Origin of the sequence: Gluconacetobacter diazotrophicus PA1 5 (assembly GCF_000021325.1) — a bacterium.
In the GTDB taxonomy this organism is placed as follows: Bacteria; Pseudomonadota; Alphaproteobacteria; order Acetobacterales; family Acetobacteraceae; genus Gluconacetobacter; species Gluconacetobacter diazotrophicus.
Genome location: NC_011365.1, coordinates 2,688,855 through 2,914,528, shown reverse-complemented (window position 1 = coordinate 2,914,528; position 225,674 = coordinate 2,688,855). Strand labels below are relative to the sequence as shown.

Annotated in this window: 224 protein-coding genes, 1 tRNA gene, 6 pseudogenes, 1 riboswitch and 1 other annotated feature (2 of these 233 cut by a window edge); of the genes and pseudogenes, 103 read left to right on the top strand and 128 right to left on the bottom strand. The window is 66.2% G+C overall.

The window, feature by feature from the left end; all coding sequences use genetic code 11:
* On the top strand, nt 1–238 hold the final stretch of the coding sequence (locus tag GDIA_RS13325; RefSeq protein ID WP_012554481.1) for a MutS-related protein. 1,337 nt of this gene lie to the left of the window's left edge; only the last 238 of its 1,575 coding nucleotides appear in the window; the start codon falls outside the window, past its left edge; its stop codon occupies nt 236–238.
* Nucleotides 235–1,761, top strand: a complete 1,527-nt coding sequence (locus tag GDIA_RS13320; RefSeq protein ID WP_012554480.1) for a MutS-related protein — start codon at nt 235–237, stop codon at nt 1,759–1,761. Before GDIA_RS13325 ends, GDIA_RS13320 begins: the two co-directional genes overlap by 4 nt.
* Nucleotides 1,762–1,827: 66 nt before the next feature.
* Here the strand turns inward: GDIA_RS13320 and GDIA_RS13315 are convergent, their stop codons facing one another.
* Nucleotides 1,828–2,328: a DUF4142 domain-containing protein gene (locus tag GDIA_RS13315; protein ID WP_244410110.1), complete on the bottom strand. Its 501-nt coding sequence runs from the start codon at nt 2,326–2,328 to the stop codon at nt 1,828–1,830.
* 356 nt (nt 2,329–2,684) lie between these two features.
* Here GDIA_RS13315 and GDIA_RS13305 point away from each other — a divergent pair, with 356 nt between their 5' ends.
* Entirely contained in the window at nt 2,685–3,284 is a 600-nt protein-coding gene (locus GDIA_RS13305; RefSeq protein WP_012554477.1) for a hypothetical protein, read from the top strand.
* Here the strand turns inward: GDIA_RS13305 and GDIA_RS13300 are convergent.
* The gene (locus GDIA_RS13300) at nt 3,265–3,681 is read right to left on the bottom strand and encodes a hypothetical protein (RefSeq protein ID WP_012228514.1); all 417 of its coding nucleotides are present in this window, start codon (nt 3,679–3,681) and stop codon (nt 3,265–3,267) included. The genes GDIA_RS13305 and GDIA_RS13300 overlap by 20 nt on opposite strands.
* Nucleotides 3,681–5,036 (bottom strand): PQQ-dependent sugar dehydrogenase, encoded by a 1,356-nt coding sequence (locus GDIA_RS13295; RefSeq protein WP_012554476.1) that lies wholly within the window; start codon nt 5,034–5,036, stop codon nt 3,681–3,683. Before GDIA_RS13295 ends, GDIA_RS13300 begins: the two co-directional genes overlap by 1 nt.
* A gap of 267 nt (nt 5,037–5,303) precedes the next feature.
* A riboswitch (Fluoride riboswitch) is annotated at nt 5,304–5,382 on the top strand.
* A gap of 87 nt (nt 5,383–5,469) precedes the next feature.
* Here GDIA_RS13295 and GDIA_RS13290 point away from each other — a divergent pair.
* Entirely contained in the window at nt 5,470–6,792 is a 1,323-nt protein-coding gene (locus tag GDIA_RS13290) for a voltage-gated chloride channel family protein (RefSeq protein ID WP_186440577.1), read from the top strand.
* A gap of 192 nt (nt 6,793–6,984) precedes the next feature.
* Here the strand turns inward: GDIA_RS13290 and GDIA_RS13285 are convergent, their stop codons facing one another.
* The 4 genes from GDIA_RS13285 to GDIA_RS13270 form a co-directional block, all read right to left on the bottom strand.
* Nucleotides 6,985–8,514, bottom strand: a complete 1,530-nt coding sequence (locus GDIA_RS13285; RefSeq protein WP_043458988.1) for an efflux transporter outer membrane subunit — start codon at nt 8,512–8,514, stop codon at nt 6,985–6,987.
* Between the two features lie 197 nt (nt 8,515–8,711).
* A complete protein-coding gene (locus GDIA_RS13280) occupies nt 8,712–9,623 on the bottom strand; it encodes an HlyD family secretion protein (protein ID WP_012225014.1) in 912 nt (303 codons plus the stop codon).
* Nucleotides 9,624–9,840: 217 nt separating this feature from the next.
* The gene (locus GDIA_RS13275; RefSeq protein ID WP_012554473.1) at nt 9,841–12,066 is read right to left on the bottom strand and encodes an FUSC family protein; all 2,226 of its coding nucleotides are present in this window, start codon (nt 12,064–12,066) and stop codon (nt 9,841–9,843) included.
* On the bottom strand, nt 12,063–12,569 hold the full coding sequence (locus tag GDIA_RS13270) for a MarR family winged helix-turn-helix transcriptional regulator (RefSeq protein ID WP_012554472.1): 507 nt from the start codon (nt 12,567–12,569) through the stop codon (nt 12,063–12,065). Before GDIA_RS13270 ends, GDIA_RS13275 begins: the two co-directional genes overlap by 4 nt.
* A gap of 271 nt (nt 12,570–12,840) precedes the next feature.
* On the opposite strand from GDIA_RS13270, the gene GDIA_RS13265 reads away from it, so the two are divergent.
* Nucleotides 12,841–15,285, top strand: a complete 2,445-nt coding sequence (locus GDIA_RS13265) for a TonB-dependent receptor (protein WP_012554471.1) — start codon at nt 12,841–12,843, stop codon at nt 15,283–15,285.
* 40 nt (nt 15,286–15,325) lie between these two features.
* A complete protein-coding gene (locus tag GDIA_RS13260; protein ID WP_043459364.1) occupies nt 15,326–16,426 on the top strand; it encodes a glycerophosphodiester phosphodiesterase in 1,101 nt (366 codons plus the stop codon).
* Between the two features lie 9 nt (nt 16,427–16,435).
* Here the strand turns inward: GDIA_RS13260 and GDIA_RS13255 are convergent, their stop codons facing one another.
* Nucleotides 16,436–17,101, bottom strand: a complete 666-nt coding sequence (locus GDIA_RS13255; RefSeq protein WP_012554469.1) for an extensin-like domain-containing protein — start codon at nt 17,099–17,101, stop codon at nt 16,436–16,438.
* A 143-nt stretch (nt 17,102–17,244) separates the two neighbouring features.
* On the opposite strand from GDIA_RS13255, the gene GDIA_RS13250 reads away from it, so the two are divergent.
* The 3 genes and pseudogenes from GDIA_RS13250 (at nt 17,245) to GDIA_RS13240 (ending at nt 20,050) form a co-directional block, all read left to right on the top strand.
* Nucleotides 17,245–17,493 carry a DUF2171 domain-containing protein gene (locus GDIA_RS13250; protein ID WP_012228485.1) on the top strand — a complete coding sequence of 83 codons (249 nt, stop codon included), beginning with the start codon at nt 17,245–17,247 and terminating at the stop codon, nt 17,491–17,493.
* A gap of 449 nt (nt 17,494–17,942) precedes the next feature.
* Nucleotides 17,943–18,804, top strand: a pseudogene (locus GDIA_RS13245) (glucose 1-dehydrogenase).
* The gene (locus tag GDIA_RS13240; RefSeq protein ID WP_012554468.1) at nt 18,797–20,050 is read left to right on the top strand and encodes an AGE family epimerase/isomerase; all 1,254 of its coding nucleotides are present in this window, start codon (nt 18,797–18,799) and stop codon (nt 20,048–20,050) included. Before GDIA_RS13245 ends, GDIA_RS13240 begins: the two are co-directional and overlap by 8 nt.
* A 115-nt stretch (nt 20,051–20,165) precedes the next feature.
* Here GDIA_RS13240 and GDIA_RS19370 read toward each other — a convergent pair whose 3' ends face one another.
* The 12 genes from GDIA_RS19370 to GDIA_RS13180 form a co-directional block, all read right to left on the bottom strand.
* Entirely contained in the window at nt 20,166–20,555 is a 390-nt protein-coding gene (locus GDIA_RS19370; RefSeq protein ID WP_162013728.1) for a hypothetical protein, read from the bottom strand.
* A complete protein-coding gene (locus GDIA_RS13230; protein WP_012554466.1) occupies nt 20,552–21,448 on the bottom strand; it encodes a VOC family protein in 897 nt (298 codons plus the stop codon). Before GDIA_RS13230 ends, GDIA_RS19370 begins: the two co-directional genes overlap by 4 nt.
* 120 nt (nt 21,449–21,568) lie before the next feature.
* A complete protein-coding gene (locus GDIA_RS13225) occupies nt 21,569–23,329 on the bottom strand; it encodes an AMP-binding protein (RefSeq protein WP_012554465.1) in 1,761 nt (586 codons plus the stop codon).
* Between the two features lie 15 nt (nt 23,330–23,344).
* Nucleotides 23,345–24,592 carry an MSMEG_0569 family flavin-dependent oxidoreductase gene (locus GDIA_RS13220; protein ID WP_012228476.1) on the bottom strand — a complete coding sequence of 416 codons (1,248 nt, stop codon included), beginning with the start codon at nt 24,590–24,592 and terminating at the stop codon, nt 23,345–23,347.
* Nucleotides 24,589–24,894 (bottom strand): MSMEG_0570 family nitrogen starvation response protein, encoded by a 306-nt coding sequence (locus GDIA_RS13215; protein WP_012554464.1) that lies wholly within the window; start codon nt 24,892–24,894, stop codon nt 24,589–24,591. The genes GDIA_RS13220 and GDIA_RS13215 overlap by 4 nt, the downstream gene beginning before the upstream one ends.
* On the bottom strand, nt 24,887–26,062 hold the full coding sequence (locus tag GDIA_RS13210) for an MSMEG_0565 family glycosyltransferase (protein ID WP_012228473.1): 1,176 nt from the start codon (nt 26,060–26,062) through the stop codon (nt 24,887–24,889). Before GDIA_RS13210 ends, GDIA_RS13215 begins: the two co-directional genes overlap by 8 nt.
* The gene (locus GDIA_RS13205) at nt 26,059–27,045 is read right to left on the bottom strand and encodes a sll0787 family AIR synthase-like protein (RefSeq protein ID WP_012228471.1); all 987 of its coding nucleotides are present in this window, start codon (nt 27,043–27,045) and stop codon (nt 26,059–26,061) included. The genes GDIA_RS13210 and GDIA_RS13205 overlap by 4 nt, the downstream gene beginning before the upstream one ends.
* Nucleotides 27,045–27,635 (bottom strand): MSMEG_0567/Sll0786 family nitrogen starvation N-acetyltransferase, encoded by a 591-nt coding sequence (locus GDIA_RS13200; protein ID WP_012554463.1) that lies wholly within the window; start codon nt 27,633–27,635, stop codon nt 27,045–27,047. Before GDIA_RS13200 ends, GDIA_RS13205 begins: the two co-directional genes overlap by 1 nt.
* Entirely contained in the window at nt 27,632–28,747 is a 1,116-nt protein-coding gene (locus GDIA_RS13195) for an MSMEG_0568 family radical SAM protein (RefSeq protein WP_012554462.1), read from the bottom strand. Before GDIA_RS13195 ends, GDIA_RS13200 begins: the two co-directional genes overlap by 4 nt.
* Complete coding sequence (locus GDIA_RS13190) at nt 28,744–29,703, bottom strand: Nit6803 family nitrilase (protein ID WP_012554461.1); 960 nt, start codon at nt 29,701–29,703, stop codon at nt 28,744–28,746. The genes GDIA_RS13195 and GDIA_RS13190 overlap by 4 nt, the downstream gene beginning before the upstream one ends.
* 105 nt (nt 29,704–29,808) lie before the next feature.
* Entirely contained in the window at nt 29,809–30,291 is a 483-nt protein-coding gene (locus GDIA_RS13185; RefSeq protein WP_012228465.1) for an MSMEG_0572/Sll0783 family nitrogen starvation response protein, read from the bottom strand.
* Nucleotides 30,292–30,541: 250 nt separating this feature from the next.
* Nucleotides 30,542–31,945, bottom strand: coding sequence for an aminotransferase-like domain-containing protein (locus GDIA_RS13180; RefSeq protein ID WP_012554460.1), 1,404 nt, complete (start codon nt 31,943–31,945; stop codon nt 30,542–30,544).
* Nucleotides 31,946–32,501: 556 nt separating this feature from the next.
* Here GDIA_RS13180 and GDIA_RS13175 point away from each other — a divergent pair.
* Both GDIA_RS13175 and GDIA_RS13170 read left to right on the top strand, forming a co-directional pair.
* Nucleotides 32,502–33,857 carry a PIN domain-containing protein gene (locus GDIA_RS13175; RefSeq protein ID WP_157864193.1) on the top strand — a complete coding sequence of 452 codons (1,356 nt, stop codon included), beginning with the start codon at nt 32,502–32,504 and terminating at the stop codon, nt 33,855–33,857.
* 104 nt (nt 33,858–33,961) lie between these two features.
* The gene (locus GDIA_RS13170) at nt 33,962–34,621 is read left to right on the top strand and encodes a hypothetical protein (RefSeq protein ID WP_012554458.1); all 660 of its coding nucleotides are present in this window, start codon (nt 33,962–33,964) and stop codon (nt 34,619–34,621) included.
* 17 nt (nt 34,622–34,638) lie between these two features.
* On the opposite strand, the gene GDIA_RS18715 is transcribed toward GDIA_RS13170, so the two are convergent.
* From GDIA_RS18715 to GDIA_RS13155, 3 genes are all read right to left on the bottom strand, one after another.
* A complete protein-coding gene (locus GDIA_RS18715) occupies nt 34,639–35,607 on the bottom strand; it encodes an abortive infection family protein (RefSeq protein WP_012554457.1) in 969 nt (322 codons plus the stop codon).
* 250 nt (nt 35,608–35,857) lie between these two features.
* Nucleotides 35,858–37,588 carry a glycoside hydrolase family 32 protein gene (locus tag GDIA_RS13160; protein ID WP_012554456.1) on the bottom strand — a complete coding sequence of 577 codons (1,731 nt, stop codon included), beginning with the start codon at nt 37,586–37,588 and terminating at the stop codon, nt 35,858–35,860.
* Between the two features lie 37 nt (nt 37,589–37,625).
* Nucleotides 37,626–38,645: a LacI family DNA-binding transcriptional regulator gene (locus GDIA_RS13155; protein ID WP_012554455.1), complete on the bottom strand. Its 1,020-nt coding sequence runs from the start codon at nt 38,643–38,645 to the stop codon at nt 37,626–37,628.
* A 221-nt stretch (nt 38,646–38,866) separates the two neighbouring features.
* Between GDIA_RS13155 and GDIA_RS13150 the strand changes: the two genes are divergently transcribed.
* Nucleotides 38,867–39,655 (top strand): SDR family NAD(P)-dependent oxidoreductase, encoded by a 789-nt coding sequence (locus tag GDIA_RS13150; protein ID WP_012554454.1) that lies wholly within the window; start codon nt 38,867–38,869, stop codon nt 39,653–39,655.
* A gap of 43 nt (nt 39,656–39,698) precedes the next feature.
* On the opposite strand, the gene GDIA_RS13145 is transcribed toward GDIA_RS13150, so the two are convergent.
* The 9 genes from GDIA_RS13145 to GDIA_RS13105 all read right to left on the bottom strand — a co-directional run bounded on the left by GDIA_RS13145 (nt 39,699) and on the right by GDIA_RS13105 (nt 49,117).
* On the bottom strand, nt 39,699–40,247 hold the full coding sequence (locus tag GDIA_RS13145; RefSeq protein ID WP_012554453.1) for a VOC family protein: 549 nt from the start codon (nt 40,245–40,247) through the stop codon (nt 39,699–39,701).
* 40 nt (nt 40,248–40,287) lie between these two features.
* Nucleotides 40,288–41,283: a Gfo/Idh/MocA family protein gene (locus GDIA_RS13140; RefSeq protein ID WP_012554452.1), complete on the bottom strand. Its 996-nt coding sequence runs from the start codon at nt 41,281–41,283 to the stop codon at nt 40,288–40,290.
* 72 nt (nt 41,284–41,355) lie between these two features.
* Entirely contained in the window at nt 41,356–41,667 is a 312-nt protein-coding gene (locus GDIA_RS13135) for a putative quinol monooxygenase (RefSeq protein WP_012228443.1), read from the bottom strand.
* A 35-nt stretch (nt 41,668–41,702) separates the two neighbouring features.
* Nucleotides 41,703–42,710, bottom strand: a complete 1,008-nt coding sequence (locus GDIA_RS13130; protein ID WP_012554451.1) for an autoinducer 2 ABC transporter substrate-binding protein — start codon at nt 42,708–42,710, stop codon at nt 41,703–41,705.
* A gap of 59 nt (nt 42,711–42,769) precedes the next feature.
* Nucleotides 42,770–43,774: an ABC transporter permease gene (locus GDIA_RS13125; protein ID WP_012554450.1), complete on the bottom strand. Its 1,005-nt coding sequence runs from the start codon at nt 43,772–43,774 to the stop codon at nt 42,770–42,772.
* Complete coding sequence (locus GDIA_RS13120; RefSeq protein WP_012554449.1) at nt 43,774–44,784, bottom strand: ABC transporter permease; 1,011 nt, start codon at nt 44,782–44,784, stop codon at nt 43,774–43,776. The genes GDIA_RS13125 and GDIA_RS13120 overlap by 1 nt, the downstream gene beginning before the upstream one ends.
* Nucleotides 44,777–46,345, bottom strand: coding sequence for a sugar ABC transporter ATP-binding protein (locus GDIA_RS13115; RefSeq protein WP_012554448.1), 1,569 nt, complete (start codon nt 46,343–46,345; stop codon nt 44,777–44,779). The genes GDIA_RS13120 and GDIA_RS13115 overlap by 8 nt, the downstream gene beginning before the upstream one ends.
* Nucleotides 46,346–46,503: 158 nt before the next feature.
* Entirely contained in the window at nt 46,504–47,769 is a 1,266-nt protein-coding gene (locus tag GDIA_RS13110; RefSeq protein WP_012554447.1) for a sensor histidine kinase, read from the bottom strand.
* Nucleotides 47,770–47,776: 7 nt separating this feature from the next.
* Nucleotides 47,777–49,117, bottom strand: coding sequence for a sigma-54-dependent transcriptional regulator (locus GDIA_RS13105; RefSeq protein WP_012554446.1), 1,341 nt, complete (start codon nt 49,115–49,117; stop codon nt 47,777–47,779).
* A gap of 131 nt (nt 49,118–49,248) precedes the next feature.
* Between GDIA_RS13105 and GDIA_RS13100 the strand changes: the two genes are divergently transcribed.
* The 6 genes and pseudogenes from GDIA_RS13100 to GDIA_RS13075 form a co-directional block, all read left to right on the top strand.
* Nucleotides 49,249–50,571: an efflux RND transporter periplasmic adaptor subunit gene (locus GDIA_RS13100; RefSeq protein ID WP_012554445.1), complete on the top strand. Its 1,323-nt coding sequence runs from the start codon at nt 49,249–49,251 to the stop codon at nt 50,569–50,571.
* A gap of 8 nt (nt 50,572–50,579) precedes the next feature.
* Nucleotides 50,580–51,263, top strand: coding sequence for an ABC transporter ATP-binding protein (locus tag GDIA_RS13095; protein ID WP_012554444.1), 684 nt, complete (start codon nt 50,580–50,582; stop codon nt 51,261–51,263).
* A gap of 14 nt (nt 51,264–51,277) precedes the next feature.
* A complete protein-coding gene (locus tag GDIA_RS13090; RefSeq protein WP_012554443.1) occupies nt 51,278–53,716 on the top strand; it encodes an ABC transporter permease in 2,439 nt (812 codons plus the stop codon).
* A 36-nt stretch (nt 53,717–53,752) separates the two neighbouring features.
* Nucleotides 53,753–56,194, top strand: a complete 2,442-nt coding sequence (locus GDIA_RS13085) for an ABC transporter permease (RefSeq protein WP_012554442.1) — start codon at nt 53,753–53,755, stop codon at nt 56,192–56,194.
* A 109-nt stretch (nt 56,195–56,303) separates the two neighbouring features.
* Nucleotides 56,304–57,674 (top strand): TolC family outer membrane protein, encoded by a 1,371-nt coding sequence (locus GDIA_RS13080; protein ID WP_244410108.1) that lies wholly within the window; start codon nt 56,304–56,306, stop codon nt 57,672–57,674.
* A gap of 301 nt (nt 57,675–57,975) precedes the next feature.
* A pseudogene (locus GDIA_RS13075) lies at nt 57,976–58,995 on the top strand (TonB-dependent receptor plug domain-containing protein); the annotation flags it as partial.
* Between the two features lie 17 nt (nt 58,996–59,012).
* Here the strand turns inward: GDIA_RS13075 and GDIA_RS18710 are convergent.
* A protein-coding gene (locus GDIA_RS18710; RefSeq protein WP_157864192.1) for an IS630 family transposase occupies nt 59,013–60,070 on the bottom strand; the annotation gives its coding sequence in 2 pieces (ribosomal slippage) (nt 59,013–59,578 and nt 59,578–60,070; 1,059 coding nt in all).
* 101 nt (nt 60,071–60,171) lie between these two features.
* Here GDIA_RS18710 and GDIA_RS13060 point away from each other — a divergent pair.
* Nucleotides 60,172–61,434 (top strand): annotated as a pseudogene (locus tag GDIA_RS13060) (TonB-dependent receptor); the annotation flags it as partial.
* Between the two features lie 366 nt (nt 61,435–61,800).
* Nucleotides 61,801–62,175, top strand: coding sequence for a VOC family protein (locus tag GDIA_RS13055; protein ID WP_012228430.1), 375 nt, complete (start codon nt 61,801–61,803; stop codon nt 62,173–62,175).
* Between the two features lie 5 nt (nt 62,176–62,180).
* On the opposite strand, the gene GDIA_RS13050 is transcribed toward GDIA_RS13055, so the two are convergent.
* Entirely contained in the window at nt 62,181–62,399 is a 219-nt protein-coding gene (locus GDIA_RS13050) for a hypothetical protein (RefSeq protein WP_012554439.1), read from the bottom strand.
* Between the two features lie 196 nt (nt 62,400–62,595).
* Complete coding sequence (locus GDIA_RS13045; RefSeq protein ID WP_012554438.1) at nt 62,596–65,253, bottom strand: TonB-dependent receptor plug domain-containing protein; 2,658 nt, start codon at nt 65,251–65,253, stop codon at nt 62,596–62,598.
* 541 nt (nt 65,254–65,794) lie between these two features.
* Between GDIA_RS13045 and GDIA_RS13040 the strand changes: the two genes are divergently transcribed.
* From GDIA_RS13040 to GDIA_RS13025, 4 genes are read left to right on the top strand one after another with little or no spacing between them, the layout of a single operon-like run.
* Complete coding sequence (locus GDIA_RS13040; RefSeq protein ID WP_012554437.1) at nt 65,795–68,188, top strand: TonB-dependent siderophore receptor; 2,394 nt, start codon at nt 65,795–65,797, stop codon at nt 68,186–68,188.
* Nucleotides 68,189–68,195: 7 nt separating this feature from the next.
* On the top strand, nt 68,196–68,468 hold the full coding sequence (locus tag GDIA_RS13035; protein ID WP_012554436.1) for a hypothetical protein: 273 nt from the start codon (nt 68,196–68,198) through the stop codon (nt 68,466–68,468).
* Between the two features lie 20 nt (nt 68,469–68,488).
* A complete protein-coding gene (locus tag GDIA_RS13030; RefSeq protein ID WP_012228418.1) occupies nt 68,489–69,919 on the top strand; it encodes a PepSY-associated TM helix domain-containing protein in 1,431 nt (476 codons plus the stop codon).
* Complete coding sequence (locus tag GDIA_RS13025; protein WP_012554435.1) at nt 69,916–70,215, top strand: DUF3325 family protein; 300 nt, start codon at nt 69,916–69,918, stop codon at nt 70,213–70,215. The genes GDIA_RS13030 and GDIA_RS13025 overlap by 4 nt, the downstream gene beginning before the upstream one ends.
* A gap of 293 nt (nt 70,216–70,508) precedes the next feature.
* Here GDIA_RS13025 and GDIA_RS13020 read toward each other — a convergent pair whose 3' ends face one another.
* Nucleotides 70,509–71,345 (bottom strand): IS5-like element ISGdi1 family transposase, encoded by an 837-nt coding sequence (locus tag GDIA_RS13020; protein ID WP_012222260.1) that lies wholly within the window; start codon nt 71,343–71,345, stop codon nt 70,509–70,511.
* Between the two features lie 75 nt (nt 71,346–71,420).
* Here GDIA_RS13020 and GDIA_RS13015 point away from each other — a divergent pair, with 75 nt between their 5' ends.
* On the top strand, nt 71,421–75,518 hold the full coding sequence (locus GDIA_RS13015; RefSeq protein WP_012554434.1) for an EAL domain-containing protein: 4,098 nt from the start codon (nt 71,421–71,423) through the stop codon (nt 75,516–75,518).
* A gap of 93 nt (nt 75,519–75,611) precedes the next feature.
* On the top strand, nt 75,612–76,724 hold the full coding sequence (locus GDIA_RS13010) for a metallophosphoesterase (protein WP_012554433.1): 1,113 nt from the start codon (nt 75,612–75,614) through the stop codon (nt 76,722–76,724).
* A 324-nt stretch (nt 76,725–77,048) separates the two neighbouring features.
* Here the strand turns inward: GDIA_RS13010 and GDIA_RS19945 are convergent, their stop codons facing one another.
* The 4 genes from GDIA_RS19945 to GDIA_RS13000 all read right to left on the bottom strand — a co-directional run bounded on the left by GDIA_RS19945 (nt 77,049) and on the right by GDIA_RS13000 (nt 79,605).
* Nucleotides 77,049–77,399: a HEPN domain-containing protein gene (locus GDIA_RS19945; protein WP_407635494.1), complete on the bottom strand. Its 351-nt coding sequence runs from the start codon at nt 77,397–77,399 to the stop codon at nt 77,049–77,051.
* Nucleotides 77,336–78,172, bottom strand: a complete 837-nt coding sequence (locus GDIA_RS13005) for an IS5-like element ISGdi1 family transposase (RefSeq protein WP_012222260.1) — start codon at nt 78,170–78,172, stop codon at nt 77,336–77,338. The genes GDIA_RS19945 and GDIA_RS13005 overlap by 64 nt, the downstream gene beginning before the upstream one ends.
* Complete coding sequence (locus GDIA_RS19265) at nt 78,141–78,383, bottom strand: hypothetical protein (RefSeq protein WP_244410107.1); 243 nt, start codon at nt 78,381–78,383, stop codon at nt 78,141–78,143. Before GDIA_RS19265 ends, GDIA_RS13005 begins: the two co-directional genes overlap by 32 nt.
* A 184-nt stretch (nt 78,384–78,567) precedes the next feature.
* Entirely contained in the window at nt 78,568–79,605 is a 1,038-nt protein-coding gene (locus GDIA_RS13000) for a DUF262 domain-containing protein (RefSeq protein WP_012554432.1), read from the bottom strand.
* A gap of 327 nt (nt 79,606–79,932) precedes the next feature.
* Here GDIA_RS13000 and GDIA_RS12995 point away from each other — a divergent pair, with 327 nt between their 5' ends.
* A complete protein-coding gene (locus GDIA_RS12995; RefSeq protein ID WP_012554431.1) occupies nt 79,933–81,216 on the top strand; it encodes a DEAD/DEAH box helicase in 1,284 nt (427 codons plus the stop codon).
* A gap of 71 nt (nt 81,217–81,287) precedes the next feature.
* Here the strand turns inward: GDIA_RS12995 and GDIA_RS12990 are convergent, their stop codons facing one another.
* Entirely contained in the window at nt 81,288–82,265 is a 978-nt protein-coding gene (locus GDIA_RS12990; protein ID WP_012554430.1) for a hypothetical protein, read from the bottom strand.
* A gap of 272 nt (nt 82,266–82,537) precedes the next feature.
* Between GDIA_RS12990 and GDIA_RS12985 the strand changes: the two genes are divergently transcribed.
* Entirely contained in the window at nt 82,538–83,224 is a 687-nt protein-coding gene (locus tag GDIA_RS12985; RefSeq protein ID WP_012554429.1) for a hypothetical protein, read from the top strand.
* 53 nt (nt 83,225–83,277) lie between these two features.
* Here the strand turns inward: GDIA_RS12985 and bfr are convergent, their stop codons facing one another.
* The gene (bfr, locus tag GDIA_RS12980; RefSeq protein ID WP_012228393.1) at nt 83,278–83,766 is read right to left on the bottom strand and encodes a bacterioferritin; all 489 of its coding nucleotides are present in this window, start codon (nt 83,764–83,766) and stop codon (nt 83,278–83,280) included.
* A 211-nt stretch (nt 83,767–83,977) separates the two neighbouring features.
* Here bfr and GDIA_RS12975 point away from each other — a divergent pair, with 211 nt between their 5' ends.
* Nucleotides 83,978–84,820, top strand: a complete 843-nt coding sequence (locus tag GDIA_RS12975; protein ID WP_012228391.1) for a DUF3667 domain-containing protein — start codon at nt 83,978–83,980, stop codon at nt 84,818–84,820.
* On the opposite strand, the gene GDIA_RS12970 is transcribed toward GDIA_RS12975, so the two are convergent.
* From GDIA_RS12970 to GDIA_RS12950, 5 genes are all read right to left on the bottom strand, one after another.
* Nucleotides 84,759–85,595, bottom strand: a complete 837-nt coding sequence (locus GDIA_RS12970) for a hypothetical protein (protein ID WP_244410106.1) — start codon at nt 85,593–85,595, stop codon at nt 84,759–84,761. The genes GDIA_RS12975 and GDIA_RS12970 overlap by 62 nt on opposite strands.
* A gap of 173 nt (nt 85,596–85,768) precedes the next feature.
* The gene (locus tag GDIA_RS12965) at nt 85,769–86,548 is read right to left on the bottom strand and encodes a hypothetical protein (RefSeq protein ID WP_012554427.1); all 780 of its coding nucleotides are present in this window, start codon (nt 86,546–86,548) and stop codon (nt 85,769–85,771) included.
* 222 nt (nt 86,549–86,770) lie between these two features.
* On the bottom strand, nt 86,771–87,253 hold the full coding sequence (locus GDIA_RS12960) for a hypothetical protein (protein WP_012554426.1): 483 nt from the start codon (nt 87,251–87,253) through the stop codon (nt 86,771–86,773).
* Nucleotides 87,253–87,672, bottom strand: coding sequence for a hypothetical protein (locus GDIA_RS12955; protein WP_231854160.1), 420 nt, complete (start codon nt 87,670–87,672; stop codon nt 87,253–87,255). Before GDIA_RS12955 ends, GDIA_RS12960 begins: the two co-directional genes overlap by 1 nt.
* A gap of 50 nt (nt 87,673–87,722) precedes the next feature.
* Nucleotides 87,723–88,625: a phage tail protein gene (locus GDIA_RS12950; protein WP_012554425.1), complete on the bottom strand. Its 903-nt coding sequence runs from the start codon at nt 88,623–88,625 to the stop codon at nt 87,723–87,725.
* Nucleotides 88,626–88,921: 296 nt separating this feature from the next.
* On the opposite strand from GDIA_RS12950, the gene GDIA_RS12945 reads away from it, so the two are divergent.
* On the top strand, nt 88,922–89,671 hold the full coding sequence (locus tag GDIA_RS12945; protein ID WP_012228384.1) for a YfdX family protein: 750 nt from the start codon (nt 88,922–88,924) through the stop codon (nt 89,669–89,671).
* Nucleotides 89,672–89,719: 48 nt separating this feature from the next.
* On the opposite strand, the gene GDIA_RS12940 is transcribed toward GDIA_RS12945, so the two are convergent.
* The 23 genes from GDIA_RS12940 to GDIA_RS18105 all read right to left on the bottom strand — a co-directional run bounded on the left by GDIA_RS12940 (nt 89,720) and on the right by GDIA_RS18105 (nt 110,288).
* On the bottom strand, nt 89,720–90,436 hold the full coding sequence (locus GDIA_RS12940; RefSeq protein ID WP_012554424.1) for a hypothetical protein: 717 nt from the start codon (nt 90,434–90,436) through the stop codon (nt 89,720–89,722).
* Complete coding sequence (locus GDIA_RS12935) at nt 90,433–90,909, bottom strand: GNAT family N-acetyltransferase (protein ID WP_012228379.1); 477 nt, start codon at nt 90,907–90,909, stop codon at nt 90,433–90,435. Before GDIA_RS12935 ends, GDIA_RS12940 begins: the two co-directional genes overlap by 4 nt.
* On the bottom strand, nt 90,906–91,250 hold the full coding sequence (locus GDIA_RS12930; RefSeq protein WP_012554423.1) for a hypothetical protein: 345 nt from the start codon (nt 91,248–91,250) through the stop codon (nt 90,906–90,908). The genes GDIA_RS12935 and GDIA_RS12930 overlap by 4 nt, the downstream gene beginning before the upstream one ends.
* A 151-nt stretch (nt 91,251–91,401) precedes the next feature.
* Nucleotides 91,402–92,817 carry a glycosyltransferase family protein gene (locus GDIA_RS12925; RefSeq protein WP_244410105.1) on the bottom strand — a complete coding sequence of 472 codons (1,416 nt, stop codon included), beginning with the start codon at nt 92,815–92,817 and terminating at the stop codon, nt 91,402–91,404.
* A gap of 223 nt (nt 92,818–93,040) precedes the next feature.
* A complete protein-coding gene (locus GDIA_RS12920) occupies nt 93,041–94,042 on the bottom strand; it encodes a hypothetical protein (RefSeq protein ID WP_012554421.1) in 1,002 nt (333 codons plus the stop codon).
* Nucleotides 94,039–94,497, bottom strand: coding sequence for a hypothetical protein (locus GDIA_RS12915; protein WP_012554420.1), 459 nt, complete (start codon nt 94,495–94,497; stop codon nt 94,039–94,041). Before GDIA_RS12915 ends, GDIA_RS12920 begins: the two co-directional genes overlap by 4 nt.
* Nucleotides 94,497–95,132 carry a hypothetical protein gene (locus GDIA_RS12910; protein WP_012554419.1) on the bottom strand — a complete coding sequence of 212 codons (636 nt, stop codon included), beginning with the start codon at nt 95,130–95,132 and terminating at the stop codon, nt 94,497–94,499. Before GDIA_RS12910 ends, GDIA_RS12915 begins: the two co-directional genes overlap by 1 nt.
* Nucleotides 95,132–98,764, bottom strand: coding sequence for a packaged DNA stabilization protein (locus GDIA_RS12905; protein ID WP_012554418.1), 3,633 nt, complete (start codon nt 98,762–98,764; stop codon nt 95,132–95,134). Before GDIA_RS12905 ends, GDIA_RS12910 begins: the two co-directional genes overlap by 1 nt.
* 6 nt (nt 98,765–98,770) lie before the next feature.
* Nucleotides 98,771–100,657: a phage adaptor protein gene (locus tag GDIA_RS12900; protein WP_012228369.1), complete on the bottom strand. Its 1,887-nt coding sequence runs from the start codon at nt 100,655–100,657 to the stop codon at nt 98,771–98,773.
* Entirely contained in the window at nt 100,654–101,157 is a 504-nt protein-coding gene (locus GDIA_RS12895) for a hypothetical protein (RefSeq protein ID WP_144880230.1), read from the bottom strand. Before GDIA_RS12895 ends, GDIA_RS12900 begins: the two co-directional genes overlap by 4 nt.
* Nucleotides 101,141–101,548, bottom strand: coding sequence for a hypothetical protein (locus GDIA_RS12890; protein WP_231854159.1), 408 nt, complete (start codon nt 101,546–101,548; stop codon nt 101,141–101,143). Before GDIA_RS12890 ends, GDIA_RS12895 begins: the two co-directional genes overlap by 17 nt.
* Before the next feature lie 73 nt (nt 101,549–101,621).
* Nucleotides 101,622–101,804: a hypothetical protein gene (locus GDIA_RS12885; RefSeq protein WP_012554416.1), complete on the bottom strand. Its 183-nt coding sequence runs from the start codon at nt 101,802–101,804 to the stop codon at nt 101,622–101,624.
* A 109-nt stretch (nt 101,805–101,913) separates the two neighbouring features.
* Entirely contained in the window at nt 101,914–102,822 is a 909-nt protein-coding gene (locus GDIA_RS12880; protein WP_012228365.1) for a phage major capsid protein, read from the bottom strand.
* A gap of 12 nt (nt 102,823–102,834) precedes the next feature.
* Entirely contained in the window at nt 102,835–103,431 is a 597-nt protein-coding gene (locus GDIA_RS12875; RefSeq protein WP_012554415.1) for a hypothetical protein, read from the bottom strand.
* Nucleotides 103,432–103,585: 154 nt separating this feature from the next.
* Nucleotides 103,586–104,029, bottom strand: a complete 444-nt coding sequence (locus GDIA_RS12870) for a hypothetical protein (protein ID WP_012554414.1) — start codon at nt 104,027–104,029, stop codon at nt 103,586–103,588.
* Nucleotides 104,026–104,982: a hypothetical protein gene (locus GDIA_RS12865; protein WP_012554413.1), complete on the bottom strand. Its 957-nt coding sequence runs from the start codon at nt 104,980–104,982 to the stop codon at nt 104,026–104,028. Before GDIA_RS12865 ends, GDIA_RS12870 begins: the two co-directional genes overlap by 4 nt.
* The gene (locus tag GDIA_RS12860; protein ID WP_012554412.1) at nt 104,979–105,392 is read right to left on the bottom strand and encodes a co-chaperone GroES; all 414 of its coding nucleotides are present in this window, start codon (nt 105,390–105,392) and stop codon (nt 104,979–104,981) included. The genes GDIA_RS12865 and GDIA_RS12860 overlap by 4 nt, the downstream gene beginning before the upstream one ends.
* Nucleotides 105,392–105,574 (bottom strand): hypothetical protein, encoded by a 183-nt coding sequence (locus GDIA_RS19260; protein WP_244410103.1) that lies wholly within the window; start codon nt 105,572–105,574, stop codon nt 105,392–105,394. Before GDIA_RS19260 ends, GDIA_RS12860 begins: the two co-directional genes overlap by 1 nt.
* On the bottom strand, nt 105,543–107,666 hold the full coding sequence (locus GDIA_RS12855; protein ID WP_012554410.1) for a hypothetical protein: 2,124 nt from the start codon (nt 107,664–107,666) through the stop codon (nt 105,543–105,545). The genes GDIA_RS19260 and GDIA_RS12855 overlap by 32 nt, the downstream gene beginning before the upstream one ends.
* Nucleotides 107,663–107,908, bottom strand: a complete 246-nt coding sequence (locus GDIA_RS12850) for a hypothetical protein (RefSeq protein ID WP_012554409.1) — start codon at nt 107,906–107,908, stop codon at nt 107,663–107,665. The genes GDIA_RS12855 and GDIA_RS12850 overlap by 4 nt, the downstream gene beginning before the upstream one ends.
* Before the next feature lies 1 nt (nt 107,909).
* Nucleotides 107,910–109,403, bottom strand: coding sequence for a terminase large subunit domain-containing protein (locus tag GDIA_RS12845; protein WP_012228361.1), 1,494 nt, complete (start codon nt 109,401–109,403; stop codon nt 107,910–107,912).
* Nucleotides 109,404–109,428: 25 nt separating this feature from the next.
* Entirely contained in the window at nt 109,429–109,653 is a 225-nt protein-coding gene (locus GDIA_RS12840) for a hypothetical protein (protein WP_012554408.1), read from the bottom strand.
* Nucleotides 109,654–109,733: 80 nt separating this feature from the next.
* Nucleotides 109,734–110,288 (bottom strand): terminase small subunit, encoded by a 555-nt coding sequence (locus tag GDIA_RS18105; protein ID WP_012554407.1) that lies wholly within the window; start codon nt 110,286–110,288, stop codon nt 109,734–109,736.
* Nucleotides 110,289–110,663: 375 nt separating this feature from the next.
* On the opposite strand from GDIA_RS18105, the gene GDIA_RS12830 reads away from it, so the two are divergent.
* On the top strand, nt 110,664–111,797 hold the full coding sequence (locus GDIA_RS12830; RefSeq protein WP_012554406.1) for a hypothetical protein: 1,134 nt from the start codon (nt 110,664–110,666) through the stop codon (nt 111,795–111,797).
* A 163-nt stretch (nt 111,798–111,960) separates the two neighbouring features.
* On the opposite strand, the gene GDIA_RS12825 is transcribed toward GDIA_RS12830, so the two are convergent.
* From GDIA_RS12825 to GDIA_RS12810, 4 genes are all read right to left on the bottom strand, one after another.
* Nucleotides 111,961–114,885, bottom strand: a complete 2,925-nt coding sequence (locus GDIA_RS12825; protein ID WP_012554405.1) for a bifunctional diguanylate cyclase/phosphodiesterase — start codon at nt 114,883–114,885, stop codon at nt 111,961–111,963.
* Nucleotides 114,886–115,177: 292 nt separating this feature from the next.
* Nucleotides 115,178–117,694 carry a topoisomerase gene (locus tag GDIA_RS12820; protein ID WP_012554404.1) on the bottom strand — a complete coding sequence of 839 codons (2,517 nt, stop codon included), beginning with the start codon at nt 117,692–117,694 and terminating at the stop codon, nt 115,178–115,180.
* A gap of 4 nt (nt 117,695–117,698) precedes the next feature.
* A complete protein-coding gene (locus GDIA_RS12815) occupies nt 117,699–117,974 on the bottom strand; it encodes a hypothetical protein (RefSeq protein ID WP_012228352.1) in 276 nt (91 codons plus the stop codon).
* Nucleotides 117,971–118,255, bottom strand: a complete 285-nt coding sequence (locus tag GDIA_RS12810) for a hypothetical protein (RefSeq protein WP_012554403.1) — start codon at nt 118,253–118,255, stop codon at nt 117,971–117,973. Before GDIA_RS12810 ends, GDIA_RS12815 begins: the two co-directional genes overlap by 4 nt.
* A gap of 86 nt (nt 118,256–118,341) precedes the next feature.
* On the opposite strand from GDIA_RS12810, the gene GDIA_RS12805 reads away from it, so the two are divergent.
* From GDIA_RS12805 to GDIA_RS12785, 6 genes and pseudogenes are all read left to right on the top strand, one after another.
* On the top strand, nt 118,342–119,175 hold the full coding sequence (locus tag GDIA_RS12805; protein ID WP_244410101.1) for a S24 family peptidase: 834 nt from the start codon (nt 118,342–118,344) through the stop codon (nt 119,173–119,175).
* A 91-nt stretch (nt 119,176–119,266) separates the two neighbouring features.
* Nucleotides 119,267–119,431: a hypothetical protein gene (locus tag GDIA_RS19460; RefSeq protein ID WP_012228349.1), complete on the top strand. Its 165-nt coding sequence runs from the start codon at nt 119,267–119,269 to the stop codon at nt 119,429–119,431.
* Between the two features lie 36 nt (nt 119,432–119,467).
* Nucleotides 119,468–119,890: an alternative ribosome rescue aminoacyl-tRNA hydrolase ArfB gene (arfB, locus tag GDIA_RS12800; protein WP_012554401.1), complete on the top strand. Its 423-nt coding sequence runs from the start codon at nt 119,468–119,470 to the stop codon at nt 119,888–119,890.
* Nucleotides 119,891–120,007: 117 nt separating this feature from the next.
* A pseudogene (locus GDIA_RS19940) lies at nt 120,008–121,367 on the top strand (DUF1800 domain-containing protein).
* Nucleotide 121,368: 1 nt separating this feature from the next.
* On the top strand, nt 121,369–122,598 hold the full coding sequence (locus GDIA_RS12790; RefSeq protein ID WP_012554400.1) for a DUF1501 domain-containing protein: 1,230 nt from the start codon (nt 121,369–121,371) through the stop codon (nt 122,596–122,598).
* 214 nt (nt 122,599–122,812) lie between these two features.
* A complete protein-coding gene (locus GDIA_RS12785) occupies nt 122,813–123,472 on the top strand; it encodes an HAD family hydrolase (RefSeq protein WP_041249905.1) in 660 nt (219 codons plus the stop codon).
* A gap of 27 nt (nt 123,473–123,499) precedes the next feature.
* Here GDIA_RS12785 and GDIA_RS12780 read toward each other — a convergent pair whose 3' ends face one another.
* The 5 genes from GDIA_RS12780 to GDIA_RS12760 all read right to left on the bottom strand — a co-directional run bounded on the left by GDIA_RS12780 (nt 123,500) and on the right by GDIA_RS12760 (nt 126,417).
* On the bottom strand, nt 123,500–123,700 hold the full coding sequence (locus GDIA_RS12780) for a hypothetical protein (protein WP_012228344.1): 201 nt from the start codon (nt 123,698–123,700) through the stop codon (nt 123,500–123,502).
* Nucleotides 123,701–123,725: 25 nt separating this feature from the next.
* Nucleotides 123,726–124,283 (bottom strand): cytochrome b, encoded by a 558-nt coding sequence (locus GDIA_RS12775; protein ID WP_012228343.1) that lies wholly within the window; start codon nt 124,281–124,283, stop codon nt 123,726–123,728.
* Nucleotides 124,284–124,351: 68 nt separating this feature from the next.
* The gene (locus GDIA_RS12770; RefSeq protein WP_012228342.1) at nt 124,352–125,656 is read right to left on the bottom strand and encodes an arsenic transporter; all 1,305 of its coding nucleotides are present in this window, start codon (nt 125,654–125,656) and stop codon (nt 124,352–124,354) included.
* Nucleotides 125,656–126,021, bottom strand: coding sequence for an arsenate reductase (glutaredoxin) (gene arsC, locus GDIA_RS12765; RefSeq protein WP_012228341.1), 366 nt, complete (start codon nt 126,019–126,021; stop codon nt 125,656–125,658). The genes GDIA_RS12770 and arsC overlap by 1 nt, the downstream gene beginning before the upstream one ends.
* A 3-nt stretch (nt 126,022–126,024) precedes the next feature.
* Nucleotides 126,025–126,417, bottom strand: a complete 393-nt coding sequence (locus tag GDIA_RS12760; protein WP_049763033.1) for an ArsR/SmtB family transcription factor — start codon at nt 126,415–126,417, stop codon at nt 126,025–126,027.
* A 109-nt stretch (nt 126,418–126,526) separates the two neighbouring features.
* Here GDIA_RS12760 and GDIA_RS12755 point away from each other — a divergent pair, with 109 nt between their 5' ends.
* Nucleotides 126,527–127,063, top strand: coding sequence for a cupin domain-containing protein (locus tag GDIA_RS12755; RefSeq protein ID WP_012554397.1), 537 nt, complete (start codon nt 126,527–126,529; stop codon nt 127,061–127,063).
* Nucleotides 127,064–127,075: 12 nt separating this feature from the next.
* Here GDIA_RS12755 and GDIA_RS12750 read toward each other — a convergent pair whose 3' ends face one another.
* From GDIA_RS12750 to GDIA_RS12735, 4 genes are read right to left on the bottom strand one after another with little or no spacing between them, the layout of a single operon-like run.
* Complete coding sequence (locus GDIA_RS12750; protein ID WP_231854153.1) at nt 127,076–127,246, bottom strand: hypothetical protein; 171 nt, start codon at nt 127,244–127,246, stop codon at nt 127,076–127,078.
* Nucleotides 127,247–127,278: 32 nt separating this feature from the next.
* Nucleotides 127,279–128,484, bottom strand: coding sequence for a Dyp-type peroxidase (locus GDIA_RS12745; RefSeq protein WP_012554396.1), 1,206 nt, complete (start codon nt 128,482–128,484; stop codon nt 127,279–127,281).
* A gap of 14 nt (nt 128,485–128,498) precedes the next feature.
* Nucleotides 128,499–129,656: an NHL repeat-containing protein gene (locus GDIA_RS12740; protein WP_012554395.1), complete on the bottom strand. Its 1,158-nt coding sequence runs from the start codon at nt 129,654–129,656 to the stop codon at nt 128,499–128,501.
* Between the two features lie 9 nt (nt 129,657–129,665).
* Complete coding sequence (locus GDIA_RS12735) at nt 129,666–131,174, bottom strand: carbohydrate porin (protein WP_012554394.1); 1,509 nt, start codon at nt 131,172–131,174, stop codon at nt 129,666–129,668.
* 180 nt (nt 131,175–131,354) lie between these two features.
* On the opposite strand from GDIA_RS12735, the gene GDIA_RS12730 reads away from it, so the two are divergent.
* The gene (locus tag GDIA_RS12730) at nt 131,355–131,876 is read left to right on the top strand and encodes a GNAT family N-acetyltransferase (protein ID WP_012554393.1); all 522 of its coding nucleotides are present in this window, start codon (nt 131,355–131,357) and stop codon (nt 131,874–131,876) included.
* Between the two features lie 258 nt (nt 131,877–132,134).
* Here the strand turns inward: GDIA_RS12730 and GDIA_RS19455 are convergent, their stop codons facing one another.
* The 3 genes from GDIA_RS19455 to GDIA_RS12720 form a co-directional block, all read right to left on the bottom strand.
* Nucleotides 132,135–132,272 (bottom strand): hypothetical protein, encoded by a 138-nt coding sequence (locus GDIA_RS19455; protein ID WP_012228333.1) that lies wholly within the window; start codon nt 132,270–132,272, stop codon nt 132,135–132,137.
* A gap of 114 nt (nt 132,273–132,386) precedes the next feature.
* Complete coding sequence (locus GDIA_RS12725; protein ID WP_244410100.1) at nt 132,387–133,706, bottom strand: sensor domain-containing diguanylate cyclase; 1,320 nt, start codon at nt 133,704–133,706, stop codon at nt 132,387–132,389.
* Nucleotides 133,707–133,823: 117 nt separating this feature from the next.
* A complete protein-coding gene (locus GDIA_RS12720; RefSeq protein WP_012554391.1) occupies nt 133,824–134,426 on the bottom strand; it encodes a GNAT family N-acetyltransferase in 603 nt (200 codons plus the stop codon).
* A gap of 568 nt (nt 134,427–134,994) precedes the next feature.
* Here GDIA_RS12720 and GDIA_RS12715 point away from each other — a divergent pair.
* Entirely contained in the window at nt 134,995–135,519 is a 525-nt protein-coding gene (locus GDIA_RS12715) for a hypothetical protein (protein ID WP_012228329.1), read from the top strand.
* A gap of 4 nt (nt 135,520–135,523) precedes the next feature.
* Here the strand turns inward: GDIA_RS12715 and GDIA_RS12710 are convergent, their stop codons facing one another.
* From GDIA_RS12710 to GDIA_RS12700, 3 genes are all read right to left on the bottom strand, one after another.
* A complete protein-coding gene (locus tag GDIA_RS12710) occupies nt 135,524–136,231 on the bottom strand; it encodes a CBS domain-containing protein (protein WP_012554390.1) in 708 nt (235 codons plus the stop codon).
* A 112-nt stretch (nt 136,232–136,343) separates the two neighbouring features.
* On the bottom strand, nt 136,344–138,071 hold the full coding sequence (locus tag GDIA_RS12705; protein ID WP_244410098.1) for a SulP family inorganic anion transporter: 1,728 nt from the start codon (nt 138,069–138,071) through the stop codon (nt 136,344–136,346).
* Between the two features lie 32 nt (nt 138,072–138,103).
* Entirely contained in the window at nt 138,104–139,585 is a 1,482-nt protein-coding gene (locus GDIA_RS12700) for a DUF2252 domain-containing protein (RefSeq protein ID WP_012554388.1), read from the bottom strand.
* A gap of 361 nt (nt 139,586–139,946) precedes the next feature.
* Here GDIA_RS12700 and GDIA_RS12695 point away from each other — a divergent pair, with 361 nt between their 5' ends.
* The 4 genes from GDIA_RS12695 (at nt 139,947) to GDIA_RS12680 (ending at nt 146,037) form a co-directional block, all read left to right on the top strand.
* A complete protein-coding gene (locus GDIA_RS12695) occupies nt 139,947–142,295 on the top strand; it encodes a TonB-dependent receptor (protein ID WP_012554387.1) in 2,349 nt (782 codons plus the stop codon).
* A gap of 80 nt (nt 142,296–142,375) precedes the next feature.
* Nucleotides 142,376–143,575 (top strand): amidohydrolase family protein, encoded by a 1,200-nt coding sequence (locus GDIA_RS12690; protein ID WP_012554386.1) that lies wholly within the window; start codon nt 142,376–142,378, stop codon nt 143,573–143,575.
* Nucleotides 143,576–143,589: 14 nt separating this feature from the next.
* On the top strand, nt 143,590–144,465 hold the full coding sequence (locus tag GDIA_RS12685) for a LysR substrate-binding domain-containing protein (RefSeq protein ID WP_012554385.1): 876 nt from the start codon (nt 143,590–143,592) through the stop codon (nt 144,463–144,465).
* A gap of 132 nt (nt 144,466–144,597) precedes the next feature.
* The gene (locus GDIA_RS12680; RefSeq protein ID WP_012554384.1) at nt 144,598–146,037 is read left to right on the top strand and encodes an NCS1 family nucleobase:cation symporter-1; all 1,440 of its coding nucleotides are present in this window, start codon (nt 144,598–144,600) and stop codon (nt 146,035–146,037) included.
* A 34-nt stretch (nt 146,038–146,071) separates the two neighbouring features.
* Here GDIA_RS12680 and GDIA_RS12675 read toward each other — a convergent pair whose 3' ends face one another.
* On the bottom strand, nt 146,072–146,770 hold the full coding sequence (locus GDIA_RS12675; RefSeq protein ID WP_012554383.1) for a YfdX family protein: 699 nt from the start codon (nt 146,768–146,770) through the stop codon (nt 146,072–146,074).
* A 384-nt stretch (nt 146,771–147,154) separates the two neighbouring features.
* Here GDIA_RS12675 and GDIA_RS12665 point away from each other — a divergent pair.
* Nucleotides 147,155–148,383 (top strand): IS3-like element ISGdi14 family transposase gene (locus tag GDIA_RS12665; RefSeq protein WP_157864216.1). Its coding sequence is split into 2 segments (ribosomal slippage): nt 147,155–147,443 and nt 147,443–148,383, totalling 1,230 coding nucleotides; the frame shifts between segments, so codons are not numbered across the junction.
* Nucleotides 147,436–147,550, top strand: a sequence feature (AL1L pseudoknot). (Overlaps the previous gene by 115 nt.)
* Nucleotides 148,380–148,670, top strand: a complete 291-nt coding sequence (locus GDIA_RS19250; protein ID WP_144880446.1) for a hypothetical protein — start codon at nt 148,380–148,382, stop codon at nt 148,668–148,670. Before GDIA_RS12665 ends, GDIA_RS19250 begins: the two co-directional genes overlap by 4 nt.
* Nucleotides 148,671–149,069: 399 nt before the next feature.
* Here GDIA_RS19250 and GDIA_RS12660 read toward each other — a convergent pair whose 3' ends face one another.
* From GDIA_RS12660 to GDIA_RS12635, 6 genes are all read right to left on the bottom strand, one after another.
* Entirely contained in the window at nt 149,070–150,827 is a 1,758-nt protein-coding gene (locus GDIA_RS12660) for a DUF885 domain-containing protein (RefSeq protein WP_231854216.1), read from the bottom strand.
* Between the two features lie 211 nt (nt 150,828–151,038).
* Nucleotides 151,039–152,103 (bottom strand): MFS transporter, encoded by a 1,065-nt coding sequence (locus tag GDIA_RS12655; protein ID WP_012554382.1) that lies wholly within the window; start codon nt 152,101–152,103, stop codon nt 151,039–151,041.
* 45 nt (nt 152,104–152,148) lie between these two features.
* Nucleotides 152,149–152,406, bottom strand: a complete 258-nt coding sequence (locus GDIA_RS12650; protein ID WP_012223921.1) for a hypothetical protein — start codon at nt 152,404–152,406, stop codon at nt 152,149–152,151.
* Between the two features lie 85 nt (nt 152,407–152,491).
* The gene (locus GDIA_RS12645; protein WP_012223920.1) at nt 152,492–153,355 is read right to left on the bottom strand and encodes a hypothetical protein; all 864 of its coding nucleotides are present in this window, start codon (nt 153,353–153,355) and stop codon (nt 152,492–152,494) included.
* Nucleotides 153,352–154,344 carry a ferritin-like domain-containing protein gene (locus GDIA_RS12640; RefSeq protein WP_012223919.1) on the bottom strand — a complete coding sequence of 331 codons (993 nt, stop codon included), beginning with the start codon at nt 154,342–154,344 and terminating at the stop codon, nt 153,352–153,354. Before GDIA_RS12640 ends, GDIA_RS12645 begins: the two co-directional genes overlap by 4 nt.
* 109 nt (nt 154,345–154,453) lie before the next feature.
* Entirely contained in the window at nt 154,454–155,128 is a 675-nt protein-coding gene (locus GDIA_RS12635) for an ATP-dependent Clp protease proteolytic subunit (RefSeq protein WP_012223918.1), read from the bottom strand.
* A 218-nt stretch (nt 155,129–155,346) separates the two neighbouring features.
* Between GDIA_RS12635 and GDIA_RS12630 the strand changes: the two genes are divergently transcribed.
* From GDIA_RS12630 to GDIA_RS12605, 6 genes are all read left to right on the top strand, one after another.
* Nucleotides 155,347–156,423 carry an OmpA family protein gene (locus GDIA_RS12630; RefSeq protein WP_012223917.1) on the top strand — a complete coding sequence of 359 codons (1,077 nt, stop codon included), beginning with the start codon at nt 155,347–155,349 and terminating at the stop codon, nt 156,421–156,423.
* A 187-nt stretch (nt 156,424–156,610) separates the two neighbouring features.
* Nucleotides 156,611–157,834 carry an LL-diaminopimelate aminotransferase gene (locus GDIA_RS12625; protein WP_012223916.1) on the top strand — a complete coding sequence of 408 codons (1,224 nt, stop codon included), beginning with the start codon at nt 156,611–156,613 and terminating at the stop codon, nt 157,832–157,834.
* 103 nt (nt 157,835–157,937) lie between these two features.
* Entirely contained in the window at nt 157,938–159,251 is a 1,314-nt protein-coding gene (locus GDIA_RS12620) for a homoserine dehydrogenase (protein WP_012554380.1), read from the top strand.
* Between the two features lie 48 nt (nt 159,252–159,299).
* Nucleotides 159,300–160,325: a class II fructose-bisphosphatase gene (glpX, locus tag GDIA_RS12615; protein WP_012554379.1), complete on the top strand. Its 1,026-nt coding sequence runs from the start codon at nt 159,300–159,302 to the stop codon at nt 160,323–160,325.
* A 38-nt stretch (nt 160,326–160,363) separates the two neighbouring features.
* On the top strand, nt 160,364–162,223 hold the full coding sequence (gene recJ, locus GDIA_RS12610; RefSeq protein WP_012554378.1) for a single-stranded-DNA-specific exonuclease RecJ: 1,860 nt from the start codon (nt 160,364–160,366) through the stop codon (nt 162,221–162,223).
* Between the two features lie 81 nt (nt 162,224–162,304).
* A tRNA-Glu gene (locus GDIA_RS12605) sits at nt 162,305–162,380 on the top strand.
* A 58-nt stretch (nt 162,381–162,438) separates the two neighbouring features.
* Here the strand turns inward: GDIA_RS12605 and GDIA_RS12600 are convergent.
* From GDIA_RS12600 to GDIA_RS19230, 20 genes are all read right to left on the bottom strand, one after another.
* On the bottom strand, nt 162,439–163,260 hold the full coding sequence (locus tag GDIA_RS12600) for a tyrosine-type recombinase/integrase (RefSeq protein ID WP_049762927.1): 822 nt from the start codon (nt 163,258–163,260) through the stop codon (nt 162,439–162,441).
* Between the two features lie 89 nt (nt 163,261–163,349).
* Nucleotides 163,350–163,634, bottom strand: a complete 285-nt coding sequence (locus GDIA_RS19935) for a helix-turn-helix domain-containing protein (protein WP_390614214.1) — start codon at nt 163,632–163,634, stop codon at nt 163,350–163,352.
* Between the two features lie 20 nt (nt 163,635–163,654).
* A complete protein-coding gene (locus GDIA_RS12595; RefSeq protein ID WP_012554376.1) occupies nt 163,655–164,071 on the bottom strand; it encodes a hypothetical protein in 417 nt (138 codons plus the stop codon).
* Nucleotides 164,061–164,309: a hypothetical protein gene (locus GDIA_RS12590; RefSeq protein WP_043458957.1), complete on the bottom strand. Its 249-nt coding sequence runs from the start codon at nt 164,307–164,309 to the stop codon at nt 164,061–164,063. The genes GDIA_RS12595 and GDIA_RS12590 overlap by 11 nt, the downstream gene beginning before the upstream one ends.
* Nucleotides 164,302–164,493, bottom strand: coding sequence for a hypothetical protein (locus tag GDIA_RS12585; RefSeq protein ID WP_012554375.1), 192 nt, complete (start codon nt 164,491–164,493; stop codon nt 164,302–164,304). The genes GDIA_RS12590 and GDIA_RS12585 overlap by 8 nt, the downstream gene beginning before the upstream one ends.
* Before the next feature lie 203 nt (nt 164,494–164,696).
* Nucleotides 164,697–165,218, bottom strand: a complete 522-nt coding sequence (locus GDIA_RS12580) for a hypothetical protein (RefSeq protein WP_012554374.1) — start codon at nt 165,216–165,218, stop codon at nt 164,697–164,699.
* Nucleotides 165,215–165,412 (bottom strand): hypothetical protein, encoded by a 198-nt coding sequence (locus tag GDIA_RS19245; RefSeq protein ID WP_012554373.1) that lies wholly within the window; start codon nt 165,410–165,412, stop codon nt 165,215–165,217. The genes GDIA_RS12580 and GDIA_RS19245 overlap by 4 nt, the downstream gene beginning before the upstream one ends.
* On the bottom strand, nt 165,409–165,912 hold the full coding sequence (locus GDIA_RS12575; protein ID WP_012554372.1) for a hypothetical protein: 504 nt from the start codon (nt 165,910–165,912) through the stop codon (nt 165,409–165,411). Before GDIA_RS12575 ends, GDIA_RS19245 begins: the two co-directional genes overlap by 4 nt.
* Nucleotides 165,909–166,670 carry a DUF5131 family protein gene (locus GDIA_RS12570; RefSeq protein WP_244410096.1) on the bottom strand — a complete coding sequence of 254 codons (762 nt, stop codon included), beginning with the start codon at nt 166,668–166,670 and terminating at the stop codon, nt 165,909–165,911. Before GDIA_RS12570 ends, GDIA_RS12575 begins: the two co-directional genes overlap by 4 nt.
* A 93-nt stretch (nt 166,671–166,763) precedes the next feature.
* Entirely contained in the window at nt 166,764–166,994 is a 231-nt protein-coding gene (locus tag GDIA_RS12565; RefSeq protein ID WP_012554369.1) for a hypothetical protein, read from the bottom strand.
* On the bottom strand, nt 166,991–167,251 hold the full coding sequence (locus tag GDIA_RS12560) for a hypothetical protein (RefSeq protein WP_012554368.1): 261 nt from the start codon (nt 167,249–167,251) through the stop codon (nt 166,991–166,993). Before GDIA_RS12560 ends, GDIA_RS12565 begins: the two co-directional genes overlap by 4 nt.
* Complete coding sequence (locus tag GDIA_RS12555; protein ID WP_012554367.1) at nt 167,248–168,282, bottom strand: AAA family ATPase; 1,035 nt, start codon at nt 168,280–168,282, stop codon at nt 167,248–167,250. The genes GDIA_RS12560 and GDIA_RS12555 overlap by 4 nt, the downstream gene beginning before the upstream one ends.
* The gene (locus GDIA_RS12550) at nt 168,279–169,163 is read right to left on the bottom strand and encodes a PD-(D/E)XK nuclease-like domain-containing protein (RefSeq protein WP_012554366.1); all 885 of its coding nucleotides are present in this window, start codon (nt 169,161–169,163) and stop codon (nt 168,279–168,281) included. The genes GDIA_RS12555 and GDIA_RS12550 overlap by 4 nt, the downstream gene beginning before the upstream one ends.
* Nucleotides 169,160–169,372 (bottom strand): hypothetical protein, encoded by a 213-nt coding sequence (locus tag GDIA_RS12545; RefSeq protein WP_012554365.1) that lies wholly within the window; start codon nt 169,370–169,372, stop codon nt 169,160–169,162. The genes GDIA_RS12550 and GDIA_RS12545 overlap by 4 nt, the downstream gene beginning before the upstream one ends.
* On the bottom strand, nt 169,369–169,647 hold the full coding sequence (locus GDIA_RS19240; protein ID WP_157864188.1) for a hypothetical protein: 279 nt from the start codon (nt 169,645–169,647) through the stop codon (nt 169,369–169,371). The genes GDIA_RS12545 and GDIA_RS19240 overlap by 4 nt, the downstream gene beginning before the upstream one ends.
* Nucleotides 169,644–169,943 (bottom strand): hypothetical protein, encoded by a 300-nt coding sequence (locus GDIA_RS12540; RefSeq protein WP_012554364.1) that lies wholly within the window; start codon nt 169,941–169,943, stop codon nt 169,644–169,646. The genes GDIA_RS19240 and GDIA_RS12540 overlap by 4 nt, the downstream gene beginning before the upstream one ends.
* A gap of 75 nt (nt 169,944–170,018) precedes the next feature.
* Nucleotides 170,019–171,137: a hypothetical protein gene (locus GDIA_RS12535; protein WP_012554363.1), complete on the bottom strand. Its 1,119-nt coding sequence runs from the start codon at nt 171,135–171,137 to the stop codon at nt 170,019–170,021.
* 67 nt (nt 171,138–171,204) lie between these two features.
* Nucleotides 171,205–172,608 (bottom strand): DUF7666 domain-containing protein, encoded by a 1,404-nt coding sequence (locus GDIA_RS19235; RefSeq protein WP_012554362.1) that lies wholly within the window; start codon nt 172,606–172,608, stop codon nt 171,205–171,207.
* A 61-nt stretch (nt 172,609–172,669) separates the two neighbouring features.
* Nucleotides 172,670–173,230: a DUF7666 domain-containing protein gene (locus GDIA_RS18100; RefSeq protein WP_012554361.1), complete on the bottom strand. Its 561-nt coding sequence runs from the start codon at nt 173,228–173,230 to the stop codon at nt 172,670–172,672.
* Nucleotides 173,231–173,292: 62 nt separating this feature from the next.
* Nucleotides 173,293–173,448, bottom strand: a complete 156-nt coding sequence (locus GDIA_RS19230; RefSeq protein WP_012554360.1) for a hypothetical protein — start codon at nt 173,446–173,448, stop codon at nt 173,293–173,295.
* Between the two features lie 157 nt (nt 173,449–173,605).
* Between GDIA_RS19230 and GDIA_RS12520 the strand changes: the two genes are divergently transcribed.
* Nucleotides 173,606–173,866: a hypothetical protein gene (locus tag GDIA_RS12520; protein ID WP_012554359.1), complete on the top strand. Its 261-nt coding sequence runs from the start codon at nt 173,606–173,608 to the stop codon at nt 173,864–173,866.
* A 240-nt stretch (nt 173,867–174,106) separates the two neighbouring features.
* On the opposite strand, the gene GDIA_RS12515 is transcribed toward GDIA_RS12520, so the two are convergent.
* Together GDIA_RS12515 and GDIA_RS12510 are read right to left on the bottom strand one after the other, a co-directional pair.
* Entirely contained in the window at nt 174,107–174,466 is a 360-nt protein-coding gene (locus GDIA_RS12515; protein WP_211205823.1) for a hypothetical protein, read from the bottom strand.
* Between the two features lie 235 nt (nt 174,467–174,701).
* Nucleotides 174,702–175,130: a helix-turn-helix domain-containing protein gene (locus GDIA_RS12510; RefSeq protein ID WP_012554358.1), complete on the bottom strand. Its 429-nt coding sequence runs from the start codon at nt 175,128–175,130 to the stop codon at nt 174,702–174,704.
* Nucleotides 175,131–175,180: 50 nt separating this feature from the next.
* Here GDIA_RS12510 and GDIA_RS19930 point away from each other — a divergent pair, with 50 nt between their 5' ends.
* From GDIA_RS19930 to GDIA_RS18680, 39 genes are all read left to right on the top strand, one after another.
* The gene (locus GDIA_RS19930) at nt 175,181–175,390 is read left to right on the top strand and encodes a carph-isopro domain-containing protein (RefSeq protein WP_407635493.1); all 210 of its coding nucleotides are present in this window, start codon (nt 175,181–175,183) and stop codon (nt 175,388–175,390) included.
* On the top strand, nt 175,387–175,593 hold the full coding sequence (locus GDIA_RS12505) for a hypothetical protein (protein WP_012554357.1): 207 nt from the start codon (nt 175,387–175,389) through the stop codon (nt 175,591–175,593). Before GDIA_RS19930 ends, GDIA_RS12505 begins: the two co-directional genes overlap by 4 nt.
* Nucleotides 175,593–175,868, top strand: a complete 276-nt coding sequence (locus GDIA_RS12500; RefSeq protein WP_012554356.1) for a hypothetical protein — start codon at nt 175,593–175,595, stop codon at nt 175,866–175,868. Before GDIA_RS12505 ends, GDIA_RS12500 begins: the two co-directional genes overlap by 1 nt.
* Nucleotides 175,869–176,148: 280 nt before the next feature.
* On the top strand, nt 176,149–176,472 hold the full coding sequence (locus GDIA_RS12495; protein ID WP_012554355.1) for a helix-turn-helix domain-containing protein: 324 nt from the start codon (nt 176,149–176,151) through the stop codon (nt 176,470–176,472).
* 123 nt (nt 176,473–176,595) lie between these two features.
* A complete protein-coding gene (locus GDIA_RS18095) occupies nt 176,596–176,991 on the top strand; it encodes a YfdP family phage-associated protein (RefSeq protein WP_012554354.1) in 396 nt (131 codons plus the stop codon).
* Between the two features lie 23 nt (nt 176,992–177,014).
* Nucleotides 177,015–177,860: a YfdQ family protein gene (locus GDIA_RS12485; RefSeq protein WP_012554353.1), complete on the top strand. Its 846-nt coding sequence runs from the start codon at nt 177,015–177,017 to the stop codon at nt 177,858–177,860.
* A gap of 103 nt (nt 177,861–177,963) precedes the next feature.
* Nucleotides 177,964–179,391 carry a DEAD/DEAH box helicase gene (locus GDIA_RS12480; RefSeq protein ID WP_012554352.1) on the top strand — a complete coding sequence of 476 codons (1,428 nt, stop codon included), beginning with the start codon at nt 177,964–177,966 and terminating at the stop codon, nt 179,389–179,391.
* The gene (locus tag GDIA_RS12475; RefSeq protein WP_043458951.1) at nt 179,388–179,783 is read left to right on the top strand and encodes a VRR-NUC domain-containing protein; all 396 of its coding nucleotides are present in this window, start codon (nt 179,388–179,390) and stop codon (nt 179,781–179,783) included. The genes GDIA_RS12480 and GDIA_RS12475 overlap by 4 nt, the downstream gene beginning before the upstream one ends.
* Entirely contained in the window at nt 179,780–182,284 is a 2,505-nt protein-coding gene (locus tag GDIA_RS12470) for a toprim domain-containing protein (RefSeq protein WP_012554351.1), read from the top strand. Before GDIA_RS12475 ends, GDIA_RS12470 begins: the two co-directional genes overlap by 4 nt.
* 236 nt (nt 182,285–182,520) lie before the next feature.
* A complete protein-coding gene (locus GDIA_RS12465; RefSeq protein WP_012554350.1) occupies nt 182,521–182,709 on the top strand; it encodes a hypothetical protein in 189 nt (62 codons plus the stop codon).
* On the top strand, nt 182,706–183,200 hold the full coding sequence (locus tag GDIA_RS12460) for a terminase small subunit (protein WP_012554349.1): 495 nt from the start codon (nt 182,706–182,708) through the stop codon (nt 183,198–183,200). The genes GDIA_RS12465 and GDIA_RS12460 overlap by 4 nt, the downstream gene beginning before the upstream one ends.
* Before the next feature lie 11 nt (nt 183,201–183,211).
* Nucleotides 183,212–183,460, top strand: a complete 249-nt coding sequence (locus GDIA_RS12455; protein WP_012554348.1) for a hypothetical protein — start codon at nt 183,212–183,214, stop codon at nt 183,458–183,460.
* Nucleotides 183,461–183,620: 160 nt separating this feature from the next.
* Nucleotides 183,621–183,842 carry a hypothetical protein gene (locus GDIA_RS12450; RefSeq protein WP_012554346.1) on the top strand — a complete coding sequence of 74 codons (222 nt, stop codon included), beginning with the start codon at nt 183,621–183,623 and terminating at the stop codon, nt 183,840–183,842.
* Between the two features lies 1 nt (nt 183,843).
* The gene (locus GDIA_RS12445; RefSeq protein WP_012554345.1) at nt 183,844–184,083 is read left to right on the top strand and encodes a hypothetical protein; all 240 of its coding nucleotides are present in this window, start codon (nt 183,844–183,846) and stop codon (nt 184,081–184,083) included.
* A gap of 128 nt (nt 184,084–184,211) precedes the next feature.
* Entirely contained in the window at nt 184,212–185,561 is a 1,350-nt protein-coding gene (locus tag GDIA_RS12440) for a terminase large subunit domain-containing protein (RefSeq protein ID WP_244410095.1), read from the top strand.
* 1 nt (nt 185,562) lies between these two features.
* Entirely contained in the window at nt 185,563–185,826 is a 264-nt protein-coding gene (locus GDIA_RS12435) for a hypothetical protein (RefSeq protein WP_043458947.1), read from the top strand.
* Nucleotides 185,823–188,015 carry a portal protein gene (locus GDIA_RS12430; protein ID WP_012554342.1) on the top strand — a complete coding sequence of 731 codons (2,193 nt, stop codon included), beginning with the start codon at nt 185,823–185,825 and terminating at the stop codon, nt 188,013–188,015. The genes GDIA_RS12435 and GDIA_RS12430 overlap by 4 nt, the downstream gene beginning before the upstream one ends.
* Nucleotides 187,984–188,163, top strand: coding sequence for a hypothetical protein (locus GDIA_RS19225; RefSeq protein WP_144880430.1), 180 nt, complete (start codon nt 187,984–187,986; stop codon nt 188,161–188,163). The genes GDIA_RS12430 and GDIA_RS19225 overlap by 32 nt, the downstream gene beginning before the upstream one ends.
* The gene (locus GDIA_RS12425; RefSeq protein ID WP_012554340.1) at nt 188,163–188,585 is read left to right on the top strand and encodes a co-chaperone GroES; all 423 of its coding nucleotides are present in this window, start codon (nt 188,163–188,165) and stop codon (nt 188,583–188,585) included. Before GDIA_RS19225 ends, GDIA_RS12425 begins: the two co-directional genes overlap by 1 nt.
* Nucleotides 188,585–189,466, top strand: coding sequence for a hypothetical protein (locus GDIA_RS12420; RefSeq protein WP_012554339.1), 882 nt, complete (start codon nt 188,585–188,587; stop codon nt 189,464–189,466). Before GDIA_RS12425 ends, GDIA_RS12420 begins: the two co-directional genes overlap by 1 nt.
* Nucleotides 189,463–189,939, top strand: a complete 477-nt coding sequence (locus GDIA_RS12415) for a hypothetical protein (RefSeq protein ID WP_012554338.1) — start codon at nt 189,463–189,465, stop codon at nt 189,937–189,939. Before GDIA_RS12420 ends, GDIA_RS12415 begins: the two co-directional genes overlap by 4 nt.
* A 110-nt stretch (nt 189,940–190,049) precedes the next feature.
* Nucleotides 190,050–190,709 (top strand): hypothetical protein, encoded by a 660-nt coding sequence (locus tag GDIA_RS12410; RefSeq protein WP_244410093.1) that lies wholly within the window; start codon nt 190,050–190,052, stop codon nt 190,707–190,709.
* Nucleotides 190,710–190,721: 12 nt separating this feature from the next.
* Nucleotides 190,722–191,630 (top strand): phage major capsid protein, encoded by a 909-nt coding sequence (locus tag GDIA_RS12405; RefSeq protein ID WP_012554336.1) that lies wholly within the window; start codon nt 190,722–190,724, stop codon nt 191,628–191,630.
* Nucleotides 191,631–191,708: 78 nt separating this feature from the next.
* Nucleotides 191,709–191,906: a hypothetical protein gene (locus tag GDIA_RS12400; protein ID WP_012554335.1), complete on the top strand. Its 198-nt coding sequence runs from the start codon at nt 191,709–191,711 to the stop codon at nt 191,904–191,906.
* 55 nt (nt 191,907–191,961) lie between these two features.
* Complete coding sequence (locus tag GDIA_RS12395; RefSeq protein ID WP_012554334.1) at nt 191,962–192,273, top strand: hypothetical protein; 312 nt, start codon at nt 191,962–191,964, stop codon at nt 192,271–192,273.
* A gap of 8 nt (nt 192,274–192,281) precedes the next feature.
* Entirely contained in the window at nt 192,282–192,689 is a 408-nt protein-coding gene (locus tag GDIA_RS12390) for a hypothetical protein (RefSeq protein ID WP_012554333.1), read from the top strand.
* A 10-nt stretch (nt 192,690–192,699) separates the two neighbouring features.
* A complete protein-coding gene (locus GDIA_RS12385) occupies nt 192,700–193,206 on the top strand; it encodes a hypothetical protein (protein WP_012554332.1) in 507 nt (168 codons plus the stop codon).
* Complete coding sequence (locus GDIA_RS12380) at nt 193,203–195,101, top strand: phage adaptor protein (RefSeq protein ID WP_012554331.1); 1,899 nt, start codon at nt 193,203–193,205, stop codon at nt 195,099–195,101. Before GDIA_RS12385 ends, GDIA_RS12380 begins: the two co-directional genes overlap by 4 nt.
* A 5-nt stretch (nt 195,102–195,106) precedes the next feature.
* Nucleotides 195,107–198,736, top strand: coding sequence for a packaged DNA stabilization protein (locus GDIA_RS12375; RefSeq protein ID WP_012554330.1), 3,630 nt, complete (start codon nt 195,107–195,109; stop codon nt 198,734–198,736).
* The gene (locus GDIA_RS12370) at nt 198,736–199,368 is read left to right on the top strand and encodes a hypothetical protein (RefSeq protein ID WP_012554329.1); all 633 of its coding nucleotides are present in this window, start codon (nt 198,736–198,738) and stop codon (nt 199,366–199,368) included. The genes GDIA_RS12375 and GDIA_RS12370 overlap by 1 nt, the downstream gene beginning before the upstream one ends.
* Entirely contained in the window at nt 199,368–200,360 is a 993-nt protein-coding gene (locus GDIA_RS18685; protein ID WP_012554328.1) for a hypothetical protein, read from the top strand. Before GDIA_RS12370 ends, GDIA_RS18685 begins: the two co-directional genes overlap by 1 nt.
* Nucleotides 200,361–200,473: 113 nt before the next feature.
* The gene (locus tag GDIA_RS12360; protein WP_012554327.1) at nt 200,474–200,818 is read left to right on the top strand and encodes a hypothetical protein; all 345 of its coding nucleotides are present in this window, start codon (nt 200,474–200,476) and stop codon (nt 200,816–200,818) included.
* A complete protein-coding gene (locus GDIA_RS12355) occupies nt 200,815–201,291 on the top strand; it encodes a GNAT family N-acetyltransferase (RefSeq protein WP_012554326.1) in 477 nt (158 codons plus the stop codon). Before GDIA_RS12360 ends, GDIA_RS12355 begins: the two co-directional genes overlap by 4 nt.
* Entirely contained in the window at nt 201,288–202,040 is a 753-nt protein-coding gene (locus tag GDIA_RS12350; protein WP_012554325.1) for a hypothetical protein, read from the top strand. Before GDIA_RS12355 ends, GDIA_RS12350 begins: the two co-directional genes overlap by 4 nt.
* 3 nt (nt 202,041–202,043) lie before the next feature.
* On the top strand, nt 202,044–204,200 hold the full coding sequence (locus tag GDIA_RS18090; protein ID WP_012554324.1) for a hypothetical protein: 2,157 nt from the start codon (nt 202,044–202,046) through the stop codon (nt 204,198–204,200).
* A 314-nt stretch (nt 204,201–204,514) separates the two neighbouring features.
* Complete coding sequence (locus GDIA_RS12340; RefSeq protein WP_157864184.1) at nt 204,515–208,618, top strand: putative barnase/colicin E5 family endoribonuclease; 4,104 nt, start codon at nt 204,515–204,517, stop codon at nt 208,616–208,618.
* A 52-nt stretch (nt 208,619–208,670) separates the two neighbouring features.
* Nucleotides 208,671–208,874, top strand: a complete 204-nt coding sequence (locus tag GDIA_RS12335; RefSeq protein WP_043458940.1) for a hypothetical protein — start codon at nt 208,671–208,673, stop codon at nt 208,872–208,874.
* 107 nt (nt 208,875–208,981) lie between these two features.
* On the top strand, nt 208,982–209,392 hold the full coding sequence (locus GDIA_RS12330) for a hypothetical protein (RefSeq protein WP_012554322.1): 411 nt from the start codon (nt 208,982–208,984) through the stop codon (nt 209,390–209,392).
* Between the two features lie 162 nt (nt 209,393–209,554).
* Nucleotides 209,555–210,298, top strand: coding sequence for a hypothetical protein (locus tag GDIA_RS18680; protein WP_244410092.1), 744 nt, complete (start codon nt 209,555–209,557; stop codon nt 210,296–210,298).
* Here GDIA_RS18680 and GDIA_RS12325 read toward each other — a convergent pair.
* The gene (locus tag GDIA_RS12325; protein ID WP_012554320.1) at nt 210,224–211,006 is read right to left on the bottom strand and encodes a hypothetical protein; all 783 of its coding nucleotides are present in this window, start codon (nt 211,004–211,006) and stop codon (nt 210,224–210,226) included. The genes GDIA_RS18680 and GDIA_RS12325 overlap by 75 nt on opposite strands.
* 433 nt (nt 211,007–211,439) lie before the next feature.
* On the opposite strand from GDIA_RS12325, the gene GDIA_RS12320 reads away from it, so the two are divergent.
* From GDIA_RS12320 to GDIA_RS12295, 8 genes are all read left to right on the top strand, one after another.
* Nucleotides 211,440–212,357, top strand: a complete 918-nt coding sequence (locus tag GDIA_RS12320; RefSeq protein WP_244410090.1) for a phage tail protein — start codon at nt 211,440–211,442, stop codon at nt 212,355–212,357.
* Entirely contained in the window at nt 212,354–212,806 is a 453-nt protein-coding gene (locus tag GDIA_RS12315; RefSeq protein WP_012554318.1) for a hypothetical protein, read from the top strand. Before GDIA_RS12320 ends, GDIA_RS12315 begins: the two co-directional genes overlap by 4 nt.
* On the top strand, nt 212,803–213,288 hold the full coding sequence (locus GDIA_RS12310) for a hypothetical protein (RefSeq protein WP_012554317.1): 486 nt from the start codon (nt 212,803–212,805) through the stop codon (nt 213,286–213,288). The genes GDIA_RS12315 and GDIA_RS12310 overlap by 4 nt, the downstream gene beginning before the upstream one ends.
* Nucleotides 213,289–213,296: 8 nt before the next feature.
* Nucleotides 213,297–213,893, top strand: a complete 597-nt coding sequence (locus GDIA_RS19695; RefSeq protein ID WP_012554316.1) for a hypothetical protein — start codon at nt 213,297–213,299, stop codon at nt 213,891–213,893.
* 3 nt (nt 213,894–213,896) lie between these two features.
* A complete protein-coding gene (locus tag GDIA_RS12300) occupies nt 213,897–214,097 on the top strand; it encodes a hypothetical protein (protein WP_012554315.1) in 201 nt (66 codons plus the stop codon).
* A 560-nt stretch (nt 214,098–214,657) separates the two neighbouring features.
* Entirely contained in the window at nt 214,658–214,876 is a 219-nt protein-coding gene (locus GDIA_RS19925) for a DNA methyltransferase (protein WP_407635492.1), read from the top strand.
* Between the two features lies 1 nt (nt 214,877).
* Nucleotides 214,878–215,021: a hypothetical protein gene (locus tag GDIA_RS19220; RefSeq protein ID WP_012554314.1), complete on the top strand. Its 144-nt coding sequence runs from the start codon at nt 214,878–214,880 to the stop codon at nt 215,019–215,021.
* Nucleotides 215,022–215,665: 644 nt separating this feature from the next.
* Nucleotides 215,666–216,835, top strand: a complete 1,170-nt coding sequence (locus GDIA_RS12295; protein ID WP_012554313.1) for a site-specific integrase — start codon at nt 215,666–215,668, stop codon at nt 216,833–216,835.
* Between the two features lie 414 nt (nt 216,836–217,249).
* Here the strand turns inward: GDIA_RS12295 and GDIA_RS18665 are convergent.
* The 3 genes and pseudogenes from GDIA_RS18665 to GDIA_RS12285 form a co-directional block, all read right to left on the bottom strand.
* A pseudogene (locus tag GDIA_RS18665) lies at nt 217,250–217,438 on the bottom strand (integrase core domain-containing protein); the annotation flags it as partial.
* A 46-nt stretch (nt 217,439–217,484) separates the two neighbouring features.
* A complete protein-coding gene (locus tag GDIA_RS12290) occupies nt 217,485–218,711 on the bottom strand; it encodes an IS256 family transposase (RefSeq protein WP_012554312.1) in 1,227 nt (408 codons plus the stop codon).
* A 50-nt stretch (nt 218,712–218,761) separates the two neighbouring features.
* Nucleotides 218,762–219,771 (bottom strand): annotated as a pseudogene (locus GDIA_RS12285) (IS3 family transposase); the annotation flags it as partial.
* Nucleotides 219,772–219,802: 31 nt separating this feature from the next.
* Between GDIA_RS12285 and GDIA_RS12270 the strand changes: the two are divergent.
* Nucleotides 219,803–220,920 (top strand): IS3-like element ISGdi11 family transposase gene (locus tag GDIA_RS12270; protein WP_157864127.1). Its coding sequence is split into 2 segments (ribosomal slippage): nt 219,803–220,055 and nt 220,055–220,920, totalling 1,119 coding nucleotides; the frame shifts between segments, so codons are not numbered across the junction.
* A 397-nt stretch (nt 220,921–221,317) separates the two neighbouring features.
* Here GDIA_RS12270 and GDIA_RS12265 read toward each other — a convergent pair.
* Entirely contained in the window at nt 221,318–221,677 is a 360-nt protein-coding gene (locus GDIA_RS12265; protein WP_012554309.1) for a hypothetical protein, read from the bottom strand.
* On the bottom strand, nt 221,670–221,966 hold the full coding sequence (locus GDIA_RS19215) for a hypothetical protein (RefSeq protein WP_144880585.1): 297 nt from the start codon (nt 221,964–221,966) through the stop codon (nt 221,670–221,672). Before GDIA_RS19215 ends, GDIA_RS12265 begins: the two co-directional genes overlap by 8 nt.
* A 384-nt stretch (nt 221,967–222,350) precedes the next feature.
* On the opposite strand from GDIA_RS19215, the gene GDIA_RS12260 reads away from it, so the two are divergent.
* Together GDIA_RS12260 and GDIA_RS19920 are read left to right on the top strand one after the other, a co-directional pair.
* Nucleotides 222,351–222,533 carry a hypothetical protein gene (locus tag GDIA_RS12260; RefSeq protein WP_012554308.1) on the top strand — a complete coding sequence of 61 codons (183 nt, stop codon included), beginning with the start codon at nt 222,351–222,353 and terminating at the stop codon, nt 222,531–222,533.
* Nucleotides 222,534–222,601: 68 nt separating this feature from the next.
* Complete coding sequence (locus GDIA_RS19920; protein ID WP_390614219.1) at nt 222,602–222,823, top strand: DUF5681 domain-containing protein; 222 nt, start codon at nt 222,602–222,604, stop codon at nt 222,821–222,823.
* Nucleotides 222,824–222,852: 29 nt separating this feature from the next.
* Here GDIA_RS19920 and GDIA_RS12255 read toward each other — a convergent pair whose 3' ends face one another.
* From GDIA_RS12255 to GDIA_RS12240, 4 genes are all read right to left on the bottom strand, one after another.
* Nucleotides 222,853–223,911, bottom strand: coding sequence for an IS481-like element ISGdi10 family transposase (locus tag GDIA_RS12255; protein WP_012222646.1), 1,059 nt, complete (start codon nt 223,909–223,911; stop codon nt 222,853–222,855).
* 708 nt (nt 223,912–224,619) lie between these two features.
* Nucleotides 224,620–224,907 carry a HigA family addiction module antitoxin gene (locus tag GDIA_RS12250; RefSeq protein WP_012222675.1) on the bottom strand — a complete coding sequence of 96 codons (288 nt, stop codon included), beginning with the start codon at nt 224,905–224,907 and terminating at the stop codon, nt 224,620–224,622.
* A gap of 1 nt (nt 224,908) precedes the next feature.
* Complete coding sequence (locus tag GDIA_RS12245; protein ID WP_012222673.1) at nt 224,909–225,199, bottom strand: type II toxin-antitoxin system RelE/ParE family toxin; 291 nt, start codon at nt 225,197–225,199, stop codon at nt 224,909–224,911.
* A gap of 111 nt (nt 225,200–225,310) precedes the next feature.
* Nucleotides 225,311–225,674 carry the final stretch of a hypothetical protein gene (locus GDIA_RS12240; RefSeq protein ID WP_012554306.1) on the bottom strand. The gene runs 485 nt beyond the window's last position, so only the last 364 of its 849 coding nucleotides appear in the window; its start codon lies beyond the right edge, outside the window; the stop codon is at nt 225,311–225,313.

The window sequence follows — 225,674 nt, the reverse complement described above, 5'->3', positions numbered from 1 at the left end:
GGAGGACTTCATCGGACAGGACCTGATCTGCGTCTGCGTGACCTTCATCGATGAGATCGCGACATTGTCCCACACGATCGTCAGCATGGTCAGTACGGTCGATCCGGACCGCGACGACGCACGGACATTCAGGATCGTCCGCCGACCCTCCGACGGACGGGTCTATGCTGCCTCCCTGGCCCATAAATATCACCTCACGGGCGCCGATATCCGGCGCCGCCTGACGGAGGCACCATGAAAGCCCACCTGCTCTTTCGCGATCGGGACCTCGATCCGAAAGCCCCCCTGCCGCCGCAGGCGGACGCCCTGATCGACGATTTGCGCCTGAACGTCATATTCGACGCCATGGCGGCAGGCGACGAGCTGATTGCCCGGGTCAGCCCACGCGTGATGCTGAACACCCTGGCCGACCCCGAAGACATCCGCTACCGGCAGGAAATCACATCGGAAAGCCTCGACCGGGAGGACCTGGTCCGGGAACTGTACAGCCTGGCCTCGGACGCGATCGAGGCGGAACGCAAAAGCTATATTCATGCCGGTTTTCGCAGTCCCGGCAGCATCGTATTCGAATCCGTGTCGGTCCTGAAGCTGCTTCTGGGAACCCTGACGCGCCTGCGGGCCATCAGCGACGCGGAACGAGGCCGTTCAACGTCGCGCGGCCTGCGGACGCTGTTCGAAACGCTTTCCCGCGAACTGGATGACCCTTTCTTCGAACGCATTCGCGGCTATATCAGTGACCTGAGCCGGCCGCGCATGCTGTTTACCGCCCGGCTGGGCGTCGGGAACAAGGCAACCGACCATGTGCTGCGCAAGCCGCTGCCGCCGGAAGGCAACTGGCTGGCACGCGCCTTCGCGGGGAAGCCGGAAGGGTACAGCTTCCGGCTGAATGAACGCGACGAAAGCGGCGCACGCGCCCTGAGCGACATTCGCGATCGCGCGCTCAATCGCGTGGCGGATGCGCTCGGACAAGGGAAGGACCACGTGCTTGCCTTCCTGAACGCGCTTCGGAACGAGCTGGCTTTCTATGTCGGCGCGATCAATCTTCACGCGCGGCTGGTGGAACTGGCGCTGCCGACCTGCCTTCCGGACTTCCAGTCTTCCGAAGACCATGATTTCGCGGCGACCGGACTTTATGACGTCGCCCTTGCACTGACATCGGACAGGCAGGTCGTGGGCAACGATATCGACGCCACGGGCCCGCACCGTACCGTCATCATCACCGGGGCCAACCAGGGGGGGAAAACGACCTTCCTGCGCAGCGTCGGCCTGTCCTTCGTGATGGGACAATGCGGGCTGTTCGCCGGAGCCGGGTCACCGCGTACCGGCGCGGCCGGAAACGTGTTCACGCATTTCAAGCGCGAGGAAGACCGCGCGCTCGAAAGCGGAAAATTCGATGAGGAGCTGCATCGTATGAGCGTGCTGGTGGATCAGCTTCGGCCGCATTCGGTCATGTTGCTCAACGAATCGTTTGCCTCGACCAATGACCGGGAAGGTTCCGATATTTCCTACGAAATCGTCAGCAGCCTTCAGGATGTCGGCGTCCGGGTGTTCTTCGTGACGCATCAGTACAGCTTCGCCCACCGGTTCTTCGCGAACCATCGCGCCGATACGCTGTTCCTGCGGCCCGAAAGACTGGAGAACGGCACCCGTACCTTCCGGCTCCGCCCCGGAGAGCCGGAGACGACAAGCTACGGGCAGGATCTTTACGCGCGTATTTTCGGGCATGCCCTGCCCCGCCATGATACGCGCCAGACGCCCTGATCGCCACGCCGTGGGCCCGCCCATGTTCCGAAGCCCGGCAGCCGGGCTTCGGAAACAGCCTTCTCTCTATGCAAGCTGCGCTTCATAGGCGGCGAGCATGGTCTTGGTATCGTTCGCAAGCTTGACCAGGTCCGGATTTTTCGAGCTGGCGATCTCGGCGTCGATGACAGGTTTCATCCTGGCGCTGTTGCGTGACAGGGACCGGATATAGCTTCGGTCGAACGCGGTGCCGTGAAAATGCTGCATCCGGTCGATAATTTTCTGATTTTCGGACGAAGGCTTGGGTGTCAGGGTGATGGCGTGCGCCGCCACCAGCTTCGTCAGCTTGTCCTGGTTTCCCGTCAGGTCCTTGGCGATGGTCGCACCCAGGGTCGCCACATCGCTGCGCGCCGCATGGGTTTCGGCACTCTTCGCCAGCGCGATCTGCATCACGTCCATTTCGTTGAGCTTCTGCACGAAATCCGCATCCGCGCTCGTCAGCGGGGCAGCCTTCGCCACGGCCGGCAATGGCGGCGGCAGCGGCTGTCCGGGGCTGACGCAGGCCCCCAGTGCCAGAAGCACCGCCATGAGAGGGAGCCGGGCAAACGATTTGCAACGAGACGGTAGCGACATGATCGGCGGATTCTCCTTCGTTTTCCGATGCAGTTCCGAATGATGGCCCCTGCCGGAGCGGCCTTCGAAGAAGCCGTTGCCGTGGCCCTGCTGACGATATGGTCCATGATGAGAGTGCGGAACGAGAAAGGCAATGGCGAAGTATCCGTACATAATATGGACACAATTCCGGCAACATTGTGTATCGCCATGGAAGAAACATTTTACGCCGCGCTGGGCCCTTGCGCCGACCGGAAAGAGCGCACTAGGTTTGGCGAACGGGTGTGCCGCGCCGGGCGCGTTCGGATCGGGATGGAGGGATAATCCAGGACATGAACCGCCGCATTCTATGCTTGCTTGCCGTCTCCTCGTTTCCTCTCGGCCTGGGCGGCTGCGGATATTTCGATTCACGGGCCGCCCACAAGGCACAGGTGACGATGATCGGGATGACGTCCTACGACCTGCAGGCGTGTGCCGGACTTCCAACCTCCACCAAGCAGCTCAACGATACGACCCAGATCTTCGTCTACACCGGAACGCATTCGCAGCCGACCTACGGGGGTTCGACACTCATTCCGGTGGGCGATGTCGTCACGACGATCCTGCAGCTTGGCGGCGGCGGCGGCACGACCTGCACGGCGGTAATCCGCCTGGACCATGACCGGGTGTCGGACGTGCATTATGCGGGTGACGACGACGAAATGGTCGGCACGGACGGGATCTGTTCCATTATCACCCGTGGATGCGCCCGCCAGCCCGAAAGCACGATGAAGCGGTCCGACGGCGGCGTGTTCGGCCCGGTTTCGGCGTTCCATCCCCCCGTTACGCCGAATCAGTCGACATCCGATACGTATTCGCCGCAATCCGGCGCAACCATTCTCAATCCCGATCCGAAATCATCGGATTCGGCCGTTATTTCCCGGCCCCAGTAACGGCTCCCTCGGTCGCGGGGCCCGCTGCCCGCGACGGCGGGGCGGTGCCCTGGCCCTTCGTCCGCTGGATGGCCTGGTTCTGGGCCTTGGTCATGGCCCAGCGAAGGGCCGTCTCGGCCTCGGGCACGTCCAGGGTGCCGGCGTCAACGTCCAGGCCGATGCGTAACGAAGCCATGTCGGTCTGCGACACCAGGTCGTAATTGGGTCCGATCGCGTCCGGACCATATCGGAAATGGGCCGCGGCGATGCAGCGGAACCGGTCGTACGCGGTGCCTTTCCGGAACGGATAACGTGCCAGGCATCGCGACACCGCCGCATGCAGCGCGCCCGTACCGCGGTCGTCCGTGCACGCGGCGGAAAAGGCGCACAGGCAGGCGACGGCAAGCAGACGCCTCATTATTGTCCCTGCGGCATGCCCGGGGCGCCGGTCACGCGCCAGACGGTGTTGCCCACGTCGTCGGCCACCAGCAGCGCGCCCGTGCCGTCCAGCGCCAGGCCAACGGGGCGGCCGTGGACGTGCTTTTCGTCGGCGGTCAGGAAGCCGGTCAGCACCTCGCGCGGCTCTTCCACCGGGGCACCGTCGACGAACGGGACGTAGATCACGCGATAGCCGCTCTTGGGCCAGCGGTTCCACGATCCGTGCTGCGCCACGAACAGCCCGTGCCGCCAGGCTTCGGGCAGCGTGCTGGCCTGCGAAAACGCGATCCCCAGCGACGCTGTATGCGGCCCCAGCGCATAGTCGGGTGCAATGGCCTGCGCCACCAGGTCGGGCCGCTGCGGCGTCACGCGCACGTCCACATGCTGCCCGTAATAGCTGTAGGGCCAGCCATAGAACGCGCCCTCCTGCACGGCGGTGATGTAGTCGGGCACCAGGTCGCTGCCGATCTCGTCGCGTTCGTTGACGGCGGTCCACAACGCGCCGGTCTGCGGGTTCCAGGCCAGGCCGTTGGGGTTGCGCAGGCCGGTGGCGAAGGGGCGCAGCGTGCCGGTGGCGATGTCGAACCGGTCGATCCGCGCCCGTCCTTCCTCGACCGCCATGCCGTGCTCGGCCACATTGCTGTTCGACCCCACGGTGATGTACAGCGCGCTGCCGTCCGGGCTGGCCAGGATGTTTTTGGTCCAGTGATGGTTATAGCCCGCTGGCAGGTCGATCACCCTGGTCCCCGGCGCATCGATCCGGGTCTGGCCCGTTTGGTAGGGAAAGCGCACCAGCGAATCGGCATTGGCGACGTACAGCGTATCGCCCACCAGCGCCATGCCGAACGGCGAGCGCAGATGATCCAGGAACACCGTCCGCTGGTCGGCCACCCCGCGCCCCGTCGAGTCGCGCAGCAGGATGATCCGGTCCGGGCTTTTATCCCCCGCCCCGACCGCCCCCATGACGAAGCGGGCGATCCGGTTCTTCAGCGTCGTGATATCGGTCATGGGCGAATTCGATTCCGCGACCAGGATATCGCCGTTGGGCAGGCGGTACAGCCAGCGCGGATGGTCCAGGCCGGTGGCGAACGCCGCCACCGCCAGCCCGGGCACCACGCGGGGCGTGGCCCCCGCCGCCCAGCCCACCGGGGTGGCGATATTCACCGTGGGCAGCAGCGTCGGGTTGGGCGGCGGCAGCAGCGGATGCGCGCCCGTTCCGGCCGCAAGGGTCAGCGTCGCCTGTTCCGGCCGCGCCGCCATGCGGTAGCAGCCGGCCAGCAGCAGCAGAACGAGGGCGGCACCGCCCCCCAGTACCCAGATGCGCGAACGCCTCATGACGGGACCTCGGACCGACGGCGCCGCCGACACGCCATGACGGGACCGCATGGTCCGGCGCGGCAGCCGGGGTGCCGGAATTGAGGGACGATGGACCCGAAGCCGTTCCGCATCGCCCCGAAAGTGGAACATTCCGGGAAACACACCCTAAATTTCCCCCCCATGCAAGCATCCATGCGCGGCGCAGATATGCAGCCGGAACGCCGGCCCGCACCCACGCGGCCCGGCACGCGCGATCTTGACGCCGCCATCCGGTTCGGGGTTAACGTCGGCGCAGGCAATGGATTTCTGCCTGACCGTCCGGGTCGAACCGCCTCTTTCGGGGGCTGATGATTCCTACCCACCGCCTTCGGGCAACAAGGGCAGGAATCCGTTCGCAGCCATGTACATCCCTTTTTCGTTTCGTCCGCGCCGCGATCCGTATGTGGCCGTCATGGCCCGGTTCGTGACGGGCTGCATCCTTGCCGCCCGCGCCGCCGCCCGTTGGCTGTGCATGCTCCTGCCGATGGCCGTCTGTGTCGGCAGCCTCTGCGCCCTGTTCCTCTGGCTGCTCGACCGGGTAACGGACGACCGTCTCCATCATCCGGACCTGCTCTACGCCCTGCCCCTGGCCGGGGTTGCCGTCGGACTGACGTATCACGTCCTGGGACGCCAGGCGGAAGGCGGCAACAACCTGATCGTGGACCAGATCCACGAACCGGGCGGCGGCGTGCCCCTGCGCATGGCGCCCCTGGTCCTGGCCGGAACGGTGGTCAGCCATCTGTTCGGCGCCTCGGTCGGGCGCGAAGGCACCGCCGTGCAGATCGGCGGCAGCATCGCCAGCGGCTTCACGCGCCTGTTCCGCCTGACGGCGCGCGAGGTCCGGACCCTGCTGACGGCGGGCATCGCCGCCGGATTCGGTGGGGTGTTCGGCACCCCGGTCGCGGGCGCGGTGTTCGCGATGGAGGTCCTGTCCATCGGGCGGATGGAGTATTCGGCCATCGTCCCGGTCGCCGTCGCCGCCATTGCCGCCGACTGGACCTGCCATGCGTGGGGGATTCATCACGTTACCTACACGCTGCCATTCCGGGGCTATCCGGACGCGGGCGGCACGGCATTCCATGCCGATCCGCTGCTGCTGGCCAGGGTAGCGGCCGCCGGGGTCGCCTTCGGGCTGGCCAGCCTGGCCTTCGCCCAGGCGGTGCATCGGCTGGGGGCCGTCTTCAGGGCGCTGTGCCCCGTCGCCTGGCTGCGTCCGGCCATCGGCGGCGTGCTGACCATCGTGCTGGTCTTCCTGGCCGGATCACGGGATTACCTTGGCCTCGGCATCACGGCGCCCGAACCGGGGGGCGCGTCCATCCTCGATTTCTTCGGTCCCGCACACTATGCATGGAGCTGGCTGTGGAAGCTGGCCTTCACCGTCGCGGCCCTGGCCACCGGGTTCAAGGGCGGCGAGGTCACGCCGCTGTTCTTCATCGGTGCCGGCCTGGGCAACGCGCTGGCGCCGCTGCTGCACGCGCCGGTGGACCTGCTGGCCGCCGTGGGCTTCGTCGCCGTCTTCGCCGGTGCCGCCAACACGCCGCTGGCCTGCACCCTTATGGGCATCGAACTCTTCGGTGCCGCGGATATCGTCTATCTCGCGGTGGGATGTTTCGTCGCCTATCTGTGTTCCGGCCATTCCGGGATCTATCGGGCGCAGCGTATCGGCACGCGAAAGACGCATTGCGTGTTCCTCCAGCAACCTGCCCGCTCTTCCCGGGATGCCGTGGCACGGTAATGTCATGACCCGAAGCGTTTCCGCCTGCGCATCCCAGGTATATCGTCAATAAACGTGGAGCAGGGTGACATGACCGTCATGATCATCGACAGCCTGTCCCACCAATCTTCAACCGCGCCGTAGCCTAACGCAAGAAAATCCCTGAACAGATCAAAAGTTTTCTGGTTCTTTTTTCAAAAAAAACGTCTTCCCTCAATCCTGGAACGCCCGCGCCAGGACGTTCTGCTTCTCCAGCGACACCGGCAGGGCGGATGCGGTCACCCCCACGCCCTGCCAGCCGGCACCCATGGCGGTATAGAGGTCGATGGCGTCCTGCAGGCGCTCCAGCCGCGCCACGGCCTCGGCGTTCTCGGCGGCCAGGGCGGTGCGCTCGGTGGTCAGCACCTCCAGGAAGCCCACCAGCCCGGCGGCATACAGCTTGCGCGCCCGGTCGCTGGCCAGCCGGCTGTCCTCGGCGGCGCGGTGCAGCAGTTCGGTGTGCTCCACGTCGTCATGCCACGCCGCCATCGCGTCCTCGACCTCGCGGAACGCGCCCAGCACCGTCTGGCGGTAGGTCAGGCGGCTGGCTTCCGCCGCCGCCTGGGCGGCGCGGATCTGCCCGGTCAGCTTGCCGCCATGCATCAGCGGCAGCGACGCCAGCATGAAGAACTGCCAGCTCAGCGCCCCGGCCTCGAACACCTGGTACATCGCCGACGCGTTGGGGTTGAAGTTCAGCGGAATGGCGAAATTCGGATACATCTGCGCCACCGCGACCCCGATCCGCGCCGTCGCCTCGGCATAGGCGCGCTCGGCGCGGCGGATGTCGGGCCGGTTGCCCAGCACGATCGAGGGCACCGTCGCCGGGAAGTCCGGCACCTGGGGCAGCGGCTGCGCCACCTTCAGCTCGGCCTCGGTGGTGCCGGGCACCTGGCCCATCAGCACGTCGATGGCGTGGGTGATCTGCGCGATATGGGTGCGCAGCGGCTCGCGCGCCGCCTGCTGGGCGTCCAGCTCGGCCTTCGCCTGGGCGATCTGCAGCGTGTTGCCCACGCCCTCCAGATACAGCCGCCGCGTCAGGTCGTAGGCTTCCTGCGCCACCCCGATGTTGCGGTTCGAGATCTCCAGCCGCAGCTGGGTGTCGCGCAGCACCATGTAGTCGCTGACCAGCGACGACAGCATGGTCATCAGCACCGCGCGCCGTTCCTCGACATTCTCCTCGACCGCGTGTTCCGAGGCCTCGACCGCGCGGCGGATGCGGCCGAACACGTCGATCTGCCAGCTGGCGCTGACGCCGTAGGACAGGTACGACGCCCCCGGCCGGTTGGCCGGATTGCCCGGGCGCAGCGGCCAGTTGTCCACGTTGATGGAATAGCGGCTGTCACCGTCGGTGGTGTTGGCATCGACCTGCGGATACCAGGCGGAGGCCTGGACGTCGCGCAGCGCGCGCTCGGCCAGGATGCGCTGGCCGGCGATCTGCAGGTCGTAATTGCCCGCGATCGCCCGGTCAACCAGCCGGTCCAGCTCGGCGTCGCCGAAGCGGTGCCACCAGTCCTTCAGCTCGGCATTGGTGCGGGCGATTTCCGCCGGCGTCGCGGCATGCTCGTCCTCGGCAAAGCCCGGCGGCAGCTTCATCCGGTCCGGCTGGTAGCGCGGCCCCACCGTGCACCCCGCCAGCATCGTGGCGGCCAGCAGCATCAGCCCGGCCCGGTGGAATGTGCGTCTCGTCTTCATGCTCGCGCTCATGGTCACGTTCGGGCCCGATGTCCGTTTGAAAGATGTGTGCCCGCAGACGTGGGCTGGTGAGCGAGAGCGGCCCGCAGGGCCGCGCCCGGCGTGTGTCCGCGCGCACCGGAGCGGAGCGGCCTTGATGGCCGTGAGCACCGGAGCACAGCGGATGCGCGTCGGATCGCCGCCAGCGTGCGTCTGCGGGCACACATCCCTTACAGGTGGTCTTGCAGCCAGGTGGTCAGGCGCCCCCGCTGGCCGCGCGATTGCGGGCCGACGGTGACGGTGCAGGTCATGCCGGCCGCCAGGGTGATGCTGTCGGGCACATGGTCCAGATGGACGCGCACGGGAATGCGCTGCGCCAGCCGCACCCAGGTGAAGATCGGGTTGACGTCCTGCAGCCCCAGCCGGTCGGGGGTGCCGTTCTGGTCGTTGATGCCGCGCGCGATGGACACGACATGGCCGGGGATGATCTGCTTGTAGCCCATCAGCTTGACGCGGGCGACGTCACCGACATGCACGCCCCACATCTTGGTTTCCTCGAAATAGCCGTTCACCCAGTAGGAATCGGCGTCGATCACCGCCAGCCGCGGCTGCCCCGCCGTCAGGTAGTCGCCCACCCGCAGGTTCAGGTTGGTGATGTAGCCGTTGACCGGCGAATACAGCACCGAGCGCTGCAGGTTCAGCTTCGCCAGGTCCAGCGCCGCCCGCGCCGCATCCACCGCCGCGATCTGCGTCGCCACGTTCGAGTTGAACACCTCCTGCTCTTCCGCCGAGACGATGCCGCCCAGCCCCATGCGGCGCTTCGCGTCGTTCTGCTTCAGCTTCAGGTCCTCCAGCGCCCCGTCCAGCCGGGCCTGCGCCTCGCGGATCGCCAGCCGGAAGCGCACCGGGTCCAGCACGAACAGCGGGTCCCCCTTGTGCACGAACTGGTTGTCCACCACCGGAACCTGCACCACCGTGCCCGGCACTTCAGGCGCCACGTCCACCACATACACCCGCACGCGACCGTCGCGCGTCCAGGGGGCAATCATATACGTGTCCCACAGGGTCACGCCCATGACGATCGCCAGCGCAACAACGCTCAGGGTCAGGACCACGCGGATCAGGGTGCGCAGAAGGGGCATATCGCTCTCGAAACTTTTCTTTTTCGTTTGTCGGACGGACCTTACCGAAAACCATCGCACGCAGGCATACCTCGCCCCCGCGCACAGCGCGAGATGTCGCGGCGCACCCATGCCCCCCCGCCATGCCAGCACCGCGCGGACCGCGAGGCTGCTTCAAAAGTCCCGCTGCCGGCACGTCCTTCGCGCGTTTCCTGTGCTCCGATGCGGCCCGTCGCGATCAGCCATGGACAACCCGCCCCAGGATCGCGCTATAGGCCGGCACGGGCGCCGCCAGCGTGCGCCGTGCGCCCGGCATGTCGGGGGCGAGTTGCAGCGGCCCGTGCCGGTGGAAGAAGCCCGGCACGGCGCGCAGGATATGGGCCGCCTGGTCCAGGCACGCCGCCACGCGCCACGCCGCCAGCCCCGCGTCGGTGCCGGTGTCGGCGCCGGCCCGCATCGCGTCCGCCGCGCCCTCCAGCCCGCGCGCGGTGCCGTCCGGGTCGCGGCGCAGGCGCGCGAAGCCACCCAGCGCCGCATGCAGGGCCGCGCGGTCCCGCGCCGCCAGCGCCGGCCCGTCGGCGATGCGCCGCGCCCGGATCACCAGCCGCCCCAGCGACACCGCCGCCAGCGCGGCGTCGATATGGGCCTGCCGTTCGGCCGGCGGCATGCACAGCGCCAGCCGCTGGACCATGCGGGTGGTCTTCTGGACCTGCAGCCCTTCCCACGCCACCCACGTCCCGGGCCCGTCGGGCAGCACCAGCGCCAGCCGGCGCAGCGAACGGGTGATCGACGCGGCCAGCCGCGCCGCGTCCAGCCGGTCGTCGGGCGGCAGGATGACGCGAAAGCCCAGCACCAGCAGCGCGCTGGCCATCAGGAACGCCATCCAGGTATTGGTCAGCGCGATGTCGTCATAGCGAATGGGGTTGGAGACATCGAGCTGCGCGGCAAAGAACACCGAATAGCCGAACGCCCCGATGCCCCAGCGCGGGCTGAACTGGATCCACGCGCCCGGCAGCACGAAGGCGCACAGCACGAGCCACAGCAGCGGAAAACCGTCGATGCGCGGCAGCGCCAGCATGTGGCACGCCACCCCCGCCGGCACCGACAGCGCGGTGCCCGCCGCCATCAGCACGCTGGCGCGCGACGCCGACGGCGTGGTCGAGACCAGGCTGGACGCCGCGACGATGTACAGCATCAGCATCGGCCCGGAATGCCAGTGCAGCACATACCAGATCAGCCCGGCCAGGAGCGTGATGATCCCGCCGCGCGCGCCGTTGCGCAGCGCGCTGGGCCAGTCCAGGAACCAGCGCAGCCGGACCCGGCGCGGCACCGCGTCGCCCGTCAGGATGCCCAGCACCGTATCCAGTTGCGCCAGGATGTCGCGCACCGTGTCCATGGCCGCCAGCAGCGCCGTGCCGTCCGTGGCGGCCGCCGCGCGCTCGTCCGCCGCCAGCCGGTCCAGCGCCGCGCCGATCCGCGCGCGGACCGGGGCCGGATCGTCCACCCATCCCGGCCGCGCCATCAGGTCCAGCAATTCCGTCATCAGCGCGGCGATACGCCCGTGCAGCCGGCGCAGGTCGGGCGCGTCGCCATCCATGCCGCGCCACAGCGGATGATAGGTGGCGACGATGCCGGCCAGGCCGCTCAGCCCCACCCGCAGCGCATTGACCCGGCGGGCGATTTCATACGTGTCGGTCGCGGCATATTCCACCGCCGCGCCCAGCCCGCCGATCCGCGCCAGCAGCGCGCCGCGACTGTCGTACAGCGGCACCGGCATGGCACGGAAACCGGACAGCCCGGGCTCGGCCACCGCCTGGCCCCGCACGGGCGCGCCCTGGTGGAATTCGTGAAAGGCCAGCGCGTGGGCCACGACATCGCGCATCACCTGCCCGATCTGGGTCAGCACCTGCTGCGGCCGGCGGGGCGAGGTCGCCATGAACACGATCGCGGTGGCCACGATGCCCACCGTGACCGCCGACAGCCGCGACATGGCGCTGAGGAAGATCCCGTTGGGATCGGCATAGGACGGTGCCGCGACGATGACGATCGTATAGCCGCTGAGCACGGCGGCATAGGCGCGGAACAGCCGCAGGAAGGTCGCGACCAGGCAGGCGAAGGCCACCGCCACCGCCAGCACCATGACATACAGCACCGGCGACTGCGCCAGCCCGGCCATCAGCGCCACGCTGACGGCCGCCCCCAGCACGGTGCCGATGATGCGCCAGACGCTCTTGGACATCAGCGCGCCGACCGTGGGGTTGGCCACGATCATCACCGTGGTCACCGAACTCATGGGGGATTCGAGCTGGAACGTGAACGCGCAATACAGCGCCAGGCCGATCGACGCGAACACGCGCGCGCAGAACGCCGCGCGGCCCCCCATGTCCCGCCAGCGCACGGAGTCGGTGAACACCGCCGGCACAAGGCGCGGCCACACCGGGGCCGACCGGACCGGTCCGGTCACGGCACGTCCCGGCCGGCGGCCGACGCGCGCTCGGCATTCAGCAGGATGCGGTCCAGCAGGCCCACCAGCCCCGGAATGGCCTCACGCGGCAGGCCCGCCGTCATCTCGCGCTCCAGCCGGGCGGAAATCTCGTGGAACTGGCGGCATTTTTTCCGCCCCTCGGGCGTGATGAACAGCCGGTTGGCCCGCCGGTCGGCTTCGTCGGGCCGGCGTTCCACCAGGCTGGCGGCCTCCAGCAGGTCCAGCACCCGCACCAGGGCCGAGGTATCGGTGTTCATCGCCGCCGCCAGGTCCCGCTGCGAGGTCCCGTCCGGCATCATCATCAGGTACGCCATGGGCCGGAACCCGGCGACGCTCAGCCCGGTGGGCTTCAGCGCGCGTTCCAGCCGGGTGCGCCACACCGCGCCCAGCCGCATGATGCGAAAGGTCACCGCCATGTCCCGGAACCGGGATTCGTCGATATTCAGGAAGCCGCGCGGCCCCACCCCCTCATCCCGATCCACGATTCCTCCTTCTCCGGCGCCGGACCCATAATGGCCCAGGCACTAATTGCCATGGCAACTGGTTTCATGGCAACCGATTCCCGGGGTAATTCCCTCCGTCGGCAAACGCCGTGCCGACCGGCCCGCCTGTCTTCATTTCTTCACGATTCCGATCCGGTTTCCGAAGCCCTGTGTTCGGATCGCATCGTCATCAAACCTTCACTGCCAGGCGAGCGGAGCGATTGGATAGGAGGTCGGCCACAGCTTCACCTTCCGAAGGGTTGCCGCACCCATGTCCTTCCGTACGCCTTCCCGTCTCCAGGCCGCCGCGATCCGGACCGGCCTTCTTCGCACCAGCCTGGCCGCCTTCTGCTCGGCCCTCGCGCTCTCCACGGCCCATGCCGACCCGGCCGCCCAGCCCGCGAACGGCACGGCGGCCACGACGGGCACCCCGGCCCGCAAGGCGCCCGCCGCCGCCCCCCGCCGTACCGCCGCCCCGGCGGTCGAGCAGATCATTTCCACCGCCCGCCGCACCCGGTCGGAACAGAGCGTGGGCCAGGTGCAGATGCAGCGCATCCTGCCCGGCATCAACCCGGTGAAGGCGCTGGAAATCCTGCCCGGCGTCGTCTTCGAGGATGCCGATCCGTGGGGCAACAACGAACAGAACTCCTCGCTGTTCATCCACGGCTTCAACCAGAACCAGCTTGGCTTCACCATGGACGGCGTGCCGCTGGGCGACCAGTCGTACGGCAATTTCAACGGCCTGTCCCCGCAGCGCGCCGCGATCAGCGAGACGATCGGCATGGCCTCGGTCGCGACCGGCGCCGGCGCGCTGGGCACCGCCTCGACCAGCAACCTGGGCGGCACGCTGGAATTCCAGACGCAGGACCCGCTGCACCGCGCGGGCGGCCAGTTGGACCAGACGTTCGGAAGCTGGTCGACCTTCCGCACCTTCGCGCGGATCGATACCGGCGATTTCGGCAACGGCAATTCCGCCTATGTCGCATGGGCGCGGCAGGACGCGCGGGCCTGGGATTTCGACGGCCACCAGGGCGGCAACCAGGTCAACGCGAAATTCGTGCACCAAGGCGACAACGACAGGATCACGGGCTTCTTCGACTGGTCGGACAAGGTCGAGCCGAACGAGGACGGAATCGTCGAACCCCAGGGCGGCGACCTGTACAAGCGTCCCTTCCTGTATCCGAACCTTCAGCAGGCCATCAATTATTACAACAATTCGGCGGCCTACAAGGCGGCGGGGCTGAACTACCGCAACTACTATTCCGACGCCCAGCGCGAGGATTTCCTGTCCTACATCAAGTGGTCGCATGATTTTTCGTCCCACCTGCACTGGGACAACCAGATCTACTACCATCACGACCTGGGCGAGGGCGTCGTGGCCGGTCCGATCACCGCCGCCGGCCTGCCCGCCCTGTTCGGCGCCTATTTCCCCGACAATTCGGCCCCCCAGCTCTCGCAGGTCTTCGGCGGCTCGGGCATGGCCACGCGCACCACGGAATACTGGGACAATCGCGGCGGCCTGATGTCCACCCTGCGCTACCAGCTCGGCCATCACCATATCGAACTGGGCGGCTGGTACGAACGCAACAACAACACCCAGGCCCGGCGCTGGTACGCGTTCGACGCCGCCGACCCGACCTCGCCCTACGACCGGCAGCAGAACCCGCTGATCCACCAGTACACCAACTATTTCTACACCAACACCTGGGTCACGCATCTGCAGGACACGTGGCAGGTGTCGCGGAATTTTTCGCTGAATGCCGGCTTCAAGTCCGAACTGGTCTATACCAACGGCACCCTGCCGGTCGCGGGCCTGCCGGGATCGCTGTCCCCCAAGACCGCCGTTACCGTACCGGGCGGCACGATCGCGGCGGTCAAGCCGTTCCTCCCCTCGTTCGGCGCGCTGTGGAACATCACGGGCCACGAGCAGTGGTTCGCGAACATCCAGGAAAACATGCGATCGTTCCAGGATACGGGCTACGGCAACGCGTCCCCCTGGGGCGTGACCAGCCAGCAGGCGTTCCAGGATTTCAAGGACCACGGCCACCCCGAAACCGACTGGACGTATGAAACCGGCCTGCGCACCAACCGCCCCCTGTCGTTCGGGCCGCTGACCAATATCAGCGGGCAGCTTGAATATTACCACGTCCATTTCTCGAACCGGCTGCTGGCGGTCTCGTCCTCGCCCAACCTGGCCTCGATCGTCGGCAGCGCCACCATCCTGACCAATGTCGGCTCGGTCACGACCGACGGCATGGATTTCTCGTTCACCACGCAGTTCGGGCCGCATTTCTCGTTCTACAACGCGCTGTCCTACAACAAGTCGGTCTATAACGATAACTATGCCAACGGCACCACGATCGTGCCCACCGCCGGCAAGAACGTGGCGGGCGTGCCGAACTGGACCGAGAAATTCGTCGCCTCGACCAACTGGGGCGATTTCAACGCCCAGTTCATCGGCGACGTGATCGGCAAGCGCTACACCACCTATACCAACGACCTGTCCGCCAGTTCCTACGCGCTGTTCAGTGTCAATGCCGGCTACACCATCCACGGCATCCCGCACGTGCGCGGCCTGAAGGTGCAGGGGAACATCACCAACCTGACCGACACGCGCGGCTGGTCCACCTTGAACATCAGCAACGCCTCGGGCCAATATACCGCCTTCCCCATCGCGCCGCGCATGTTCTTCCTGACCCTCAGCGCCACGTTCTGAAAAAGGCCTGGCGCCCAGCCCGGATTCCAAGGTTCCCATGATGCCGACACGCCGACATACTCTCGGGCTCCTGGCCGCGCTTCCTCTCGCCCGGCCGGCCCGCGCGGCGCCGTCGCTGGCGCCGCGCCCGCTGGTGATCGGCCATCGCGGCGCATCGGCGCTGCGGCCCGAACACACGCTGGCCTCCTACGCCAAAGCCATCGCGGACGGCGCGGATTATGTCGAACCCGACCTGGTGCCCACGCGCGACGGCGTTCTGGTCGCGCGCCATGAAAGCAACATCGCCGGCACGACCGATGTCGCAACCCGGCCGGAATTCGCATCGCGCCGCCGCACGCTGACGATCGACGGCACGCAGGAAACCGGCTGGTTCACCACCGATTTCACGCTGGCGGAACTCAAGACCCTGCGGGCGCGCGAACGGCTGGGCCCGGTCCGGCCGCAGAACACCCGCTATGACGGGCATTTCGACATCCCGACCTTCGAGGAGGTCATCGATTTCGTCGCCGCGGAATCCGCCGCGCGCGGCCGCGTGGTCGGGCTGATCCCCGAGATCAAGAACTCGACCCACTTCCACGCCCTGGGCCACACGCCCGAGGACACGTTCCTGCGCGTGATCGCGGCGCACGAATACACCCGCCAGGCCCCGCTGGAGGTCCAGTCCTTCGAGACCGGAAACCTGCGCGCCCTGCGCGGCAAGGTGCAGGCGATCAACCCCCGGGCCCGCCTGATGCTGCTGATGGGCGAGCGCGGACAGGCCGTGCCCGACATCGCGGCGGCGGGCGGCCGCGCCACCTTCGCCGACCTGATGACCCCGGATGGATTGCGGGAGGTCAAATCCTATGCCGACGTCATCGGCCCGTCCAATACCGACCTGATCCCCCGCGACGCCTCCGGCGCGTGGCAGGCCCCCACCACGCTGATCGACGACGCGCACCGCGCCGGCCTGCTGGTCCATTCCTATACCTGCCGCCCGGAAAACCGTTTCCTGCCCCGGCAGCTTCGCAACGCGGCGGGCGACGACGCCCGCAATCCGGAAGGCTCGATCGCCGAAATCCGGCGTTATCTCGACATGGGGCTGGACGGCTTCTTCACCGACGATCCGGCACTGGGCCGAAAAGCCGTGGACGACCCGATTTAAGGGGCGGCCTCAATCGCACAACCCGCCGCCCGTGGCCTGCAGATGCAGATGGCCGGCGTGCCACGCATTGTAGTCGGGTGACAGGACGATGCCGAACAGACGGCATGCCCCCGCCCGCACGCGGTGCAGGAACGCCGCCTTGCCGCCCGTATCCTTCCACGCCCCGACCGAAACCTCCCGCCCGTCCGCCAGGATGAAACCCGATACGTCGATCGCATCGGCCCCGGCATGGCTGCTGGCGGCGCCCGGCCGGTCGCGGATGTCGCGGCAGGCATAGGTCCCGGCCTGGCGGATGGCCCGTACGCCCTGGCCGAACACGGCGCGGGCCGCGGGTTCGGCCACGTCGGTCTGGAACATCGCCCACCGCACCGCCAGCCGGCACGAGGCCGGGAATCCGTCCGGCATGGCGGGGGCCGCTCCCCCCTCCACCCGCACCGCATCCGGCACGACGCAGCGCCCGCCGGCCCCCAGCGCCGCGCGGCACAGGGACGGCACCGCGTCCAGGACCCGCAGCTTGACCGGCGTCATGAACGTGCGTTCGGCCCGCAGGTCCAGCGGGCGGGTGGGGTCATAGGCGGCGGGCAGCCACGCCCGGTGCAGCACCAGCGCCATGGCCAGCGCGGCCAGAAGCGCGCACCACGCCACCAGGCGCAGCAGGCGACGGTATCCGCTCATGCGGTCGGGTCCTCGCGCCTCTGTGATTCAACTCTGCCAGCCCCGGGCGTTGACTCGGTATGGCATGCGGGCCGGGCCGGACATCCTGCCCGATGACGTCCGCATGCCGAAACCGCAATCGCCCGGACACAAGGAAAACCGACATGATCGCGAGCGACACAATCCATCCCGGCATGGCCGTCATGGGGTCCGACGGCGTCAAGATCGGCGTGACGGACGAAGTGGAAGGCAAGACCCGGCTGAAACTGACCAGCGAGGACGGCGCCTACCATTTCCTCCCGCTGGACGAGGCCATGCGCATCGAGGGCGAATCGATCATCCTGCCCACCCCCGCAGCGAAGGCGATCGCCGATTTCGACCGCGACATTCCCGCCGGCGAGGACACGACCTGACCGGCGGGACCACCACACTTCAGTTCAGCGTCACGTCCGCATGGGTGGCGGGGATGAAGGTGGACAGCCGAGCCTGCCGCCCTGGCGCGAGAGGTAGCGCTTGGCATCGCGGGTCGTGACATCCACGTCGCCCATGTCCAGCGGCATGATCCTGCCGAACCAGCAGAGCGAGCAGGCCGTAATATCCCTCGGGCGGCGGTGTCGTAATTCGAATTCAACATCGCACCCGATACTGGACGACCGGATCCAGTGTGGAAATACAGTCCGATTCGGCCGCAGTGTACGGCCCGCCATGCGGCGACTCATCAGCAGCAGGACTTCCGCAACCGCCCCTTAACCGGAAATTTAGGCAACAGCCCGTATCCCGGGGCGTTCCCCCTCTGGAACCTGCCGGCTGCCGCACCGCGATCGCCGCCGGCCTGTCACGCCCCTCGACGCGGAGAACCCCCATGGCCCAGAGCATTCCCCCCCAGAGTCAGGACCATCAGCCGGGCGTCGAACGCCTGCTGCAACCGCCGGCCGAACATATCCGCCCGGATTATCGCGGCAGCGGCAAGCTGGCGGGGCGCCGCGCCCTGGTCACGGGCGGCGACAGCGGCATCGGCCGCGCGGTGGCACTGCATTTCGCGCGAGAGGGCGCGGATGTCGCGATCCTGTACCTGGAAGAACAGGACGACGCCCAGGAAAACGGTACGCCTGGTCGAGGCCGAGGGCACGAAGGCCCTGGCCATCCAGGGCGACGTGTCCAGCAGCGCGGTCTGCGACGACGCCGTGGCGCGCACCGTCGCGGCCTTCGGCGGCCTGGATATCGTGGTGAACAATGCCGGCGTCCAGTATATCAGCGACGACCTGACCGACATCACGGACGCCGTCTGGCAGCGCCACATGAACGTGAACGTCAACGGCTATTTCTACATCACGCGCGCGGCCCTGCCCTACCTGGGCAAGGGCAGCGCGATCATCAACACGTCCTCGATCAACGCCTTCGCCGGCAACAAGTCCCTGGTCGCCTATTCCACGACCAAGGCGGCGGAACTGGGCTTCACCCGCGCCCTGGCGCTGCAGCTTGCCGGGAAGGACATCCGCGTCAACGCCGTGGCCCCCGGCCCGATCTGGACCCCGCTGCAACCCGCAAGCTGGGGGCCGATCGACCCGCAGGCCGTGGCCGACATGGGCAAGAGCACGCCGTTGGGCCGGATCGGGCAGCCCAGCGAAATGGGGCCGGCCTACGTCTATCTGGCATCGGACGACGCGTCCTACGTCACCGGCCAGACCGTCCACGTCAATGGCGGCATGATCGTCAATGGCTGAGGCGCTTCCGTCGCTGATGCTGCCGGCGTCAAGCTGGCTGCGCTCGGCGCCCCATCGCCGCTGGCTGGATCTCCAGGGCCAGCGATTGCTCGATTTCTCGAAACCCGCGCGGATTCCGGACGGTTTCACCGCCCTGGGCGACGACGGCCGGCCGATGAAGGACGGCGGCGCGGACAGCATCCTGACGGCGCGGATGACCCACGTGTACGCGGTCGCCGCCGGGCGCGGCCTGCCCGGCTGCGCGCCGCTGGCGGCCCATGGCGTCGCCAGCCTGCTGGGGCCGCTGCGCGATCCCAGGCATGGCGGATGGTTCGAAGGCCCGGCACAGGCGGGCGGGCGCAAGCAGGCCTACCTGCACGCGTTCGTGGCCCTCGCCGCGTCCTCCGCCGTCGTGCAGCACGTCCCGGGCGCGGACCAGCTTCTGAAAGAGGCGCTGGATGTCTGGGACCGGCATTTCTGGAGCGAGGACGAAGGAATCTTCCGCGAGAGCTTCGCCGCCGACTGGTCGGACGAGGAGGACTATCGCGGCGCCAACGCGAACATGCATTCGGTGGAAGCATGCATGGCGGTCGCGGACGTCACCGGAAACGCCATCTGGCGCACGAGGGCGCTGCGGATCGTCGAACGCGTGATCCACACGCTGGCCAGGGGCGCCGGATACGCGGTCCCGGAACATTACGATCGCAACTGGACTCTTCTGAAGGACTTCCACCGCGACAGGCCGACCGACGACCTGCGGCCCTACGGCATGACGCCGGGCCATTTCGTCGAATGGGCGCACCTGCTGCTGAAGCTGGAGGCCGCGCTGCTGCGTGAGGGCGGCTCCGCACCGCCCTGGCTGCTGGACGACGCCATCGGCCTGTTCCGCACGGGCATGCACGCCGGATGGGCGCGGGACGGCGCACCTGGCCTGCTCTACACCGTGGGCTGGGACCTGGAACCCGTGGTGCATAACCGCCCCCACTGGTGCCAGGCCGAAGCCATGACCGCCGCCGCCGCCCTGCTGAAACGCACCGGCCACGGGCAATACGAACACTGGTACCGGACCATCTGGGACTATATCGACCTTCACATGATCGACCGCGGGCAGGGCGGATGGCTCCAGGAACTCGACCGCCACAACCAGCCTTCGGCCGTGGTGTACCAGGGCAAGGCCGATCTCTACCACGCCTGGCAGGCCACGCTGACCCCGCTGCTGCCCCTGGCCCCCAGCTTCGCCACCGCCGTCGCGATCATGGATAACTGACGCACCCTGCGAGGCAGAGTGCGCGAGCGGTCCGGGCCTTGAGGGCATGATTGGGCAAGGCCGATCATGCCCTCAAGGTTTTTGCTTTCAGAGCATCTTCACGTCACGATCTGCCCTAGCGGCCGTGGCCGCCGCCCCCGTGACCGCCCCCGCCGCCGCCACCATGGCCGCCACCACCCGGACCACCGCCGCCACCATGGCCACCACCGCCGGGCCCGCCGCCATGCCAGCCGCCACCGCCGCCACGACCGCCGGGTCCACCGCCGCCATGCCAGCCGCCGCCCCCGCTGCCATGCCAGCGCGGGCCGACGGCATAGCCCCGGCCCCAGCCGCCGCCCCAGCCGGGTCCACCCCAGCCGCCGCCGCCCCAGCCGCCGCCATAGGTCGAATAATACCCGCCGCCATAATCGTCGTAGCCGTCATACCCGACGCAGCCGCCCAGCAGCGCCACCATGGCCCCCGCGCACCCGAAAGCGACCCACCATCCCGATCGTTGCCGTGTCATTTCGCGTCCCCCGCGGGCGTGCCGCCCGGATATTCCATCACACCGAAGACGGCACCGGACGGATCGGCCAGCAGGGCCACCATCACGCCGTCACGGTCGGGATGCGGCTGCACCACGACATGCCCGCCCAGCGCGGCCACCTGCTCGGCGGCGGCGCCCACGCCGGGCAGGCGGATGAAGCGGACCCAGCGCGCGATCGCGGTCGGCGGAAAGCCGGGCGGCAGCGCGTTGAGCGTACCCCGCGCGTTGCCCTGCGAACTGACGATGAAATGGCCACTATCCACGGCATCGCTCTGGTAGCCGAACAGCGTGCCATAGAACGTCGCGGCCCCCTGCGGGTCGCTGGTCAGCAGCGCGCTCCAACTCCACGCGCCGACCGGGTCCTCGCCGTCGGCCGGGTCACCGCTCGACGAGGTCAGGGCGGCGAACACCGCCCCCTTCGGATCGGCCAGCACGGCCTCGCGCCCCAGGCCGGGAACGTCGCGGGGCTTGAACATCACGTGCGCGCCCAGCGCCGCGCCCTGCGCCGCCAGGTGATCGACATCGCCGGTCGCGATGAAGGGCAGCCAGATCGGCCGCTGGTCGGGATTGGTGAAGGGACGTTCCAGCAGCGCGGCGACGATGTGCCCGCCGTTCAGCGCCACGGCATAATGCAGCCGCCGGACCGGCACATCCTGGAACGTCCAGCCGAACATCGCGCCGTAAAACCGCTCCGCCGCCGCCAGGTTGGGCGTGACCAACTGCGTGAACACGATCTTGCCCGGCATCTGGCTGCCGGTCGCGGGCGTCGTCAGGGGCGGAAACCCGCCGGACTGCGCATGGGCCGCCGGTGCGGCGACCGCAACGGTCAGCAGGGCCGGAAGCAGGCAGGATCGTCGCAATGAACGGGGCACGTCGTCTCTCCATGATATTGCTCGTATTCCTACGCGCGGCATGGCGTTTCGTCCGTCCCCCGGCCCGGACGCGCAGGCCGGGGCAGCCCTGCCGGAACGTCATGGCCCGTCCGGCGCCCGTCAGGCGACGGCCAGCCGCCTGCGCAGGATCTTCCCCGATCGCGTCGTCGGAAGCGCCGCGACGAACCGGACATCGCGGATGCCTACCCACCGTCCCAGGCCGCGCCCGACCTGCTCGATGATCTCGCCGGCCCGGGCGGGGGGCACGGGCCACGCGTCGGGCACGACATAGGCGACCGGCCTCTGGCCCCTCAGCCCGTCGGCTACCGCGACGACGGCGCAGGCATGGACGGCGGGATGGCGCGCGATGATGGCTTCGATCTGCACGCCGGAAATCCGCCGCCCCGCGACCTTGATGACGTCGTCGGACCGGCCCAGCATGTGCACCGCGCCGTCCGCGCCGATCGTCCCCTCGTCGAACGTGCGGTAATGGCGGCCGGTGGCGTCCAGGCAGGCACGCGGCGCCTGAATCCCCCCGTCCATCCACACGCCCGCCAGGCAGCCCGGCGGAAGCGGCAGCGCCAGCAGGATCTCGCCGGACGCGTCGCCCGCCCCGACGGCGGCGTTAAAGCCCGGCGCGGGCCGGCCGATATCGTTCATGGCCGACGGGGCTTCCTCTTCCGGCAGGCCCAGGAAATGCGCCGTGATGCTCCACCCGGTTTCCGTCTGCCACCAATGGTTGGCGACGGGGCAGCGGAAATAGGACCGGGCCCAGTCCAGCAGGGTCGGATCGGCATATTCCCCGGCCACGAAGACGCGGGCCAATGCCAGCGGCGCGCCCCCCGCCGCCCCCCGCTCCGCCTGGCGGAGCAGACGCAACTGCGTGGGCGTGGTGAACAGGCAGGTCACGCCCCGCGCACGACACAGCGCCGCGATCGACGATGCCGAGGCCCCGCCTTCCATGATCACGCTGGTACAGCCGCCCAGCAGCGGCGCATAGACGCCATAGGAATGGCCGACCACCCAGCCCAGGTCCGACGTCGTGAAGAAGACATCCCCTGCCCGGCAGCCATAGATCAGCTCCATGGACAGCGCCAGCGCCACCGCATGGCCGCCATTGTCGCGGACGATGCCCTTCGACGCGCCCGTCGTTCCCGATGTATGCAGGATATAAAGCGGATCTTCCGATTTCACCGGAACGGGCGCCGCCGGCGCGTGCCGCTCCAGCCCATGGAAGTCATGATCGCCGGGCGCCAGCCGCGCCGGGCAGGCCGGACGCTGCAGCACGACGCAGGCATCGGGCGCATGCGCGGCCAGGGCCAGCGCCTCGGCCAGCACGTCGTACGAGGACACGGGCACGCTGCCCTGGAAGCTGCAACTGGCGATGATGACGATCTTCGGCGCCACGTCGTCGATCCGCCGCGCCAGTTCCGGCGCCGCATATCCCGCGAACACCACGACATGCACCGCCCCCAGCCGGGCACAGGCCAGCATGGCGATCGCGGTCTCGACCAGGGTCGGCATCGCGATCAGCACGCGGTCGCCCTTTTCCACGCCCAGCGCGCGCAGCCCCCCGGCAAACCCCGCGACCCGGCGCTGAAGGTCCGCATAGGTGACGATCTGCTCCTCCTTCGTCGCGCAGGACTGCCAGACCAGCGCCGCCTGCCCGCCCCGCCCCGCCGCGACATGCCGGTCCACGGCGTTGTGGCAGGTATTCAGCCACCCGCCGGGGAACCAGTCGTGCCATCCGTCCGTGCGCGGCACGCACCCGGCGGCGGGCGGCCGCGTCCACGCGATGCGCCGCGCCGCGTCCAGCCAGAACCCGTCCGGATCGGCGGACACGGCATCGCGCATGTCCTGGTATGTCGTCCACGGCAGCATGGCATCGGCCTCCGCTCAGGCGACGGGAATGTCTTTGCCGGTGATCTGCCCGGCCAGCCACGCCGCATCGCGCGAGATGCCCGAGAACCGCCCGGACCCCCAGGTGTGCAGCCACGGCAGGCCGAGGAAATAGAATCCGGCCTGCCCGGTCACGCCCCGGTTCCACACCGGCTTGTTGGCGCCGTTGAAGACGGGAACGTCGATCCAGCGATAATCGGGGCGGAACCCGATGCACCAGACGATGGAGGTGATGCCGGCCGCCTTCAGGTCCAGCGGCGCGTTCTCCCCGTCCGGTTCCCACACCGGCACGTAAGGCGCTTCCACGGGGGCACTGATCCCCTCGCGCGCGATATAGGCGTCGATGGACGCCTTGATGTCGGCATTGGTCCGGTCCGCATCGTCCAGATTGTCCTTCAGGTCCGGCTGGAACAGCGCCACCTCGTCGCGGATCGTCCGCAGCGTGCCGTGCAGGCCGACGCCCTGCTTCGCGAACAGGCGCAGGTCCAGGTCGTGCCCCCCATGGCGGCCGGTGACGTAATGGTTGGTCTTGTCGCGCGCGCCGTCGCGCAGCGGATGATCGTCCACCGTCAGGTCATAGAATTTCATGTCCGCCAGCCAGTCCACGACATCGCGGCCGCGATAGAAGCGCGAGACCCGGGGCGCGGACCCCACGCACAGATGCACCTTGCGGCCTTCCAGATGCAGGTCCTCGACGATCTGCGCCCCCGACTGGCCACTGCCCACGACCAGGACCGCCCCCTCGGGAAGCTGCGCGGCGCTCCGGTAAGCCTGCGAATGTACCTGCATGATCGACGAATCGATGGCGCCGGCGTAACCGGGAATCACCGCATCATGATACGCCCCCGACGCGATGACGACATGCCGCGCATGCCACGCCTCGCCCCCGGCGACGACGCGATACCCCCCGCCCTCATGCCGCGTGACGGAGGTCACGCGAGTATGCTCGCGCAGGGGCGGGGTGAAGGAATCCGTGAAACCCTTCACGTACGCGATGATCTCGTCCTTCACCATGAAGCCGTGCGGGTCGGTCCCGGCATAGGGATGGCCGGGCAGCGCACACTGCCAGTTCGGCGTCACCAGGCAGAAATTGTCCCAGCGCTCGTCATCCCAGGAATGGCAGGCCGTCCGGGCCTCGAACACCACATGCCCGACCTGTTCGCGGCAGAGGTACCAGCTCAGCGACAGGCCGGCCTGCCCGCCGCCGATGATGATGACGGGAATGGTCTTTTCGCTCTGTGTCATAGGGTTTTTCCGTCTGGCGATTCAAGGGAGAGGACGCGGACACGCGCGTCCGGCCGGTCGAGGAAGCCGGCGCAGATCTGGCGGATGGTGCGAAGCTGCCCCGCCGCGCGGCTGCACGGAAAGCCGTAGCGGGCCCGCACGCGCTCGCTAGCCTCCGTCAGGGCGACACCGGCCCTGTCCATGAAATCCGCGACCGGATAATCCGTCCCGGGGGTGAAGTGATCGCGCACGACCAGCGAGGGCGAATAGCAGTCGCTTTCCGCACCATCCGGCCAGCGGACGCGAAAGATCATTTCAGGCATGGTCACGATACTCCCGTTTCGGCCCAGGCGGCGTGGTGACGTGTGGCAGGGCGGCCAGGCGCCGGTAGGCGGCCATGTGCCGCGCCGCGACGCCGCGCCAGTCGAAGCGCCGCGCCGTCGCCGGGCCGCCGGCGCGAAAGCGCGCGCGGGCGCCGAGGGCGTCCCGCAACGCGGCGACGAGGGTTTCGGGCCGGTCCGGCGCGCACCACAGCACCTCGGGCCCGTGCAGATGTTCGGTAAAGGGCGCGGCATCCGGCACGATGACCGGCGTGCCGCAGGCCAGGGCCTCCAGCGGGCACAGGCCGAACCCCTCGGTCCGGGACGGATAGGCCAGCACCAGCGCCTGCCGGTAGAAGGACGGCATGTCCCCGTCCGCCACCGGTCCGGTCACCGTCACCGCCCCGGCGCAGCCGCTGTCCCGCACCCGCCGGTCGAACAGCCGGCGATACTCCGAATGGTCCAGCAGCGACGCGCCCCCGGCGACGACCAGGTGCAGGTCCGGCCGCTCCCGGCGCAGGGCCAGGAAGGCGTCCAGCAGCATCAGCGTGTTCTTGCGGCGCTCGATGCCGCCCACCGACAGGACCAGCCCCCCCTCCGGCGGCAGGCGATAGCGGGCGCGCAGCGTGCCGTCGCACGGGCCCGGTTCCGGCGAGAACCGCACCGCATCGACCCCATTGCCCACGACCGGGGCCATGCGCCCGTATTCGTCGGCCAGGATGCCCTGCCACAGCGTGCTGACGGTGAACAGGGCGGTCGCCGCCGTGACGCCGCGCGCCTGCCGCGCCGCCAGCCCGGGATGGGAGAAATGATCCAGGTGATGCACCGTGCGGGCAAAGCCGCGCAGCCCGCCCTCCCGCACCAGGTCCGCCAGGGCGTTGGCGCCGATGGGGTCCTGCGCATGCAGCACGTCATGGGGCGCCCCGCGCAGGGCCTCGCGCAGTTCGCCGATCCGCCGTTCGACCTGAACGGGCAGGTCCCGCTCCGGCCGGACCGGAATGCAGCGCACGGCGCAGCGCGGCGCGCGGAAGAACCCCGCCCCGGTCGCATCCGGCGCGATCAGCGTCGCGTCGTGGCCGGCGTCGCACAGTGCCTCGGCCAGCGCCATGCCGTGCACCACCCCGCCGCGCGGGTTGGTCGAATGGGTCACGATGCCGATCGACAGGCTCATGGCCCGCATCCCATCAGCGGCGCCTGCGCCAGGTCCCAGAACGTTTCGCGGTCGCCGCCCGAAACGACATCCAGCCGCCGCGTGCCGTCGCAGCATCCGATGACGGCGGCCGCGATGCCCCGCCCCCGGAAGCGCGCCAGGATGGCGTCCGCATCCCCGGGCCGCGCCGTCAGCAGGAAGCCATAGCTGGGAAAGGCCCGCAACCAGCGTTCCAGGGGCGCGCCCTCGGGGCGGGGAACATCGTCCAGCGTGACCGTCATCCCGATGCCGGAGCATTCGGCCAGCATCAGGGCGGTCCCCAGCAGGCCCGCCATGCTGATATCCTTGGCCGCCCGGCTCAGCCCCTCCTCCGCGATGGCGGGCAGCAGGTCGAGGTCGGCGCGCAGCCGCGCGGCGCTGGCCGTCCCGCACAGCGCGGAACTGGCGTCCCAGAACGGATGCGGGTCGTGCCAGCGCCCCCGCAGGTCGATGGCCGCGATGACGGCCTCGCCCGGCCGGGCGTCGAAGCTGGTCAGCAGGCGCCGCGCCCGGCCCAGGATCGCCACCGACAGGGAGTTATGGAGGCTGCCCATGCTGGTATGGCCGCCGACGACCGGCACGCCATAGGTGCGCGCGCCGTCCCGCAGGCCCCGCAGGATGGGGGCGGCGGCCTCCGCCCCCTCGCTCCACAGCGCATCCACCACGGCCACGGGGCGCCCCCCCATCGCGGCGATGTCGCTGACATTCACCATGACGCCGCAATACCCCGCGAACCACGGCATGGCGCCGACGAACCCGTCCTGGAACCCCTCGCCGGCCAACAGCAGGTACCCGTCCCCGTCCGGGATGGCCGCGCAATCGTCGCCCAGCCGGATGGCGTCCCCGCCATCATATCCCAGCGCCGCACCCCCCAGCGCCGCAACCGTGGCGGCGATGTCCCGCTTGGCCGACAGTGCACCACCGTCGCGCAGGTCCCGCAGCAGGGCGGCCAGCGGGCCCGTCATCACGCCGCCTGCCGGGTACGGGGCTGTGAATTCCGGGGCTGCGGGCGCAGCAGCCATGTCTGCTCGCGCCCGGTGGCCGGATAGCGCGACAGGTCGGCCTCCATGTCATGGTGCGCCAGGCCATGCAGCGTGATCTCGCCCAGACTTTTCCAGTACAGGCGGCGGAAGAACGGCACGTTCTGTTCCTGCACCTGCGCCAGGAAGCGGCTCGCGCCCAGCCCGTGGGCGGTACACACGGCCATGCGGATCAGTTCCGCCCCGATCCGCCCCAGCCTGCGGTGGTCGGCATGGACGGCCAGCCGCGACCCGCGCCACAGCCCGGGCTCGGCCTCGTGAATGCGCACGGCGCCCACGATGCGGTCCGGCATGCCCGCCACGCAGCACGCGGCGACGATGGGAATGGCCGACGCGTCGATCCCATCCCGGTCGTCCTGTGCGAAGATCCCCTGTTCCACGCAGAAGACATCCCGCCGCAGCGCATGATGGCCCGTGACCTCCCACGGCGTGCGCGCCAGGCGCACGACATATTCCATGGGCACGAACGGACGCGGGTCCAGCCCGTCCAGCATCATGCTTCCCTCCGCCATCATGCCGCAGCCTCGTAGGCCGAGAGCGAGGAACACGCCCCGCACCGCCCGCACCCGGCGCGGATGTCGCTGGATGTCATCCCCGCCGTGCGCAGCATCTTGCCCAGCGGCGTGAAGAGCGACGCCATGAACTCCGCCGAAGGCGGCGCATGGTCTTCCAGCGGGGTGCCCGAAATAGGTACGAACGGCACCACGAAGGGATAGACGCCCAGCGCGATCAGCCGCCCGGCCAGCGCCAGGATCTCCTCGGCGGTATCGCCCAGCCCGGCCAGGATATAGGTGTTGACCTGCCCCCGCCCGAAGACGGGAACCGCGCTGGCGAAGGCGTCCATGTAGCGATCGACGCTGACGGTGGCCTTGCCGGGCATGATCCGCTCGCGCACGCGCTGCGTCGCGGCTTCCAGATGCATGCCCAGGGTATCGGCCCCCGCATCGCGCAGGCGCTGGAACCAGTCATGGTCGCGCGGCGGCTCGCACTGGACCTGAAGCGGCAGGTCGACCGCCGCCTTGATGGCGCGGGCCGACTCCGCCAGCACAGCGGCGCCGCGATCGACGATATTCGGCGTTCCCGTGGTCAGGACCATGTCGCGGACCTGGTCCAGGTCCACCGCCGCCTTCGCGACCTCGGCAAGCTGCTGCGGCGTCTTGTAGGCGATCGTACGGCCCGCCTCCAGCGACTGGCCGATGGCGCAGAACTGGCAGGACGTGCGCCGGTCGGCATAGCGGATGCAGGTCTGGTGCACGGTGGTGGCCAGCGTGTCGCGCCCATGCAGCAGCGCGATCTTCCAGTAGGGCACGCCGTCCGCCGTCGTCAGGCCGTAGAAACGCGGCGGCGCGGGAAAGCGGATGGTTCCGACCGGCCGGCCGTCCCGCACCAGCACGTGGGACCCGTCGGCGCCCGGCGGCCCGGCCTGGAACGGCGACCGCCGCGCACCCGCCGTATAGACCGGGACCATCACGGTCTGGCCCGCGATGGTGACCGTCCTGTGGTCCGACGGACCGGCCCCGCCCTTGCGGGCAATCCCGCCGACCTGCCCGTCGACCTGCAGGCCGAAGGATTGCAGGTCGGTGACAAGCTGGCGCCCCGCCAGCGTGCCGGATGCCGGAACGGTCATGGCGCACCTCCTTCGCACGCCGCGTCGTCCACATAATGGACGGTGCGGGCCGGACGCCGGTCCAGCAGCAGGCTCAGCAGTTCGGGGCGCGCGTAATGGCCGACCGAATCCATCATCCGCTTGCGCTTGGTGATCAGCGCGAAATCCAGGTCGGCAATGACCATGCCCTCGCCGTCCGTGACCGGCTTGCCCAGCAGCCGCCCCTCGGGCGAGACGATGGCGGTGAAGCACCCGCCCCGCAGCGGCCCCTCCAGCGCCGGGTCGCCCGCGACCTCCCGGACCTGCCCGTCGTCCAGCCAGCCCGTCGCGTTGACGACGAAACAGCCCGATTCCAGCGCGTGATGCCGGATCGTGACCTCCATCTGGTCCGCGAAGACCTGCCCGACCAGCGAGCCCGGGAACTGCGCGCAATGGATCTCCTCGTGCTGCGCCATCAGGGCATAGCGGGCCAGCGGATTGTAGTGCTCCCAGCACGCCAGCGCGCCGATGCGCCCGGCGGCGCTGTCCACCACCGTCAGCCCCGACCCGTCGCCCTGCCCCCACACCATCCGCTCGTGATAGGTCGGGGTGATCTTCCGGCGCTTGAGCACGATCTCGCCCGTGGCGTCGAAGATGACCTGCGCGTTGTACAGCGTGCCGTGGTCGCGCTCGTTCACCCCCAGCACGACGACCATGCCGGTCTCGCGCGCGGCCTCGGCCACCATGTCGGTGACGGGGCCGGGAACGCTCACCGCCCGCTCATACAGCGCCAGATGCTCCGCACCGAAGCGGAACGCCGGCTGGATGAACGAGAAATAGGGATAATACGGCACGAAGGTTTCGGGAAACACCGCCAGCTTCACGCCCTTTTCGGCGGCCTCGCGGATGGTCCGGCAGACTTTCCGGGCGGTTCCCAGTCCATCGTCACCCAGCACGGGGCTGATCTGGACGGCGGCGGCGCGAACGATACGTGACATGCTGGCGGTCCTTCCCGTTCCAGTTCCAGTCAGAGCCTGTGTGAAAATGTGGGCTGGTGAGCGAGAGCGGCCCGAAGGCCGCGCCCGGCGTGTTCAAACAGGATCTCAGAGCGTCCAGGTATCGAGGATGAACGCGTTGTCGCGGCGATGCAGCAGCACCAGGTCCAGCACATCCTGCGGATTGATGGGCGTGATCCCCGGAATCAGCGACTGCTCGCCATGGCCGTACAGCGCCTGCAGCGCGAACCGGCAGGCATAGACCTTTCCGCCCTCTTCAAGGATTTTCGCAATCTGCTTGTTCCCGTTCATATGCCCCGGAAACGCCTCGTCCCCCAGGCGCGGAAAGCCGCGCTGCACGCCCAGCGTGACACCGGGCCCGTACAGCAGGACGGACGTCTCGAACCCCTTGCGGATCAGGCGTGTCGCCTGAAGCAGATTCACGAATCCGATGGACCCCTCGAAGGCGACGGTATGAAAGGTAACCAGCGCCTTTTCACCCGGATTGGCTTTGACGTCCTCGAACACCTTGTTCTCGTAATCGACGAAGCAATCGCCATCCTTGTGGGGGGCCTGTTCGACTTTCGGCATGATGGATCTCCCGTATGCAACGAGAGACGTGGTGGCACGGGACCGGGACGGGCGCCAAATCTTGTATGGCCATCACACTCCATACAATAGATACAATACCCCTGACCTGCCGCATGAGAATGAAGTCAAATCCATACAATCCGCATCACAAGGGAAACAATCCCCGAACGACGGAATAACCCGTTGCTTTAAGACGGTTTACTTATCACGCTTTCGTGAAGAACCTCAGGGACTGTCTGCAAGGCCGGCCTCAGACAATATCCGCGAATCCCGGCGACCGCTTGTGCTGAAGCACGGACACGACCCCGCGCAGCGATTCCTCCAGGCTTCCGGCGTCGGCGGCGCTTCCCAGCGCGATCCGCACCCGCTGCGGCGGGTCCCCGCTGATGGTGAAGACGGTGCTGGGCACCAGCGCCAGCCCCCGGCGGCGGGCATAGGCCACGAAATCCGCGCTGCCCCACCAGTCCGGCAGTTTCAGCCACACATGCGGGCCCTCGGGGTTCATGCAGTGCCCCTCGCCCAGCACCGTGCGGGCGATCGCCTGGCGCAGGCGCAGTTCCCGCCTGATGGCGTCCAGGATCTGCCCCGCCTGCCCGGTCTGCATCCAGCGGGCCGTCAGCGCGCCCAGCAGCCCGGCATTGGTCAGCGCGATGGCGCGGATCGCCGCCGTGACGCGGCGGGTCATGTCCGCGTTGGGCAGGCAGACATAGGCGGTGCGCAGGCCGGGGCTCAGGGTCTTGGCCAGGGTCGCGACGTAGCTGACGCGGGCATGGTCCAGCGCCGCCAGCGCCGGCGGCGCGCCGTCCATCAGCAGGCTGTACGGGTCGTCCTCCACCACATGCAAATGGTGGCGTTGCGCCACGGTCAGGATATCCCGGCGGCGCTGCAGCGACATGGTCGCGGTGGTGGGATTGTGGATGGTGGGAATGCAATAGAGCAAGCGGGGATGATGCTGCGCGCAGGCGCGGTCCAGCAGGTCGGGCAGCATCCCCTCGCCGTCGCTGTCCACCCCCGCCAGGATCAGGCCGAACTGGGCGGCGATGGTGCGGATGCCGGGATAGGCGATGCGGTCGGTCACGATCACGTCGCCCGGCTGGGCCAGCGTGCTGACGATGGCGGCCAGCGCAGTCTGCGCCCCGGGCGAGACCAGGATTTCATCCACCCGGCGCGGCCCGACCGCGGGCGCGATCCATTTCGCGCCAAGCTGGCGCTCCTCCATGGTGCCGCCGGTCACCCGATAGGACATCAGGCTGTTCAAATCCTGCTGCTTCAGGATCGCCGCGATATCGGCCTGGATCATCCGCTGCAGCGGCGGGTCCTGCGGAACGGGCGGCAGGTTCATGGTCAGGTCCACCACCGCCGGCCCGGTATGCCGCCAGTGGCTCTCGCCCGCCCCCACCCGCACGAACGTCCCCCGCCCGACCGTAGCATCGACCAGCCCCCGCCGCCGCGCCTCGGTAAACGCCCGGGTCACGGTCGTCAGGTTGGTCCCCAGAAAATCGGCAATGACCCGCTGCGGCGGCAGCCGATCCCCCTCCCGCAGATCCCCCCGCCGTATCGACAGCGCCAGCGCATCGACCAGCGTCAGATAGATCGCCCCCGCACTATGGTCGATCTGCTCCTTCCAGTGAGCAAGGTAAGGCTTGTCGAGCATAAGGCCGGCCGATATCCATGAGGGAACGAGGATTGTTTACGCCGCCCTCCGTACAATACATACAATCCAGCCACAACATTGCATGACCCGTCCCTGCATCCCGGACGACAACACCCTTAGGAAAGACAAGACCTTACAGGGGCCCCGATACCAGATCACATCACCAGACACGGGCGGACCTCCCCCAAACGGCGATTATATCGTCGCGAACATAACGGATTCACGCCCGACTCTGCCATTAGACGGGCAGACGATCCCGTGAGCGGACATCGGTCTGCATTCGTCGAATGGCTAAGTTAACCGGGAGAGCGGAAGGTCTGCATCAGGAGGTCGGGGTGAGATAATGGGTATTTCCACGGTCAACTTACCTTGGCAGTTGAGCGCCAAAGTCTACGTGAAGGCAATTTTAGCAGGAGCCTAAAAGCTGTCGATCATTCAGGTAGAGAGGCGGCGCCTGTTCACGTCCCGCGCACAACACTCAAAGACGTCAAACCGATCCCAACTGCTGGTTGCGCTAGGCCGAAGCACCTGCCATTCTTCCACAATGACGAATCTTTTGGCGACCGTCGACTATAACCACGTCGTGGTCATTGACTCGCAGGTTGTCTTGGAGGCCAAGCCGCTCGACCAATTACCGTGGGGCGACTTATTCTCAGGCGCTGTACTGCTACTCATCACCCGTCAGGTGCAGACCGAAATTGACCGTAAGAAAAGTGACGGTCGGCTCGGCAAACGTGCCCGTGCGTTTAACAAGTTGGTAGACAACTTTATCGAGACGCGCATTCCGGCGCAAGTGTTGACGACGCCGAGAGTTGACGTGGCAACGGTTGCAAACCGGCGGATCGATTGGGACGCGCTGAGTGATCTCGATCATGAAGACGGCGACGACAGGATCGTCGCGCAGGCCCTAAGTGCACTCGTCGACGATCCGAGCAAGTTGGTACTGTTAAGTCATGACATGCGACCACGCGATGCAGCCCACACGCACGGTCTGCGCGCGAAGAAGCTGCCGGAGGCATGGCTGAGAGAGCCGGAGCCATCTCCCGACCAGCGCCGGATTAACGAGCTTGAGGGGAAGATCAGGCTCCTCAGCATTAGCCAGCCTCAGCTCCTCGTAAGGCTGGAGGTCGCTACCCCGGAACCTTGGCAGTACCGCGAAGTGGCCGAGGCCAGATACGAGCAGATCCATACGGTCCTCGAGCGAAAACTGGCGGGCACTCCGCAACAGCGAAGAGGCGGTCGATTCGACGTCGGGATCGGGGCGTTCATTTTTCCATATGACAGAGAAATGGAAGCGTGGGAGGCGGCAATGCATGAGGACATTCCGCTTATGCATACAGGGCTAACGAAGCTGTTTGCGCAGCATCGCGTTCTTGTTACGGTGGAAAACGAGGGCACGGTCTCTGCCGAGAACCTGTCTTTGGAGATCCGCTCGGGTAACACGGTCCTGCACTCACGACCCTATTCGGTACTGGTGGCAGGGCCACGAGCGCCGCATACCTCCATACTTCACGATGGGCACTTGGCGGTGATTCCGCATAGCCTAGTACCACGCCCGCGCAAACCCTTTAGGTTCTACTGGGATGAGCGCGGTCCTGGCAATCACCTGATACTTTCATGCGCGTCGTTTCGACAGGAAAAGAAGCACAGTGTTGAGGTGTCTGTCGAGCTGTTGGCGGGATCAGTGCCAAAGGCGCAGATCGAAGCGATAGTGACCGCGTCCAACATGAAGGGAGATGCGCGCGGTCAGTTGCTTATCGACGTCAGGCATGTCGCGGTGCCGTTTGGAGATGCGTACGACGTCGATAGGGCAACGCTCAAGATGCTGCCGCCGTTCGTCCTTCCCGACCAGCACGAAGCCGACGATTGCACTTGGTTTCGCAACGGTGGGTCGGAGCATAAGCGAATTTGATCGATCATGAAGCGGCGCGAAACGAGCGTTCAGGTGAAGGGATTCAGGCTGGGACGACCAGCCATTTTTGAGCGGTCCAAATCGCGGTAAAGGTGATTGGCAATATGACGAATGAGGGCAATCAGAAATTTGGACGCCTGAAGGCCATCTTTGATGAAGACGGGGCGAAGATACGCGAACAATTTATTTATGCAGGCTTGCTGCTCACCATATTTGAGCGCTTCAAGACCTACGTGATCGACCGTGTCGATGAATTTTTTTCTACGCACGTGGAAGTAAGAAATGGTTCATTAAAATATATACGCGGATCTGAATTTAAGAATTTTATAAAAAAGTACGGGAGCGGGCTGCCAGGTCAACATAACAATCAGGTGTTTCGCACGGCGCTTCATTGGATCCAGAGTCTTAATGCAATTAGTAAAGATGATCTGGTTGAGATAGAACGCTTATATAGCTTAAGAAATGAAGTTGGTCACGAAATGCTTCTGATTTTGGCGGATGATAACAAGAAGCCAATTACATTCTACGATGTTCTTTTAACCTACAGCGTTTATGTTAGGATTGTTCGTTGGTGGTGGAAAGAGATCGAATGTGCGACCGATCCTGACATGACTCAGGAAAAACATGACAGTATTGATTGGGACAATATCGAATCAACCGACACAATGATTCTTCGAGAAATTTTAAATAAATCCCTAAGCGACAATCCTATCTGGCAGAATCTTCAGACGATGGGCCAAGAGGCAGCAGAGAGCCAGTCGTAATAGCCTTTATTCAGAAGCTAAAACGGCAAATCGTCATCGTGCATGACAGCGGCCGAGATTGAACTGGGCGTTACGGTCGGAGCGGTTGTTGGTTGTGGATTCGGCCGCATCTGGTAAAGAAATACGCCGAGTGTTGTGGCCATGCCGACAGCGAGTCTCGCTATCTCAACCGGCGGAAGTTTGACATCCGGATGCTCTCCGTGGCCGGTTCCGAGCTTGCCACGCAGCTCTGCGAGACCTTGGGTGATTGTTGATAGCCCCGATAGAACTTTTTTTAGGCTGAGGTCGGTATCTTTGGTGATAGACAAATTCAGCTGGTCGCGCGCCAATTTGATCAGAGTGGGCATAGGTTCTGTTCCGGTCAGCGTAATACCTTGATCACGCAATATTCCCTTGGCGATGGATTCCAGGAACTCCTTTGCTGATCCAATCGCTAGTGCCGGGTCTGCCGCAACTGAATTCTTCATTCTGTCCACTTGCCGACGCACATGAGATGATGACATTTCGTCTGCAATGCGGGCCGCTTCTTCAATATACCCTCCGTGTTCCGCAACCGTCGCCACGCCCGCAAAAATGCGCTTCCCGGACACTTCCTCGATCGCCACTAGGGAAAAGCCATCGCGGCCGATGACTGAATTGACGATGTCGACAAGGCGATCGACGTCTTGCTGATCGGGACGAACACGGGGGTGTACCATGAAAGCCAAAAATTCGAGAAGTTTCTGGTCGGGGCATCCACCCAGATTCAGACGGTCATCATCATATACCCATTCCGGTCCGCCCCAGTCGTGAAAATTTTCACGATGCAGCATTACGTCATTAAGCATAGTCTTAACCCTGCCGTCATGGCTGGGAAGCGTGGAAATCTTAAATATTCGGTCTAAGAACGCACTCTCCGCCATTCGGCCTGCCCAGTTAACGCTTTCCAAGGAGAGACGATCGAATAGGTCTCGACGAGTATATTCGCTGATCTGGTTTCCAAGCATGGGCAAAGCTTAGACGCTTGGTATTCTGCTATCAATTCTCTTATGAGGTGGCTGGCTGAAAAGATGAGCCCGATATACCCCGTCCGCCCTGCCCCCCGGGTCAGTCGGCGGCAGGCCTTCATCCGGTTCGACAGGGGGCCGTCACCCCACCGAGGGACCGGCAGGTCCCTCTTCTATTCACGGAGCAGGATGTCCCGAAAGCCGATCTTCTTCCCGCCCTCTGACGATGCGCGCCCACCCGCTCAGACACTTACACCGCCGTTTCGCGGTCCATCGCCTTTTGCAGCGGATACAGGGCGAGCTTTTCGACCGTGGCGGCGGCGCCGCTGGCTTCCAGGCGCAGGACATCGAGCGGGGCGACGGGGTAGATCAGAGCCGTGCCGACCGACAGGCCGCCATTGGCGAAGATTTCCAGCGTGCAGGCATCCAGCACGATCCGGACCTCGAAATGCCGGTCGTCCGGGTTCAGCACGGTCGAGAACTCGCCGGTGAAGAATGGCTGCTTGAAACCCCGGAGGTCGTTGCGGTCCAGCCAGATCTGGCCGGAAAACGCGTCGAACCCGATGGTCAGGGATTCGCCCTGCTCGTTGCCGAAGACGATGACGAAGCGGCCGGTGCGGCCCTTGTCGCCCAGCGGCAGGCCGTGCGGACGCTCGTCGACGGTGACGCTCATCGCCAGGTCCAGCGCCGTGCCGGGCGGCAGCGCGACCTGGGTGCTGGACCCGGCGGCCAGGCGCGTGACGGGGAAGGGAATGGCCGGCCCGCGCAGGGCCTCCAGCCCGCGCGGGGCCTGCGCCAGCCGGAGCCAGCCGGCGAAATCGCGCCGCAGCGTCATCGTCCGGGGCAGGGTCATCGTGCCGCGCCAGCTTTGCGTCGGCAGTTCCTGGCAATACTGCCAGTTGCCGAACCAGGCGATCGACACCGCCTGGCCGTCCGGCATGCCGCTATAGACCTGCAGCGCGTAGGCGTCCTTGGCGAAGTCGGTCAGGCCGATCACCGTGTCGTCCGGAATGAAGCGCGTGCCGTCGAACGTGCCCACGAAATACTGGGTGATGCTGCCGCCGGTCGGGCCGCCCGGATTGACCGAAACGAACAGCACCCACCGCGTGCCGCCGCCCTCCAGCGGGATTTCGATCAGGTTCGGACATTCGTAATCGACCCCGAACAGGCCGGAAGGGCCGAAATCGCTGAGATGCACCCAGTGGATCAGGTCGATGGAGGCGTAGAACGCGATCTGGTGCAGGCGTGATTTGGCGATGACCATGACCCACTGGTTCGTGGGCTTATGAAACAGCACCTGCGGGTCGCGGAAGGAATTGCTGCCGATATCCAGGATCGGATTATGGGCGTATTCGGTAAAGGTCTGGCCGTTGTCGCGGCTGGTGGCCAGGTACTGCGCCTGCCTTTGCGGGGTGGCGCGGGTGTAGATCGCGACCATGCCGCCCCCGGTCCTGCCGTCCGGGCCGGGCTCGAACAGGCCCGAGGCATTCGCCGTGTCCATGACCGCGCAGCCGGTATAGGCCTCGCCGTCCTTCGTTTCGGGAATGGCGACGGGCTGGTCCTGCCAGTGCAGCATGTCGCTGCTGGTCGCATGGCCCCAATGCACGCGCCCCGCATAGGGGGCGAACGGATCGTACTGGTAATACAGATGATAGCGCGTGCCGTCGAAGATCAGGCCGTTGGGATCGTTCATGAACCCGCTGGTCGGCGAGAAATGGATCGTCGGGCGGTAGAAGATATCGCTTTGCGTCTTCACGACCGGGCGCGAGACCACGCCCGGCTGGTCGGCAGGCGAGGGATGCGAGGCATTGGGTTCGGCCTTGCGCTGCCGGTCCGGCGCCTGGGGCGGCGTGGGCGCGGCGGGGGCCGATGGCGCGGGCGTGTCGGCGCGTGCGCCGCCGCCCATTCCGGCGGCCCCCAGGGCCATGAGCGAGGAAAGCGCGCCACGGCGGCTCAGGCGGGAAAATCGATCGTCCGTCATGCCGTCCAGTGTAGAAAGCTCCGGCGCGTCGGGCCAGTCAATCGTCGCAGCGCACACCCCGGCCGCGCTCGCCGTCGGCCCCTGCATCACTCCCCGTCGAGGCCCGCTCCACCAGGGTTGCCGGAATCACGACGTGCTCCCCCGTGCGTCCGGGGGTCTCCAGCGCCTGCGTCAGCAGTTGCACCGCGTGCCGGGCCATGAGGTCGACATCCTGGACGAAGCTGGTCAGGCCGTAGCTGCTCCATGACGCCATATCGATGTTATCGAAGCCGGCCACCAGCAGGTCCTCGGGCACGCGCAGCCCGAAATGCCGCCGCGCGGTATCCATCACCCCGAGCGCCAGCAGGTCGTTCGCGCAGAAGATCGCATCGCATGCATTGCGCCCGCCCAGCAGGGCATGCGCCGCCGCGACCCCGCCCTCATACCGGAAATCGCCCGGTGCCGTGCGCGGCGCGCCCAGCCCCAGCCCGCGCAGCGCCCTGCGGTATCCCCGTTCCCGGTCGTCGCTCGCCGGACTGCCCTTCGGCCCCTGGACGAAGCCGGGGCGCCGGGCGCCACGCCGCGCGAACAGGGCCGCGATGTCCCGCCCCGCCGCCAGCCCGTCGGTCGAAATCGTCGAGATCAGGCCGCCCCGCACCGGGGTATTGAACGACACCACGGGAAGCCCCAGCCGGTCCAGCGCCTCGGCCGTCGCGGCGGACATGACCGCCAGCGGGCTGACGATCGCATCGACCCGGTAGCTGGCAAGGCGCGGCAGCGCGATGTCCAGCATATGGCCGCTTTCGGCATGCACCAGCAGGGTCTGCAATCCCGCATCCTCCAGCCTGACCGACAAGGTGTCGATGATCCCGGCATAGAGCGGGTTGTACAGTCCCCCCACCACGACCGCGACCAGGTTCGACCGTTCGGTCAGCATGATCCGGGGGATCAGGCTGGGCCGATATTCCAGTTCGGCCGCCGCCGCCATGATCCGGCTGCGCATCTCGGGCGAGACGTAACCGCCCTTCTTGTAGGCACGGGACACCGCGGATTGCGACACGCCGGCCAGGCGTGCCACATCGGTCGAGGACGCATAGCGTTTTCCGTTCTTCAGCTCAGCCTCCCGACGACGCGCGCGCTGGTTCGTATTCTATAGAGTCCAGTAAAATAAAGGAAATACCGCGCGAAAGACCTTGACTTCCATCCTGGTGTGACTAGCTATTCACGTGCAGGTCCGCGGCCCCGACCGTCCCGGCCGCCGACCGCGAAGCGTTCAAGAAGAAACGATAGGAAAAACAGATGGACCTGGAACTCCGTGGCAAGACCGCGATCATAACCGGCGCCAGCGTCGGCATCGGCGCGGCGGTTGCCGCCGGCCTGGCCGCAGAAGGCTGCAACCTGCTGCTGGTCGCACGCAAGGTCGAACGGCTGGAAGCCGAGGCTAAACGCATCGAGGGCGAATACGGCACGAAGGTTTCGATCGTCTGCGCCGATGTCGGCACGCCCGCCGGCACCGACGCCATCATCGCGCAGGCCGAAAGCCTGGGCGGGGTGGACATCCTGATCAACAATGCCGGCGCCGGATCGAACGAGACGATCATGGAGGCCCCCGATGAAAAATGGCAGATGTACTGGGACCTGCACGTCATGGCCGCCGTCAGGCTGGCGCGCGGCATCGTTCCCATGATGAAGAAGCGCGGCGGCGGCGTCGTGCTGCATAATGCCTCGATCTGCGCGGCGCAGCCGCTGTGGTACGAGCCCATCTACAATGTCACCAAGGCCGCGCTGATGATGTTCAGCAAGACGCTGGCCACCGAGGTCGTGCGCGACAATATCCGCGTCAACTGCATCAATCCGGGCCTGATCCTGACCCCGGACTGGATCAAGACCGCCAAGGAACTGACCGCCGACAAGGGCGGCGACTGGCAGGCCTACCTGCAATCGGTCGCCGATGAGCACGCCCCGATCGGACGCTTCGCAACCCCCGAGGAACTGGCCAACTTCTTCGTCTTCCTGTGTTCGGACAAGGCCAGCTACAGCGTCGGATCGGCCTATTTCGTCGATGGCGGCATGCTGAAGACACTCTGAACGCCCCGCCCCGCCCTTCGCGGGCGGGGCGACGGTCCCCGAATCACGCCGTTTCCGCCTCGGGCGGGAAGACGGTGAAAATGCCGGGCGGCAGGTCCAGGTCCGGGCAGTTGCCAAGCTCGTACACGAAATCCAGCCTGGGCCCGGTATCCAGATAATGATGGAAATCCGCGAAGAAATAGCCACTTTGCGTGACCGGAACCTGCTTGTCGCGATAGGACTGCAACACCGATGAAATCGCCTCGGTGCTGATCTGTTCCTTGATGTGGTGCAGCCCCTCCCCCTTCTCGGCCAGGAAGGCCGCGTAGATGTTGGATCCATAGACGGGCTGGATGATTTCGATCTCCATGTCGCCCACCCAGGAAATACCGATCAGGAACTTGAACGGCTCGTCCACCGGCACGCCGCCGACGTGGAAATTCTGCACCGTCTGTTCGGTAAAGGCCGCGACGCGCCAGGGGCCCACGCCCAATATCTCGATCCAGTGCCGCATGCTGCGTTCCAGGTCGTGCGTCACGAACGCGATCTGGAAGATCTTGCGTTTCTGATTGAACGCCCGCAGCGCCTCGTTATTCATCTCGGCGTAATCCATATCGACATCCCTCCGAGCCGGGACCCGGCGCATGATCGTGTCAGGGCATGACCGGCTCGGCCTTGCCCGTCTCCGCGGAACGGCGCGCGGCGAGTGCTACGGCCAGCGACACCAGGCCGTCCGCGCCCGTGGCCGCCGGCCGTCCCTGCCCCGCGATCGCGGCATGAAAGGCCCGCACGCCGCGCTGGTAATAATCCTCCTGCTCCAGCGGCAGGGTTTCCTCGCCCGCTTCGGTCCGCAGGGTGACCGTGCCGCCGGGCGTCTGTGACATGCAGTCCTGCGCGATCACCGACCCGGCGGTGCCGTGCACCTCGAACGACGTGCGCAGGAACGGCGTCGTGAAGCTTTCATAGATCTGGGCGATCAGCCCGCTGCCGAACGCAATGGTGCTCATGGCCGCGTCCTCGATCCCGGGCTGCGCCAGCCCGCCATTCTGCGCCAGCGTCATGGCGGTGCGCGGTTCGTCGTCCAGCGCGAAGCGCAGCAGGTCGGAATCATGCACGGTCAGGTCCAGGATCGCACCGGCGCCGGCCGATACGTCCTTCAGCCGCCAGCCATGCAGATGCGCCGGCAGCGCGCCGCCATGCACGATCCGCGCGGCAAGCGGGCGCCCGATCCGGCCCCCGGCCACGACGTCGCGGATCGCCCGGTGCGTGGCCGCGTTGCGCAGATGGTGGTTGGTGGCCATGACGACGCCGGCGGCCTCGCAGGCTGCGACCATCTCGACCGCGTCCTGGTAGCGTGTCGCCAGCGGCTTTTCGCACAGGACATGCCTGCCCGCCCGCGCCGCCGCCAGGCATTCCGCATGATGACGGTCGTTGGTCGTGGAAATATAGACCGCATCGACGTTTTGCAGAAGCGTGTCGAGGTCGGTCGTCGAATCCGGAATGTCGAATTCGCGGGCATAGCGCCGGCCGCGCTCGGCGTCGGTGCTGTAGACGGACGTGATGGTGCCGCCGGCATCACGAATGGCGCGGATCATCCATTCCCGGCCGATGATGGTCGCACCGATCAAACCCCAGCGCATTGCAGTCATGACGTGATCCTCTCAGGGGATTTTCCAGGGGCCACCCGGACCGGCGGGCGCCGGTCCGGACGTGGCGGGCGATCAGGGCGCGTCGTGATCGCTCAGCATTTCAAAGAACTTCAGGTCCGCGTCCTTCGTCAGGAATTCCTTGTGCCGTCCGAACCATTCCTGCTGGTACGGCAGCTTCAGGTGACGGTCCAGGTCGGCGCGGCTGGTCCAGTTCTCGTAGAAATAAAAGACGTTCGGGTCCTCCGCGCTGACATGGAAATGGTAATCGATGCAGCCCGGTTCGGACCGCGACGGTTCGACGAAGCTTTCCAGAAGCTCTACCAGTTCGGCGCGCTTCTCGGGGCGCGCATTCAGCGTGGCGGTCAGGGTACAGGTCGGTCGCATGGGTATTCCCTTTTCTGCTTGTTGGCCGGTTCCGATCAGAATCCGGCGGCTTCTATGTTGTCCTTCGTGAATATCAGCGGTTTTCCGTAATCTATTTCTCCGTCCTCTCCCACCTTGTAGGTGCCGGCCGTGCCGGCGACGAAGCTGGTTCCCGGTTTCAGGTCCAGCTTACCGGCAAGCCTGAGATGCGTGACATAGGTCGCGAGGTACCCAAGCTCTTCCGGATTCCACAACGCGAAGGCCTTTTCCGAACCGTCCTGCAGATAGTTCTTTATGGCGGACGGCAGGGCGAAGCCTGTCGCGAAAACCTTGCCGGCGTGGCCGCTGGCGTCGATCGCCCGGGCCGCCGCGGGCGCGCTGACCGCCGACGACGAAATGATGACCTTCAGGTTGGGGTGCGCCTGCATCAGGTTGATCGCGACGTCATAGCTCTTGGCGTCGTCGTCCTGCGCATATTGCCGATCCACGACCGTGAAGACCTTGTATTTCGGATCGGTCTGCGTCAGTTGCGTCATGATGCGCATATGCGCCACATGGTTGGGCGCGGTGGGCGAGGCCGAAATGAACGCGATCTCACCGCCCTGCGGCGCATCGATCAGCGCCGCGTCCAGCATCGTGCGCGCCGCCTGTTCGTAGGAAAGCTGGTTGACGAACATGTCGCGCGCCGGAAGGGCGGCGTCGGAATCGAAGGTCGTCACCACCACGCCACGCTTGCGCGCGCGTTTCAGGACCGGCGCCACCGCATTCAGGTCCACCGCCGACAGGATGACGCCATTGGGGCGCTGGGTCAGGAAATTTTCCAGCGTCTCCACCTGCAGGGACGCATCGGCCCGATCCGGCCCGGCGTAGACCAGCGTATCGCCCAGTTCCTTCGCGGCCCGGCGCGCGCCGTGCGCGGCGGCCTCGAAATACGGGAACCCGGTCCATTTCGGGGTCATCATCAGTCGAAAACCGCTGTCCTGCGCATGGACCGCCGAAACCGGACTCATTCCACTCAGCAGCACCGCGCCGATCAGGGCTGCACGTCGGGTTATGGCTGACACGATCGTTCTCCCGTCTTGTTGTTTATTGTTTGTTATTCGGGACTCTTCCGTCAGGGTCGTCAGGTTCCGGCGGCCTGCGCCTTTCCCCGCGCCGCCCCGGACCGCACCGCGTGATAGGCTCGCAGGGCGACGGGACGCAGCACGCCAAGCAGCAGCAGGGCGCCCAGGACGACCGTCTGGACCGGCCCCCCCACATTCGCAAGCCCCATTCCGTTGCGCAGCGTGCCCAGCAGCAGAAGGGCCAGCGTGACCCCCAGGACCGTCCCCCTGCCGCCATTGATGTCCACGCCGCCCAGGACGACGGCGGTGACGACGAACAGCACGCTGCCGTCGGCATTGTCCCCGCGCGCCGATCCGTACTGGCCGATCCAGACCAGCGCGGCCAGGCCGGCCAGGGCCCCGGCCATCGCGTAGGTGACGATCTTCAACCGCGTGACGTCGATACCGACGATCCGCGCGGCGTCGCTGTTCCGGCCCACCGCGAAGATGCGGCGTCCGAAGACCGTTCCATGGATCAGGAAGGCCATCACCACCGCCACGCCCAGGAACAGGACCAGCGAAACCGGGACGATCCCGAACACGTAGCCGGACCCCACGGACAGGTAGGCATCGTCGAAATCGGTATATCCGGTGTCCAGGCCGATAATATAGGCCAGGCCGCGATAGGCGCCCATCGTGCCCAGCGTGATCGCCAGCGACGGCAGCCCCATCCAGGACACCAGCACGCCGTTGACCGCGCCCAGCAGCGCGCAGACCGCCAGCACGACCGGCACCGCCAGCCAGGGCGACACCCCGGCGGCGGACAGGTGTCCCAGCAGCACCGCGCCGATGGCCAGGTTCGAGGCCAGCGAGATGTCGATCTCGCCCGTCAGGACGATCGGCAGCAGGCCGAAGGCCAGCAGCCCCGGAATGATGAACTGCCGCCCGGAATCCAGGATCTGGCCGATATCCAGGTAATAGGGCGAGAGATAGGCCGACCACGCCCCGGCCATCAGGATCAGCGCGACCAGGCACGCCTCCCAGGCGGTGGGGCGCCACCGCAACCAGCGATCCGCGCGTTTCATCAGGGCATCCTCGCAATACGTTGGGCGCGCAGCGCCAGGCGGACCTGGCGCGCCACGGCGCCATCGGCCGCGATGGCCAGCACGATGGCGCACCCCTGCACGAAGATGCGCCAGAATTCGGGAATATGCAGCAGCACCAGTCCATTATCGATCATGGACAGCAGGATGGCGCCCAGGGCCGCGCCGATGACGGACCCGGACCCGCCGGCGACGCTGATCCCCCCCAGCACGGCGGCGGCCAGCGAGGACAGTTCCCAGCCGGACGCCAGCACCACGGTCACGGTGCCCACCCGCGCGGCATAGAGCAGGCCGGCAAATCCGCACATCACGCCGCACAGGATGTAGGCGAACAGCACGACGCGTTCGGTGCGCAGGCCGCAGAACAGGCTGGCGGTGGCATTCGACCCCACGGCATAGATCCGCCGTCCCAGGGGAAGATGGCGCAGGAAGAACGCGGTCATCCCCACCACGATCGCGGACAGCAGCACCAGGGCCGGCACGCCGGCGATGCGCAAATCGACGAAGGCCAGCACCCAGTGCGGCAGGCGGCTGGCGGTCACTTCCTGCCCGTGGGCATAGATGTAGGTCACGCCACGATAAAGCGACATCGTGCCCAGCGTCGCGATCAGCGGCGAAATGCGGCCATACGCGACCAGCAGCCCGTTGATCGCCCCCAGCGCCCCGCCCAGCGTGACCGCGATCACGGGCAGCAGCAGCCCCGCCTGCGGATGGTGCGCCGCGAAATCCGCGGTCACATAGGCCGCGAACCCCATCATCGCGCCCACGGACACATCCAGGTTACGCGTGATCAGGACGATCCCCTGGGCGGCCGCCACGATCGCGAGGATGGCGGCATTGGAAATCACCACCTCGCCATTCTGCAGGGTGCCGAAATGCGGCGCGACGGCCGCGAAGACGGCCGCCAGCACCACCATGAAGGCCAGGACACCCGAAATACGCTGCTGAAGCAGGCGCGCGGCCAGCCCGCCGCGTCGTGCGATGCTAGCCATGCCCCGTCTCCGTGCTGTGCGTCGCCGCGCGCATGACGCCTTCCTGCGTGGCGTCCTCGCGCGCGATCTCGCTGACGATCCGCCCGGCCGCGACGACGAGGATCCGGTCGCTCATCGCCAGGATCTCGGGCAGGTCGGATGAAATCATCAGGATCGCCAGGCCGGACGCCGCCAGGTCGGCAATCATCTGGTGGATCTGCGCCTTGCTGCCGATATCGACGCCATGGGTCGGCTCGTCCAGGATCAGCACGGCGGGTTTCGTCGCCAGCCATCGCGCCAGCGCCACCTTCTGGCGGTTTCCGCCCGAAAGCTGCCCGACCGGCTTGTCGATGCCCCTGGTGCGAATATCGTAGGTGGCGACAGCCTCCGTCGCGACCTGCCGCTCGGCGGTGCGATTGCGCAGGCCGGCATGCCCCAGCCGCCCCGCTATGGGCAGGGTCACGTTGTCCGCCACGCTCTCGCTCATGATCAGGCCCTGCCCGTCGCGGTCTTCCGGCAGGTAGGCCAGGCCCAGCCCCAGCATCTGCGCCGGCGTGGACGGCGTGACGGCATGGCCGTCCAGCGTGACATGGCCGCTTTCGGCGGGCGTCATGCCGAACAGCGCCTGCGCGATTTCCGACCGCCCCGCCCCCACCAGCCCCGCCATGCCGACGATCTCCCCGGCATGGAGCGAGAACGACACGTCCCGGAAACTGCCCGGCAGGGTCAGGCCCTCGACACGAAGCAGTTCCCGCCCCCAGGATGCGGCGCGGCCATGGGACTGAAGCAGCGAAAGCTCCCGCCCCACCATCAGCTTGACCATCACCCCCCGTTCCATCTGGGACATCGGCCGCGTCGCGACATGCCGGCCGTCCCGCAGCACGGTCGCCTCGTCCGCCAGAGCCTCCACTTCCTCCAGCCGATGGGTGATCAGCAGGACGGATTTCCCCTGGCCGCGCAGGCGGCGGACGATATCGAACAGCCGTTCGGCCTCCGCCGGGGTCAGGGGCGAGGTCGGCTCGTCGAGGATCAGAAGCTGCACGTCGCCGGACAGCGCGCGGGCGATTTCGACAAATTGCAGTTCTGCCATGGACAGTGCGCCGACCAGCGCGCGCGGGTCCAGCGCCACCCCCAGGTTGCGGAACGCCTCCTCGGCCCGGCGGTACATCGCCGCGCGATCGACGGTTCCCCAGGCGGTACGCGGGTAGTTTCCGACGAACATGTTCTCGGCGACGTCCAGATGGGGAAACAGCTTCGGGTCCTGGTACACCGCCGTCACACCCTGCGCCCGTGCCTCCAGCGGCGTATGGAAGACGGCGGGCCGGCCCTTCACCAGGATTTCGCCCGCGTCCGGGCGGACCAGGCCGGTGATGATCTTGACCAGGGTCGATTTTCCGGCCCCGTTCTCGCCGACCAGCGCATGGACACGCCCCTGGCCGATATCGAAGCTGATATCGTTCAACACCCTGAGCGAGCCATAGGATTTGGAAATGCCGGAAATCCGCACCGCCGGTTCCGCGACCGCGCCGGGCGCAGCCGTACGACCGATCGCCAGATCCGGCAATCTTTGGTGGATGCTCATTTTTCGAGACTCGATATGCTATTGACTAGCTATTCATATTTGCAGGCAGGAACTCATATTTTTAATCCCGAGTCAAGAAGAAACCCGGATGGCACGGACAGGGACGCGGAAAGCCGATCCGGAAAAAGTGAAGCTATCGCGGTGGAACTTTCCAACCCTCAGATCCGGATCAGGAAAGTGGCCCCCGCATCCTCGGCGGGCGGCGCCAGCACCAGGCTGCCGCCATGGTCCTGCACGATCTGCCGCGCGACGCTGAGGCCGATGCCGGTCCCCCCCTCGCGCAATGAAAAGAACGGCCGGAAGATCAGCGCCGCCTGGTCCGGCGCCACGCCCGCGCCGCTGTCGCCGACGCCGATCGTCACGTGATCGGCGTCCGCGCGGGCCCACAGCGCCACCCAGGCCGGGCGGCGCGGTCCGGCCAGGGCCGCCTGCGCGCCGTTGGTCATCAGCGCGATCAGCGCCTGCACCAGCAGGTCGCCGTCCAGCCGCGCCACGATGTCAGGCACCGGCACGTCCAGCCGCAAGGCCACGCCCTGCCCGTCCCACCGGCTGGCGAACAGCCGCCCGGCATCGCGCAGCATCGCCGCCACCGACATCTGGCGCGGCGCCACCGCCGGCAGGCGGGCCAGGTGGCGGTACCCCTGCACGAAGCGGTCCAGCCCCTGGACCCGGCGCAGGATGGTGGCCAGCGCCTGCGCGGCCTCGGGCATCGCCGCCGCGTCGCCCGCCGCCAGCATCTCCTGCGCGCTTTCCGCCAGAGAGGACACGGGCGTCAGCGAATTCATGATTTCGTGGCTCAGCACCTGCAGGATCTCGCGCAGGGCCGTCGCCTCGCCGGCATTCAGCTCGGCCTCGATATCCGTCAGCGCCACCAGCCGGGCGTACCTGCCGTGCAGGCTGCCCAGCGCCACCGACAGCGCGTAGTGCCGCCCGTTCCCCGCCCCGCCGGCATCCCCCCCGCCGGGCCGGTCCAGCCGCACCACCAGCCGCCCGCCATCCTTCAGCCGCGCCAGCCCCGCCATCAGGGCGGCCGGCGGGTCCAGCACCCGGTCGTCGGTCCCGAACAGCCGCCGCGCCGCGCGGTTCGACGCCACCAGCACCCCGTCATGCGTCACGCCCAGCAGGGGCACCGGGGCATGGTCCAGCATGGCGCGTAGCACCACCGCCTGGTCCACGCGCGGCGGGGCCACGCGCACCGGCACCGCGCGCTCGGCCAGGCGCTGTTCCAGCCGCGCCATCCGCCCCAGCACGAACGCGCCCTGCACCAGCGCGCCCGCCAGGGCGACCATCGACGCGGCATAGAACCGGTGATGCAGGCACACCACCGCCAGCGCCCCGCCCGCCGCGATGCCCACCAGCCCCAGCGCCGCTGGGCCGATCCCCGGAATCCGCCTGCCCGCGCGCCCGCGCGCCGCACCCGTCATCGCCGCGTCACAGCCCGTGGCGGGCCATGCGCCGGTACAGGGCCGGGCGCGTCAGGCCCAGTTCGCGCGCCGCGTGGCTGACATTGAAGCCATGGCGGCGCAGCGCCGCCTCGATCATCGCCTTTTCGGAACGCGCCAGCGTCGGCGCGGCATCCGGCGTCCCGGCCTCCGTCCCCTCCGCGTCCGGCCCGGGCCCCGCGACATCGGCCACGCCCAGCACCGCGTCCCGCGCCATGACCGTCGCGCGCTCCATCGCCTGGCGCAGCGCGCGGACATTGTCCGGCCAGGGCCGCGCCGCCAGCGCCTCCTCGGCCTCGGGCGACAGGGTACGGTCCGCCACTCCGTGGCGCAGGGCGAACAGACGCAGGAAATGCCGGGCCAGCACCGCGATCTCCTCGCCCCGGGCCGCCAGCGGCGGCAGCGCGATGGTCACGACATCCAGGCGGCAGAGCAGGTCCGGCATCACGGACGCACGCAGCGCCGCCCCGCCCTCGCGCGCCGTGGCCAGCAGGCGCGCCCCGCCGCCTGCCTGCACCCGCGCCAGCAGCCGGTCCTGCAGGGCGGGCGACCAGTCGCCGATCTCCTCGACCAGCAGCGTGTCGCGCGCGTCCGCGCCCGCCAGCCGCACCGCCACCGTGTCCTCGCCCAGCCGGGGGTCCAGCACCAGCAGCCGCCCGGCCCGCTGCGCCGACAGGCGATGGATACGCCGCGCCAGCGCGGTCTTGCCCACCCCCGCCGGGCCGGTCAGCAGCACGCCGGCCTGGGTCGGCGCCACCCGGTCGGCACGCTCCAGCACGTCGCGCGTCTGCGCGCAGCCGGCGATCATCATCCCGTCATCGGCCGGGGCGGCCGCCCCGTCCGCCGGTCCCCCGGCCCCCACGGGCTGGCGCGCGGCCAGCCGGCGGCGATGCGTGGCCAGCGCATCCTCGATCGTCGCCACCAGCCGGTCGTTCTTCCACGGCTTCATGACGAAATCCGCCGCCCCCGCGCGCATCGCCGCCACCGCGATCGCCACCCCGCTATGGCCCGTCACCACCACCACCGGCAGGCCCGGATCATGCGCCAGCAGCGCGCGCAGGCACTCCAGCCCCTCGGCCCCGGTGGTGGCGCCGCGCGTATAGTTCAGGTCCAGCAGCACCACCGACACCGCCGTCGCCGCCAGCACGCTCAGCGCCTCGCCGGGGTCCGCCGCGCCGACCACCGCGAACCCCCGGCGGCGCAGCAGCAGCGCCGTCGCCTGGCGGATATCGGCATCGTCGTCGACGAACAGGATGCAGGCGCCCTCGGGGTCCTGACCGGCGGTCGAATCGGCTGCGGGCTCCATGGGGCTTGACGGCGCTTGGGACATGTTCGGATCCGGACAGTCTGTTCGCTGGCGGACACCAGCCTCGGACACACTCGATAAAATCGTTATTATTCAAATAGATAAAAAACGCTTCCGCAAGCCTTACACTGTTCGCCAGGCAAGGGAAGTCGATTATGTCGCACGGTATCGAACAGGCATCGAAAGCAGGAACCGCCCCGGGCGCGGGCATGGACCGCCGTGTCGCGCCGTCACGCGCGCGGCGGCTGAAGCCCTGGCTGAAATACGGCGCCGCCGCGCTGGCGCTGGTGGCGGCCACGGCCGCGTGGCGCATGGTCCCGGCGTCAGGCACGCTGGCGGTCGGCGCGGACACCGTGACGATCGACCCCGTGCGCACCGCCGCCTTCCTGGACTACCTGCCGGTGCGCGCGACGGTGGCGCCGCTGCACGTGGTGCTGCTGGGCGCGGTGCAGGGCGGACAGGTGGCCTCGGTCGCGGTGCAGGACGGCGCGCTGGTCCATCCCGGCGACGTGCTGGCACGCCTGACCAACCCGCAGCTCGAACTGGACGTGACGTCGCGCGAGGCCGATATCGCCGGCCAGCTGGGCGGCATCAGCGCCCAGCGCCTGACCCTGCAGCAGTCCCAGACCACCGAGGACGGACAGATTGCCGAGGCCAGCTACAATCTTCTGAAGGCCGCCCACGAACTGGACATCCGCCGCCAGCTCCTGGCCCAGGGCTTCGAATCCGACGCCAACGTCAAGAGCTTCGCGGACGAGGACGAATATTACACCCGCCGCCTGGCCCTGCTGCGCGCCGCCCGGGACAAGGACCGCGCCGTCGCCCAGGCCCAGGCCCGCGACATCGACCGCACGGCCGAGCGCCTGCGCCACACCCTGGCGGCGGTCGAGGACAGCCTGACATCGCTGATCCTGCGCGCGCCCGTGGAAGGGCGGCTGACCAATTTCACCCTGCAACCCGGCCAGACGCTGAAGGCCGGCGATCCGATCGGCCAGATCGACAGCCAGGGCGCATGGCGCCTGGACGCCGACATCGACGAATTCTACCTGGCCCGCGTCGCGGTGGGCGAACACGGCATCGCCCATATCGACGACCACGACGTGCCCTTCACCGTCGCCCGCGTCCATCCGCAGATCACCAGCGGCCAGTTCCGCGCCGAACTGACGTTCGACACCCCCCCCTCGAAGGCGGGGACCACCAGCGCCCTGCGCCGGGGGGAAAGCGTGGAATGCCGCCTGACGCTGGGCCAGACCCACCAGGCGCTGATCGCCCCCAACGGCGCGTGGATGGACGGCAGCGGCGGCAACTCGGCCTTCGTCGTCTCGGCCGACGGCCACCACGCGACGCGCCGCCCCATCACCGTGGGCGGCCGCAACCCCGAACAGGTCGAAATCACCTCCGGCCTGCAGGACGGCGATCGCATCGTCACATCCGCCACCACGCGCTTTCACGATTTCACCCAGCTTCTGATCCGATAGGACCCGCCATGCTGATCCAGCTTTCCGACATCAACCGCCTGTACCGATCGGACGAGGTCGAGACCACGGCGCTGCACGACATCCACCTGGGCATCGCGCGCGGCGAATTCGTCGCCATCATGGGGCCCAGCGGCTGCGGCAAATCGACCCTGCTGAACATCCTGGGCACCATCGACCGCCCCACCAGCGGCAGCTACCGCTTCGCCGAGCACGATCTGAGCCACATGGCGGAATCCGAACTGGCGCTCTTCCGCCGCACCCACCTGGGCTACGTGTTCCAGAGCTTCAACCTGATCGACGAACTGACGATCGAGGAAAATGTCGAGCTGGCGCTGGTCTATCGCAAGATGCCGCGCGCCGAACGCCGGGCGCGCGTCGCCGCCGCCATGGACCGCGTCAGCATCGGCCACCGCGCGCGCCATTACCCCAGCCAGCTTTCGGGCGGCCAGCAGCAGCGCGCGGCCATCGCCCGCGCCATCGTGGGCGAACCCGACCTGATCCTGGCCGACGAGCCGACGGGAAACCTGGATACCGAAAACGGCGCCCAGGTCATGGATATTCTGCAAACCCTGAACGCCGAGGGCGCCACGATCGTCATGGTCACCCATTCGCCCAGCCACGCCGACATGGCGCAGCGCCGCGTCGACATGCTGGACGGGCAGATCGTGATTTCCGTCCGCAACGCCATCTGAAAGGGACGCATCCAGTGCTGACCCACGGCCTGCTGACCTTCTGCCGTATGCTGTCGCGCCACCGGCTGTATGCCATCCTCAACATCGCGGGCCTGGGGCTGGGCATCGCGGTGTTCGTGGTCCTGTCGCTGGTCGTGCGCTTCGAATACGGCTTCGACCGGCAGGTGCCCGGCGCCGCGACGATCGCCCGGGTGGACGAGATCTGGACCCTGCCCGGCCAGCCCCCCATCCACAGCCTGGACACCACCTTCGCGGCCTACGACCCGCTGCTGGCCGACTTCCCGCAGATCGCCGCCGCCACCCGCATCGACGACAATCCGTGCGCGGTCGATGACGGCCGTGGCCATCCGGCGATGATGACGGTCGATTACGTCGACCCCACCTTCTTCGACGTGTTCGCCCTGCCCATGCGCGAGGGCAGCGCGCGCGATGCGCTGGCCGCCCCCGACCGCGTCGCGATCAGCGAATCCACCGCCCGCCGCCTGTTCGGCACGGCGGACGCGCGCGGCCGCCAGGTCGGCATCACCGAGGACGACCGGCGCACGCTCCATACCGTGTCCGCCGTGTTCCGCGACGTGCCGCGCGACTGGACGGTGCGCCCCGACATCCTGACCGTCATCCCGCAGGACATGAAGGACCGCGAGGCCTCGTTCCGTCACTGGGGGTCGGATTCCGGCATGGTCTGGCTGCGCGTCCGCACCCCGGCGGACATCCGGCCGGTGGCCGCCGGCCTGCCCGATTTCCTCCATCGCCGCATGACCGACCCGGACGTTTCGCACGCCTGGTTCAGGATGACCCTGATGCCGCTGCTGAACGCCCATTTCGGCGATGTGGACGTCTATGGCGGGCAGAACGGCAGCGACCGCCGCGTCATCGACGCGCTGGGCCTGGTGGGCCTGCTGGCCCTGGTCGCGGCCGTGATCAATTACGTCAACCTGGCCACCGCCCGCGCCGGCCTGCGCGCGCGTGAGGTCGCATTGCGCAAGGTGCTGGGCGCCACCCGCCTGCAATTGCTGATCCAGTTCCTGACGGAATCGGTGCTGCTGCTGCTGCCGTGCGCGGTGCTGGGCCTGGCGCTGGCCGAACTCGTCCTGCCCTTCGTCAATACCATGGGCGGCTGGGCGGTCACGATCGATTATGGCTGGCTGCTGCCCCGGCTGGCGCTGGTCGTCATCGTGGTGGGCATCGCCGCCGGCCTGTATCCGGCGCTGGTGCTGTCCGGCTACCGCCCCGCCGCGGTACTGGCGGCGTCACGCGTGCCGTCGGGCGGCCGGATGGGCCAGCGCCTGCGCAATATCCTGGTGCTGGCGCAGTTCAGCTTCGCCATCGCCTTCGCCATCTGCACGCTGGTGGTCAACGCGCAGGCCGCCTTCATCCGCACCGCCGATCGCGGATTCCGCCAGCATCATCTGTACCTGGTCTCGCTGCTGGCCTCGGACCGGATGCAGGCCCGCCAGCAGGCGATCCTGGACACGCTGCGCGCCGTGCCGGGGGTGGACGCGATCACGCTGTCGGACCGCCAACCGCGTTCCACCAGCCGCAACACCAGCGATTTCAAACGGATGGACCGCCCCTCGGTCGACCCCAGCCTGACGAGGGAGCGGGTCGGCCGCGACTATCCCCAGACCTACGGCATCACCCTGCTCGCCGGACGCTGGTTCGACGCGGCGCATGGCCAGGACAGGGCGACCAGGTCCCTGTTCACCGGCCCGGCGCCGGCGACGGCCAGCGTCGTCATCAATGAACGCGCCGTGCGGGCGCTGGACTTTCCCGACGCGGCGGCGGCCATCGGCCACGTCCTGACGGAAAGGCAGGCGCGCCTGGTGATCATCGGCGTGGTCCGCGACGTGCGCTTCATGTCAGCGCGCGAACCCGTCGAGCCACTGCTCTACCTGCGCACCGACGACATCATCACCGACACCGTCATCGCCGTGCGCGCCGACGACGTGCCCCCGGACGCGATGCTGCGCCGCCTGCAGGACGCCTGGCGCACCATCGCGCCCGACCTGCCCTTCGTAGGCGAATCCGCCGACAGCCGCCTGGCGGATTACTACCAGCCCGACCAGCGGCGCGGGCAGCTCTTCACGCTGGGCGCCGGGGTCGCGGTCGTCATCGCCTGCCTCGGCCTCTACGGCCTGTCCTCGTTCAACGCCGCGCGGCGGGTGCATGAAATCGGCATCCGCAAGACGCTGGGCGCCAGCACGCGTGACGTGCTGGTCCTGCTGGCCACGCAGTTCCTGCGCCCCGTGCTGCTGGCCAACCTGATCGCCTGGCCCGTCGCCTGGATGGCCATGCGCGGCTGGCTGGCCGGCTTCGACCAGCGCGTCGGCCTCTCGCCGCTCTATTTCGCCGCCGTCAGCCTGGCCGCGACCGCGCTCTCGCTGCTCACCATCCTCGGCCAGACCCTCCGCGTCGCCCGCGCCGAACCCGCGAAGGCCCTCCGCCATGACTGACGCCCCCCATCCCCCTTCCGATCGAGGTCCACCGTCATGCTGATCGCGAATGCCCTGATCGCCTTCTACCGGTCCGCCCTGCGGCACCGGCTCTATGTCGCGCTCAACGTCGCGGGGCTGGGGCTGGGCATCGCGGTGTGCCTGGTCCTGTCGCTGGTCGTGCGCTTCGAATACGGGTTCGACCGCCAGGTTCCCCACGCCGCCCTGATCCAGCGAATGGATGAAATCTGGTCGCTGCCCAGCCGCGCGCCGATGCGCAGCATGTTCACCACCTTCGCCGCCTACGACCCGCTGCGCGCCGATTTCCCGCAGATCGCCGCCGCCACGCGCGACGCGCAGCGCGACACGGCCGTCGATACCAGCCACGGCCATCCGGCGATGACGGTGGTCCATTACGTCGATCCCACCTTCTTCGACGTCTTCGCCCTGCCCATGCGCGACGGTGACGCCCATGACGCGCTGGCCGCCCCCGACCGGGTCGCGATCAGCGAATCCACCGCCCGCCGCCTGTTCGGCACCGTGGACGCGCGCGGCCGGCAACTGGGCATGACCGAGAACGACCGGCGCACGCTCTATACCGTGTCCGCCGTATTCCGCGACGTGCCGCGCGACCAGACGATGCGCCCCGACATCCTGGCGGTCTTCCCGCAGGACATGAAGGACCGCATGCTGGCCTTCCACTACTGGGACTCCAGTTCGGGACAGACCTGGCTGCGCTTCCGCACGGCGGCGGACGCCGCCTCGGTCCTCGCCGGCCTGCCGGATTTCGTCCACCGCCGCATGACCGATCCCGAGATCAAGCCGGGCTGGTTCCAACTGTCGCTGACCCCGCTGCTGACCACGCATTTCGGCAACCTGCAGCTTTTCGGCGGCGAGGACGGCAGCGACCGCCGGGTCATCGACGCGCTGGGCATCGTCGGCATCCTGGCCCTGGCCGCCGCCGCGATCAATTACGTCAACCTGGCCACCGCCCGCGCCGGCCTGCGCGCGCGTGAGGTCGCGCTGCGCAAGGTGCTGGGCGCCACCCGCCCGCAATTGCTGGTCCAGTTCCTGGCGGAATCGGTCATCCTGCTGATCCCCTGCGCGCTGCTGGGCACCGCCCTGGCGGAAATCGCCCTGCCCTTCGTCAACACCATGGGCGGATGGGCGGTCGCGATCGATTACGGCTGGCTGCTGCCCCGGCTGGCGCTGGTCGTGCTGGTGGTGGGTGTCGCCGCCGGCCTGTATCCGGCGCTGGTGCTGTCGGGCTATCGCCCCGCCGCGGTGCTGGCGGCCTCGCGCATTCCCTCGGGCGGGCGGATGGGCCAGCACCTGCGCACGATCCTGGTGGTGGCGCAGTTCGGCTTCGCCATCACGTTCGCCATCTGCACGCTGGTGGTCAACGCCCAGGCCGCCTTCATCCGCCAGGCCGATCGCGGCTTCCGCCAGGACCAGCTCTTCCTGGTCTCGCTGGAACGCTCGCAGCAGGTCGCGGCCCGGCAGCAGACGGTCATGGAGGCCCTGCGCGCCCTGCCCGGCGTGCGCTCCGTCACCCTGTCCGACCGGCAGCCCCGCTCGAACAACCAGAGCAACGAGGACTTCCGGCGCGCCGACAACCCGCAGATCGACGCGCTGCTGACCATGGAATGGGTGGCGCGCGACTACCGCCAGACCTACGGCATCACCCTGCTGGCCGGCCGCTGGTTCGACGCCGCCCACGGGCAGGACATCTCCCCCACCGCCAGGGTCGACGCCAGGCACCCCGGCACGGCCAACGTCGTGATCAACGAACGCGCGCTGGGCCCGCTGGGCTTTTCCAGCGCGGCGGCGGCCATCGGCCACGTGGTGACGCAGGACGCGGCGCGGTTCACCATCGTCGGCGTGGTCCGCGACGTGCGCTTCATGTCACCGCGCAGCCCGGTGGAACCCCAGGTCTACATGCGCACCGACGCGGTCATCGAAAATTCCGTCGTCGCCGTGCGCACGGCCGACATCGCGCCGGACGTGATGCTGCAACGCCTGCAGGCGACATGGCGCACCCTGGCCCCCGAAATCCCCTTCACGGGCGAATCCGCCGGCAGCCGCCTGGCCCCCTATTACCAGCCCGACCAGCAGCGCGGGCGGCTGTTCACGCTGGGCGCCGGGGTCGCGGTCGTCATCGCCTGCCTCGGCCTCTACGGCCTGTCCTCGTTCAACGCCGCGCGGCGGGTGCATGAAATCGGCATCCGCAAGACGCTGGGCGCCAGCACGCGTGACGTGCTGGTCCTGCTGGCCACGCAGTTCCTGCGCCCCGTGCTGCTGGCCAACCTGATCGCCTGGCCCGTCGCCTGGATGACCATGCGCGGCTGGCTGGCCGGCTTCGACCAGCGCGTCGGCCTCTCGCCGCTCTATTTCGTCGTCGTCAGCCTGGCCGCGACCGCGCTCTCGCTGCTCACCATCATCGGCCAGACCCTCCGCGTCGCCCGCGCCGAACCCGCGAAAGCCCTCCGCCATGAATAAGATGATCCTCGCCGGACTGGTCGCGGCCGCGGCCCTCCAGGAACCGGGCCCGGCTTCGGCCCAAAATACGGCCCAGGCTACAGCCCAAGGTACGGCCCAAGGTACGGCCATGACCCTGCAGCAGGCCCTGGCGCTGGCGTACCGGGGCAATCCCGGCCTGCTGGGCCAGCAGGCGGCGCAGCGCGCGGCGACCGAGGATTCGGCCCAGGCCCGCAGCGGCTGGCGCCCGACCGTGACCGCCAACGTCAACGCCGTCTACCAGCAGGGACCCTATACCGGCGAATACGCGCTGGGATCGTTCCAGACCAACGACGCCGAGACCTACCTGGCCGTCAACCAGCCAATCTATACCGGCGGCCAGGTCGCCAACAAGGTCCGCGCCGCCGACGCCCGGTCCTACGCCGCCGGCCACGCCCTGCGCCTGACCGAGGCCCAGACCTTCCAGACCGTCGTCTCCGCCTACATGGACGTGCTGCGCGACCGCGACATCCTGGCGGTGCGCCAGGCCGACCTGGGCACCCTGACCCGCCAGGCCCGGCTGACCACCACGCGCTTCAACCTGGGGGGCGACGCCACCCGGCAGGTGACGCGGACCGACGTCGAACAGGCCGAATCCCAGCGCGACGCCGCCGAGGCCGCGCTGGCGGCCGCGCAGGCGCAACTGACCGCCAGCAGCGCCACCTTCCGCGCCGCCGTCGGGGCGGACCCGGGGCCGCTGACCCAGCCCGAGGCCCTGCCCGCCCTGCCCGCCACCCTGCCCCAGGCGGTGGCGCTGGCCCAGCAATCCAACCCCGCCCTGGCGCGCGACCGCGCGGCCCAGGACGCCAGCGCGGCCGACATCGACGTCGCCCGCGCATCGTGGAACCCCACGATCGGCGTGCGGGCCACCCTGGGGTCGATCGGCGCGGCCTCGCCCTTCCACGGATCGGCCTACGACCAGGAGGTCACGGGCATGGTCACCTTCAGCCAGCCGATCGAAAGCGGCGGCCTGTACAGCGCGCAGATCCGCCAGGCGCGCGACAGGTTCGAAACCGCGCGCCAGACCGTCGAGGCCTCGCGCCGCGCCGCGATCCAGGGCGTGGTCACCGCCTGGCAGCAGGTCCAGTCCGGCATGGTGGCCATCCGCGCCGGCCGCGCGCAGGTGGCGTCGGCCACCACGGCCCTGCGCGGCTACCAGACCGAATACGGCTACGGCATGCGCAGCACCATCGACGTGCTGATCGCCGACCAGAACCTGCGCGCGGCCGAGGTCTCGCTGGCCGAAAGCCGCCACGACACGATCGTGGCCGAGGCCAGCCTGCTGGCCACCATCGGCCGCCTGTCGGCCGCCACCCTGCTGCCGGGCGAACGGACCTACGACCCGAACACCGCCCTGCGCCGCGCCCGCGCCCCCGGCTGGGTCCCCTGGACCGGCGCGGTAGCGACGCTGGACCGCGTCGGCTGGCAGGATGCGTGCCCCGACTCCGCACCTTGCCAGTAACAGGCTGTTCAAAAGCCCTGCTGCCGGCGATCCGATGCGCATTTCGGGCCGCTCTCGCTCAGCATCAGGGCTTTTGAAACAGCCTGTAACAACCCCGCGGGACGCGCCGGAGCCAGTGCGTCCCGCCCACCCGGAATGACAGCCCCGCACAATTTGCAATTGCGAGCCACTCGCATGTGTCGGCCGCGCCACACATCCCGCGAAAGGCCGTAAAACATTGTCCGGAACCGAAATTCATGTTGCGAATAATTCTCAGTGTCGAATATCACGTGGCCTCGAAATTGCTATCACCGAGGCCCCCGTGACCCTGTTCCTTCGCCCGTCGCCCGATCACCGGCCCCACGCCGCCGGGTTCGTCCTCCTGACCGTCGCGACCGGCATCCTGCCGCTGGCGCCCGCCCGGGCAGCGGACCAGACCCGGATCCCAAGCCAGAGCCAGAACCAGAACCAGAACCAGACGCACCCCCAAAAAACACCCGACGCCGGCAAGCAGGACACCCCGACCCGGTCCGAAGCCACGAAGGACGAAAAGATCGTGGTGACGGCCAGGCGACAGAACCAGATGCAGGTCATCAGCGGCGGCCAACTGGGCGTACTGGGGACCAAGAAGGGCCTGGACGTCCCCTTCAACGTCCGCAGCTACACCTCCAGCCTGATCCTGAACCAGCAATCCCAGACCCTGGGCCAGGTGCTGGAGAACGATCCGTCCGTCCGCACCACGTACGGATACGGCAATTTCTCCGAGATGTTCGTGATCCGCGGCTTCCAGATCGACGGCGACGACGTGTCGATCAACGGCCTGTACGGCATCACCCCCCGCCAGCTCGTCTCGCCGCAGCTCTACGACCAGGTGCAGGTGCTGAACGGCGCCAGCGCGTTCCTCAACGGGGCCGCGCCCGGCGGCTCGGCCATCGGCGGCAACATCAACCTGATGTTCAAGCACGCGACCGACACGCCGATCACCCAGGTCACCGGCGACTACACCAGCAACGCCCTGGGCGGCGGCAGCGTCGATTTCGGCCGCCGCTTCGGCCGGGACAACGCCTTCGGCTTCCGGCTGAACGTCGCCGGCCAGTCCGGCGAGGATTCCATCGACCACGAACATCGCCATTCCGCCGCCCTGGGCGCGGATTTCGACTGGCATGACGACCGCACCCGCATCTCGCTGGACATGGACTACCAGAACCAGGGCGTGGACTGGGGCCGGCCGGCCATCTTCCTGGGCACCGGCGTCACCGCCGTCCCGCGCCCGGCAGCCCCCGCCAGCAATTTCGGCCAGCCCTGGGCCTATAACCAGTTGAACTACATCTTCGGCATGCTCATACCAACTCCTGTTTGTTAAAACCCATGTGCCCATTGTCGTAGCCCGAGAGACATGATGCGCCAGGGCTGGTCGACGAGTTGGTTCCAGGCGTGGCAGCAGATATCGACGATGTCGTCATAGGTGCGGAAGATCCGGTTTGACAGCCAGGTATTGCGCATGAACTGCCAGACGTTTTCCACCGGATTGAGTTCGGGCGAGCGTGGCGGAAGCGGCAGGATGGTGATGTTGGCGGGGATGTCGAGTTTTGGGCTGGTATGCCACGCTGCCTGATCGACGATGAGGACGGCGTGTGCTTCTGGCGCGACGGCCTGGGAAATCTCGGCAAGATGCTGGTTCATGGCGTGGAGGTTGCACCAGGGCAGGACGAGGGCCGCCCCCTTGCCCAGTTCCGGACAGATCGCTCCGAAGATCCAGGCCGAACGTGTACGCTGATCGGAGATGGCCCGTGGACGGGTGCCACGCCTGGCCCATCGCCGCGTCAGCTTCGTTTTCTGGCCGACCCTCGCCTCGTCGCCCCACCAGAGTTCGATGGCCTTGCCGGGATGCCGGGCCCGGATCCCGGCTATGACGTCGGGGAAGCTTTTTTAAAAACGTCCTGGGCCTCGGGATCCTGGGCATGGTGCCGGGGGCGTCCCGTCAGAAGGCGGAAATCGAGGCCCCGGATAACGGCGCTCAGCCGGCTGCGCGAAAGAGAGACGCCGAATTCCTCATAAAGCCATTGCCCCAGATCAGCCTGCCGCCAGCGCACCACCCCATGCACGGCAGCGATCGGGCCGTCCTCGATCCGGCGCATCAGGGCTTCCAACATGGCTGGTGTCAGGCGGGGAACGACACCGCCCCCATGATGATCCCGCACGCCATCCGGGCCCTCGGCGTTGAAACGCACCACCCAGTCCCGCACAATCTGCCGATCCGTCCCAGCCAGTCGTGCCGCGTCTCCGCGTGAAGCACCATCGTAGATCGCCGCCAGCGCCAGAAGCCGACGCGCCTGGCCCGCATGCCTCGTTGTCCGCGCCAGAGCACGCAGTCCCGCCGCATCATAATCCTCACGCAACGCTAACGCCCCGCCCATTCGGATGCCTCCCGCCCGGTTCGGCATCCTGTGAATCACAGCTCGTTCCAGAACGATACCGTCAGGCAATCACATATGAGTCAGGGCGGACCAGAGTTGGTATCAACGTCGAACACGACCTGTCCAAGCACGTCACCCTCTACGGCGCGTTCGGCGGCATGGGCGGGAACGAGCAGGGCAATTATTCCAACCCCACCGTCACCGACACCGCCACGGGCGACGGCACCGCCGGCAGCATGTACGTCCCCTACGTGCAGACGAACGAAAGCACCCGCGCCGGCGTGCGCGCCCATTTCGACACCGGCCCGGTCCGGCACGAGATCAACGCCGGCGGCTCCGCCCTGTGGGAGGAAACGGACACGGCCTATTCGATGGCCCTGACCTCGATTTCCACCAACATCTACCGCACGGCCTATACGGCGCCGCTGGCCAACACCTTCAACGGCGGCAATGTCGGCAACCCGCAGCCGATCAACGACACGCGGCTGTACAGCCTGTTCTTCTCGGACACCATGTCCTTCTTCCGCGACCGCGTCGCGCTGACGGCCGGGTTCCGCTACCAGAACATGCTGATCGACGGCTACGACTACGTGCCCTCCGGCCGGGGGCCGGTCAATTCGCGTTACGACCAGGACGCCATCACCCCGGTCGTAGGGCTGGTCGTGCATCCGACGCGCCGCACCGCGCTCTATTTCAACCGGATCGAGGGCCTGTCGCCGGGCCAGACGGCATCGGGCAACGTCGTCAATGTCGGGCAGGTGTTCGCCCCCTACAAATCGACGCAGTACGAAGTCGGCGCCAAATACGACACCGGCCGCTTCAGCACGTCGCTCGCGGTCTACGAGATCTCGCAGCCCAACGCCTACACCCAGGCGATCGGCAACACCGGCACCTACCGCTTCACCGAGGACGGGCTGCAACGCAATCGCGGCATCGAACTGAACGTCAACGGCCAGATCCTGCCGGGCCTGCGCTTCAACGGCGGCGGCACGGTCATCGACGCCGACCTGCGGCGCACCGCCGGCGGCCTGCAGGACGGCCACAGCGCGATCGGCGTGCCCAACTACACGATCAACGGCAACCTGGAATACGACCTGCCCTTCCTGAAGGGGGCGACGGTCGTCGGCCGCGTGGTCAATACGGGCAAGCAGTGGGTCAACACCGCCAATACGCTGCACCTGCCGGTCTGGACGCGCTTCGACCTGGCGGCGCGCTACACCTTCGCGGTCGATCACAAGCCGCTGACGCTGCGCTTCGGCGTCGATAACCTGGCCAATACCCGCTACTGGGCCTCGGCCTTCAACGGCTACCTGCTGGAAGGACTGCCCAGGACCTTCAAGTTCTCCTTCACCGCCAACCTGTAGGAACACTTTTGGAACCGCGCGCTGGCGGCGATCCAGCGCGCGTTTTCTGCGCTCCGATGCTCACGGCCCACAAGGCCGCTGCGCTTCGGTGCTCAAAAACACACGCTGGCCGCGACCCGTGCCGGGTCACTCTCGCTCACCAGCCCACAGTTCCAAAAGCGTTCTGACAACCGCCGCAAAGCCGCGCTGTGGGCCTGATTGAAAGCGCGGCGGCGACCCGGCGCGGGACCTCCCTCTCACGTCCGTCGCACAAGCGTGATCGCGCGATGGCCGGCGACCATGCCACCATCCCCCCGCCCCACATCAGCGGCCGCAGAGCCGCGGCGATGCGCGCATCCGCTGCCCGCCACCGGGGGAGGACAGGCGATGATCGATCATATCTCCATCCGGGTCACCAGCCTGCTGCGCGCCTGCGCCTTCTACGACCGGGTCCTGACCCCGCTGGGTCTGGTGTGCACGGTGCGGGACGGGCTGGAATATGCGGGCTACGGCCTGACGGGACGGGACCCGTTCCTGTGGCTGACCCTGCACGACGCCCCACCGGGGCACGTCCAGATCGCCTTCGCGGCGCACAGCCGCACGGCGGTCGAGGAATTCCACATGGCCGCCCTGGCGGCGGGCGGGCGCGGCCGCACCACGCCATGCCTGCAGACCGACCATGGCGGTCCCTATTTCTCGGCCAGCGTGCTGGACCCGGACCGGCATGAAATCGAGGCGATCTGCCGCACGCCGGGACTCTGAACCGGTTACGCCCGGCCCGACTTCACCCGGCCGCGCGACTGACGAAGCCCCGCATGATGGGCGGCGTGAATCTGCTCGGGCGTCCGCGCCGCCGCGTCGCGGCCGTTGGCCGAGACGACCGGCCCGGACCCTTGGGCGAAAGAGGCGGATGCGGCGCGCGCGACCTCGCGCGTGGCGACGGCAGGGTCGGGGATCACGGGACCGTGAAGGATGTCGGCCAGCATGACGATCTCTCCGATACGGGGCGCCGCCCGCGATGCCGGGCAGCACGTTCCTTGCGAAACAATAGGACGGAATACCCCCCCGCCCTAATTCTATTTCCGCATGCGGTCATACCGTTGCGTCATGCGTCCCAGAACGACGAAACCCGCGGTTGCAATGCAACCGCGGGCCCCGAAGCGTCGGACTGGAAAAACCGGGTCAGAACGATGCGTTGATCCGGCCGTAGTAGTAGCCGCCGGTGAAGGGGATGCCGGACGAGTTCTGGTCGAACTGGTTGGCGCCCAGGTAGTTGACGATCAGCGGCAGGCGGCGCGGACGGACGTTGAAGATGTTGTTCGCACCCACGGCGAAGTGCCAGATGTGGTTCAGGCGATAGCCCACTTCCAGGTCGGTCATCCACGCGGCGGTGTTCTTGAACGACAGCCACTGGGTGTTCGAGTACTGCAGCGCCTCCGGGGCCTGGTCCTCGTAGGTCTGCAGGATCGTGGTCGCGCCATAGCGGGTCTGGCGGACGTTGACGTCCCACTGGCCGATGGTCCAGTGCGCCTGCAGGACGATCTTGTTCTTCGGCGCGCCGTTGGTCAGGTAGGACGCGGTCTGCGCGTTCAGCGCCGGCAGGCTGTTGGCCAGGGTGTTGGTGCGGGTCACCTTCGTGCGGTTCAGGTTGACGCCCAGGCTCAGGTCCACGTTGCCGTACTGGTTCAGGCGCAGCAGGTAGTCGGACATGATGTCCAGGCCCTGCGTCTTCGTGCTGCCGACATTGGCGAAGTAGTTCACGAACACGTCGGAATTGGTGATGCCGGCCGGCAGCGAGGCACCGGTCATGGCGATCGCATTCAGCGCATCGCTGTCACTGAAGGTCGAGCTGCCGAAAATGCGGTCGCGGATGTTGATCTGGTAGACGTCGGCCGACACGTGCCAACCGTCGATCGGCTCCAGCACCAGGCCGGCCTCGGCGCTGAACGAGCGCTCCGGCTTCAGCGGCAGCGCACCGACCGACTGGCCCGCGGCGCTGGTGGTCGACAGCAGGCCCGTGGCGCCGGTGGGCGACACGTTCAGGGCGCTGAAATGTTCTTCCGGCAGGGTCGGCGCGCGGAAGCCGTTGCTGACCGTGCCACGGATGGCGATGCGCTTGGTGAAATCGTAGCGCGTCGAGACCTTGCCGTTCTCGGTGTTGCCGAAATCGGTGTAGTGCTCGAACCGGCCCGCGAAATCCAGGTCCCAGTGCGGCAGCAGGTGGAAGTCGCCGTCCAGGTAGCCGGCCCAGATGTCACGGCCCCACTTGCCCGCGTTTTCCGGCATCAGGCCGGCATAACCCTGCGTGCCGCCGATCTGGTAGGACGGCGGATTGCCCGGCCAGATCTGGTACTGTTCCAGACGATGCTCGGCGCCGAAGGCCACCGTCACCGGCACGACGTTGGCAATCTTCAGGCGACGGCGGAAATCCGCGTTGTTCGTCCATTGCGCCAGCGAATACCGCTCGGCCAGCACCGTGGTCGGCGACCAGCCGCAGCCGTCCGTCGAATAGGTGGCCGCGTTCGCCGGGTTCGTGCCGCACACCGTGGGGTCGGTGCTCAGCATGTTCGGATTGGCGGTGTTCTTGTTGCCGATCGTATCGTCATCCTGGCCGTAGGTCGTGCTGACATCCCAGTCGAAGCCCAGGAAATTGTCGCCCTTCAGGCCCAGCGTCGCGGCGAAGTCGTTTTCGTCGATCGTCTCGAGCGGCGAGAAGCCGGCCGGATAGATCTGCGGCGCCTTCGTCGGCGTGCGGTAGTTCTCGTACGCCTCGCTGTGGCGATGGGCGTAGGTGATCTGGCCGTAGAAATCGATGCCCTCGGTCACCGTCTTGCCGAAATTGATCAGCAGGTTTTCGCGCGTCTCCTCCGGCGTGCTCATGATCATGTTCGAATTGCTGGGGAAGTTCACCCCCCCGTAATCCGCGTTGTTCGGGTCCGTACGCAGGTCGGACGCGCCCTTCGGCACCATGTGGTCGGCATGCTCGACCTGTCCGGAAATATGGACATAGCCATCGCCCAGGAAGCTGAAGCCGCCATCGATACCGGTCTGGTACTGCCAGCCGTCGCCGTTATAGGCATTGGCCCCGGTCTGCCCGGTCAGGTTCAGCCCGTGCGCCGTCTTCTTCGTGATGATGTTGACCACGCCCGCGATGGCGTCCGAGCCGTACATGGCCGCCGCGCCGTCACGCAGGATTTCGATATGGTCGATCGCATTCGCCGGCAGCATGTTCAGGTCGACCGGCGTCGAACCCTGCTGCGGCCCCTGGTCGGCATAGATGTTGGCCGTGGTGTGGCGGCGCTTGCCATCCACCAGGACCAGCACTTCGTTCGGGTTCAGGCCGCGCATGCGGATGGACGAGGTCAGCGCGCCCGCGTCGGCGCCCATCGTCTGCTCGGTGATCGACGGGTCCATGCGCGTCAGCGCGTCGGCGAGGTTGACCGCGCCGGTCCGTTGCAGGGTGGCGGCGGAAATGACCGTGATCGGCGCCGTGGAATCGCGGGCATGCCGGTTATAGGCGTGGGTGCCGGTGACGATCACCGCCTCGCCGGCATCCGGCGGCGGCGCATGATAGACGGGCGCGACCGGGACCACGGGCGCCACGGCGGCGGTCGATACCGCGGCAGCCGGCACCACGCCCGGCGTCGCGGCCGAAGCCGTCGCGGCATGCGCCTTGGGGGCGCCGGCCTTCTTCCCGGCCTTCGCGACATGGCGATGACCGGAGGTAGCGGGTTTTTGGGGCGTTGCCGTCTGGGATGGCGCTGTCTGGGCCAGGGCCGCCGACAGGTCAAACTGCATTGCTAAAATCGTGGCCGCGATAAGGCTTCGCCTCAGGGTCATAGACTCAACCGCTCCTGCATACGTTATTATTTAACACTCCCAGTGGAACCGAATCCAACCGGCGCTTCAATACGAAACTGGAATCACTCGTATCGATTCCACAATATATGACATTTTTATCACAGCCGCTGCCGCGCCTCTGACGCATCGGGACCGATCATCCCCATCGAAACGGCCGTGCCCCTTATTGTGTCATAATATTTTTCCGTATCCACCGCCGTCGCAACAATAGCAAAAATCACACAATTCCGCCGTTTCCGGCACCGGACCCGGCCGCCTCGCGCGGGCGATCGATGTCCGCCTTCGTCGTGCCGCAATTATATTGTTGTCGCCAAGCAACGATTCTCCCGGTTCCGGCGGACCGCCCGGAACAGGCAATCCGGGACGGGCCAGCGCCCCGGCGTGCCCCCGGCATGCCGCGCCGCGATGCAACGTGACACGCCCGCCACACGATTCGCCCCCGGCTCATCCCGCAAATTATGATATTGCGAATCAGTCTCATTCATAAGATGGTGCCCCACCCTCGAAAGGACCCATCCCAATGAAGGACCGGCAGACCATGTGGACCAGCGCGCGCAACAGGATCGTGAGGCGGTATCCGCCCCCTGCGTCCGGACAGCCCGCCTTCAGGCAGGGCGCGCGAACCGTCACGCTCTCCCTGACGCTCAGCCCGGTGGTCGCCGGGTTGGTGTTCGGCCTGGGCGCCGCATCCGCCGCCGACCGGCCCCAGGCCGAGACCGAGGCCGGAACGAAGACCGAGACGAAGGCCGGCACCAGGACCGCCCCGAAGACCGCCCCGAAGGCTGGCACGCGGGCCGCCGCGACGCCCCGCAAGGGTCCGGCGCAGGACGCGGCGAAAGCGAAGGGGGAACGCATCCTCGTCACGGGCCGGAAATCCCCGACCGTCGCGTCCTCGGGCACCAAGACCGACACGCCCCTGGTGGACACGCCCCAGTCCGTGACGGTCATCGACCGTCATGAAATGGACATACGCGGCGTCCTCAGCCTCAGCCAGGCGGTGCGCTATACGGCCGGCATCACGCCGGACCAGCGCGGGTCCACGGCCACGCGCTACGACCTGTTCGCGCTGCGCGGCTTCACGATCCCGAACTTCCTCGACGGGCTCAAGCTGCAGGACAGCCCCACCGGCTACGCCACGGCCCAGATCGACACCTCGCGCCTGGACCGGATCGAAATCCTCAAGGGCCCGGCATCGGCGCTGTACGGGCAGTCCAGTCCCGGCGGCCTGGTCGCGATGTCCAGCAAGCTGCCCACCAGCGCCACGTCCTACGGCAGCCTGGTCGCGACCGGCGGCAGCTTCGACCTCTATCGCGTGGATGGCGATGTCGGCGGCGCACTGACCGGCAACGGGTTCGTGCGCTACCGGCTGTACGGCACCGCCAACGGCTCGCACAGCCAGCTCAGCCAGACGCAGAGCCGCCGCTACAGCATCAGCCCGGCCGTGACCTTCGGCGGCGACGGCGACACGACGCTGACCCTGCTGGGCAATGTCCAGGACGACCCGCAGAATGCCTCGTACGGATCGGTGCCGCTGGAAGGCTCGCTCAAACGCGCGGCCTTCGGGTACATCAGGCAGAATTTCTACGACGGCGACCCGAATTTCGAGGAATTCAACCGCCGGCAGTGGGCGACGACCTATATCTTCAACCACCGCTTCAACGCCGACTGGGCGTTCTCGTCACGCGGCCGGCACGACGACGTCAAGACGGTCTATGAAAGCGTCTATAGCGAGGGCGTGTATCTCGACCCCGACTATGAGCGCGATTACGCGCAGGAAGCCCTGGGCAATTTCAGCCGGGGCACGGCCTACGCCCGCGAGCATCTTCGGAACCTGGCCTTCGACAACCAGCTGACCGGCCATTTCTCCACCGGGCCGCTGCGCCACGCGCTCATGCTGGGCTTCGACTACCAGGAAAGCGAGGCGACGGAACTGGACGGATTCGGCTCCGCGCCGTCCATCAACGTGCTGCACCCGGTCTATCGCCAGCAGATCACGCCGCCCGCGATCTCCAACAACTACCTGACCGACCAGCACCAGATCGGCGTCTACGCGCAGGACCAGGTCGATCTCGGCAACCTGCACCTGACCGGCAGCCTGCGCAACGACTGGTACCGCAGCCACCAGCAGGATACCATCGGCGGCAGCTACAGCAGCCAGAACCCGGAAATGATCACCTGGCGCGCCGCCGGCCTGTATCATTTCAAGTTCGGCCTGGCCCCGTACATCAGCTATTCGACCTCGTTCCAGCCGCAATCCGGCGTGGTCTCCAGCAATGGCGGCCAGTCGACGCGCCAGGCGGACCCGACGGTCGGCAAGCAGCTCGAAGGCGGCTTCAAATACCAGATCCCCGGCCTGCCCATCCTGCTGACGGCCGCCGGCTTCCATATCGAACAGACGAACGTGCTGGTCGCGGTCCCGAATTCCAACTACAGCACCGAAAGCGGCAAGGTCCGCTCCGACGGGTTCGAGTTCGAGGCGCACGTGAACGTGTACAAGGGCCTGACCGTCGTCGCCACGGCCAACACCCAGAAGGTCCGCGACCTGTCGACCGGCAAGCCGCTGATCCAGGTCGGCAAGGGCGGCGAAACCCTGTTCGGCTACTACACCATGCCGTCGGGCCGGCTGAAGGGCCTGGGGTTCGGCGGCGGCCTGCGCCACGTGGACAGCGCCTTCGGCGGCACCGCCTCCTATGGCGACATCACGGTGCCGAGCTATACTCTGTTCGATGCATCCGCCAGCTACGACCTCGCCAATCTCGGGCATGCCTTCATCGGCTGGAAAGTCCAGGCCAGCGTCCGCAACCTCTTCAACAAACGGTACGTCGCAAGCTGCTACGGCTACGCCCCGTACGACGAATGGTGCTGGTACGGCGAACGCCGGACGGCCCAGGCCTCGCTCGGCTTCAGCTGGTAGGGACGCGATGAACCGGCGGATCTCGATCGCGGCGCGGATCGCGGCCGGCACGGCCGGCGGCTACGGCGTGGCGGCGCTGGTCGCCGTGGCCGTGGCCTGCTGGTGGCCGGCCGATCGGACACAGGCTTCGGTCGCGGGCACGCTGGCGGCCCTGCTGGCCTGGCCCGCCATCGTGATGGCCTGCTTTCACGCCGGCAGCGCCACGCGGGCGTGGGCGGGCCTCGGCGGCACCGCGATCGTGCTGCTGGCGGCCGCGATGGGCGCCGGGTGGCGGCCGTGAAGCCCGATTTCCGAGGCTCCATGACCTGGCTGCACACCTGGTCGGGCCTGGTCGCGGGGTGGCTGCTGTTCGCGATCGTCCTGTCGGGCACGCTCAGCGTCTTCCGGCCGGAAATCAGCGCCTGGATGCGGCCGGAACTGGCGGGGCGCACCGCCGATCCCGTCACCGCGACCGACGCCGCCGTCGGGTGGCTGTCGGTCCACGCCGCGCGCGCGCCGGCCTGGTTCCTGGAACCCGCCGGCCCCCGCGCCGCCTGGACCCAGGCCGTCTGGGCCGCCGATGGCGGGTTCGTGCAGCGCGCGCTGGACCCGCGCACCGGCAGCCCGGCGGCCATCCGCGACACGCTGGGCGGCGAATTCTTCTACCGCTTCCATTTCGAGCTTCAGTTGCCCTACCCGTGGGGCCGCCTGCTGGCGGCGGTGGCCGCCATGGCCCTGGTGCTGGTGCTGCTGACCGGGATCGTGGCGCATCGCCGCCTCTTCGCCGATTTCTTCACCTTCCGGCCCGGCAAGGGCCAGCGGAGCTGGCTGGACGCCCACAACCTGCTCGGCGTCGCCGCCCTGCCCTTCCACCTGATGATCGCCTTCACCGGGGCCGTCACCCTGGCCACGCTGCTGATGCCGTGGGGGACGCAGGCGCTCTACCACGCCGACCAGGCGGCGGTGCAGCGCGACCTGAACCCGGGCACGGTCGACCGACCGGCCGGCAACCGGCCGGCAACCCTGGCCCCGATCGGGCCGATGCTGCGCGCGGCGCAACAGCGGTTCGGCGGCGCGGGCATCGCGCGGGTGACGGTCCTGAATCCGGCCGACGCGGCCTCGGTCGTGATCATGGTGGCGGGCACGGACAGCGGGATCGGCGTCGAACGCCACGTGATCAGCTTCGACGGCCCCACCGGCCGGGTCCTGGCCGACCAGGCGGAAACCCGGCCGGCCCTCGGCCTGTTCCGCTTCCTCTACGGCCTGCACGTCGCCCGCTTCGCGCCGGGCGTCACGCGCTGGCTCTATTTCCTCTCGGGCCTGATGCTGGCGGGCCTGATCGGCACCGGCCTGCGGCTGTGGACGATCAAGCGCCACCGCCGCGCGCCCGGCTTCGGCACCGCGCTGGTCGAACGGCTGAATGTCGGCTTCATCGCCGGCACCCCCGTCGCCTTCTCGGCCTATTTCCTGGCCAACCGCCTCCTGCCGCCGGACCTCGCCGGCCGATCCCGCATGGAAGTCCGGGCGGTATTCCTGACCTGGGCCGCGATGCTGGTCCTCGCGGCGCTCCGCCCCCCCGCGCGCGGCTGGGGGGAAATGCTGGGCCTGTCCACCCTGTGCTGCCTGGCCGTCGCGGCCGCCGGCAGCCTGACGGGCCATCCCACCCCCGTCACGACAGGCGTCACCCTGGTCGCCCTCGCCCTGGCGGCGGGCTTCGGCTGGGCCGCATGGCGCTCGGCCCCACGGCCATGACCCCCGTGATCACGATCCTCGGCTTCGTCGCCGTCCTGCTGCTGGCCGCCGGCACGCCCAGACAGGCCGCCACGCTCTGGGGCGCCACCCCCCGCGACCGGCGCCCCCATCGGCTGCGCGCCGCCGGCCTCCTGCTCCTGTGCACCGACGCCGCCCTGATCGCGTGCGGCGGGGACCCGGCGCGCACGCTGACCGCCTGGATCGGCCAACTCGGCCTGGACGCGCTGGCGGCCGCGCTCCTCTGCGCGGCCCTGCCGAAACGGCCCCCGCCGCCCCGTAAAGGCGCCCCCCCATAAAGGTGCCGGGCCCGCATGCGACCCGACAGATGCAGCCACGCCGCCGGCGCGATAGTTCTCCCCCCGAAATGACGAAATAACAATTCCGTGCCCGCACGCCCGGCCGGCCATGGCCCGCATTCGCTGAACCATGCGGAAAATCGCCCGGATCGGGCTTCGGCCCACTGTATTGAACCAGCCAGAAATATCACAGATATCAATCTGGAACGGGGCCCGCTTTCCAGTATAATAAGCAATATATTTAATTTTTTCTTGAAGACTGGAACGACCTGAGAGCCCGATCCGAAAGTTCTTCAACCGTGACAATGCCTTGCTGTCCGTCGTGTGAGCATTCGGATCGAGGCGATCAATGTCCATGCGGTTGAGGAAGCAATGGATTGTTCCCAGTCTTTGGCGAGCCGCCTGCACCGTCCCAGCCATGCGAATGTCCGTTCAACCACCCAGCGGCGCGGCAGGATCTGAAAGCCCTTCGCCGTATCGGACCGCCTGATGATTTCAAGGGTCCATTTTCCCATGGAGGCGAGCGCGGATCGCAATTTGTCGCCAGCATAGCCGCCATCAGCGAAGATGTGGCGCAGCCAGGGAAAGCGCCTGCGTATCGCTGCCAGGACATCAACAGCCCCATCACGGTCCTGGATGTCGGCGGCATGAACGAGGAGAAAGATCAGGAAGCCGCAGGTATCCGTCACAATATGGCGCTTGCGGCCCTTGACCTTCTTCCCCGCGTCATAGCCCGAAAGCCCGCCACTTTCCGTGGTTTTCACCGACTGGCTGTCAATCACGCCCGCGCTCGGAGAGGCTTCACGCCCCTCGATCTCGCGCAGGCTCATGACCAGCACCGTATTCATGACTTCGAACACTCCGGCACCACGCCAGGCGTAAAAATAGCGCCTGACGGTCGAGACCGGCGGAAAGCATTTCGGCAGCAGGCGCCACGCACACCCGGCCGAGGCTATGTAGAGCATCGCGTTGACCACCTCGCGCATATCCGTAGTGCGGGGGCGACCGCCCCGTTTCGCCGGGGGTACAAATGGCATGATCAAAGCCCACTCCCCGTCCGTCATATCCGATGGATATCGCAACCCTTCCCGGCTATGTTCACGTCGGGCAATACCAGTCCATGTCACCATTCACTCCATCTCTTCGCAAAGACGGATGAATCACAACAGGCTGGTATTGTTCAAAAACTTTCGGATCGGGCTCTGATGCGTGTGCCGCGTCCCCTGCTACCCGCTTCGCGCCACCTTGCCACGCTGGCGGAAGGCGCGCGGGACAACGGGCAGCGCAAGCGGTTGCAACGGCTGGAGCGGCTGAACGGCTTCAACGCCTTCCTGGCACGCGTCGGCATGGCGTTCGATCCCGCCATGGACGAAACCGCCCTGCTGCACGCGGCATGCGAGGCCGCGACCCGGACCGCGCGCCTGCGGGCCGCCTTCGTCGCCCGGCCGGACGCCGGGGGGGATTTCCATCCGCTGGCGTATAGCGGGCCGGTTCCGCAACTGCACGATCCCGCTTTCTCGGCCAGCCCCGACATGCCGGCGCGTCACGGCCATGTCGGGCGCGCCTGGCATGACAGGCAACCGGTCTTCTGTGCCGATATCGCGCGGGAGGACGATCTGCGGCCCTGGCAGGCCCGGATGCGCAAGCTGGCCGTGCGGTCCTGCGCGGCGCTGCCGCTCTGGCGCGCCGGCAGGGTCTGGGCCGTGTTCGGCGTCTATGACGCGCAGGACGATACGTTCGATCCCGCGGTCAGGACGATCCTGCTGGACGCGGTGGCCGGCCTGTCGCGCGCACTCAGGACACAGGACGAACTGCGGTCGCGCGCGGCCCAGATCGACCGGTCGCAGGTGGGGATCGTGCTGCTGCGCGACACGCGCATCCACCGTGCGAACGCCTTCGCCGCCGCCCTGGTGGGCTGCACGCCGAACGACCTGCACAACGCCCCGGCGGACGCGATCCTGGCCGACAGGACCCATGGGCCGCAACTGGAACGGGCACAGGCGCAACTGCGCGACACCGGCCAGGCCAGGCTGTCCGGCGTGCATCTGGCCGGGCCGGACGGGCAGGACGTGATCGCCGACCTGTCCGCCGTGATGCTGGACGACCCGCCGGGCACGGATTCGGTCTGGACCATCGAGAACGTGACCGCGCGCGAGGAGACGCAACGCCTGTATCGCGCGCTGATCAACGCCGTGTCCGCCATGCTCGCCGCCGAGGACGAGGCCGAAAAATGCCGCGCCGTATGCGACACGCTGGTCGACGGCACGCTGTTCAACGCCGTCTGGCTGGCGCAGCCCGACCTGTCCGGCCGGATACGCGTGCGGGCCCATGCGGGCAAGGGCGGGGACGTCATCACCCGGCTGAAATGGCAAATCGATATGGACGCCGACACCCTGCCGATGACGGTCCGGTCCTGGCGGGAGGAGGACCTGGTCTATACGAACGATCCGGCGACCGACCTTGCCGCGGTCCAGGGCTACTGGCAGATCGCGGACTACCGATGGCGCGGCGTGCTGTCGGTCCCGGTGCTGCGGGGCGGCCAGATCTGGGCCGTCCTGGCCTTCACGACGCAGCGGATCGGCGGCTTCGACGACAAGAGCATCACGCTGTGCCGGCGGGTGGCGGACCTGATGGGCCAGAGCCTGGACCGGCTGGACACCAGCCGCAACCTGGAAAAACTGCGGCACGAGGAAGCCCGGCTCGCCCGGCGCGACGCGCTGACCGCGCTGCCCAACCGGCTGGCGCTGGAGGAATACCTGCCCAAGGCGCAGGAACGGGCCACCGAGCGCGGCATGTCCATGGCGATCGGGCTGATGGACCTGGACGGCTTCAAGGCCGTCAACGATACCTACGGCCACGCGGCCGGGGACAAGGTGCTGGCCGAACTCAGCCGGAGGCTGTGGGAGGCCCTGCGCGAGACCGGCTATGTCGCCCGGCTGGGGGGCGACGAGTTCGTGGTCGTCCTGGAAAACCTCGACGCGGCCACGGCGAACGAACAGGCCGCGGCGGCGCTGGACAGCCTGGCCTCGGTCGTGGCGGAGCCGTTCGTCCTGGACGACGGGAAGACCGCCAGGGTGGGCCTCACCATGGGGGTCGCGCTCTTTCCGCAGGACGGCGACAGGGCGGAGGCATTGCTGCGCCGGGCCGACAACGCGATGTACAGGGCCAAGCAGAACCCGAACAAGCGCGAGGCCAACTGGCATTTCGCGGCCGGCCTCGACGAGGCGCTGGATCTTGAAGACGACGCCGCCGCGGACCTGTTCCCGATCGCGCCTTACGGGACGAAGGCCGCGGACCTGCTGGTCCGGGCGGCCAGGGCCGCCGCCCGGATCGCGGACAGTGTTCGCATGGCCGCGATCCCGGCGATCTGGAAGAAGAGCGGCGGCGCGCCGGTATTGGCCAATCTGACGCAGGAGCAGCACGAGCGCCTGAACGACCGCGAGGCGAAGCATCTGGAATTCCTGGTCGCCCCCACGACGGGCAGGAAGGACGTGCTGGCGGCCGCGCGCACGCTGGGCACGATGTATACGCTGTTCGGCGTCGATCCGGTCGTGTTCGTCGCCGAGCAGAGCGGCTATATGCGCCTGCTTCTGGCGGAGATGGAGGCCGGCGGCGTCAGCGGCGACGACCGCTACCTGGTGCAGCAGATCGTCGAGGCCCGCTATCGGGACGACCGCAGGATGCGGCGCCTGATCGGGACGGGCGTGCACAAGGCCTATGCCGCGTCCCTGTCCGACGAGGGGGCCGGCGGCGCGTGGGGCCAGGTCAGCGCCGACGCGCTGACCGCCCTGGCGAGGCTGCCCGGTATCCAGGCGGCCTTTCTGGGCCGCCCCAACGCGGCCGGGGAACTGGTCGCGCAATCCATCGCCGGGCCGTGCGCCCCGGCACTGGACGAGGCGCTGCTGCGCGGCGACGCGCGGCCGGTGATCGCCCGGTCGCATCATGGGGCGCACCATGGGGCGCACCCCGGGTCGCACCAGGGCAGCTTCATCGGCGCCCGGGCCTGGCGCACGGGCGAACGGCAGACCTGTCCGTCCATCGAACTGGATGACGCCATGGCGCCGTGGCACACGCTGATGGCCGATCTGCGGATTCATTCGGCCATGAGCGTGCCCGTCCGGCGCCAGGACGGGACGACGGCGCTGGTGCTGACCCTGTTCGGCGCCTGCCCCAACCAGTTCGAATCCGCCGACATGCGGAAGTTCGCCATTGGATTGCAGGAAAAATGGGAAAGACTGTGGCGGGACGGCCAGGGCATGTCCGCCGAGCGGTCGTCCCACCTGCGCGAACGCCTGTTCTCGGGCGGCCTGCATATGTTCATGCAGCCCGTCATCGACCTGCGCACGGGCCGGCTGCTGAAGGTCGAGGCGCTGGCCAGGCTGAAGGACGCCGACGGCACGATCCTTCCTCCGGCGACCTTCCTGACGCTGCTGGGGCATGACGAACTGGACCGGCTGTTCCAGATCGGGCTCGAACAGGGTCTGGCATGGCTGCAGTCGTGGGACGCGAAGGGCGTGTCCACCGAACTGTCGGTCAACATGCCGCCGTCCTGCCTGTCGAACGCCAACGTCCTGCGCATGGTCGGCGACATGCTGGACCGCTACGACATCGCGCCCGGCCGGCTGACGCTGGAAGTCCTGGAAAACCAGGCCCTCGATTCCGACAGGCAGGGGACGGTGCTGCGGGATTTCCGTGCGATGGGTGTGCAGATGGCCATCGACGATCTCGGGGCGGGCCACAGCAACCTGCTGCGGCTGTCCGCGACGCCTTTCGACTGCATCAAGGTGGATCGCGGCCTGCTGCGCCATATCCGCGACGTGCCCCTGCAGATCTTCAGCGTCATCCGCTCGCTGCGGGAAATGGGCCACGACCTGCACAGCCAGGTGGTGATGGAAGGCCTGGAAGACGCCGACATGATCGAGGCCATGCGCCATCTGGGCTGCCGCTACGGGCAGGGGTTCGGCATCGCCCGGCCGATGCCGGCGGATGATTTCCTGGACTGGTACCGCACCCGTTCGGACCAGGATCGGAAGGAAGAAGACAGCAGGATTCACAGCGACCTTGGCGCGCTGGCCTATCTGTGGGCGGCCACGCGCGGCCATCCGCCGCCGGGCGGGTTCCACCTGAAGGACGGGCCGTTGACGCGGTGGCTGGAAAAGCGCGGCCGGGACGACCCCGATGCCGTGCGATGGTACCGCATCCTGTCCGCCGGCCCCGTGACCGAGGAAACGGCGCGCGACATGCGGGAATGGCTGGCGGACCGCGTGACCAACGCCCAGGGCGACAGAGGCGGCCGCGCCTGACAGCGGCCGGAATACCGCGTATCAGGAAAGGCAGGCCCTGCTCTCGCGCAGCATCAGGATTTTTGAAACAGCCTTTTAAGGAGCCTGACGACGGTGCGCCTTATCTTCGCTCTCCCCTGCCTGATCGTCATCCTGAACTGGCTGCTGCCGCTGACGCTTCCGCTATGGCTGAAAGTGCCGGCGGCCATTCTGCTGCTCGTGGCGTCCCAATATCATTTCTGGTCCCGGCTTTCCTCGGGCTCCGTGTTCGCGCCCGAATTCCCCCGTCCCCTCGTCATCGCGTTCAACTGGGCCTTCGGGGCCATCCTGTTCCTGGCCCTGTTCCAGATCGCGCTCGATCTCGGCGCCCTGGCCACGGCGCTGGCGCGGTGGCGACTGGTTTATATTCCCGATGCGGCGCGCGAAGCGGCCGGCGGCCTGGCCGGCCTGCTCGCCGCCATCGGCGTCGCCAACGCGCTGCGGGTCCCCCCGATCAGGGACGTGACGGTCACGATCGCGGGCCTGCCGCACGCATTCGAAGGCTATCGGCTGCTCCAGTTGAGCGACCTGCATGTCAGCAAGCTATTCCCGACGGCCTGGAGCCAGGCGGTGGTGACACGGGCCAACGCCGCCGCGGCGGACCTGATCGTGGTGACGGGCGATTTCATCGACGGCTCGGTGGCCATGCGCCGCACCGACATCGCGCCGCTGCAAGGATTGCACGCCCCGGACGGCGTGTTCGCGGTCCCCGGCAATCATGAATATTTTTTCGACTATGCCGACTGGATGCGCCATCTGTCGGACCTGGGCCTGCGCATGCTGGCAAACACCCACGCCGTTGTCACACGTGAAACCACACACCTGGTCGTCGCCGGCGTGACCGACCTGTCCGCCCCCGGACACGGCCATGCCGGCCCGAACCTCGACGCGGCGCTCGAAGGCAGCCCCCCGGGCGCCCCGATCGTGCTGCTCGATCATCAGCCCCGCCACGCGCGATCCACCGCCGAACGCGGCATCGCCCTCCAACTGTCGGGCCACACACACGGCGGCATGATCCCGGGCCTCGACCGCCTCGTCGCACGCGGCAACAACGGCTTCGTCTCCGGCCGCTACACCCTCGGCACCATGACCCTCTACGTCAGCAACGGCACCGGCCTATGGCCCGGCTTCGCACTCCGGCTAGGAAAGCCCTCCGAAATCACCCGCTTTTCCCTGCGCTCGGGGTAATCATTTTACCGACGCCTCGCGCCGAAAACTCCGTTTTCCTCAATGCCTCAGACTGTCGATCCGCTTTTCCACATTGGCCAACCGGGCCGCTTTCGCCGTCAACTCGGTCATTCGGGTTGCTGCAGCGCTTTCCACATAGCGGACATGATTATTTCAAAGCTCTACTGCTGAGTGGGACTGTGGACTGCTCTCGGATAGATGGGGAAAATGCTCTATTTTTAATCCATCTGCGGGTAACGTGTATCGAAGTTATAGTCACTGTGATCTCAGTTGTGCGTTGGGCGGGAATAATTCCGGCATAGCGATGCTCAAGAAGAAAATATTTTATGAACCTTTTTCTATGTGTGTGTTCGCTGAGACCACAAAAAATAGGCACTGACAATATTTTTTAAACAAATCTATTTTGTTGACAACATCTCCGAAACTAATATCTGACGCCTCATCATTGTGGTGAACAATTCGATTTCTCTTCAGGACCGTAGTCGTGATTTCGTCCTTGAATTGCTCTACGCTACTTCCCTGAAGATTAATTCCCACGCGATCGAAAGCCTTCATAGTCTTCCAGTAGTTCGGAGAAATCATATCCTCTATGAGCCCGATCCGAAAGTTCTTCAACCGTGACAATGCCTTGCTGTCCGTCGTGTGAGCATTCGGATCGAGGCGATCAATGTCCATGCGGTTGAGGAAGCAATGGATTGTTCCCAGTCTTTGGCGAGCCGCCTGCACCGTCCCAGCCATGCGAATGTCCGTTCAACCACCCAGCGGCGCGGCAGGATCTGAAAGCCCTTCGCCGTATCGGACCGCCTGATGATTTCAAGGGTCCATTTTCCCATGGAGGCGAGCGCGGATCGCAATTTGTCGCCAGCATAGCCGCCATCAGCGAAGATGTGGCGCAGCCAGGGAAAGCGCCTGCGTATCGCTGCCAGGACATCAACAGCCCCATCACGGTCCTGGATGTCGGCGGCATGAACGAGGAGAAAGATCAGGAAGCCGCAGGTATCCGTCACAATATGGCGCTTGCGGCCCTTGACCTTCTTCCCCGCGTCATAGCCCGAAAGCCCGCCACTTTCCGTGGTTTTCACCGACTGGCTGTCAATCACGCCCGCGCTCGGAGAGGCTTCACGCCCCTCGATCTCGCGCAGGCTCATGACCAGCACCGTATTCATGACTTCGAACACTCCGGCACCACGCCAGGCGTAAAAATAGCGCCTGACGGTCGAGACCGGCGGAAAGCATTTCGGCAGCAGGCGCCACGCACACCCGGCCGAGGCTATGTAGAGCATCGCGTTGACCACCTCGCGCATATCCGTAGTGCGGGGGCGACCGCCCCGTTTCGCCGGGGGTACAAATGGCATGATCAAAGCCCACTCCCCGTCCGTCATATCCGATGGATATCGCAACCCTTCCCGGCTATGTTCACGTCGGGCAATACCAGTCCATGTCACCATTCACTCCATCTCTTCGCAAAGACGGATGAATCACAACAGGCTGGTATTGTTCAAAAACTTTCGGATCGGGCTCTATGTCTTTCTTTGTTTTTCCTCCTCGGAAGAACTTAAACTCCGATTTAGTTTTATCGTTTTCAGCGAGCCAGATGACAAAATTGAAAGGAAGATTAGCTTCATTAATGCGGTTCTGGACTTCGTCGACATATGCCATCGTCAGATCTTGAATGAATGCTTCGAGTATCGAACAGGCGCTAACGAGATATGATTTTACGAAGACGTTCTGGTTTAATAAAAATAATTGGTCCGGATTATTCATTATAGTTCGTGACTCAGACTGGCGAACTACTTCCTTTAGTCCGTCGAACTGCTCTGTGAAACGGACTAGTAGCGACGGATCAATCACCGATGGCTACCTTTAGCTGGTTATTCCAAAGCTCGTTACGGCGAATGATCGAGGTCTTTCTCTGGACACCACCTGCCGTAAGACGCTTAAATTCAGCCGAACGACATAGCGTCTTGAAAGACGCGCGTATCTTGTCGCGCTTGTTGTGCAGAACCTTCGGATCGATCGATCCAAGGGAACCCATAAGCAAGTCGTAATAAACGACGCCTTGACGCGGTCGTTCTTTGCTGATGTCAGAGAAAATCTCATCATTATTGAATATAATCTGACATGCGGCAAGACTTTGCCTAAAATTATTTTTCAGTTCTTCAATCTTTGCGACATCAAATTTTAAGGATTTTTCCATAAACTTATCGAGGAATTTTGTCAGATTGCCGCTATATTCTCCGCTGGTTTCCTTGAAAGCAAAATATCGGAGGACAAGTTCCTCTCCCTCTCGTCCATCCCTAGAAGCCTGCCCTGATTTTCCAAGCTTGAAGTTTTTGATCGTTGGTTCCTCTGCTAGTTCAGTCAATATCTCGTCAAATGGGCCTGCGAATAGAGCATGTCTAATCTCCTGATCTGAAAGTTCGACTGCCCCCTTATTAAGTCGTGAAAATATTTCAGCGATGATTTCTTTGGGATTTTCATTTCGAAGCACAACACAGCGGATAGTCGTTGATTCTAAATCGGCGGCCATTGACCCGAGTTCGGAGAACTTCTTACCCTCTAACTCGGGAAATGCGGTCATACCCTCCAAGGCGAATTCATCGTTTATAAACTTGATAACGGTTGTGATCCGCTGAACGCCATCGATGACGAGGTGCGCTTTGTTATCATTCTCGGCGAAATAGCAGGACGGCAGGGGGATCCGCATCAGGCAGGACTCTATGAACTTAGAAGCCCGTCCCCATCCCTCCTTATCCCACTTGTATTTTCTCTGGAATTCAGGGTCGAGTATCAGCTTTGGCGGGACTGTTTTCGCGCGCTGAACGAGTGTCTCGAACGGATAGTCAAGTGTATGAAGGCTGAGCGTTGCGGACTTATTCAACTGACCCTCGTTCAAGTTGGAGCGGGTTGTTACGAGATTATCAATCTTTGCATGACTTCATCTTTCCCGCCAAGGCAGTCGTGGAATATGACAGCCCCCAGCCACTCCTTCATACGGCCGAACATACGTTCGATGACATCGCACCGACGCTGGGCCCAGCGGTTCAGCGGGCAGGGTCCGCGACGGGCGCGGGCGGCGGGAAAACCACCGCGCGCCCCTCCCCTCCGCGTTGACGCGGTGCGGCATCACCCGTAAAAGGTCCGCGTTCCGAACCAGCGAAGCCCGACCAGGCGCAGCCTTACTCAGCGCCGGAGGCGCCGCTTGACCATGTCCATGACGTTTGCCGACCTCTCCCTGGCGCCGACCCTGCTGCGCGCACTGGCCGAGGAAGGGTATGCCAGCCCGACCCCCATCCAGGCCCAGTCGATCCCGATGCTGCTGGAAGGCCGCGACCTGCTGGGCATGGCCCAGACCGGCACGGGCAAGACCGCCGCTTTCGCATTGCCGCTGCTGCATCGCCTTGCCATGGCCCCCCGCCCGGCGCCCAAGGGCGGCGCCCGCGTCCTGGTCCTCGCGCCCACGCGCGAACTGGTCTCCCAGATCGCCGACGGCTTCGAAAGCTTCGGTCGCCATCAGCCGCCCAGCGTGACGACGATTTTCGGCGGCGTCAGTCAGGTCCACCAGGTCAACGCGCTCAAGGCCGGCGTCGACATCATCGTGGCCGCGCCGGGGCGGTTGCTGGATCTGATCGACCAGGGCCTCTGCGACCTGTCGCAGCTCGAGGCACTGGTGCTGGACGAGGCCGACCAGATGCTCGACATGGGCTTCGCCAGGCCGATCGAGCGCATCGTCGCGACGCTGCCGAAGGATCGGCACACAGTGCTGTTTTCGGCAACGATGCCGAAATCCATCGCCACGCTGGCCGAAAGCCTGCTGCGCGATCCGGCGAAGGTCGAGATCGCCCCGCCCTCGACCACCGTCGACCGGATCGAGCAGTCGGTGATGTTCGTCGATGCCGCCGACAAGAAGGCGGCGCTCCTGGCCATGCTGCGGACGCCGGGAATCGGCCAGGCCGTGGTCTTCACCCTGCAGAAGAACATCGCCAACGAAGTCTGCGCCTTCATCACCGAGGCCGGCATCACGGCCGAGGCCCTGCACGGCAACAAATCGCAGGGCCAGCGCGAGCGCGCGCTGGACGCCTTCCGCTCCGGAACCGCGCAGGTCCTGGTGGCGACGGATATCGCGGCGCGCGGCATCGACGTCGATACGGTGACGCATGTTTTCAACCACGACCTGCCGAGCCTGCCGGAAAGCTATGTCCACCGCATCGGCCGCACCGGCCGCGCGGGCCGCAACGGCTTCGCCATCACGCTCTGCGATGCCGAGCAGCGCGCCTGGCTGCGCGATGTGGAGCGGGAAATCGGTCGCGCCCTGATCGTTCAGGACGATCACCCGTGGCATTCCGAAGCGGCGCGGAACTCGACCATGCGCCCCCCCGTGCTGGGCGGCGCGCCGGCCAAGGAAGTCAAGCCGCAGAAGAAGCGCGAGCGCAAGGTCTGGACCGAGGAAGAAAAGAACGCCGCGCGGGCAGCAGCAGCCCGGACGGCTTGAGAGGAAGCCTGATCAGGCTGGCGGACGGGTCACCCGGGCACCCGACCCGGCCAGCATTTTCAACCAGGCTCTCAAACGCACCGCCTGGGCCGGTGGTACAGCACGCCGTCCAGCAGCGCATCCATCTCGGCCCTGACGAGGGGATCGAGGCAGGTGGCGACATAGGCCCGGGCGCGCCGCCTGACCGTATTGGCCATGCAGGGATGGATGTCCCGCCCGTCGCCCTCCTTCATCGCGTCCGCCAGCGTCATGTGCCGCTGCACCGCCATCCGGGCGATGTCGAATGCCAGCTTGTTGACGATGGCGCGGAATTCGCTCCGCCCGAATTCGGACCGGCAGCCCGACAGATGCGCGTGGGCGTCGGCATAAAGCGGGATGACCGGGTGCGCGTCGCAGCGGTGGAAATGCCGCTGGTGCCAGGCCCGCGCGGCATCGTGCTCGCGCTGCGCGGTCTCGAACTCCCGCCGGCCCGCCTCGTCGTCGCGGATCAGGGCATGGACGGCCCACGCCGCCAGCCAGGCGCTGGCGAAATCGGGATAGTCCTGCCGGTTCCAGGTCGGCTCCCGCCCGGGTGATCCGATGGCGAAGCGGAAATGCCGCTGCCCGTCGACGCCATACAGGACGCAGATCGCCGGGTCGGCGCCGGGGTCGCGCCCCAGGACCAGGATATGGCCCGGATCGCCGGCATGCATGTGCCGCTGCATCGTGAACAGGTCGAACAGCGCCTCGTCATCGGCCGATCGTTCGACATGCGCCTTGACGCAGGCCATGAACAGCGGGTTGCGCACGCCCGTCACCCCGCGCGGGCAGAAATCGAAGCCCCACCACCGCGACATCTTCACCAGGTGGAACGCCAGCTCATTGCGCAGCCGCACGAACTCGGGCCGCGCCTCGCCGCCGTCGCACAGGCGCTGCACATCGCCGAAGCGCCCCACCAGCGTGTTGATCCGCAGGGCAAAGGGGCGGCGTGGATCGAAATACTCCAGGAACAGGCCCGGGCGGGAATGCGCCAGATGCCAGTCGGCCGTACACCCCGTGGTTTCGCTCATGGTCGGATCGGCCTCCATGCAGGAAAGGGAAAGGCGGCATCGCCCCCGCACGGGGGACGATGCCGCGTGAGTTGTCACGGCGACAGGGTTGGGAAATCGACACTCGGTCGGGCAACGCCGTGAGAACCCGACCGTATTGCGATCGACTATCAATTGCAACCACCTTTCGACGACAGCCGGGCGTGCGCATTTACACATTGCAATTGCGAGGCGATCGCAATTAGAGTGGGCCATCACATCAGAGGACCGAGTCCACGGATTCGGATGGTGCCATGACAGCAGGCCTGACGATCCTGAATGATCTCTCATGCAGCGAAAGGCTGGCGGTGTGGACGCTCCGCCGCCTGGCCGGCCCGCCGCACCCGGCCGGGGGCCAGCGGACGGGCCGCGCGCCGGCCGGCCTGTTCATGCCGTGCTTCCGCCGGGATTTCGACGACGTGACGGCGGCCTTCCGCACGGCGCTGAACCGGCTGGCGGTGCTGAAGATGCAGGCGCTGGATCTCGGCCTGCCCGCCGCGCAGACCCTCAGCACGACCGAAAGCCGCTTCCTCGATGCGATTTCGGCGGCCCAGGCCGGCGAGGACGCCCGCGTGCGCGGCATGCTGCGCCGGGTCATCCCGCATCGCCACGTCCTGGCCCCCTTCGCGGCGGCGGTCACGCTGCTGGGCGCGTGCCTGGCCGGCGCCGGCCACTGGCTGCCACGCCGCACCCCGGCGGACGATGTATCGGCGGAAGACTTGGCCGAAAACGGCCCGCCCGCCCTCGCCCGCCGGAGGGAGGGCGATCCGGGCGAGAGGAACCGGGGCGGCAGGATTCAGGATTGCGGGACTGATGGCCGGCGCACCGTGGACCTGATCGGCCCCGGCTGCCTGACAGCCATGGCACGCTGGCACGACCTGGACATGGGCATGACCCAGATCATGTGGCCCCGCCCGGAAGACATGGGCGCGGCCCGGTAGAATGAAATGATCCGGTTTCAGGGCATCCCCGTCGGGGGACGCCCTGGTCCCGCTCAGTCCTGCTCGGGCGCCGGGGCGGCGTTCAGGTGGATGTACCGCTCGATCCCGACCTGCTTGATCAGGTCGAACTGGCGGTCGAGGAAGTCCTCGTGCTCTTCCTCGTTCTCGAGGATCTTCAGCAGAAGGTCGCGCGAGACGTAGTCGCGCACGCTCTCGCAATACGCGATGCCTTCACGCAGGTCGTTGATCGCCTTTTCCTCGAGCTTCAGGTCGCACTCCAGGATCTCCTTCACGTCCTGGCCGATCAGGATGGTGTTCAGCCGCTGCACGTTCGGCAGGCCACCCAGAAACAGAATGCGCTCGATCAGCCAGTCGGCGTGGCGCATCTCCTCGATCGATTCCTCATATTCCTTCTTGCCCAGCAGGGTGACGCCCCAGTGGCGCAGGGTGCGGGCGTGCAGGAAATACTGGTTGATCGCCGTCAGCTCGTTCGTCAGCTGGGTGTTCAGGTGCTCGATGACCTTCGGGTCCTTGATCGGCATGGTTCGACCTCGTCAATGGGTGGAATCGTCTCGATTCTATCCCTAGCGCGGCCGGCCCCGCCTGTAAATCGAAAAAACCATTCAATATCAATATGATAAACTTATTCATTCTCAATCGCAACGCCCGGCACGCCGCGCGCGGGCCGCATCTGTTCGAAACTGGAAGGTTTATCCTAGACTGGCCCCCCACCAGCCGGAGACCCCTTTCGCCATGACGCACGACGCCCCTTCCCCGGCCGGCACCGCCTGCCTGAACTGCGGCACCGTCCTGGTCGGGGAATGGTGCCACCATTGCGGGCAGGAGGGCGGGCCGCCCCACCGTTCGGTGTGGGAACTGTGCGCCGAGTTCATGGAGATGCTGACCCACGCCGACGGCAAGTTCGGCCGCACCATCCACCGGCTGGTCCTCGCCCCCGCCGGGCTGACGCAGGATTACATCGCGGGCCGCCGGGCGTCGGAAATCCCGCCGATCCGCATGTTCTTCGTCGTGCTGCTGATGATGTTCACCATCCATTCGCTGGTGTCACCGGCCCGGCACCATTCCGGCCTGGACCCCGCCTCCCGCGCGGAACTGGCCGCCGGGATGAACACATGGTCCTGGGCCGGCCACGCGCGGGCCACCGCATGGGTCCGCACCCACGCCCTGAACGCGGCGGACAATCCGGGCGAGGTGCTGAACGTGATGGGCGAGTGGTCGGAACGCTTCATCCTGCTGCTGCTCCCGATCTCGGCGGCCATCCTGTGGGTGCTGTACTACTGGCCGACGCGCCGCCCGCTGTACGACCACGTCATCTTCTCGGTCCATTCGCTCAGCTTCGCCTTCGTGGTCTTCACCGCCTCGACGATCGCCACCCGCCTGGTGGGCGATGCGGGAAACCTGCTGCTGCTGGGGCCGCCGGTGCATCTGTACCGGCACCTGCGCGGCTTCTACGGCCTGGGCCCGCTGCCCACGCTGGCGCGCATGGCCATCCTGTTCGTCACCTCGGCCTTCTTCAGCCTGCTGCTGCTGTCGGGCCTGGCCCTGCTCGCCCTGGCGCTGGGGGCCGGCGAGTAAGGGGCGCCGGTTCCCCCGCCAGATACGCCGCGTTGGCCGCCACCAGCGCGTCCCAGTCCTCGCCGTCCGGCGCCAGGCCGCCGGCCGGCATCAATTGCCGCCAGGCCAGGCCGTGGCACTCCATGATCCGCGACCGCACCCAGCGCCAGGTCGCGTGCCGCATGCCGCCCCAGGTCAGCAGCGACACCCGCGAATCGTCGGCGGTCCCGTCATAGGCCCAGGCCAGCAGGCAATGCCCGCCCCACGACCCGGGCGTCTGGTCGCCCGGCGTGGTCGTATCCCACACCCCGTCCTCCGGCTGGTCCGCCAGTGCCAGTTGCACCCCCAGATAGGCCGCGCCCAGCCCGGCCATGATGTTGCGCAGCCCGTTCAGGTCGTCCGGCGCCGCCGATCCCCACAGCGGATAGAAGGTCGCATCCGCCAGCGCATAGCCGTCGCGCCCCGCCACGGTCAGGACATCGACCTCCACCCCGCCCCGGTCGGTGGACGGATCCCCCGGGACATAGCCGGTCGAGACCGCATAGAACGCCTCGGCATCCGCCGTTTCCACCGCAACCTGGAATCCCGCCAGCGCGGCGGTGGCCCGCAGATGATTGCCGATCCCCGCCGACGTGCAGTCGCCCAGCACGTCGTTGCCCAGCATCAGCGGGGCCGGGTCGATGGACTCGCGCCGCAGCGTGGGCGGCGCCGTGCGCGCCATCATCCGCAGCGACGACAGGCGCGGCTGCCCGGGGCGCGCCCGCGCCGGCAGGCAGCCCAGCCGCCGCGCCATCACGCCCTCCCCCCATGCATCAGGCACATGACAATGATGTTATTTCCACAACCCATGCAGGTCATGCCATGGTCCCTTCATTACAGATCGTTTTCAGACGCACGGTTTATTTTTCAGCCAGGTTATTATCGACGGGACAGGCGGCGCTGCGCAGGCGCCGCCTTTTTTACGTGCCCCTACGCGACGCCCCGATACAGCGCCGCCCGCAGGGCCGGCGCATCGCCCCCGCCCGGCCTCGCCCCGCCGACCCCCGCCATGCTGGCCGGCGCCAGACCCACGGCGGCCTCGATCAGGGGAATGATCTGCTCGGCGGTCTGGATGTAGGTGCCCACCCCGGGCGCGAAGGCGGACACGACCGGCGCGGCGATGGTCAGGATCGTCTGGAATTCGGACGCCAGGGACGACGCCCAGTCCTTCCCGGTCTGGATATCGATCGTGCCGCCGGACGCGGCGTTGATCTGCGCGGTGATCTCCTTGATCCGCGTCAGCGCCGCGTTGACCTCCGCCACCTGGTCGGCACTGAGGTGGCTCGACAGCGCGGGGACGGATTCGATCGCCTGCGCCGCGAAGGCGATGGCCCCGGCATCGGCATTCAGTTCGGCCGTATCGATCGTCACGCCGCCCGTACCGGCGGTACAGCCCGAAAGCGCCATCCCGCCCCCCAGCAGCAGCGCCAGCCCCAGCGGAGGCAGGCGCCGCCCGCCTTCCGCCCCGGGCGCCGACCCGGGCCGCATGGCCGACACCTGGCCGGGCTGGACCATGTTCGTGACATTGCGAAAATTCTGCGCCACGACATTCAGGACGACATACAGCCGGCCATAGGCCGAACCCGCGCGCCCCGGCACCGGCAGCCACGGCATCACCGCCGCGCAGACCCCGCACAATGCCGCGACATCGACCAGATACCGCCCCGGCACAGCCGCCAGAAGCGTACGAAAAACCGTCGTCGGGTCCATGAGACTCTCCGAATTCCATCGTTTCGAGTAATTGTGAAAAAGCCCGCGCCCATCACTCCGAAGCGCGCCTGGAGAGGCGTGCTGGTGAGCGAGAGCGGAACGAAGTGAAGCGCCCGGCGTGTGTCTGCGAGCACCGGAGCGCAGCGGCCTGGTGGCCGTGAGCACCGGCGCGCAGCAGACGCACGTCGGATCGCCTCCAGCGCGCCTCTCCAGGCACGCTTTTCAGGCCGCGATCGCAGTCGCGAAGGCCGCCACATGCACCGCGTCGACCGCCCCGGCGCCCAGTGCCGTGTTATAGACACGCTTCCAATAGGCGCAGAGTGCGTCCGGGTTTTTCTCATCCGGAAGCGCCTCTGGGTCGAAGCGGTACTTCACCCGCGCCATCGCGCAGCCATAGCGCAGGTTGCCGATCATCTGCCGCACGCGCGGAATGTCCGAACAGGTCATGCGCCGCACACGGGTTTCCAGGTCGGCATGGGCCGAATCGCCGCCCATCATCCGCCACAGGGCGTCATGCGTCGCGGGTTCCATCTGCCACAGGCCCAGGGCCGGCCCGCCACCGCCCTGCACCAGCCGCGCGGCGCGCGATTCCACCAGCGCGGTGCCGGTCAGCAGGTTGACGGCCGCCGGCCCGCCCAGGCCCAGCCGGTCCAGCGCCGGCGCCACGATCCGCCATTTCAGATCGCCGGGATCGATGCCGCCCATCACGACCCCCCGCCCTGGATGATTCGGCCCAGCCACGCGGTAAAGGGCTGATAGCCCAGCAGCGCCGACACCACACCCCCCAGCGCGAATCCCGCATTGCGGATCATCTTGACTCCGCCTGCGATTTCCGCGTTCATCCGGATCAGCGTCCGCTGCGATTCCGCCAGCGGCGCGGTGGTCTCGGCAATCGCCTCGCGCATTTCGCGGCGTAAATCCACGATCGCCTGGCGCGTCTGCTCCAGGTCGCGATCGGCCCGCCGGTCCTGATGCGCGCCGCGCGCGCGCCCTTCGGCCGAAATCTCGACCAGCTTCATCATCATGTCCTGCTGCCCGGCCTCCAGCCGCCCGATCCGCGCACCGTGCCGGCGCAGCGTTTCCGACGTCTCGGCAGGGTCCAGAACCAGGTTTTCATCCACCATGGTTTTCCCGCTTTCTTTCGGATAGTCCGAAATGTGCGCTCCCGCGCCGATCATCCCCCCACCCCGGTGTAGATGATCTTGTTCAGCATCAGCGTGGGCTGCACGTTCTGGCTGGCGCCCGTCCCGGCGGCGGCCAGGGTGATGCCCGTCGTCGCCGTATCCACCGTGACACCGGTGGTATCGGCCGTCGTCTGCGCGGTCGCATGTTCCGGCGTCAGGCTTCCGCCATCGAAGGTCACGATCTCGCCGCCCGTTCCCTGCGGGACGACGAAGCCGGTGCCGCTGCCCGGCCCGTGCGCATGGCCCGGGTCCGTCACCGCGTGGGCATGTCCGGGGTCGGTCACGGCGTGGGTATGCGACGGCGCCATCTGGCTGCCGCCCGCGGCCCCCAGTTGCACGCCGTTGATGCCGGCCCCCGCCATCGTCAGCAGGTTGGCCGCCGTGCCGCCCATGCTGTCGACGCCCGCCGCCACCCGGCCGCGCAGGTCCGGAAGCCCGAAGGTGGTCGCCCCGTCCCCGGCCCCGAACGTGGTGCCGATGACGGCGAACAGCGCGGCATAGGTCGCGCGGCTGACCGCCTGGCCGCAGCACAGCATCCACCCGGCGGGGGCCGTGGCGCCCGCGTAATCCGCAACGGTCCCGACCGGCACCGCCCCCACGCCCCCGCCCGCCGCGCCGACCGGGTCCATCGTCCAGACCGGATTGCCCTCCCCATCCTCCAGCGCCACGGCATAGGACGGGGCGCCCAGCAGGAAGATGCTGCCGAACTGGCCGTTTTCATCGGCGATGACGGGGTTCGCATTGGGAACCGTCAGCCCAGCATCGGCATAGGTCGCCTGCGGCGTCGTCGTCCCGGTCTGGTAGAAGAACAGTCGCGCGCCCGCGCGCGGCACGCCGGCCGCGTCCACGCTGAAACTGTTGGGCCAGACGAAACGGGCGGCTGAACCGGACATGCACCACTCCCACCCACGCCCGCACGGGGGGCGCGTGTCGTTGACGGGCGGTGCCTGTGCCCTGATGCGTCATCCTAGCCGACGGCGGCCCATGCTGGCAATGACGCAGGAACGCGCATGAAAAATTCCATTCCCGGATCAGGGTATTTCGACAGGCCCCGTCACGGCCGGCACACCGCCACGCACCACGGCCACACGCCATCGCCATGCGCCACGGGGGACTCCGCCTTGCGCCTGCGGGCCTATGCCCCGCGCGGCATCGGCGCGATCCTCGGGGGTCAACAGGAGAATTCCAGATGCCTCTTCGCCGCCGCCTCTCCGCGTTCGCACTCGGTACCGGACTCGCCACCGCGGGATTGACGATTTCCGGCGTGGCCACCCCGCAGGCCCACGCCGCCAGGCCGAACCGTCACGCGGTCGAGCACGATTTCCGCCGTCTGTCGCATGACGGGCTGCGCGCCTATGCCGATATCGACATGGCCCGCCAGGCCCTGGCCCAGGGCGACAAGGCCGGCGCGACCAAGCTGCTGGCCGACGCGAACCAGGCCCTGGACCGGGCCCAGGGCGACGACCACCGCTTCGTCCGCGCGGAAGCGGCCCTGACCCCGGCCCCGAAGGCCCCCGCCGGCAAGCCCGGCCACCTGCCCGCGCCCACCGCCCCCACGCAGGACGTGACCTGGATTCCGGTGGACGGCGAATATGTCGTCAGCCGCGACCCGGAGGCCACGCCGGCCAAGGCCCAGGCCGTCCAGGCCGCGAACAGCAGCCTGAAGAAGGGTGATACCGCGTCCACCAGCCACGCGCTGGCCAACGCCGATATCGACGTCGATTTCATCATCGCCGTCGCCCCGCTCCAGCCCGTGACGGCGGATGTCTACCGCGCCTCCAACCTGGTGAACACCGACCCGCACGGCGCCGACACCGCCCTGGCCGACGCGCAGGACGCGCTGCGCTTCATCGCGGACGACATGGTCTTCGCCCCGCGCACCAAGGACACGAAGGCCCCCGCCGCTGCTCCGGCCGCGCCGGCCGCTCCGGCCAAATAACGAACCACGCGTGCCGCCGCCCGCCGAGGCGGCGGCACGCGCCGGGCATCAGAATCCCGTCGCCGTCGTGCCGCCCCCCCCGAACGGGTCCGAATACGACGTCCCGCCCCCGACGGACGACAGAAGGGCACTCAGGTTCGTACTGCTGCCCAGTCCACCCAGCAGGCCGGCAATGCCGTTGGCCAGCGCGCTGGTCGATCCGATCGTGCCGCCGGCCAGCGCGCTGGCCAGGCGCGACGCGATCGAACCGTCGGTCGAGGCCGCATTGGCCCCGGCCGACGCCAGCGTCCCGGCGGCACTCGATCCCTGCCCCGCCAACTGCTGCAGGGCGGTCATGTAATTCCCGAAATTCTGGCTGGCGTAATTCTGGGCATAATTGCCCAGCGCCGAAAGCTGCCCGCCTGAAAGCGACAGCCCCTTCGCCGCCGCCGCCTGGTTCAGCGCCTGCTCGCCCTGCTGCAGCGGGAAAGTGTAATAGGGCGTCTGGGTATATTGGTTATAGGCCGCCAGCGCGCCCGCCCCCTGCCCGTTCGACCCGCCGCCCAGCCCCATCAGGTCCGCAAGGCTGTACAGCGCGTTGGTACCGGTCGAGACATACGGGCTGAGGTTCGTGGTCGCCGTATTATAGATGCCCTGGTCGTAATTCAGGGCATTCTGTTCGACCTGGGCCTCCTGTTCCGCGGCCTTCTTCTCGGCGCCGGACCCCATGAGCCCGCTGACCAGCGATCCCACGCCCCCGGCGACCCCGCCGATGATCGATGTCATGGTGCGATCCACCTTTCATAAAGCGTCTCGAACGGCGCCCAGCCCAGCCGCCGCAGGATCGCGCCGTTATCCAGCGGCCGCCCGTCGGGCGCATGATGCAGTTTCGTGCCGGCGACCACGCGCCGCACGCCCCGCGCGGCCAGCGTCCGTTCGGCCGCGCGCAGCAGCGCCGGCCCCGCCATCCAGCGCCGGGCCTCGGGCACGACGTAATACAGGTCCAGCACCGCATGCAGGACCGTCTGGTAATGCAGGTGGGTCTGGATGATGGCAACGACATAGCCGACCAGGCGGCCGTCACACCGCATCGTCACCACATGCAGGCAGTCCTGCGCGTCGATCGCCGCGTATTTCGCCAGATCGGGCGAGAGCGGCATCGCATCATGGTCGCGCCCGACCTCGCGCCAATGGCCCTCCCACAACGCCTGCAGCTCCGGCAGGACCCGTGCCCAGGGCTCGACCCGATACGCGGTCACGACGCGGTCACCTGCAGGCCGCCGGCCACGATCGTCAACGCGTTCGCAACCGAGGACAGGACGGCGATGGCATCGCCCGCGCCCAGCACCTTGCCGATCTCGTTCGGACTGTTCCAGGTCTGGCCGGGCAGGATGGTCTGGCCGGACGTCGTGACGTTGCCGGACCCGGCCGCCGCCCCCGACGGCACCAGATTGATCGTGACCTGCGCGGGAACGGCCCCGACATTGCATACGCTCAGACTGTCGATGCGCGAGATCACGCCCACCGGCGACGTATACAGCACGGCGGTCGCGGACGGCACGGCCTGCGCGGGAATCAGGGAAAGGGGCTGGACGGACATGGCACCTGCATTCGCGTACACATCCCCCGGCGGGGGACGTTCGGATGATGGGCGGTGCCTGTGCCCGATGCTTGGTTTGTATCGCGGATCGGCATGCCCGCGCAAGCACAAGAACGGACGCCGATCCCGCCCGCTTCCAGGGACCGAGGTTTCAGTGTCCCGATACGGCGGGCACCATCCTTTTGCAGTCCGTCCCGGCCTCGAACACCGTCACATCCGCGTCCCTGAACGCCGTTCGGCACAGGACTCCGCGTTGCCTGAGCGCCGGCGAGACATAGTCTTCCGTAGCCGGATTTCGGGAAAGGACATAAAAATGATGATTGTCCCTCAAGAAATCGTCGAACTGACTGACCCGCATCCACGGCACAACCTTATGGAGGTACCGTATCGCATGTTCATTCGTGCGGTCGACGTTCGGAACGTTTTCCAATCCATAAAGATAGACGGCATGCCTCGAAAACGGCCGATAAATTTTCTGCTGCAATTCGATAAAGAGCAGCCCCTCGCCAATCACCACAGGAAGGCCGGAAGGAATGGCCCGCAGACTTCTGACCGAACTCAGGTCCATCGTGTCATCGGCCGAATACAGCACGATCATGCAGGCCAGGGCCGGGCACATCAACATCGAAAACAGCGTCGCGCGTCGCGTCCACCCTATCGCGAACGGGATGGCGACAGCATCGAAGGTCAGGAAATCAGCCATATAGCGCGCACTGAAGGACCCGGTCAGAAAACGCGCCAGGCAAAACACGATCAGGGGAACGCAGCCGACGGACAGCACGATGCATCCCAGGACGCGGCGTCCCGCTTGCGCATTCTCCGGCGGGACGTCCCCGGAACCGGGGAACAGGAAGGAAGCCGCGAGACACGACACCGCGATGATCGGAAAAACATAGTTCCCCCCGACAAAGAGAACCGTATAGGACCATAATTTTTCGAACGTGGGATAAGCATAATAAAAAGGACCATTCTGATCGCCGGCATTCAGCATCTGCAGATGACGCGCCCACGGGATCCAGGCCATGCCGACCGGGCAGGTCGCCGCAAGCGTGATCCATACCGGCCAGCGGATACGCCTTGTCCGCAGGTCCCAGACCGTTTCGCACAACGCCATCACGACGATCGACACGACACCATAAAAATGCGTGCAGAGTGTCAGTGACAGGAAAACCCACAGAAGGAACAGGTTCTTTCTGTCGTTATTCCCGTCACACACATTGCTCCACACCAGCAGGGAAGCGGAAAACAGGAAAACGATCAGCGCATACTCGCGCGCCTGCACGGCAAAGAAGAAAAAATAGGACGCCAGCAGCAGGCTGAAAGACAGAACCGCCACCGGCAATTCAAAATATTTCCGCGCAAGCCGCAACAGGCACAGCGCGGCACCATAAGCGGAAAAAATTGAAAGAATGCGTGGAGACAACAGGTCGCCCTGGTCGACAGGCGGTATGACATGAAGCACGGCATGCATGAAAAACGGCGAAAAATCGGTCCCGCTCCAGACAGCCCTCAGGACGTGGGACAGGTCCGCCTGTCGAATGGTGTAATAAGTCAGGACTTCATCCATCCACAGCGGGGCATGACGCGCATACCGCACCGCGGAATAAAAATAGACCAGAGTCACGACAAGGAAAATGACAGCACTCGTACGCTGGGGTCTCTTTAATATGTCACCGTTACTCATGGTTTTCCGCGGGTCTGGGGAAGCGTATGGGCTACAATATAGATCAGGCAGGCAAGGGCAATCCTGTGCCCGGCCCCGTCCTGTCGCCCCGTCCTGTCGCACCGTCCTATCGCACCGGACTGATCGCGACCGCCCCCATGATGTTGGCCCCGGTCGCGACACTCGAAAACGCCGCGCCGATCGTGGCCCCGCCCCTGGGCAGCGGGCCGGTCGAAAACGATGCGACGAACCGGTTTCCACCATTGGATGACCCGGTCGCCCATGTCGATTGTCCCTGCGTCGCGCCGGTCAGCGTCACGGTGGGCTGGGTGGCGGCCCCTTCGGAAAAGACGATGCCGACCAGGATGCTGTCGTCGTCGGGCAGCCCCGACCCCGCGCTGACCGAGGTACCGCCGCCCGAATAATTATCGCCCTCCTGGACGGAAACGATATTGCCCGCCGCCACCCCGGAGAGTTCGAACAGACACCCCGACCACCCCGTCGCCTGGGTCGAAAGCGTGATGCTGCCGGTATCCCCGGGCATCGCATACCGATAGACGACCATCAGCCCGTCGTTGGACTCGGACCCGGCCCAGTAGAGCTGCGTCCAGCCCGGAACCATCGAGGGACTGGTACTCCATTTCGTGCCGACGAACAGCAGCATGTTTCCCGGCTGGGGCACGGCCGGAAGCGCCACCGACAGCGCCGAGGACGGATAGGCCACCACCTGGCTCTGGACGATCCGCGGCGTGGCGGCGCCCCCTCCTGGTGGCGCCGCCCATGTCCCGTCGGCACGCAGGAAACTGGTCGTCCCGCCGCCGCTGGCCGGCACCGCGCCCGACAGGCCGGCGGTGAACGGCTGGACCAGCGCCGTCAGTTGCCCCTGCGTCAGCGCCCCGGCCGCCGCCGTGCCGCCGCTGACATTGCCCAGCACCGTATCATTGCCGATCGCGGGCACGTTCCCCGTCGTCCCGCAGGAAAACACCCCCGTTGCCGGCTGGTAATTCAGGTGATTCCCCCCGCTGTCGGGGCAGGCCGGCACGTCGCGATGCGAAACCGGCCCCACGACCTGCGCGCGGGCCGGGGCGGCCAGCGCCAGCGCGCCGGCCAGGATCAGCAGTGTCTTCATTCCGAATACCATTGCGTTGCACTGTTCTGCCAGAAGGTCGCGCCCCCGCCGGCCAGGATGGTGGCCGGCGCATCCGCCGCCCCCGCGTCGATCGCCCCACCCGGCGGCGGATAGACCAGCAGCGATGCCGCCCCCCGGTTCAGCACCTTCTGCCATGTGCCGGCCGCACCGGCGCTCAGCACCGCCCCGCTCCCGGCCGCCACGGTGGTGAACAGGTTGACGTCCGCCGCCAGTGCGGCGGCCGTCCCCTGCGAGGTTCCCGCCCCGGCCAGCGACCCGGCGAAGGACTGCCCGGGCGGCGCCCAGGCCTGCCACGCCCCGTCCCAGACATAGACCTGCCCGATATCGGCCGCGTAATAGAGCCCCAGGCACCCGGCCGGAACCGCCGGCGCCGCCGGCCGGCCGGCCGCGGGGCCATAGCCGAGATAGTCGGTGATCAGCGTACTGTTGCCCATCAGATCGGCACCCCGATTGTCTGCCCCGCCGGGTCGGACAGGATGCCGACCGGACCCGTGTCGCCATTGACCAGCGGCAGCACGCCCGCCGCGCCGCCGGCGGGCGCCCAGCCCGTTTCGGTGCCGGCCCCCTGCCGCTTCGACCACAGCGCGCCGGCGGCACCGCCGTCCCGCTGCAGGTACAGGTCCCCGATCCACCCCGCGACCCGGCCGGCCGGCACGCCGAACCCGTCCAGCACCCGCGCACCGTTATGCAGCACCACGACACCCGGCGGCGGCGCGGCAGGCGGCGGGCCCGCATCCCGGGCCGCCACGGGGCGGGACACGTCGGGGCGGGACGCGCCGGACAGCATCGCCAGCAGCCGCGCATCGGCCACGGAATCGCGCAGGCCGGCGGAAACGTCCGGCACCGGCGGATAGGACGCCGGCAGCGTGACGGGCGCCGATCCGTCGGCCGGGATGGACGCCACCGGCACGCCCAGCGCCGCCGCGATCACCTGGACGTTGCGGATCGTCGCGGAGGCACCAGCCTGCAGCCGCGCCAGGAACTGATAGGCCGACAGGGTCAGCGCCCCGGTGCCGTCGACGAACGGACGATCCCCGACCGGAAGGGTCTGGCGCGATGGCTCCGGCATCAGTCCATCCCCGCTTCGATATCCAGATAGAACCCGATCAGGTTGCGCCGCACCGGGTCCGTCACCTGCAGGCGCAGCGCCCGCTGCCGCGCCTGCCCCAGCTTCATCCAGCGCAGGCGCGTCAGGTATTCGCCCTGGCGGCCCATGGACCGGCACAGCCGCAGCGCGCTCCATGTCCGCGCCCCGTCGTCGGACCAGTCCAGCATGATCTGCGGGTCGGCCCCCACGGGCGTGTTGGCGGCCTGGTCCATGACCTCCTGATAGGTGCTGCCGGGCGGGTTGGATTCTGCTGCATCAAGGGTGCCCGAAAGGGCAAACGGACCACCGCTGCCGCCGTTATTCGCGAAGGTGTCCACCTGCGTCCCCGGCGCTACGGTCAGGAACACCGGCGGCGCGACACCCAGCGGCACCGATCCGTCCGCCCCCGGATACCGCGCCCCCCCGGCCGCGCTGCGGAACAGGCGCCGGTTCGCGACCACCGACAGATCCACGGGCGCCGGCGGGGTCGCGATGAACAGGTCGGCAAGCTGCGCCACCGCCAGGGCCAGCGTGCCGAACCGGGTGCAATATTGCGCGCCTTCGGGGGCCGGATAGGCCCCGGCCGCCGTGCCGTACATATTGCCGAAGACCAGAACCGTATCGTCCCGCACATAGGCGACGGCGTTCCAGTCGCCCCACACGCCCGTCGATCCCGGCAGCGTGTATCCGGACCAGTCCGCCGCCCCGGCATACGCCTCGCCCGAGACGGCGCCCCCGAGCTGCACGGCGTTTCCGCCGGCATAGACGAACGTGCGCACCGTATCCCACACGCTGGCCCCGGACAGGTTGGCCTGGCTGTCGGACCGCCCGACCTTGAGGAACGTGACCAGCCAGTGCGACGTTCCGGGAATCGGCATCAGGCCAGGCTGGCCGCCATAGACATCCGTTCCGCCCGGCTGTCCGGTGGTGATGTAGGCATATTCGTCGGAAAACGGAATCTGCGCCGCCCCGGCCCCGTTCACCCAGTTCGCATTGTCGATGCTGTACATCGGCAAGGTCGCAGTGAAGGACGTGGCGCCGTTTTTCGCGAAGTTCGCCTCGATCAGGGCGTCATAGCTGACCGCGCCCATGGCGATCCTGACCATCGCGCCGTCCGGACAGGCCGGCCCGATGACGTTCGCGATTTCGCTGTTGGCGTTCCCACCGGCAACGGCATTCGCCGCCATGTCGCCCCGGCTGAAATACAGATAATGATTGGTGCCTCCCTCGCCGTCCGGCAGGAAGAACCCCACGTTCCCATTATACGCCCACTGGGTCAGCAGATTCGTCCCCAGTGCCGCCGGATACGCGTAATTGATCTGCGGCACCTGGCACGCCGCCCACGTCGCCGTATTGCCCAGCGACGGATACAGCCCGCCGAGTCCGCCAGTCCTCGCGGCGCCCGAGACGATCTGCGAAATCGACGGAAAGACGCACACATTCTTCACGGTACCCGGCCATCCGTCCTGCACCATCAGGATCGGATCGTCGATCGTCTGGGCGCCGGCCAGGAAGCACCGCCCGTCTCCGTCATCCACGCCCAGGGCGCTCGTCCAGTAGCGGACAAAGCCCAGGAAAGCCGGCGCGGCCCCGTCATTCAACCGGTAGACCGACAGCCCGACATACCACGAACCGAACCCGGTCGCGATGGCCAGATACTGGCCCTGCATCAGCACGCTGGGCGTCGCGCCCGATGAAAACCAGTTCGTGACGGCGCCGATCTGCGACACCACATCGGCCTGGATCGTCGCGTAAGGCAGCGACCACGCGATCGCGCCCGCCTGCGAAACAGCATTCACGTTCCCCACCGGGTCCCGCGAGATCATGTTGCCGAACTGGTCGGGCATGGGCGACGTGTTCACCCAATGCGTTCCCTCCCCCGCCGTATGGCCGCCGAAGTCCGGGTCGGCCAGCACCCCGGGCGGGTTGCCGGTCCCATCCGACGGCGCCACGATCCAGGGCTGCGCCGCAGGATTGGCCACCGGCAGCGCCGACGACCAGGTCACGCCGGCCGGCACCAGCGCCACATCGTTCGCATAGACCTGCACCTGCTGTAATGCCGGAGACAGCGAAACCTGCACGTTCACCCACTTCGACCACCCGGCATAGCCATAGCTGGCCGCCACGATCGGGTTGCCGCCCGCATCCCACGCCCGGATCACGACCTGCGCCCCGCCGCCGGCCGGGTCGTCGGCCAGCAGCACGGCAAAGCCCGGCCCGCCATCCAGCGTGGGGGCATTGCCGACCAGCAGCCCGCCGGGCACGCCGCCATCATCCGGCAGGCAGACCCACATGCTGGCCAGCAGGTTGGCGATGGATGCCGGCGAACCGGACGGCGCGCCCGCGTGCGCCAACCGCGCGGGCGACGACAGCACCACCCCCATGGGCGCATAGGCCACGCTCCGCGTCGTGGCCGCCCCCGGCAGCCCGACCCCGGTTTCCACGTCCAACTCGAACCGCTGCATGAACACCCGGCGGCGCGCGTCGTGAATGGGCGGCGAGACGATCATGCCGCGCATCGTCGCCCCCAGTTCGGTATAGACCTGGAAACTGACCTGCCCGACCGTCCCGCCCAGGCAGTCGCCGACCAGCACCCGCCCATAGGCCATGATCGCAGCGTTGCCGCGCCAGCGCCCGATGGAACTGTCCGCGCTGGCGCCGGCCCAGGATTCCCGCTCGTGCCACAGGCCGGTCGCCACGTCGAAGACCCAGCTTGCCGGGGCCGAGGGAAACAGCAGGTTGACGAATTTATGCCCCTCCAGCGTGTAGCTGAAGCAACGCGCATCGCGCATCGTCGGATAAGCCTGCCATGCCCCCTCGGTCGCATGGGTGGACACGCGCTGCGGCTGGAACCCGCTCAGCCGGTAGAACATCCCGTCATCGCCCAGGAAGAACGTCGTGTTGTCCTCCAGGCAATGGGCATGCGGTCCGGCAATCCCGCGCTGGATGAAGGCCCCGTCGAACCGCTGGAACGGAAAGGCCGGCGGCGCATTGCCCGCGTCGTACCACACCTCGGTCCGCGACGCGCCGAACAGCAGCAGTTGCTCGTGCGTGTTCACGACGGCCAGCAGCGGGTCCGCCGTCGCCTCCTTGGACGCGAACTGCGTGCCGTCGAACGGCAGCAGCCCCCCCTCCGGCGACAGGAAGAACTGCTGCGTCCCCGACCGGTTGAACACGAAATAGGTATCGAAATACACGACATTGTCGGCCGGGTAGAAGTTTTCGTCCGTGATCCGCTGCACCCCGCCGGCCACGGAATAATGCCAGCCGGATTCCCCATCGACCCAGACCAGCTCGGTGCCGTTGGTATCCATCGAAACCGGGCCCGTCACCCAGGTCGCCCCCAGCTCGACCGACGACCCGTCCGCATCGACCTGGTACAGCGCCTGGCCCGAGACGACATACAGCACGCCGCCCATCATGCACATGCCCTGGACCGGCCCCGCCCCGCACTGCGCGAAGGGCACCATCCCCGGACATCCCCAGACCCCGACAGGCGATTTCGCGTCCTTCGGTTCGGATTCGGCATAGAAATTGACGCAGCGCTGCGCGTCCAGCGCGACGGATCGCGCCCGGTAGGACTGCACCGCGAACGGTATGGCCTGCACCGCCATGGCGCCCTACCCCGACCGCCCGGCCGGGCCGACGCCCGCGCCGAACAGCACCGATTGCGGCTCGCGATCCCAGCCCTGGGCCACCATCAGCTTGCCGCGCGCCTCTTCCTTCAGCAGGGCGTACTGCGCCGGATTGCCACGGGCGCCGTTATATTCGGGCCAGAGTTCCACCGCCAGGTTCCAGCGCAGCGCCGCCAGCCACTCATCCGGAAAATCCGGAACCGAGGCCAGGGTCGCGAATGTCGTCAGCGGCCGCTGCGCGGTGAATTTCAGCGCGCTCCCATCGTCGCACGGCGCCGGCCAGACATGCAGGACCCCCGCCCCAAGCTGCGGATCGTAGAAGAACTGCGTCACCGTCCCCGGCGTGGCCTTGTTCGGCACGGCGGCATAATCCAGCCGCGACATCGGCACGACCGGGATCTCGATCGCCTGCCCGCCCGGCGGCGCCAGACGGCAGCGCCGCGCCGCCGGCACCCGCAGCGGGCGGATCAGCGGCGTGGCATAGGACACCACCCGCGCCCCGGCCGACGCCTGCGACGGCAGCGCCGCGGCCAGCGTCACCGTCCCGCCGCCGACCGAGGCAGCGGTCGTCCAGAAGGTGCACCCGGCATCCAGCCACACCCCGACCCTGTCGCCCGCCGCCACCCCGGCCAGGGCGGCCGACACCTGCACCGCCCCCGCCGCCCCGCTCACCGCCAGCGCGCCCTCGACCCACTGGCTGCTCAGGGTGGCGGCGTCGGGCGACCCGGCGCCCAGCAGGTAGCGCACCTGCCCCGGCTGCAGGAACAGCGTGCAATCCTCCTCGGCCCAGACATGGATGCCCGAGGCCTGCCAGGACTGTACCATGGCGTTCAGCGCCGTGAACGCGTTGTCCACCAGCCCCAGCCGCGGCACATCCTGCGGGCCGACGGCCCCGCACAGCCGCAGCGCCCCCGCGATCATCTGATAGACCGGCTGGCCGAAGGGAGAGGTGGCGGTCCCCTCGGGCTCGATATCCCACTTGGAAACAACAGCGAACTTCTCGTCCGCCATGCCCTTCAGCATCGTCATGCGCGCCTGCGGGCAGTCATATTCCGGCCCCAGTTCCACCGCCAGGGCGAAGCGCAGGGCCGACGACCATTCCTGCGGCACATCCGCCGTATCGGCCTGGCTGCTGAAATCCTGCAAGGGCCGCTGGCAGGTGAACCGCACCACCGTCAGGCCGGCCGCCGGAGCCGGAAACACGCTGAAAACCCCCGACCCGAGCTGCGGATCGTAGAAATACTGCGCCGGCACGCCCGCCGGCGCGGTCTTGCCCGACAGATTGGCGTAATCCAGCCGCGACATCGGGATCAGCGGCGTCTCCACACCGGTCGCCGGATCGACCACCCGCGCGCCGCTGACCTTCAGCGGACGCGCGAACGGCGCACCACAGGCCACCACCGCCGCGCCGGCCGACGCCTGCGACGGCAGCGCCGAAGCCAGATAAACCGTCGAACCGGACACCGAGACGACCGAAGACCAGAACACCGGCCCGGCATCCAGCACGATGCCGACCTGGCTCCCCACCGCGATACCGGCACCGGAAGCCAGCGCGACCTGCACCGCCCCCGCCGCCGCCAGGACGGTCGATGCCGTGATGCCGGCGGCCCCCGTCGCATGATCCGCGCTGTTCACGCCGATCGCGTACTGCGCCTGCCCCGGCTGCAGGACCAGCGTGCCCTCGGCCTGCGCCCACACATGCACGCCCGACACCTGCCAGGACTTGATCAGCCCGTTCAGCGCCATCAGCGCGTCGGCATATTCGCTGGCGGGCGGCGTCTCGCCGCTGGCAATGGCCCCGATCAGCCGCAGCGCGCCGTTGATGATCGAGGACGCGCCCGGGTTCCAGGTCGCGGTGCCGCTGGTCGTCATGCCGGCCCCGCCGCGCTCAGGTCCAGCACCATGTTCCCCGCCGGATCGCCCGCCCCGACCGACGCCGGCAGCGGCGCGGCCAGCGTAATCGTGCCGCCCGCGATCCCCCGCACCTGCGTGACGAAGTTCACGCCGCTATCCAGCATGACCTGCACCGTGTCGCCCACGCCCATGCCGGCGACGGACGCCACCATGATGGCCACCGCGCCGGCCGGGGCCGGTCGCGTCACGACCGTCCCCACCATCATGAACCGGTCGTCCTGCCGGGGCCGCGCGACATCCACGCTCTGGTCGTCCGCCACCCCGCGCACGAAATCCTGCGGCTGCTGCGGCTCCCACCGCCTGCGATCGACCACCGCCTGCCCGGTCTGCCCGCCGGGGATGGTGCGCGTCCGCGACCGCCGGACCTTGAAGCCCGACATGTCGTCCAGCACGTAATGGTCGCCGGGATTGTAGTACCACGCCTCGGTCATGCCGCGCCCCTCAGAATTGCGGAACACCCTTGATCATCTCGAGATGGATCGTGAACGCCCCGCCCGCCGCCGCCCCGATGGTCGTCAGCAGGATCGACCCCGTCGCCCCCGGCGCCGCCGTGACGCCGGGATTGGACAACCCCTGGCACCGCCGGAAATCCAGGTGCCCGAACCCCGACAGCGTCGCCAGGTCCACCGGCGCCTTGGCCTCCCATTGCAGCCGCACCACCATGCCGTGCACGTCATAGACGATGCGCCGCACCTTCAGGTGCACCCCGGGCACCTGCCCCCCGGCGGCATAGGCGGCGGACTGCGCATCCACCACCTTGAACCCCGACAGGCCGGTGCCGTCGCTGACATCGGTCAGCTTGATGATCAGGTTGCGGGGACCATTGGCGATCACCTGCGTCGTCGTCATGTCGGCCATCGTTTCCCCCGTGATGACGGGGCCCCGCCCGACCGGCAGGGCCCCCTTTCCTCGGACCCGGCCCTCAGACCCGGCGCGTCGCCTTGCGCGCGGGCGCGGGCCTGCGCCGCACGCCCCGCGCCGCGACATCGGCCACGGCGGCGGGCTTTGCCCCGCCGTGATAATGGTGATGATGATGCACATGCATCTCCGCCCCACCCCGGGCGGTGGTGGATGCAGCCTTGGTACCCGTCTTGCGTTCGGTCATAATTCCGTCCTTCAGTTTGAAAATCCTGTGATCCTGGCGGGACATGTGGGCTGGTGAACGAGAGTGCCGCGCGTCGGATCGCCACCAGCGCGCATGTCCGGACAGGATCTCAGACGCCCGGCGTACCGTACAATCCGCGCCAGTCGGCCCAGTAGCCGGAATAGCGCTCGTAGCAGGCGGCCTTCGCGTTCTTGGTGTCGAAATCGTTGTCCTGGTCGAAGGCGATCGGATCGCGCTCGAAATAGGTCAGCGAATTGGGCACGTTGGTGCGGATAAACCACGCCGTCTGGCTGGTGAAGTAATGGTTCAGCTTGATCCCTTCCGGGAACGCGTTGGTCGCGCGCAGCACGTTGATGGCGTTGTTCGCCGTGTCGTTCTGCAGCACCGAATTGCACACCCGGTTGGCCTCGAACCACAGGGCGGACGGCACGTTCAGCGTGCGCGGCAGGGCGGAAATCCGCATGCCGCGATTGTTCTGGCACTGCATGATCTGGACCGTCAGGTCCTCGATCGCGGCTTCGGACAGGTCCGCCGCCGTCGCCAGCAGGTTGGACTGCATGCCCGACAGCGTGGGATGCGCGCCGGAAATCAGCGCCGCCCCGTCGCCGCCCGGCGCGCTGGCCGAAAACGCCATGTTATAGATGCCGGCCAGCACGTTTTCCTTGGTCTGGCGCATGGAAAACGCCAGCTGCGCCGCCCGCCGCTTGGACACGGTCTCGTACAGGTTGTCGCGCAGCTCCTCGTACGTCACGATATAGCCCAGCGCGTACGCCACGTGCGTGAAGCGGCTGACCGACCCCTGCGATTCCACGTCGTAATAGATCTGCTGCCCCTGCGGCTTCACCGGCGCCAGGCCGAAGCCGGTGATCTCGACCTCCTCCTCGTACGCCTTGTCCGAGGTCTGCCTGTCGAACAGGTCCAGATATTCCACGTGATGTTCGTCATAGCTGCGCCCCCACCACGCCTTGATGCCGGGCCACAGGGCCTTGGGGTGGGCGCCCGTCGTAATTACGGCCATCGGGAATGCTCCTTAAATGCCGGTCGTGCCGGTGATGGAATGCAGGTTGATGCGGCACAGCCACTTCGCGTTGACGCCGATCGCATTGTCGATCGACTGGTACGCGCGCAGGATACGCAACTGCCCGGTGGCCAACGTGCCCAGGCTACTGGACTGCGCCTGCCAGCCGGACAGGCTGGACGTCACCGATCCCGCCCCGGCCACCAGGTCGATGTTGCTCGACGCCGCCCCCGCCGCCAGCGCGCCGCCCACCGAATCCTCCTGCACCGCGAAGACCAGGTTCGGATCGTCGGCAACGTAGACATAGGCCGCCTGCCCCGCCGGCAGGTACGGCGTCTGGTTCTGCAGCAGCGGCAGCACCAGCTCGCCGGCATTGCTGGCAATGCCCTGCATCGACCCGGTGATCATGCCCGACGCCCCGGCGGTGGCGATGCCCACGCCCGGCACGCCGTTGGCGTCGGCCACGCCGGCCAGCACCACCAGCGGGTCGCCCAGGAACAGCGGCGTGGCATTGGACGGCGGCACGTAATAGACCTGCACGCCGCCGCCATACGGCGCCCCGGACGCATAGGCCATCGGCCGCAGGCCGAAGGGAGTATTGGAATTCATCTGGCAGAGCCTCTGCACGGTTGAAATCACGACGGCCGCACACGCGCCGCCGAACTGTCATTGCCTGCTGGTCTGCCTTGGGGGGGGCGCCGTGCCTGGACGCCCCGTCTCGTATCCGTCCGTCCCGTATCGGGCCGTATCGGGCCGTCTCGCCTCAGCGCCGTTCCTCGCGGATCGTGATGCCCACGCCGTTGGGAACATATTGCGCGTTGCGGTCCGCGCCGGTCGGGCCGCCGGGAACCCGGCCTTCCCTGATCTGGGCCATCAGCTCCCGATGGCCCGCTTCCTGCGCCGCCATGTCCTCCCGATACCATTCGGCCGGTATTTCCATCAAGTACGCAATCTGCGGCCCACCCCCGCGCGCGACACCCACAGTCCTGCTAACGGGTTTTCCGGATTCGTCCATCACCTGCGCGTATCCCGCGTCCTGCGCGCGGGCAACGCGGCCGGGTTCGTCGTTGAACCAGTGCCGGTGGTAGCCCTCGCGCTCGGGATAGGCCAGTTTCTGCTCGCGCAGCCCGAAGGGGCGGCGCGACGGCGCGCGGCGGCCGCGGGGCGCATCGGCCTGCGGCGCGCGATGGCGTGCATCGTCGCTCATGCTTCGTTCTCCCAGTAATATCCGGCCCATTCGTCCTTGGTCAGCGGCTTGCCCTTGCCCGACAGCGCGCGGGCATAGCGGTCGTATTCCCGCCGCACCTCGGCGGGCAGCGCCTCGAACCCGCGCGGGTTCGCCCCGCGCGCGCCCTCGCCGCGCGACGCGCTGACCTGGGCCGGGGCCTCGCGCCGCCGGTTCTCGAACAGCGCCGGATGCAACTGCCGCACCTTGCGCCGCGTGATCTCCAGCCGCTCCGCCAGCGGCAGGCCGGCATGCTGGCGGTCCACCGCCGACTGGATCGCAATCGCGTCCTGCCGGGCCTCCTCGTTGCTGGCAAACCACGGATTGGCCTGCACGAAGGCCACGATTTCCGGCGCCGGCGCCACGGGTCCGCCCGCCCCCGTGGCGGGTGCGGCGGGCGCGGCCGCCTCCCGCCGGGGCACCTCCCGCGCGCGCTCGGGCGGGGGCGCCTGGTCGCGCAGGTCCTGCAATTCGCGGTCGGCGGCGGCGAAGGCCGTGGTGTCGCCGCTGGCCACGGCGGCCTGCCGCCGGGCCTCGATCTCGCGCGTCGCGCGCTGATAGGCCCGCTCGTCCGCGCGCCGCGTGCGCTCCGTCAGGTCGGCCAGCGCCTGCTGGCTGTCGCGCAACTGCGCCTGCATGGCGGAATACCGCCCGTCCAGCGCGCGATATTGCTGCTGCAGCACCGGCAGCAGCGTCATCCCCCGGTCCAGGAATTCCCGCGCCGGCCGCCATTTTTCCGCATCGCCGCGAAATTCCCCGCGCGGCACCCAGCCCATCCGCCGCGCCTGCGCCTCGGTCTCGTCGCCCGCGCCCTCCGGGGCGGCGGACGGCTCGTCCCCGTCCTGCCCCGCCGCCTCCCGCCCCGCGCTCTTCGCATGGGGGGCGCCGGCCTCCGTCACATCCCCTTCCCGCATGTCCTCGTCCCGTTCCATCATGCCCCTTCTCCTTTCCCGTCCGCCGCCGTACCGATCGCCGCAATGCAGCGCTGCGACATCAGCCGGTACAGCAGCCCGTCCTCGCCCTTCAGCAACTGGCCGGCATAGCGCTCGAAATAAACGCGGTCCCCCGGCGCGGGCACCTGCCCCACCCATTGCCGCGTGCCGTCATCGTTCCAGCGGAACGCCGCCGGGCCGACCGCGATCACCGTGCCGTGCTCGGCGGCCAGCGTCTGCCGTTCGACATACTCCGCCGGCAGTTGCACCGCGCCGCTGGTCATGTCCGCATGCACGTCCGCCAGCACCAGGATCTTGTCGTCCAGCGGCACGTACCCCGCCCGGTTCACGCCGTCCCAGTCGGACATCACGTATTCCTGCTGGTCGAATTTCAGGATCCGCCCCTCGCGCATCACGCGCCTCCCCCACCATAGAATGCCGCCATCTCGGCCCATTGCAGCGCCGCGATCTCGCCCGCGACGGCGGCGCGGCCGCGCGCCTCGTGCTCCTGCGCCAGGGTGGCGGTCCCGGCCCGCCACTGCCCCAGCATCCGCTGCTCCACGCTATCGCGGTAATCCTCCAGGAACCGCAGCACCGCCCGGCTCACCGGATGGTGGCGCCACGCCCGGAACGAGTCCTCGCCCAAATCCCCCAGCACTTCCAGCCGCCGCGCCCGCGCCGCCTCCAGCGCCGCCTCCGTCTCGTGGTCCATGCTCTCCCTCCCCATCCAGTTCCGAAACCTGGCGTTCCAGCCACGCCAGTTCGTCATCTCCCTCCCCGTTTCCTCCCGCCCCGTTTCCTCCCGTCTCGCCCTCCACGCGGCGGGCCTGCGCCAGGTGTAGGATCGCATCGGCCAGCGTGGACACCTGCTGCACCTTCTGCTGGTCGGCGCGGATCTCCATCTCCCGCGCGTCGCGCCGGGCGCGGCGCTGCACCTCGGCGGCCTGGCCGATCGCCGCCAGGTCCGGGGCCGGCTGGGCGCGCAGCACCTGGTCGATGTCGCCGATCGCCGCGGCCTCGAACGCGCGACGGCGGATCTCATGCCCGTCGCACCACGGGTCGTCCTTGAACGACAGCAGGAAATTGGCCCGCGCCAGTTGCTGCATGTCGGTGACGACTTCCGGGTCCGACACCGGCTCCACCCCGCTGCCCTGCTCGTAATCGGCACGGGTGACGCGGAAATACTCCGCCCCGGCGCGAAACCCCGCCTCGTCGGGCAGATAGATCCGGTTCAGCCGGTACAGCTTGCGAAATTCCATGCCCAGGCTGCGATGGATGCGCTTGAAGATGGCGCTGAACACCTTCAGCCCCTGCTGAATCACCGCCAGCCCCAGCACGCCCGGCACGTTGCCCCCCGGCATGGCGCCGGACAGGATATCCTTGACCGAGGCGATCTCCCGCCCCGCATCGACCAGGAAGCCCAGAAGCTGGAACAGCACCGGATTCGGCCCGGAAAACTGCATCGGCACCAGGTTTTCGCGCAGCGTCGCGCCGGGCGTGTTCACCACCTTGTATTCGCCGATCTGGAAGCGCACCGACCCGCTGTTCAGCGACATGCCGGACCCGATGAACCCGCCCCCCGCATTGGCCAGGTGCGCCGCGTCGAACATCTGGTTCAGGCTGGTGTTCACCGCCGCGTTCAGCGGATGCAGCAGCGTGCCGAACCCGATATCGTAGATCGCGGAGTCCGGCGACGGGATGAAGGGAAACTTGGTGTAGTACGCCACCGCGTCGATCCGGCGAATGCGGTGGTCGGCGGCGCCGAAGATCACGCCCTCGGACTCGAACCCCGCGACGATGCGCGCCAGCCGGCCGGAATCCCGCGCGATGGTCACGATGTACGGCTCGGCATAGCCGTCGCCATCCAGGTCGTAGCGGCGATGCTGCTCCAGGAACGTGACCGGCGCATCCTCGTCGTCGCCCGCATCGTGGTTGCACCCGTACTCGTCGTCCAGAAACAGGCCGGCACGGATCTTCTCCTCGACCTCCCACGGATACAGGTCGATCTCCTCGGTGATGCGCGGCGCGGCGGCGAAGGATTTGGCGTTGTAGTCGATGCACAGCCGCAGCGGGTCCACCGTCTCGCTGACATTGCGCTGCAGGCCGGGGTCGAAATAGGTCTTGCGGAACATCGTGCCGACAATGGACAGTTTCAGCAGCAGCTTGTCGGTCTGCTCCTCCCAGTCCTCCATCTCGTTCAGCAACTGCCAGCTCATGTGCCGGCCGATCGCATTCGCCCGGGTCCGCTTGGCCCCCGGCGGCACCAGCCAGGCCGGCCCGCCGGCCGCCACCGCCAGAGGGGGCGCCGGCACCCCGGAATCATCGCCCACCACCGTGCCGCGCACCACGTCGCGATCGCGCACGATGCCCGGATAGGCCCGGGCCGCGAACTGCACGGCCGCGATGGTCAGCAGCGGATAGATGACGTTCGACGCCCCCGGCCACGGATAGGTCTTGGGCTCGCTCACCTGCTGCGCCACGTCCAGCCAGCGGCGGTACTGCTCCTTCCACTCGGCCCGGCTGGCATCGTCGGCGCGCCAGTCCCGCGCCACCCGGTCCGCCACCCGCCCGCGCACGGCATCGTCCAGTTCCTCCGCGATGTTCGGACTGTCGATCCAGCGGCGCAGCCGCTCCACCAGCGCCGCGTCGGGGCCGCTATCGGGGCCCTCTGCCTCGGCCGCGCTCATGGCGCCACCCCGCCGGGCGCGAATTCGCCGCACACATGCTCGGGCACCACCGGGGGAAAGGTGGCGAAGGGCTGCGGCGCCAGTTGCCCCACGCGCGGCGCGGCCTGCGGCACCAGCACCACCGTCACCTGCGGCGGATAGCGCCGGCAGACGACGTCATGCCCCTCGACGCCATGATGGCGGCAGAGGCGGCACGTCCGCCGCGTCGCGGCGACATGCGCGGGAATCACCAGTCCTGGCATTTCAATACCCCGTAATGTTCGATCGCGTCCGGTCGTCGTCCGAATGCATCTGGAACCCGTCCATTTCGCCGCCGGCGCCGTCGTCGATCCCCGCCCCGGCCCCACGCAGCTCGGCGCCGAACAGGCGCGTCGCCGCGTATTGCAGCGCATCCATCACATGCGACCACCGGTTCTTTTCCGGCCGGTCGGCATAGCGTTCGCCGCTGACCTGCATGCGCCGGTACTGGTATCCGCCCATCAGCGCCCGGCGCAGCGTGGCGCAGCGCGGATGCAGCACGAATCCCGGCTCCGCCCCGTCCAGCAGCGTGCGCAGCGGCCGGCGCACGCTCTCCAGCCGGATCGCCAGCGTCTGCATCCCCGGCTCGATGGCGATCCCCCTGGCGTGCAGGATCTCGAAACAGGTCCGCTCGTCGGTCTGCGCCCGCTGCATCCCCGCCGGATCGCCGACATCGACGAAGCGGGTCTTCGGAAAATGCTGCGCCGAATGCCGCGCCACCACGTCCGCGAAGCGTTCGATCCCCATGGCGCTGGACACCAGCTCGTCCACCACGATCCACTGGCCGGACGGCAGCATCTGGCTGAACACGCAGGCCGGGGTCAGCCCGAAATCCCACCCGCGATAGACCGGCAGCGCCGGCACCGTGCGGCAGTCGCGGCAATGGAACCCGTCGCTATATTCCCCGAAGACCGGCCGCCCCTCCATGACGAATCCGTAATCGCCGTCGATATAGACCTTGATCCACTCGTCGCTTTTCCCGACCGCCAGCCGCTGGTAATAGGCCGGCGGCAGGTTGTCCAAATTCTCGGCCGCCTCCGCCCGCCCGCCGGGCTGCCTGAAGATCCGCGCGAAGCGGTCCACCGTCATCCCGGGCACGATCGCCGCCATGGCGTCCACCGCCGCCGAGTGGTCCTTTTCCTCGAAGAACCGGTACCAGTCCGATTCCGCATCCGGCGGGTTGGTGTCCATCAGCACGCCCGACCAGGTGGCGCCCCCGTCCCGCCGGGCGGGATAGCGGCCCACGCGCCCCTGCACGGCCTCGACGATCGCCCACGGCACCTCACGCGCCTCGTTCACCCAGGCACCCGTCAGTTCCAGCGACAGCAGGTTGCCCACCTGGTCCGGCCGGTCCAGCGCACGGAACAGCAGTTCGATCTCCGCCGGCTTCTCGTCCCCCTCCGCCACCATCCGGTTGATGACATAGGAATGGTCCGTCGGCTTCCACCGGCCGAACCGCGCGGGCGGAAACCATTGGTGGACGGTGCGGATCGTCGTATCCTCCAATTGGCGGTACGAATTGCGGATCACCGCCCAGCGCGACCGCCGCACCCCGTCGGGGCCCGGCGCCTGCCGCAGCCCCCGCACCACGATGTCCCAGACGCAGCCCGAACTCTTCCCCGACCCGAACGGCCCCATCAGCCCCCGGATGAAGGCGTCGGATTCCATGAACCGCCGGATCGTCGGCACGGACTCGCGGTTGTAATGCAGCGCGGCCATGCCGCCCCCCCCGGGAAAGACCGGCCTAGCGATGCGGCCCGTGATCGGGCTTGGCCGACGCCGGCATGCGCCCGCCGCGCGGCCGCCCCGTGGCGGGCGCCGCACGCTCATCGTCCTTCAGGACCCGCGCGGGCGCAGTGCGGTCGGGATGCGCCGCGCCGCCATTCACCTCGGCCAGCGGCGCCACGCCGAATTCGTCGTCCTCGCCCGGCACGCGCCCGGTTTCCGCCATCACTTTGTGCTGTCGCATGCGTACACACTCCCCCCACGCCCGGACGGGCCCACGCCCGACCGGAACAGTTTCAGAAAACCCGTTTTGTGATCGGCCTGTTAGCGGACCAGAACCGTATACAGCGCCGGCGGATCGACCGGCTGTCCGTCGCGGCCCAGATGCTGGCGCACGTCCTTCAGCAGGCCTAGGTGCCGCGCCAGCAGATCCAGGCTGGGCGTGCGCGGCACCAGGCGCACGACGAAATGTCCCGCCTTGTCCCACGACCAGCCGGCAATGGCGCCGCGCACCGCATCCGGCAGGGTCGCGATGTCCTCCGGCCCCTCCAGCCGATGCCCCGCGATCGCGCCCACGTCATAGAACGCCATGCGCATCAGTTCGGAAATCACCTGATCCTGCGTGACTTTCGTCCGCTCGCGCCGCGCCGCCTTCCCCCGGTCCACCGCCGCCCTCACCTGCGGCATCGCCAGCATCCGCGCCGCGTGCTGCTGCGCGCCGACGGGCCCATAGCCGGTACGCAGCGCCGCCTGCTTCCCGTTCAGGTCGACCAGATATTCCGTAACGAACCGTTCCTGCCTCGGCGTCAGCTTCGGCATGGCCGCGGCATCGTCCCCCGCGTCGCCGGCATGCGCATCGTCCCCCGTATCCGGCACCATCCCCTCCCCCGAACCTCCGTGTCCTGGGGGACCATATCGCGCGGCCCGGCCACGCGGATATCCTTATTCCAGCCGCAAGGGCACGCGGGTGGGGATGGTGTGTTTTTTATTCCTGGCCGCACAAATCGGCAGGAACGAGACCCGGCACGATCAGGTCGTTCGCACGGCGTGCAAGTCAATCCCGCCATTCAATGCGATATCGAAAATATGCATGCCGTAACCGGATCGATCCATTCCGGTCATTCCGATTATTTTAATAAAAAATAAACATATCGGGACCAAGTCTTCGCCCCGGAACGCTGTCACGGCACGCTCCGCACCTGTCTTTTATTCACCCCGTTCAGCGGGTGGATGCGTCTGAATCAGAGTGGAAACATGGATACGAAAAACTGGAATATCGTCCTGACGAACATCATTCGCCGGACCAACCTGTATGCGTGGGGAAACTGGTCCCTGAATCCCGGTGTCCAGCCGGGGGCCGTCGGAACCATCGATCCGGACACCGGGATCTTCAGCCAGGTCACCACGCTGTCGGACCTCAAGATTACCGACCTGCCGGCCTCCGAGAACTGGGCGGTCAACGATTCGTCCGTACGGCGCCAGCAGACGGACGTCGATTTTGCGGGTGGCTACCAGGACCCGACAACCAGCATGAAAGTCAATACCGGGCTGAAGGTCAGTTGGGAATTCGCCAAGGAGGGCAGCATTTCCTCCAACGCCACGCTCGTCTCGCGCCGTTCGGTCGATGATTTCGGGATCGTCCTGCGCGATCGATTTGCCAAGCTACTGGATATCGCGAAATCGATCAATTACGCGACGCCCGACGGAAAGGGAATCCAGCAGGGCTTCGGTGTCGTGACGCACACCCACGAGGCGATCGGCGGCGCGAATATCGCCTCGTTGAACCAGTCCAGCACCTTTTCACTGACGGGATCGGTCGATGGCATCCGGGCCATGACCGGCGGTGGAACGGTCCAGGGCAACCTGAAAGGGTCCTACAAGGAGTTTCAGGAAACCAAGGCTTTCGAAAGCCATTTATGGCCGGCCCAGGACAACACCGCCGCGAAAACACTGATCCCGCTGTCTTTCCAGTTCGCCTCGTTCGACGGCCGGACCATCATGCCGACATGGATCAAGCCCATTCATTCCTTCTCGGTCAATTTCGACAACCAGCATGGCGGTACGTATATTGGTCGATGCAAGGTGAAATATAACAGCGCCTCGGAAGGACCCGGCGAAAAATCCACCACGGTTCCCGGGGGCCAGCAGCACACCATTTCCGGTATTCCGCTTGATGCCACGAATCTCGAGATCAAGGTCGATTTCGCAGCGGGTTCCGATTTCGTCTTCAAGGTGCCATCGCCGATCCTCGAATGGAAGACGGGCACGTGCACCGTTGACATGTCGGGTGTCTGGCCGTGGGGGTCCCATGCCAGGATTCGCCGGATCGAAACGGTCTCGATCGCCCAATACATGGACAGGCTGACAGCGGAAAGCTCTCCCGTGTAGTCCGCTGCCTCCGCCCCGGCGGGCTATGGACGAACAGGGATGGGACCGGATGGCCCCATCCCGCCACCCGGAAGGTCAGACATCCATGCCGATCATGCGCGCCGGCACGCTGTCCTGACGCTAGTCACGTGAAGATACCCGAAAAGCAAAAGACTGGAGAAATTCATGTGATTTTCTCAAATGACAAATCGCTCCAGCCGTCCTCGTCCAGCGGCCGGTACGGCTCGGCGTCGATTTCCATCGGCTTCGGCCGGCCCAGCAGATATCCCTGGGCCTCGATGCAGCCCTCGGCATGCAGGATGTCGAGCTGGACCTGCGTCTCCACGCCCTCGGCCAGGACCGGAATGGTCAGGCTGCGGCCCAGCGCCAGGATCGCGCGCAGGATCGCCTTCGATTCCGGCGACCGCTCGATCTCGGTCATGAAGCTGCGGTCCATCTTGATCTTGTCGAAGGGGAAGGTCCGCAGCGTTTCCAGCGACGAATAGCCCACGCCGAAATCGTCGATCGAAATCGACACCCCCAGCGCCTTGATCCGCTGCAGCGTGCGCAGCGACTGCTGCTTGTCCACGATGATCGCGGTCTCGGTAATCTCCAGTTCCAGCCGCGACGGGGCCAGGCCGGTTTCCTCCAGGATCGCGCGCACCATGTCGGCCAGCCCGTCCTCGCCCAGCTGCACGGCCGACAGGTTGACCGCGATCCGGTAGGGGCGGGACCAGCGGGCGGCCTCGCGGCAGGCCTGGCGCAGCACCCACTCGCCGATCGGCAGGATGGCGCCGCATTCCTCGGCCAGGGGAATGAAATCCATCGGCGCCACCCAGCCGCGTTCCGGGTGGTGCCAGCGCAGCAGCACCTCGAAGCCGGTGATCTCGCCGGTGGCCACGCGTTTCTGCACCTGGAAATGCAGATGGAACTGATGGTGGTCCACCGCCTCCCACAACGCCGCGACCAGGCTGCGGCGGTCGCGCGCCGCCTCGTCCATCTCCGCCTCGTAGAAGCACACATGCTCGCGCAACGCCCCCTTGGCGCGATACATCGCCAGGTCCGCGTCGCCCATCAGCGCCTCGACCGTTTCCGCGTCGCGGGGGTACAGCGATACGCCGATGCTGGCATTGGGCCGCAGTTCGAACCCGTCCACCCCGATGGGCTGCGACAGGCACTCCTCCAGCCGGCCGATGAAGGCGTTCAGTTCGGCCATGTCGTCGAACCGCTTGGCCGCGGCGAATTCGTCGCCGCCCAGCCGGGCGACCAGTTCGTCGTCCTCCAGGACGTCACGGATGCGCGCGGCCAGGGTCACCAGCACCTGGTCGCCCACCGCATGGCCGTGCTGGTCGTTGATCTCCTTGAACTTGTCCAGGTCGATGCCGATCACCGCCACCCGCTGCGTGCCGCTGGCCGCCAGCGTCAGGGCGCGGTCCAGCGCCTCGGTGAACCAGGCGCGGTTGGCCAGCCCGGTCAGCGAATCATGATGCGCCAGATAGGTGATGCGCGCTTCCGCCCTCAGCCGTTCGGTAATGTCCTCGTAGGTCGCCACCCATCCGCCGTCGGCCATGATTCTGTACTGCACCTGCACCGCCATGTCGGGCCGGGGATGCAGGACCGAGGTCCCGCCCCGCCGCCTGCGGACCAGGGCCATCTGGCGCTCGAACGTGCCGTCGACCCGCCGCCGCACGGCCTCGGCCGACAGGCCCCGGCGGGTATAGACCAGCGTCAGCAGCGCCCGGTAGGTCATGCCCGGCTTCGCCGCGCCCTCGGGCAGGCCGAAGATCTCGGCATAGCGCCCGTTGGCCAGGATCAGCCGCGCATCGGCACCGAACAGGCACAGCCCGTGCGACATGTTCTGCAGCGCGATGTCCAGATTGCGCGTCATCTGCGCGATCCGGTCGGCATCGGTCTTGCGCTTGGTGTCGTCGCGCACGCTCACGGCAAAGCCGACCTGGGCCCCGGCCTCGTCCCGGACCGGGTTGATCGTGACCGACGCCCAGAACGGGCTTCCGTCCTTGCGATAGCGCCATCCCTCGCGCGCCACCGTGCCCTCGCGCGCCTCGGCCAGCAGCCGCTGCGGCACGCCGTCGCGCCGCTCGGCCTCGGAATACAGGCGGCCGCCCACCCGCCCCAGCACCTCGCGCGCGGAATATCCCGTCAGCCGCTGCGCGCCGACGTTCCAGGTGGTGACCCGCCCCGCGTCGTCCAGCATGTACACCGCATAATCCCGCGCCTCGTCCACCAGCAGGCGAAAGCCCAGCTCGTTCCGCCAGGCCGCCAGTTCGGCGCGATAGGTAATGATCGAGGCCGCCAGCCCGATCGGCAGCAGCGCGCACGCCATCACGCCGATAATCACGACCATCAGCATCGGGGACAGCAGGTGACGCGCCAGGTCCGGCGGGCTCGACGCCGCCACCACGTCCGTATCGGCCATGGCGATGAAATGCAGGCTCATGATCGCCAGCGTCATCAGCCACGCGGGCACCAGGCAGCGGAACGGCGCGCTGCTGCCCCACCGGGCGGTCAGGAACGCCGCGATGGAAAATCCACCGCCGACCAGCAGCGCCAGGGCGGACATCGGCTCGTTCCATGTCAGCCCGTGCATGCGCGCCGCCTGCAGGCCCATCACATGCATGGCCGCCACGCCCAGGATGAACAGGATACCCGCGCCGACGCCCACCAGGATTTCCCGCATGCGAGTCCGCCGCGTCCGGGCCGCCCGATCCGCCCCGGCATCCGCATCGCCATCCGCGTCCCCGCCGGCCAACGCCCCGGCGGCGACGGGCGCCACGCAGCCGGCCAGCAGAACGGCGGCGCCGCTCGCCAGCATGGACACGCCCAGCGACAGCACCACGGGGCGCAGCCGATAGGCCGCCACCACGTCGGACCCAAACGCCAGCATGCCGAGGAAATGCGTCGCCCAGACGCCAAATCCCCCGGCAACGCCCGCCGCCGCCGCCCAGATCACCCGGCCACGTCCCGCCGTGCGCCGCAGCCGGCGCAGCAGCATCATCGCCACATAGCTGCTCGATACACACAGCATCACCGCCGCGGCGACACCGATCACACCATGCTTCAGAATGACCCAGGCCAGGATCCGTGACATAAAAAACAACATCCACACAATAATTCGGCCACGATCGGCGGCATGTCCGTCCGATAGCCGATCTTGCGCCCCACGGACACCCGCCATAACCGGGACGCCGCGTTCCAACCGGTGCAAAGGCGGCACGATCCGGGGCCTCTCCTTCTCCCCCTCATCCTCCTCCTTCCGGCCCGGTGGCTGGGGTGGGACCGGTGGGTCTCATCCCCCCGGTACGGGCCGACTGGCCGCGCCACTTCCCCCGTACCGGCCGCCGCCGCCCCACCGTCCCCACCTTTCCCCACCCCGGATCTCTTCAGGATACGACCCGTTCCACCGCCCACTTCTTCACCCCGCCATGGGCCATCCCGCATTCCGCGATGCGCAGGCCCTCGATCACCCGCCCCCGGCGGGCCAGGAACCAGCGGGCCAACCGGCGGGAATTGATCCGGCCGGCCGGGGTGCCGGCAATCCGCACCAGCGCGTCGCGCAGCTCCGGGTGGCGCAGCCCGGTGCGGTAGCCGGCGGCGTCCGTGCTTTCCAGCGCCGACAGCTCCTCGATCTCGCGCACCGTGCGGCCGCAATGCCGGCCGGTGCCGGCGGCCTGGGCCAGCAGGCCCAGGATCTCGCGCAGTTCGCCGCGCTCGGGGTCGTCCTCGCGCGCGGCCTGCATGCTCAGGCACGGATCGGCCCGGCCCAGCCAGACCAGGGCGGCCCGCACCGTGCGGCTCCATCCCTCGAACGACGCCAGCGGCGGCAGGTCCAGCGCCGCCCCGCTGCCCATCCAGGCCCGCAGGATCGTCAGGCAGGCCGCGACATACCCACCCCGGTCGGCCATGATGTCGGCGACCGGATCGCGGGCGAAGCGCCGCAGTTCCGGCTGTTCGATCCCCGCATCCAGGGTCGCGACCAGCGTGCGCCGCGTCATGTCGCCGCGCACGCGCAGCGCGTTGCCGGTGGCGAAGATCACCGCCCGGTTCTCGATCTCGACGCTGGACGACGTCCCCAGCTCGCGCAGCCGCACGATCGGGCGTTCCGTCGCCTGGCACAGCAGGTCGCCGCCCAGTTCCTCGTTCACATTGTCCAGCGACAGGATCGGATACCCCGCCAGCAGCAACCCGGTCAGGCGCTTTTCCATCTCCGCCACGTCCTCGCCCGCGCTGGTCACGGGGCAGACGCGCCCGGTCGCGATCACGCTGGCCAGGTCCACCAGGAAGCTCTTGCCCGACCCGGGCGCGTTGGCGCGGAAGGCGAACAGCGGGCTGACCGGCATCATCCCCCGCACCACGGCGGTCAGGATGCCGGCCAGCGCCACCGACCGGTCGGCCTCGGCCACGAACGGAAATTCCGCCAGCAGCGCCTCCAGCCGCGCCAGAGCCCGCATGGCGGCCTCGCGCGTGGGCTCGGGCAGGCACAGTTCCAGCGTCGGGTCGTCCACATGGTACAGCCGCGTCGCCGGGTCGTATCCCGGCGCCATCAGCACCGACCCGTCGGGGCGCAGCGTGGGGGTGGTGATCACCCCGGCAATGACGGGAAACGGCCATGTACCGGCCCGGCTCAAAATCACCTGCGCCGCCGCCGCCGGCGGGTCGATCGCCTTCCACGCCTGGCTGCGCCGGTCGAAACGGCGCCATTCCACCGCCTGGCACAGCAGGTCGGTCAGGGCATGCACCCCCACCTCGACCAGGCACGCCGCCTGGGTCAGCCGCCCGTCGGCCGCCGCGACCTCGCGCCGGCCGGGCCGGGCCAGGCTGGTGCCGCGCTGGTAGATGGGGGCGTTCGCGGCCATCAGCGCGCGCTCGCCCGCGCTGGCCACCAGGTCGATCTCGCCGCCCCGTACCGCGATGGGCTCCAGCGCCGCGACGCGGCGTTCCATCGGCCGCCCGGCCTCGCCGCCCGCGCGCTTGACGCTGGTGCCGCACAGCACCGGCCCCACCCGCTCGCGCAGCCAGTTCCGCGGCTCGACCACGCACAGGTCGGCGGCGTCCTCGCCCGGCTCCATGTCGCTGACGTCGATGACGCGCACGGTCGCGGCGATGGGCGCCAGAAGGGCGGCGATCTCCGCCGCCGCCTTCTCGCCCGGCGCGTCATGGTCGGGCCAGATGATGACGTGCCGCCCGGCCAGGGGGCCCCAGTCGGCCTTGTCCACATTGCCGGTGCCCGCCGTCCAGGTCACGCAGGCCATGCGCGGGAACAGGCACTGCGCGGCATCCGCCGCCTTCTCGCCCTCGCAGACCAGCACGGTCCGCGCCCGCACCACGCGCTCCAGCCCGTACAGCGACCGGGGCGCCCCCGCGTGGCGCGGATGCCAGCCGGCGCGGGCCTCCCCGCCCTCGCGCAGCATGCCCCAGGTCAGCGGCATGATCCGCTTGCGCTCCTGCGCGGTGGCATCGCGCCGCAGCACATAGCGCACCACCCGCCCCGACACGTCGCGATAGGCATAGACATGGTCCCACCCGCGCAGGTCGGGCATCGGCGCGCCAGCCGGCGGCACCCCGGGCACCCAGTCGGGCAAGGGGTCGGAAACCGGCTCGGCCGCCTCCATCCCGCCGGTCACCCCCAGCATCCGCCCCAGGTCCCGCGCCGCCCGCACCCGGTCGTCGCGCGCATGCAGCGCGGCATACAGGCTGATCGGGTCGCCGCCGCGCGGCCCGCCGGCGAAATCGGCCCACCGCCCGGTGCGCAGGTTGATCGACAGCGACCGCCCCGGCGCGTTGTCCAGCCCGCCGACCACCCATTCGTCGCCGCGCCGCCGCCCCGCCGGCAGCCAGCGCGCCACCAGCACCGGCCACTGCGCCAGCGCCGCGTCATTGATCGCGTCGAAGGGAATCATCGCCTCAACATTCCGCACGACATGTCGGACACAGCCGCAGGAACGGCGAGCGCACGCTGAACCCGGCGCCGCAATTCAGGCACGACCGGTCGATCAGCGGCGGCGGGGCCGGCTTCGGCGCATCCTGCGGCGGCCGGCGGCGACGATAGCTCAGCCGGTCGCGGACGGTCTGCACCCGCATCTCCAGCGCCTGCGCCACCTGCGTCACCCGCATCCCCTCCGCCAGCATGGCGTCCACCCGCGGGTCCAGCCGCTTCCAGTCATATTTCGATGGCCTCATGACCGCCCCCCGATCACCCTGTTGGGCGGACCGGCCCGTCCTTCCGTGGCCCGTCCTTCCGGGGCCCCGCTCTCCCCGGTCCGGGCGGCGCGGATATAGGCCGCCACCCGCGCCCGCGTGGCCCGCCGCACCTCCCGCCCCGCCCGCATTTCATGGACGAAGCGGGGGTCGTTCATCGCCCGCATGCCGAAGGACGTGGCCGACAGGCCGCTCTCCCCCAGGAACGCCTCGATGGCGCGCAGCAGGGGGTCACACCGATAGGAAACAAGATAGGTCCGCATGGATAGGACAATAATAGGAAGATTCCTGCCGATCAAGAGGCAAAAACCTATTGGGAATTCCCTATTCCGCTCGGCATAATAGGGTCATGTCCATTCTGACCCCCTCCCGCTACGCCCTGCTCAGGCTGATCGCCGGGGCCCAGAGCAACCTGAAGGCGGAATCCCTGGCCCTCGGCCGCAATCACGCCTACCTGCAGCAATATATCCACAAGGGTACGCCCCAGAAGCTGCCCGAGGACGTACGCGACGCCCTGGCCCGCCGCTTCGCGGTCAGCCCGAACGTCTTCCGCGACGACATGGACCCGAACTGGGAACCGCTGGACCCCGCCACCCTTCCCCCCGCGCCCGAGGACGCCGCCGAGGCCCCGCCCCGCCCGCGCTTCGCCGCCCCGCGCGCCCCGCTGGGCCCCGCGCCGCAGGTCCCCCCGCTGGGGGCGGGCCGCCCGCCCCCGCTGACGGCACGGCGCGACGGGCCGATGATGGAGGGCCAGTTCCGCATTCCCGAATACAACGTGGCGCCCCAGGCCGGCCCCGGCGCCCTGCCCTCGAACATGGCGGTCGAGGACGGGCCCCAGCCGGTCGATCACTGGTTCCTGCCCCGCCGCTTCCTGGGCGCCTTCACCGACAGTCCCGAGGCCCTGGTGGTGCTGCGCGTCGCGGGTGACAGCATGGAACCCGACTACCAGGCCGGCGAGCGCGTGCTGGTCGATACCGCGCACCGCACCCCTTCGCCCCCCGGGGTCTACGTGCTGTGGGACGGGTTCGGTCTGGTGCTGAAACGGCTGGAAATCGTCTACGGGTCCGAAGACCCGGTCAGCGTGCAGATCATGAGCATCAATCCCGGCTATCCGACCTATACCCGCGCGCTGGACGAGGTCCATATCAATGGGCGTGTGGTGGGCAAGTGGGTCTGGAAGTGACCGGCCCGGCCACACGCCGGCCACGATCGTACGCGACGTGACACCGTGCGGGCCCGCGTGGCCCGATAGGAAACCGATAAGGATGCCAACCATGACCACGACGATCCGATCCACCTGCGCGCTGCTGGCGATGCTGGCCCTCGCCGGCTGCTTCTACGACCGCCCGCCCTATCGGGGCTGGCACCGCGGCTATTACGGCGGCCATTACGGATGGTATGACGAGCGCGGCGGCTGGCGCGGCGACTATCACCGCTGAACCGTCGATCCATCCTGAGCACGACCGCACGGAACGATGCCGATCCTGATCCTGCCCACCCTCTCGCTTCCTGAATCGGAACTGGAGGTCAGCTATATCCTGGCCTCCGGTCCGGGCGGGCAGAACGTCAACAAGGTCGCGACGGCGGCGCAACTGCGGTTCGACGCCGCGCGCTCGCCCTCGCTGCCCGACCGCATCCGCGCGCGGCTGCTGGACCTGGCCGGCAGCCGCGCGACGCGCGAGGGCGTGATCGTCATCACCGCCCGCCGCTTCCGCACCCAGCAGCGCAACCGCGAGGACGCGATCGAGCGCCTGGCCGACCTGATCCGCCAAGCCGCCCACCGCCCCGCCTTCCGCGTCGCCACCCGCCCCGGCCGCGCCGCCCACCAGCGCCGCCTGGACGGCAAGGCCCACCGCGCCGGCATCAAACGGGGCCGCAGCGGCCGCTTCGACGACTGAATGGCTGCCAGGGTCGTGTCGGCACGTCGACACACCGCAATCGTCACGTGACGTCCGGCCGAAAAACCGCTCCCATACCCGCGACATCGACTATCCGCACATCGACGGGGAACGACGATGCAGACACGGGCAATGCAGGCCACGATCCGCTTCGGGCTGGGCCGGCGCGGACAGGCCCCCCTGCCGGCGGACCCCGAGGGCTGGCTGCGGGCGCAGGTCGCGGCAGCGGACGGCGCGCGCTTTCCCCCGGACCTGCCCGACAGCGCCGAGGGCCTGCGCCGCCTGCGCGACCAGCGGCGGATGAAACTGCAGGGCGACCCGCTGGTCGGCCCGCTGTTCCAAGCCGACGCCATGGCCCAGACGGCCCAGGCACTGGCCAGCGACCAGCCGTTCCGCGAGCGCCTGGTCTGGTTCTGGGCCAACCATTTCACCGTCAGCCTGCGCCAGGGCGGCACCCGCGCCACCATCGGCCCCTATGTGCGCGAGGCCATCCGCCCCCACGTCACCGGCCGGTTTTCCGACATGCTGCTGGCGGTGATGCGCCACCCGGCCATGCTCATGTATCTGGACAACGCCTCCTCGATCGGCCCCGACAGCCCGGCCGCCCAGGCCGCCCGCCGCCACGGCCAGGCGCGCGGCCTGAACGAGAACCTGGCCCGCGAATGCCTGGAACTGCACACCCTGTCGCCCGCCGCCGGCTACACCCAGCAGGACGTCACCGCCTTCGCCGCCATCCTGACCGGCTGGACGGTGGATTTGCGCGCCGACCCGCCCGGCTTCGCCTTCCGCGCCGCAGCCCACCAGCCGGGTGACAAGCAGGTGATGGGCCGGATCTTCCCCCCCGGGCGAGGAAGGCGGCATCCAGGCCCTGCGCTGGCTGGCGGACCACCCCGCAACGTACCGCCACCTGGCCGTGCGGCTGGCGACCCATTTCATCGCCGACACACCCCCGCCCGCCGCCATCCAGGCCATCGCCGCCGCCCTGCGCGACAGCGGCGGCGACCTGGGCGCTGCCGCAGTGGCGGTCGTCGCCCGGCCCGAAGCGTGGCATACCGAATCCTGGCGCACCGGGGCCGGGCACGCCGGCACCAAACTGCGCATGCCGTGGCAATACGCGCTGGCGGCGCTGCGCGCGCTCGACCCACCCCCCACCGACGACCCGCACCGCTCCCCCGCGCGGCTGCTGATGGGCGCGATGGCGCAACTGGGCCAGCCGCTCTGGAACGCCCCGCTGCCCAACGGCTGGTCCGACCGCGCGGCGGACTGGTCGGCCCCGTCCGACATGATCGCCCGCGCCGACTGGGCCTATGGCTTGGCGGGGCGGGACATCGCGGCGGGGGCCGACCCGCTGGATATCGCGCATGCCAGCCTGGGCCCGGTCCTGCGCCCGGCCACGCTGGCGGCGCTGTCGCACGCGGCCTCGCGCCGCGACGCCCTGACGCTGCTGTTCACCGCCCCAGAATTCCAGAGGCTCTGACATGCTGATTCCGCGCCGGACCGCCCTGCTGGGCCTCGCGAGCAGCTGGATGCTGGAATCGTCGTCCCTGGCGCTGGCCCGCCCCGTAATTCCGGCCCGCCGCGACGGGCGGCTGGTCGTCGTCATCCTGCGCGGGGCGCTGGACGGCATGGCGGCCGTCGTCCCGTACGGCGACGCCGCCCTGGCGGCCTGGCGCGCGCGCCTGCTGCCGCCCGAGCCCGGACGGCCGGGCGGCCTGCTGGACCTGGGCGGCTTCTACGGCCTGCATCCGGCCCTGGCGACGCTGCACGCGCTCTATGCCCAGGGCGCGCTGCTGCCGATCCACGCCGTGGCCGGCCATTACCGCAGCCGGTCGCATTTCGAAGCCCAGGACTACATGGAAAGCGGCGCCGACACCCGGCTGACCAGCGGATGGCTGAACCGGGCGGTGGGCGCGATGGCCCCCGCCCCGCACGGCCCCGACGGCGCCGGCCTGTCGGTCGGCCTGTCCGCCCCGCTGCTGCTGCGCGGGCCGGCCCCGATCGGCAGCTACAACCCGCACGGGGGCGCCGGCCCCGACCCCGACCTGCTGGCCCGGATCGCGGCGCTGAACGCCCCCGACCCGCTGCTGGGGCCGGCCCTGCGCGCCGGCCTGCGGGCGGACGCCTATTCGGCCCATGAACTGAAAACTCGTGGAATGGAGATGAATACCGGCCCATCTCCCGCCCCGGCGGCCCCCCGCCGCCCGGATGCGTTCGTTACCCTGTGCCGCACCGCCGGCACCCTGCTGGCCGCCCCGGACGGCCCCCGCGTCGCGGCGCTGGAGGTCGGGGGATGGGACACCCATGCCGCGCAGGTCGGGCGGCTGGCCGGCCCGCTGGCGCGGCTGGACGCCGGGCTGGGCGCGCTGCGCGACGGGCTGGGCACGGCCTGGCCCCGCAGCGTCGTGCTGGTGATGACGGAATTCGGCCGCACGGTGCGCGTCAACGGCACCGGCGGCACCGACCATGGTACCGCCACGGTGGCCCTGCTGGCCGGCGGCGCCGTCGCGGGCGGGCGCGTCGCCGGCACCTGGCCCGGCCTGGCCGCCGGGCAATTGTTCGAAAACCGCGACCTCGCCCCCACCACCGACCTGCGCGCGGTGGCCAAGGGCGTGCTGCGCGACCATCTGGGCCTGCCCTCCTCGACCCTGCCCCGCATCTTCCCCGACAGCGCCGATGTCCCGCCCCTGCCGGGACTGGTCCGGACCTGATCATCTGAAATTAGGGCGATGTTCCCTTCATAGCGACAAATTAGCCACAATTCAAGACTTGAAATGACCACCCCCACAAAATATCTTTTGATCAATAAAATATATTATGAATTCGCCTCCAAATGCCTTTGATTATAGGAGAGTAGCATTGACTCCCAAGACCCTTACAGCCCCGCATTCTACCCGCGCCCCCTGCTCGGACGGAAAGATCAGCCTGGTTATATTTGACTGTGACGGCGTACTTATTGATGGCGAGCGCCAGTCGACCAGTCTTATGGCGCAGGAGGCCCGGCGCTACGGCTGGAACCTGTCCGACAGCCAGGCCCACCGCATTTTCACCGGCGGCGAACTGACCAAGATCGGCGAACTGATCGGCCAGAAGACCGGCCGCGAGATCCCCGCCGACTGGGATATGATGATGCAGAACCGCATCGTCGACATGATGAAAACCGAAGCCGAAACCGTGGACGGCGCCGAAGCCATGCTGGAATCCGTCATCCAGCTCGGCCTGCCCATCCGCGTGGGCTCCAACTCGTCGGGCGCCGAAATGGACGCCAAGTTCCAGAACACCGGCCTGGACGAAGTGCTGGAAAAGGAACGTATCCATTCCGGCCGTGACCTGGACATGCCCAAGCCGCGCCCGGACATCTACCTGCACGCCGCGCAGGCCGAAGGCGTGGCGCCCGAGGAATGCATCGTGCTGGAAGATTCCGATGCCGGCGTCGAAGCCGCGCGCCGGGCGGGAATGGCCTGCGTCCTGCTGCGGCCGCTCGACAAGCCGGCGCCGGAATGGCCGGGCCTGTTCCGCATCGCCCACCTGTCGGAATTTCCCCCGTTGCTGGAAACCCTGATGGACCAGCGGCAGGCGGCCTGATCCCCACCCGATGGCGGGGACGGTTACCTAGTACCCGCCGCCGTCATACCCATAGCTGCCCTTGGTATTGACGCCGACATCGCCATAGCCGTCGCCACGGAACTGCCGCGTGCCTCTATCGCCGTAATCGGGTCCGCACGCCGCCAGAAGCAGCAGCCCGGCCAGCGGCAGCACCCGCAGCGCGCGGACCGCAACCGCGCGCGTCCGGTCGGTTCCGTTTTCGTCCATATCCCCGTCTATCCTTTTCCGATCTTCAGCACATGCGGCGCATGACGTCGTCTCGCAAGACCCGCGCGTGATACACGGCCGCCGCCGCGTGGCCGGCCGCCAAGATGATGATCCCCCAGGCCAGCCAGTCGTGCAGCGTGCCGAACAGACGGTGCGACGCCTGCGAAAACGCGCCGAAGGGGGACGCGATCGGCACGCCGAACGCCACCACCGGCCTGCCGGTGGACCAGCGGGCCAGATAGCCCAGCGCGATTTCCGCCCCCACGGCCACGTACAGCACGCCATGCACCGCGTGCGCCGCCCGGTCGGCCGTCCCCCGCGCGGCAAAGCGGATCGCCCGCCCGCCCGTGACCCGCCACGCGATCCGGGTCACGAACAGCGCCGCCAGCAACACCCCCAGCGACAGATGGAACGAAACCAGCGTGCCATGCAGCGACCGGGGCACCCGGTGCATCAGCTCGCCCAGCACGAACTGCGCCAGGATCAGCACCGCGCATCCCCAGTGCAGCCACCGTGTCTCGACACTGTAGCGCACGGGCGCGGCGTTCAGTCCCCCCGGATCGATCGCACCCATGCCGTCCATGCCCGCCCCCTTCGCAAACCCATCCCATGCCGATACGGCGCGGAGGGGGCGGGACGCAAGGCCCGCATTCACAGCACGGGCAGCCACACCGCCAGCGCCAGCAGCGCGGCCAGCAGGACCGGCGGGGTGATCGCCAGGCCGACGCGCATATACTGCCCCCAGCCGATGCGCAGCCCCTTTCCGGCCAGCACATGCAGCCATAACAGGGTCGCCAGGCTGCCGATCGGGGTGAATTTCGGCCCCAGGTCGCAGCCGACGATATTGGCGTAGACCATCAGTTCGCGCGTCTGCGGCGCGATGTCCTGCGCCTGCTGGATCGCCAGCGCACCGACCAGCACGCTGGGCATGTTGTTCAGTCCCGACGACAGCAGCGCGGCCAGGACCCCGGTCCCGAGGGTGGCGACGATCGTGCCCCGGTGCCCCAGCCACACCAGCGCGTCCGCCACATGGGCCGTCAGGCCGGCATTCCGCAGCCCATAGACCACCAGATACATGCCCAGGCTGAACAGCACGATCTGCCACGGCGCCCCCCACAGCACCGCGCGCACCGGAATGACCCGACCGCCCGCCGCCAGGGCCAGCAGCACCAGCGCCGCCAGCCCAGCCACCACGCAGACCGGGATATGAAACGGCGCGGTGACGAAGTAGGCGACCAGCAGCGCCGCCAGCAGCGGAAACGCGGCCCGGAACACCATCGGATCGCGAATGGCGCCCGCCGGTTCCGGCAGGGTCGCGACGGCATAGTGTCGCGGTATGTCCCGGCGAAAATACAGCCACAGCACGCCGAACGTCGCGGCCAGCGACACCATGTCCACCGGCACCATGACGGCGGCATAGCGGTCGAACGGCACGGCGAAGAAGCCGGCGCTGACGATGTTGACCAGATTGGAAATCACCAGCGGCAGGCTGGTCGTGTCCGCGACGAAGCCGGTCGCGATCACGAAGGCCAGCGATGCCGCGTGCGACAGCCGCAGCGACGCCAGGATGGCGATGACGATGGGCGTCAGCAGCAGCGCCGCCCCGTCATTGGCGAAGATCGCGGCCGTCGCCGCCCCCAGCCCCACGACCAGCGGGAACAGCACCCGCCCCCGCCCGCCGCCCCAGCGCGCGATATGAAGCGCCGCCCACTGGAAGAACCCGGCCCGGTCCAGCAGCAGCGAGATGACGATCAGCGCGATGAAGGTGAAGGTCGCATTCCAGACGATATGCCAGACCACCGGAATGTCCCGCGCGTGGATGACGCCCGCCGCCCACGCCACCCCCGCCCCGCCCAGCGCGCTCCACCCGATGCCCAGCCCCCTCGGCTGCCCGGGAAGCCGGGGCTGCCAGATGACGAGGATCAGCGTGACCAGAAAGATCGCAAGCGCCAGCATCACGCGCCCTGGCGCGGCGGCAGGATGTCCAGGACGCGCTCGGCCGGGCGGCACAGCCTGACCCCCAGCGGCGTCACGACGATCGGCCGGTTGATCAGGATCGGATGCGCCATTATGGCGTCGAGCAGCCGGTCGTCGCTCAGCCCCGCGTCATCCAGCCCCAGTTCGTCATGGGGCGTTCCCCGGCGGCGCAGCACGTCGCGCACCGGCACCCCCATGCGCGCGATCAGCCCGGCCAGTTCGTCACGCGATGGCGGCGTCTTCAGATATTCGATGATGGTGGGCGCGATGCCCGCATCGCGGATCAGGCCCAGCACGGTCCGCGACGTGCCGCAGGCCGGGTTATGGTAGATGGTTACGCACATGGATCAGGTCTCCGAAGCCGGACGGCAGGCGGCCAGGTCGGCCAGCAGCGGCGCACACACATCCGGCGCCCCGCCGCAGCAATCCCTGACCAGGAAGAGGACCAGGCCCCGCAGCACCGAAAGGTCGGCCCGGTAGATGATGGACCGGCTGCGCCGTGTCGCGCGGACCAGGCCGGATCGCGCCAGGATCGCCAGATGCGTCGACAGCGTGTTCTGCGGCACCCCCAGCCGATGGGCGATTCCGCCGGCCGGCAGCCCCTCGGGCTCGTGGCGCACCAGCAGCCGGAACGCGGCCAGGCGGCTGGGCTGCGCCAGGGCCGCCAGAACGTCCAGCGCGCCCGCGAGTTCCCGATCCGACGGGTCCACCGGGTCCTGGCAGGGTGATCCAATTTCCATATATCGACGTAAGACGATATATGGAAATCGGTCAAGGCGCATGACCGAATTGTGATACGGAGCCCGGGCCGTATCGGGCATCATGCCGCCGCGAAGGAGAAAGCACGGCATGACAGCACGATACAGCATTTCCGCGCGACTGGCCCGGGCGGCCGTTCCCCTGGTTGCCGCCTGCCTGGCGGCGGCCCCGATGGTCGCGCCGCGAACGGCGGCGGCCCAGACGGCGGCCCAGACGGCGGCCCAGACGGCGGCTCGGGCGGCGCCGGCTCCGACGGTGGCCACCGGCCATCGGGACATCCTGCTGCAGGCCGACCGGGCCTGGAACGGCACGCCCTATGACCACTATCCCGCCGGCACGCCGCAACTGACGATCATCCGCCTGACCATCCCGCCGCACACCGCCCTGCCGTGGCACACCCACCCGGTGCCGAACGCCGGATACGTGCTGGAAGGGCAATTGACCATCACCGACCGCGAAACCGGCAAGTCCCGGACCTTCCATACCGGCGAATGCTTCGCCGAAACGGTCAACGACGTCCATCACGGCGTGTCCGGCGATACGCGGACCGTGCTGCTGATCACCTATGCCGGCGTGCCCGGCACGCCGACCTCGGTCCCGGTCAAGGGCGAGAAGCCGGAATATTAAGAGCGTCCCTGTTCAATACGCCCCGCCCAGCCCGATCGCCGGCCTGTTGGCGACACCGGGCGCGGGCGGGTCGAACTGATGGAACGCGTCGCGACCTCGCGCCGCCGGCGGAGGCGAGGGGTGCGACGCACAGCCGGCCAGCACTGCGATCAGGACAAGGCAGACAAGGCAGGATCGTCGCATCGCCGCGTACTCCGAGCCGGCCGGCGCCATTGCTACGCGTCCAGCAGCGCCGCGCCGATACAGGTTCCGGGCTTGCGGCCCGGGCAGGCGAACAGGCCGCTTCCGATATGAGTCGTGAACTGGTTCATCATATCGAACTTCGCCATGCGATCGAAGATTTTCGTGAATCCGGTACGCGGGTCCTGCTGGTAGCACAGGAACAGAAGTCCTGCGTCGAGCTCGTTCCCCTGATGCCAGGGCGGCCAGCGCTCGGCGGTGAAGCTCAGCCCGTTATCGTAGGAATAGGCCCGGCGCAGGATCTGCGCGCCGCCATTCTCCGAAGGCGCCGCCAGGCGCGCATGGGCATTCTCGGCAATCACAGGGTTGCCGTCATGGTCCTGGGCCTTCAGGTCCAGCGGGTCCGATTCGCGATGACCGCCGATCGGGGCGCCGCTTTCCTTCATGCGGCCCATCGTTTCCTCCTGGAATCCCACCTTCATGCGGTCCCAGTGTTCCAGCGCGATGCGGATGATGCGGGCCACCTGGTAGCTGCCGCCCTGCATCCATGCGACGTCGTCCGGCGCGGCCCAGACGAAGCGGTCCGTGGCCCGGGAACTGGTCGTATCGGGATTCATCGTCCCGTCCTTGAACCCCATCAGGTTGCGCGGCGTCGTGTGCCTGCCGAAGTCGGGCAGAAAACCCGCCTGGGCCCAGCGGGGCTCGGCCATGCCATAGGCCAGGCGCGCCAGAACCCGCGCCGCATGCAGGGCGGTCTGCGGGTCGTTGGCGCAGCTCTGGATGGACAGGTCGCCCCCGGTCCGCGCGGGCACAAGCTGGTCGCCCGTGAAACGCGGCAGGTCGGCCAGCGCCGCAGGCCGGCGGGATGCCAGGCCGAACCGGTCCCTGCCATCCTGCGTGAACAGGCCGGGGCCGAAGCCGAATGTCAGGGTCAGGCCCTTCGGGGACAGGCCCTCGGCCTCGCCGGAATCGACGAAGTCGGGAATGGCGTGGCCCGCCATCATGGCGTCCGCCGCCTGCGTCCAGCGGCGCATCAGGGCGGCGACGTCCGCACGCTTTTCGGCGGTGATGTCGAACGTCATGAAATAGATGCTCGATTGCTGCGGCGTGGTAATGCCCGGCTGGTGCAGGACGGGCGCCGAAACCGGACGAACCGCCCGGGCCGGGCCGGCCACGGCATTCAGGCCAGCCACGCCAAGCGCGCCCTCCAGGAAAGCGCGGCGGCTGAAATACGGGTTCATGTCGTCCCGCCCCCTCATGGCCTGCTAAGATTCAGCGTATTCATGTCGTCCTCGACATAATAGAAGCTCTTGCCGTCGGGGGTCATTGCCAGGCCGAACAGGTCGCCGTTGCCCGGGGGCTGCTGGGCCTGGTCGCTGTCGATCCACTGGGCGTAGATCTGCTTCTTCGCCACCGGATCGATCTCCACGACCTGGCCGTTGCGCCCGTTGGACACCAGCAGATGGTGGCCCGGCACCCACATCATGGCCAGGGGCCAGTTCAGCAGTCCGCCCTTGGTGATGACGCGGCCTACCGCGTCGTCGGTGCGGGTGACGGGGTCGGTGCGGGTCACGGCGTTGTCGATGGCCGTGACCTCGTCGTCATACCCATCGGTGACATAGAGCGTGCCGTCCGTATCCAGCGCCAGCCCCGTCGGGCCGAACAGGAAATTGTCGCGATCCGCCCGGGCGGAAAAGCCGCTGGCGACGACGGTCTGTTTGTCCAGGACCGGTGCCTGGCCCTGCGGGATGCGCAGATCCAGCCGCAGGACCGTGGCCTTGTGCAGGATCGGCGGATAATGCGTGGCCGGGTCCAGGACGTTCGGCCCGGGCAGGTCGTAGCCCGACATCGAGATGAACAGCGTGGCCGTGTCGCCGCGATCGATGGCGGCGATATCGCCCCAGGGCGCGTTGATCAGCGGGCCCTTCCAGGTCGCGGCCAGATGACCGTTCGCATCCAGCACCGCCAGGCAGCCGTCGCCCTTGGTCAGGGTGGACCCGTCCTTGCTGGGCGCGCTGCCGACGATCACCCAACCCGATTTCAGCACCGTCAGCGCGGTGGTCAGCCCCACGCCGCCGGGGCAGGCGGCCAGATGCGGCGGCAGGCTGGCGAACTGCGTCACGTTGCCCGTGGCGGGGGAGTAGACGACGATGGTCGACCCGGTCCCCTGAAGGTTGCTGATGTTGTTGAAATTGGTGACCAGCACATCATCCTTGTGCAGCACCCCCATGTCCTGCGGCACCACGACGACCGCGTAGGGATTCAGATCGCCATTACCGGGGCTGGTCGAGGCCAGCATCGTGTGGCGATGAAGGGATTCCAGGAACCCCTTCGGCCCGGCATGGGCCGCGGCCGGCGCCAGCGCGGCAAGGAACGCCGCGCCCATGAGAAAGCGTGTGATGAATGGCTGCATGATCAAAACTCAAAGCGCAATGTTGGTGCGAAAGCCGAGCACCAGCTCGTTATGGATATGGTGGTCGGGATGGGAAGGATTCGGGATGCCGCCGCCAGGATTGAAGATGTATTGGAAATCCGGCTGCCACTGCATCCACCCGGTGAACTGGTACTGGTATGTCGCCTCGACATAGGTCTCGCCGCCCTGCGGCGGGGAATAGACGCCCGTATACTGGTGGACCGCACGGTCATAGCGCGCCAGCGCGCTGCTGACATGGGTGTAGCCCATGGCGAGCCCGAACGTGTCGTCGGTTCGATAAGGAAACGGGTCCTTCATCGTCACGCCGTAGTTCAGGCTGAAATCGACCGGCACGCGATCGGCCTGCGGCGTGCCCATGGCGCGGCCGAACATGTTGATCGTGCGGTTGGGGTCCACATGGCTGCGCCATAGCATCTGGTCCATCACCGCATAGAAGCTGAAGGCACCGCGATGATTCACAGGCGTACCGTTGCTGGCCGGCGATGCGAGGGGCGTTCCGGTATTGTCGTAATACTGGTCGGCGAACGGTTCGGAATCGTACCACCCGCCCAGGCGATAGACATGCGACAGCGGCTGCTCGTCATCCGGCGAGACCATGGCGCCCAGCGCGGGATAGACATACTGGATTTCCGCGATCGCCATGACACCGCGATCGAGCGGGAAACTGGTGCCGGACGCGTTCGTCTGCTGCGGATCGCCCGACAGCGCGCGGGTGGGGCTACCGCTATAGACCCCGCCCAGCACATAGAGCGGGGTCGCCAGCCAGTATTTCCCGCGCACACCCAGCGCCGAAAGCGGATAGGCCGGACCGCCGCCCGGCAGGTCGGCCGACGGCACCATCGGCCATCCGAACATGGTGTTGGCGAAGATCAGCGCGTTGCTGCTGATCATGTATTCCTGGTCGAGGCTCTGCTGGCCGATCTTGATGTCGAGCTGCTGCTGGTCGAGGAATTTCTGGTCGAACCACAATTCCCACAGCCGCGTGGACCGGTCGGCCTCGATGCCGCTGATGGTCTGGAGCGCCTGCAGATTGTCCTGGCTGAGGCTGCGGCCGTGGATCTGTTCCATGCTGACGTTGAACGTGCCGCCGTACCAGCCGAAGGCACGCTGGGTGTTGATCTGCAGCACGGCTTGGGTCAGGCCGTCATAATCGACCCCGCGACGGTTGCCGCCCGTGGCGTTGCCGAAGACCTCCGACGTTTCCTGCACGGCCAGGACGGCGCCGTATTTGCCCAGTTCGGGGCGCAGTCCCCACATGTTACCCAGGAAATTCGCCGAGCGGCGCCAGTTGGACAGAAAGCCGAAGACGCCCGACGACGCATCATCCTCGGCCTCGGCCGCGTTGCCCAGATTGATCGTCGGCGGGACGGCATGCGCCCGCGTGACCGAAAAGGCGCCCAGCGCCAGGCAGCCCGCCGCGACGATCGCACGCGCCGGCCAGGGAACCCGGGCACGACGTGACGCAGTGGGAAGCAGGGGGGCCGGCCGCTGCGACATGACATTCCTTGTGGGAAACCGTTGATGCGATTTATTATCAATAGCGATTCCAATCCGAATTGCAATTGATTTGCATCAAAATATGTCTGGAGCCATGCGGCCGGCAGCCGATCCGCCTTATCCTGCGGCATACGACTCGCCGCCGCCCATCGGGCCGGCCCACCGACCAAGGAACCGAGAATGCCCGTGCCCCACCAGATCCGGCTGATGACCGCGTCCGATTTCGATGCGGTCTGGCCCATCCTGCGCGGCGTGGTGCAGGCGCGCGAAACCTATGCCTGGGACCCGGAGATGGACCGCGCGGAAGGCTGGCGCCTGTGGGCGGCGCTGCCGCGCGCCACCTATGTCGCGGAACGCGACGGGGTCATCCTGGGCAGCTATTACATCAAGCCCAACGCCGGCGGGCCGGGCGACCATGTGTGCAATGCCGGCTATATCGTGGCCCCCGAGGCACGGGGCCAGGGGGTCGCGGGGGCGCTGTGCGCGCATTCGCTGGCCGCGGCGCGCCGGATGGGCTTCGCCGCCATGCAGTTCAACGCGGTGGTGGCCAGCAACCATGTAGCGGTGCGGCTATGGCGGAAACACGGCTTCATCATCGTGGGCACCGTGCCGGGCGCCTATCGCCACGCCACGCTGGGGCGGGTGGATTGCCACATCATGTACCGCCCGCTGGACGACCTGCCGGAACAAACCGGGAAATGAGACGGCGGCGGTGCTGCCGCAAGCCGCGCCGGAAACTATCCACAGAGTTACCCAGACAGGTACCCCCGGAATCTGTGGATAAGGCCGGGCGACCCTTCGGCCCGATCCGGCCGGGAAATGGCGGTTTTCCGCCAGTTGCCATAAAAGAAACGGACGGAGAGGAATCGCACTTGATTTTGTAACAGCTTTGTGTCGCCCACCCGGGCCGAATCATTCACAGCCCGGGCGCTTCAACGCCTGCCACCCCTGCACACCTGATCAACCCAGGATCAGCAGCACGACCAGCCAGGCGGCGGAGAACAGAATCAGCAGCACGATGCCGATCTGATCCAGCAGCGGCGTCGCTCCGCCACGAGCCCATTTTCCCGGACGGCGCGGGCGGACAACCTGTCTCATGAACGGCCTCCCCTTATCTGGGAATTTTCCTTTTTTCGGAAATATTCAAGCCAGAACGGGAATGTAATCGGATTCCGTCGCCGTTAAAGACCGCCGATACGAAAAAAACGTACCCTATCCCCGTTCGACTTCCAGGGTCGCGAAAGCCACGCGGTCGCGGCCGTTTTCCTTGGCCGAATACAGGGCCATGTCGGCCCGCGACAGCGCATCGTCGCCGCCGGCGTCGGCCAGGCGCATCTTCGAAATCCCGATACTGACCGTCAGCGCGATGCTGTGGCTTTCGAAGGGGACCGGCGTGCCCGCAATCGCCTGGCGCAGACGCTCGGCGATGCGGCCGGCCTCGTCCAGGCCGGTATCGGGCAGGCAGGCGGCGAATTCCTCGCCCCCCATGCGGCCGGTAAAATCGGTGGCGCGCAGCGTGGCCATCAGCACCGTGGCGACATGGCGCAGCACCGCGTCACCCGCCGCATGGCCGTACCGGTCGTTGATGGTCTTGAACCGGTCGATGTCGATCATCAGCACCGCGCCCCCCCGGCTGACGCCACCGCGCAGCATCTGCCAGGCCTGTTCCATTCCTTCGGTGAAGGCGCGGCGGTTCGGCAGGCCGGTCAGGTGATCGACCCGCGCCAGGGCGTGCAGTTCCTGTTCCATGCGCCTGCGCGCGGTCACGTCCACCACCAGCCCGTACCACAGCGTGCCCCCGTCGGGCAGGCCGGTCGGATGGGCGTCGATCTGCCGCCAGCGCAGGCCCTGCTCCGGCAGCAGCACGCGAAAGACGCAATGCCAGGGCGTCAGCGTCGCGGCAGCCGCGGCCAGCGTCGCGCGATAGGTCTCCAGGTCGTCGGGATGCACACGCTCATGGACCGGGATGGTGCTGACCGCCACCTGTTCCGCCGTCAGTTCATAGATCTCGTCGATCCTAGCGCTGGCATAGGGCATGTGGGCCGTGCCGTCGGGCGCGCGCAGGCACTGGAACACCAGGCCCGGAACCTGGTTGGTCAGGTTGGTGATCAGCTCGATGCTCTGCTGCAGCCGCTCGGCCAGGGCACGCATCGAGCTGATGTCGGTCGTCGTGCCCACCATCCGCAGCGCCCTGCCCCGGGCATCGCGGCTGACGACGCGGCCACGGCTGAGCACCCATTTATAGCCGCCGTCCCGGCAGCGCAGCCGGTATTCGGCCTCGTAGAAATCGGTGCGGCCCTCGAAATGGGCGTCCATCGTCGCCTGGACATAGGCCAGGTCATCGGGATGCACGCGGTCGTAGCTCTCCTCGACCCGTGTGCTGACCTCGTCGGGGCGATAGCCCAGGATTTCGACCCAGCCGTCGGAATAGCGGATTTCGCCGGTCACGACGTCGCGGTCCCAGATGCCGGTGCCGCTGCCCGCAACGGCCAGCGCCATGATCTCGTTGAAATCCCGCGTGTGCCCCCGCACCTGTCCCCGTCCCGTCCCCGATCGAAGGGCCGATCTCGTGGCCCGCTTCATCCCCATGAAGTCCCAGACGAGCATATGACACGCGTCCTGCCCGGTCGAGGGGACGCCTTACCCGGGTTACGCCCGCGCGGCGAGGGAAAACCGCAGGTGCGCGCGAACGGCGGGCCATTCCGGCGCGGTGATGCTGTACACGCAACTGTCGCGCACCGTGCCGTCCTTGGCCCGGACATGCCAGCGCAGGATGCCGTCCAGCCGCGCGCCCAGCCGTTCGATGGCCTGGCGGCTCTGCCGGTTCAGGACATGGGTGCGGAATTCCACGGCCAGACAGCCCAGCGTGTCGAAGGCATGGGCCAGCAGCAGCAGCTTGGCCTCGGTATTCAGGCCGGTCCGCTGGACGCTGCGCGCGTACCAGGTGGAACCGATTTCGACACGCGGACCTTCGGCGTCGATGTTCATGAAGGTCGTCATGCCCACGATCCGCCCGTCCGCGCGACGGATCACCGTGAAGGGCAGCATCGATCCCTGGTCGCGCAGGCGCAGCCGCCGGTCGATTTCCGCCCGCATGCCCTCGGGGTCCGGCACGCTGGTGTACCACAGCGTCCACAGCGCGCCGTCCGACACCGCCTCGACCAGCCCGTCATGGTGGTCCGGCGACAGGGGAACAAGCTGGACCAGGTCGCCGGCCAGCGTCACCGGGGCGAGAGGGAGGCGGTCTGTCATGAAGTGTGTTTCCTGCTATGGCGCCACGCGGACGCGGTCGCGCCATCATATAGCGTTGCGGCGCAATGCAACCATTGCGCGCGTTAACGGTTTAGGCTGCGCCGCCCCCGGCAGTGACGTCGAGTGACCACGAACATGAATGCGACCGAGACAGGCATCACCCCAGGACCCGCCCGATATCCCGGCGCGATGCCGCGACCGACAGACGCCGCAGGGAGGATGGCCGGCCGCATGCCCCTGGTTCCGGCACGCGCCGGACTGCCCGCGCCATGCTGCCCCGCCCCCGCCGTTCCTCGGCCATCCCATCTTTCGGACAGGACAGGGCTGCCGTTCGCCATGACGTGAACGCGGGGCGGCCGGTTCGGAATGCCGCCGCGACCTTCCACAGGCGTACGAGGCACGATGCCTTCTGCTGCATGGAAAAACAGATCGAATAAACGTTTCAGCTTCTCCCGATGCCCTTCCGCGCAATCCCGTCCACGCTGCTTCGCAGAATTATTGTCATTTCGAAACAAAAAGTAACAGCGCGTGCCCGCGCGATCCTGTTCGATCAAGGAGATCCAGAATTATGATGACCCTGGCAAGCATCCCGTTATCGCGCATGCGCGTAACGCCCGACCTGCTGGCCAATCCGGTCGGGACCCTGCTGGTGACGTCGGAAAACGGGTCCGACGCGCAGCGGATCGTCGTGCGGACACGCAGCGTGACGGACAGCCGGAGGGCCCGCCCCGGCCTGATGATGCTGCAGGGCGACCTGGTGGGCTATTTCATCCCCGACGAGCAATGCGGGGCCTTCGTGCGCAACGCGCTGGACGTCACCGACCTGCTGGCCCCGATCCTTCGTGATATCATCCCCGGTTTTCGCTACAATGAAGATGCGTGCATCCGCGGCGACGTCTGGCATCTGCGTGACGAGACCGGCACCCTCTTCGCCGGGGTCGCGGTGGGTTCGGCGCTGGTGGATACCGCCGTGTCGGGTTACGCCCGCATCGTGGACGGCCGCATCGGCGACATCGTCTCCGCCACCCGCCTGGCGTATCTGGGCCGCCTGGGCTTCAACGCCGCCCCCGCGGGCCCGACGCTGAAATCCTGACGGGTCAGATCCTCATCGGCATCGCGCCATCGGTCATCGGTTCGACAACCTCCAGGTGATCGATGACCGAGGTCACGCCACGGGTGTTTTCCGCCGCCACGCGGGCGGCCACGCGCAGGCGTTCGTCCAGGATGGTGCCCGTCAGTTCCACCACCCCGTCCTGAACGGCGACATGGATGAAATCCTCGCCCGCCCATTTGGACTGGCGACGATATTCCTCGGTAATCTCGTTCTGGATCTGCACGTCGGACACGGTTTCGGTGGGGCCGGAGGCAGCGCGCATCAGCGCCCGCAGCAGGTCGGCCCGCGACAGGATGCCGACCATCCGGCCATCCTGTATCACCGGCAGGCGCTTCACCCGGTGGGCCAGCATCATGTCCACGGCCTCGCGCAGCGTGGCGTCGGGCGCGATCGTCACCGGGCTGTCCGACATCAGGTCGATGACGCGATGGCTGTGGGTCCGCACGTAATCCGACGCCGCCCGCCCGGGCGAGCGCAGCCAGTCCCCCAGCCAGGACCGGCCCGGTTCGGTATCCAGCTCGCTACGGCGCAGCAGGTCGCCCTCGGTCAGCACGCCCACAACGTGGCCGCCCACGCCCAGCACCGGCACGCCGCTGATCCCGTGCTCCAGCATCAGCCCCACCGCCTTTTCCAGCGGATCGGTCGGGGCGACGCCCACGACCGACGCCGTCATGATGTCCCGTACACGCATGACACGCGCCCTTTTCCATGATGGTGCAGGGCACGTGTTCATCGCGCGCCGGGGGCGCAAGGGCGTCGTGCAAACGTGATTCCTCCGGCGACGCACGTGTCACGGACACAGGTCAGGCCCCGGCTGCCTTCACGATCGCCCGCCCGGCCGCCAGCGCCGGATGCAGGGCGGCGAAGTTGGCGTTCGGGTCTTCGGCCGACAGGATGCGGTGCCGTTGCATGTCGGCCCGCAGATAGGAACTGACCCGGCCGAACAGCACGACGATGCCCCGCCTGCGCAAGTCCGCCAGCAGGTCGCGCAGCGCGCCGGCGGCGGAGAAATCGATGTCCGTGATCGCGCTGGCATCGACGATCAAGCAGCGCACCGGCGCCGGCGCATGATCGATCAGCAGGTGCACGTCGTCGGTGAAGCGGCTGCAATTGGCGTAGAACAGGTCGGCGCCGAAGCGATAGACGACCAGCCCCGGTTCCGTCTGCCTGCCGGGGGCGACGGGTTCGGTCTCCAGCGCGCCGGTCACCGGGTCCTGCCGCAGCACCATGGTGTGCGGGCGATAGCTGTGCCGGACATGGCGGAACAGCGACAGCGCGATGGCCAGGAAGATGCCCTGTTCCACCCCGATCCCCACCACGGCGGCGGCTGTGACCATGGCCAGGCCGAATTCGCCCGGGCTTTCGCGCCGGATGGCCCACATGGCCCGCCAGTCGATCATCCCCACCGCCACGGTGAAGACGATGGACGCCAGCACGCAGCGCGGCAGGTCGCGCAGCGGCCCGGTCAGCACCAGCACCACCACCAGCGTGACCAGCGCGAATGCCACCTGCGCCCGCTGGCTGCGCGCGCCCGCCCGCACCGCCATGGCCGTCTGGGTGGGGCTGCCGTTCACGACGAAGGCGCCCGTCAGCGCGGCGGCGGCATTGGCGGCGCACAGGCCCAGGATATCGGCGTTTTCGTCCACCTCCTCATGAGCGCGCAGGGCGAAAGCCCGCGATGTCGCGGCGCTCTGCGCGATGATGACGAACACGCACGAGGTCGCGACGGGCAGCAGGGCCACCATCTCGTTCCACGATACGTCCGGCAGCCCCAGCGACGGCAGGCCGCCCGCGATCGGACCGATGACGGCCACCCCCCGCCCCGCTAGGTCCAGCACCCGGCTGGCCAGGATGCCGCCCACCACCGCGACCATGGCCAGCGGCGCGTGCGGCACCAGCCGCCGCCCCCCCATGATGACCGCCACGACCAGCAGCGACAGCCCGACCGTCAGCGGATGGGCGTGCGGCAGCCCGTCCGCGACCTGCAGCAACTGCCGCACCGGGTTATGGGCGGTCGCGGCCACGCCCAGCATGTCGCGCGACATCGCGATGCCGACCTGCACCCCGACCCCGGCCAGGAACCCCACCAGCACGGTGCGCGAAAAGAAATCCGCCAGGAATCCCAGCCGGAACAGTCGCCCCACGAACAGGAAACCGGCCACCAGCCACGTGACCGTGCCGACCAGCGCCACGTATTTCGGGCTGCCCGCCGCCGCCATGCCGGCCAGGCCGCTGGAAAAGATGGCGGCGGTGGCGGAATCGGCCGCCACCACCAGATGCCGCGACGACCCCAGCAGGGCGAACGCCACCAGCGGCAGCAGCACGGTATACAGGCCGGTCACGGCCGGCATCGCGGCAATGCCGGCATAGCCCAGCACCTGCGGAATGTTCATCGAGGCCAGGGTCACGCCGGCCACCACGTCGCGCGCCCCGCCCGGCGCGCAGACGCCGGATACCAGGGCGCGGGGGGCCGTGCGCGCCCGCCGCACCGCCGCCGCCATGCCGGCCCGGATCATGCCTGTCCGGATCATGCCTGGCCGAATCATGCCTGGCCGCGCCATGGTCAGGCCCCGCTGCCGGTGCCGGCGCCCCCCGCGCCGCGACCGCCGCCGCCATTCCCGCCGGGTGCGGTGCCGGACCAGCAGGGCAACCGCCCGGCCGCGATCGCCGCCTTGAACAAGGTCCAGTCGCGGCGCGTCTGTTCGGCATACAGCACCGAAAAGCCGCCGATCGCGTCGGCGAAGGATCGTCCGCGCCCCAGATAGGCCGCCAGGGCCACCACATCGCCGGTGCGGGCGTGGGCGCGGGCCAGCGTGCGGCCGCACAGCAGGGCGTAATCCGGCAGTCCCTCCTGCGCGATCTCGGTCCCGATGGCGGCCAGCCGCGTATCCTTCACGCGGCGGACATAGAACTGCCGCCCGGCACCCGACAGGGCATGGGCCGTATCCTCGGCCTCGTCCTGCCCGGCGGTGTGGGTCCAGCCCAGGAAGGCATCCGGCGCCGCCTGCATGATGCGCTGGCCGGTGACCACGCGCTGGCCCTGGTTGCGGAACGCCGAGGCCCCGGCGAAGGGCGCCAGGACGGAATCCTGCGCTTCCTTGATCTGCAGCAGCAGGCTGTCGCCGTCGGCGGTGGCGAACAGGCCGATGGCGCAGAACGTGCCGACGCTGCCCACCCCCACGACCTTGAAGATCACGTCGCGCAGGCGGTAGCGCGTCAGCAGGATGCCGCGCTCCGGCGGCTGGGTCGCGACGTAGCGGGCGAAGGCGCTGCGCACCGCATCGTCGTTTTCCGGCAGGCGCATCACCAGGGGCGGCTTTTCCTGCAGGGTGGGCGCGCCGCTATCGTCCGCCACCAGGCCGAAATGGCGGCGGGCGGCGTCCAGCCGCGCGGCCAGCAGGGCCTGGACCCGCTGGCGCACGCGCTTGCTGGCGAACCCGTCGATCGCCGCCCCCAGGTCGATCCGGTGGGTCCAGATTTCCAGCGGCGTCAGCGGGGCCAGCCGCGCCATTTCCCCCGCGTAGGCCTGGGCGGCCGCCACGGCCAGCCCGCGCGCCGCGTCGTCGGACAGGCCGGTTTCGTGCCCCGCCAGCACCAGCGACGCCCCCAGCCGCTTGATGTCCCATTCGAAGGGCGCCGGCAGGGTTTCGTCGAAATCGTTGATGTCGAAGACCGGCACCCCTTCGGGCGAGGCATAGCTGCCGAAATTCGCCAGATGGCAGTCGCCGCAGCTCTGCACCCGGGGCCCGGCCCAGGCGGTCTGCGCCAGATCCGCCGCCATGACCACCGCCGCCCCGCGCAGGAAGGCAAAGGGCGAGGCCGCCATGCGCGCATAGCGCACCGGCAGCAGGCTGGCGATGCGGCTGGCCCCCTGGCGCTCCAGAACGGCAACCGGATCCGCCCGCCCCGCCGGCGGCGACCAGTCGGCATGCCCCCCGCGCGGCAACGTCTTGCGCAAGGCCAACCCGCGCGCGCGCCGCGCCTCGCGGGTGTCGAGAATACCGGCGGGATGCACGGTCGGAAAATCGGCGGGATAGGCGTTCATTCCCCGATCTTGGCAAGTCCCGCGCTCCGCGTCACGCCCCAAAGGCGCTACCTTCCGCCGGCACGCACCGGATCAATGCAGAAGCCAGCCTGCCGGCATCCATCCCCGCGCGAACGCAAAACCGTATGCGCGCCGTCGCCCGTCCGGCCCCGCCATCGCACATTCCCCATCAGGAACATTCTCATCCCGGAATCAGTTTGACATCGCGATAAGTGGGTGACATATGATTTCGTATTGAAATTATTCAACGCTGGATCGGGCTCCTGAAACGCCCGTCCATATCCTTCCCGCTGCGCCATGGCGCCTGGAAACGGGCCGCTGCGCGATGCCCAATATGATACGAAACAGGAATGAAAAAAGCATGAAGCCGATTTCCTTCAGGGTTTCCCTTCTTCTTTGCGCAGTCTCGATCATCCCGATTTCCGCCGTCGCCGCGACGCAGCCCAAGACCCATCCGGCAGCCCATCCGGCGGCAGCCCCGTCCGAATCCATATCGGTCGTCCGTACCCTGCGGCAGGCATCGGGCTCCGGCCAGATGGTCCGTACCCATGCCGAAGCCTCGGTCAGTACCGTGGATCGTGCCTACATCACCAAACAGGTGGCCAGCGCCGGCGCGCTGAACCTGGTGCAGAACATGCCCGGTGCCAACGTCGCAACGTCCGACGCCTTCGGCATGAGCAATCAGGTCACCATGACCCTGCGCGGCCTGAACCAGCAGGAAATCGGCTTCATGGTCGATGGCACGCCGCAAAACGATCCCAATAACGGCACCATCTACCCGTCGCAGCTCATCGATTCCGAAAACCTGCAAAGCGCGTCGATCACCCAGGGCTCGTCACCCATCGACACCCCCAGCTATGTCGATCTCGGCGGTCAGGTCAGCTTCAAGACCATCGACCCGTCGCATCAGTTCGGCGGCTACGCATCCTCCATGTTCGGCACGTGGGATGCCAAGAAAGAATTCATCCGTATCAATACCGGCGATATCGGCCATACCGGCATCCGGGGCTGGATGTCCTTTTCCGATTTCTACGACCAGCACTTCACCGGCCCGGGCACCGACCGCCGCCTGCACATCGACGCGAAATTCCTGAAGGAATGGGGGCAGGGAAACCGCGTCGCGGCCGTCTTCACCTGGGCGCACCAGACGATTTCCAATTACTACGAACCCACGCTCGCACAGTGGAACGCCACCGGACGGTCCAACTATTACAGCCCCACCTACATCCAGGGCGGATCCCCCGCCGCCAACTCGGCCTACTGGCGGATGTACCAGAACCCGTGGGAAGATTTCAATATCGGCCTTCCCTCGACCTTCCGCCTGGCCAGAAACCTCACGGCGGATGTCGAGCCCTATTTCTTTCACGGCTCCGGTGGCGCTCTCAGCGGCACAACCCTGCCCACGGGCGGCTATTACTGGGGCAACCAGTTCGAATCCCCGGGCTCCACCCTTCCCGGCGCCAGCGGCGGCCAGGCTCCGGCCGTCCAGCGATACCTCAACTCCCCTTACCGTACCGGCTTCGTCGAAAAGCTCAACTGGACGCAGGGAAAAAACACCCTGACGCTGGGAAACTGGTACGAATATGACGATTTCTCCAACTGGATCGACTACACGCCCGTCACGGCCAGCGGCGCGCCCCAGGGCCCGCGCGGCACCGATCCCACGGTCATGATGGCCAACGGCCGCCCGCTGCGCTCGGGCGACTACAACCTCATGACGCAGGTCAACGGCATCTTCCTCAACGACCGGCTCAGCCTGCTGCATGATCATCTGCAGATCACCGGCGGCATAAAGGCCGTCATGGTCGACCGCGTCGGCACCAACCACATTCCGGGCACCGAATACCGCATCCACGACAACAGTTTCCAGCCGCTGCCGCGCCTGATGGTCCGTTACGACTTCAACCACGAACATCAGCTGTTCTTCAACGTCACCACCGGTTTCCGCGCGCCGTTGGGCACCAGTTTCTTCGGCAGCACCAGTCCCGCCACCGGGCAGGTCACATCGCTGGGCGCCGGGCAGCAGAAGGACGAATACTCCATCGCCGAGGAAATCGGCTACCGCTACCAGGGCCGCCAGGTCCTCGGCAGCGTCACCTTCTTCAACTATAACTTCACCAACCGGCAGATCGCCACGCAGACCTATGTCGGCAACCTGCCCGTCTCCACCACGATCAACGAGGGCGGGCAGACCTCGCGCGGCGTCGATATCGAACTCGGCACGGTTCCCTTCATGCATTTCAGCCCCTACGCCTCGTTCGAATATCTGCACACCACGATCGACAACGATTTCAGGGTCGGAAACGACTACCTGCCAACCAAGGGCAAGACAGCCGTGCAAAGCCCGCGCTTCCAGGCATCCTTCGGTCTGTCCTATGACGATTCCCTGTTTTTCGGAAATTTTGGCCTCAAATATCTCTCATCCCAATACTCCACTTTCATGAACGATGAAAAAATGGCCGCCCAGACCCATGGCGACATGACGATCGGCGTCTACCTACCGTCCTACCGTTACATCAAGCATCCGAAATTCCAGCTCAATTTCGTCAATCTATGGAATACGCACTACCTGGCCGGCCTGGGTTCCGTCCTGCCCAACGCGCGGTCCACACGCGGCGTCAACGGCACCATCATCGACGCCGCCGGTGCGCCGACCTATATCATCGGCGCGGGCTTCACCGTCGCCGCCCAGCTTTCGACCGAATTCTAGGAGGACACTCGCAAGAACGCCCTCCTGGCCCGGGCAATCGGGTCAAAACAAAGAAGAATGAAAACAGGCTATCGCACCTCATGGACCTGATTATCCGGAACGTCCGCCTTACCCCCCACGCCGCGCCGCTCGATATCGGCGTCACCGCGGGGCGCATCACCGCCCTGCACCCCGACATCCCCCGCACCGCCGCCGTCGAGCATGACGGCGGCGGCTGCCTGGCATTCCCCGGCTTCGTCGAAAGCCACATCCATCTCGACAAGGCCGCCACCCTGCATCGCTGCGGGACCGAGGACGCCAGCCTTGCCGCCGCCATCCGCAAGATCACCGAACTCAAGGCCACCTTCACGGTGCAGGACGTGCACGATCGCGGCGCCCGCGTGCTACGCGATGCCATCACCCACGGCACCACGGTCATGCAGAGCTTCGTCGAGGTCGATCACGCCGCCGGTCTGCGCAGCCTGGAAGGCCTGCTGGCCCTGGCGGAGGAAGCCCGCCACGCCATCGACCTGCGCCTGTGCGCCTTCGCCCAGGACGGCCTGACCCAGCATGCGGACGGCGAAGCCCTGCTGGAGGAAGCCCTGCGCCTGGGCGCCCGCAGCATCGGCGGCTGCCCCTATACCGACCCGGACCCGCAGGAACAGATCCGCCGTATCCTCGCCCTGGCCGCCCGGCACGACTGCGACGCCGATTTCCACATCGATTTCGACCTCGACCCCACTGCCAGCGCCCTGCCCTTCCTGATCCGCCACGTCCTGGAAACCGGCTATCGGGGCCGCGTCGTCATCGGCCACGCCACCAAGCTGTCCATCCTGCCGACCGACGAGCAGACCGCCATTCTGGACGGCCTGCTGGCGGCCGACATCATGCTGACGGCCCTGCCCGCCACCGACCTGTTTCTCATGCGCGGCAGCATGGCCCCGCTGATGCGCTATGCCCGCATGGGCGGGCGCTGCGCGCTGGCCACCAACAACATCGTCAACCCCTTCACCCCGTTCGGCGACGGCAACCTGCTGCGCATGGGCAACCTGTTCGCCAACATCACGGGCGCCACGACCGATGCCGACCTGGCCCTGATCTGGGACATGCTGACCACGTCCCCCGCCTCGTCACTGGGCGTACCCGCGGCGATCACCGAAGGCGCCCCCGCCGATATCGTCCTGATCGACGCCCCGGACCCGGCAACGGCGGTGCGCGAACTGCGCCCCGTCCTCGGCGGGTGGAAAGCCGGGGTCTGGACCTTCGTCCGTCATCGTCCTGAAATGAAGGCCTCATTCTGAAACAGGAATCCATCATGGAAGACGCCCGAGACCTCGACCCCCAGCAACTCCGCTCCTTTCTGGCGGTGGCGGAAACGCTGCATTTCACCTCCGCCGCCCGGCGTCTCGGCATTGTCCAGTCCACCGTCAGCCAGCATGTCAGCCGCCTGGAACAGGCAGTCAACCGCACCCTGCTGGTCCGCAGCACCAAGCAGGTCACCCTGACGCAGGACGGCCACATGATGATCGCGCTGGCCCGTGACATCCTCTCGGCGCAGGACCGGGCGCTGACCTGGTTCGACCGCTCGGTCATCCGCGGCTATATCCGCCTCGGCATCTCAGAAGACCTGACGATGACCCGGCTGCCGGAAATCCTGGGCATCTTCCGCGAGAAATATCCCAAGGTCGATGTCCATCTGCGCGTCGGCCTCAGCGGCTCGCTGCAGAACGATCTCGATACCGGCTCGGTCGACCTACTCTGCACCAAGCGCCGAATCGGTGACGCACGCGGCACCACCATCTGGCGCGAACCGCTGACCTGGTTCGGCAACTGGGAACCCGGCACCGCCCTGCCCCTCGTCGTGTTCCCCGAACCGGCCATCACCCGCCAGCTCGCGCTGGAATGCCTCAACGCGGCGGAAATCCCCTGGTACGTCGCCTTCACCTCCGAAAACCTGACCGCCCTGCTGGCCGCCGTCCGCGCCGGCTACGGCGTCACCGCGCAATCCTCGTTCCTGCGCCAGTACGACCGGTCGCTGCCCGTCACCGAAAACCTGCCCGAAACGGCCGATGTCGATTTCATCGTCATCGGCAAGACCGAAGCGCTGGAAGGCCCCGTCAAGGCGCTGGCCGACACCATCGCCGCCCATTCCCGGCAGATCACCCCCCGCACCACCCGCCGCAAGAACTAGAGGCCTATCCATTCCCACCGGTTCGCGGACATGCCCCCCCCCGGATCGGTGCCCTGGCGAGCATCCCTGTCCGACCGTATGGAGCCATCCGGTCGGATGGCTCCAGCGCAGGGCCCAACCGGAAAAGATCCCATGCTGGACACGACCCAGACCGCCCGCGACCCCCTGCTGTGGAATCCCGACATCGCCCCCCTGCCCCGGCAGAAACGGGACTGGACATGGATCACCCTCGCCGCCGTCTGGATGGGCATGGTCCATAACGTGGTCGCCTACGAGGCCGCAGCCGGCCTCATGGCCATCGGCTTCTCCGCCATGCAGTGCCTGCTCATCGTCTGGACGGCCTATTGCTCGCTGTTCGTCGCCATGTGGTTCAATGCCCGCGCGGGCACCGAATGGGGCATTCCCTTCTGCGTCCTGATCCGCGCCGCCTTCGGCCCGCGCGGCGCCGTCATCCCCGTCGCCATCCGCGCCGTGGTCGCCATCTTCTGGTTCTCGGTCCAGTCCTATGCGGCCTCGCAGGCGCTCGACGCCATCGCCGCCAGCCTGTGGCCGGACTGGAGCAGCCTGCACCTTCCCGACGGCACGGCGCTCGGCCCCTGGCTGGCGGTGGCGATGATCTGGGGCCTGCACGCCCTCGTCGCCGCCCGTGGCATACACCGCATCCGCAATTTCGAACTGGTCGCCGGCCCGCTGGTCCTTGTCGTCGCCGGCGCCGCCGCCCTCTGGGCCATCAGGATCTGCCACGGCACCGGCCCACTCTTCGCCATCCCGTCCACGCTGCACGGGTCGGCCCTGTTCCTCAAGGGCGGGGCCGCCGTCACCAGCATCATCGGCATATGGGCATCGTTCGCGGTCAACATCCCCGACCTCAGCCGCTTCGTCCACTCGCAGCGCGACCAGGCCATTGGCCAGCTCATCGGCCTGCCGGTCACCGCCGTCATCTTCACGCCCATGAGCATTCTCATCACCTCGGCCACCCTGGTGATGTTCGGAAAACCGATCTGGAACCCGGTCGAAATCCTGATGCGGATCCACAACACACCGCTTACGCTCGCCGGCGGCATCACGATCATCGTCGCGGCCCTGTCAGTCAACGTCGCCGGCAACATCGTCCCCGCCGCCTACGACCTGCTCAGCCTGTTCCCCCGCCGGCTCGATTTCGACCGCGCGTGCATCACGGTCATCCTGCTCGGCCTGTTCGTCGCCCCCTGGCTGTGGTTCGACCATCCGCAGACGGTCTTCGCCTTGCTCGGCCTGCTTTCGGCGGTGCTGGCACCCATCACCGGGATCATGCTGGCCGACTACTATCTGGTCCGCCGCCAGACGATCGACCTCGCGCAGCTCTACTCATTCTCCGGCCTCTATGCGGGCCGGCGGGGCTGGCGCCCGTCCGCCCTGGCGGCTACCGGCCTGACCCTGCTGCTGCTGCTGCCCCCCGCCCTGCTGCCGGCCGGCACCCTCCCGGGGCAGGATGCCATCAACGCGGTATCCTGGTTCCTGGGCATTGCGACGGGCGCACTGCTATACACCGGCTTCAACCGCCATCCTCTTCACAGACCGAATGACCTGTGAAGAGGGGCATGATCACATCAGACTACGATGATCATCATTTCTTCTGCTGCGTCGGTTTCGCCGGGGCAGCCGGGGCAGCCGGGGCCAGGGTCTCGATAAAATCCTGCGACACGAAGACAAGCCCGTTCAGGGCCTGATCCAGCGCCTCGGCCGCCTGGGCCGGCTGGCGTCCCTCAACGAACACTGTCGCCCGGTTGACCGCACCCTCGGTCTGATCCAACGGCGCCAGCGCGACAATGAAATCGACATCCTCGCCAACGACCTGCATCGTCTGGGCGGCGCCCTTGCTGTCGCCGGCCTTCAACTGATCGTTGGCCTTGGCGACCGCGGCCTTCTTTTCAGGTGACAGAATATCGCTGGCGATAAACGCGCCGCCGACCGGAACCCAGTCGATCGGCGTGCTCGTCACCGGATGGTTCGACGGCAGCGGATGCTGCGGAGCAGGCTGAAGCGCGCTTTCCGCCACATTGTAGCGCTTTTCGGCCTTACGCGCCGCTTCCAGGCGCTTCTGCGCGTCATAGAGCGGCGGCACCGCCTGATCGACTTTTCCCTGCGCGACAAGCTGCCGAGCCGTCACGATATCGGTCAGGGCCTGCTCCCCGTCATGGGAGAGATGATGGAGCGCGCGCTCGGCCTTGAACTTCTCCCACGTCGCATGAAGCGACGCCGCCTGCGACAGCGAGGGCGCGAAGCCCAGGGCGGCGACGACCGCCAGCGTGGCAACATTTCGCATAGCTGATATCCTTCTCGTCCGTTAGAGTCATATTTAACATAATGTTTCTGGCACTCCGAGGACAAGGCAAGTCAAGATACGTCCCCGACCACCCATGCATAACGAAGCCGCGATTAATACGGCGTTGCCTCCCGCCGGAGCGCCCCAGCGGCGAAGCCTGAATTCCATCCCGGACCCACCGTAAGACGGACGATGCCATGCGCAACGAGCCGGCACGGAAGCATGACACTGCACCGGAAAAGTCGTGACCCTGCCCCGTGGAATGCCCTCGTTTTTGAGTAAGGTCTGTCCAACCGGAGACAGGCCATGAAGAGATCACGTTTCACGCAGGACCTGAAGCGTCCCGGGTTTCGCGGAGGCTCCTATCTGTGAGAAGGAGCTATGATGAACACGATGAGCCAGAGATTTTCGCCTGAGGTCCGTGAGCGTGCGGTCCGTATGGTTGGGGAGCATCGGGCCGATTACGGGTCGGAATGGGCTGCGATGACATCGATTGCTGCCAAGATCGGTTGCACGGCGGAGACCTTGCGCCGCTGGTGCCGCGATGAGGCCAGGCGGCGAGCGGGACCGGCGGGGCAAGCTGGTGACGAACGCGTTCGGCTCAAGGAACTTGAGCGCGAGGTCAAGGAGTTGCGCCGCGCCAACGAGATCCTGCGCAAGGCATCGGCGTATTTTGCGATGGCGGAGCTCGACCGCCGCGGGAAATGATGATGGCGTTCATCGACGCCCATCGCGAGGACTTGGGTATCGAGCCGATCTGCCGCGAACTGGCGATTGCCCCATCCTCCTATCACGAACATGCTGTCCGTCTGGCGGACCCCGCCAGGCGGCCTGCGCGTGCCCGGCGCGACGACGAACTGAAGGACGAGATCAAGCGGGTATATGACGCCAGTTCAAAGCTCTACGGGACGCGCAAAGTCTGGCATCAGATGCGCCGTGAAGGCATTGAGGTGGCCAAATGCACCGTGGAACGCCTGATGCGTGCCATGGGCCTAGCCGGCATTCGGCGAGGGAAGAGGACGGTCACGACCATCAGCAATCCCAAGGCTCCGTGCCCGCTGGACAAGGTGAACCGCGCATTCCGCTTGAGCCGGCCGAATGCCCTGTGGGTGGTCGATTTCACCTACGTCCACACATGGGCCGGCTTCGTCTATGTCGCCTTCGTGATCGACGCCTATGCCCGGCGCATCGTCGGCTGGAAGGTCAGCACGTCAGCCACCGCCGGCTTCGTGCTGGACGCCCTGGAGCAGGCGATCCATGCCCGCAGGCCCGGACCCGAGGATGGCTTGATCCACCATAGTGACAGGGGCGTCCAATACCTCGCCATGAATTACACCCAGCGCCTGGCCGAGGCCGATCTGGTACCCTCGGTCGGCAGCGTCGGGGACTCCTATGACAATGCCCTGGCCGAGACCATCAACGGCCTCTACAAGGCCGAGGTCATCTGGCGGCAGCCTTCCTGGCCGACCGTATCGGCCGTGGAAATGGCAACATTGCGCTGGGTCGATTGGTTCAATAACCATCGCCTCTTTGGCCCCATCGGCTATATCCCACCCGCCGAGGCCGAAGCCAACTACTATGCAGCCCTCGAGATCATCGATATGGCTGCGTGACTCAAACCAAATGGCCTCCGGGAAACCCGGGACGCTTCACTCTCCTGTTCGATCTGGCGCGTCCGCTTGATGAACTCGAGAAAATGCTGCTCGAAACCTTCTCCGGAATGACCTTGAAAATGATCGATGTATTCGAGCGCCATCACGTCGGAAAAAGATACTTGCGCAGCAATTACAAGGACGCCTTGAAATCTCTCGAGGCAAAAGGATCAATAACTGCATCACCGCCTGCACAAAATAGACGTCGAAACACATTCGCTGACAATATTCTGATAGAATTTCCTTGAAGAATAGCGAAGCGGCAGGTATCGTGCTGTGTGTCGTCACCCTGAACCGTCCTGCCCGGACAACGCGGATTTCACTCTCACACGATAATGCTCTGTGATGCGCGCCATCAGCCATCACAGGCTCATGGCGCAAGGCATCCCGGACCCATTTCGTCGGTGTCGAAGTGCCAATACCCACATTCTTAGCAATCCGCTCACGCGACAGATCGCTGCTTAGAGTCAGACACACAGCTTCACGTCTGAACTCCGCCTTGTAAACACGTCCTATTCCAGTTCCCCTTCATAACCATATAGTCTGTGGTAAAGGTCCGGAACACAACCATGACACGCCCACATCCTTCGCGTAAGTGTCCGCTTCCAGGACATGGGCTGCCGGCGGTCTTTCGGCGTTTTCGCCAATCATGACGGCTTCAGGGCGGCGCGTTGGGCCGCGATCCATTGCGTAACTCGCTGGTCCAGCATGTCCAGCGGCAGTGCGCCGCCGCCCAGGATTTCGTCGTGGAAGGCGCGGATATCGAATTTGGGGCCCAGCGCTTTCTGCGCCCTGGCGCGAAGATCCAGGATTTCGAGTTGGCCCAGCTTGTAGCCCAGCGCCTGGCCTGGCCAGGCGATGTAGCGGTCGGTTTCGGCCTGCATGCCGGGTTCGCTTTCCGATGGATGGGCGCGGAAGAACGCGATCATCTGCGGGCGCGTCCAGTGCAGATAGTGCACGCCGGTATCCAGAACCAGCCGGTCGGCGCGCAGCAGTTCGCCGTTCAGCCAGCCATATTCGTTATAGGCGTCCTTGTAGAACCCGTAATCCTTCGCCAGCCGTTCCGCGTACAGCGCCCATCCCTCGACATAGGAATTATAGCTGCCCTGCTGGCGGAAAGGCGGCAGGGGCAGGGTCTGGGCCAGGGCGATCTGCAGATGGTGGCCGGGAATGCCCTCGTGATAGGCGGTGTCCTCGATCGTGTACAGGTCGCGATGCGCGAAATCCCCGGTATTGACGAACACGATGCCGGGGCGCGACCCGTCGGGCGTACCCTGGTGGTATTCGGCGTCCGGCGCCTCGGCCTCGCGGTAGGTTTCGACCGCCTGCACCTTCACGTCCGCCTTGGGCAGCGTGCCGAACAGCCTGGGCAGTTCGGGCCGCATTCCGGCGATATAGGTGCGGTAGCGGTCCAGGATTTCCTCGCGCGAGGTCGCGAACAGCTTATGGTCGGTCTGGACCGACGCCCGTAGCGCCGCGAGGTCCGCGAAGCCCAGCCGGTGCGCGACATCGGTCATCTGCTTTTCGATCCGCGCGACTTCGGCCAGGCCCAGGGCGTGGATCGCGGCGGGGGTCATGGTGCTGGTGGTCTGCTGGCGGATGGCGAAGCGATAGCGCGCGGTCCCGTCGGGCAGCGCCCAGATCCCGTCCTGCGCCCGGCCGTGCGGCGCGTAGTCCTTTTCGACGAAATCGGCCGTCTTCTCGAACGCCGGGCGGACCTCGCGATCGACGGCGGCGATGATCTGCGCCCGCAGCGCCGCCTGCTGGTCCGCCGGAATCGTCGCCGGAAAATGCAGGGCCGGCTGTCCGAACACATTGTCCGTCCCGGCCGGGGACGCGATGCCGCGCAATTGCGGAATCGCCTTTTCCAGCAGGAAGCGCGGCGGCATCAGATGGTCCGCCATGCCGGCCCGCGCGCTGTCGACCACCGCCTGCAGGACCGCCGGAATGGCGTGCAGGCGGGCGATGTAATCCTGATAGTGTCTGACGGAATCGAACGGAATGCTGGACACGAAACCAGCCAGTTGCAACGGCACCCCATTGATCTGGTCGATCGGCATTTCATAAATCTTCAGCCGGATCGCCTCCCGGTCGATCGCCAGTTGCTGGAGCATCATCTGGCGGCTGAGGCGGTTCTGTTCCGACAATCCCGCCGTTCCGAAGGCCGTGAACCGCGTCTGGAAGTCCTTCAGCGCGCGGTCCTGAACCGCGACATGGGCCAGCGACATGTCGGACCAGCGATCATTATAGCGGTCGTCCCCGATGGTCGTCGCCAGTTCCGGGCTCTCGCGCAACTGCCATTCCCATTGCTGCGCCAGCAGGGCCTGAAAGGACGCGTTCCGGTCTTCGGCCGCGTGCGCCAGGCCGGGAAAGAGGGCGATCGAGGCCAGGAGGAGTCTTTTCAAGAACGTGCCCTTTCGGTTGACAGACCGCAGGATCGTGCCGAAGGGGGAACGTGTTGGCAAGAAGGGGTGCCCTGGTGGGGGTTGTTTGTTCTTTTTTGAAAAAAAGAACCAAAAAACTTTTGGTCTGTTCAGGGGTTTTGTGCCGGGTGCATACCGGGACCCGGAACGAATCAAAGTCTTTTTGCTTCTTTTTCTTCAGAAAAAGAAGGCTTCACCGCGCAATCCTCCGACACGCGGCAGCGCCGAGGCCGATGGCAAGGAACGTCACGGCAATGAACCCGAACATCCAGCCGATTCCGCGATGCAGCAGCGGGCCGCCGATCATGGGACCGGCGATGGTTCCCAGTCCGAACAGCAGCAGCATTTCGCTGGCCACCTGTTCCGACGGCCGGTGGGGCGCCTGCAGGGTGGTGATGCCGACGCACAGAGTGTACAGCGGATATTGCGCGAAGCCGAACGCCCCCAGCAGCAGGATCAGCCCGGCGCGGGGCCATTGCGGCGCAAGAACCAGCGGCATACACACGGCGACGCCCAGCAGGGCCACCCCGGTCAGCAGCCAGCGCCGGCCGATCCGTGCGGTCAGGAAGCTGACCGGCGTATTGGCCACGGCACCGCCCAGCGTGTTCGCGGCCAGCATCAGCGTCGTCCCGTGCATGCCCAGTCCCGCCACCATGCCGAATACGGGGCCGAGCCCGCCCAGCACGCCGGTGATCGTCCCGGCGCCCAGGCAGCCGAACGCGCCCAGCGGCGAGAGCGCGATCACGCGCCCGATTTCCGCATGGAACGCCAACGGCGCCGGCGGCAGCGCCGCGCGCTCGAGGAACACCGGGACGATCGACGCCAGCACGGCCGCGCTGGTCAGCACGAAGGGGGCCTCGCCCAGCGGATCGAGCAGGTTGAGGCTGAGGGTGCCGGCCAGCGACGCCACCAGCACCACGGCCAGGTAACTGGCAAACGCGGCATTCGCGCCCGTTCGCGCGATCAGCCATCCCTCGACCAGGGCGGACAGGCCGCCGAAGCAGAATCCGATTACCATCCGCAGCCCGATCCAGACCGCATTGAACGGCAGGAACCACAGCAGCATGGCGGACAGGCCGGACAGGCCCGCGAGCGTGGAAAACGTGGCAAAGGGCCCCAACGCGCTGGTGACGCGCCCGACCACCCAGCAGGCCAGCACGAAGCCCAGCGACCATGACGCGGAATACAGCCCGACCACCAGGAGGAACATGGCGACCCGCAGGCGCGAAACGAGGCGCCCGTCCTGGTGACCGGTCATGGGGGTCTCCCTTCTTTTTCTGAAGAAAAAGAAGCAAAAAGACTTTTATTCGTTCACGTCTTCGTATGCGCCCAGCATGAAATCCCTGAACCGGTCGAACGTTTTTCGGTTCTTCCTTTCAAAAAGGAACGCCCTTGTCCTGATCAGCGGCGGCCGGGGCTCGGCGCCGTCGCCGGTGCCATCCTCGTCTTCATCCTCGTCGTCTTCATCCTCGTCCTCTTCCTCGCCGGGCGGCGGAAAAGGGGGCGGGATATCGGGATCGGGGAAGATTCCGTCATCAGGTTTTGGATGTTGGTCGGCCATGGCACGCCCTCCCGCTGCCAGCCGAAACACCGGCGGCGTGGCAGAGTTCCAGCCCCATCCGCGAATGGTCTGTCGCGTGAAGGTTCTACCGTGCGGAGGTGCGCAGATGCGGGCGCCTGCGGTCCCACAGGCGCATGCCGCGCAGGGCTAGGTCGGCCATGGCGGGCAGCAGGCGGGGCTGCATCAGGTCCGGGTCGAATTCCTTCATCCGTCGCGCGTTTTCGCGATAGCAATCCTCGACGAACTGCCGGAACGAGAAATCGTCCACGAAGACGTTGGCCTGCGTCACCGCGAAATCGCGGCCGTCATTGGGCTGCTGCCCGCGCCGCACCATGGCCAGCAGCCGCCCCAGCGCGCGGCCGTAGAAGCGCGTGGATTTCAGCGCGCGGCGCACCGGGCCCAGCCCGCGCCGCCGCTCGCGCCACGCCATGTAATTGATGAAGAAGACGATGTGCCGCGTTTCCTCGAACATCAGCACGTCGAAGATCTCGAACAGCTTTTCCGGCAGGAACTGCGACTGGCGCGCGTTTTTGAAGGCGCCGAATCCCAGGAACGCGTCCAGGCATTCGCCAAAGCCGAAATCGATGAACGCGGTTTCCAGGTCGGCGGGAAACGTCTCGATCGGCTGTTCGGTCGCGTCGATGCCGTAGCGGTCGATCATCGTGCGGATCAGCGCCGCGTGGCGCGCTTCCTCCAGCCCCTGCAGGGCCACGGCCTCGCGCACCACGGGGTCGTCGATCTGCGGGGTGAAGGCATCCACGATCGCCCCCGCCCGGCGTTCGGTGTGGTACACCTCCTGCCAGAAGGGGATGGTGCGCAGGCGCGCCAGTTCCTCGTCCGTCAGGTCGGGCCACGGCAGGGTTTCGGGGTCGAAAACCTGATGGGTGGCGACGAACTGACGGCAGAACAGGTCCTTATGGGCTTCCGACCCCGCTTCGACGTGGCTCAAGCAGCGTGCCCGACCTGCGCGTTGCGGGAGGCCTTGGGCAGCACGAAGCGGATGAACCGCGCAATGTTCGGCGCCAGCTTCGGCCGCGCCAGGCGCGGGTCGTAGCCGGCCAGTCGGCGCTCGTTCTCTTCCAGGCACACGCCCATCAGGTCGCGCAGGCTGATATCGATGCTGGAAACGTCCTTGACGCCGGTCACGGCGAAGTTGTTGTCCTGTTCATGCACGTTGCCGTCACCGTCCATGGTGCGCACCAGGTCCAGCCGTTCGTAGACCAGGAACGCCCAGACCGCCAGCACGCGCAGTTCGAACCACGGGCGCTTCCACAGCGGCAGCGTCGCGCGATGGTAGGTCAGCCAGTTGGCGAACAGGATGATATGGCGGGCTTCCTCCTGCATCACCGGCTCGAACGTCTCGACCAGTTCGGGGGGGAAGAAGCCGGACTTCCGCGCCAGCGCGAACAGGCCGAACGCGAAGAAGCTGTCGACGCATTCCGAAAAACCCGTGACCATATAGGCCCATTCCACGTCGGTCGGCTCGACGTAGGGGGGTTCCGGCGCCATCTTGATGTCGTAGGCCTCGACCAGCTTTGACAGGACTTCCTTGTGCCGGTTCTCCTCCCACGCATTCAGGGACATCGCGTCCTTAATGTCCGGGTCGCTGAGCATGTTCGCATAGGCCGCCATGCGCAGGCGGGCCTTGCCTTCGGTCTGCACCGCGATGTCCCAGATCGGCAGCGAGGTCACGCGCTTCAGCGTCTCGGGGTCCAGCTTGGGCCACGCGATGACCGAGGGCTTGTACGGATTGAACGTCTCGCGGAACATCTGCGCGACCGCGCGCTTGTGCTCGGCGGTGCCGGCCTTCAGCGGGCCGGGCACGGGGCTGGACCAGTGACGGGCCTTGAAATCGGCCTCGGCCACGCTGCCGGCATCGGCCTTTACGGGGTCGAGCGCCCGGGGATGGGAGGAATAGATATCGGCAAGAGAATTCATTGTTCACAGGCTCGCTTACAGGAACGACGCCGGCGGCCGCGCGGCCGGACCGGCATACCTGGCGGGCGCCCCCGTGCCGCGCGATGGCGGCACGGGCAGGCCCCGTCGATCAGTGGATATCGGAAAGAGTGTTGATGACCCGGGTGACCAGGCCGTAGGCGATCGCTTCGTCGGCCGACATCCAGTAATTGCGGTCGGTGTCGCGGCACACCTTCTCGTACGACTGGCCGGTTTCACGCGCGAACAGGCGGTTCAGGCGTTCGCGCATCTTCACGATCTCCCGCGCCTCGATATCGATATCGGTGGCGGGTCCGCGCACGCCGCCCATCGGCTGGTGCAGCAGGAAGCGCGTGTTCGGCAGGCAGAAGCGGCGCTGCGCGTTGCCGGCGGCGAAGATCAGCGCCCCGGCCGAGGCCACCCAGCCGGTGCCGATGACGTTCACCGGCGCCACCGAGTCGACGAAGCGGATCATGTCGTGGATCGTGTCGCCGCTTTCGACATGGCCGCCGGGCGAGTTGATATAGACGTCGATCGGGTGGTCGGACGCGCCGGCCAGCGCCAGCAGGCGGCCCGTGACGTCACGCGCCAGCTTGTCGTTGATCGCCCCGAAGACCAGAACCTTGCGCTGGTCGAACAGCCGGCTTTCCAGTTCGTTGATCGGCGAGGACAGGGTCTTGTTGTCGCCGGGTTCCTTGGGTTCCGGGCCCTGGGGCTCGGGGATGTCGGGGCCATCCGGGTCCTCGTCATCCATGCGGATCCGGTTTTTCGGCTGCATGCCGCTCATCGTGGTCTCCCTGTACCCAGGACTGGTCTACGTTATCGGTCTATCCTGCGCCGCCTTTTTGCCGGTGCCAAGACCCGTCCTGCCCGGCCGCTCTCTCGCTAAAGGCCCGCGGGCGGGCTAGTAAGGACGGACCGCCCCCGCGTCGCGCCGAAAACTGGCCGCAGGAAACTGGTCATGGAGAGAAGATAGGGATGATCGCGCCGCTGCCAAGAGACCGCATGGCTCACGCGGGCACTTCGCATGACAGCGCGCGGCCGCCCGTATGCCACGCTGTCCCGCCCCGGCGGGGGCGGGCGCCAGGGCTGGCGCTAGCCGCCCTGCTGGCGCTGGGCGGCTGCGGGCACCGCGACGCCTTCGACGCCACCCTGGACTGGTGGCACGAACACCAGGGCGGGGTCATCGCCCAGCAGCGGCCGCCGCCGCCCGGCGCGCACGAGGCCTATCCCGCCGTGGGGCTGACGCCGACCACGCCGCCGGTCCTGCCGTCGGAGGACTTGCGGGCGCACGTCACCGAAACCCTGGTCGAACAGCGCAACCTGGCCCACCGCGAAGGGGCCGAGATCGGGCCGCTGACCCTGCCGGCGCCCCCCGCGACCGGCGCCCCGCCGCAGGCCGCCGCGCCTGCCAGGCCCGCCGCGCCCGCCCCGGCGGACGGCGGCGCGTCGTCGGCCGTCCTGGTCGCCGCCGACGCCCCCCCGCCCCCGCCGGCAGCGTCCCCCGCCCCGGCCCGCGCCGCCAATGAGACCGCCACCGGAACCCCCGCCGCCCCCCCCACCGGGGCCACGTCCGGAACGGCGGACGGAACCGCGTCCGGCGAGGCCCTGGTGGCGATGCCCGAGGTCGGGGCGGATGTCGGCGGTGTCGGCGGCAAGCCGCCCCCTGCCCCGGTCCCCATTCCCGAGATTCCGGCCCAGCCCCCCATGCCGCCCAGCTTCCCGGGCTTCGTCGTGCCGGCCGACAACGCGCTGGCCACGCCCCCGCGCCCCGATTACGCGCTGTCCGACCCCGAGGGCACGCGCATCCGCTTCCCCATCGGGACCGACCAGCCGCTGCAGGGGCAGGCCGGAACGATCGCCAGCCTGGCGCGGCAGGCGCCCAACGGGCCGTTCTTCGTCCATGGCTATGGCGAGGCGCCCTCGACCGACGCGGCCGCGCAGGCCCGGGCCATGACCCTGGCCCTGCTGCGGGCCAGGGCGGTGGCCGAGCTGCTGGCGGCGGACGGCGTCCCGGCCAGGGCCATCCACCTGCGCGGCCACCCGTTCGGCGACGGCGTGCGGATCAGCAGGGCCAGATAGAGCGGCCGGATAGAGCGGATCGTGATGGACCGGAGTCCGGTCGCGCGCTCCGGCGCGGTTGCCTGCCGGGCGAGGCCGTCGTTATATCTGAACGGCGGGGAATTTACCCCGCCGGCCGCGACACGGCCGTCCTGAACCTGGTCCGCGGGCGGCACGCCCCCGGACGGATAGTCCCAACGAGCAACCCATGACCGAAGAATTCCACCGCATCCGCCGCCTGCCGCCCTATGTGTTCGCCGAGGTCAACAAGGCCAAGGCCGCGGCGCGAGCCCGGGGCGAGGACATCATCGATCTGGGCATGGGCAATCCCGACACCCCCACGCCGCCGCACATCGTGCAGAAGCTGGTCGAGACGGTGGCTGATCCCCGGTCGCACCGCTATTCCGTCAGTCGCGGCATCCCCGGCCTGCGCCGGGCGCTGGCCGGCTATTACGCCCGCCGCTTCGACGTGAAGCTGGACCCGGAAACAGAGGTGATCGCCACCCTGGGGTCCAAGGAAGGGCTGGCCAACCTGTCGGCCGCGATCACCAGCCCGGGCGACACCATCCTGGTGCCCAACCCGTCCTATCCGATCCACCAGTTCGGCTTCATCATCGCCGGCGCGTCCGTACGCTCGATCCCCGCCACGCCGGACGAGGAGATGCTGCGCGCGCTGGACCGCGCGGTGCGCCATTCGGTGCCCAAGCCCACGGCGCTGATCGTCAATTTCCCGTCCAATCCCACGGCCTATGTCGCGGACCTGGATTTCTATCGCGAACTGGTGGATTTCGCCCGCCGGCACGAGATCTGGATCATGTCCGACCTCGCCTATGCCGAGATCTATTTCGGCGACAAGGTGCCGCCCTCGATCCTGCAGGTGCCGGGGGCGAAAGACATCGCCGTGGAATTCACCTCACTGTCCAAGACCTATTCCATGGCGGGGTGGCGCATGGGCTTCGCGGCGGGCAATCCGCGCCTGATCACGGCGCTGACGCGCATCAAGTCCTATCTGGATTACGGGGCCTTCACCCCGATCCAGGTCGCGGCGGTCGCGGCCCTCAGCGGCCCGCAGGACTGCGTCGAGGAGATCCGCACCCTGTATCGCGACCGGCGCGACGTGCTGATCCGCGGCCTGCACGCGGCGGGCTGGGACGTACCCTCGCCCGAGGGCTCGATGTTCGCCTGGGCCCCCGTCCCCGCCCCGTTCCGCGAGATGGGCAGCGTCGATTTCTCGAAGCTGCTGCTGAAGGAAGCCGGGGTGGCGGTGGCGCCCGGCCTGGGCTTCGGCGAGTATGGCGAGGGCTTCGTGCGGATCGGCCTGGTGGAGAACACCCAGCGCCTGCGCCAGGCCACGCGGGCGATCCGCCAGTTCATGACCCGCCACGGCGTGGCCCCGGCCCGCGCCGAGCCGGTGCCCGACGCGGCGCTTTGACCCACCCTTCCCGCCCGGGCACGGACCGGGCGGGGAAAAATCGCACCCCGCACAAGGGGGTTTGCCACGAACGACGACAGGACATCAGGTGACCGGACGGAACATGAACGCTGACGAGTTGCGGATCGGCATCGCGGGGCTGGGCACGGTGGGTGCCGGGCTGGTCAAGCTGCTGCGCGCCAACGAATCGATCGTGGCCGCGCGGGCCGGCCGGCGGGTCGTGGTGACCGCCGTGGCCGCCCGCGACCGCACCCGCGACCGGGGCATCGACCTGGGCGGCGTGACCTGGCACGACGACGCGCTGGCCCTGGCGCGGGACCCGGACGTCGATGTCGTGGTCGAGCTGATCGGCGGGGCCGAGGGCATCGCCCGCGAGCTGGTCACGGCGGCGCTGCGGGCCGGCCGCCCGGTGGTCACGGCGAACAAGGCGCTGATCGCCGTCCACGGCGCCGAACTGGCCGAGCTGGCCGAACTGTCCGGCGTGCCCCTGATGTTCGAGGCCGCGGTGGCCGGCGGCATCCCCGCGATCAAGGCGGTGCGCGAGGGCCTGGCCGCCGACCGGCTGACGCGGGTGGGCGGCATCCTGAACGGCACCTGCAACTACATCATGACCGCGATGCGCGAGAGCGGCCGCCCCTTCGCCGACGTGCTGGCCGAGGCCCAGGCGCTGGGCTACGCCGAGGCCGATCCGTCCACCGATGTCGACGGCATCGACGCGGCGCACAAGCTGGCCATCCTGGCCGGGCTGGCGTTCGGCCGGCCGGTGGCGTTCTCCTCGGTCCATGTCGAGGGGATTCGCGGCATCGACGCGCTGGACCTCGGCTTCGCCCGGGCGCTGGGCTACCGCATCAAGCTGCTGGGCCTGGCCCGCCGGCGCGAGGACGGGATCGAGGCCCGCGTCCATCCGTGCCTGGTGCCGGAAAAGGCGCCGATCGCGCAGGTGGACGGCGTGTTCAACGCCGTGGTAGCCGAGGGCGCGTTCGTCGGCCGCCTGATGCTGGAGGGACGGGGCGCCGGCGAGGGCCCGACCGCCACCGCCGTGGCCGCCGACCTGATCGACATCGCGCGCGGCATCGCCGTGCCGGTCTGGGGCCGCAGCGCCGACGGGCTGACGCAGGTCGAGGCCCTGCCGCGCACCGCGTTCCACGAGGAATATTACCTGCGCCTGAACGTCCATGACCGCCCCGGCGTGATTGCCGACGTCACGGCCGTCCTGCGCGATCACGGCGTTTCGCTGCGCAGCATGCTGCAGCACGGACGCGCCGGCGCGGACGATACATCCGGCGAGCCCTCGGTGCCGCTGGTGCTGGTCACCCACCGCACGCGCGAATCCGCGATGATGGAGGCTCTGGCCCGGATCGCCGCCCTGCCGGCGGTGATCGGCGAACCGGCGATGATCCGCATCGAAGCCGGCTGACCCCCGCCGGCGCAAGAACCGGCGAAAAAAAGAGAGAGGAAGACAGCGATGACGTCCACACCGACTTCCGGCAAACCCAGCTCCAGCAAACCGAACGCCGGCTATCAGGTGACCGACCGCAACCTGGCCCTGGAACTGGTCCGCGTGACCGAGGCCGCGGCCATGTCGGCCTCGCACTGGACCGGCCGGGGCCTGAAGAACGAGGCCGACGGCGCCGCTGTCGAGGCGATGCGCCAGGCCTTCGACACCGTGGCGATCGACGGCACGGTGGTGATCGGCGAGGGCGAGATGGACGAGGCCCCGATGCTGTTCATCGGCGAGCGCGTTGGCTCCGGCGGCCCGGCGATGGACATCGCGGTGGACCCGCTGGAAGGCACGAACCTGTGCGCCAAGAACATGCCCAATGCCCTGACCGTGGTGGCGCTGGCCGAGGCCGGGAATTTCCTGCACGCGCCCGACATCTACATGGACAAGATCGTCGTCGGCCCCGGCCTGCCCGAGGGCGTCGTGGACCTGGACGCCAGCATTGGCGCCAACCTGCGCGAGCTGGCGCGGGCCAAGCGCAAGGATATCGGGGAACTGACGCTGTGCGCGCTGGAACGCGAACGGCATGAGGAACTGATCGCCAAGACGCGCGAGGCCGGGGCGCGGGTCATGCTGCTGAGCGACGGCGACGTGGCTGCCGCCATCGCCGCCTGCCTGCCCGACGGGCAGGTCGATATCTATGCCGGGTCGGGCGGCGCGCCCGAGGGCGTGCTGGCCGCCGCCGCCGTACGCTGCGTGCATGGCCAGATGCAGGGCCGCCTGCTGTTCGAGGATGACGAGCAGATCCAGCGCGCCCGCGCGATGGACCCGGGCCGCGACCCGTCGCGCAAGCTGGGCCTGTACGACATGGCCAAGGGCGACGTCCTGTTCTCCGCCACCGGGGTAACCAGCGGCCCGCTGCTGCGCGGCATCCGCCGCGACGGCAAGCACGTGATCACCCATTCGATCGTCATGCGCTCCAAGTCCGGGACGATCCGCTTCGTCGAGGGGCATCATGATTTCAGCACCAAGACCTGGAGCACGAACTGACATCGTGTCTGTCGGGAAAGACGCTTTCGACACCGGTCATGCCGCCCGTGGCTGACGGTCTGCTCTCGCCGGCCGTCGGTGCGGTCGGGGATGCCCTCGGGGATGCGTCCGGGACGATAGTCCTGGGCGTCGCCGCCAGCCTGGGGGGGCGGCGCTGGCTGTGGCGCGACCCGGTGCTGGCGGATGCCGGGGGGCGTGTCGGGCTGATGATCGCCCAGCAGGCCGGGGTGTCGGACATCGTCGGGCAGATGCTGGCCGCGCGCGGGCTGGACGGCCGGTCGGCGGCGACGTTCCTCGACCCGACCCTGCGGGCGCTGATGCCCGACCCCTCCGCCCTGCGCGACATGGACCCGGCCGCCGAGCGGCTGGCCGACGCCGTCCGCCGGGGCGAGACGGTCGCGGTGTTCGGCGATTACGACGTGGACGGCGCCTGTGCTGCGGCCCTGGTCACCCAACTGCTGCGCGACCTGGGCTGCCCGGTCCTGACCCATGTGCCCGACCGCATGACCGAGGGCTACGGCCCCAACGCTCCGGCGCTGGAGGCGCTGGCGGCGCGGGGGGCCACGCTGGTCGTGTGCGTCGATTGCGGCACGGCGGCGGGCGATATCCTGGCCGGGCTGGCCGGGCGGGCCGACATCATCGTGCTGGACCACCACAAGGCCGAGGGCCCGCCGCCGCCGGTCCTGGCCACCGTCAATCCCAACCGGCTGGACTGCACCTCCGGCCAGCGGGGGCTGTGCGCGGCGGGGGTGGCGTTCCTGGCGGCGGTGGCGACCGTGCGGACGCTGCGCCGCGCGGGATGGTTCGCCGCCCGGCCGGAACCCGACCTGATGGCGTTCCTGGACATCGTGGCCCTGGCCACCGTCTGCGACGTCATGCCGCTGACGGACCTGAACCGCGCGCTGGTCACGCAGGGGCTGAAGATCCTGGCCCGGCGGCAGCGCACGGGCCTGGACGCGCTGCTGGAGGTCGCGGGCGCGCGCGACCCGCTTTCGGCCTTCACCTGCGGCTTCGCGCTGGGACCGCGGATCAACGCCGGCGGCCGGATCGCAGAATCCGGACTGGGGCTGGACCTGCTGCTGTGCGACGACGCGGCCGAGGCCCGCCGCCTGGCCGAACGGCTGGATGCCGTCAACCGCCGCCGCCAGACGGTGGAAACCACCATCCTGGACCGCGCGATGGACGAGGCCGCGTCCCAGCGCGCGGCCGGGCGCGGCGTGCTGCTGCTGTCGGGGCGGGACTGGCACCCCGGCGTGGTGGGCATCGTCGCCGGGCGGATCAAGGAACGGTTCAACCGGCCGGTGCTGGTGGGGGCGGAACTGGAGGACGGCACGGTCAAGGGATCGAGCCGTTCGGTCGCGGACCTGGATCTGGGGGCCGCGATCATCGCCGCGCGCCAGGCGGGACTGCTGACGACCGGCGGCGGCCATGCGATGGCGGCGGGTTTCTCGCTGCCCCGGGAGGGGGTGCCGGCGCTGCACGATTTCCTTGAGGCCCGGCTGGCCGGCGCGACGGCGCTGCCGGATGCGACGGACGTGCTGATCGAGGGCGTGGTGCATGTGGCGGGTGCCACGACCGAACTGGCAACCGATATCGGCCGCCTGGCCCCGTTCGGCGCGGGCAATGACGAACCGATCCTGGCGATCCCGCGCGTGCGGGTGGTACGGGCCGACCGGATCGGCCGCGAGGGCAACACGCTGCGCGTGCTGGTCGAGGGCGAGGGCGGCGGCCCGCGCCTGAAGGCGCTGCTGTTCCGCGCCGACGACCACCCCGCCACCCCGATCCTGGAAGACCGCAACGCCCCCCCGCTGCACCTGGCGGGATGGCTGCGGGCGGAAAGCTGGAACGGCCGCGTCAGCGCCGGCTTCTTCATCCGCGACGCCGCGATCGCGACCTGAACGCCCGATAAAAACACCGCCCACCCCCAACAGGGCTTGACCACCCGCCCCCGGCAGGATAGGAACCCGCCCAAGCCTGCTGTCCCATTCGTCTAGAGGCCTAGGACGCCGCCCTCTCACGGCGGCAACAGGGGTTCGAATCCCCTATGGGACGCCATTGATTTTATTGGGTAATTTTAGTTATCCACAATGGCCATAGATGATCATATGACCATCTATAGTTTCAGGGCAGACCCTACCTCCCGCAGATAATCCGGATCGAATTTCCGGTAGACTCGACGCAGCGTCTTGGGATCGGTGGCAAGCCAGTCGGCCGCCTGATCAATAGGCACCTTGGCCATGGCCATCCATGACGCCACACTGTGCTTGAAGTGATGGGGCGTGGGCGTCCATGACAGACCAGCCTTCTGCGCCAACTTTTTCAATGGCCAGCGGATGCCATAGGTGATGGGACCTCCAGCCCATTCGACCACATAGTCGCATGTCCGGACCTTGTGCGCCTCGGTCAATTCTGCCCGCAGGTCATCCGTCATCGGGACGATTGCACGGCGCTTGGCCGTCAACTTCCGCCCAGGTTCCTGGAAGTCGATGCGACCCAGATCGAACATCACCCGATCCCAAGTGAGAGCGAGAATCGATCCCTTTCGCGCGCCCGTGAACATCGCCAGCGCCAGAAACGCGCGGATATGCGGCGTCTCGCAAGCGTCCAAAAGGCGGCGAGCCTCGGCCTTGGTGATGTAGCGATCGCGCGGCGCGCTGCCTCCCGGCCCCTCCAAAGTCGGCGGCTTGTCGAGCCTGTGATTACGCCAGGCGTGACGCAGCGCCGCGCGTAGAACGTTGAATTCCCGCTTCAGGGTTCCGAGCGATATCGGGACGGGCGCCCCCTCGACTGGGCGCTTGCTCCGCGCATTCGGCTTGCGAAAGCGGCTTGCTGCGTAATCGTCCCATTGGCGCTGATGGATCTGGTTGATCCGAAGATGCCCCATTCCCTCATTGATGCGAATAGCCGCCTCTTCGAGGCGGCTGAGGGCCGTCACCTTCCCAGCCCGGGCCGAAACGTAAATATCAAGCGCCTCAGATAGAAGCTGACCGTTCGGACGTGCTGACAGCGCCGCTTCGAAGTCGGCTAGAGCGCGCCGAGCGCCCTCTTCATCCGCAGTACCCGTCGAGCTTCGCTTGCGCTCTCCGCTCTCCCACCAGACGACGCACCACGTCCCTCGATAGAGTTCCAGAAATGGCCGATCTGGTCTTTTGCGGGGCATAGATACAGGTCCATATAGGCACGTAGGGCCTCGGGGGTAACACGGGTCGCGCGGGGGCGACGATAGGCCTCAAGGCGCCCTTCCCGGATCGCCTTGCGAAGCGTGTCGATATGTAGCCCTGCAATAGAGGCAGCGGCTGCAACGGTCATGTATCTGGGAAGCGTCTCGCTCATCCCTCCACCTTCGGCGATACGCAGCCTCCAAGATCGCGCCACCCGGAGAACCACTTATCGGGGAACCCGCCGTTCCCAACGGGCGCGCACATCCCCCAGCCCAGATCGAAGCCATCCTCTAAGATGCCAGGGTGGTGAACCACGATCACTTGTCCGTTCCAAGGCTTAAGGTCCGGGCGCCCCGGCTTCACGCGTGGGAACAGGTCATCGTGGATCTTCGCCAAGATCGGCGTTCTGTTCTTCGGCGCGCTCTCGATCGGCCGCCACGCGGCAGCGTCTGCGGCAGCGAGAGCAGAAGCCATGGCGCGCGTTTGATTCTCCCGCCATTCGGATGGCATCTGCTCCCATGCGGAAGCGCTGGTGTAAGCATGGTGCGCCCGCGCCGCCGCCTCGATCCTTGCATCAGTAGTCATTTGTTCCCTCCCACATCTCCGGCGGGTAAAATCCAATCCGGTCGATCTCCTGGGCCGCATGACGCAGAACGGCACACGTCCTTTCCGGTGCGCCCGATACGAACGCTTTGCGGATTGCCATGTCGTGCAGCCGAGTACGACCTGCTCCGCCTAGACGCATGGCCTGGTAAACCGGTTCGGTCAAAACGAGCATGATTGCAGCGTCAAGCTCACGAATGGTGGGTAAGGTATCAAGCATCGCTCTGCTCGCTCATTTCTTCCTGCGCGGCATCCAGGCGTATCTGCATCTGGTCCAGCATGCGCTGGACGTTCGATCCTCGCTTCGATTTCGGAAGATAGTGGAGAAGCTTCTGTAGATCCTCATGCAGACAGGAGCATATGTCGCGGTAGAAATCGCGCTGAATCTCGATATCATCACGCATTGAACGATCTTCCTTTGAATTCTTCTCCTGCGATGGTCAATCGGTATTGGAGCGACCGCCCGCCTCGAGGGCCAACCAACCATTCTTCCTCAACCAAAGACGGGTGATAGTTTCTTAGGCTCGAACACGCGGCCGAAAGACGTCCAGGTTTTTTCCACTCGCTGGTTAGGAAACTGAGCGCCCTCTGCTGCGCCATTGTCAGATTATGCATCGCCCCGCTCCTCCCGGTCCATGGCGGCGTCGATGGCGGCACGGAGGGTGTCATCTTCACTCCAGACCCCTCGCCTTGATGCGATGGCTGTTACTTTGACCGTCCCGCGCACATCGCGCTCCACAGAGCACCTCTCTTTTTTCTCTAGCCAATTCATCCGGTCCCGATCGGTCCGCCAAGCAGTCTGTGTAGAGGAAATGGCGGCCAATGCCTTGCGAAGATCGCCGACCGTCAGGGAATTCCGCACATCCTCTTCGTCTGGGTCGCCGAGCGTGAAGCCGTCCTCGTAGTCTCGCTCGAAGTCGTTGCCATCGGCGTCGAAAAAGCTGGCGGCGTTCGCGAACGGACTTAGCGCCTCCTGCAACCGCTCGTTCTCGGCGCGGAGTTCGGACGTGGCGCGGGCCTCGGCTTCGAGGATATGAATCTCAGCAGTTTCGCCGTATGCCGACCTGCGGATGTTTATATCCTTCCGCAACGCGATGATCTGCTCTTCCCGCGTTCTGTTCTGGGTCATGGGGCATCTCCCTGCTTGATGGCTTTACTCTCGCGACGCGACAGGTCCAGATTGGAAATCGGCCTGTCCGCCGCACTGTCCGCGCCCCACGACGCACCACAGCGCGTGCATCGGTGGGCGCTGACGACGCATCGCGCGCGATCACGCCAGATGATGTCCACGGGCCAGCCCATGCAGGCGCAGGGGTCGCTCATACCTTCTCTCCCGCGCTACGGATGGCGGCGGCATACGCAAGCGCGACCTGATCTCCATCAGTCCTCGGCAGCAGGAAGCGCCGGCCGCCTCTGAGGGCGGTAGCCTCGACGTTCTGCTCGATGATTTTCGCGCACGCCTCTCGCGTCTCCTGCGCGATCGTCTCCAGCCGCGCGCGCAGTTCCGCGATCTCGGCGTCACGGGCAGCGATCAGGGCTTCAGCATCGGTGCGGCGGACAAGGGCGACATTCCACATATCGACGCTGCATGGCGGTCTGGGCCATGCAATGAAACTTTTTCCGGGCTGAGCATCGCCTTCCAGCCCCCATGCGACCATCTCCAATCCGCTCTCCGGGACCGGAGTGCCGATAGCCATCAGCCTCTTGCTGAACCCATCCGTGATATCGGCATACATGGCGTCCATCCCCATGGACAAGATGTCCGCCTGCTCATCCGTCAGAGGCAGCGTCACCAGGTAGCGTGTCTGTTCTCGTTCGGTCATATCTCGCGAGCCTCCGGGTAGCTGTCATGAAGCGTGCCATCGAGCAGTCGGCCCTTGGCCTTAATCTCGGCTTGGTTTCGTCCCGACCACTGCTTGAAAAGGAACGGAACATCGACGACCGCGCATTGGTCGCGCAGGCTCCGAAACCAATCCGGATCGGTTGGCCGATGCTGCGACCCACTCTCGCCGCCGGCGATCACCCAGTGCAGACCCTCGGCGCCCCCTAGATCGACCGGGCCAAGCAGAGGCTCCATGGACAGAAAGCGGATTGCGGCTGGAATCGCGGTCAGGATGGGCACTCGGCGATCATGCTCCACCTGGTTCTCGACTGTCGTGCCCAGCCAGACGTTGGGATAGCCCGTGCCCCAATCGCTAGGAAGATATCGCGCTACGTTCTGGGGTCGCTTCGTGAGCAACAGCCAATCAAGGTACGTCGTCTGCCGGATCAACGCCCAGAGGTCGCGACGCCATCCATCATCAATACTGCGATGATTGTCGAACACGTCCGCAAGGCTGGCGCAAAAGACGCGCGGCCTTCTCGCTGCCACACCAGCCGCCTGCCGGTTCCACCGGACAGGCTGGCCCCACGTCTTGGTGCGCCGTCTGTCAGCGCCAGAACCCCAGCGGTGACCGCCGAACCGAAGGTCCCACGCCTCCGCATAGCAATGGTCGCATGCCGGGCTAATTTTGGTGCAACCAACCCACGGATTGAACGTATGGTCGGTCCACTCGATTCCGCTATTCTCTGCCATCATCATCACTCCGCAGCGATCACCGACGCCCGATCGAGGGCGGTGACGCGGTTTGTTTGGGACAACTGGGTGGATGCCTGCTTAGATGCGACGCTCAGATCAGAACACAACATCACGAACCTCCATCGCGGCATCGCCGGGCGGCACACCATCCGCATGCAGCCGGCGCATCAGTCCGTCATCAACTACGGCAAAAAGCCCTACGATCACGCGCACGCACCGCAGCCACTCGTCGTAGGGCATATCCATCGGCGGCTCGGCCGCGTCGGAGATGTCGCCCATCTCGGCCAGGCCTCCCGGCAGATAGGCGTGGCAGGGATGCTCGGTCACAGCACCCCTCCCACAGCGGCCCGACGCGAACGAAACGGCCGCCGAATGACAGGACCGGGATCACGCCGCCCCTCGACCTCGCGCATGAGGGCGCTGCGAGAAAGCCGATATGCCGCGTCCAGATCGGTCGCATCGAATCCCGTGCGTCGGCCGCCCCGGGCCGCAATCGCGACCGCGCACTCGATCAGCCGGACCAGCGCCGCCGTTGTGTCCAGTTCGCGGCGCGGGACGATGACGGTTTCGGTGGCGGGGGTCATGCTGCGATCTCCCCGTCATCGTCTTCACTGCTGAAGCCATCCAGCGCTGCCTGCACTGCTAAGTCGACGCGCTCCGCAAGATCAGTGCGATTTTCCGAAAGATACTTCCGGAACTGAATCGTCTTCGGATTCGACGTGATGCGCTGGAGCTTTTCCTGGTCGGCATCCTGGATCGCCTCAACCAAGTCGCGCGCGTTCTCGGCATCATGATCGACTGGAGGCCGATCCTCACCTGTCTCTGCCCAATGGCGCAACCGAATCCCTTTGTCGAACGTGATGCGCTCACCAGCCGAGAAAATGGCCTGGAGTTCGTGGTTCAGCTTGCGCGGTAGGTCATAACGGGGCTCGCCAGGCGTCTCCGGATGCATGGTCATCGACCCGGATAGTTCGAACATGAACGACTTCTCGCAGATCGGCATGAAGCCGAGATGGCGGATTTCGGTCTTCGCCTTTCCTGTCTTCTCATCCACGACCTTCTCGAACTTGATCTTCTCCTGCGCACGCAAGCAGAAGATCAGATGGGTCCGCGTCTGGATCAGACGCGCCATCATCCGCTTGTGGGCCTGCTTCGGCTTCTTCCAGCTTGGCGCGGTCATGGACTCAACTTTCCATGCGTGGAAGGTTCCATTGCGATCGGTCGCAGCGGCAATCGCTGCCTGTTCAGCCATATCGGAGCAGCCGCCTTCGCCGTCCCATTCGTGCGACATGCTGTCGATCACGATCACCGTCGCGCCGGCCTGCTCAGCCGCCTGGATCGCCTCGATATAGCGTTGCGGGGTAAACGGCGCTGGGAAGTCCAGGTGCAGAAAATCGAAGGTGCCCTTGGACGGATCGGCCTTGTCGCCCGGTTTGGGGGCATAGTGAAGAGCGCGGCCGGCCTCGGTGTCGATGACCGCTATCTTTCCATTCTCTCCCTTGATCCCCTCCGCGAGGGTCAGGGCCGAGAACGTCTTTCCGGAACCAGACGCGCCGGCGATGCCGAACAGAAGACCGATCTTGCCGCGAACGGCCGGGCGGATGGTGAACGTCATTGTGCAAACTCCAGCGCGTCGTCGCGCATCTGCTGTTCTTCATGGGCGCGCAGCAGCCATGCCGGCGCCTCGATATGCGCGGTGTGCGGGTATCCGGGCCATTCGCCCGACTGCATGCAGCTTTTCCACCCGGCGATTGCGCGCTCGACATCAACCGTTGCCAGTTCCTGCAATGACGGAGCCGGTGTCATGACGGAGATGGCGTATGGTGCCTTCATCTCGACGATGATGAACCGCATTGCAGGCCGCCATCGCCCCTCGATTGCGCGCAGTCCACGCGCGTAAAACCGGTCCTGGGTGCGATAGGCGCTGACCATGCGCCGATCCCACTGGGTGGGGCTGGCCGACAGCATCGTGCCCTTCAGGTCGAAAGCTGGCGCACTCAGATCGGCCGGCAGGCGGTCCACCATCCCCCGGCACCAGATGCCATCTTCCTGCCATGCGATCACGGCTTCGGACTGGCCCGGCCCGAAGAATTCGCCCAGGTCCGGGTGGGCGCGCATCTGGGCCAGCGCGCATTCAGAAACCTTGTGGATGGCATCGAAATTCTTGCTCAGAAGGGGAACGAGGCCGCTTTCTTCGGCAGCATCCTTGACCTCTTTCGCCGCGCCCTTGCGATAATCATCGAACTTCACCTCGATGACGCGAGCCCCCTTTCCCAGCAACAAGGAATGGAGCGCGGTCCCCATGCGCATCGTTTCCGTGACCTCGGTCTCGGCGCGATCTGCGTTCAGGCGCGGATGCGCGTGCCGGGCGTGCATCGGGCTTTCGTCCAGAAGCACGCGCGCGACGCTGTTCGACAGGCTGGGAGCCGGGCACGGGTCAGCATGGTAATCCCGCTCGGGCATGTCGTAGATGCCTGGTTTCGTGATGAGCGTCATACCACCACCCTCCCGCAAACCCGCAGAGACACAGATCCCGGCGCCGGCGGAAACTCGACCGGCGCGCGATCCCGGCGCACGATCCGTGCGGACTCGTCGATATCGCGCCGGATGCGCGCTACGTCTCCCGCATTGCCGGATTCGTACGCCTGCCAGGCAAGGCGCCGCAGGACCAGCAGACGCGCGGCGTGGTTCGTGTGGTGGGTCATGCTGCGCTTCCCTTGCGAGCAACACTCGCGGCAGGCGTCAGGCTCTCGCGCCATGCCTTGTCGAATGCCGCGCATGCCTGCGCTGGCGTGTCGCCAAACCCGGAAATCCCCTCCTGGAGGTTTTCGCCGTACAGGGCGCACCATTTGTCACCATCAACGGTGATAGTGGGTTTGAACGCTATATGAGGCCGGCAAATAAGGTGTGCGGCAAGTATCGCCGGGTCAGATCCATTAATGACGCGCCACTTATCCATTGATTCTGAAAAATCGTTCATATCCCCGCCACCCTTTCGATCAGGCCGCCGTCGCTCTCCAACATCTCCAGCGCCTCATCAATCGCCGGAAGCAGATCCTGGTCAGCGTAGAGCGGCGTCGGGTAGCCCTGGCACGGCGCAGCCTTCACCAGCGCCTCGATTTCCTTTCGGGCAGCACGCAGGATCTTTGTGCTCCCCTCGACAAGATCCATGTCCTTCCAAGCGCATTCCCTAAATGAATTGCTCAGGTGCGTCTTCCCCGGATACGGATGGTTCGGCGCCGTGCTCGACGACGCCATTCCTTCGGGATAGGGCATTTCGAAATCCCCCTGGTTGATTCTCGGCCAATCCGGCCACAAGGCCCGGTCCGCAGACCGGGTCCCACGGAGGGATCAGTAGGTGATGGTGACGTGCGGGATCTGTCCCTTGGCGATCAGGCCGATCAGTGCTTTTGCAGGAATGACCTCGATGCCCAGCGCGGTGATTGCGGCCAGAGCCTCATTGTTGATCCGCGAGCAATGCGCGCGGTTCTGGGCCCGGCGCTCGTCCTTAGCACGCTGACGAGCTGCTTCATCGGCCACGCGCTGGCGTTCGGCCTCGACGGCTGCGACGCGGTCACGCTCGGCCCGTTCGGCTGCGGCCTGCGCGCGGTGTTTCGCCGCCTCGATCTCGGCCTTGTGCGCCTCTTCTGCGCGCCGGGCAGCCTCGATCGCGTCGCGCTTCTCCTGCTCGATGCGCTGCTGCTCGGCCATGGCCCGCGCCTCGTCATCGCGCCGACGCTGTTCTGAGGCCGCCAATTCCCGTGCGGCGGCTTCTTCAGCATCGCGACGCGCCTGTTCGGCAGCCTGTCGGGCAATCTCAGCTTCGCGTTGCGCCTGGGCCGAGGCTGCCGCCTTGCGCTCTTCCTCGGCGCGGATTGTGGCTTGTCGCGCGGCTTCTTCCGTTTCGATGCGCCGGGCCTTCGCCGCGACAGCATGCGCATTCAACGTCGAACGCGCCTGGTCGATCGCCTGCGTCGCGCGGCCGGAAAATTCCTCGAAATCCCGCTGAGCAGCCAGATCCAGAGCGATCGAATGAGCCTCGACGACAGCCTCGGTCGGATCGCCATCAAACCGTACAAGGGCCTCGATCTCAATGATCGCGGCCTTGTGCCCATCGACGCGCTCCGTCTCGCGTGCTTCAAACTCATCAACCGGCTTGCGTACTTCGGCGCTGAGCGCGTCCAGGCGCTCACGAATGGTTCGCCGTTCCGCGTTCACCCGATCCACGATAGCCTTTGCATCTGCCTGGACCTGCTTCCCCATGTCGTCGAGCGCGGTCTTCGACCGGGCAACCTGATAGGCCACGGACTTGCAGTGCTTCCGTCCCTTTTCCGTCGTCACATCGATCGGAATCGCGCGCACGTCCGCTTCCAGCTTGGAGAGGATGTCCTCGGCGCTGTTGACCTTTCCGAACACATCCTGTGGCGTCAGAGCCTGAATAATCGTCAGCGCATTTTCGTTTTGTGTCATTTCTTCCTTGCCTCTTGGTAATCCGGCCATGTCACCAGCCCGCGCGGGGCTGATGCGTATGGTGGGATCAGGGTTCTTCGGAAAACTTATGATCCGCGTTCAGGCGGTATTTCACGTTCGGCTTGATTCCGTCTTCGCCGACATATCCGACAACAGTTCGATATCGTTCGGATTTTGTATCCCGATAACGAATGCGGATTTCGCCATGATCGCCCGCCGTGGCCGTGCCGCCATCGCCCGCCGTGGCCGTGCCGCCATAGCCCGCCGTGGCCGTGCCGCTATCGCCCGCCGTGGCCGTGCCGCGATTGCCCGCCGTGGCCGTGCCGCTATCGCCCGCCGTGGCCGTGCCGCCATAGCCCGCCGTGGCCGTGCCGCTATCGCCCGCCGTGGCCGCGCCGCGATTGCCCGCCGTGGCCGTGCCGCTATCGCCCGCCGTGGCCGTGCCGCGAATGCCCGCCGTGGCCGTGCCGCTATCGCCCGCCGTGGCCGTGCCGCGATTGCCCGCCGTGGCCGTGCCGCTATCGCCCGCCGTGGCCGTGCCGCCATAGCCCGCCGTGGCCGTGCCGCTATCGCCCGCCGTGGCCGCGCCGCGATTGCCCGCCGTGGCCGTGCCGCTATCGCCCGCCGTGGCCGTGCCGCGAATGCCCGCCGTGGCCGCGCCGCCATTGCCCGCCGTGGCCGTGCCGCGATTGCCCGCCGTGGCCGTGCCGCTATCGCCCGCCGTGGCCGTGCCGATATCGCCCGCCGTGGCCGCGCCGCCATAGCCCGCCGTGGCCGTGCCGCTATCGCCCGCCGTGGCCGTGCCGCGATTGCCCGCCGTGGCCGTGCCGCCATCGCCCGCCGTGGCCGCGCCGCGATTGCCCGCCGTGGCCGTGCCGCGAATGCCCGCCGTGGCCGTGCCGCGATTGCCCGCCGTGGCCGTGCCGCTATCGCCCGCCGTGGCCGTGCCGCTATCGCCCGCCGTGGCCGTGCCGCGATTGCCCGCCGTGGCCGCGCCGCGAATGCCCGCCGTGGCCGTGCCGAGAGAACCAACGATGCAGGACTCCCTATCCCCAACGGAGATCTCCGCACCGATAACGGCAACGGTCTGCGCCTTCGTTTCGTTAGCGCGGATGAAAGCGGCAGCCTCGCGCATACTTCCGATGAATCGAACGATCGCACGCGGGAATTTGCATTTCCCGCCGAGCATGACCAAATCGGTATTCCGCACCTCCAGGACGTACCAGCGCGCATCGTCGTTCCGCCAGTAATCGACACACGAGTGATCGCCCTGGCCGTAGAGCCAGCCATGCAGTCCATGACCGCATTCCTTGACTGCGCTCCAGTCCGGCGCGACGATTTCAGCACCGACCTGATCCGGCCATGCAAATCCCGGCCGGCTCGTTCCATCCGCGCGACACACACGCAACACCAGCGACGTTTCCGCGACATGCGCGGCGCATTCCTCAGTTTTCTCGATCGTCTCGGACATCTCTCACTCCAAATTCACGGCGATCTCACCAGCCCGCGCGGGGCTGATGCGTATGGAAGGATCAGGATTTGTCGGGAACTTCCGTCAGGGTCCGGTCGATGAGGCGATATTTGACGCCTGACTTCACCTGGTCGCCGTCCACCTCATAGGTCATGATCCGACAGCGTTCCTTTTCGCCATCCCAGTATTTGAAGATCAGCGTGCTGTCGTCGCCGCCGGTCAGCGTGCTGTCGTCGCCGCCGGTCAGCGTGCTGTAGACGCATGATGCAATGTCCGCACCACGCGACAGGATGTCGGCAATGGCCGCCTCCCGATCTCCGCAAAACACGACGTCACCGCGCGGGAACTTGACCTTCCCGTCCAGATCCACGACCGATGCAGCGTCAATCTCAACAACAAGCCAGTTAGCATCGACGTCCCTGCTCAGATGGAACGAATCCCCCGCACCCATGAGCAGCCCGTGGAGACCGTTCCCGCAACGCGCACGCGGGTTCCAGTCGGGACATTCGACCGGGCCTGACTTCGGCCAGACGAAGCCACCATATGCGCCCATATTCACATTGCACGTGCGCAGGACGTAGGTTTTCTCGATTACTTCCGCAGCTTCCGTCTTCTCGGACATCTCTCACTCCAATCTGTCGGCGATCTCGCCAGACTGCGCGGGCCGCAACCCGCGTGGCCTGGTCAGATCCCCGCCAGCAGATCGTTCACGATCAGCGCGACGCCAGCGCCTCTGAACCCGAGGGCCGCGTCGACGAGGAGGAGTGCCCAATCGCGCAGCGACGGGCCGAGCACGGGGCGGAGGGGGATGTTGGTGGGGTGTGTCGAACTGGTGGGCACTTGCCATCTCCTTGCCTGGGGCGGTGGTGATGAATGGCAATATGCCATCAAATAACAGGATGTCAATGGCAAAATGCCATATCGCAAAATACGCCATCTCGACGTCTGCGCTAAAGAATGAGAACATAATAAGAACGAGGTTCCGGAGAAACTGCCGATGGCCGCCACCCAAAGAATCGTCTTCCAGCCCTACACCCGCCGTAAGCAGGCACGCGGCGCGTCCAAGCTCGAAGCCTGCACGCCGATTTTCTGTCGCGATGTCGAGGAGGGTTTGCGCCGGGTCGAGAAAGTCGCGGCCGGCGGGACGCTATTCGTCGGCGCGCATCTGGTGCGGTCTATGGTCGACGAGGATGCAGGGGATTATGGCGAGCCGGAGATCCTGGCGGCCGTGGGGGATTTGCCGGAGGTGGAGGGGTGAACTGTCGCCCGGACAAGAGAAACCTGACGGAAGCTGGGCTCCCATTGTTAACTTGACCTAAGCGGCGAGAAGCCCCACATGGGTTGTGTCCGGTGAGGTGAGAACGGCTACCTCACGCTCCAGTCAAGCAAGACTGGGAATTAAGTTGCGCATTCCTAACGCGCGGGGAATCGCGGCCCAAGAGATCGGGGATTGCATCCCGCCCGGACAGCAGAGAGGTCGCTCAGGCGGCCTCTTTTGCTATCTGACCGGAGCCAATAGCCGCCCCGCAGCTCGGCGCGCCTCGAAAGCTCTCTCCGGGATCGAATATGCTGACTTCACACGATAATTCCCGCGTTCGTCGCGCTGAAATCCTATAGCCAACAGAAAAAATACTGACGGATTGGCTATGGAGCGGAAGCGCACCACAGCTTCGAAGTTATCCGTCTGCTTCGGCGCCTGGCCGAGGAACCCCAATTTCTCCGCAACAACGCGCAAGGCCTGCATTGCCCGGTCATAGTCGGCCGGGTGATCCTTTGCGATATGCCAGTGAGCCTGCCGACTTAGATAGAGGTCGCCCGGTTCCATTTCGACGCCAAGCGTCCGATTGATCGTCTCCACATCCAAGGGACCGAGGAGAAGTGCAGCGCAGGTGCTTCTATGCGTCGGTGCGGCCATTTAACGGCAATATGCTCCGAAGCTCTTGCTGATGCCATCCCTCACAACCGCCGCGCGAACCAGACGACGCGGCCCATCTCCAGGCCCGCATAACCCCCATGCGGATTCCATTGTGTTCCTGTTTCGTTCATGTTTGTATGTTCGATAGGAACAGAGGGGGTAGAGATGAAAGGGGACTCTAATTCAGCGCGTCGAACGGTGTCTTGGGCGGAGGAAGCCTGCCGGAAATGCGGCCCGTGCCCGTGCCCTGATCCGTGCCTACAAGCTGGGATGCCAATTCTGGGTGCATCGCTCCCAGGCGAAGAGCCATTTCTTCGTCTGTCCGACCAACGAGAGTCCCCTTTAAGAGGAAGTCGGTCGACACCCGCAGCCGGTTCGACACTTCAGTGATGATGAAGATGTTGGGCGCCCGGTCGCCTGCCTCAATCTTGTTCAAGGTCGACTGATCGACGCCGATCAGCCGGGCGAATTCAGCCTGGTTCGGGTACACCAACTCACGCGCCCATCCAATGCGCACACCAACGGCGCGCTGCATCTCCGTAAACGCTTCAGTTCTCTTGGTCTTCGCCATGGTCGGATTATCGGGCATGGCAAAAAGCCATACCATTGCCCGTTTTCCCGTTGCGTTGATGGCATTTTGCCATTATTTATCTCTCCATGAGCGCCATGCATGTCATTGATAGCCTCGGCCGCGATGCGATCGCCGAAGCTACGGGGGTAAAGCGGAACACCGTCGATTGGTGGGTAAAACGTCAGGCTATACCCGCCCGGAAATGGCCGACCATCATTCATCTGGCTGAGCGAAAAGGGGTCCATGGAATCACGCTGGACTCTTTAGCGCGCGCGACACGGAAAGGCGCGGCATGAGCACCGTCCCTTCTGGCTACCGCATCGTGTACGCCCGGCCGAAATATGCCGGACGCATGGATTCTTGGTCGCGTGTTGCCAAATGCCGCCATGCGCCGCCTGAACTGGATCGCCTACTTGCCGGCGGCGACATGCGTGTCTGGCGTGGCGTCGACGGGAACCTGGTTGTGCTGGCCATCTCTCCGGCGCTGGAGGCGCGGTGATGGTGGCCTCGAAATATAACTGGGAAGTGCTCGACCGCCGCGTGGACGACCTACTTGCCCAGGGGATGCGCCCTTCGGATATCGCGCATTCGCTGGATATGCGCGCGCAAACGATCCGCGATCGACTGGCCTATCGCCGCCGGCCGAAGCGGGCCGATGCCAGCCCGCGTGCAGACCATGCGCCCAAGATCAATCGGTCGTGCCTCAACTGCGCGCGGCCGTTCCAGGCCCGGTCGCGATTCCTCCGCCTCTGCCCGAGTTGTCGGGTCGGCTGATGTCGGCAGCCCCCGCAATCTCCGCTGCGACGAGCGCCACGAGGTATTGCCGTACCTCGGGGCTCGCGCGTGGGTGCAGGGTGGCCCAGGCTTGGGCGGTGGATATTAGCTGTAAAGCCAGAAAAGGGTCGCGATCTCCTTCCCTGGTCCCATCTGTGTTTTTCCGTTTATTTGCCTCCATCAGATGCTTCGTCTCCTTCGATCCTGACGTGTCGAAAAATGGAGCAGCGCGATGCGCGGAAACAGGTTCAAGATTTACCGAGATTTTCGGAGTGGGACGATGAGCGCCGTTGACGCCGCATCCTACTGCGAAACAGTGGCCGGGGTTCTGCGCCGCAAGTACGGCCCCCTGCGTCACGCCACCAAGCTGCTCGCCCGTGCCGTCGGAACGACGCCACGCACCGTGCAAAATTGGCTGGACGGGATCAACGCGCCTCGCGGCGCCGAACTCATCCGGCTCATGCAGGAATGCGACGAACTGCGGGATGAAATATTCCGCCTCGTCGAGGAGGGAAAATGCCGAGAGGGTACGGAATCGACTTCGGGTGGTGTGGATTCGGTGCGCGTGCCGGACCGCCGCGTGCCTACTGCCTGGGATGGCTGATGATTGTCGTAGTCCCGGGCGGATTCGAGGCGCTGTTCCGGTCATATCGAGTCGCACTGACCGTCAAACGTAACGGCAACCGAGAATAACCCGTCGCAATATCAAGACCGAAGGAATTTCGTAATGGCAAAGACCTATCGAGATCAGGTTGAAATCGACGCAACCAAGGAAGGCGTCGTCAAGTTTCTGTCCGAACACCGCAACGGCGGCCTGCTGCTGGATATCGCCGAGGCGATGGAAAGCCTGGTTATGGCGGCGACTGCCACGGGCAAGGGCGGCATCGTGACGATCGCCATTGGGGTGAAGCCGTTGGACAGCGACGGCGCCATGAACGTCGCCGACGACGTGAAGACCAAACTGCCCAAGTTGCCGACGCCGGCAAGCATCATGTTCGCCACACCGAATGGCAAGCTGATGCGCGGCGACCATCGCCAGGCCGAACTTGAAATCGAGCATCTTCCCGAACGCGATGCGAACGTGACACGGCTTCCGCCCGTGTCTGCGCCGCGTTCCCTCTGACCCATACAAGACGGAGATCCACCATGTCAGAACAGAATTTTCAGGCGCTCATTGCCGAGATCAAGCGCGGCGCCACCGTCGAGGTCCTCGATCACGATCTGATCGCAGTGCCCGGCGAGAGTGGTCGTGAGATCGTTTCGATCGAAAGGCATCTGAAGCATCCGGCACGCAAACGCGGGGCCGTCACAGTGTTCGATGCCGCTTCGTTCATCACTTATCTGAATGATCAGGGCGCAACGCAGGAAACTGCAGCGATCTATGTGGATAAGCATCCGGGAAATCCCGCGATCGTCGGCATCCTCAATCATGATGTGGCCTCGGCGTCGGGAGCGCCGGGATGGCGCGATCACACCGTGTCGATCGGGTTTCGCACGACGCCGGAGTGGCAGACATGGACGAAGGCATCCGGTCGCATGTTTTCGCAGCGCGATTTCGCCGAATTCCTGGAGGATAACATGCAGCAGATTCAGGAGCCGATCGGCGGTGATCTGATGCGCATCTCCCAGAATATCGAGGTCACCTCCGACGGGAAGTGCCGTTCCGCCCAGCGCCTGGACAATGGTGCTGTCCAGTTTTCCTACGATGAAGACGTGAAGGCTACCGTCAAGAACGGAAAGCAGGCGATCGAGATCCCGCAGGAATTCCAGATCGCCCTGTCTCCGTTCCAGGGGACATCCGTCTATGCGATCACGGCCCGCTTCCGTTGGCGGTTTGATCGGGAGGGAGGCGTGACGATGGGCTACAAGCTCCTGCGCTTGGACGACGTGGTCCGTGCCGCGATCGACGGTCTGGTGAAGCCGATCGAATCCGGAACGAACATCTCGATCTATGAGGGCGCAGCGCCCGCTTCAGTCGTAGCGCGAGCCTAAACGGAAGGGCACCGTTGATGCAGATCACCTTCACGGTGCCCGGCCCGATGCGCGGCAAAGGACGGCCGCGCTTCGGGAATGGGCGTGTGGGATGGAGATTAAAATGATCCAACTCCGTCCCTACCAGCAGCAAGCCATCGACGGCGTACGCTCGGCATTCCGGGACGGACATCGCGCGCCGCTTCTGGTTGCGCCGACCGGTGCCGGAAAGACCGTGATGTTCAGCCATATTGCACAGTCAGCTTCCGCCAAGCAGTCGCGGGTATTGATCATCGCGCACCGCAAGGAGCTTATTCGCCAGGCAAGCCGGAAATTGTCTGACACCGGCGTTGACCACGGGATCATCGCGCCTTGGGCAGAGCCAACCGGGCATCTGGTGCAGGTCGCCTCCGTACAGACGCTGGCTCGCCGGCTCGATGCGCTGCCGCGCTTTGATCTGATCATTATGGACGAGGCCCATCATGCCGTCGCGGGAACTTGGGCGAAGGTGATCGCGGCTCAGCCCTGGGCGAAGATCCTGGGCGTTACGGCGACCCCCGAGCGCATGGATGGCCGGGGCCTCGGAGCCAATGCGGGCGGCGTCTTTGATATGCTGGTCATGGGACCGACGATCGGCGAACTGATTCAAGGTGAATTTCTCACGCCATCGCGCGTGTTCGCCCCAGTGGGCGCTCCCGACCTGACGGGCGTGAAAACCCGTGCGGGCGATTACGACATCGCATCTCTGTCCAAGGTCATGGCCGAACCGAAACTGGTCGGAGATGCCGTCGAGCATTACGGCCGGTATGCATCTGGTCTCCCGGCTATCGCGTTCTGCGCGTGCGTCGAAGATGCCAAGACCTATGCAGATGCATTTTGCCGGGCTGGCTGGCGAGCGACTGCGGCATATGGCGCGATGCCCGGCGATGAACGTGATGCCGCGATCGGAGGCCTTGCGACCGGCGCAGTACAGGTGCTTACCACCTGCGATCTGGTTTCCGAAGGACTGGATGTGCCGTGTGTCGGCGCGGTGATACTGCTGCGCCCGACGAAATCGCTTGGGTTGCACGTCCAACAGATTGGCCGAGGACTGCGTCCGATGCCTGGAAAGTCGCATCTGATCGTGCTGGATCATGCCGGGAACACGTTCAACCACGGGCTTCCGGACCAGCCGCATGACTGGTCGCTTGACGGACGGAAGAAGAAGGACAAGGGGGAGCCCGTCGCGACTTGGCGATGCGAGCATTGCTTCGCCATGAATTCGGCCGTGATGCGCGTCTGCGCTGAATGCGGGGAGCGCCGGGCGTCCGAGGGCAAGGACGAGGACGACGTCGAGCGTGCTGCCGAGGTCGCAGATGGCGAACTGATCGAGATGGACCCCGAGATGCAGGAGCGGCTGCAGTATCTACGCAGCGCGCCCTTCAAGGAACTGATGCGCAAAGCAAAGACCGACGACGATCTGCGCGAGATCGCGAAGGCGCGCGGTTATCGCGCGGGATGGGTGTGGAAAATGAAACAGGAACGCATGTCCCGCGCCGGCACGCCGGCATGACAGCGGAATCTCAAATCCAAGCGGATATCATGCTGCGCCTCGGCTCTGCGCCGGGGGTGCGCGTCTTCCGCAATTCCGTCGGCGAAGGATGGGTAGGCCGCACGATCCGTCATGACGGAGATCGGCTCCTGCTGGCGCATCCCCGCCGGGTGACCTTTGGCTGGTGCCCAGGATCTTCGGACGTCCTCGGGTTCCAGTCGCTCACAATCACTCCAGAAATGGTTGGGCGAACTCTCGCGCAACTCGTCGCTGTCGAGGTGAAGGGACCTCGCGGCGTCCTGAGCGACGCTCAGAAGCGCTTTCTCGCGATGGCCCACCGAAGCGGTGCCGCGGCTGGCGTCGCGCGTTCGGTCGATGATGCCCTTGAAATCCTGGGAAGGGACAGCGCGTGATTCCGTTCGACCAAATCAATGCGGTCGCTCTGTCGCGTTGGCCGCTTCTTGTCGCCGACTGGCTGCCGGCTGGCCGCAAGCATGGAAACGAGTGGGTTCTGGGCTCCCTGGATGGAGCGCGCGGTCGGTCCCTTTCAATCAACCTGAACACGGGAAAATGGGCGGACTTCTCGTCCGACCAGCGTGGTGGTGATCCGATCAGCCTTTATGCAGCCCTCCATCATAATGGCGACCGCGTGGCCGCCGCTCGCGAACTGGGGACAATCCTTCACGTGACGTCCGATACGATTGACCCGGCTCCAGCCTCTCCATCTACCGTTGCGGAGTGGGTCCCGCATGTCCGACCGCCCGCAGATGCGCGTGCGCCCGACTGGAGCGGCTGGGATCATGTATACGTCTATCGCGATGCCAATGGATTCCCGGAGCGATACGTCATGCGTCGGGATGCGACTGAGACAGACCGGAAGAGGATCATGCCGCTGACTTGGGGTGTCCTTCAAGGACGCGCAGGGTGGCATCTGCGCCATGCGGCATCCCCCCGCTCTCTGTACGGCCTCGATCGCATCGCGCGCTGCTCCACCGTCGTCGTCTGCGAAGGTGAGAAGGCCGCTGATGCGGCGCAGGCGATGTTCCCTAAGATGGCATGCACCACCTGGACGGCGGGCACGGGAAACGTCAGTCGGGCCGACTGGTCGGCGTTGGCTGGTAAGAAGGTCATCATCTGGCCGGACAACGACGAACCGGGCGAAAAGGCGGCCGCTGAAATCCGCGATATCCTGAGCGGAATCGCAGCATCCGTGCGTATGGTCAACGTCTCCGACCTCGACCCCGGTGCTGATGCCGCTGATCTGCGGGTAGAGGACGTTCGAGAATGGTTCCGCTCTCATGTCGGGCCGATCCTCTGCGGTGCCTCCGTCAAGCGGCCTCCGGAATCCGCACCGATACAGCAGTTGGGGCGTCGGGCTGCTGGCTTGGAACCCATCCAGGTCCGTGCTGGCGAGATCGATCTCGTCGCGACGGCTGGCGAGCGCGCCCTTATGGCGGCGAACGCTCCCGTCTATCAGCGCGGCACCAGCCTTACGCGGCCGGGAAAAAGAGAGGTTGCCGCAGCGGATGGGCGCACGACCTATGCCGCGTGCCTGATCGACATCACAGCGGCGTCCATGACCGACCTGCTGTGTCAGGTCGTGGAATGGAACAAATATGACAAGCGGGCCAACGGGTGGAAGCAGATTGATCCGCCGCCAGCCGTAGCACAGATCATCCTGAGCCGCTCGGGGTCGTGGCCCTTCCCCGCGATATCAGGGGTCATCACAACGCCCACGCTTCGGCCGGACGGTTCCGTTCTGATGGCGCCGGGTTATGATCCGGTTACGCGCCTCTACCACGTTGACGACCCTCTCCTCGAAATGACGCTGCCCGATCCTACTCGTAGGGAGGCCGAGCGATCCCTCAACTCGTTGAACGTCCTTCTGCAGGATTTTCCCTTCGAGACTGATGTTGACAGATCGGTTGCGCTGGCCGGGCTGATCACGCCGGTCGTGCGCGGGATGATGCCGGTTTGCCCTATGTTTGCCTTCCGGGCGACAGCGCCTGGATCCGGAAAGTCCTATCTCGTCGATCTGGCTGCGTCGATTGCCACCGGTCGGCAGTGTCCGGTTACGAACGCAGGCCATGATCAAGAGGAAATGGACAAGCGTCTGGGCGGCTTGCTGTTGTCCGGCTATCCCATCATGTCTCTGGACAACGTGAACGGCGAGTTGGGCGGCGACCTACTGTGCCAGGCGGTGGAACGTCCGATCGTGCGGTTGCGCGAGCTTGGGAAATCCAACTCAATCGAGATCGACAATAAGGCCGTGATTTTCGCGACGGGAAATGCCCTGCGGGTGAAGGGAGACATGACCCGGAGAACGGTCATGGCCAGCCTGGATCCCAAAATGGAGCAGCCGGAACTGCGGCAGTTCCGGACCAACCCCGTCCAGGTCGTCGCCGCAGACCGCGGTAAATACGTCGCAGCGTGTTTGACGATCGTCCGCGCCTACCTTGCATCCGGCCATGATGCCGGGCTGGCACCGATGGCCTCATTCGAGGTCTGGAGCAGGACAGTGCGGAGCGCTCTTGTCTGGCTGGGAGAGGAAGACCCATGCCTGTCCATGGTCGAAGCCCGGGAAGACGATCCTGAGTTCATGGAGCGGTCGGAAGTCATCGGCCTTCTGGCCGAGGCCATCGGAATTGGAGAGCACTGCGCTCGGACCGCGAACGAGATCGACGAACTTTCGCAGGCCGATGATACGGACCTGGCTGGCTACAAGGTTGGGCTGAAGTATCGAGATCTGAGGACAGCGCTCCTGAAGATCGCTGGGACGCCGGCCGGCAAGATCAACCCTCGAAGGTTGGGGTGGTGGTTCCTGAATAATCGCGGCCGTCTCACCGACGGCTTGAAAATTGTCGATGTCGGCACCAAGCATAAGACAAAGAAGTGGGCGGTCCTGAAAGAATGAGGGGGGTTTGTGTGGTTTTAAGGGGTCGTTTCCGCGCATGCGTGGAAATTCGCACTGACACTTTCGGTACCCTAGAGGAAACTACCCCTTAAAACCCTCTAAACCCCCTATAAAAATTCGGAAGAGATAAAAATCGGTGTTTATCCGAAAGCGATGTCGGGTGTACGATTGCGCGATCTCACGCATCCCATAGATTCCTTATCGTCGTAGGTGACGATATCTTCCGAGATAGGTGCATGCTCATAGCCATCCGTAACTGGATCGACCGACAAGGTCAGACCGACGCGCTCGAACTCGAGGTCGCATCGTTGCGCGACATGGTCGGACACCTTACGGATGAGAACCGGGCGTTGCGAGAGAAGCTGAGGTTCCGGACGCTGATCCGTGATCCCGAGACGGGACGCTTCGTGAGGGTTGCGGGATGAGCGCGCTCACGCCCCGACAGGAACGGTTCGTCGCGGAATACCTTGTGGACCTCAATGCGACACAAGCGGCCATACGGGCCGGATACAGCCCCAAGACGGCCAATGAGCAGGCTGCGCGGCTGTTAGCGAACGTTAGCGTGCAGGCGGCCGTCCATGAGGCACAAGCGGCGCGTCAGACGCGCACAGAGGTCACGCAAGATCAGGTGGTGACAGAGTTGGCCCGGATGGCCTTCTACGATGTCGGTGCCATAGCGGCTCATCCGATGTCAGGCCCCGAAGATATCGCAGCGCTTCCCGAAGACGTGCGCCGGGCGATCGTTGGATGGTCGTGGGACAAGGCGGGAAATTTCACGGTCAAGCTGTCGCCCAAGACGCCCAGCCTCGATCTGCTGGCGCGGCATCTGGGTCTTCTGAAGACCGTCAACCAGCAACTTGGGGCGGACGGCAAGCCGATCGATGCCGCACCCGTCTACCAGGTCATCATCAACTGAGGGTCAAAACAATGTCCGGCATCCGTCAACACAAAGCCATGGCCGAAGGAAAGCGCATCGAGGGCGAGCGCGAGAGCTTCGGGATCCGCTCGCTGGAGTCTGTCCAGGGCGGCCACGAACACCCCGACCGCGATCTCGACACGGGCCGCATCCTCTCCGACGCGGACCGCGCGTGCGGAAAGCATGTCTCGCGTGGCGGCGGCCGTCTGCCGGCGTCGGCCAATCCCGACCATGGGCCGCATCATCACCGCAAGGGCTGATGGAGATGGGGGATGCGCCTGACGATCCCCCGAGCGATTACGAGCCGGGTTGGTCGGACTCTCTCGACCACCCGGCGTTCGCCAGATCGGCGATCACCAACACAATGGCGACGCGCGAGGCGCCTCCGCCGGTCGAGGAATTCGAGGAGGAGCGCCGATAATGGCCAGCCGCACTACCAAACCCCGCGCGGTCTTCGGCTCCGCGCCGTCCTCGGACAGCGAAAGCGTTCGCATCCGCAAGATCAGCAATGGCTACCTGATCGCCCGATCCGGCACCAAGCGCGGCCAGTATTTCGAGCACGAGGAGTTTTCTCCGACCAAGCCGACGATCACGGCGACAGCGCCGGCAAAGCCGCGGTCACGGCCGGCGGGAGGACGATGACATGGCCAATCTGACGACGCGTCAACGCAATGCGATGCCGGCCCGTGACTTTGCCGGGGCCGACCGATCCTACCCGATCCCGGACAAAAGCCACGCGCGCAATGCCCTGGCCCGCGTCGCCCAGCACGGAACGCCGGCCGAGTGCGCCGAAGTGCGCCGCGCGGTGCATCGCAAGTTCCCGTCGATCGGGAAGGACGGCGAGCACGCGCACCACGACGGGCGCGCAGAGGCGCATCGCTGAGCGTGAGCGCCCTCACCTACAATCGGGAGTCCGTTCCCACCGTCAGGGACTTCATGGCCTCGGATGCGTTCGTTCGCGGCCTTATGGGGCCGTTCGGGAGCGGGAAGTCGTCCGGCTGCGTCTGGGAAATGGTCCTGCGCGGACTGAAGCAGGCGCCCGGTCCGGACGGAGTGCGGCGGTCACGCTGGGCAGTAATCCGCAATTCGTACCGCCAGCTTGAAGACACCACGATCCGCACCGTGCACCAGTGGTTCCCGCCGATGCAGTTCGGGCGATGGAAGCCGTCCGAGCACTCCTACACCATCAACCGCCTGGCCGCGCAGGGTGACGAGAAGCCGGCGGAGATCGAACTACTGTTCCGCGCGCTGGACCGGCCGGACCAGGTGGGCAACCTGCTGTCGCTGGAACTGACTGGCGCTTGGATCAACGAGGCGCGGGAAGTGCCGTGGGCCGTGATCGAGGCCGTGCAGGGACGCGTCGGGCGCTATCCGGCCAAACGCGACGGCGGCGCGACGTGGTCTGGCATCATCATGGACACCAACCCACCGGACGCGGAATCTGAGTGGTACAAGTTCTTCGAGGAGAAGGACCATACCGACGCGGTCGAGGCGATCGCCCAGGTGATTCCCGGCATGACGGTCGAGCGGTATGCGCGGATCTTCAAGCAGCCCTCCGGTCGCGCACCGAACGCCGAGAACCTCGATAATCTGCCGCCGGCCTATTACCAGCGCCTGGCAGTCGGCAAGACCGAGGAATACGTCAAGGTCTACATCGACGGCGATTACGGCTTCGTCATGGATGGTAAGGCGGTCTTCCCCGAGTATTCCGACACGTTCCATTGCCGAGAATGCCGTACGGTGCCGGATCTGCCGGTCTATCGTTCATGGGATTTCGGGTTGACCCCCGCGTGCGTGTTCAGTCAGATGCTGCCGTCTGGCCAGTGGATCGTGGTGGACGAACTGGTTGCGACGGCGATGGGCGTGGACCGGTTTTCCGACCAGGTTCTCGCGCATTCCGCCCAGCATTTCCCGCGCACCGAGTTCATCGACGTGGGCGACCCGGCGGGTATGCAAAAGGCCCAGACGGACGAGCGGACGTGCTTCGAGATCCTCTATGGCAAGGGGATCGCGATTGAGGGCGGATTGCAGACGCTGGCAATTCGTTTGGAGAGCGTGCGCCGACCGTTGCGCACGCTGGCTGACGGCGCGCAGTCCGGCTTCATCCTGCATCCGCGCTGCACGTCGCTCCGGCGTGGCTTCATGGGCGGATATCAGTACCGGCGCATGCAGGTATCCGGTGAGAAGTTCACCGACAAGCCGGACAAGAACAAATGGTCCCATCCGATGGACGCGCTGCAATATGCCGCGACGCGGATCTTCGGCGGATCGCTGCGCTCCGGGAGCGTCCCTCTGGCTGATGACGACGATTACAACGAGCGCCTGGACGACAGCACGCGCTCCAACGTGACGGGGTATTGAGATGTCGGGTCTGATTCTGCCGACGAACCTGGTGGCCCCGGCCGCGCGCGGATCTGTCGCATCAGCGCGTACGTGTCGTCAGTGCCGGCATCATGCAGTCGAGGCCGGTGATGTGGTCTGTCGGCGCTTCCCCCCGCAGGTGACGGTGGTGCTGGTGCCGCAGGCCGCGCCGCGCGTGGGGCAACTGGCGCCGCAGCCCTTTGCCACTTTTCCTCCGGTGGTGCCCGAGCATGTGTGTGGCGAGTTCGCGGAGATTGTGCGGTGAGCGAATCCCTCGCGATGGCTGATCAGATGGCACACGCCCTGGCGCCGGAGGATGATTTCGAAGGAGTTGCCGCGGAGGCCCCTTCCGAGATCGTAGATGACGATGCAGTAGGTCCCGACATGGACGCTGCCGAGCAGCTCATGGACTGGATCGGCAGCATCAATATCGCCGAAGAACTGACCGATTCCGAACGCGGCGAGATCGCGGACCGCGTTTCGCGTGACTACCGCACCGACGATGACAGCCGGACCGAGTGGAAAGAGCAGTGCCGGGACTGGCTGAAGGTGGCCGAGCAGGTCACGGAGCCCAAGACCTATCCGTGGCCGGGGGCGTCGAATGTCGTCTACCCGCTGGTGGCCACGGCGGCGATCCAGTTTCAGGCGCGGGCTTATCCGGGGATCGTGCGTGGCCGTGACGTGGTGCGCGGTACGGTCGTCGGTGCGGATGATGGTATGCCTGCGCCCGATCCGCGCACTGGACAGCCGATGATGGGACCGGACGGGAAACCAGTCTGGTTGGTGCAACCTGGGGCCAAGCGGACGCGCGCCGACCGGATCGGCGGCCACATGAGCTGGCAGTTGCTGAACGAGATGGAAGACTGGGAGGAGCAGACCGACGATCTTCTGCTGAAGCTGTCCATTGTCGGCACGATGTTCCGCAAGACCTATTTCGACCCCGGCCTGCAGCGCAATGTCAGCGAGACGGTGGACCCGCTGCGGCTTTGCATCAACTACAAGGCCAAGTCGTTCGCGACGGCCGCGCGCATGACCGAGGAGATCGATCTTTACCCCTGGGAGATCGAGGAGCGCATCCGGGCCGGGCTGTTTCTGGACGAAGATTACGGCACCAATCACGATGACGGGTCACAGGATGAAGACGCGCCGGTCACGTTCTTAGAGCAGCATCGGCGGTGGGACCTGGACGGCGACGGCTATGCCGAACCCTACATCGTCACCATCGCCCGAGATTCCGGGCAACTTGCGCGCATCGTCGCGGGGTTCGATGCGGATGGTGTGATGTTCGACCCGGTCACGCATCGCATCCGCAAAATCGAGGCTGTTCCCTACTATACGCGATTCCAGTTCATCCCGTCGCCCCAATCGGCAATCTATGCCATGGGTTTCGGGTCGCTGCTCTACCCGCTCAACGGCGCGATCAACACCAGCCTGAACCAGATGTTTGACGCCGGGCACCTGGCGAACGCCGGCGGCGGCTTCATCGGATCAGGCATGTCGCTGAACACCGGTTCGGTACGCTTCCAGGTGGGCGAATACAAGGTGGTGAACACGCCCGGCGCGACGCTGCGCGAAAACATGGTGCCGCTGCAGTTTCCTGGGCCGAGCCCGGCACTGTTCCAGCTTCTGCAATATCTGGTCGAGGCCGGCCGCGAGATCGCGTCGATCAAGGACATCCTGTCCGGAGCGATGCCGGGCGGAAACACCCCGGGCATCCTCGGTCTGGCTGTGATCCAGCAGGGCATGAAGGTGTTCAGCGCCATCTTCAAGCGCGTCCATCGCGCGTTGGGCGCCGAGTTCGACAAGCTCTACCGTCTTAATCGGCTCTACCTGCCGGACGACGCGGGCTATCGCCTGGGCGAGCAGTATTTCGAGGTTACCCAGGCCGATTACGAGCATGGCAGCGGAGTGCAGCCGGTCTCCGATCCCGAGGCCGTCACCGACCAGCAGCAGATGGCACGCGCGAATTTCCTGCTGACGTTCAAGGACGACCCGTGGTGCGACGGGCATGAGATCCGTCGGCGCGCGATGGAGGCGGCGGGCATCGGCGAGTTGGACAAGGTGTTGAAGGACCAGGCGCCTCCGAATCCTGAAGCCATGCACCAGATGGCCGAGTTGCAGTTGCGGGAAGACCGCGAGCGCCGGGAACTGGATATGCGGGCCCCCCACATGCGGGCTCAGGAAATCGGCGCTTTGGCCAACGCAATCCTGCATCTGGCCAACGCCCGCAAGGCGGATGCATCCATCGACCAGACATGGATGGACCTGAAACTGACACACCTGAGGGAAGCGCTCGATGCACTCACCACCGATCCAGCAACCACCGGACCCGCAGTCCCAGCGACAGGAGCGACTGGACCGACTGGCGGATCTGTCGGAGGGGGAGTTCCGGTCGTGGCGCCACCATCCGGTGAGCCGGGCGGTGTTGCTGTTCCTGGGGGATTACCGGGATGAAATCGAGCAGCAGATGCTCGCGCAGTGGCGTGCCGGCACGGTGACGCTGGCGCAGGAGCACGAAGCCCGTGGCCGCGCTGCCGTCGCGGGCGAAATCGCTGACCTGCAATGGGACGCGATCAAGAATTTTTATGAAGGGAGCGAGTGATGCGTGAGGGACGCATTCTGAAATTCAACCAGCAGGAATTCGTGGCGAGCGACTGGGACGGCGTGAACCGGGCCGGCTATGTACCGCTGGACGACAAGATCCTGGTGCTGGCGGACGTGCATGCGGACATGACCAGCGGCGCGGTGCAACTGCCGGCGGAGTATGTCGAGCGGCAGACGCTGGCCGCCGAGCACGGCACGGTGATCGCGGTTGGCCCGGCGGCGTTCCGCTGGGATGACGACGGCAAGCGCGCCTGGGAGGGCAAAGTGCCGAACCCGGGAGACCGCGTCTATTTCGAGCGCTATGCGGGCCAGTTGCTGAAGGGCGAGGACGGCCAGATGTATCGGCTGATGTCGCAACGGTGCATCGCGGCGATCGCCATATCTGACGCAGGCACCAACAACGAAGGAGAGCCGAAATAATGTCGGAAGCACTGAGCCAAGCGCCGTCCGAGATCGACGCCGATCTGGAGAACAGCACCGCCGACGCCGCACCGCAGATCAACGAGACGGAAGATCGTGCCCGTCGCATGGGATGGGTCCCGCGCGAAGAATTCCGCGGTGACCCCGACCGGTGGCGGCCGGCCGACGAATTTCTGGATCGCGGCGAGAAAGTCCTCCCGATTCTGCAGCAGAACTATCGGGCGCTGGAAGACCGCTATACCGGTCTGCAGACCGAGATGCGCGAAGCCCGTCAGGCCCTGTCCGATCTGACCGATCGTGCACGGCGCAGCGACGAGCGGGCATATCAGCGGGCGATGCGCGATCTGGAAGCCCGGCGCCAAGCCGCAGTGGCCAGCGGGGATGCGACGGCCTTCGCCGCCGCGGATCAGGAAATCCAAAGCCTGCGTGAGAGCGCACCGGCACCACGCAAGGATGAACCGCGTGCGTCGAAAGAGGAACCGACCGTGCCGCCGAAGGGACCGGCACCCGAGGTCGCGGCTTTCGTGCAGGCCAATCCGTGGTTCACCACGAACATCGAAGCCCGTCAGGACGCGATCGCGATCCAGTCGTCGGTGGACCGCCAGCATCCCGGATTGTCGCTGGCCGAGCGCCTGGAAATCACACGGAAGAAGGTGCGTCAGTTGCATCCTGCGCTTTTCGAGAACACGCGCCGCGCTGCGCCGGCCGCCGTATCGAGTCCGAGCGGTGATGGTGCGCGCAAGCCCAACCCGCGCGGGTTCGAGGCGCTGCCCGCTGATGTTCGGAAAGAATACGATCGCTATGCCCGCGCGCTGTCGGGGAAGGGCAAGCCGCTGACCAAGGACGAATGGGCTGGATATTACTGGGAGAACGAAGCATGAGCCGCATACCCCTGAACGAGTCCGCACAGCGCCGGGCCTCTGCCGTGGCCGAGAACCATATGGCGGCTGGCCCTGTCCGTCAGCGCCCGGGTGGCCGCAAGCCCTTCGGCACCCATGAGCAGAAGCTGGCGTATCCGAACCGCGACGGCTACCACAGGCACTGGTTCAATGACGAGCCCGGCCGCATCGCGCGCGCGCAGGAAGCCGGCTACACGCAGGTGATGGACGATTCCGGAAAACCCGTGAGCATGACGGTGGGCGTCACGCGCGGCGGCGGACCGCAAATTGCATACTTGATGGAAATACCCGAAGAGTGGTATCGGGAAGATATGGCGGCGCAAGATGCCGAGCATCGGGTGATTATGGACCAGATCAGGAACGGTCAAGTCCCCGGCGGCCCGACCGGTGCCGATCGCAGCGCGCAGTATGTGCCCGTTGCGACAGGAATCAAGATCAGCGAGGAACGCCGTTGATCAATAAGACTCCGGCGTCCAGGATGATGCCGGATACTACCCCGGCCCCATAGCGCGGGCCGGCTGCGCCAAAGTCAACGGCGCGACATCAAAGGCAGAACACCGCAGGAATGATTATCGGCACGCGCACGGACGCGCTTGCCGCGTCTCAACTGTGCAGAGGCTCTGCCACGATGAATCCCAATGTGCCCCGCGGCCTGAAGCCGCTGGCCTACACGTCCGGCGCTCCTTACAGCGGCGGCATGCAGGTCTATTACGTCCCTCCGGGCAACCCGAATGCCCTTTTCGTCGGCGATCCCCTGGTGGTGCTGGACGGCCAAGCTGACGCCAATGGCGTGCCAGCCGTAGGCCTCGCGACCGCCGGAGCGTCCGGCTACATCACCGGGTCGATGCAGGGCGTCGCCAACAATGCCGGCGAGCTGGTGCAGACGGTGCTGCAGAACACGCCCGTGTATCTGCCGGCCGGGCAGTCCGGATACGTCTACGTTGCTGACGACCCGAACCTGGTCTTCCTTGTGCAGGAGGATTCCGTAGGGGGCGCGCTGACCGCCGGCGCAGCGTCGAAGAACATCAATCTGGTAGCCGGTTCCGGGTCGCTCGTGACCGGAAATTCCGGCTGGCAGATCCAGTCCAGCAGCGCGGAGACGACGGCCACCGGGCAGATGCGCATCTTGCGCGCGATGCAGGCGATCGACAACGCGATTGGCACGAATGCGAAGTGGCTGTGCCGCATCAATCTGCACACCATCACCAACACCACCGGCGTCTGAGGAGCTTTCCCAATGGCCGTAATCACGACGGGCGCACACCCGAAAGCCCTCTGGCCCGGTATCAAGGCGTGGTGGGGGCGCAGCTACGATGAACACCGCGTCGAATACCTGGATCTGTTCGAGAAGCAGACCTCGGACAAGGCGTACGAGGAGGAAGTCGAAATCACCGGCTTCGGCCTGGCGCCGGTGAAGCCGCAGGGGCAGCAGATCTATTACGACGTGGAATCGCAGGGATCGGTCAGCCGGTTCACGCACGTCGCCTACGCGCTGGGCTACATCGTGACCTACGAGGAGCTGCGCGACAACCTGTACGAGACCGTATCCAAGCGGCGCGCATCCCAGCTTGCGTTCTCGATGCGTCAGACCAAGGAAAACGTGCTGGCCGGCATCTACAACATGGCATTCTCGCCCTCGGCGCCGGGCGGTGACGGTGTATCGCTGGTCTCCAACGCGCATCCCACGCTGTCGGGCAATCAGTCGAACCTGCTGACCACGGCGGCTGACCTGTCCGAGACGGCGATCGAAGACCTGGTGATTCAGGCCATGCAGTGCCAGAACAACCGGGGCATGAAAATCTCGGCACTGCCGCGGTCCCTGCATGTGCCTTCGGCCCTGTGGTTCGAGGCCAACCGGGTGTGCAATTCGGTGCTGCAGAACGACACGGCGAACAACGCCATCAACGTGCTGCGCGCGACCAACGCGTTCCCCGAAGGCATCAAGCTGAACCATTACTTCACCAGCCAGACGGCGTGGTTCATCCGCACCAACGTGCCCAATTCGCTGACCTATTTCGAGCGCGATCCGATCGCCTTCGACCAGGACAACGATTTCGACACCAAGAACGCGAAGGCCGCCTGCTACGAGCGCTATTCCGGCTACTGGGCGGACTGGCGCGGGCTGTACGGCACGCCCGGCGTGTGATCACCGGCCCCGCGCATCATGCGCGGGGCTTACCGGCGCCGGCTTCGGTCGGCACCTCATTGGGTAGAGGACCAGACCATGGCAACCCGCAAGATGACCGAGACGAAAGCCGAGGGCCACGTCCACATCCATCACCACCATCATCATCACGGCAAGGAGCCGTCCAAGGCAGCCGATCGCAAGGGTGGCGTGAAGGCCGCGCGTGACGAGAAGCGCAAGAAGGATGGCGAGTTCAACGGCGACAAGCGGACGCGCCGCACGATGCGCCGCAAGTGATCCAGGCGGCCGGGCATTACCCGGCCGCTTTTCTCTGATGTGACAGGAGGGCGCGATGGCCCTGAAGACCACGAAATTTCCGAACGGTGTGGATGTCGGTGCCGGCCTGGAGCAGAATGGAAGCCCCTTGTCCATCCCGACTCAGCAGCCGGCCGTCCCGGAACTGACCGACAATAGCGGCGGAACGTCGCAGGGCGACGCGCTGGAGGCGGTCCCCGTCGCGACGGCTGCGGCAACGGATACGTCTGCGGCTCTGCTGACCAGCGTCAACACGGCCCTGACGGCAGTCAAGAACGATCTGTCCACGCTGGCCGCTGCGGTGAACGGCATCAACGCGGCCCTGACGGCTGCCGGCATTCTGGAATAAGGCGCACCATGGCCGACGTGACCACTTCACAGATCATCCAGAACGGCCCTCGCAACCTGATCATGAAGTTCACAGACGTGAGCGACGGGACAGGTTTGTCCGCCGTCAAGATTGTGGACGCGCAGTCCGCTGCCTATGCCGTGCAGACCCAGCCTCCCGGCGTCCATCTCAAGGTCAAGCGGATCGTCTACGACGTGCACGGCATGGTGGTCCGGCTGCAATGGGACGCGACCGAACCGGTCGATCTGGTTACGCTTTCGGGGTTCGGACATTTGGACTTCAAGCGGTTCCAGGGGATTCCGAACCCGAAGACGCCGGGCGTAACGGGGTCGATCCTGTTGACGACGATCGGCGCGGCGGCGGACAGCGCGTTCACTATCGACCTGGAAATGATCAAGGGCGTTCCGCAGTTCTGAGGAGCCGGGCATGACCGAGGCGTGGTACTACAACCCGGCCGACCATTACGTGCTGGACGACATTTCGGGCTTCAAGGTCCGGCGGTCGCGGACGCGCACCATTCCCGGCGGCCAGACCGGACAGGCTGTCGTTGACCGCAAGCGCTGGGAGCCGCAGCAGCCGCAGGATTTCGTGCGCGGCGTCGTGGATGACCAGACGGTCGATGTCGCTCGTCCCCGCCAGCAGAACCAGTTCATGATGGTCGGCACCTTCATCACGCAGGCTGCATCGGTAGGTGCGTTCGCCATCGTGGTCGATTCCGCGGTCGGCATGACCGCAGGCGACACGCTGCAGATCATGCTGGACAGCGGCATCAATTTCACTGCGCAGATCACGTCGATCGAGGGCTCCACGATCGCGCTCGCTACGCCGTTGCCAGCGTCGGTCGGAACGCTGGGCGACCCGGCGCAGAACATGGTGCTTGATCTCACGGCGCCACAGGCCCCCTTGAACTGGATTGGACCCGGCGCAGCATGACGACCAGCGGAACCGCGACGTGGAACCCTAGCGCCTCCGCCATCATCAACGGTGCGCTGCGGCTGATCGGCGCCATCGCCAGTGGTGAGACGCCGCCTGCCAACGAATACGAAGACGCAATGATGGCGCTGAACGGACTGATCAAGTCCTGGCAGGTGTCAGGCGTGCATGTGTGGGCGCAGACCGAGGGAACACTGTTCCTGCAGCCGGGGCAGGCGCAATATGCGATCGGCGTGAACAGCCCGGATCACGCGACAGGGGCCGCCGGCATCACGGCATCGACCGCCCTGGCGGCGACCGGAGTGGCGCAGATCGCCCTAGCTTCCGTGTCTGGCATCGTGGCGGGAAGTCAGATTGGCATCGTCCTGGATTCCGGACCGGTCTTCTGGTCGTCGGTTGCCTCGGTATCTGGCACAATGGTCTATCTGGCCTCGGCGCTGCCGTCGCAGGCATCGGCCGGCGCGGTGGTGGCATCCTATAGCGCGCCATTCGTGCGTCCGCTCAAGGTCATCGGAGCGCGTTTGGTCAACCCGACCACTGGCGTGGAAACGCCTCTGATCCCCATGTCGCGTCTCGACTACGCGAACCTGTCCGGCAAGACCGCGCCTCCAGGGGCTCCCGCGCAATATTTTTACGACCCGCAGCTTGGGTCGGGGATATTCAGCGTGTTCCCTGCCCCGGCGGATGGATCGACGCTGATCCGGTTCACTTGCCAGCGGCCCTTGCAGGATTTCGGCAGCCAGGCCGACACGGCGGATGTGCCGCAGGAATGGTCGTCGGCCCTGCGTTTCGCCCTGGCGGTGGAACTGGGGCCGGAATACGATTGCCCGCAGGCGCGCATGGAGATGCTGAAGGGCATGGCGGACGAGAAGTTCGCCGTCGTTTCCAAATGGGACGTCGAGCCCGAGGGCACCACCACCTATCCGTTCAGTCAGTCTCTGTATCAGATGATTGCCGGGGCACTGCGTCTATGCGGCGCTGTCGGCCCGCAGGATGTGCCTCGCCTTGGACTGATCGAAAACGCGTTCACGGCGCTGAACGCCATGGTGCAGGCGTGGCAGGCCTCCGGCATTCATGTCTGGGCCGAAGAGGATTGCACGCTGTTCCTGCAACCGGGGCAGGTACGCTACCTGCTGGGCTCTACGTCGCCCGACCAGGCGACCGTCAGCAGCCAATGGTCCGAAGCCACGCTTGCCGCTACCGCGCTATCGTCGGCATCAGACGTCGTCCTGTCTTCTGCGAGCGGCGTGGCGGTGGGCAGCCAGATCGGCATATGGCTGGGTGCTGGGCGCACCTTCTGGACCACCGTAACTGCTCTGTCAGGGACTACGGCAACGCTGACGGCGGCCCTTCCCGCGCAGGCGTCGGCTGGGGCGCGGGTGGTGTCCTATGCCACACCGCTGATCCGGCCTCTGCGCGTTCCGGGCGCGCGCCGGTACCATTTCGCGCCGCCGGACGGACAGGCGATCGAAATCCCAGTCGTGCCGATGTCGCGGCTGGATTACGCCGCCGTGCCGAACAAGACGACGCCGGGGACGGTGACGCAGTTCTTTTATGACCCCCAACTTGGCAATGGCGTAATCCACGTTTGGCCAGCGCCATCGGACAACCGGAACGCACTGAAGTTCACGGCGCAACGTCCGCTGACGACTTTCGCGACGCTCACGTCCGCCCCTGACTTCCCGGACGAATGGCTAGCGGCCATGCGCTGGAACCTGGCGGTGGAAATGTGGCCAGAGTTCAACGGATCGAACAATCCGCGCGGGAATCCGGCACAGTACGCCCTGCTGAAGGAGGAGGCGCGCAGCAAACTGATGGTGGCACAGGGCTGGGACCGCGAGCCGCAATCGGTGCTGTTCGGCGCGGGCGTCGGCCCGGCCGGACGGTCGGGTTAATCGTCATGGTGGTGCAAGCCGTTCCCTTTGCGGTGCAGTCCTACCGGGCGCGATCCGTCGCGCTGGACGCGCAGCGCTGCGTCAATTTCTATGCCGAATCCGAACCGAAGGACGCGAAATCACCGATCGGCGTGTGGGGATGCCCCGGGCTGGTCGCGTTCGCGCAATGCGGCAGCGGCCCAATCCTCGGCACATGTGTCATGAACGGCATCCTGTACGTGGTGTCCGGGCAGACGCTCTATCAAGTGGACGATAACGGCAACGCCACGGCACTCGGTAGCACCTGGGTTACGGGTCCGGTGTCGATGGATACCAATGACACCTATCTCGTCTGGGTCGATGGTAATTCCGGCTGGTACTATACGGTAGCCGGCGGGATTGAGCAGATCACCGACGAGAACTTCTACCCGGCCGACAGCGTCGTGTATTTCGACACCTATTTCGTGTTCAACCGGGCGGGGACGCGGGAGTTCTTCATCTCGCCGGAAGGCGGCCTACTGCCCTTCGACGGTACGCAGTTCGCAACGAAAGAAGCGACGCCGGATATGCTTCTGGCGATCACAAACACGCATGAACAGCTTCTGCTGTTCGGCGCGGCGCGAACGGAGGTGTGGTATGATGCGGGCAATGCGCCGCCGACCTTTCCGTTCCAGCGGTTCGATGGCGCCTTTATCCAGCGCGGGATTGCCGGGCCGCATGCCCATTGCCTGGAGGATAACACGACCTTCTTCCTAGGCGACGACGGGGTGTTCTACAGGCTGAACGGATTCCAGCCGGAGCGCATTTCGACCCATGCGACCGAGGGGGCGTGGCAGTCGTATTCGCGCCGCAGCGATGCGCGCTGCTTCAGTTACACGCTGGAAGGCCACAAGTTCATCAACCTGCTGTTTCCCTCGGCCCCGGCAAGCTGGGTCTATGACGTGGCGACCGGCCTATGGCATGAGCGGGAATCGTGGACCGGAGGCAGCGAGGACAGTTCCATCGGGCGCTGGAGGATCAGCGGTGCCGTGCAGGCCTACGGACGCACGCTGCTGAACGATTCCCTGACCGGCACTGTCGCGCAGCACAGTTTCGAGGTTTACACCGAACTGGGGGCGACGATGCGCGGCATGATCGTCTCGCCGCCCATTCACGACGCGCGCCGCCGGGTGTTCATGCAGCGGTTCGAGCTGGACGTGGAAACCGGAATTGGGCTGCCGGGCGCCCCCACGACGCAAAACGTGACCTATGCGCCGACAGGAGTGGAAATCACCGCGCCGTCGAAACTGACACATGCGGGGGCACCGTCTGGATCTGCCGCATTCATCGCCAATCTGCTGGCAAGCGTGTGGGCCTACCTGCCGGACGCCGCGGTGCCAAATGGGATGCTGTTCGGCAATTCCCCCACGCTGGACGGTGGCCCGGGCTTTGTTGTGCTGCTGGTCAATGACCAGGCCGACAGCACGGCGCAGATCGTGGTCCGGGCATGGGATGCGAGCGGCAATCCGATCGTGGCGGCCAGTTATCCCTACGCTGGATGGTCGACCTGGGTGAACGTGCAGCTCTCGCTGTCGCCATCGTCCCAGAGATTGCAGGTCTACGCGAACGATGTGGCGTTGGTGCCGTCCAGCGTCACATGGTCGTCGGCGGTTCCGGTGCCCAATCTTGCTTCGCAACCGTGGATCGTGGCGCCATCGGATGGGACGGACAATCCAGCCGGCGTTCTGGCCGATCCGTCCTTCGGTGGCCACACAGCAGGCGACGGAACGCATTGGCTGAATGCGTCGCCCATGCCCGACCAGTTCGGCAACATGATTTCGGGTGACGGCAGCGGGAACATCAATGCCGTGTCCGCGACGGGGTCGGTCGTCTGGACGGTCTCTTATGCGACGCTCCAATCCGATGTGGAGTCACAGGTCGGAACTGTGACGGACTGGTTCTCGTGGGGGGCAACGCCAAGCGTTCTGATGCAGGGCCAGTATCTGGCCGTCGCAACCGGGTTCGGGTCCTGGTATGTCGGCCTGTCGATCTACCGGCTGAATGATGGGGCTGCACCAACGTTCCTTGGCCTTGTCCGTTACTGGACGAGCGAATTAGGCGTCGACTACGGCGATGGCCGGTGCTTCCTGGCGGGAACGCAAACGATCAACGACCCGATCTTGATGATGCAGGACTCGTGGCCCGGTGCCGTCAAGAATGTGTGCGTCTTCCCGTCGATTTCGCAGATCATTTCAGGCGCCGCGAAGACCGGCGGCATCAATGGCCTGTATCCGTCGCTAGGCAACACAGCGACATGGGCGTCGTATCAGGTGCCGCAGATCAATTATACCTACCCTGCCGCTCTGGGAACAAATCTGCTCACGGAATGGGAATATAACGGGAACGTTGGGTTCTTCCTGCCTGATGGAGAGGGTGGGACCAACCATTACCTGTATTTCAGCCGGGGCGACATGGCGGCGAACGCAGTTTCCGGCGGGAATGCCAACAGCGAAATCGCGAACGTCATAGGGCCGGCCTACCCGGACGGAGCCATGGTCAAGATCGCCATGGGCACGGTCGGCTATGACGCCCTGGTCGAGTCGAATTTCGCGAAAAACGAAGCGACATCCTTCAGCGCGACCTTGCCGATGTACAGCATCGACAATGCGAACTGGGTGAACGGGGCCGGGGCGGCGCAGATTCCGTTTTCCGACGAATATGCCTACATCACCACCGGACAGCCGGGCGGAACGGATGTCTATGGCGGCCAGCCTGGCCTGATGCCGATTCCCGGAACGTCGCACTGGCTGGTCACGTTCCTCAAGGTCGGGCGGTCCGACAGCCAGGCCAACCTGTCCGGGGCCAGCGTGTGGGATACGGTGCGCGCGTTCGTCTATGCCGGCGGAAACGCCGTGCAGCTCGGGGGCGCCGTCTCGGGCGAGGCGTATGCCGGGGCGGCGGACTGGTCCGGATACACGCTGCCGGGATCGACGGGCGTGTGGGGCGACTGGAACGCCGTCGCCTATGTGCGGGACGATACGGTTCTGGTCTTCGGCAATATGTACGGCACGGCGGCCGGGGCCTATCCGGCCCCCGAGGGCGCGCAATATTGCACCCGGTTCGGCACGCTGGCCCTGGCGGTGGCGCAGCTTGCCGACCTGTTCATCGCGACCCCGCCGGCGCCCGTGGATCTGTCGGTGGTCGCGAACCGGCGCCTGTTCCGCAGCGCGGCCGGGGGGGCGCAGTATCCGGGGGCGGACGGATCGGTGCCGCTGGGTGTCGCGCCGCCGGTGTTCCTGACCGTAGCGCCGGGGACGCAGGTGGACACCTTCGCGAATAACGGCGGCAGCGGTGGTCCGTTTGCCCTTTCGGGCACCCTTGATGCAGCAGAATCCAACCCGCCCGGCAGCACCTATCAGGAGGTCATGGACCAGGCCGCCAACACGCCCGTGGGGGCCGACCCGCAGATCATGCTGGACTGGTCCGACGACGGGGCGCGGACATGGAGCGCGCTGCGGCTGTGCCGGTCCATGGGCCGCCAGGGCGAATACCTGACGCGCCTGCGCTGGATGAAGCTGGGGCAGGCGCGGCAGCGGGTGCTGCGCCTGCAGGTGACGGACCCGGTGCGGCGCAACCTGATCGGGTTCTATCTGGATATCGAAGCGGGGATGGACTGATGCCGGAGCCATCGCGCCAGACGCTGCCGGTCGGGGACCGGCCCTTCGTCGACGGCACCGGGGCGCTGACCCTGTCGGCCTATCAGTTCCTGGCGCGGTTGCAGGCCGGTGCCTCTACGACAATCCGCAACGTCCAGGTGATCGCGGAGGCGCTGGGCATGCCGGTGGCGTCCATCCCCAGCGGCGGAAATGGGGATGTGACGCTGCCTGCGTCTTATCCTCCCCCACCGGATGCGACGCCAGCCCTCCATTCCGGAGTGAACGAGGCACGGCTTCTGGCGCTGCTGGCCGCTATTCCGCGCCCGGTGGCGGCATCGGAGACAGCAGTGCCATCACCGCCTGCGCCGCCGACGGATATCGTCGTCCTGCATAACGGCGCGCGGGTGCTGGACGGGTTCGGATCGCCGGTCGGGCGCGTTGCAGGGTGGATCGGGGACCTGTACTTGCAGCGGGACGGCAGTTCATTGGGTGCCCTGTGGTCGAAGCAGTCTGGCGCCGGCACTGACACAGGGTGGTCCACCGGAAATGGCGGGACGCCGTCGGCGGGAGTTCTCGCGCTGGTCAATGGTGACCTCCCCGGTCCGTCATTCATGACAGATCCCCTGGGGCAGACAATAGGAGTGCCTGTGTAATGGCCAGCAGCACGCTTATCGTGGACTATCTAGGCGAGGGACCGGCAGCCAATCGTCCGGCTTCCCTGTCCATTTCGTCGGCGGCACTGGGCATCTATTACGCAACGGATACCAAAGTGCTATCGCTGTGGAACGGCACGGGCTGGGATAGCGCGACCGGCGACGGCCTGAGCCCGATCGTAAGCAATACCGTGCTGGGGAATGTCAGCGGTTCGAGCGCGGTTCCGACGGCTCTGAACCAGGCGCAGTTGACGGCTTTGGTGAACAGCTTCACGACGACGCTCCCGGGCGCGGTGCCGGCCAGCGGCGGCGGGACAGCCAATTTCCTGCGTGCCGACGGGACATGGGCCGCACCATCAGAGACGAGTGCGCCGGAAATCGTCCAGAGTCAGGTAGTGGCCTATTCGTCCTCAGCTCTGGTTGTTCCTCTGACAAACACCCCCGAAGCAGGCAATATGCTCCTGTATGTTGGGGCGAAATGGCCCACCAACCCGGGTCTATCTCCGGGCTGGTCGCAACTTTATATGGATGGGTCCGAGTCCAGCGACGGGCTGATGATCGTCTATCGGTACGCGATGCCGGGAGACACCAGCAGCATCACGCTTTCGACCCAGGCGACGGGGTGGTCAGGGTGTCTGTTCGAACTCTCCGGAGTGGCAACGGGGAATATCGTCTCGGTACAGGAAGGGAACAATTATTCGGGCGGCGGTACCGCGATCAACGCGGGTTCGGGAATACCAGACAATAACAGCTTCGCGGTCGGCATGGTCTCTTCCCTAGGGGCTGCCACCGAGCCGACGGTGACCTTGACCGGCGCCACGGCAGGACAAACTGCATGGACGACTGGTAGTACAAACGGAGGAAATCGTTTCGTATCTGCGTTTACGTCGGGTCTACTGTCAAAAGGAGGAATTACTGTTGGAGCGGAATTCTCAGCCGCGGCGACGGGCACCAACATCGTAGGAATGGCAGTGATAAGCCCGGTGCGATAGGACGCGCTTGCGCCGCCCTATGCTCGTAAGGTAAAAACGCACATCAGGGCATAGGCATCGCCCGCCATCCGAACGCCCCCCCGCCGGGGGACGTGTACGCGAATGCAGGTGCCATGTCCGTTCAGCCCGTATCCCTGATTGCCGCGCAGGCCGTTCCGGCATCCGCTGCGTCTCTCTACATATCGCCCACGGGCGTAATCTCGCGCATTGATAGCCTGAGCGTCTGCAACATCGGCACGGCGCCGGCGCAGGTCACGATCTATCTCGTTCCCTCGGGATCGACTGCGGGCGCCACGAACACCACCACGCTCAGCCAGACGATCCTGGGCGGCCAGACGTGGAACAGCCCGAACGAGATCGGCAAGGTGCTATCGCCAGGGGATGCCATCGCGGTTATGGCGTCGGCGTCGAACGCCCTCACCGTTGTGGCGGCCGGCCTGCAGGTGACCACGTCGTGAACGTCTATCAGGTCGAGCCATGGGCGCATGTGCTTCCGGAATTGCAGGTTCTGTGGGAGAGCCATTGGCGCGAGGTCGGACGCGACCATGACGCGATGCCGCTCTCGCCCGATCTGGCGAAATACGCGGCGATCGACGCACAAGACTGCCTGCATGTGGTGACGATGCGGCGTGACGGCTGCCTGGTCGGTTATGTCATCGCCATCATCCAGACCCACCTGCATTACCAGACAGTCCTGCATGCGGTGCTGGACCTGTATTACGTCGCGCCCGAGGCCCGGCGCTGGACGGCGGGGCCGGCACTGCTGCGCACGGCGGAACGGACGCTGTCCGCGCGGGGCGTGCGGCGCGTGATCGCCGGCACGAAACTGCATCATGCTCCCGACGGGCGGCCGCTGGATAACGGCGTGATCCTGCGGCGGCTGGGCTGGGCACCGTTCGAGACGCTTTACGAAAGGTGGATCGCACCATGACATCGATCATCGGGGGATCGGTAGCCGGCGTTGGGTCGCTGGTCAGTGGCTTGATGGGGTCGAGTGCAGCGAGCAAGGCTGCGAAGCAGGAAGCTGCCGTCCAGCAGAACGCCCTCAACTACGACGAGGGCATCTATAACACGGCCACCACGAACCTTAGTCCGTATATCTCCACCGGCACGAATGCGCTCTACAGCCTCGCGGACCTGATGGGGCTTGGCACGGGATCGAACGGACAAGGGTCGGGTGCGCTGGATGCCTACCAGCAGTACACCCAGACGCCCTACTACACCTTTCCGCTGCAGCAGGGCGAGCAGGCGCTGAACCAGGCGGCGGCGGCGAAAGGGCTGTCGCTTTCGGGCGGGCAGCTTTCGGCGCTGGGTAATTATGCGCAGAACTATGCCAGCCAGAATTTCGGGAATTACATGACCGCCCTGCAGCAGTTGGCGGGCAGCGGTTCGAGCGCGGCGTCGAGTCTGGCAGGATCTGGCAGCAGCGCGGCGTCCACGGGGAGCAATATCTCGTCGTCGCTGGCCAGTGCCCTGGGAAGCGGAACGGTGGCGTCGAACAATGCGCTGTCCAGCGGCATAACCGGTCTGCTGAGCGGTCTGTCCGGAACCCAGAACACCAGCAGCGGGACCAGCACGAACGTGCTTTCCTCTCTGGCCAATTATCTTGGCGGGGGCGGGTCGTCTTACGGTTCGGACATTTTCGGTGGCGCCGGTGGCACGACAGCGGCGGGGTGGTAACAGATGCCTGACAATCCATTCGCTGCCTACGTCTCCGATCCGATGGCACTGATCAACGCGAACAATGCTGCCCAGCAACAGGCGGCGCAGATCCGGCAGGCCAATCAGGACACGCTGGGCAAGCAGATCGCGAACCAGCAGAATGCGCTGATGCTCGCGGGGCGGCAGTATTTCCTCGGCCAGCAGATGGGTGGCCAGCCGAATGCGCTGGCAGCCGCCGCGCCGCAAACAGGCGGCAGTTCGTCGTTGGCTAGCGTGCCGATTCCTGGGCAAGGCGCTTCGCCGCCTGTGGCAGGGAACACCGGAGCGCCGGTCGACCAGGAAATTGTTCCTGGCGTCACCCTGTCGCAATGGGGCGGACGGATCGCGCCGTCCGGGTTCTCGATGCCGCAGCAGGACATGTCACTGGCGGCGATGTCGCCGGATATGGACAAGGCGTTCGCGACGGCATTCGACCGGCGCCGCACTGCCCTGTTCCAGCTTGCGTCCGATGCGACAACCCCCAAGGAGTGGGACCAGAACGTCGTCCAGGCGTACCGGCAGGGATATCTGTCTCCGACCGATCTGCAGCATCTGTATGGCAATTTCGGACATCGGGATGCGGTGATGAACTCCCTGACCGATGCCAAGGCCCTGATGGGTTACAATCAGGCAGCCATGGGCCAGGGCATGCGTGTCGGGCCTGACGGACGTCCGGAAGCCGCGCCCGATATCGTGGCGGCACAGGCGGCGAAGTCTGGCGCCACGACCAGCGCCGAAGCGGCGGCGCGGGCCGGCTACGACACAATGGATTTGCCGCAGCAGAATCTCGACGGCAGCTATTCAAAGCGCACGATGACGAAGGCGCAGGCGCTGGGCGTGCTACGCGGGCAGCCCGGCGTGGCGCCTAATTACACGGATGCAATCACGTCGTGGGAAAACCCGAGCGGCAATCCCGCCCAGCCGAATGCCAGCGGCCCGGGCGGCACGCCCACGACATCAGCGGTCGGAAACGGCCAGTTCCTTGGAGGGACCTGGGCGCCCCTTATCCGCCGGATACGTCCCGATCTGGCCGGCCAGTCGGACGACCAGCTTAACGCCCTGCGATCCGACCCCGATCTGACGCGCCAGGCGACAGCGGCCTATGCGCAGCAGAATGCACAGCGGCTGGGTCAGCTTGGCATCCCGGCAACCGGACCGACGCTGGCGCTTTCGCACCGCTATGGCGCCGACGGCGCGGCGACGGTGTTGCGTGCTGCCACTCAGGCCCCGAACCTGACCCTTGCACAGGTGCTGCCGAATGCGGCGCAGGCGAACCCGCAGCAGGCCGGACAGCGAATCGGGGACATCGTGGGGGATGCATCGCGGCGGTTCGCGATGGTCGCGCCGCCCGGGCAGCAAGCATCCGGCGGTGCTGGGGACGCGCAGGCACCGGCCGCCGGGAATGCGCAGTTCGCTGCAGGCACGCCGCCCCTCCCCGGCGTCGCGGGCAAGCCAGAACTGAGCCCGCAGGGACAGGCCGACCTGAACGTCGCGACTGCGGCGCGAACCAAGGCCGCGCAGGACATGGAAGGTGTGCGGACGGCTACGGCCAACCAAGTGGAAGGCGCACAGCGCAACAACGGTATCCTGACGCAGATGAACCACGAGGTGGACGCCGGGACCTGGACGCCAGACAAGTATTCGTCGGTCCGTCTGGGACTGTGGAAGAGCCTGAACGCCCTGCGGTCGATGGCCGGCATGGAGCCGCTGGAGGGTGTGGGCGACCAGGAAGCTTACGTGAAAAACTCAGTCCAGCTTCTGGGCGGGTTCGTGCATCAATACAACCCTCAGGGGGGCGCGCATGTCACCGAAGCCATGTCCTCCGGCATCCCCAACGACACCATGTCGAAGAGCGGCATCAAGGCAGTCAACAGCGAACTGATGGGCCTGAACGACTGGGTCATCGCGAAGAACAATTTCGCGGCCGACTACCAGGGCAACGCGGCCCAGTTCCAGCGTGATTGGAACAACGTCGCTGGGGACCCTACCCCGTTCATCATGTCGCGGATGGAAAAGCCGCAGATGGATGTGTTCGCGGCGCAGATGAACCGGACGAAAGAAGGACGCCAAGAGTTTCAGTCGCTGGTCGGGCGCATGATCCAGCTTGAAACGAGCGGCTTGATCAAGGGGCGTGCATAATGGGAACGGCAGCAGATTGGGCGCAGCTCGCGGGCATCCCGCTGCCTGGCGCGCAAGGTCCGGTACCGGCTGCGGGGACGCCTGACAGTGGCGCCGGACTGGCCCCGGCATTCCCTGCCGGTCAGGATGCAGCAGATGTATGGCAGCCTGCGGCGGCAGGAAGCGCACCGCCGGTGGGCGCCGCCCCCATGCCGCCCTATCCCATCAGCGCGCGGTGGCAAGCCGCGATGAACGCACTCCCTCCACCGGGGCAACCGGCGGAGGGAAGTGCCGCGCCGACGTCCGCAATGGATTCTGGGCCGAAATACACCACGATGTCCGGCATCGCAAAGAACGCTGCTGCCGGGGCTGTCGAGGGCGCGGGCGACCTGCTGAACGTGATGTCCGATCCGTTCGGGAATCTGGTTGGCCGCCCTCTGGCGACTGTCGGCGTGCTGGCCCATGACCTGATCGTTCCGCATTTCGGCGGCAAGGCGTTCACGCCGCAGGAGCGCGCCGAGCTTCTGGATGACGGCGGCGACCAGATCGGCACGCAGGCGGTGAATGCCAGCGCGCGCGCAGTCGGCGCGACGGCGCCGGGCCAGGTCGCTCCACAGACTGGATTCGAGCAAGGCGTGCGCGGCGTCGCCCGTATGGGCACTGGTGCCGCGCTGCTGGGGCCGGGGGAAGGTGCCCAGGCTCTCGCAGGAAATTTTGCGACTGGCGCGGCGGCCTATGGCGGCGGCCAGATGGCTGACGCGTTGGTGCCCGAATCATCGAAGTGGCACCCAACCGCGGAACTGGCTGGCCAGATTGCTGGCGGCGCGGGAATGGCTGGCGGCGAGGCGCTGGCACGTGGCGGTGCGCGACTGGCGAGCGATGTGGCGCGGCACGTCACCGAGCCCCTTTCGATTGGCCCGAAGGTCGCCGCGATCGACCCGACCACCGGACAGCCGATCCTTGATGCGAACGGCGTTCCGTTGATGACGACCGTCGGCCAGCAGCGTGTCGCTGCGCGGAACGTTGCCCAGGCTGCCGGTCGGACGCCGACGGATCTGGCCGCTGCGCTGCCGCCGCAGGACGAGGCGACGCTGGTGCCCGGGTCCACGCCGACAATGGGGCAACTGACCGGAGATACCAGTCTGCTGGGCTATGAGCGCAACCTGCGCAACACCGTGGGCCGCGCAGCATTCACGAACGCCGAAGCTATCAATACGCTCGCCCGACGCGCCGCGCTGGAGGGTCTGGCGCCAGCCGAGGCTGGCACGGCCATGCGCGAGTACGTCACGTCACATCTGGCCGACCTGCAACGACAGGCCGAGGAGAACGACGCGACAGCGCGGCAAGGCGCGACGTCAACCGCGGATCAGATCGGCGGGGCTGGACAGCCATCTGAGTACGGGCAGGAGATGAGCGAGCATGTCCAGCGCCAGTTCGCGCCGGCGTTCGCAGCCAGCGACCACGATTTGCAAGCGGCGCGCGGCGGCGTGGCGAATGCCCTGAACGCGGCCGGCGGAAACCCGGCGACGACTGACGTGCAGGCGCTGGGTGCCGGTCAGCAGCAGGGCCTCGATGCGATGCGGCAGCCGGTGAAGGCGGCGGCCAGCCGCCTGTATGAAGCGATCGACCCGGACGGGACCCTTGCGTTGGATGCGCGTCCGGTCGGCGCGGCGGCGCGCGATATCCAGAGGAACGTCGGACTGGGCGGCGCAGTGTCGGCGGCCGAGCGCGCGCCTTTGGACGCGGCGGCCGGCATTCGGGGCGTGATCCCGTTCTCCGACCTGCGCAGCTTGGCGAGCAACACGAGCGCCGCCTTACGCGCGATCCGACGCGATCCTCAGCTTGGGGCCGAGTCCCAGTCCTATCGCCGCATATCGCAGTTGCAGGACGCGATCCATGGCGCCATGAGCGAGGCAGCATCCCGGCGGGCGGAAGATGATGCTGAGGCGATAGCGGCTGGAACGATGCGGCCGGAAGATGGTATAAGCGCGCGGCTAGGGGGGACCCTGGATCAGGAGATCGATCAACGACTGTCTGGAGAGCCATCTGGAACAGAAGCCGCGACGGGAACCTGGGGAAATTCTGGCGGTGAAAATTCTCCGGCTCCCACCACACGACAGGGCACCGTTCCTAGCGGAGATGGAGCAGAAGTACCTCAGGCTCGGGGACCTGGAAATGCTCCGGGAGATCAGGGCCTATCGACGCCTGAAGGAAGAGGGGCGCCTCCCGCCGGGAACGCAGGTCTAGCGCCTGCAGAAGGGCCTTTCGGACCGATCCACACCACATATCGGCACGATGCCAATGAGGCTATTTCCCGCCTGCTTGCCGACAAAACGGGCGAAGCTGTAGGGGCTCTTTATCATCCGCAGGTCGGAGATATCGATTTGGTCTGGGGGAAAGAGGGCACCCCACAGAAGAATTATGAAGACGGTTACGGGCTCGCGAAGATTGCGAAGAAGCATCCCGAGGTCTTGAATGACCTGCAAAGCATTCTTTCGCAGATGGAAGTGACGCGACGGACGGAAAATCGCGCACAACTTGAGTCGGCGGATCACAAGGGGACCGTCAGCCTGAACTGGTTTGAAAAACCAAAAAAATGGCTGCTGACCGCCTATCAAAAGGAGGCGGGAGAGGGGAGCGGCACTGTCTCAAGTATAGGCACAGACAATCCCAAGGGGTCGCAGGGCTTTCCTGTGAACCGCTCACCGTCCAGCGTCGGCAGTGACGCTACGATGGACACCGCCACTCGTCCGGCCTCGGATGACACAGCTAGCCGAGGCGCCGACACCAGCCAAAATATAAGCCAAGCGTCTGCGCCAAACAAGGGCAATGCCTTCCAGGCGATCCACGGCACCACGCCCGAATCCGCCAACGTGGTCGCGCGCATGCCGGGTGCCACCGACCTGAAAGCGAATTTCGACGAGGCGGCGCGCACACGCTTGCAGCAGGCGAATGTCGGATATCGAGATTACAAGCAACGGTTCCGCGAGGGCACCGTGGGCGATGTTCTGCAATCCGGCCAAGGTTCGACCGGATTTCGGCTGTCGCCCAGTGCGGTCCCGGCAAAGCTATTCACGCCAGGGCCGAAAGGTGCCGAAGCGGCCGACAACCTGATCCGCGCTGCCGGGTCGGTAGAGGACGCGCAGGGTGTGCTTGGCGAAGGACCGGCGCACTCCTTGCGACTGGCCGCCGAGCAGGATGGCGTCCTGAATACGGCGAAATACCAGCGTTGGATGGCGGCGCATAAACCGATCCTCGACAAGTTCCCTGCCCTGCGCGCGCAGTTCGAGACGCTGGGGAAGGCACAGACGACTCTGGATAATGCGCTGGCCCGGCGCCGCGATCTGGACAGCCAGTATCCACTGGCCGGTGTGGGATCGCATGCCGAACTGGCAATGCGGTACTGGCGCCCCGGCGAACGTGGTGGCGAAGGTGTGCAGTCCTACCTGCGTGATACCGGATCGACGCCTGCAGCATTGCGCACCCTGGACGACTACGCAGCCTATAGCCTGCGCCGTGACGCGTTCAAGAATGGAGAATGGAACGAGGCTGGATACCAGTCTTGGCAGAAGCGGTTCGCGCCGGCGTTGGCTACCCGTCCGGAATTAGCCCAGCGGTTTGGCACATTCGCAGATGCCCAGCGCACCGTGGGCGAGACGGCCGCCGCCGATCGCGCGCGCCTGAACAACTTCCAGGACAGCGCGGCCCGGTTCTATCTGGGACGAGACGGTGAAGGCGCGGACCTGCACGCGGCCGTCACGCGCCTGATGGGTGCCGACAACCCGGCGCGGGAGGCGGCGGATCTGATGCGACGGGCTCGCGGGAACGATGCGGCGATCGATGGCATCCAGCGCAATGTGGTGGACTGGATGCTGGAGAAGGCCCGCAGCACGTCCGAGTCTGGGACGACGGGCGAAAAGGAGATCGCCGGCGGTGCGTTTCAGCGGGCATTGAACAACCCGAAGGTCCGGCGCGCGCTGGAGCAGGTGCTGACGCCGGCCCAGGTGCGCGTCATGGACGCGGTGGGCAAGGACATCGAGCGCGCAGCGCGCAGCGTGAACGCGACGAAGGTCCCGGGCAGCCCTGGCACGGCGGCAGACCTGCACGCCATGGGGACCAGCGACGGCGTTTCCCTGCTGTTGGAGGCGGGGCTGGCGGAAAAGGCGGCCGAAGGACTTGGGCACGCGGCCCATCTCCCCGGCGTAGCGCATGTTGTGCCGATCATAGGGCCGGCAGCGGCATTGTGGCTCAAGGCAAAGCGCGCGGCCGGCTATGCCCAGATCGATCAGCTTGCAACGCAGATGGTGCTGAATCCCGAGTTCGGCCGCGCCATGCTTCAGAAAGCCGTTCCGAACTCCCGCGCGCCAATCCGGCGCCAGGCGTTGCAGCGGGTGGTGGCTGCCTGGATGGCTGCGGCGGCGCAGGGGAATGGAGGGTAGAAATGAACGACGCGACTCACACCCACCCCGCGCTCCGTGCTACGGTGCCCCCATGAGCGAAGACCCGACCAGCCTGATCCTTGAGCACCTGAAGGCGATCCGCGCTGAGCAGAGCCAGCACCGGACGCTATTGCTCCATCATGGCGAACTCCTGCGCCGGGTCGAGAGGCGCATTGCCGAGGTCGAGCGGCGTATCGAGGAAACGAAAGACGACCTTCGCCCAACGGCTCCAACCATGGTAATGCGAATCCATTAGTTAAGTGGAGTTAGGCAGTGCGGCGATCAGTTGTGTTGGCTGGAGTGGTTCTTCTGGCAGGATGCTCTCATCCGGGGCCAGATATCGAAGGAGCCAACAATAGGCGCATGACCGCTTACGATATGTGTCGCGATCAATATCCGGCCCAGCGCGGAATCTACATCGTACGCGCCTACTGCATGGATGCTGCCGATTATAAATGGGCGACCGAACTCAATTACAATTTGAAGTCGATCGACGAAATCACCGATACCCGCGATTTGATTGCTCAGAGACGCGAGGAAGGAAAGATCTCCGAGGCGGAGGCCTTCAATCTCTTTGCCAAGGCCGTCGCCAAGGGAATGGCCGTGAACCATGCGGAAGTGGTTGCCGAGAACAAGGAAGAGGCCAGGCGATCCGCGGATCGATGGGCCCGTATGTGGTCGGCACTCGCCGTCGCCAATGCCATCCAGGCGCCGCGCAACGTCCAGGTGCACACGAACTGCTATTCGGCTGGCGGGTTCACAAGCTGCAATTAAATTTCCCCACTGATCCGATTAGCGAATCCCCCAAATATCATACAAAAAGCCTACAAGATGGAACTTCTAATAGGACACGACGGAAGAATTTGGTATCCATACACAAATGAATTCAGGAACTATATCGGTTATCTCGGGAATGACTGCGATATAGTTTCGTATATGATCAGGAATCTTGGATTTGCGGCCATAGCGACGTTTCCGCGCTATACACGCATCCGTTTCCAGCCGGCGCTGTTTCCGAAACAGTGCCTCCAAACCGTACTCGAGATCATCCTTCATCAAGGGTTTCCGAATATCCTCCTCGAACGCATTGGAACGATGCATGCTCCACTGGAGGTAATAAGAAACCTCAATGATGCTGTCGCTCGCCTCAATGCGCTTCAGGTAGCAACTCCCGATGAAAATGAGATGACAGGCACGCCTAATATTATCGGTCTGTCCTTGGGGCGGCTTCAAGATCCGAAACGCGCCGACCTACGAATGGCATTTGAAATTTGGAAGGAAGCGAACCGCTATGTCACCACGCGGAACGTAGCCCGCATTGCCGATAATCCCGCATTTGGGGGTGGAGCTGTGGCATGGATGCCAGGACGAGACCGATGCCTGATCGAGACATGGCCACAGACCTACAACTTATATAGTGATTACCATCATGAAGATCTCCTTGGCCGTGACGTCCGAGATCTGCCTGATGCAGGCTATATCCTGCCGACCACGCGCAGCTATTTTACTGCTGCCCACGACCAAGCTCCGCGCCTGGAACTCATCGAGGCGCTGATGACGCGCCTCGATGGTTCCCAGTTTTGGTGTCGCTATGAGCGACTGATTTTACCGTGGCGGACCAGCGCGGCGGATACTTTCGTCTGCTCTGTACCGTTGGTCAGGCTGGTTCGGAGTTGCTAGATTCTCCAGCACATGATTGGTCAGAACATCCGGAGTTTCCCAACTCAGAATGCATTCGAAAGTGCGCCACGCTCCGATGATTTTCATGCCCGGCTGTACGGGGGGATTTCCATAGAGCGGCAGCAGGGTGCGCGCCAATGGTCCAGCCTCGATCATGCCAATGGCGAAATCAGGGTTCCAGACCGCCAGAGAGATGCTTCGCATCATGGCGACAGTCAGGATAGGCAGCCGCTTACGTCGAAAGTTAGGGTGGCACCAAAGGCCCCCGGCGAATACGACACGTCCGCCAATTTCGGAAGCCATGGGGGCATCCGCGACCCATTTCTCGCTCGGGTCCATCTGGGTTTCCGGATCACGATAGGCAAAGCGGCCCGACTCCCATTCCTCATGCAACGTGCTTGTCGGCCAGTCATAGCGGCGCAGGATCAACGTCACTGCCGCCTCTCCGTCGGCTTGTCCCTCGATATAGATGACGTTATTCATGCTGATGTCCGATAGTTCAGGATCATAGATGGGAGACAGCGGCTCCCACGTGTCCTGGTTCCGCCGGTTTACTTCGACTAGGCGGTCGAAATCACGCCCCATATACCACGATATGCCCAACCGCCGCGCAGACTCTGAAAGTTGCAGAAAGTATCGACCAAGTTCCATTTTCGGACCATGATTGATCTCAATCGCGTCCAAGAAGGGACGGAGTTGCGTTCCCATATAAGTAATATCCCTATTGGGCGAGATTGCCCGAGGAATTTATTACTTATTTCCTAAAATAATGATTTGATCTGGTTAATTTGTTATTCTATTATTTCTCAATAATATATACGGCGCACATTGATTAGTTAATAATTAGTAAATTTTGCTGTTTTTAAAAGATTAATTGGATGACATCGGAACTTCCTGTATCCATTCCGGGCGCGGTTAGTGCGACAAACATCAATGTAGTTGTGCAATATTTCGTTTATCTCATGGGAGGATGCCGGAGGTGCTGCTGGTGCAGGTTCGGTACCACGCATCCCCGCCCCAGTGTCGGGCTGGCCGTTTTACCTTCTTGCGTCGGAATCCCATCATCGGGTACACACGAACCATCAGGGCATAGGCATCGCCCGACCATCTGTGTCGTCCGTCCGCGTCTGGCGCGGCGGCGGTGGGGTTCGATGCCGTGGCTGCTTCCCGTTTTGTCTGGCCCAACAGTTTCAGCGTGGACGCGACTGGCGTGCCGCGCGCGGGTGCGCAACTGTTCTTCTACCAGACCGGAACGACGACGCCGCAGGCGACCTATGCGGACGCTGCGCTGTCGGTGCCCAACACGAACCCCGTCATTGCCGACGAAAACGGGCAGTTCGGAAACATCTTCCTGCTGGGGGCACCGGCCTACGCCGTGGTGCTGGAGGACGCGAACGGCGATCAGATCTGGACGATGGACCCGGTCGGCCCAGGCGCCGCTTCTGGCGTGGCGGGTTCAGTCCCCGTAGGGTTGGTCGCGGACTTCGCTGGGGGTACCGCACCTGCCGGATGGATGCTCTGCTACGGCCAGGCGATCAGCCGCGCGACCTATGCCGCGCTGTTCGCCGTCATCGACACCACGTTCGGGGCCGGGGACGGGGCGACCACGTTCGGGCTTCCGGACCTGCGCGGCCGGGTGGCGGCGGGCGTCGACAACATGGGCGGGACGGCCGCCAACTTGTTGACGATGGCAGGATCGAGCGTCAACGGAGTGGCCCTCGGCGCCTCTGGTGGCAGTCAGATAATGGCGTCGCATACCCACACTGTGACCGATCCGGGCCACACCCACACCGTGACCGATCCGGGCCACGAGCACGCGCCGAACAGTGGCTCCGGTTTCGTCGTCCCTCAAGGGTCCGGTGGCACTATTGTCACCTTCGACGGCGGCAGCTTGACGCCGGAACACGCCACCGAAACGACGTCTGTCGATACTACCGGGGTCACGCTTGAAACCGCGACGGCCGGCATCACCGTGGGCTCCACGGGGACGGGCACCAGCCAGAACGTGCAGCCCACGGTGATGCTGAACAAGATCATCTACACGGGGGTCGGTGGATGAGCACGACCTTCGCGCTCCAGGACGAAAGCATGACGGAAACCGCCGTTCTCGACCCCGCCGAGGCGTCGGAGATGATTCGCGATCACAACAGGCGTCTCGGCCGGTTGGAAGCCGGACAGCAGGCTACAATGGTCAAGTTGGCCGAGATCTCGGCCGAGGGTCGCACAAGAGGCGAGCACCAGGACCGGCGCGCGGACCGGGACGCGCAGGAGACACGACAGGCGATCACAGACCTGCGCGCTGAGATCCGGTCCGTTGTCGCTGAAGCGACCGAACCGTTAGCCCAGCAGCAGCAAACCTCCATCGAGCAGAATGCGCAGATCGCCGGCGGCCTGAAGTTGGTTCGCAACATCTGTGTGGGGATCGGCGGCATCGTGTCGGCGCTGCTGGGATGGCAGCCGCTATCGCTCTGGCTGCAGCACGCGCTGCATCTGAGTGTCGGTCCATGATCTCCCCCCTCGCCGACATCAAGCGCAACATCGTCGCGCCCGTCGTGCTGGACCTGGACATCCCGGGCGACGAGTTCGCACGCATCCAGTTGATGACCGGAATCGGCAATGCCGAGACCGGATACCGGACGCGGCGCCAAGTTGACGGCCCGGCGCTGGGGTTCTGGCAGGTCGAGCCCGCGACCCACGACGACCTGTGGCGCAACTGGCTGGCGTATCGCCCGGCGCTGGCCGAGGTCGCGCGGACCTACCTGCCGGCGCAGTTCGAGGACCGGCTGGATGCCCAGGCGCTAGTCCTGAGCGACCGCTACGCCGCGTGCATCGCTGCGCTGGTGTTCTACCGGTCGCCCGTTCCTCTTCCGGCTCGCGGCAACGCGCGCGCCCAGTGCGCCGCGTGGAAGCAGGCATACAACACCGCTGCCGGCGCCGGAGCGGTTGACCTCCAACACATCGCGCTCTTCCAAGCCGCGATCAACGCATAGGACGAACCATGGACCCCACCACTCTGCTGGCGTCGGTGATCGGCGCCATTCCCGCTCAATACCTGATCTATCTGGCGGCCCTCTGCGGCGTGTGCGCGGCGATCATGCCGTGGCTGCCCGTGCCAGCGAGCAAGACGAGCGCCTATGGCCGACTGTATGTCGTGCTGAACATCGCGGCGCAGAACTTCCGCAACGTGGCGAACCGGGCGCAGCCGGCCGATGCGACGGCCACCAAGTCGAGCATCGCTCCGGTGCTGCTGGTCGGCGTCGGCCTGTCGTGCGCGCTCTCGGCCTGCGCCGACAGCCAGACCAACCTGCGCAAGGCGGCCTACGACACCATGAGCGCCTATCACCTGGCCGAGACCGGCGCCCAGGCCTACCTGGCGACCGGGACCGCCGACCCGACCGTGAAGGCCGACATCAAGACGGCCTCGGCCGCCGCGCTGGTTCCGATCACCGCGCTGAACACGTCGATCCAGGCCAACAGCACGCTGACGGAGACGAGCGTCTCGACCGCCGAAAGCGCGCTGGCGACGCTGCAGAACGCGCTGTCGAAGGCCCAGGCTCCGGCCACCACCACCACCTCCAGCACGACGGGAAACTGACCCATGGATGAAGCCATGATCGCGGCCCTGGTATCGGCCAGCGGAACCATCATCGCCCTGGTCGAGAAATACGGCCCCGAGGCCTGGACGACCATCAAAAACGCGGTGGAGAACACCACGTCCAGCACCGGCCCGACCGATGCCGACATCGCGGCGATCTACGCCAAGTGCCAGGCGGACAACGACGCCATCCAGGCGTCGTGATGGATAGCATGGTAGCCAATGATCGTGAGCACGTAACAAACGTCCACGTAGAGCGCATTGGCCTCGCCACGCTGTATCTCGGCATGTGGGAGGACGTGCCAAATCTTCCGCGTCCCGCAGCAATTATTTCTGATCCGCCATATGGACAGTCCGTGAAGACGAATATCCGTAGAAACGATCTTCGTCGGCCGCCTGGAGGTGGAGGCATCATACGCGACCGTCCGATCCCATATCCTGATGGAATCATAGGGGATACCGATCCATTCGATCCATCCCCGCTTTTGGGCCGCGCGGATATCGTCTTGCTATGGGGAGCGCACAAATTTGCCGACCGATTGCCGGCCGGCTCATGACTATGCTGGGACAAAGCTCCGACTGGGAAATTACGCTGTCAGGGTGACGGCGAAGCCGCGTGGCTCAGTGCTCCCGGCCGTCCGATGCGAATCTTTCGCCATCTCTGGGACGGCGTGTGCATAGCAGGGGGATATGAAACACGTGTTGAGAGGACTGGGCAATCGGGTCCGAGGCGCTCGCACCCAACGCAAAAACCCGTCGATCTCATGGCATGGGCGATCACCCAGGCGGCCGTGCCAGCCTGCGGCCTGATCTTCGATCCTTATATGGGCGCGGGCTCCACTGGCATTGCAGCAGTTCGGGCTGGGCATCCGTTTATTGGCGTCGAATGTGAGCCTGTCTATTTTGAGGCAGCATGCCGGCGCATCAGGCGGGCACAACAGGAACAGTATCAGGCGCACGATGCTCTGATCCAGGCGTCCTGACGTGACGGCCGGCACGCTGCACATCGTGCTGGCCTTTCTCCTGGGCGGTGCGTTCTTTCAGGCGCTGGCGGTCGCCATCATGGGCGCCCGGATCAAAGCGCGCCGCCAGGAGATCGAGGGCCGGATGGGCGAGCCGCTGCCCTGAACCTGTAAGCAATCCTGATGAGTTGCCGGGCTTCCACCGGCTGCGGCGACTCCGTCATGGCCCACCTCTGCCCCGTGTGCACCCGAGGACTTCGTGGGGAGCTTCAACGCTCTCGGGCCACGCACCCGCCAACTATCTGGATTGACCGGATAGTTGGGACCTCAAAACTGGTGCTGCGGGCCTAGGCATGCTCGGCACTCCGAGTGTCGTTGGCTGTCTCCGCTGGTTCCCAAATCCGTTTCACCGCTTGCGCGATGTGGGGCAGTGCCTTCCGCCGGTTGATTTTCCCGTCATGCGCGAGGCGCCGCAGCCCGCGCAGAATCGCACGGATGGGGGACGGGTACAAGGGGAAACGTCGATGTTCAGACGACCATCTACGCGTCACCCAATGACCGTTTTCCGCCGCCTATGCGTCTTTTATAACCGTGGATAAACTGCATTAACCATCTGGAATCACAGAATAGTCGTAGCCCTCTCACGGCGGCAACAGGGGTTCGAATCCCCTATGGGACGCCACTCAATTTCTCGCAGTTTTCTGCGGGTTGTAGCTGGCAAAAGCGAAATCCTGATTTTCCAAATGTTGGATTTTGAGCCATTCCTGAGCCAAGCGGGAAAATATGGCTCTTTGCTATCAGGGGCTTCGCATGGGCGAAACAGACAAGTCAGGAAACGACCCGGTTACGGGTAAGCCACTTCCCAAGGGAGTCTGGTATCGCGGTCCCGGCCAGTATCAGGCCCGCAAGATGGTCGATGGCAAGCGCCTGCGAAAGACGTTTGCCTCATCGGCCCTGGCTCGACGGTGGCTCAGCGAGAAGCGTGCGGAGGTTGACCTTCGCCAGTTCAAGGACACCTCCGCTATCGACCGGCTGCCCATCCGGCAATTGGTGGAACGCTATCGCGACGAATGCATGGCCCATCGTGAAGCTGACAGGACAGGCCATATCCCGGCCCTGCTGGATGACCCGGTGGTCGGTGTCATGGTCGGCAAGTGGATGCCTGCCGATGTCAGGGCGTTCAGGGACCGGATGCTGGCGGACGGGTATGCGCCCGCCACGGTGGTCAAACGCCTGAACCTGCTGGCCAGCATCATCCAGCACGCCATCAGCGAGTGGGATATCCATACCGTCAATCATGCATCTGGCAGGGTCGTGAAACGACCGGCTGGTGCGGACAAAAAACGCAATCGCAGGCTTTCGAGCAAGACTGGTTTCAACGTCAACAGCAATAAAACCGAAAACGAACAGGGCAAGACGGAATACGAACGTCTCATCGGGGCCATGCTCACCTCTTGTCATTCCGATGATGTCTGGCTCGTCAGATGGTCCATCGAGCAGGCCTGTCGGTTGGCTGAATCGCTGTCCTTGCGATGGAAAGATATCGATTTCGAGCAGAAGACAATTTCTCTGGAAAGGGTCAAGAATGAGAGGCACAGGGAAGAACTTGGTGACGAAAAGAGGCCCCTGACACCCGGCGCCCGAAGGGTATTGCTGAAGAAACTGGAGGAGATGCCGGAACCGCCCTCGGCAACGGACAAGCTGTTCAGTGTTGGAAATGAAAAAGCTTTCTCCGTTCGCTACGGACGGTTGACCAAGAAAGCAGCCCTCAAGGACCTAACGTTTCACGATTTGCGTCACGAAGCGACATCACGTCTGGCCCGCTATCTGAGCAACCCGCTGGACCTGATGCGTGTGACCGGCCATCGCGACTTGAAATCTCTCGACAGATATTACCAGCCCATTCTCGCGGAACTTGCCGACAAGATTGAGGAGCAGGAACGCCTTGTCGGGATGCTCTATGAAGGAATGGAGCAATAATCGCTCATCGCAACAAAACTGCATAACCATCTGCTATACTTCCTTCTCATGGCTGGAAAACATCCCGGACACCAGCCACGAGAAGGAAATTGCGATGCGTTTACTCAACACGACCATTATACACCATCACACGCCTCTCCGAGATTGTTGCGGGGATTGCGTAGGACGATGTGCGATATGAACAGATAGAGAATTACATACGAACTGACAGACCCGACATCTGGCGCAGGCTTCTGCCCCTCCATGTCTTCTACAAGAACGTCATCACCCGAAAAACAGCAGAAAACTGCGACTTTCTTGCCTGCTACGGAGAGGCCGAACAGGTCGCCATGGAGGTCGTGGAATGGGTTGAAAAGAGGTGGACCCATTCCTTCGGACAGTGTCGCGGGCCTGATAAGCTATAGCCGGTCGTTGTCATGCCGCCATTTTGACGGCGTTGCTGGTAGCCACTGGGTTCGGGGTTAACCCCGAACCCAGTGGCGTCGGCGCGTCATGATACGCCTCATCGGGCGTGCGTCCAGCCAAAGCCGAATGAGGACGCTGCCCGTTGTAATGCGCGATCCATGAAGTGAGCCCGGCCCGTAGCTCCGATCCGGTCTCAAAGGGACTGTCAGGAATTTCGTGTGCGATGCGTTGTTCACGTTGTTGATCAGACGGTGGCGCGGGCGAAGCGGTCACCGAAGAGAATGGCGAACTGTGCCTTTGCCATGGACCATTCCCTTGGCGGCATAGTCCATTCTTTCTCGGCCCGGTTCAAGGCCAGGAAGAGAAGCTTGAGGGCCGCGTCGTCATTGGGGAAATGCCCCCTGGCCCGGACGGCCCGCCTCAGTTTGGCGTTCAGCGCCTCTATGGCATTGGTGGTGTAGATCAATTTTCGGACTTCGGCGGGAAAGGCATAGAACGGAATGACCTCCTCCCAGGCCCGCTCCCAGGACTGGACGATCGCCACGTATTTCCGGCCCCAGGCGCTTTCGGCAAAGGCGGCCAGGGCAGCTTTGCCGGCCTCGGCGTCCACTGCCCGGTAGATATCCTTCAATGCCGTAGCCACGGATTTACGGTCTTTCCAGGCGACGAAATCCAGCGAATGACGCAGCAGATGAACGATGCAGGTTTGCACCAGGGCATCGGGGAAGACGGCACGGATGGCGTCCGGGAACCCCTTGAGCCCGTCGACCACGGCCAGCAGGATATCCTCGACGCCGCGATGGCGCAGTTCGTTCATGACGCGGAGCCAGAATTTGGCGCCCTCGTTCTGCTCGATCCACAGGCCGAGGACCTCCTTCGTGCCGTCGGCGCGCACGCCCAGGGCGATATGCACCGCCTTGTTGCGCACCACGCTTTCATCGCGGATCTTCACCCGCAGGGCATCGAAGAACACTACCGGATAGACCGCTTCCAGCGGCCGGTTCTGCCACGCGGCCACCTCGTCCAGCACGGCGTCGGTGATGACGCTGATCAGGTCCGGCGAGGCGTCCACCCCATAGATTTCAAGCAGATGACCCTGGATCTCCCGCACGCTCATCCCGCGCGCATACATCGAGATGATCCGGTCGTCGAAACCGGGAAACCGCCGCCGGTAGCGCGCGATCAGTTGCGGATCGAACGTTCCCGCCCGATCGCGCGGGATGTCCAGCCGTACCCGACCGGCATCCGTCAGCACCGTCTTCTGGCCGTAGCCGTTGCGGCAGTTCGGGCGACCAGCCACAGCCTCGCCGTCCAGATGGTGGTCCAGTTCGGCGTTGAGCAACCGCTCCGCCAGGGCTTTCTTCATGTCGCCCAGAAGGGCGTCCGCGTCCGACATGGTGCGGACCACGCGACCAGCCAGAACCTGGTCCAGTACGTCGTCAGGGATCGCAGGCTTCTTGCGTCGGGCCATGATGCTTCTCCTTCCTCAGCATCACACCAAACACACGAAATTCAGGATAGGCCCGTCTCAAACGCATGCAGGTAGACGCATTCGTATTTCAGAGAACGCCACAGGCGCTCGATGAACACGTTGTCCAGCCAGCGTCCGCGCCCGTCCATGCTGATGCGGGTCTGTCTTTTCTCCAGCACTTCCGTGAACTGGGGTGTCGTGAATTGCGAGCCTTGGTCCGTATTGAAGATCTCCGGTGCGCCATAGCGGATCAGAGCCTCCTGCAGCGCCTCGATGCAGAACTCGGCATCCATCGTGTTCGACAGCCGCCAGGACAGCACCTTGCGGGTCGCCCAGTCCATGATTGCAACCAGATACAGAAAGCCCTTCCGCATCGGGATGTAGGTGATATCCGAGCACCAGACCTGATTGGGGCGATCGATCACCAGATCCCGCAGCAAATAGGGATATTTCCGATGCGCCGGATGCGGCACGGTCGTGCGTGGCTTCTGGTAGATCACCCGCAGACCCATCGTCGCCATGAGCCGGCGAACGCGCTTGCGCCCGACATCATGTCCGAGACGGCAAAGATGCCGTGCCATTTGCCGTGACCCGTAATACGGCGTCTCCAGAAACTGCGCGTCGATCAACCGCATCAACGCAAGATTGGCGTCGCTCTCCGGTACCGGTCGGTAATAGACACTCGACCGGTTGAGCTGCAGCAGCGTGCACTGCCGCACCACCGACAACCGAGGCCGTTTCAGGTCGATCATTTGCCGCCTCTGAACACGCCCAACCGCACAGAGGCATCCCGCAAAAAATCCCGTTCCACCAGCAACTGCCCGATCTTGGCGTGCAGCTTCTCCACATCGGCAGGACTGGCCGCCGCCTCTGGCGTCTGCTTGCCAGAGAAGGTTGTCGCCATACCCTCGATCGCCTGGCGCTTCCATTGGGCGATCATCGTCTGGTGCACGCCGTGTTTCGACGCCAATTCCGCCAGCGTCTGGTCGCCCCGGATCGCCTCCAGCGCCACCCGCGACTTGAACTCACCCTGACCTTGCCCCCTGAAATGCCCTCGCATTGAAGTAAGGTCTGTCCACTGGAGACAGACGATGAAGAAAGCGCGATTTACGCAGGACCAGATTATCGGGGTCCTGAAAGAGCATCAGGCGGGCGCTACGGCTGCGGATCTGTGCCGCAAGCACGGGATCAGTGACGCGACCTTCTACACCTGGCGGTCGAAATACGGCGGGATGGAGGTGTCGGAAGCGCGGCGCCTCAAGGCTCTTGAAGAAGAGAACGCGAAGCTGAAGCGGCTTCTGGCGGAGAGCGTGATGGACGTCTCGACGCTGAAGGAACTACTGGCAAAAAACTCGTGACGCCCGGTTTGCGGCGGGAAGCCGTGACCTGGGCGATCCGGGAGAAAGAGTATTCGCAGCGACGGGCCTGCCGGCTGATCGGCATGGACCCGAAGACCTGGCGCTATGCGTCACGCCGCCCGGATGATGCCGCAGCGCGCGGGCGGCTGCGCGAACTGGCTGGGGAGCGACGGCGATTTGGCTACCGGCGACTGCATATCCTGCTCGGCCGGGAAGGAATGACGATGAACCACAAGAAGCTGTTCCGGCTGTATCGCGAAGAGGGGCTGTCGGTCCGCAAGCGTGGCGGCCGGAAACGGGCGCTGGGCACGCGCTCGCCGATGATGCTGCCCGACGGGCCGAACCAGCGCTGGAGCCTGGATTTCGTCTCGGATGCATTGAACAACGGACGGCGCTTCCGGGTGCTGACGGTGGTCGACGACTACACGCGCGAATGTCTGGCGCTGGTGGCGGACACCTCGTTATCAGGCGAACGCCTCGGTCGTGAACTCGACCGGATCGGCGAGCATCGCGGCTGGCCGCTGATGATCGTTAGCGACAATGGCACCGAGATGACATCGAACGCGATCCTGGCCTGGCAGCAGAAGCGATCGGTGCTGTGGCACTATATCGCACCGGGCAAGCCGCAGCAGAACGGGTTCGTCGAGAGCTTCAACGGCCGGTTCCGCGACGAATGCCTCAATGAGCATCTGTTCCGTAACATCGCCCACGCTCGGACGGTCATCGAGGACTGGCGGGCCGACTACAACGCCGTCAGGCCTCACACCAGCCTCAATGGCATGACGCCAGAGGCTTTCGCTCAACACGCCACCAAGGCATACAACAATACACAGACCCTAACTCAAAACTGAGGGCACGTTCGGGGCAGGGTCACGCTCCACCTCAGCCAGCGTCTTGTGGCCTGTGATCGCCGCAATCTGGTGCATCATGCATTCGGCTTCAGTCAGGCGACGGGCAGCGGCCTTGCGCAGTCCATGCGAGCTTAGGCCAGTGGGCATGTCGGCTGCCTGCACCTATTCCACGAAGTGGTTGTAAAACCCGTTCGGGTTGCAGGGTTTCGGCACCGCTTCGCGCGTCATCAGGAAGCGCGGGGCCTGCGGGCTAAATACGCCTCACCAGCTCAGAGAGGGGGTATGACCGGCTGCGTCACCGTCTCGCCGGTGACGTTGGCCGAGATGCGGCAGGCGCAGCGCATTATCCGCCGGAAACCCGGCCAGAGCCGGGTGCCTAACGTACCTGCGATACCGGTCAGGGATGAGTAAAATGCGCCACGACATCGTTCCAGCGCGCAGCCAGTGTAAGAATCGCTACGGCGAGCCCTACCATAATGGACATGCTTCGCGTTGTGGCCAATTTACCCGTGCGCTCTTCCAATACCGCCGTGCGCACCTCGATGGCATGCATGCTGTCCTTGGTCGCCATGGTCGTCTCAATACGGGTAAGCGTCACCTGTATGGCATTCAAGGTGTCCTTGATGCCGTCGAACTTACTCTCCAAGGCAGTGACGCGGCGATTCATATCCGAATCATGGGGAGGGCCGCCCCCGCCGTCAATGCCTGTTGTCCTGGGAACTCCGGGGAAAAGGCGCACATTGTTACTGTTAGCCATTCCCGTTTCCCTCGATAATTTCCCCCATGAATGTGTGGACAAACCCACAATTTGAGCAGGCCATTGCGTATGCTTCATAATATTTCGTGGGTGGATTTAGCAATATTACCGGATATTCATCTTTGTATCCAAGAATTACCATATCCTTTTCTCCACAGAAAACACATCCTCTATTAAGAAGATTCTTTTCTTTTAATTTTCCTGTCAAAATATCCAATCTTTTTTTGTCTAACTCGGTTCCTTCCTCAGAAACTACCTGACCTGAATCAGCGGAATTTTCACCAGGCATTCTTCACTCCTTCTTTTTGTAACCGCTATGCGATCCATGACACATCCACCTCCACACCCGCTGCCCGACGACATGACCTGACGTGGGGATCACAACCGTCGCGCGAACCAGACGACGCGACCGAGCGGCTTTCAGCTTACACCTGAGCCAGCACCCGCTCCACTGCCTGGGGCTCCGGTCTATCACCAGCAGAAGCGTCCTGGCAGCCTTCTCCGGTCGTCTCACGCCCTGCTCCCAATCCCGCACCGCGTTGCGGCTGAACCCATAGTGGTTGGCGAACGCCTCCCGCGTCAGGCCTATCTTCGCGGGAAGTTCGGAAGAGCGGTCTCTGTGCGTTGTTCGGGCGGGTGGATTACCCTCGGTTCGTCGGAGAGGGGAACAGAGATGAAACACTGGCTCGCCGTTGCCGCCCTCGCACTGGTCGTCGCCGGCTGCGCGGAGCGTCCACAGCACGAACACCGCGAAACGCCCGAGTGCATGAACTACCGGGCCATGATGACCGCGCCCATGGCGCCGGATGCAATGAAGCGGCTGCAGGCGCGGTGTGAGGCGTCGCGCATGCAGTAATCGCTGTTTTCCCTGCACAATTCCCTGATTTCCTTGCACGATGTCCGCCATGCACGATCGCCGGAAATATGCAAAGAGGGGCGCCGAACGTGCCTGATAACAGGCACCCTGAGGCGAAGGCCAACCGGGGACAGTTCAAGAAAGGCCAGAGCGGTAATCCCGGCGGCAAGCCGAAGGCGCTGCGTGAGGTGATCGAACTTGCGCGGGAGCATACCGAGCTTGCTGTTTCGCGCCTGGCCCACTGGGCAACGATGGCATCTCAACTTTGTAGAAGTTTGCACTTAATCTGACGGACGGCTTGAAGTGGCCGGCGTGGATGCTACGCGTTCATGTGGTGTTCGACGTGGCGCCCGATATCTTTTTCGCGGGCGTGGTGGGCTGCGTCAAGGAAGGTTTGCATCGGGGTTTTGCCGAAGCAGTATCGTCCCTGGTGGGTGCGATTGCGGTTGAAGTCATCCATCCATTCGTCGAGGTCTGCCTGGAGTTCGTGGATGCTGTCGTAGATCTTGCGGCGAAAAGTGACACGATAGAACTCGTCGAGCATGGTCTTGTGGAAGCGCTCGACGATGCCGTTGGTCTGCGGGCTGCGCGCCTTGGTGCGGGTATGGTCGATGTTCTCCACCGCCAGATAGAGTTCGTATTCATGGCGGTCATGAGAGCCGCAGAATTCGGTGCCCCGGTCGGTCAGCACGCGCTGGAGCGGGAGATCGTGCAGCTCGAAGAAGGGGATGACGCGGTCGTTGAGCAGGTCGGCAGCGGTAACCGGGGTCTTGCGGTCATAGAGCTTGGCGAAGCCGACCTTGCTGTAGGTATCGACGAAGGTCTGCTGGTAGACGCGACCGACGCCCTTCAGGGTGCCGACATAGAAGGTATCCTGGGCGCCGCAATAGCCGGGACATTCGGTCTCGAACTCGCCCCAGGCCTCCTTGTCGGCCTTGGCCTTCTCCAGGGCCGCAAGCTGGCTTTCGGTGAGGATCAGCCGTTCCTGGGCCATCTTGGCTTCGAGCGCCTTGAGGCGGAGCTTCATGGTAGCGAGGTCGTGGCGCAGCCAGATGCTGCGCACCCCGAAAGGAGAGACGGTGACGCCGCGCTTGAGCAGTTCGTTGGCCACGCGGGCCTGGCCCCAGGCCGGTTGTTCGATGGCGATCGCGACCACTGCTTCCTCAACCGCCGGCTCGACGCGGTTTTTCAGCAAGGGTTTGCGGCGGGAGAGTTCCTGGAGCGCGATTTCGCCGCCTTTGTCGTAGAGCTCCTTGAAGCGGTAGAAGCTGTCGCGCGAATACCCCATCATCTTGCAGGCCTGGGAGACGTTGCCCAGTTGCTTCGATAGTTCCAGCAGGCCAACTTTGGCGCGGATGATCTTCTGGTCACGGGTCATGAGGATATCCTCCGATGGCTGCGGCGGGGGCTGCGTCGCCCGGCCACTCCGCCCCCGCCGCAGCCCTGGTTGAGCTTCAGCAGACACCATCCGTCAGATTTAGTCGAGACTTCTACATCAACTTGATGTGCCGTGAAGATGGGGTGATATAGAGGCTGGACATTGGAGGACGCGTTCTGTGTCACCGGCCCCCCATCGGACGGCTTTACTGTCCGGAATTTTAATATTTGTGTCCCTGCTCGCGCTGGATGCGCTTGATTTGTGGCCACACTCGCTGCTGCGGGCCGGCCTTGTGGGCGGCGTCTGCTGGGTAGTTTCGTTATGGCTCTGCCGCCGGTTCAGCGCCCAGCGGCCCGACTGATCGCGCCTCCGGGCGGCTTTGACGTCGTCCGGATCAATGCGGATTCGTCCAATCAACGACGGCGACGAAGGCGAAGCAGAGCGAGCCCAGAGCTACAGGCACAAGCGAAGCTTTTCCCCAGCCCCCGCCATGAGGGACATAACAACAACGGATCGGACGCGAGGCGACTCTAAACAGCCACCTCAGACGCTTCGTTGAATCGCGCAGGCAGCGGTATGTCTCGGCGATTTCCAACATATCGCTTGGCGCCAGGGCGCATTTCACTTTCTTTTCCGCCATCTGCCTCGCGGCATCCGTCATCTTCTGGTTGCCGTAAGGAGTCCTGACTTTAGGCGTGCGGCCATCCGTCAGGCCGCGACCAGCCTGCGGACGCGCAATTCCCCTTCATGCTTGCGCGCCTGGGCCATGTCATGGGCCACCTGCATGCGCATCAACGTGTCGGCCTTCACGCCAAATGCCATTTCGAACCGAATCGCCATGTCAGCCGAAAGGCGACCCCGTCCATTCAGCAGTGCGCTGAGCGCCTGCCGCGACACGCCGAACTCCCCCGCCAGATCATTGATACGGATGCCGTTCGGCTCGACGACCTCGGTCTTGAGCCATTCGCCGACGTGAACCGCCAGGGACGGATGCATTTTAAGAGCCATGATAATCCTCCAGATCCATATCCTCGATCGCGCCCTGATCATTGACCCGAAACGTCAGGCGCCAATTCTTCGTCACGGTCATCGACCACGTTCCGATACGATCGCCGGTCAGAGGATGAAGACCGTAGTTCGGAGGCACTGAAAGTTCGTCCAGCGATGCCGCCGCATTGATGAAGGCCAGCATATTGCGCAGTCGGTCCACATCCCCGACCAGCCCCTTGGGATTTCCCTTCTCGAAGAACCGGCGCAGCCCTTTGTGGGCGATGCTTTCGATGTCCATGAACGTAAAGTGTTGCTTTACATCGGGCGTGTCAAGCGCTGCTTTACATATTGCCTGTGGCGAAACGGGCGCAGTTGCCGCATCCAGATCGCGAACCCTGCATTGAATAACTCAACAGGCCCGAACCAGCCTGACCAGTGGCACGGAAGTGACGAAGGTATCCGTAGCACTCGTGCGCCAGGGTAAAATCAGCCTTTCGTAGCGAGACCAGAATTTGGAGCCGTCGTCGCGTGTCACGAGTGCCTCGATCAGTTCCAGGCGCGGCGCCTGCTGCTGGGCTACCGTGAAATATCCGCGGGTGGTCGGGATGATATAGTCGCTGTCGGGCAGGTCCCTGACATCGCGGCCCAGGAGACTGTCACAGGAACGATCGCCATATGACCTGTAGCTCTGCGGCCATGATTCGATCAGGCAGCGATCCTGGCCCGGCATCCAGGCCACGCCGCCGCCCCCGAAGGCCGGGTTGGCGGTCATC

What these genes read in the sequence shown, in the direction of transcription:
- GDIA_RS13320 (WP_012554480.1), top strand. Translation starts at nt 235, where the DNA reads ATGAAAGCCCACCTGCTCTTTCGCGATCGGGACCTCGATCCGAAAGCC.
- GDIA_RS13315 (WP_244410110.1), bottom strand. Translation starts at nt 2,328, where the DNA reads ATGGCGGTGCTTCTGGCACTGGGGGCCTGCGTCAGCCCCGGACAGCCG.
- GDIA_RS13305 (WP_012554477.1), top strand. Translation starts at nt 2,685, where the DNA reads ATGAACCGCCGCATTCTATGCTTGCTTGCCGTCTCCTCGTTTCCTCTC.
- GDIA_RS13300 (WP_012228514.1), bottom strand. Translation starts at nt 3,681, where the DNA reads ATGAGGCGTCTGCTTGCCGTCGCCTGCCTGTGCGCCTTTTCCGCCGCG.
- GDIA_RS13295 (WP_012554476.1), bottom strand. Translation starts at nt 5,036, where the DNA reads ATGAGGCGTTCGCGCATCTGGGTACTGGGGGGCGGTGCCGCCCTCGTT.
- GDIA_RS13290 (WP_186440577.1), top strand. Translation starts at nt 5,470, where the DNA reads ATGGCCCGGTTCGTGACGGGCTGCATCCTTGCCGCCCGCGCCGCCGCC.
- GDIA_RS13285 (WP_043458988.1), bottom strand. Translation starts at nt 8,514, where the DNA reads ATGAGCGCGAGCATGAAGACGAGACGCACATTCCACCGGGCCGGGCTG.
- GDIA_RS13280 (WP_012225014.1), bottom strand. Translation starts at nt 9,623, where the DNA reads ATGCCCCTTCTGCGCACCCTGATCCGCGTGGTCCTGACCCTGAGCGTT.
- GDIA_RS13265 (WP_012554471.1), top strand. Translation starts at nt 12,841, where the DNA reads ATGTCCTTCCGTACGCCTTCCCGTCTCCAGGCCGCCGCGATCCGGACC.
- GDIA_RS13260 (WP_043459364.1), top strand. Translation starts at nt 15,326, where the DNA reads ATGCCGACACGCCGACATACTCTCGGGCTCCTGGCCGCGCTTCCTCTC.
- GDIA_RS13255 (WP_012554469.1), bottom strand. Translation starts at nt 17,101, where the DNA reads ATGAGCGGATACCGTCGCCTGCTGCGCCTGGTGGCGTGGTGCGCGCTT.
- GDIA_RS13250 (WP_012228485.1), top strand. Translation starts at nt 17,245, where the DNA reads ATGATCGCGAGCGACACAATCCATCCCGGCATGGCCGTCATGGGGTCC.
- GDIA_RS13240 (WP_012554468.1), top strand. Translation starts at nt 18,797, where the DNA reads ATGGCTGAGGCGCTTCCGTCGCTGATGCTGCCGGCGTCAAGCTGGCTG.
- GDIA_RS19370 (WP_162013728.1), bottom strand. Translation starts at nt 20,555, where the DNA reads ATGACACGGCAACGATCGGGATGGTGGGTCGCTTTCGGGTGCGCGGGG.
- GDIA_RS13225 (WP_012554465.1), bottom strand. Translation starts at nt 23,329, where the DNA reads ATGCTGCCGTGGACGACATACCAGGACATGCGCGATGCCGTGTCCGCC.
- GDIA_RS13220 (WP_012228476.1), bottom strand. Translation starts at nt 24,592, where the DNA reads ATGACACAGAGCGAAAAGACCATTCCCGTCATCATCATCGGCGGCGGG.
- GDIA_RS13215 (WP_012554464.1), bottom strand. Translation starts at nt 24,894, where the DNA reads ATGCCTGAAATGATCTTTCGCGTCCGCTGGCCGGATGGTGCGGAAAGC.
- GDIA_RS13210 (WP_012228473.1), bottom strand. Translation starts at nt 26,062, where the DNA reads ATGAGCCTGTCGATCGGCATCGTGACCCATTCGACCAACCCGCGCGGC.
- GDIA_RS13205 (WP_012228471.1), bottom strand. Translation starts at nt 27,045, where the DNA reads ATGACGGGCCCGCTGGCCGCCCTGCTGCGGGACCTGCGCGACGGTGGT.
- GDIA_RS13200 (WP_012554463.1), bottom strand. Translation starts at nt 27,635, where the DNA reads ATGATGGCGGAGGGAAGCATGATGCTGGACGGGCTGGACCCGCGTCCG.
- GDIA_RS13195 (WP_012554462.1), bottom strand. Translation starts at nt 28,747, where the DNA reads ATGACCGTTCCGGCATCCGGCACGCTGGCGGGGCGCCAGCTTGTCACC.
- GDIA_RS13190 (WP_012554461.1), bottom strand. Translation starts at nt 29,703, where the DNA reads ATGTCACGTATCGTTCGCGCCGCCGCCGTCCAGATCAGCCCCGTGCTG.
- GDIA_RS13185 (WP_012228465.1), bottom strand. Translation starts at nt 30,291, where the DNA reads ATGCCGAAAGTCGAACAGGCCCCCCACAAGGATGGCGATTGCTTCGTC.
- GDIA_RS13180 (WP_012554460.1), bottom strand. Translation starts at nt 31,945, where the DNA reads ATGCTCGACAAGCCTTACCTTGCTCACTGGAAGGAGCAGATCGACCAT.
- GDIA_RS13170 (WP_012554458.1), top strand. Translation starts at nt 33,962, where the DNA reads ATGACGAATGAGGGCAATCAGAAATTTGGACGCCTGAAGGCCATCTTT.
- GDIA_RS18715 (WP_012554457.1), bottom strand. Translation starts at nt 35,607, where the DNA reads ATGCTTGGAAACCAGATCAGCGAATATACTCGTCGAGACCTATTCGAT.
- GDIA_RS13160 (WP_012554456.1), bottom strand. Translation starts at nt 37,588, where the DNA reads ATGACGGACGATCGATTTTCCCGCCTGAGCCGCCGTGGCGCGCTTTCC.
- GDIA_RS13150 (WP_012554454.1), top strand. Translation starts at nt 38,867, where the DNA reads ATGGACCTGGAACTCCGTGGCAAGACCGCGATCATAACCGGCGCCAGC.
- GDIA_RS13145 (WP_012554453.1), bottom strand. Translation starts at nt 40,247, where the DNA reads ATGGATTACGCCGAGATGAATAACGAGGCGCTGCGGGCGTTCAATCAG.
- GDIA_RS13140 (WP_012554452.1), bottom strand. Translation starts at nt 41,283, where the DNA reads ATGACTGCAATGCGCTGGGGTTTGATCGGTGCGACCATCATCGGCCGG.
- GDIA_RS13135 (WP_012228443.1), bottom strand. Translation starts at nt 41,667, where the DNA reads ATGCGACCGACCTGTACCCTGACCGCCACGCTGAATGCGCGCCCCGAG.
- GDIA_RS13125 (WP_012554450.1), bottom strand. Translation starts at nt 43,774, where the DNA reads ATGAAACGCGCGGATCGCTGGTTGCGGTGGCGCCCCACCGCCTGGGAG.
- GDIA_RS13120 (WP_012554449.1), bottom strand. Translation starts at nt 44,784, where the DNA reads ATGGCTAGCATCGCACGACGCGGCGGGCTGGCCGCGCGCCTGCTTCAG.
- GDIA_RS13115 (WP_012554448.1), bottom strand. Translation starts at nt 46,345, where the DNA reads ATGAGCATCCACCAAAGATTGCCGGATCTGGCGATCGGTCGTACGGCT.
- GDIA_RS13110 (WP_012554447.1), bottom strand. Translation starts at nt 47,769, where the DNA reads ATGACGGGTGCGGCGCGCGGGCGCGCGGGCAGGCGGATTCCGGGGATC.
- GDIA_RS13105 (WP_012554446.1), bottom strand. Translation starts at nt 49,117, where the DNA reads ATGTCCCAAGCGCCGTCAAGCCCCATGGAGCCCGCAGCCGATTCGACC.
- GDIA_RS13100 (WP_012554445.1), top strand. Translation starts at nt 49,249, where the DNA reads ATGTCGCACGGTATCGAACAGGCATCGAAAGCAGGAACCGCCCCGGGC.
- GDIA_RS13095 (WP_012554444.1), top strand. Translation starts at nt 50,580, where the DNA reads ATGCTGATCCAGCTTTCCGACATCAACCGCCTGTACCGATCGGACGAG.
- GDIA_RS13085 (WP_012554442.1), top strand. Translation starts at nt 53,753, where the DNA reads ATGCTGATCGCGAATGCCCTGATCGCCTTCTACCGGTCCGCCCTGCGG.
- GDIA_RS13080 (WP_244410108.1), top strand. Translation starts at nt 56,304, where the DNA reads ATGACCCTGCAGCAGGCCCTGGCGCTGGCGTACCGGGGCAATCCCGGC.
- GDIA_RS13055 (WP_012228430.1), top strand. Translation starts at nt 61,801, where the DNA reads ATGATCGATCATATCTCCATCCGGGTCACCAGCCTGCTGCGCGCCTGC.
- GDIA_RS13050 (WP_012554439.1), bottom strand. Translation starts at nt 62,399, where the DNA reads ATGCTGGCCGACATCCTTCACGGTCCCGTGATCCCCGACCCTGCCGTC.
- GDIA_RS13045 (WP_012554438.1), bottom strand. Translation starts at nt 65,253, where the DNA reads ATGACCCTGAGGCGAAGCCTTATCGCGGCCACGATTTTAGCAATGCAG.
- GDIA_RS13040 (WP_012554437.1), top strand. Translation starts at nt 65,795, where the DNA reads ATGAAGGACCGGCAGACCATGTGGACCAGCGCGCGCAACAGGATCGTG.
- GDIA_RS13035 (WP_012554436.1), top strand. Translation starts at nt 68,196, where the DNA reads ATGAACCGGCGGATCTCGATCGCGGCGCGGATCGCGGCCGGCACGGCC.
- GDIA_RS13030 (WP_012228418.1), top strand. Translation starts at nt 68,489, where the DNA reads ATGACCTGGCTGCACACCTGGTCGGGCCTGGTCGCGGGGTGGCTGCTG.
- GDIA_RS13025 (WP_012554435.1), top strand. Translation starts at nt 69,916, where the DNA reads ATGACCCCCGTGATCACGATCCTCGGCTTCGTCGCCGTCCTGCTGCTG.
- GDIA_RS13020 (WP_012222260.1), bottom strand. Translation starts at nt 71,345, where the DNA reads ATGGTGACATGGACTGGTATTGCCCGACGTGAACATAGCCGGGAAGGG.
- GDIA_RS13015 (WP_012554434.1), top strand. Translation starts at nt 71,421, where the DNA reads ATGCGTGTGCCGCGTCCCCTGCTACCCGCTTCGCGCCACCTTGCCACG.
- GDIA_RS19945 (WP_407635494.1), bottom strand. Translation starts at nt 77,399, where the DNA reads ATGGACATTGATCGCCTCGATCCGAATGCTCACACGACGGACAGCAAG.
- GDIA_RS13005 (WP_012222260.1), bottom strand. Translation starts at nt 78,172, where the DNA reads ATGGTGACATGGACTGGTATTGCCCGACGTGAACATAGCCGGGAAGGG.
- GDIA_RS19265 (WP_244410107.1), bottom strand. Translation starts at nt 78,383, where the DNA reads ATGGCATATGTCGACGAAGTCCAGAACCGCATTAATGAAGCTAATCTT.
- GDIA_RS12995 (WP_012554431.1), top strand. Translation starts at nt 79,933, where the DNA reads ATGTCCATGACGTTTGCCGACCTCTCCCTGGCGCCGACCCTGCTGCGC.
- GDIA_RS12990 (WP_012554430.1), bottom strand. Translation starts at nt 82,265, where the DNA reads ATGAGCGAAACCACGGGGTGTACGGCCGACTGGCATCTGGCGCATTCC.
- GDIA_RS12985 (WP_012554429.1), top strand. Translation starts at nt 82,538, where the DNA reads ATGACAGCAGGCCTGACGATCCTGAATGATCTCTCATGCAGCGAAAGG.
- bfr (WP_012228393.1), bottom strand. Translation starts at nt 83,766, where the DNA reads ATGCCGATCAAGGACCCGAAGGTCATCGAGCACCTGAACACCCAGCTG.
- GDIA_RS12975 (WP_012228391.1), top strand. Translation starts at nt 83,978, where the DNA reads ATGACGCACGACGCCCCTTCCCCGGCCGGCACCGCCTGCCTGAACTGC.
- GDIA_RS12965 (WP_012554427.1), bottom strand. Translation starts at nt 86,548, where the DNA reads ATGGACCCGACGACGGTTTTTCGTACGCTTCTGGCGGCTGTGCCGGGG.
- GDIA_RS12960 (WP_012554426.1), bottom strand. Translation starts at nt 87,253, where the DNA reads ATGGGCGGCATCGATCCCGGCGATCTGAAATGGCGGATCGTGGCGCCG.
- GDIA_RS12955 (WP_231854160.1), bottom strand. Translation starts at nt 87,672, where the DNA reads ATGGTGGATGAAAACCTGGTTCTGGACCCTGCCGAGACGTCGGAAACG.
- GDIA_RS12950 (WP_012554425.1), bottom strand. Translation starts at nt 88,625, where the DNA reads ATGTCCGGTTCAGCCGCCCGTTTCGTCTGGCCCAACAGTTTCAGCGTG.
- GDIA_RS12945 (WP_012228384.1), top strand. Translation starts at nt 88,922, where the DNA reads ATGCCTCTTCGCCGCCGCCTCTCCGCGTTCGCACTCGGTACCGGACTC.
- GDIA_RS12940 (WP_012554424.1), bottom strand. Translation starts at nt 90,436, where the DNA reads ATGACATCGATCATCGGCGGGGTCGCCGGGGGCGTGGGATCGCTGGTC.
- GDIA_RS12930 (WP_012554423.1), bottom strand. Translation starts at nt 91,250, where the DNA reads ATGTCCGTCCAGCCCCTTTCCCTGATTCCCGCGCAGGCCGTGCCGTCC.
- GDIA_RS12925 (WP_244410105.1), bottom strand. Translation starts at nt 92,817, where the DNA reads ATGGATGAAGTCCTGACTTATTACACCATTCGACAGGCGGACCTGTCC.
- GDIA_RS12920 (WP_012554421.1), bottom strand. Translation starts at nt 94,042, where the DNA reads ATGAAGACACTGCTGATCCTGGCCGGCGCGCTGGCGCTGGCCGCCCCG.
- GDIA_RS12915 (WP_012554420.1), bottom strand. Translation starts at nt 94,497, where the DNA reads ATGGGCAACAGTACGCTGATCACCGACTATCTCGGCTATGGCCCCGCG.
- GDIA_RS12910 (WP_012554419.1), bottom strand. Translation starts at nt 95,132, where the DNA reads ATGCCGGAGCCATCGCGCCAGACCCTTCCGGTCGGGGATCGTCCGTTC.
- GDIA_RS12905 (WP_012554418.1), bottom strand. Translation starts at nt 98,764, where the DNA reads ATGGCGGTGCAGGCCATACCGTTCGCGGTGCAGTCCTACCGGGCGCGA.
- GDIA_RS12900 (WP_012228369.1), bottom strand. Translation starts at nt 100,657, where the DNA reads ATGACGACCAGCGGCACCGCGACCTGGAACCCGGGCGCGTCCTCGATC.
- GDIA_RS12890 (WP_231854159.1), bottom strand. Translation starts at nt 101,548, where the DNA reads ATGACGACGACGCAGGTGATCGCCAATGGTCCCCGCAACCTGATCATC.
- GDIA_RS12885 (WP_012554416.1), bottom strand. Translation starts at nt 101,804, where the DNA reads ATGACCGAACGCAAGACGGGTACCAAGGCTGCATCCACCACCGCCCGG.
- GDIA_RS12880 (WP_012228365.1), bottom strand. Translation starts at nt 102,822, where the DNA reads ATGGCCGTAATTACGACGGGCGCCCACCCCAAGGCCCTGTGGCCCGGC.
- GDIA_RS12875 (WP_012554415.1), bottom strand. Translation starts at nt 103,431, where the DNA reads ATGAATTCCAATACTCCCTTCGGCCTGCGGCCGATGGCCTATGCGTCC.
- GDIA_RS12870 (WP_012554414.1), bottom strand. Translation starts at nt 104,029, where the DNA reads ATGAGCGACGATGCACGCCATCGCGCGCCGCAGGCCGATGCGCCCCGC.
- GDIA_RS12865 (WP_012554413.1), bottom strand. Translation starts at nt 104,982, where the DNA reads ATGATGGAACGGGACGAGGACATGCGGGAAGGGGATGTGACGGAGGCC.
- GDIA_RS12860 (WP_012554412.1), bottom strand. Translation starts at nt 105,392, where the DNA reads ATGCGCGAGGGGCGGATCCTGAAATTCGACCAGCAGGAATACGTGATG.
- GDIA_RS12855 (WP_012554410.1), bottom strand. Translation starts at nt 107,666, where the DNA reads ATGAGCGCGGCCGAGGCAGAGGGCCCCGATAGCGGCCCCGACGCGGCG.
- GDIA_RS12850 (WP_012554409.1), bottom strand. Translation starts at nt 107,908, where the DNA reads ATGCCAGGACTGGTGATTCCCGCGCATGTCGCCGCGACGCGGCGGACG.
- GDIA_RS12845 (WP_012228361.1), bottom strand. Translation starts at nt 109,403, where the DNA reads ATGGCCGCGCTGCATTACAACCGCGAGTCCGTGCCGACGATCCGGCGG.
- GDIA_RS12840 (WP_012554408.1), bottom strand. Translation starts at nt 109,653, where the DNA reads ATGCGACAGCACAAAGTGATGGCGGAAACCGGGCGCGTGCCGGGCGAG.
- GDIA_RS18105 (WP_012554407.1), bottom strand. Translation starts at nt 110,288, where the DNA reads ATGGTGCCGGATACGGGGGACGATGCGCATGCCGGCGACGCGGGGGAC.
- GDIA_RS12830 (WP_012554406.1), top strand. Translation starts at nt 110,664, where the DNA reads ATGGATACGAAAAACTGGAATATCGTCCTGACGAACATCATTCGCCGG.
- GDIA_RS12825 (WP_012554405.1), bottom strand. Translation starts at nt 114,885, where the DNA reads ATGTCACGGATCCTGGCCTGGGTCATTCTGAAGCATGGTGTGATCGGT.
- GDIA_RS12820 (WP_012554404.1), bottom strand. Translation starts at nt 117,694, where the DNA reads ATGATTCCCTTCGACGCGATCAATGACGCGGCGCTGGCGCAGTGGCCG.
- GDIA_RS12815 (WP_012228352.1), bottom strand. Translation starts at nt 117,974, where the DNA reads ATGAGGCCATCGAAATATGACTGGAAGCGGCTGGACCCGCGGGTGGAC.
- GDIA_RS12810 (WP_012554403.1), bottom strand. Translation starts at nt 118,255, where the DNA reads ATGCGGACCTATCTTGTTTCCTATCGGTGTGACCCCCTGCTGCGCGCC.
- GDIA_RS12805 (WP_244410101.1), top strand. Translation starts at nt 118,342, where the DNA reads ATGTCCATTCTGACCCCCTCCCGCTACGCCCTGCTCAGGCTGATCGCC.
- GDIA_RS19460 (WP_012228349.1), top strand. Translation starts at nt 119,267, where the DNA reads ATGACCACGACGATCCGATCCACCTGCGCGCTGCTGGCGATGCTGGCC.
- arfB (WP_012554401.1), top strand. Translation starts at nt 119,468, where the DNA reads ATGCCGATCCTGATCCTGCCCACCCTCTCGCTTCCTGAATCGGAACTG.
- GDIA_RS12790 (WP_012554400.1), top strand. Translation starts at nt 121,369, where the DNA reads ATGCTGATTCCGCGCCGGACCGCCCTGCTGGGCCTCGCGAGCAGCTGG.
- GDIA_RS12780 (WP_012228344.1), bottom strand. Translation starts at nt 123,700, where the DNA reads ATGGACGAAAACGGAACCGACCGGACGCGCGCGGTTGCGGTCCGCGCG.
- GDIA_RS12775 (WP_012228343.1), bottom strand. Translation starts at nt 124,283, where the DNA reads ATGGACGGCATGGGTGCGATCGATCCGGGGGGACTGAACGCCGCGCCC.
- GDIA_RS12770 (WP_012228342.1), bottom strand. Translation starts at nt 125,656, where the DNA reads ATGCTGGCGCTTGCGATCTTTCTGGTCACGCTGATCCTCGTCATCTGG.
- arsC (WP_012228341.1), bottom strand. Translation starts at nt 126,021, where the DNA reads ATGTGCGTAACCATCTACCATAACCCGGCCTGCGGCACGTCGCGGACC.
- GDIA_RS12760 (WP_049763033.1), bottom strand. Translation starts at nt 126,417, where the DNA reads ATGGAAATTGGATCACCCTGCCAGGACCCGGTGGACCCGTCGGATCGG.
- GDIA_RS12755 (WP_012554397.1), top strand. Translation starts at nt 126,527, where the DNA reads ATGACAGCACGATACAGCATTTCCGCGCGACTGGCCCGGGCGGCCGTT.
- GDIA_RS12750 (WP_231854153.1), bottom strand. Translation starts at nt 127,246, where the DNA reads ATGCGACGATCCTGCCTTGTCTGCCTTGTCCTGATCGCAGTGCTGGCC.
- GDIA_RS12745 (WP_012554396.1), bottom strand. Translation starts at nt 128,484, where the DNA reads ATGAACCCGTATTTCAGCCGCCGCGCTTTCCTGGAGGGCGCGCTTGGC.
- GDIA_RS12740 (WP_012554395.1), bottom strand. Translation starts at nt 129,656, where the DNA reads ATGCAGCCATTCATCACACGCTTTCTCATGGGCGCGGCGTTCCTTGCC.
- GDIA_RS12735 (WP_012554394.1), bottom strand. Translation starts at nt 131,174, where the DNA reads ATGTCGCAGCGGCCGGCCCCCCTGCTTCCCACTGCGTCACGTCGTGCC.
- GDIA_RS12730 (WP_012554393.1), top strand. Translation starts at nt 131,355, where the DNA reads ATGCCCGTGCCCCACCAGATCCGGCTGATGACCGCGTCCGATTTCGAT.
- GDIA_RS19455 (WP_012228333.1), bottom strand. Translation starts at nt 132,272, where the DNA reads ATGAGACAGGTTGTCCGCCCGCGCCGTCCGGGAAAATGGGCTCGTGGC.
- GDIA_RS12720 (WP_012554391.1), bottom strand. Translation starts at nt 134,426, where the DNA reads ATGACAGACCGCCTCCCTCTCGCCCCGGTGACGCTGGCCGGCGACCTG.
- GDIA_RS12715 (WP_012228329.1), top strand. Translation starts at nt 134,995, where the DNA reads ATGATGACCCTGGCAAGCATCCCGTTATCGCGCATGCGCGTAACGCCC.
- GDIA_RS12710 (WP_012554390.1), bottom strand. Translation starts at nt 136,231, where the DNA reads ATGCGTGTACGGGACATCATGACGGCGTCGGTCGTGGGCGTCGCCCCG.
- GDIA_RS12705 (WP_244410098.1), bottom strand. Translation starts at nt 138,071, where the DNA reads ATGATCCGGACAGGCATGATCCGGGCCGGCATGGCGGCGGCGGTGCGG.
- GDIA_RS12700 (WP_012554388.1), bottom strand. Translation starts at nt 139,585, where the DNA reads ATGAACGCCTATCCCGCCGATTTTCCGACCGTGCATCCCGCCGGTATT.
- GDIA_RS12695 (WP_012554387.1), top strand. Translation starts at nt 139,947, where the DNA reads ATGAAGCCGATTTCCTTCAGGGTTTCCCTTCTTCTTTGCGCAGTCTCG.
- GDIA_RS12690 (WP_012554386.1), top strand. Translation starts at nt 142,376, where the DNA reads ATGGACCTGATTATCCGGAACGTCCGCCTTACCCCCCACGCCGCGCCG.
- GDIA_RS12685 (WP_012554385.1), top strand. Translation starts at nt 143,590, where the DNA reads ATGGAAGACGCCCGAGACCTCGACCCCCAGCAACTCCGCTCCTTTCTG.
- GDIA_RS12680 (WP_012554384.1), top strand. Translation starts at nt 144,598, where the DNA reads ATGCTGGACACGACCCAGACCGCCCGCGACCCCCTGCTGTGGAATCCC.
- GDIA_RS12675 (WP_012554383.1), bottom strand. Translation starts at nt 146,770, where the DNA reads ATGCGAAATGTTGCCACGCTGGCGGTCGTCGCCGCCCTGGGCTTCGCG.
- GDIA_RS12655 (WP_012554382.1), bottom strand. Translation starts at nt 152,103, where the DNA reads ATGACCGGTCACCAGGACGGGCGCCTCGTTTCGCGCCTGCGGGTCGCC.
- GDIA_RS12650 (WP_012223921.1), bottom strand. Translation starts at nt 152,406, where the DNA reads ATGGCCGACCAACATCCAAAACCTGATGACGGAATCTTCCCCGATCCC.
- GDIA_RS12640 (WP_012223919.1), bottom strand. Translation starts at nt 154,344, where the DNA reads ATGAATTCTCTTGCCGATATCTATTCCTCCCATCCCCGGGCGCTCGAC.
- GDIA_RS12635 (WP_012223918.1), bottom strand. Translation starts at nt 155,128, where the DNA reads ATGAGCGGCATGCAGCCGAAAAACCGGATCCGCATGGATGACGAGGAC.
- GDIA_RS12630 (WP_012223917.1), top strand. Translation starts at nt 155,347, where the DNA reads ATGGCTCACGCGGGCACTTCGCATGACAGCGCGCGGCCGCCCGTATGC.
- GDIA_RS12625 (WP_012223916.1), top strand. Translation starts at nt 156,611, where the DNA reads ATGACCGAAGAATTCCACCGCATCCGCCGCCTGCCGCCCTATGTGTTC.
- GDIA_RS12620 (WP_012554380.1), top strand. Translation starts at nt 157,938, where the DNA reads ATGAACGCTGACGAGTTGCGGATCGGCATCGCGGGGCTGGGCACGGTG.
- glpX (WP_012554379.1), top strand. Translation starts at nt 159,300, where the DNA reads ATGACGTCCACACCGACTTCCGGCAAACCCAGCTCCAGCAAACCGAAC.
- recJ (WP_012554378.1), top strand. Translation starts at nt 160,364, where the DNA reads ATGCCGCCCGTGGCTGACGGTCTGCTCTCGCCGGCCGTCGGTGCGGTC.
- GDIA_RS19935 (WP_390614214.1), bottom strand. Translation starts at nt 163,634, where the DNA reads ATGACCGTTGCAGCCGCTGCCTCTATTGCAGGGCTACATATCGACACG.
- GDIA_RS12595 (WP_012554376.1), bottom strand. Translation starts at nt 164,071, where the DNA reads ATGACTACTGATGCAAGGATCGAGGCGGCGGCGCGGGCGCACCATGCT.
- GDIA_RS12590 (WP_043458957.1), bottom strand. Translation starts at nt 164,309, where the DNA reads ATGCTTGATACCTTACCCACCATTCGTGAGCTTGACGCTGCAATCATG.
- GDIA_RS12585 (WP_012554375.1), bottom strand. Translation starts at nt 164,493, where the DNA reads ATGCGTGATGATATCGAGATTCAGCGCGATTTCTACCGCGACATATGC.
- GDIA_RS12580 (WP_012554374.1), bottom strand. Translation starts at nt 165,218, where the DNA reads ATGACCCAGAACAGAACGCGGGAAGAGCAGATCATCGCGTTGCGGAAG.
- GDIA_RS19245 (WP_012554373.1), bottom strand. Translation starts at nt 165,412, where the DNA reads ATGAGCGACCCCTGCGCCTGCATGGGCTGGCCCGTGGACATCATCTGG.
- GDIA_RS12575 (WP_012554372.1), bottom strand. Translation starts at nt 165,912, where the DNA reads ATGACCGAACGAGAACAGACACGCTACCTGGTGACGCTGCCTCTGACG.
- GDIA_RS12570 (WP_244410096.1), bottom strand. Translation starts at nt 166,670, where the DNA reads ATGATGATGGCAGAGAATAGCGGAATCGAGTGGACCGACCATACGTTC.
- GDIA_RS12560 (WP_012554368.1), bottom strand. Translation starts at nt 167,251, where the DNA reads ATGACCCCCGCCACCGAAACCGTCATCGTCCCGCGCCGCGAACTGGAC.
- GDIA_RS12555 (WP_012554367.1), bottom strand. Translation starts at nt 168,282, where the DNA reads ATGACGTTCACCATCCGCCCGGCCGTTCGCGGCAAGATCGGTCTTCTG.
- GDIA_RS12550 (WP_012554366.1), bottom strand. Translation starts at nt 169,163, where the DNA reads ATGACGCTCATCACGAAACCAGGCATCTACGACATGCCCGAGCGGGAT.
- GDIA_RS12545 (WP_012554365.1), bottom strand. Translation starts at nt 169,372, where the DNA reads ATGACCCACCACACGAACCACGCCGCGCGTCTGCTGGTCCTGCGGCGC.
- GDIA_RS19240 (WP_157864188.1), bottom strand. Translation starts at nt 169,647, where the DNA reads ATGAACGATTTTTCAGAATCAATGGATAAGTGGCGCGTCATTAATGGA.
- GDIA_RS12540 (WP_012554364.1), bottom strand. Translation starts at nt 169,943, where the DNA reads ATGCCCTATCCCGAAGGAATGGCGTCGTCGAGCACGGCGCCGAACCAT.
- GDIA_RS12535 (WP_012554363.1), bottom strand. Translation starts at nt 171,137, where the DNA reads ATGACACAAAACGAAAATGCGCTGACGATTATTCAGGCTCTGACGCCA.
- GDIA_RS19235 (WP_012554362.1), bottom strand. Translation starts at nt 172,608, where the DNA reads ATGTCCGAGACGATCGAGAAAACTGAGGAATGCGCCGCGCATGTCGCG.
- GDIA_RS18100 (WP_012554361.1), bottom strand. Translation starts at nt 173,230, where the DNA reads ATGTCCGAGAAGACGGAAGCTGCGGAAGTAATCGAGAAAACCTACGTC.
- GDIA_RS12520 (WP_012554359.1), top strand. Translation starts at nt 173,606, where the DNA reads ATGGCCGCCACCCAAAGAATCGTCTTCCAGCCCTACACCCGCCGTAAG.
- GDIA_RS12510 (WP_012554358.1), bottom strand. Translation starts at nt 175,130, where the DNA reads ATGGTATGGCTTTTTGCCATGCCCGATAATCCGACCATGGCGAAGACC.
- GDIA_RS19930 (WP_407635493.1), top strand. Translation starts at nt 175,181, where the DNA reads ATGAGCGCCATGCATGTCATTGATAGCCTCGGCCGCGATGCGATCGCC.
- GDIA_RS12505 (WP_012554357.1), top strand. Translation starts at nt 175,387, where the DNA reads ATGAGCACCGTCCCTTCTGGCTACCGCATCGTGTACGCCCGGCCGAAA.
- GDIA_RS12500 (WP_012554356.1), top strand. Translation starts at nt 175,593, where the DNA reads ATGGTGGCCTCGAAATATAACTGGGAAGTGCTCGACCGCCGCGTGGAC.
- GDIA_RS12495 (WP_012554355.1), top strand. Translation starts at nt 176,149, where the DNA reads ATGAGCGCCGTTGACGCCGCATCCTACTGCGAAACAGTGGCCGGGGTT.
- GDIA_RS18095 (WP_012554354.1), top strand. Translation starts at nt 176,596, where the DNA reads ATGGCAAAGACCTATCGAGATCAGGTTGAAATCGACGCAACCAAGGAA.
- GDIA_RS12485 (WP_012554353.1), top strand. Translation starts at nt 177,015, where the DNA reads ATGTCAGAACAGAATTTTCAGGCGCTCATTGCCGAGATCAAGCGCGGC.
- GDIA_RS12480 (WP_012554352.1), top strand. Translation starts at nt 177,964, where the DNA reads ATGATCCAACTCCGTCCCTACCAGCAGCAAGCCATCGACGGCGTACGC.
- GDIA_RS12475 (WP_043458951.1), top strand. Translation starts at nt 179,388, where the DNA reads ATGACAGCGGAATCTCAAATCCAAGCGGATATCATGCTGCGCCTCGGC.
- GDIA_RS12465 (WP_012554350.1), top strand. Translation starts at nt 182,521, where the DNA reads ATGCTCATAGCCATCCGTAACTGGATCGACCGACAAGGTCAGACCGAC.
- GDIA_RS12460 (WP_012554349.1), top strand. Translation starts at nt 182,706, where the DNA reads ATGAGCGCGCTCACGCCCCGACAGGAACGGTTCGTCGCGGAATACCTT.
- GDIA_RS12455 (WP_012554348.1), top strand. Translation starts at nt 183,212, where the DNA reads ATGTCCGGCATCCGTCAACACAAAGCCATGGCCGAAGGAAAGCGCATC.
- GDIA_RS12450 (WP_012554346.1), top strand. Translation starts at nt 183,621, where the DNA reads ATGGCCAGCCGCACTACCAAACCCCGCGCGGTCTTCGGCTCCGCGCCG.
- GDIA_RS12445 (WP_012554345.1), top strand. Translation starts at nt 183,844, where the DNA reads ATGGCCAATCTGACGACGCGTCAACGCAATGCGATGCCGGCCCGTGAC.
- GDIA_RS12440 (WP_244410095.1), top strand. Translation starts at nt 184,212, where the DNA reads ATGGTCCTGCGCGGACTGAAGCAGGCGCCCGGTCCGGACGGAGTGCGG.
- GDIA_RS12435 (WP_043458947.1), top strand. Translation starts at nt 185,563, where the DNA reads ATGTCGGGTCTGATTCTGCCGACGAACCTGGTGGCCCCGGCCGCGCGC.
- GDIA_RS12425 (WP_012554340.1), top strand. Translation starts at nt 188,163, where the DNA reads ATGCGTGAGGGACGCATTCTGAAATTCAACCAGCAGGAATTCGTGGCG.
- GDIA_RS12420 (WP_012554339.1), top strand. Translation starts at nt 188,585, where the DNA reads ATGTCGGAAGCACTGAGCCAAGCGCCGTCCGAGATCGACGCCGATCTG.
- GDIA_RS12415 (WP_012554338.1), top strand. Translation starts at nt 189,463, where the DNA reads ATGAGCCGCATACCCCTGAACGAGTCCGCACAGCGCCGGGCCTCTGCC.
- GDIA_RS12410 (WP_244410093.1), top strand. Translation starts at nt 190,050, where the DNA reads ATGATTATCGGCACGCGCACGGACGCGCTTGCCGCGTCTCAACTGTGC.
- GDIA_RS12405 (WP_012554336.1), top strand. Translation starts at nt 190,722, where the DNA reads ATGGCCGTAATCACGACGGGCGCACACCCGAAAGCCCTCTGGCCCGGT.
- GDIA_RS12400 (WP_012554335.1), top strand. Translation starts at nt 191,709, where the DNA reads ATGGCAACCCGCAAGATGACCGAGACGAAAGCCGAGGGCCACGTCCAC.
- GDIA_RS12395 (WP_012554334.1), top strand. Translation starts at nt 191,962, where the DNA reads ATGGCCCTGAAGACCACGAAATTTCCGAACGGTGTGGATGTCGGTGCC.
- GDIA_RS12390 (WP_012554333.1), top strand. Translation starts at nt 192,282, where the DNA reads ATGGCCGACGTGACCACTTCACAGATCATCCAGAACGGCCCTCGCAAC.
- GDIA_RS12385 (WP_012554332.1), top strand. Translation starts at nt 192,700, where the DNA reads ATGACCGAGGCGTGGTACTACAACCCGGCCGACCATTACGTGCTGGAC.
- GDIA_RS12380 (WP_012554331.1), top strand. Translation starts at nt 193,203, where the DNA reads ATGACGACCAGCGGAACCGCGACGTGGAACCCTAGCGCCTCCGCCATC.
- GDIA_RS12375 (WP_012554330.1), top strand. Translation starts at nt 195,107, where the DNA reads ATGGTGGTGCAAGCCGTTCCCTTTGCGGTGCAGTCCTACCGGGCGCGA.
- GDIA_RS12370 (WP_012554329.1), top strand. Translation starts at nt 198,736, where the DNA reads ATGCCGGAGCCATCGCGCCAGACGCTGCCGGTCGGGGACCGGCCCTTC.
- GDIA_RS18685 (WP_012554328.1), top strand. Translation starts at nt 199,368, where the DNA reads ATGGCCAGCAGCACGCTTATCGTGGACTATCTAGGCGAGGGACCGGCA.
- GDIA_RS12360 (WP_012554327.1), top strand. Translation starts at nt 200,474, where the DNA reads ATGTCCGTTCAGCCCGTATCCCTGATTGCCGCGCAGGCCGTTCCGGCA.
- GDIA_RS12350 (WP_012554325.1), top strand. Translation starts at nt 201,288, where the DNA reads ATGACATCGATCATCGGGGGATCGGTAGCCGGCGTTGGGTCGCTGGTC.
- GDIA_RS18090 (WP_012554324.1), top strand. Translation starts at nt 202,044, where the DNA reads ATGCCTGACAATCCATTCGCTGCCTACGTCTCCGATCCGATGGCACTG.
- GDIA_RS12340 (WP_157864184.1), top strand. Translation starts at nt 204,515, where the DNA reads ATGTCCGGCATCGCAAAGAACGCTGCTGCCGGGGCTGTCGAGGGCGCG.
- GDIA_RS12335 (WP_043458940.1), top strand. Translation starts at nt 208,671, where the DNA reads ATGAGCGAAGACCCGACCAGCCTGATCCTTGAGCACCTGAAGGCGATC.
- GDIA_RS12330 (WP_012554322.1), top strand. Translation starts at nt 208,982, where the DNA reads ATGACCGCTTACGATATGTGTCGCGATCAATATCCGGCCCAGCGCGGA.
- GDIA_RS18680 (WP_244410092.1), top strand. Translation starts at nt 209,555, where the DNA reads ATGATCAGGAATCTTGGATTTGCGGCCATAGCGACGTTTCCGCGCTAT.
- GDIA_RS12325 (WP_012554320.1), bottom strand. Translation starts at nt 211,006, where the DNA reads ATGGGAACGCAACTCCGTCCCTTCTTGGACGCGATTGAGATCAATCAT.
- GDIA_RS12315 (WP_012554318.1), top strand. Translation starts at nt 212,354, where the DNA reads ATGAGCACGACCTTCGCGCTCCAGGACGAAAGCATGACGGAAACCGCC.
- GDIA_RS12310 (WP_012554317.1), top strand. Translation starts at nt 212,803, where the DNA reads ATGATCTCCCCCCTCGCCGACATCAAGCGCAACATCGTCGCGCCCGTC.
- GDIA_RS19695 (WP_012554316.1), top strand. Translation starts at nt 213,297, where the DNA reads ATGGACCCCACCACTCTGCTGGCGTCGGTGATCGGCGCCATTCCCGCT.
- GDIA_RS12300 (WP_012554315.1), top strand. Translation starts at nt 213,897, where the DNA reads ATGGATGAAGCCATGATCGCGGCCCTGGTATCGGCCAGCGGAACCATC.
- GDIA_RS19925 (WP_407635492.1), top strand. Translation starts at nt 214,658, where the DNA reads ATGGCATGGGCGATCACCCAGGCGGCCGTGCCAGCCTGCGGCCTGATC.
- GDIA_RS12295 (WP_012554313.1), top strand. Translation starts at nt 215,666, where the DNA reads ATGGGCGAAACAGACAAGTCAGGAAACGACCCGGTTACGGGTAAGCCA.
- GDIA_RS12290 (WP_012554312.1), bottom strand. Translation starts at nt 218,711, where the DNA reads ATGGCCCGACGCAAGAAGCCTGCGATCCCTGACGACGTACTGGACCAG.
- GDIA_RS12265 (WP_012554309.1), bottom strand. Translation starts at nt 221,677, where the DNA reads ATGGCTAACAGTAACAATGTGCGCCTTTTCCCCGGAGTTCCCAGGACA.
- GDIA_RS19215 (WP_144880585.1), bottom strand. Translation starts at nt 221,966, where the DNA reads ATGCCTGGTGAAAATTCCGCTGATTCAGGTCAGGTAGTTTCTGAGGAA.
- GDIA_RS12260 (WP_012554308.1), top strand. Translation starts at nt 222,351, where the DNA reads ATGAAACACTGGCTCGCCGTTGCCGCCCTCGCACTGGTCGTCGCCGGC.
- GDIA_RS19920 (WP_390614219.1), top strand. Translation starts at nt 222,602, where the DNA reads ATGCAAAGAGGGGCGCCGAACGTGCCTGATAACAGGCACCCTGAGGCG.
- GDIA_RS12255 (WP_012222646.1), bottom strand. Translation starts at nt 223,911, where the DNA reads ATGACCCGTGACCAGAAGATCATCCGCGCCAAAGTTGGCCTGCTGGAA.
- GDIA_RS12250 (WP_012222675.1), bottom strand. Translation starts at nt 224,907, where the DNA reads ATGCATCCGTCCCTGGCGGTTCACGTCGGCGAATGGCTCAAGACCGAG.
- GDIA_RS12245 (WP_012222673.1), bottom strand. Translation starts at nt 225,199, where the DNA reads ATGGACATCGAAAGCATCGCCCACAAAGGGCTGCGCCGGTTCTTCGAG.